Origin of the sequence: Streptomyces sp. NBC_01454 (assembly GCF_036227565.1) — a bacterium.
GTDB lineage: Bacteria > Actinomycetota > Actinomycetes > Streptomycetales > Streptomycetaceae > Streptomyces.
In genome coordinates this window covers 6,906,601-7,132,400 of record NZ_CP109460.1, presented here as the reverse complement: position 1 = coordinate 7,132,400, position 225,800 = coordinate 6,906,601, and the positions used below count along the sequence as shown (strand labels likewise).

Here is a 225,800-nt window from a genome sequence, read left to right as displayed (position 1 = left end):
CGGGCCGGAGTGGTCTCGATGGCGCGACGACAGCTGTGTGCAGGTGTGCGATGACCGGCGGGGCCGGGGCGGATCCGGTCGACCGGGCACTGCTCGGCGCCCTGCGGAAGACCGGGGCCTCCGCCGGCGGCCTCTACGAGCTGGCGGACGACGAACCGGTGCTGCAGCTCACGGTCATGAGCGGGATTCCGGCGCCGTTCCTGGAGCCGTGGAGCCGGGTGGCGCTGGCGGCCCCGATCCCGGTCGCCGTGGCCGCCCGCGAGCAGCGTCTGGTGTGGGCCGGCGGGCAGCAGCAGCTGGCCCGGGACTTCCCCCGCACGGCGGTCGCCGTGCCCTATGACTTCGCGCTGGCGGCCGCCCCGGTCGGCGACCGCGCCACGAGCCGCGGCGCCCTGCTGCTGATGTGGCCGGCCGGCCACGCGACGCAGCTGTCGGAGGACGAGTACGAGGCGGTGGAGGCCTCCTGCCGGCGTCTGGCGACGCTGCTGGACGAGCGCCCCCGGCCCCGGGGTGCCACCTCGCCCGCCGGTGCCCCGCGGGTGCTGTCGCCCCCGCCGCCGCGGGCCGTGGAACCCGACGAGGCGCTGGCGGCCGTCGACTACCTGGAACGGCTGCCCGGCGGCTGCTGCGCCCTCGACCTGGAGGGACGCTTCACCCTGGTCACCACGGGCGCGGCGGAGCTGCTCGGCGGGTCGGACATCCGGCTGCTCGGCTCGCGTCCCTGGGATGCCCTGCCGTGGCTGCGCGACCCGGCCTTCGAGGACCGCTACCGCGCCGCGGTGATCAGCCGCCGGGCGATGTCGTTCACCGCCTGCCGGCCACCGGACCGGTGGCTGACGTTCCGGATGTTCCCGGACGCCCGCGGGCTGAGTGTGTGGATCAGCCCCTCGGGCAAGGACTACGGGCCGGTGGCGCCTCCTCCCGCGCAGGGCGAGACGGCGGGACAGGGGGTACCGGCGCGGGCCGGGCAGATCTACCACGTCCTGCACCTCGCGGCCGCCCTCACCGAGGCCGTGGGCGTGCGGGACGTCGTCGATCTCATCGCCGATCAGATCGTGCCGGCGTTCGGCGCCCAGGGCATGATCATGTACGCGGCGGAGGCGGGCCGGCTGCACACCATCGGCCACCGCGGATACCCCCCGGAGGCCATCGCCGCCTTCGAAGGTGTCGCCCTGGACGCCGCCCACAGCCCCGCCGTACACGCCCTCGCCACCGGGGAGTCCAGCTTCTTCAGCTCTCCGGAGGAGGTCGAACGCGACTACCCGGGGCTGCTGCGGCTGACCGGCAAGGCGTCCCGGGCCGTGCTGCCGCTGGTGGTCTCCGGCCGCCCGGTCGGCTGCTGCATCCTCTCGTACACCCGGCCCCGCACCTTCAGCCCGGAGGAGCGCCAGGTCCTCACCTCGCTGGCGGGGCTGATCGCCCAGGCACTCGACCGCGCCCGGCTGTACGACACCAAGCAGCAGCTGGCCCACGATCTGCAGGCCGGCCTGCTGCCGCACAGTCTGCCCGCGGTGCCCGGGTTCGCCGTCGCCGGCCGTTACCTGCCGTCGACCCGCGGTATGGAGATCGGCGGCGACTTCTACGACCTGATCCGGCTCGACGAGGGGCACATCGCGGCCGTCATCGGTGATGTGCAGGGCCACAACGCGGCGGCCGCCGCCTTCATGGGACAGGCCCGCACCGCCGTGCGCGCCTATGCGGCCGCGGGGGTGTCCCCCGGAGAGGTGCTGGCCCGCACCAACCGGCTGCTCACCGACCTGGACCCGGATCTGTTCACCAGCTGTCTGTACGTCCACATCGATCTGCGGACCCGGCGGGCGTGCCTGGCCGGTGCCGGTCATCCGCCGCCCATCCTGCGCCACCCCGACCGGCACACCTCGGTGCTGCACGTACCGCCCGGCCTGCTCCTGGGCATCGACCCGGACGCCCGGTACTCCGCCACGGAGATCACCCTGCCGCCCAGTTCCGTCCTGGCGCTCTACACCGACGGCCTGGTCGAAACGCCGGGCGTCGACCCGGAGCGCTCCGTCGCCGAACTGGCCGGGCGGCTCAACGACGCACCGTCGCTGGACCCCGAGCGCCTCGCCGACGTCCTCCTGGAGAACCAGGACGCCGACACGGACCGGCAGGACGATGTGGCACTGCTTCTGCTGTCGGCCCTGCCGGCCGGACCGGCCATCCCGGTATGAGCCCGGTGGCACGGGCTTCCGGGACGACGGGGGGTGAACGGCCGGGGCGACGGCGGGGCCCGATGCCACCGGGCGGATCCCCACTGTCGCGGTGCCGCACCCCCGTCCATGGCGCTTACCGCAAGGACACCGCCGGCCGGCCGTCACGCACGACGGCCGTCACCCGCGACGGCGGTGCTTCAGCCGCGAGCCGAAGAGGAAGACGCCGCCGCCCGCGACGAGAGTGCCAACAGCCAGCAGCATCAGGTTCTTGGTGTCCTGGCCGGTCCTCGCGGTGGCGCCCTGCACCGTGGCGTCGGCATGGGAGGGCGACAGTGCCGACGCCCCGGCGGAGGCCGAACCGGTCGTGGCGCCCGTGCCCGAAGTGCCGGACGCGGGCGAGCCGGTCGTCGTCCCTGTCCCTGCCCCTGCCCCTGCCCCTGCCCCTGCCCCTGTGACCGCGAACGATGCCACGCCGGGCGACTGGTGGGCATCGAGCGTGCACGCCGGGTTGACCCTGCCCAGGGGTTTGCCGTTCGCCTTCTTCCCGACGAGCGTCAGGTGGAGGTCGCCAACGACGATCCGCACGGTGCCCGGCTTGTGGAACGTGCGAGAGGGGAGGGAGCCGGTCGCCGTGACGGCAAAGGCACGGTCGGACTCGGGAAGGGTGACCTTGTTGATGCTGAAGCGCACAGGGACTGTGAAGTTGCCCTGCTGCGAGCGCAGTTCGACGTTCGTGTTCACCGTGCCCTCAAGGGACTTCAGGCTCCCAAGGAAACTGTGGATCAGGTGCGTGTCGTCCTTACTCGCCCTCATCGTCGCGTTGAACGCGAATTCCGGGCTGGGCTTGTCGACTGCGACTGAATCCGGGACATCCGCGTGGATCTCCATCGGGACGGACCGGCTGACCCCAAAAGCTGAGCATGTGTAATGCAGCGTGGTCGAAACCGGGTGCGCGGACGCGGTGCCGGCTCCTGGAACGCCCACGACTCCGACCGCAACTCCTGCTGCCGTCACGACGCCAAGGGCGAACCTCGCCTTTGGCCTTCCCAAGCTGTGCCCGGTGCTCATGAGTTATCCCCCATCAGTTGATCGGTTGCGACATTCATCAGTCAACGCCTGTCGGGTATCACCGTGTCCATGACGACGCTCGTCCGCTCTCCCATGGTTTCCGGATTGCCGACCGGGTGAACTCGGCGGCCGGTGCGGTCCTGGCGCGACCGGTAGACGTGGGCCAGATGGGCTTCGAGCCGAGCGTGGCGGAATTGGTAGACCGCGCCGGCCTTGCGCAGCACGCCTCGATCATGGGCGTCATCCAGGAAAGCGATCACTGCCCAGGGCAGACACCGGGTCAGCGGCAACCACATACGCGACAGGGCTACCCACTGCCCCCAAGCGGTGAAACTCAGCCCGTACCCGAGACCGCCCCCGAACGCGGCCTCGATCCCGAAGACGAGCCCGGCCAGCAGCCCGAGCACGGGCCCGGACGCGAACCTGCCTACCTGGCCGGGCGTGAGGCCGATGGCGATCCCGGCCGGGACCCCGAGCACGAGCAACCACACGAGCATATGGACGAATGCGTTCTTGCGGTTCGTCCTCAACAGGTCCGAGGCGCTGATAGCGGATGTGGTGTCAATCGGAGTTTCCAGCCACGCCATGACGGCAAGCGCGATTCCGGCGCCGAAACCGAGCTCCACCGGGAACAGCAACGCCCCCCTGAGCCCGCCGCCGAGTCCGTCGTCGAACCCCAGCGGCCCGACGACCCATCTGTCCATGAGCTCCAGCACGACTGCGGTGGGCACCCCGAACGCGAGCCCCAGCATGAACCTCCGGGCGATCTCGGAACCATTGCGCCGGGTCTCACCGAAGATCTGTATGCGCAGAGTCGACGGCTTGGACGCCGCCCCTCTGGGCGCGAACTCGTACACGAACCCGAACACCAATCCGGCCACCAGCCCGTGCAGGAGCCAGACCAAAAACCCCCGCACGACCGCGAACCCGGGCCCATTCTCGGTCGCGACCAAGTCCACGGGCAGGTTCCCGATCCCGGTCGGCACCCCCAAAGCCATCCCGGAGAGGAACCCGATCACCAGCATGCGCGAAGAACGGCGCATCGTGGTGCCCAGTTGCCACCAGGCGAGGTCGTGGGTCTCGAGTTGCTCCAGGTGCGCGGCGAGGTAGCCGAGCCAGTGCTGGGCCCGTTGGGGCGTCCAGTGACGGCGGTGATGAGAACCGTGGGCGTCACGATCGTCATTCGGCGCGGGTTTGTAGACGGCGGGGACGAATGCGGCCAGGAGATGGTCCTGCAGGGCTTCGGGCGTGGGGAAGTGCAGCAGTTTTCCGGGATCGCGTCCGGGAGCGTCGCTGTAGATGGTGCGGGCCAGGGAGACCATGAGCGGGGTGGTGAGCACCTCGGCGAGGTTCGCCGTGCCGAGGGTGTAGGGCCCTTCGCGCAACCGTGCCAGGACGGCATCCCATACCGTACGGTCCGCGCCGCCGCCTCTGATCGTCCGGCTGGCGCGCCTCAGGTAGTCGGCGTAGTCGTCTACGGTGAGGCCCTCCAACTCGATGACTGCGGCGGCGGTGAGCACGTCGGAATCTTCGGAGCCGTTGACGGCCCTGGTGTATTCGTCGGGGCGGCTGGTGAGCAACAGCGGCATGGTGGTGGCCTGGTTGAGCGCTTTGAGCGCCATACCGTGCAGGCCGCTGGGGATCTCGTCGAAGCCGTCGAGAACGGGCAGGATCTTGCCCGTGTCGAGCAGGACGCGGGCCAGGCTGCCTCCGCGTGCGGCGGGAGCCGCGAGGAAGGGGTGGTCACGCACCAGCTGGGCGCACATCCAGTCGCGCAGCGAAGTCGCGGCCGGATCCCAGGAACCCAGGCCGAAGATCACCGGTACCCGGTCGCCGGGGGTGCGGGCATCGAGCCAGTCGACGAGGAAACGCAGGGTCAGAATCGACTTGCCCGACCCGGCCTCACCCAGCACCACCAACCGACAGGACGGGACGGAGGTGTACGCGTCCACGATCTGGTCGAGTTCACCGTCCAGCGGGAGGCGCTCCGCAGCCAGCCTGCGCGGGAGCTTGCGGATGTTGGCCCAGTGATCGACGACATCCCGGTCGGTGCACCGGAAGCGCACGGGGAGCGGGAACGGGTCGTGCACCCGCCGCTGCTCCTCCTCCTTACGCCACTGCTTGGACACCTCGCCGGCGAGGGCCTCGGCCGGATCATCCTCCGCCAGCGGTGGATGTGGCGGCGGCGGTGGGAGCCGCGTGAGGTGGACCGCGCGGGCCGGCAGGCCGATCAGCTCACCCAGTTCGTCGATCTGGGCTTGGGTGAGGCGTTTGTACCAGCGTTGCACCCGGCTCGCCGTGAGCCTGCCGGCTCCGTCGGTGAGGTGATGCGCGCTGACCACTCCGATCAGGCACCCACCGCTCCACACCGCGGCTCCCGACATCCCCTCCCACGGGGAACGGCTCTCCGGATCGGGCCCCGGAGCGCCCACGGAGATCTCCAGGGTGCCCGTACGCAGGTCCGCCCACGGCGTGGTCTTGCCCTGCGCATGGTGGGAATCCCGGAACCAGGTGATCCTGTTGAGCTCCGACGATGCGATATCGGGGCGTAGCTTGAATTTGGGGAACCCCAGCGCTTCGCAATCCGCCGGCTGGGTGATGAGGCCGAACCGCACCGGCAGGACCTCGGCGGCGTGGAGCCCGCTGCTGCCCGCGTCGTTCGGGATCTTGAGCACCGCGACATCGACATCGGAGTCCGCCCACAGTGGCTCCGCCTCACCGGACAGCTCCGTTACGTCACCGTCCTCGGTGAGAAAGCGCAGCGTGACCGAGACCGCGTCCCGCACCACATGCGCGGCTGTGAGTACCGTATCCCCGCTCACGCGGTAACCCGAACCGCGCCGCTCCTCGCCTCCGCGCCGGGTGATGACGACCTGGACCACTCGCCGTACGTCGAGCTCGTCCGGCCCGGGCGCCCCCGATGCGCGGCCGTCCGCAGGGCTCACTGCTCGTGCCGGCCAGCGCGGCCGGAGACGAATGGCGGGTTGAGCGACCCTTCGAGGGTCGGCCGCAAAGCCAGTTTGATCAGCTGCGTCGAGGTGGCGTTCACCGTCGCGTCCGCACCGGACTCGACCACCCAGAACCGTACCTTCGCCCCCGCGTGCCCGGTGCGCTCCAGCCCGACCGACAATTCCAGCTCGATCGTTCCCAACTCGAAGCGCAGCGTCTCACCCTCCGCCGCGACGACCGCCTGCTCCAACTCCGCCCGCAGGTCCCTGATCACACTGGCTAACTCGATCACCCACGCCCCCTACGCCGATACCAGTTGTCAGTCAGCAACGACTGTAGTCCTGTCAACCGCCTGTACGGAGCGAATTGGCACGGTCGCCGCGAGGTAGGGAGCACCCCGCCTGTGGTTCGATCTGTTGCGTGAGGTCATCACGGTGGGCATGGCCGGGATGGCCACGGCCCGCCCCTCCCAGGCCGCCCCCGGCCCGCGAGGGGCCCTGCCATCCGCCCACCGAGACCACCACCGCCGCCGCACCTGCTGCCCGCGAGCACCGGGACGGTCTGCCGCTTGCGGCGCATGGCGATTCCGGTCAGGGCCTCGAAGAGGGCACGGCGGGCGTTCATCGTGGTGGTGTAGCCGGGGTCGAGGTGGGGTGCGACCTCGACGATGTCCATGCCGACGACGGGTGTCTCGTGACAGATGCGGCGGAGGGCCGGCAGCAGTTCACGGTTGGTCAGCCCGGGCGGCTCCGGCGTTCCGGTGCCGGGGGCGAAGGCCGGGTCCAGTACGTCGATGTCCAGCGACACGAACGGGAACTCCGGTCCGTCCAGCGCCTCGTCGATGGCCTGCTGGAGGACCGCGTCGACCCCGCGCCGGTCGATCTCCGCCATGAAGCCCCGAGGACCGCCACCTCGACCCGGCCGGCCCGCAGATCGTCCGGGTTCAGGCACAGCGGCAGCCCGAAGAGGGTGGCGATCCCGGCATAGGCGGGTACCAGCGCCTACCGCTGCAGGTTGATCGGCCCTGGCTCGCGCCTGGGGTCGGATGTCCGGCCGGCTTCCCACTTCCAGGCATCCGGGGTACGCGTTCTATACGCCGCTCCTCTCGTCCCGCCCGCACTGCCGCCCGGTGCGGGAGCGACGCGGCCGGCCCCACCGCGATCAATCAAGCCGACCGACGGCGCGGGCTCCGGACAGCGCAGCGCGACAGGCCGCAGCATTCCACCGTTCGGACCGGTGCGCGGGCCGCGGGCGGTTGCCCCGGCGGTGAGGGTGCGGCGTGCCGCAGAGGTGGCAGGCAGGGGGTGAGCATCCGGCGCCGCGGCGGGCATCCGCGCGCTCCCGGCGGAGTCCCGCCGCCGGGTTTTACGCGGGGCCGGATCAGGGAAGCAGCCCCTCCACGTCACGGTGACACGCCGGGACACCCACGCGGTGGAGGCCGCACACCACGGTCCCCAGGAGCCGGGGCGCACCCCCCGGAGGACGACGGCAGGGAAGGCACGCCCGCGGGCAACCCAAGGGGAACGCACTACAGAGAGCACAACGACACCAGCACGCAGCAGTGCCGCCAGGCCCCTCACCGTCCGATACTGGTCCCGCCGCTCCTCGACGTCCCGGAGGCCCGCACCCGCCACCTGATATGCCGTCAGCACTGTCCGCACGAGGTCGACAGCCGCCTGCCGAAGCCCGTTTCCCCCGCCGGAGACTACCGGGATCAACCGCGTCCTACCTACCATGACCTGGACAAACGCCGGTCACCGGGCCCACTGCCAGTTTCACCAGGAGGTACCCATGAAGATGCTGATCAACGTCGCCGAAACCGTGGTGGCCGATGCGCTGCGCGGCATGGCCGCGGCGCATCCGGAGCTGGTGGTGGATGTCGAGAACCGGGTGATCGTGCGGCGGGACGCGCCGGTGGCGGACAAGGTGGCGCTGGTGTCCGGGGGCGGCAGCGGACACGAGCCGCTGCACGGGGGATTCGTCGGGCCCGGCATGCTGGACGCCGCCTGTCCGGGGGAGGTCTTCACGTCACCGGTGCCCGATCAGATGGTGCGTGCCGCGGCGGCCGTGGACAGCGGCCAGGGGGTGCTGTTCCTCGTGAAGAACTACACCGGGGACGTACTCAACTTCCAGATGGCGGCGGAGCTGGCGGAGGACGAGGGGGTGCAGGTGGCCAGCGTGCTCATCGATGACGATGTCGCGGTGAACGACTCGACGTTCACCGCGGGGCGGCGCGGTACCGGCGCGACGCTCTTCGTGGAGAAGATCGCCGGTGCCGCGGCCGAGGAGGGCATGCCGCTGGAGCGGGTGGAGGCCCTGGCCCGGCAGGTCGTGGCGTCGTCGCGCAGCTTCGGGGTGGCGCTGGGTGCCTGTACGACGCCGGCGAAGGGCAGTCCGACGTTCGATCTTCCGGCCGGTGAGCTGGAGTTGGGCGTCGGGATCCACGGCGAGCCGGGGCGCGAGCGCCGCGCGATGATGACCTCGCGTGAGATCGCGGACTTCGCGGTCGACGCGGTCCTGGCGGACCTGGATCCGCGGCTGCCGGTGCTGGTGCTGGTCAACGGCATGGGCGCGACCCCGCTGCTGGAGCTGTACGGGTTCCAGGCGGAGGTCCGCCGGGTGCTCGACGAACGCGGCGTGGCGGTGGCCCGCACGCTCGTGGGGAACTATGTGACCTCGCTGGACATGGCGGGCTGCTCGGTGACGCTGTGCCAGGTGGACGGGGAGCTGCTGCGGCTGTGGGACGCGCCGGTGCAGACCGCGGGACTCCGCTGGGGCCGGTGAACCCGCGCCCCGTACCCGCTTTTTGTTGAGTGCCCGAACGACCAAGGAGAGTAGTCCGTGTCCGAAACGGTGCTGGATGCCGCGTTCTTCGTACGCTGGATGACGGCGGCGGCCGCCGTCATCGACCGGGAGGCCGACCAGCTCACCGAGCTGGACTCCCCCATCGGTGACGCCGACCACGGGAGGAATATGCAGCGCGGCTTCGCGGCCGTGGTCTCGGCGCTGGAGGCGGAGCCGCCGGCGACGCCCGGCGCCGTACTGACCGCCGCCGGACGGAAGCTGATCTCCAGTGTGGGCGGGGCGTCCGGGCCGCTGTACGGGACGCTGCTGCGGCGGGCCGGCAAGGCGTTCGGTGAGGCGCCGCAGGTGTCCGCGGACGAGCTGCGGACGGGGCTGGGCGCCGGGGTCGACGCGGTGGCACAGCTCGGCGGCTCGGCGCCGGGCGACAAGACGATGCTCGATGCGCTGGTGCCGGGCGTCGAGGCGCTGGCGACCTCCTTCGACGCGGCGGCCACGGCCTCCGAGGAGGGCGCGCTGGCGACCGTACCGCTCCAGGCCAAAAAGGGCCGGGCCAGCTATCTGGGCGAACGCAGCATCGGGCATCAGGATCCGGGGGCGACGTCCTCGGCACTGCTGTTCGCGGCCCTGGCGGAGGTGGCGAAGTGAGCGAGCGGACGACGGGCGGTACGGCCGGCGGCGCGGGCGCGCCGGTCGGGGTGGTCGGGGTGGTGCTGGTGTCGCACAGTGCAACGGTCGCCGACTCGGTGGCACAGCTGGCGGTCGGGCTCGCCGGTGGCGGTGGCACGGTGCCGGTGGCCGCCGCGGGCGGCGGTCCGGACGGCGGGCTGGGGACGAGTGCGGAGCTGATCACCGAGGCGGCCCGGTCGGTGGACCGGGGGGCCGGGGTGGCGCTCCTGGTCGATCTGGGCAGCGCCGTGCTGACCGTGAAGTCGTTGCTCGCCGAGGGCGATGAACTCCCCGAGGGCGCACGGCTGGTGGACGCGCCGTTCGTGGAGGGCGCGGTGGCCGCGGTGGTCACCGCCTCGACCGGAGCGGATCTGGACGCGGTCGCGGCGGCGGCCGGGGAGGCGTACGGCTACCGCAAGGAGTGAGGGAGACCGTGCGGGAGGCCGCCTGCCGCGTCGTGCTCAGGGTTTGCGGGCGACGCCCGCGTAGCAGGCGGCCTCCGCGTCGGTGACATGGGTGGCGTCCTCGGGGTGGTCCGGGCGCCACTGGTGGGAGAGGGTCACACCCGGCTCCAGCAGCTCCCAGCCGTCGAAGAAGCGCAGGAACGCGGCGCGGGAGCGGAACTGGAGCCGGGTGCCCGCCTCGCCGTAGATCTTGATGATCTTGCCCATGGCCTCGGGGCTGAAGTCCTGTGTCGCATGGCTCATGGCGAGCGTACTGCCGCTGGGCAGCGCGGCCTTGAGGCACTCGACGATCTCGTGTGCGCGGTACCGGCCGGGGACGAAGTGCATCAGCGCGTTCAGGCTGAGCGCGACCGGCCGGCGCAGATCGAGCGTGTCCAGAAGCTGCGGCGCCGTGAGGATGCCCTCGGCGTCGTGGACGTCGGCCTGGACGTACGCGGTCCGGCCCTCGGGGGTGCTGCGCAGGAGGGCCGCGGCGTGCGCGAGGACGATCGGGTCGTTGTCGGTGTAGACGACCCGGGCGTCCGGGGCGATGCCCTGGGCGACGTCGTGGAGGTTCGGGGCGGTCGGGATGCCGGTGCCGATGTCGAGGAACTGGCGCAACCCGGACGCGGCAAGGACGCGGGTGGTGCGGTGCATGAACTCGCGGTTGATGCGGGCCGCGACCAGCGCGGCGGGGAAGACGCCCAGCACGCTACCGGCGGCCACCCGGTCGGCGAGGAAGTTGGTCTTGCCGCCCAGGAAGTAGTCGTAGATCCGGGACGAATGGGCCCGGTCCAGCCGCAGGTCCACCACGGACTCGTGCTCGCTCATCGTGTGCTGCCTCCCCAGTACGGCACATGACTCCGGCGCCCGACCGGCGCACGGTGCCTCCCCCTCGCAAGCCGCGCACCCCAGCGGCGCGTCCTGCGCCGCCGTGCGCCTGGCTGTGGAAGCACTGCCCCGAACGCCCCGGAACATGCCGGGGCGCACCGGCCGAGGTGCACGGCAACCGGAGCCGCCCGTGGCACCGACGTCACATGCCTGTGTCACGCGTAGTCATATGAATACGCTACGGAAGATTTTTGCCCACGCGGTGCCACAAACGGGCGTACTTTCCGGTTCATTGGAGGGTGAGGGCAACCGCCCTCCCGCCGCCGGCCCGTCTCGGCGCCCGATGGCGGTGCACGGCAACCGGAACGAGGACGGCTCGTGAGCGTAGACCGGGACCGACCGCTACCGGCGTGCGCTCCGGCGCGTGTCCATACCGCGGAGTTAGCGGCACCCTCCCGCTGCGGGCTCCCGTCCGTCACCCCGGTTCCGCTCGACCGTCAGCTGTCGATCACCTTCGAGGCGTTCCTGTCGACGCATGCGCGCAAGTGGCTGACGTACGCCTATCTGCACACCGGAAGCCAGGCCGCGGCCCGGGAGGTCACCCGGGCGGCGTATGAGCGGCTCGGCCGGCTGTGGCCGCATGCGCTGCGGCAGGCGTCGGTGGAGGCCTACGCCTGGTCGGTGCTCAAGGAGCGGGTGGTGGAGTGGCTCTACGACCACCAGCAGCCCACCGCGCTCACCGAGACCGCCGCCTTCGCCGTCGTCACCCACGCCCTGCTGCGCGAATGCCAGCAGCAATTCGCCATGCTGGAGAGCCAGTTGGGGCTGTACGCGGCCATCGCCCGGCTGCCGGAGCGGCAGTGCGATGTGATCGTGCTGCGCCATGTCATCGGGTACAGCGACGCACAGATCGGCTCCTTGCTCGGCGTCGACGAAGTGACCGTGCGCTCCTACGCGAGCCGCGGCAAGCGCAAACTCGCCGCCGCGCTCGGCATCGACCGGGGAAACCCCAGGGGGAACTGACCATGTCGCACATCCGTCCCGCCGCCCGCCGGGAGACCGTCGAGACGCTGCTCAGCGCGGCCGCGGCGGTGTCCTGGATCGAGGGCCTGTCGGGGTTCCACGATCTCGATGACCCGGGGGTGCTCGGCGCCCTGGGCACCACCCGCCGGAGCGGGGCGGCGGACCCGGAAGGCCCGCCGCCGGCGGTGTCGGCCGGCCGCGACGGCCAGGGCGCGCCCAGCACCTACCCCAGCGCCCGCGACGAGGCCACCCATGAGCTCCAGCTGGCCTGTGCGCTGGTCGTCAATGCCGCGGCGGCCGCGGCGAGCCTGGATCGGCTGGTCAACGACCACCGCATCGACCCCGAAGGGGCGCTGGTCTTCGCCTGCCTGCTGCACATCACCGGACGCGGTGAAGCGGCCCACTTCTGGTGGCACTTCGGCGCCGGCGCCGGCAGCCGGACCGCCGCCTACTGCCTGTATCTGGCCCACCGCCGCAACGGCGAGTACCGGGACGCCGCCTACTGGCGCGAGCAGGCCGCCCACGCGCCCGACGAGGAGCGCCGCTGTGTGGCCGCGTTCGACGAGAAGCAGCTGCTGCCGGACGCCGCCCGGCACAACCTCCTGGTCCAGTGGCACAGCGGGCTGGCCCCGACCCTGCCGGACGCCCTGGAGAAGGTGATCCATCGCCTTGCCGTGGACGGCGAGGACGAGGACTTCGGGGTGATCCCCCGGCCCTCGCCCACGCTCGTCCGGGATCTGGGCCGGGCGCAGTAGCGGGCCCGTCGGGAAGGGCGGCGTTCCGCCGGGCAGGGCCGCGGATGCCCGCCCGTCCCGCCACCGGCCACCCCTCACTCCCCTCGCCCGGTGGAATGGACGCGGTCCCGCCCGGACCTTAGATTCGCAGGGCCCCCGCAGATGCGCCGGCCTCGCCGCCGTCCGCATGCCGCCGTGCTGCCCGCCGCCCCCCTGCGCGCGCCCGCCGCACGCCGTGCCGCGGCCCGTCCGCCCCGTCCGTCCTGGAGGTCCGGTGAGAGCCGTCCGCCTGGTCGCACCGGCCATGCTGCTGGCCGTCGCGGCCGGGCTGCCGGCCGCTCCGGCGCCACCCGCCGCCGCGGCCGGGCGCGGCGCCGTCCGGCCACCGCTGTACGAGACCACCGATCTGGCGGTGTCCGGCCACGGCGCGCACACCTACCGCATCCCGGCGCTGACCACGCTGGCGGACGGCACCCTCGTCGCGGCCTTCGACCGGCGGAACGACAGCGCGGCCGATCTGCCCGGCAATGTGGACGTGATGGTGCGGCGCAGCACCGACCGGGGGCGGACCTGGAGTGCGCCGCGGGCGGCCGTGGACTACGACGGCGGGGTGGGCGCGGGCGACCCGAGTCTGCTCGCCGACCGCCGGACCGGCCGGGTCTTCCTCTTCCACGCCTACGCGCCCAAGGGCGTCGGGTTCCGCAGCGCGGGCGCGGGCAACGCCCACGACAGCACCACGGTGCTGCACACCGACTACGCCTACTCCGACGACGGCGGCCGCAGCTGGCGCACCCGGCGGATCACCCACGACCTCAAGGACCCGTCCTGGCACGGCATCTTCGCCTCGTCGGGCTCCGGCATCCAGCTGGCCGGCGGACGGCTGCTGCAGCAGTACGCGTTCCGTAAGGCCGACGGCAGTATGTGGGCGGCGAGTGCGTACAGCGACGACCACGGGGCGCATTGGCGGCTGGGGACGCCGGTGGGGCCGCTGATGGACGAGAACAAGACGGTCGAACTGGCCGATGGCCGCATCCTGCTCAACAGCCGGACCCACGGGGCCGGAAGGCGGCTGGTGGCCTTCTCCCGGGACGGCGGGCTGAGCTACAGCGCACCGGTGGCGGACGACGAGCTGATCGATCCGGGCAACAATGCCGCGATCCTGCGCTATGACCCGGCGGCGTCGCCGGGGCGGGAGCGGGCGCACCGGCTGCTGTTCAGCAATACGGCGAGCACCGGCGCCCGCCGGAACCTCACCGTGCGGATGTCCTGCGACGACGGCGCGCACTGGCCCTTCGCCCGGGTCGTCACCCCGGGCCCGGCGGCCTACTCGACGCTGACCCGGCTGCCGGACGGCACCTTCGGGCTGCTCTACGAGTCCGGTCCCTACCGGAAGATCACCTTTGCCCGGTTCGACGACGCCTGGCTGGGCGGGCGCTGCCCGGCCGGCTGACCGGCCGCCTCACACCTCGTCCGGGTCCGGCGCGGATCCCTCCACCTCGGGCGGCCAGGCCGGGCGGCTGGTGTCGGGGACCGCGGCCAGCGCGTGACCGACGGTGGGATAGCAGGAGAAGACGTTCAGGGACTGCGTGCCGACCAGCAGGCGCAGCATCCGCACGCCGAGCGAGGCCAGCAGCAGCCGGCCCTCCAACCGCCGGCACAGCCACTCCAGGGCGAGCAGGCAGCTCAGCCCCCGTGAGTCGCAGAAGCGCAGTGCGGTCAGATCGAGCACCAGGAAGCGGTGCCCGGCCGAGACCACCGACCGTGCCTCGGCGAGAAACGCCTGCTCGGTGCGGAGGTCCAGCTCCCCGCTGACCCGCAGCACCGCGCACTCCTCCGCCTGCACGATCGCAGTGACCGCCAACGACCGCATCTCCGAACTCATGCCGTCCAGACTAAGCGCCGCCGTCGGCCGCCTCACCGCCACAGCCGGTCGGCGCACCGCGGCGGGCCCGCCCGCCGGCCGGTCCCGGAGCCCCGTACGGGCCCGTCATCAGGGCCGTACGGGCACCCGTTCGTGCGTCCGGCCAGGCTGACAGCGGTCCGAAGCGGGCAGAAACGGGCAGATCTTCTGCCGTGACGGGCAGCCTTGCACGCCGCCCCGCTTGCTATAAACCTGATGCGGGCGGAAACGGGCAGTCCTGTGACCGAACGGAAAGTGGAAACAATCAGAATCAGCCAGGAGTGAGCCATGAGAGCCGAGGAACGCCAGCACCGCATCCTCGCGCTCGCCCGGTCGTCCGGCCGGGTCGAGGTCGCCGACGCCGCGGCGGAGTTCGGCGTCGCCCGCGAGACCGTACGGCGCGATCTGAGCGAGCTGGAGCGCCGGGGCCTGGTCCGGCGCACCCACGGGGCGGCGTACCCGGTCGAGAGCGCCGGTTTCGAGACCACGCTCGCCCGTCGGGAGACCCAGCAGGTGGACGAGAAGCGCCGGATCGCGGCGGCCGCGGCGGCGCTGGTCGGCGAGGCGGAGACGGTGTTCGTCGACGAGGGCTACACGCCCGAGCTGGTCGCCACGCTGCTGCCCGCCGACCGTCCGCTGACCGTGCTCACCGCCTCGCTGCGGACCGCCTCGCTGGTCGCGGCGTCCGATGACATCACCGTCCTGCTGGCGGGCGGACGGGTGCGCTCGGGGACGCAGGCCACCGTGGGCTCCTGGGCCCGCGACATGCTCGCCCGCTTCGTGATCGACCTGGCGTTCCTGGGGGCGAACGGCATCTCCCGGGAACACGGTCTGACCACCCCGGACCCGGCGGTGGCCGAGGTGAAGGAGCAGGCCCTCCGCTCCGCCCGGCGCCGGGTGCTGGTCGGGGTGCACAGCAAGTTCGGCGCCAGCAGTTTCTGCCGGTTCGGAGAGGTGCGCGACATCGACACGATCGTCACCGACGCGGGCCTGTCCGCGCCGGAGGCGCATCGCTACTCGCTCCTGGGGCCGCAGGTGCTCAGGGTCTGACCGGGCGGGGGCCGCCCGGACGACCGGCCCCGTACGGCACCACCACATCCTCCACAGCGCACCGCCGGCAGCCAGGCAACCCCTGGCCGCCGGACGGCTCCCCGGCGTACCGCGAAACAGCGGGATGCGCCCCCGCACCGCCGCACCCCCGGCGGTCGTCCCCCTCCCCTCCCCTTCTCCCTCCCCCGACCCCTGTCCCACGCCCTCAGAAAGGTACGAGCCGTGAGAGCACGACCCCCCGGACCGCGCCGCGGCAGCCGCCCCCTCGGGCTGACCGCCCTGGCCGTGGCCCTGGCGCTGTCCGCCACCGGCTGCTACCGCGGCGCCGGCGACGCGGGCAACGACGGCCGCGACACGCTCAATGTCCTGATGGTCAACAACCCGCAGATGGTGGATCTGCAACGGCTCACCGCCGAGCACTTCACCAAGGAGACCGGCATCACGGTCCACTTCACCGTGCTGCCGGAGGACGATCTGCGCGACAAGATGAGCCAGGACTTCTCCAGCCAGGCCGGGCAGTACGACGTGGCCAGCGTCAGCAATTACGAGACGCCCATCTACGCCCGCAACGGCTGGCTCTCCCCGCTCGGTGCGCGGGCCGCGGCGGACCGCGGGTTCGACCAGGGCGACATCCTCCCCCCGGTCCGCTCCTCGCTGACCGCCGCCGACGGCAAGCTCTACGCGGAGCCGTTCTACGGCGAGTCGTCCTTCCTGATGTACCGCAAGGACCTCCTCAAGGCCGCCGGGCTGACCATGCCCGCCCGGCCCACCTGGCACCAAGTCGCCGCCATGGCCGCCGAATTGGACGGTTCCCGCCCGGGCATGAAGGGCATCTGCCTGCGCGGCCAGCCCGGCTGGGGCCAGCTGGCGGCCCCGCTGACCACCGTCGTCAACACCTTCGGCGGCACCTGGTTCGACAAGGACTGGCAGCCGAAGGTCGACAGCCCGCAATTCACCGCCGCCACCCGGTTCTACGTCGACCTGGTGCGCAAGCACGGCGAGCGGGGCGCCCCGCAGGCCGGCTACACCGAGTGCCTCAACGACATGCAGCAGGGCAAGGTCGCCATGTGGTACGACGCGACGGCCGGCGCCGGTTCGCTGGAGAGCAGCGAGTCCAAGGTCGCGGGCAAGGTCGGCTATGCCCCGGCGCCGGTGGAGCGGACCCGCGAGGCGGGCTGGCTCTACACCTGGGCCTGGGGCGTGCAGAAGGCCAGCAAGCACCAGGACGCGGCGTGGAAATTCATCTCCTGGGCCTCCGGCAAGAAGTACGAACAGCTGGTGGGCCACGAGCTGGGCTGGTCGAGGGTGCCCGGCGGCAAGCGGGCCTCGCTCTACCGCGACCCGGCGTACGCCAAGGAGTCCGGGGCGTTCACCGGTGCGACCGAGCGGGCGATCAGCGCGGCCCGGCCGCATGACCCCGGCGTCCAGCCACGCCCGGCGCCCGGGATCCAGTTCGTCGGCATCCCCGAGTTCTCCGACCTGGGCACCAAGACGTCGAACGAGATCAGTTCGGCCATCGCGGGCAAGCAGAGCGTCCCCGAGGCCCTGAAGAAGAGCCAGCGACTGGCACAGGAGGTGTCCGATGCCTACCGGGATCACTGAACCCGCGGCCGGCGCCCCGGCGGCCGCCGTCCGCGGCGGCATCCGCCCGGCCGTGCGGGTGCGCCGCGGCGAGCGGGCAAAGGAATGGGCCCGCCGGGCCCCGCTCCTGCCCGCACTGGTCTTCCTCGTCCTCGTCACCCAACTGCCGTTCCTGGCCACGGTGGTGATCTCCTTCACCCGCTGGAACGCGCTGGCCCCCGACCACCGCGGCTTCGCCGCCCTCGACAACTACCGCGCCGTCTTCACCGATCCGGCGATGCGGGCCTCGATGGGCACGACGGTGCTGCTGACGGTGACCGTGGTGCTGGTCAGCCTGCTCCTCGGGCTCGGTCTGGCGCTGCTGCTCGACCGGAGCTTCCGGGGGCGCGGCCTCGTACGGACCCTGCTCATCACGCCGTTCCTCATCGTGCCGGTCGCCTCCGCGCTGCTGTGGAAGCACGCGCTGTACAACGCCTCGTACGGGCTGCTCAACGGCGCACTGACCTGGATATGGGGGCTGTTCGGCAGCGACAGTCCGCCGCAGCCGGACTGGATGACCAACTCGCCGCTGGCCGCGGTGGAGGTGTCGCTGATCTGGCAGTGGACCCCGTTCATGATGCTGATCCTGCTGGCCGGGCTGCAGAGCCGGGCGGCGGACGCGGTCGAGGCGGCCCGGATGGACGGCGCCTCCGCGTTCGACATCTTCCGCTATCTGACCCTGCCGCATCTGCGGCGCTACCTCGAACTGGCCGCCCTGCTGGGCACGGTGTACGTCGTCCAGAACTTCGACGCGGTGTTCACCCTCACCTCCGGCGGCCTGGGCACCGCCAACCTTCCGTACACCATCTACCAGACCTTCTACCAGGCCCATGACTACGGACGGGCGTCCGCGCAGGGCGTCGTCGTGGTGCTGTGTTCGCTGCTGGTGGCGACCTTCGCACTGCGCACCGTCTCGTCCCTGCTGCGCGAGGAGGTCACCACATGACCAGCGCCCCCCTGACCCCGCGCCGCGGCGGCTCCCTTGCCACCGCCACACGGCACCGGCGACGCACCGGCGGTCTGCTGGGCCTGGCGGCCTGGCTGTGCGGGATCGCCTTCTTCCTGCCCGTCGCCTGGATGGTGCTGACGTCCTTCCACAGTGAGGCGGACGCGGCGACCAATCCGCCGAGCGTCGGCGCCGGGCTCAGCCTGCACGGCTACCGCGAGTTCTTCGGCGCGGCGGGCGGCGGCGTCAGCCCCTGGCCCCCGCTGCTCAACTCGCTGACCGCCTCCGTCGTCTCCACCCTGCTGGTGCTGCTGCTGGCGGTGCCCGCCGCCTACGCGCTGGCCATCAAGCCGGTCCGCAAGTGGAGCGATGTCCTCTTCTTCTTCCTCTCCACGAAGATGCTGCCGCTGGTGGCCGGGCTGCTGCCGGTCTATCTCGTCGCCCAGCACACCGGGATGCTCGACAGCATCTGGCTGCTGGTCCTGCTCTACACCTCGATGAACCTGCCGATCGCGGTGTGGATGATGCGCTCGTTCCTCGCCGAGGTCCCGGTGGAGATGCTGGAGGCCGCCTCGATCGACGGGGCGGGGCTGACCACCACCCTGACCCGGATCGTCGCTCCGGTCGCCATGCCGGGCATCGCGGCCACGGCCCTGATCTCCTTCATCTTCAGCTGGAACGAGCTGTTGTTCGCGCGGGTCCTGACCGGCGTCGTGGCCGGAACCTCACCGGTCTTCCTGACCGGACTCGTGACCAGCCAGGGCCTGTTCCTGGCCAAGGTGTGCGCCGCCGCCACCGTCATCTCCCTCCCGGTGCTGCTCGCCGGGTTCGCCGCCCAGGACAAACTCGTCCAGGGCCTGTCGCTTGGAGCCGTGAAATGAAAGCCGCAGTGATCAGCGCCCCCGGTACGGTCGAGGTCAGCACCGTCCAGGACCCGACGCCCGGCCCGCGCGAGGTCGTGGTCTCGGTCGCCGCCTGCGGACTGTGCGGCACCGATCTGCACATCCTCCAGGGCGAGTTCGCGCCCACCCTGCCCGTCGTACCGGGCCATGAGTTCGCCGGTACGGTCGTCGCCACCGGCAGCGCGGTGACCGAACTGGCCGAGGGCGACCGGGTGGCCGTCGACCCCTCGCTGTACTGCTACGAGTGCCACTACTGCCGCCGGGGGCGCAACAACCTCTGCGAGCGCTGGGCCGCGATCGGGGTGACGACGGCCGGCGGCGCCGCCGAGTTCGCCGTCGCCCCCGTCGCGAACTGCATCAAACTGCCCGAGCACGTCCGCACCGAGGACGCGGCCCTCATCGAGCCGCTCTCCTGCGCCGTCCGCGGCTACGACATCCTGCGCTCGGCCCAACTGGGCACCCGGGTCCTGATCTACGGCTCGGGCACGATGGGCCTGATGATGCTGGAGCTCGCCAAGCGCACCGGCGCGGCCGGCGTGGATGTCGTCGACATCAACCCGCAGCGGCTGGCCACCGCCCGCACCCTGGGCTGCAGTGCCGCGGCCGGCTCCGCCGACGAGCTGGACCGGCCGCGCGGCTGGGACGTGGTCATCGACGCCACCGGCAACGCCCACGCCATCCAGGACGCGCTGGGGCGGGTCGGCAAGGGCGGTACCTTCCTGCAGTTCGGCGTCGCCGACTACGCGGCCCGCGCCACCATCGAGCCCTACCGCATCTACAACCAGGAGATCACCATCACCGGCTCGATGGCGGTCCTGCACAGCTACGAGCGCGCCGCGGAGCTGTTCGCCGCCGGGGCCCTGGACCCGGAGGTCTTCATCAGCGACCGGCTGCCGCTGGACCACTATGCCGAGGCGCTGGGCCGCTTCCGGGCAGGCGAAGGGAGGAAGATCCTGGTACGGCCGTGAGGCCGGGCGGGCGGCGGGCCGGGCCGCCCACGGCGCCGCGTGCGGGGGAGAGTTCGCCGTGCAGCAGTGCCGTGCCGAGCGGGGTGAGGGCGTGGATGACACAGCCGCCCTCCCGCCGGCTGCGGGCGAGGTTGGCCTCGCGCAGGGCACTCACGTGCTCGCTGGCCGAGGGGGCGGAGACCCGTAGGCGGCGGGCGAGTTCGCCGGTGGTGGCCGGGGCGTCGAGGGCGGCGAGGATACGGGCCCTGGTCCGGCCGAGCAGGGTGGACAGCGCCTGCGGATGGCAGCTGCGGGTGGTGGCCGGCGCCCAGGACGTGGGGTGTTCCACGGGGTGGACCAGCACCGGCGGCAGCCCGGGGTCGGCCAGGGCGATGGGTCTGCGCCAGCAGAAGTGGGAGGGGATCAGCCGCAGTCCGCGCCCCTGGAGCCGCAGATCGCGGTCCTGGGGATAGTCGACGTGCAGCACCGGCGGCTCCCAGCGCAGCATGGGGCGGAAGGTGTGGAGCAGCCGGTCGACGCCGTCGCGGCACAGGGTGCGGGCGCGCGCGCCGCGGTCGGCGTCGACCGTGGCGGCCGCCTCCGTCCAGTCCGGGGCGATCACCGCGCGGTGCACCTCCTGGAGCGCGGCCGCCAGTTCGTCGAGCGGCCGCCGGCTGCCCGTGGCCAGCGCGCCGGTCCAGCGCGGGAGCCGGGCCGGCAGCGCGGCTCGCGCGCTCTCCGCGGCCAGCCGCCCCCGGGGGGTGTCCCGCAGCGCGGCCAGGCCCGCGGCCAGGCCGTCGCGGGCCGCGTCGGGGGTGAGGAAGTCCGGGAAGTAGGGGGCGTGGGCCGGGGCCAGGGCACCGATCAGCCTGGCGGCCGGTATCAGCCCCCGCTCGTCCAGTTCGCGGCGGGCCCTGGCGCGCCAGGGGCCGAAGACCGGCACGCCGCGGCCGGGCGGCACCAGATGGTGCATGGCCAGGACGGTTTCCCAGAGCGGATCGGGTTCGGCGGCGATCTGTACCCGTGCCAGATCCCGGTCTTCGAAGTGGATGCGCAACATGCGGCCCCCGCGGCATGCTCATGACCCTGTGGCCAGGGCCCCCGTTCGGGGTCCGGCCGTGCGGGCCCCGCCGCCAGACTGCCCGGCGGGGAACGGGGCTGTCCAGGGCGAGTGGGAGCCTTCGGCCTGCGCGGTGGTGAAGGTGGGGAGCGCGGGGCGCCCTTTCCCTTCCGGTACGGCGGCCCTTTCCGGCCGTTCCCGTGAGCGCCGTCGCCGGCTGCCTCGACCACTGGACGCCGGGCGGCTTCCGGGCGGCCGGGCGCTCAGCCCTCGCCGGCCAACTGCTCGGCCAGCCGGTCCAGGAACACCTGCTGGCCGGCCACCAGCCGCTCCCGTGCCTCGTGCGGCGGGAACCAGGCCACCCGGTCGACCTCGGGAAAGGCGGCGATCACCCCCGATCCGCGCGGCCACTCCATCCGGAACGTGCCGGGCACGATCCGCCGCGGATCGAGATCACCCTCGACGGCCCAGACGGTCACCACCTTGCCGCTCGCCTGGCGGACGTCCCCCAGGGGGCGGTAGCGGCCGGCGGGCGGCGGCATCCCCAGCTCCTCCGTGAACTCCCGCCGGGCGGCGTCCCGCGCCTCCTCCGGAGGTACGTACTCGCCCTTGGGCACGGACCACGCCCGCGCGTCCCGGTGCTCCCACAACGGACCGCCCATGTGCCCCAGGAGCACCTCGACACCGGCCGCCGCGCGCCGGTACAGCAACAGCCCGGCACTTCGCTTTCCCGCCACGGCCGCTACCGTTCCCCGTCGTCGTGCGCGGCACGCACCGTCTCGACGGTGTCCGCCTCGGCCGCGGTCTTGTCCTCCCGGTAGCGCACCACCCGTGCGAAGCGCAGGGTCACGCCCGCCGGGTAGCGCGTGGAGGTCTGCAGCCCGTCGTAGGCGATCTCGACGACGAGTTCCGGACGCACCGTCACCACATGGCCGTTGTCCGCCACCGCGAGCTCCCGCAGCCGCTCGGTCTGCCAGCGGAGAGTGGCGTCGGTCAGCCCCTTGAAGGTCTTGCCCAGCATGACGAATCCACCGTCCGCCGCGCGCGCCCCGAGGTGGAGGTTGGACAGCTTCCCGGTGCGCCGGCCGTGTCCCCACTCCGCGGCCAGCACCACCAGGTCGAGGGTGTGCACGGGCTTCACCTTGAGCCATGCGGCGCCCCGGCGGCCCGCGCTGTAGGGGGCGTCCAACGCCTTGACCACGACGCCCTCGTGGCCCCGGCGCAGGGTCTCGGTCCAGAAGTCCTCGGCGGCCGCGCGGGCCACGGCGTCGGACGGGTCGGCGACCACCTGGCGGCGCACCCGCAGGGGCTCGGGCACCAGGCGGGCCAGCTCTACGTGCCGCTGCGCCGCGGGCAGTTCGAGCAGGTCACGGCCGTCGACCGAGAGCACGTCGAAGAAGACCGGGGACAGCGGCAGCGCGGCCTGCGCGGCAAAGACGTCCACCCGTGAACCGAACCGGCCCGCGACCCGCTGGAAGGGCACCGGCCGGCCCGCGCCGTCCAGGGCGATCACCTCGCCGTCGAGGATGAAGCGGCCGGCCGGCAACTCCCGTGCCAGGGCGGTGACCTCGGGGAGGCGGTCGGTGACCTCGTCCAGGGTGCGGGTGTGGATCCGTACGTCGGTGCCGTCGCGGTGCACCTGTACCCGGATGCCGTCGAGCTTCTCCTCCACGGCGCAGGCGCCGAGCTTCTCGACGGCCTCGGCCACGGTCTTGGCGCTGTGCGCCAGCATCGGCCCGACGGGCCGGCCGACGGTGAGCCGGAAGCGCGCGAGCGCCGCGGGCCCCTCGGCGAGCAGCGCCCGCGCCACGTCCGGAAGCGACCCGGCCAGCATCACGGCCCGCCGGACGTCCGCCGCGGGCACCTGTGTGGCGGCGGCGAGCCCCTCGACCGCAATGGCGTCCAGCGCGCCCTGCCGCACCTCACCGGTCAGCAGGCCGACGAGAAACCGCTGCTCGTCCGGGGTCGCCGCGGCCAGCAGTGCCCGCAGGAGCCGGCGCCGCTCCCCTTGCGCCCCGGCGCCGGAGACCTGCGCCAGCGCGGTCAGCGCGGTGTCCACGTCGCGTACGGTCAGCGTGGCGTGCCCGGCGGGTGCGACCGGCTCGCGCAGTACGCTCCAGCCGACCCCGATCCGCCCCTGGGGCAGCCGCCCGGCGAGGTAGGGGATGACCACCGGGACGTCCTCCGGCGCCGCGGCCCGGAACAGTCCGGCCAGCAGCGCGATCTTCCGCGAACGCGCCGACGTCGCGGCGACATCCGCCGACACCTGGGCGAGGCCGGCCAGCAGCATAGGCCCATGGTGCCCCCGCGGCGCCGTTCCCGCTTCCCGGCCGGCGCCGTGCCCGCCGGGATCCGGTCAGGGGGCGAGGTAGGAATGGAAGACGTTGTCGGGGTCCCACTGCGCCTTGATCTCCTGCAGACGGTCCCAGGTGGCCGGGGTGTACGAGCGCCGGGGCCGGTCCGCGCCGGCTTCCAGGTCCGTCTCGCCGATGTAGTGGCGGCCGTCGTCCTGCGGGTCGGCGGCGGCCATGACGTCCCGCACCCACTGCTCATTGGCCCGGTCCGCGTGCGGGTCCTCCCAGACCGCGTAGGGGACCAGGTAGGACCCGCCGAGCGGGGCGAAGGCCATGTTCCGCAGCAGGGCGGGCTCCGTGGAGACCGGCCGCACGGGCGAGAGCACCAGCGACTTGCCGGACGGGGCGCGGGCCACCACCTCGGCGATCCGGCCCAGTTGCGTCGGGTAACTCTCCGCCGACCACAGGGTGTCCGCCGCATACCGGTGCAGCGGCGGCCAGAGGACCGCCGCGCCCTCGTGCAGGGTGGCGAACGAGGTCGGCACGGGCGGCTGCCGGGTCAGGGTGCCGAAGGGGCAGTCGTCGAACGGCTCCAGCGCCCGCAGTGCCTCCCGCTGCGTGGCCGCGAACGCGGTGGCACCGACCGTGATCCGCAGCCCGGGTGTGCCGTCGGCGTCCGGCTCGGCGGGCTGGAGGACGAACGCCACCTCGACATACGGCGGGAGTCCGTCCGCGACCTCCTCGGTCCACTCGGTCACCCCGGCGAGCTCCGCCATGGGGAAGGTGAGATTGGTCGTCACGATCGAGGCGGGGTGGGGGTGCAGGGCGAGGCGGAAGCGGGTGACGACCGCGCAGAATCCCGGCCCAGCACCCCGCGCGGCCCAGAAGAGGTCGGGGTGCTCCCGCTCGCTGCAGGTGACCGTCCGCCCGTCGGCGGTCACGGCGCGGATCTCCACCACGTCCGCGCAGGACGCCCCCCAGGCGCGGGAGTTCCAGCCGAGGCCCCCGCTGAGCAGAAACCCGCCGACCGCCACGCTGGGGCAGTGGCCGACGGGGAAGGCCAGGTCCTGCGGGGTGAGGGCCGCGACCAGTTCCTGACCGGTGGCGGCGGGTTCGACCGTGGCGGTCGCCGGGTCGGTGCCGGTCGCGGGGGTCAGGCGGCACTCCCGCAGCCCGGCGAGATCGAGCAGCAGGCTGTCGTCCCGCAGTGCCGAGCCGGACCAGTTGTGTCCGCCGGAACGCAGTGCCACCCGCAGCCCGTGCGCGCGGGCGTGGCGGACGGCGTGTGCCACGTCCGCTTCCGACGCGGCCCGCACGACGACCTCGGGGAACCGGCCGGGCAGGCGCGCGTTCCACACGGCACGGGAGCGGGCGGTCTCATAGCCGGCGTCGCCCCGCCGGATCAGCGTGCCCTCCACCTCGGGCTCCGGCTCCGGTTCCCCTGGACACATCCCGGCCTCCTCACCAGATCTGCTGGGTGATCAGGCCGAAGACACCGATGCACACCAGATAGCCGAGCACCACCACCCCGGTGCCCAGCACCTGGATCCGGCGGCTGGTACAGCGCTCGGGCACCAGCCAGAAGGCGAGCGCCTTGTTCACCAGCGGCATCAGCAGCCAGGTCAGGGCGCTGACACTCAGCACGTTGGACAGGAACAGGCCGATGTACTCGCGGATGGTGATCTTCTCCAGCGCGATGCCCACGGTCAGGTTGAGCACCATCACCGTCGGATAGAGCGCCAGGACGACGGACATCGCCTGTTTCCAGTTGGGCGGCGCGGTGCTGCCCTTGCCGTGGTCGAACTGGAACCAGCCGCTGAACGACGAACCGACCTTGCGGACGTCGTAGGAGGTGAAGTGCTTGCTCCCCTCCTGCAGCAGCGCCTTGCGGGCGTCGGATGCCAGCCAGTCGTCGAGGTGTTCGCGGGAGTCGAAGCGGAAGACGACGACCCAGTGTTCCTGCACGCCCCGGACCGGCTTGAACAGCTCGGAGCCCATGAAGCCGGGCGCCTTCTCCTGCTCCTCGAGCGCGTGCTCCTGCCAGTCGAGGAAGGCCTGCTCGTGTCCGGGGCGCACCTCGTGCGAGATGACGGCCGTGACCGCTTCCGGAGCCTGCTCGGCGGGGGTGCCGCCCTGGAGCACCTCCTGACGCGGAGGCCCGTCGAAGAGCCCGGTCGCCTCGTGGAGCAAATCCTGCCGCCGGCTCGAATCCAGCCAGGCGGTCAAGTGGTCCATACCGGAAAACCGGAATACAGTGACCCATTCATTTTCCTCGCCGGTGCCCGGCGGATATACCTCGGCGCCCACGAATCCCTCGAATTCACGGGCCGCCCGGTTCGTCTTGTCCTGCCACCGCTGGTACTCATCCGTCCGTCCCTCGCGCACCTTTTGCGAGGTCACGACGGTGGCATTCTCGGCCGCTGAAGCACGGCTTGCACGGGGACTCACCTTGAGTAGCCTAGTGCACAAGGGATTTATCGGGCAAATGGAGCATACGCCTTACCGTTCCGCAGAGGAATCGATGCCGATCGGAGACCCCGTAATGGAACAGAAAGAACTCCTCGCAGAAGCCGTCCGGCTCGCCACGGAATCCGTGGAGAACGGCTGGGGCGGCCCGTTCGGCGCGGTCATCGCGCGCAACGGCAACATCGTCGCCCGCGGACAGAACCACGTTCTGCTGACCGGCGACCCCACGGCCCACGCCGAAGTCGAGGCGATCCGGAAGGCTGTGCAGGTCCTCAACCCGGATGCGCCGAGCATCTCCGTGGAGCGTCAGAACGAGAGCACCCTGGGGTACGTCCCCCGCCCCGAGGGGTCACCGGACCCGCTCCCGGAGCGCGCCCGGATGCTCCAGGGCCACGAGATCTACATCAGCGGCGCCCCCTGCCCGATGTGCATGAGCGCCATCTACTGGGCACGGATGGACGCGGTGTACTACAGCTGCGACCTGACCGACACCGCCAAGATCGGCTTCGACGACTCGTTCCAGTACGAGGACTTCGAAAGGCCGCTCTCCGAGCGCAGGATCAAGATCCAGCAGATCTATCCCGAGATGGGTGCCCATGCCTACCAGGCATGGAACAACCGGAGGCTCCAGCACGCCTACTGACATCCCATCACCACCGGCGGACGCCGGGCCCCGCCGGACGGGCGGGGCCCGGCGCGCGGCGGGGAGCGCGGCCCGCACGGACGGCGAGGAGTGAGCCGGGTGCGGACCGCGCGGGCGTCGGGGTCTCACTCGTACATCACGTACTCCGGCTGCGGCCTGAGCGCCAGCACCTCCTTCGGCGTCATCAGCCGGCTGCCCTCGGCGTCCTCCTCGTAGAAGAGTTTGAAGCCGGTGTGGAGCCCCTCCGGCAGGCCGCGGACGAGCCGCTGCCAAGTACCGCGCTTCAGGCCCGGTGAGCCGATGCCGTCGGCGCTCTTGATCAGCGCCACGCCGGGCTGCGGCCGCAGCGCGGACTGCGCGTGCACGACGGACGGGGCGACCTGGTGGAAGACCAGTGGCTTCTGCGGCAGATCGTGCGCCTCGACCAGCCCGGACAGATAGCGGGCCACCTCGGTCAGCTCATGGCCGCTGGTCCGCCCGTAGGTGTCGCCCGGCACCTGACCGCGGCCCATCTCCCATTCCGGGTCGAGCGCGATCCCCACATCGGGGTGAACGAGCCAGTCGCGCAGCGTCTTGACCTCGTCGAGCACGGGGGCGCGGCCCGGCTGGATGTTCAGCAGCAGTGCCCGCCGGTCGCGCGCCACGTCGTGGAAGCGCCGGATGGTGGCGGCCGGCGTCCGTGAGCGGTAGGTGCCGTCCGGGCCGGCCGTGGCATTGGCGACGCTCGCCAGGAGTTCGAGCACGGGCAGCGGTTCGCGCCCCGCGGCGTAGCGGTGCGCCACCTTCTCCACCTCGGCGGCCCGCTGCGCCGGCGTACCGGTCCCGAGCCGGCCGAGCGCCGCGGCACCGGGCAGCCCGCAGAACCCGACCAGGCGGTAGTGCGGGAACAACTCTCGTCCGCCACGCGGGAGTTCGGGGCGGCTCCGCTTGTGCGGACGGGCCGGGTGCGCGGTCGCGGAGCCGGACGGGCCGGGGGCACCGGCCCCGGCCGAGGGGGAACTGCCGGAGGTGCCGGTCCCCGTGGAGGGCGAGGAGCGCGAGCCGTCCGGCGGTGGCGCCTTGGCCTCCGAACCCCCTCCGGAGGGAGTGCCTCCGCACCCGGTGAGCGCGCCGAGACCCGCCGCCGCGGTGACCGCGAGCATCCGTCGCCGGCTCGCGTCCGGCGACGGCATGGACCGGGCGGAGCGGCCGCCGGCCCCCCGGGCCCGGGGTATCCCGGAGCCGCTTCGGCCTGACACCTCGTCCGTCACACTGCCTCCGTCCCCCGGCGTCCGACCGAGGGCCGGCGCCGGCTGTCGTTCGGACAGGTCCTGCCCGTGCAGAGCGCATCTCCAGACCACCCGCGGCGAAACCCGGACGGAAACGATCAAGCCACGGCCGCCGCGGCCGCCCCGGCGGACCGGGCCGCGTAGCGTGAGGACGTGATCAGGCCCCGACGCCTCGACCCCCTCGACGGCTCCCCCGAAGCCGTCCGCCGCCGCATGCCCGTGCGCCGCCTGTGGTACGCCGCGTACGGCTCCAACATGCACCGGGAACGGCTGACCGCCTACCTGGCCGGCGGCCGGCCACCCGGCGGACTGCGCACCTGCCCCGGCTGCCGGGACCCCCGCCCCCCGGCCCGTACGGCAGCGGTCATGCTGCCCGGGCTGCTGTACTTCGCCACCGAATCGCAGGTGTGGACCGGCGGCCGGGCCTTCTACGACCCCGCCGTCGCGCCGGCCGCCGGCCCGGACCGCCCCGAACTCCCCTGCCACGGCTATCTGCTGACCACCGGCCAGTTCTCCGACCTCGTGGCGCAGGAGATGTACCGGGAGCCCGGCGAGGATCTCGATCTGACGCAGGTCCTCACCCATGGGCGGGCCCGGATCGGCCCGGGCCGGTACGAGACCCTGGTGTGCGCCGGGGTGCTGGACGGCTGTCCGGTCCTGACCTGCACGGCCCCGTGGCGCAGCGAGGACATCGCCCTGAACGCCCCGTCGGCCGCCTACCTGCGGCACATCGGGGCCGGGATCGTCGCCGCCCACGGGTGGAGCGTGCACCGGACCGCCGGGTATCTCGCCGGCTGTCCGGGAGCCGCCGGTCACTGGAGCGCCGGGGAGATCGAGGCACTGCTCGGCGCCGCTCGCTGACCGGCGCGCGGTGCGTTGCTGCTCCCCCGCCGTCCCCGTCCCGGGCACACTGGTGCCCTCCGGCCGGTGCACCCGGCCCTGACGACTCGGCGAGGAACGCGATGAGAAAGATCGTCCTGACCACGTCGGTGTCCCTCGACGGCTTCATCGAGGGACCGGACCGCGACATCAGCTGGCATCTGGTCGACGACGAGCTGCACCGCTACTTCAACGAGCAGCTCCGGACGATGGGCGCCTTCCTGAGCGGGCGGGTCACCCATGAGCTGATGGCCGGATTCTGGCCGACCGCGGATGCCGATCCGTCAGTCACCGGGCCCATGGCGGAGTTTGCCGGGATCTGGCGGGACATGCCCAAGATCGTGTTCTCCCGGACCCTGGAGCGGGCCGACTGGAACACCACCGTCATGCGGGATGTCGTCCCCGAGGAGATCCGGGCGCTCACGGCACAGCCGGGCGGGGACCTGGCGCTGAGCGGCGCCGACCTCGCCGCCTCCTTCCGCCGGCTCGATCTGATCGACGAATTCCGCGTCTACGTCCATCCGGTCCTCATCGGCCGCGGCAAACCGCTGTTCCCGCCGTCCGACATCAAGGCCGACCTCCAGCTCGCCGGGACCCGCACCTTCGGCAACGGCGTCGTCCTCCTCCACTACCGGCGCGCCCGGGGTGTCGCGGCGGAGTGACTGCCGTGGGCCGGGCGGGAGTTCGCGGCAACCGCCGGGACGCCGAGTGGGCCCGCGGACCGCCCCCGGGCCGGCTCGCGGTCTAGATCCCGAGCAGGCCGGGCAGACCGGCGAAGGAGTCCAGCACCTGGTCCGGTGTGCCGTCGGCCGCCCGGTGTGTCTCCGGCAGGTATTTGCCCGTCTTGACGAGCACGCCGGTGATCCGGCAGCGCTGGGCCGCCAGCACATCGTTCTCGATGTCGTCCCCGATCATCAGCGCGCGCGACGCCGGGACACCGAGGTGTGCCAGGGCGGTGTCGAAGAAGGCCGGTGACGGCTTGCCGGTGACCGTCGCCGTCACCCCGGCCGCCTGCTCCAGCCCCGGGAGAAAGGCTCCGGTGTCGAGGTCAAAGCCGTCCGCCGTGCGCCAGTACAGGTTGCGGTGCATCGCGACCAGCAGCGCGCCGCGCTGGAGGTGCCGGAAGGCCCGATTGAGCGCCGCATAGCTGAATTCCGGGCCCGCACCACCGAAAACGATCACATCCGGGGCGGTCCGGCCCGCGTCGCCCTCCCCCGCCCCCTCCTCGACGAGCTGCACACCCGCCAGGTCCGCACCGACCTCACCGCTGCTGATCAGCAGGCACCGGGCGTCGGGATGGTGCGCGCGCAGGTACGCGGCGGTCGCCGTGGGCGCGGTCAGGATGTCGTCGGCACCGACCGGAAATCCCTCCCGGGCCAGGCGTCCGGCGACCGCCGCGCGGGTGCGGGAGGTGGTGTTGGTGACCAGTGCCAGCGGCAGTCCCGCGGCGCGCAGCCGTTCCATCGCCTCGACCGCGCCGGGCAGCGCCTTCCAGGACACGGTGAGCACGCCGTCGATGTCGATCAGGACCGCTCCGATTCCTTCCATACGCCGACGGTAACCACGTCCGGCCGTAGCCGCGGCGCACCGCGGGCCCGACTTGCGCGGCCCCCTCAAATGGGGTTACTTCGAAGTGAGGTGTGGACGCAGCTTCCGTCTCCCCTGGGTAGGGGGTGCACACGTGCTGTTCACTGACCGCGCGGACGCCGGCCGTCGCCTTGCCGAGGCGCTACGGCATCTGGAGGGGGAAGATCCCGTCGTGCTGGGCCTGCCCCGGGGCGGGGTCCCGGTGGCCTTCCAGGTGGCGCGGGTGCTCCGGGCACCGCTCGATGTGATCGTGGTCCGCAAGCTGGGCGTCCCCTACCAGCGGGAACTGGGCTTCGGCGCCATCGGCGAGGGCGGCGTGCGGGTGATCAGCAACGACATCGTCCGCCGAGGCCGGCTCGACGCGTCGGATCTGGCCTCCGTGGAACATGCCGAGGCCGCGGAACTCGCCAGGCAGGCGGAGCGCTTCCGCGCCGGGCGGCAGCGGCTTCCCCTGGAGGGCCGCACGGCGATCGTCGTGGACGACGGGGTCGCCACCGGCGCCACCGCGGCGGCCGCCTGCGAGGTGGTGCGGGCCCAGGGCGCGGCCCGCGTGGTGCTGGCGGTGCCCGTGGCGCCACCGGACGCGGCCGAGCGGCTGCGCGCCGCCCTCGATGAATTCGTGTGTCTCTCCACCCCGTTCGGCTTCTCCGCCGTCGGCGAGTGGTACCGGGACTTCTCCCAGACCCCGGACGACGAGGTCGTCTCACTGCTGGCGCAGGCCGCGGACGGTCCCGGGGCAGCGGACGGGCCGGAGGCCGGCGGGGACGTGGCGCAGGAGGTGGCGATCGATGCCTCCGGGGTGCGCCTCACCGGTGACCTCACGGTGCCGGCGGGCGCCGGGGCGGTGGTGATGTTCGCACACGGCTCGGGCAGCAGCCGCCACAGCCCGCGCAACCGGCTGGTCGCCACGGCGCTCCAGGACGCGGGCCTGGGCACGCTGCTCTTCGACCTGCTCACCCCGGCGGAGGAGGACAACCGGGCGAAGGTCTTCGACATCGAGACCCTCGCCGGGCGGCTGACGGACGCCACCGGCTGGCTGCGCGGCCGCACCACCGTCCCGCTCGGCTATTTCGGGGCGAGCACCGGAGCCGCGGCGGCACTGCGGGCCGCCGCCGGCCCCGGCGCGGACATCGGTGCGGTGGTCTCCCGCGGCGGGCGCCCGGACCTCGCCGGCCCGCAGCTGTCCGGCGTACGGGCGCCGACGCTGCTGATCGTGGGCGGCGACGACACGATGGTCATCGAGCTCAACCGCGAGGCGCAGGCGGCGCTGCGCTGCGAGAGCCGCCTGGAGATCGTCCCCGGCGCCACCCATCTCTTCGAGGAACCCGGTGCCCTCCAGGAGGTCGCCGGCCTGGCGCGGGACTGGTTCCTCAGCCACCTGGTGAAAGGGGCGTAACGCCCTCAGTCGAGGGCGAGTTCGCCCATCTTGCTCCAGCCGTCTGCACCCTCGATGGTGGTGCTCACGATGTCGGGGGTGTGGCGCAGCAGCGGGCGCATCCGCTCGATTCCGGCGCGGAAATGGTCGGAATTGACGTGCGCTTCGGCCGCGTCGTCCTGGAATGCCTCGACCAGGACATAGGTGTTCGGGTCGGTAATGCTGCGGGACCATTCGAACCAGAGGTTGCCGGGCTCGGCGCGGGTGGCGCCGGTGAAGGATTCGACGTGCTGCGGCCACTCGTCGGCGTACTCGGGCTTCACGGGGAACTTGACGACAATGAAGATCATCCAGCGATTCTAGGTCACGGCCGGCGGGATCCGGTGCCCCGGTCCTCGGTCTTCCGGTCACCCGTTCCGCGGGTCCGCCTCACTGACTTTGCGTATCGGCCCCGGTCGCCGAGGTGCGGCTCAGTGATTTGACGAGCAGCACCCCGAGCACGATCAGCACCACACCCAGCCAGGTCGGCCCGCCACCGAAAGCGAGCACCACGATGCCCACCGGGGTCAGATAGCCCGCCAGCGGGATGAGCATGCTGCTCACCGGGGGCTCCGGCGGGCCGGGGACATGGCGTTCCCGCCGCCCGCGGGCCCGTACGACCTCCGGGTACCACTGGGTGAACTGCAGCGCGACGATAATGGCCGCGATCTGGATGACCCAGCCCGTCCACAGGTTATTGGAATTGTGCAGCACAAGGTCGCCAAAGGCACCCGATATCGCAGCGATTCCGAATGCGGCGCCCCATACACCGGTGATGTAGTAATTGGTCCGCAGGAATGCCGGCTCATGCCAGAGTTCACGGGGTACCTGTTCCCGGGCGTACTGGAGGGTGAACGGCACCCGGACCGCCATGGAGCCGAGGGCAATCACCAGCAGCGCGATATTCGAGATTTCCCCGGAATAGTTCTCCAGCCAGCGATGGGTGCCGGCGGAGGCGAAGAGGCCGATGACGGCCATCACCGCGAAGAAGACCACATCGGCCACTTCGAGGATTTTGAACGACGAGCCGGGGTGGCGTATGCGACCGATGATGACGATCGCGACGGCCAGCGCGAGGGCGATCCCGACCGCCAGTTCGTAGCGCCCAGGCCCGACGAGGACGGACATGGCGATCCAGGGCGACATACCGATGACGGGGCTGTCGAGACCCTCCGGCATGGACCACGGGAGGTTCGGGGGAGGCCTCGAGGGTCGGTTCAGGGACGGATCAGGGAGGGGTCGGGGCGGTCCCGGAGGGCAGCGCGGCCCGGACGCGGAAGGCTGTCCGGCATGAGGCCTTCTTCCCTGTCCGGCAGGTCAGTTGCCGCTCCGTCCCCGCTCGCGAAGGTGCGGGGCGGGGTCCGGCGGAACGGCCGCGCGCCCGCCGGCACGACGGTGGGCTCCCGGCCTCCGCTGCGACACGGACACCAGGAGCCCACGGGTGCCCCCTCGGCGGGGGCCGGTCACCGTCCCGGCTTCAGGACTGCGGCCGCTTGCCGTGGTTGGCACCGTTCTTGCGGCGGGCCTTCTTCTTACGACGGCGCTTCGATGACATGTCGTCCCCTTCCTCGGAGTCTCAGCGATAGGTTTCGCCGAATTTCTACCACTTCACAACGGTATCTCGCCCGGCGATCACGAGGCCGCGTACCCGGCCCCGCGCGGCTCACCCCACCCCGAGGTGTGAATCACCCCACGAAGTCCCTGCTCGGGCGGGTGCGCGCAGCGGTCTCACAGGTCGGCCTTCTCCCCCAAGTAGAGCCCGGCGAACGCCTTTCCCGCAGACTCGGAACCCAGCAGCCGCCGCAGCCGCGCCGTCGCCGTACCCGCCCGGAAGCGGTCACCGGAGGAGGCGCCGTGCAGCACCTCGGACAGCCACTGCGAGAACTCCAGGTACTGCCAGACCCGCCGCAGACATGCCTGCGAGTATCCGGCGAGACCGCTGTCGTCGCCCCGGTAGTGCGCGATCAGCGCGTCACCGAGCAACAGGGCGTCATGGAGTGCGAGGTTCATGCCCTTCGCGGCGATCGGCGCGACCAGGTGCGCCGCGTCGCCCGCCAGGTGCAGGCGGCCGTACACCATGGGCTCCACCACGTAGTTGTGCATGTCCAGGACCACCTTTTCGAGCAGCGGCCCTTCGGCGAGCGGCGGGGCGCCCTCGGCGGCGAGCCGGGTGCGCAGCTCGTCCCACACCCTGGTGTGCGACCAGTTGCCGGCGTCCTCGCCGGGCGCGACCTGGAGGTAGTAGCGGGTGACCTCGGGGCTGCGGGCCATATGGGCGCCCAGCCCGCGCTCATGGATGCCGAAGATCACGCCGTCCGCGGACGGCGGCGCCTCGGCGAGGAGGGCGAGCCAGGCGACACCGTGGTCGTAGCGGGTGAGGACCGTGCGGTCGTCGGGTATGGCCGCCCGGGTGACCCCGCGCGCGCCGTCGCAGCCCGCGATGAAGTCGCACCCGATCCGGTGCCGCTCGCCGCTCGCCGGGTCGGTGTACGACACCGCGGGCCGGTCGCCGTCGATGTCGTGCAGCCGCACCTCCCGCACGCCGAAGCGCACGTCGCCGCCCGCCGTGTCGGCGTAGGAGGCCAGCAGGTCGGTGACCAACAGCGGCTGCGGATAGACGAAGTGACGCCGTCCCGACAGCTCCGCCGTCCGCACGGTGTGCCGCTCCCCGTCGAAGCGGAACTCGAACTCGCCCTGGGTGGCGGCCCGTTCGAGCAGCCGGTCGGCGAGCCCGTGCCGGGCCAGGGCACGCACCGCCCACTCCTCCATGAATCCGGCCCGTGGCCGCTGCTCGATGAACTCCCGGCTCTCCGCCTCCAGCACCACGCAGTCGACCCCGGCGGCGCGCAGCAGATTCGCCACGGTGAGCCCGGCCGGGCCCGCGCCGACGATGACGACGCCGGTACGGGCGAGGGGGAGGGAGGGGGTGGAGGAGGACACGTCGCGACGTTCCCTTCGGAGCCGGGAGAAAGATCGCAGGCAGTATGGCGGTTGACGGCGGCGGCCGAGCGGGCGCCCCGGCGATCAGCCGGCCATGACCCCGCCGTTCCCGGGCGGTCACGCTGCGTCGCCCGGCCGACCGGGTCTGCCGGGCGCCGGGGGCGGGACAGGTGTAGGGAAGAGATATGAGCGTCCGGCGCGCTGTCACCACTCCCGGCGGACCCTGGCGGCTGGGCCGTGGGCTGATCGCCCTCCCGCTCGTGCTCATCGCGGTGATCACGGTGATCGACATCAACAGCCCGACGACCATCCACCTGGGGCCCTTCCTGGTGGCGGCGCCCGCGATCACCGCGTCGTTCGCCGGGCCCGGTGTCACCGGCGCGGTCGGCGTCCTGGCTGTGGCGGCCCAGGTCCTCATCGGCCAGCTGCACGGCGGCCTGCTGACCGCGAACCATCAGGCCCAGATCGCCGCCCTCATCGTGATCTCCGTCCTCGTCACGGTATTCCGCCATCTCCGCGACCGGCGCGAACGGCAGTTGCACCAAATACGGTCGGTGGCCGCCGCGGCGCAGGAGGTACTGCTGCGGCCGCTGCCCCACCGGGCCGGACCGCTGCGGATCGCGTCCATGTATCTGGCGGCGGAGGCCGAGGCCCAGATCGGCGGTGACCTGTATGCGGCGGTGCCCGCCCCGGGCGCGATCAGGCTGGTCGTCGGTGATGTCCGCGGCAAGGGACTGTCCGCCGTCGGGGAGGCCACGGTGCTGGTCGGGGCCTTCCGCGGGTCCGCCTACCGCAACCTTCCGCTGCCCGGCATCGTGGCGCACCTGGGCAATTCCGCGTACTGGAACTCGACCCACCTCGACGGCACCGATCCCGACACCGCGGAGTCCTTCGTCACCGCCGTGGTCGTCGACGTCCACCGCGACGGCCCGTTCATCGAGATGGTGAACTGCGGGCATCCGCCGCCACTGCGGCTGCGGAACGGCACCGTCGAGGCGCTGGAGGTCGCCGAGCCCGCGCTCCCTCTGGGCCTGAGCGCCGCCACGGAGAGCGACTTCCGGGTGGAGCGGTTCGGGTTCTCGCCCGGCGATCTGCTCTTGCTCCACACCGACGGGGTCATCGAGGCGCGCGACCACACCGGCACGTTCTATCCGCTGATCGAGCGCCTCACGTCCTGGAACGAGACCGACCCCACGGCCCTGGTGCGCCGGCTCCGCCACGACCTGCTCCGCTACGCCGGCGGCACCCTGGGCGACGACGCGGCCGCCATCGCGATCGCGGCCCCCTCCGAGGCCCCGCGGTAGCGGCCGGGCCGAGGCGGGTCAGCCCCCGGCCGTGGCCTGCCGGCGCGGGCTACCCCCAGTCCGTGGCCGGGCCGGCACAGCTCAGCCCCCGTCCGCCGGAAGCGGCTCACGGCCCGCGCCCCCCGACGCGGCCGATCTGTCGACGGTGACCAGGAGCAGCGCCGCGACGATCAGCACGGCCTGCACGGCGAACGCGGCCGACACACCGACCCGGTCGGACAGTGCGCCCAGCGCCAGCGGCGCCGCCATGATCGCGGAGTTCACCACGAGTTGGTTACGGGCGGCCGCGAGGTCGGAGCGGTCCGGCGCGGCGGCGATGGCGTGCGAGAAGCTGAGCGGGAAGAGATTGGCCACCCCCGCTCCCGCGGCCAGCAGCGCACCGCAGGACAGCACCAGCGCGTGCGAGGACCAGAAGAGGCCCAGTCCCGCCGCGGTGAGCAGGAGGGAGCCGGTCAGCAACCGGGGCGCCTTGCCCTGGTCGTTCACCAGCCGGCTGCCCGCCGTGCGCCCGATCAGGATGCCCACGGCGAAGAGGGTCATGAGGGTGGCGGCATGGCTGATGCTGAGGTCGAGGCGGCTCACCATCAGGGGCGCCCCGTAGAAGACCGTCCCGAACTCGATCCCCGCCGCGGCCCCCAGAGCGGCGGAACGCAGCCAGAAGCGGCCGGGCAAGCGGCCCTGTCGCACGGCGCCGGCGGCGGGGCCCCGATCGGGCAAGGGCCGGCCCCGGCCCAGAAAGTACAGGAGGACGAAGGCCACGACCGGCAGCGTCAGGCCCGCGCGCCAGCCGGTGTCCGTGCCCCCCAGCGAACCGATCAGGGCGGGCGCGAGGACCGCGGCCAGGCTCGCGGTCGCGTTCGCCTCCACCAACGCCCGGTCCCGGTGCGCGGAATGGTGGACGGAGAGCAGCGCCAGGCTGGACGTCTGGAGCATCGGCCCGGTGACACCCAGCAGGGCCGTGGCGGCGAGGGTGAACGCGACGGTGCTGCCGACGGCGAGCAGGACGGCGCCGCATGCGGTGCCGATCACGGACAGCCAGAACAGCCGGTGCCGGCCGAAGCGGCGCAGCGCCTGGGTGAAGAAGAGACCGGACAGCACACTGCCGGCGGCGAACGTGGTGGAGTGCAGGCTCATGACCAGGTAGCTGAAGTCCAGGTCACGCCGGAGAAGGGTGAGGAAGGGGGCGAGGGCGTACAGGCAGTAGGCGTAGGCCGCCAGGCTGGTGTACCCCAGGGCGGTGATGCGATCACGCCGGAAGTCCGGCCCGGCACGGCGGGCGGTGGGATCGGACGGGCCGGCCTCGGCCGTCCCGCGAGGGGCGGTGGGGCCGCGTCGTCGCGGGGCGGTCATGGGTCAACAGCCTCCGGCGACGGCGGGAATGACGGTGATGCTCGATCCGTCCGGGGTGGCCGTCCGCAGGCTGTCGGCCGCGCGGATGTCCTCGTCCTCCACGTAGACGTTGATGAAGCGGCGCAGCTTCCCGTCGTCGTCCAGGATGCGTGCGCAGATTCCCGGGAAGTCGCCCTCGAGCGCGGTGAACGCCTCGCCGACGGTACCGGTGTTCAGCGACACCTCCGTCGCGCCGGCCGTGTAGGAGCGCAGGACCGTGGGAATCCGGACTGTCACCGGCATGGTGAGCCCCCTTCTGTGTGGGTTGCCGTGGTCGGGGTCACCGGCCGGTGCCCCGCGGTGGAGCCGATGTGCAGGTCCTCCTGGTCCGCCACGTTGAGCACCGCGCCGGTCGCCTGCCGGCGGAACGACACCGCCTCGAAGCCCGGGACGGTATGGCGGGCCCCGCTCGCGCGCAGCGGCGCCGGGTCGAGCCGGCTGACCGCGACACAGGTGGCGCCGGCCGCGGTGGCCGCACGCACCCCGCCGGAGGTGTCCTCGAAGACCAGGCAGACGGCGGGCGGGATGCCCAGGCGGCGGGCAGCCAGCAGATAGCAGTCCGGCGCGGGCTTGCCGCGGGCGGATTCACCCCAGGTCACGGTGGTGCCGAAGAGTCCCGCCAGCCCGAGCGTCCGCAGCGCGCGGTCCGCTCGGGCGGCCGAGGCCCCGGTGACGAGGGCGAGCGGGACACCCGCACCGGCCAGGTCGTGCACCAACTCGGAGGCATGGGGAACCGGCGTGAACGCAAGGCCGGGCTCGGACTCACGCACCCGGGTCAAGACCTTCGCCCGGTCGGGCGGCGCGAGCGGGGCGAACACGGTCTCGACGGTGTGCTCGGGGACGCAGCCGTAGACATGGGCCGCGAAGTCCCGTTCGCTGATGGTCAGTCCGTATTCCGAGGCCAGCTGGTTCCACAGGTCGGCGATGGCTTGGTCCGTATCGACCAGGACGCCGTCCATGTCGAACAGCACGCCAGAAAACTGCACGGTGATACCTCCGTTGTGCCTTACTTGTCGAGCGGGCCGACGAGGCCCTGGTCGGCCGCGAGACGCCCGGCCTCCACCGCCAGCCGCATCGACTCCGCGAGCTTGGTGGGTGAAGGAGCCTGCGCCACGGCGGTGTTGACCAGTACGGCGTCGGCACCGAGCTCCATCGCGCGGACGACCTGGGCGGGAGTGCCCAGACCACCCTCCAGGACCACCGGTATGGAGACGGCAGCCATGGTCTCCCGCACCGCCCGCTCGTCCACCACACCACGGGCACTGGCCACGGGCGAACACATGATGCGGACGGCGGCACAGCCGGCCTTCTCCAGCGCGACGGCCGTGGCCGGGTCGGGAAGGATGAACGGCAGGACGTCGAAGCCCTCCGCGATCAGCTCCGCTGCCGCCGTGATGGTCTGCGCGTTGTGCGGCAGGTTGTCCGAGGGGCGTACATCGAGCTTCATGATGTCGATGCCGTAGGAGTCCCGCAGCCGGCGCGCGGTGAGCAGCGCGTCCTGCTGGGAGCGGGCGAAGGACGTGGTGCCGATCCACACGTAGTCATCGAGCCCGACGGCCTCGTCCAGGTCCGACATCAGCAGGCTGGGCTTGGTCTGCTCCAGGTCGAAGGTGGTGATGAAGACATCACAGGCCGCGCTGCGCAGGACCTCGCTGACGAGGGTGGGGTCGGTGTACTGCTCAATGCCGAGGATGAGCCGGGACCGGAATGCGCGACCGCGGAGAGAGAGCCAGGGCTCAGCGGTAACAGCAGTGCCCAGGGCAGCCGTTGACATAAGTTCTCCTTTGAGTATGCGAAAGAGCGGCGACAGGGATCGAGTGGACTCAGTGGCACCGAACGTTTTTTCCGCCCATGAATGCGTCCCGCCATACCGCGTCTGCCGAACTCTCCACTCGTCGAGTTGATGTCCGCGGTGTGAATCGACGGACGGATCTTGGGACCCGCCACTCCCAACTGTCAACTGTAAAAAGCGAGTTAAGGGAACCGTTCAGTCCGTTCCGGGTCCGCCCGCGCCCCTGTGACCTGCGCTGCCTCCGGGACGGACCGGCGTATCAGGCACCGCCGAAGGTCTCACCGCAGGCACCGTCCCCAAAAATTCCGGGATCCGGTGACTCCGATCAATACCCTGACCTGGGATTCAACTTCTGTTCACACCCTGCCGCCCGGAGAACCGTGAAGACGACCCCCCGACATTGACCAAGAGGGCATCCCAATTGGCTGAATCTCTCTGCTGAATGCCAGGACGGCAATGACTGAACGAAAGATTCCGGACAAGCCGCGAATACTGCCCCGCTTCGACGTTCAGGGGAGACGGCGGCCCGGTCACCCTCGGCTGAGGGCGCCGGGCCGCCGGCCGTTCGCTCGCCGGTCGCGGCTACGCGCTGCCCGTGAGGCTGGCGAACACCACCAGGTTGTCGGGGTAGTAGTGCTTGCCCTGGTCGTACTGGCCGCCGCAGGTGATCAGGCGGAGACCGGCGTGATCGAGGTTCTTGTACACCTCGAGCGTCGGGAACTTGTTCTTCGGGTACTGGGCGACGCGGTCGACGGTGAACTTCGCCGTGCTCCCGTCCTGCCGGGTGACCTCGATCGCGTCACCGGCCTTCATCTTCGACAGCGCGTGGAACACCGCCGGCTTGCCGTTCCAGGTGACATGTCCGGCGATCACGGCCGGCCCCTGCGAGCCGGGCGTCGGCCCCGGCTCGTACCAGCCCGCCTTGTCGGGGTCCCGGGGGGTCTGCATGGCGCCGTTCTTGTGCTGGCCCAGCGACTCCAGTGAGGAGGAGAGCTGGAGCGCGGGGATGGAGAGCCGTTCCGGAGCCGACTTGGGCATCGCGGCCGCGGGCTTCCCGCTTGCGTCTCCCCCGGGCGCACCATCGTGGGACGCCTGACCGCCGCCCGGAGCCGGCTGTTCCACGGGGGCCGACCGTGGCGGCGCGTCCTGCCCGCCGCACCCGGCGACGAGCACGGATGCCACTGCCGCGGCGATCACACACGCGGTGGCACGGCGGCCCCGGCGGCCGGCGGTGCGCACGCTGTCCTCACTCCGGCGGCTCACACGACTCACGCGGCTCACGCGGCGCCCCCGTTGCTCCCGCTCCGCACGGTCCGCCCGGTGAAGAGCACGCCCCGGCGCCGTCGCACGAAGGCCAGCACCCCGGTCAACGCCACGAAAGCGACTCCCCCGGCACCGAGCACCGCGGCCGGCACCCCCTTCTCCTCGGCGGGCCCGGTCCCGGTCTCGACACCGCCGACCGGAATGGATCCCACCGCAGCGCCCCTGACCTCACCGCAGTTGGTCGGGGCGGTGGCCTCCTGGGGCAGCTTGGGATCGAGTTCGCTCTTGCCCGCGCCCTGGAAGTCGTACTTGTTGTTGTGGTTGCGGTCGATGCCGTGCTGCACGATGTGCAGATCCTTGATGTGGTCGATCACCGCCTGGGAGACGGGGATCGTGCGCTCGTAGGAGAGTTTCCCCTGTGCGTCGGCCGTGGGCATGCGGTCGACGGCGAGGCCGCTGCCCATGGCGTCCGTGGGCCCCTTGGTGGTGAGCGAGATGTTGATGTTGCCGTAGTCGACCGTGGCTTCGGTGTTGGTGAGGACTCCGTCGCGGTTGGTGTCGGCGCTCGCGTCCGGGCAGTGGAAGTCATGGCCGTCGGTGGAGCCGTGGAGGTGCTGGGCGGAGGGCTGTCCGGGTACGTGCCCCTCGGACTCGATCTTCACGGTCAGCTGGTTGCCCTTGAGGCTGAGCATCGCCGTGCCCTTGGAGCCGGAGTTGTTCAGCGGCGACAGGTTGATCTGGTACGCGCCGTTGCCCTCGGCGACGGCCGGGGACGAGGCACCCGCGGTGAGGGCCAGGGCGGCGGGCAGAGCAACGAGTACGGCGAGTCGGCTGGTGCGCTTGGCTATCACGTTCGTTCCTTTTCCGGCGGCCTCCGCGGAGGAGGGGGGACCGCGCGTCGTCCGGGTTCGAAGCAACACCTCAGCGAGGCATCAGCCGTGATTCGGAGCCACAACCCCCATGGATGGGTGGCGGGTTGAAAAACTTTTGCGCCGCCCACCGCGCCCTCCCCCGCACGCGCCGATGCCCCACCCGGCGATGTCGGGTGGGGCATCGGCATGCCGAGGCCACAAGGGCCCCGGGTCGGCCTACTTGAACCAGTACCTCACGCCGTGGTGGTGGCTGCAGGTACCGGAGAAGTGACGGCTGTAGGACCAGGTGCCGTCCTTGCATTTGGCCATGACGCCCGCGGGGTGCTTGATGTGAGTGCCACAGGTCCCGGTGGTGTGGTGGGCGCAGTGGACGGTGGCGGCTTGAGCGGTGCCGGCGCTGAAGGTGACCGGCGCGATCACCGCGGTGGCGAATGCGGCGGCGGCGATGGCGCTGCGGATACGCCGTGCCGGACGAGTGCGGTTGAGCAAGGTGCCCCCCTGGTGGTTCTGGCTGGAGCTTGAGTTTGGCGCGGGGACGTTCCACATGTGTGGGAAAACTGACCGTTGTGATGGATATGTGACCTTCGGGCGCAAAAGGTCATCGTGGGCACATTGCCTGACCGTGTCGCGGACGCGGGACTCCACGGGTGCGGGCCCGGCCCGGACGATCAGCCGGACAGCCGAACAGCCGAACAGCTGGAGCGTCTGCGTGAGCGGAGACCATTTCGTCGAACACCACACACCCAGAAGGGAGTTCACGCTAAATTTCCCTCACTCAAGCACGAGCGGTTCCGCTTCTGCCGCAAGGAGACACCTATGCGTTACTTCGACGGCACGCCGGCGGAGATCGCCGAATTCCTTCGTCTGACCGGGACGGCCGAGCACGATGCCCAGGAGCCGGACGTGTTCGCAGCTGAGGAAGCGGACGTGGGTACGGTCGCCCAGTCGCCGGACGGCCCGCAGTGGCTGGAGATCGAGCGGCACGTCAACGGCCGCGGCCGGGACGCCGACACGACCCGACGCGTACTCGGCTACCTCCGGCAGGTCTTGGACCTGAACGTCGAGATCGCCACCGGGACTTCGATCCGCACCAAGGACGGCCTCACCGACTACGTCATGGTCCGCGACGCGGGCAAGCGGCGGTTCGGGGCGGTCACTTACGTGGGGGCGACCAACGGCGGGCTGACCCTCCGCCTGACCGAGAACGATGTCGCAGACGTGGTGGACCACCACATCGGCATCCGGGACGTACGCCCCGACCACAAATACGTCGTCACCTGCCCGCTGAAGGACGACGAGGCCATCGCCCTGGCCCTCAAGCTCACCGAGCGGGCGCTCGCCAAAGTGCGCTCCTGACCGCCGCCGGTGATGCGCACCGGCCCGATGGGTGACGTGACTCCGATGACGACGGCGGCTTCCCGGACACGACTCGTGGTGCTGCGCGGCAACAGCGCCTCCGGCAAGAGCTCCGTCGCCGCCGGGCTGCGCGAGCGGTACGGGCGCGGTATCGCCCTGGTCGGTCAGGACAATCTCCGTCGCGTGGTCCTGCGCGAGCACGACGTCCCCGGCGGCGCGAACATCGGCTTGATCGATCTGACCGTGCGGCACGCCATGGATCACGGCTTCCATGTCGTACTGGAAGGCATCTTGTCCGTCGCGCACTACGGGGACATGCTCGCCGCGCTCTTCGCCGACCATTCAGGCCGCACCCATGGTTTCTCCCTGGACGTACCTTTCGAGGAGACCCTGGCCCGGCATGCCACCAAGCCGATCGCCGGCACGGTCGGCGAGACGGAGCTGCGCTCGTGGTACCGGCCGCTCGACCTGCTGCCCGGCGGCGTCGAGACGGTCATCCCCGCGACCAGCTCCCTGGCCGGGACGATCGACCAGGTGATGCGCCGGTCCGGTCTCGCCGAGCTTGCCGGGCCGCAACTCGGCGACTGAACCTCCCGGCGGGCGCCCCTGGCCGTGGAGCAATCGCGCCCGGCACCGGCCGCGCGTGGCACAGCCGCGTGCACCGGCCACATCTTCCGCACTCGCGTGCCGGCTACCCGAACCCCATCTCGTGAGTTAGGTTAGGCATACCTAAGTAGACCGCTTGGTGTCTCCCTACCCGCGCCTGGAGCCCGGATGCGTCCTTTCAGCAACCGCGCCGCCACCCCGACTGCCGCCGAACGCGTCCGGTCGATCCTGGCTGCCGCCCATTCCATGACCGTGGTGAGCGACGGGCAGCACACCGAAGTACACCGCCTCGACGGCACGGGGGCGATGGGCCACTTCCACCTGCATGCACCGTTCGAGGGCACCGAGGCCCCGACGGGGACGCGCGTCCCGGTCCGCTTGGAGCTCACCGACATCGCCCCCCACACCCGTACGCGACCGCTTGCGTGCCCGCGTCACGGTGACCGGACTGCCCCCTGCTGCTGCGCCTGGTCCATCCCCAGCCGGACAGCGGCATGCTGCGCGCCCTCCCGGTGGCGATGGACCGTTACGGCGTGACCCTGCGTCTCGAGTACCCGCACACCCACCACGACGTCCGGCTGCCGTTCCACACACCCCTGACCGACATCGAGCAGGCCGGCGCCCAGATCCACGCCCTCCTGGCCACGGCACGCCGTATCTCCCACACCGGCCACCTGCTGACCTGATCCGCCGGGCAGCGCACTCAGTTCCCCTTGGGGTGCGGAGTGCCGAGGTAGGGAAACTCGTTCAGCAGGTCGGTGTGCGGCGCGAGCCCGGTGGGCGGAATGTCACCCGCCGAGAGGAAGGCGAGCCGGTAGTTGATGACGTCATCGGTGAAGACGCGCCCGTTGGGGTATTGCGCGGGCTTCGAGGGATCGAAGACCAGCATGTCGGGCAGGATGCGGTCGGCGTCGATCGCCGCGATCGCCGCTTCTCGCGTGTAGTTGCCGGTGTGCCCCATGAGGTGGACGAACAGATCGGTCCAGCGCTCACGGTCGTTCACCGGCTCACTGGCGTTGTACTCCTCCTTTGTCTCGTCGGTGTTGAAGAAGCTGCTGACGGAAGGGTGACCCGCACGGTCGGCATGGACGAGCCGGCCGTCCTTCCGCACACTGCAACGGCCCCAGATGCGGATCTCGGGGTCGGCACGGAGCTCACTCGTCGGCACTTCCACCACCGTCGAGAACACATTGGCTTCCGTGTTCGAGTCCACGCCGGTCCATGGCGACTCGCCACCGAGATGAGGCGCCGTGAAGTTCCTGCCGCCGTTGGTGTCGAAGAGGTTCTTGATCCCGTCGAAGTCGAAGAAGAAGGCGTCGCTACGACTACCGGCGAAGAATGTGTAGGGGCCGGCGGTGACACGGTTCGCCTGGGTGCCGAACGACACCTCGGCGTCGGTGACGACCTTCTCTCCGACAGCTTCGGCCGAGCGGGCCTCCTCGCCCTTCGCGAGGAACACACTGAATGTCTGACGGCCGTCCCGCGGGGGCGAAAAGACATAGCTGATCGCGATGTTGGCGAGGCAGTCGCCGTCATTGTCGATGTTGAGGCGATAGATGGCGTCGGGGTGCAAAGCATCGGCATTCGGGTTCGCGTTGAGGATGAGTACCGTCCTCGCCGGGTCCGCCGGGGACGGAAACGCGTAGAGGTCACAGAGGTCGAGCCTTTGGTCCCCGAGCGGTGCGCCAAGGCTGAGACCGGTGAAGTGATTCGACATCCTGCATGTCCTTTCGCTGAGGCTGGGCCATCCGCCAGGCGGTGCCGGGATCTGACGCCGGGGAACGCGGGTATGCGTTCTCCGCGCAGAGGGACTGCCCCTCACGATCTGAGACATTTGAGCATGAACGCCGCCATATCGGTCGGATTCCGGGCTCGCTTGGCCGGCCTCGTTCAGCTGCGGAAACCGCCGGCCGGCTGACACCTTCCCGGGGCGTCGCACCACCGCCTCCTGCCTTACCGGGCCGTGTCCGTCCAGGTGACCGGCAGTTCGTGGACGCCGTAGATATTCATGTCGGTCCTGAGTTTCACCTCGTCGGCGGGGAGGGAGAGCCTGAGGGTCGGGAGGCGACGCAGGAGTCCGTCGAAACCGGCGCGCATCTCGATGCGGGCCAGTTGCTGGCCGAGGCATTGGTGGATGCCGTGGCCGAAGGACAGGTGACCGCGGGCCTTGCGGTGGATGTCCAGGGTGTCGGGGTGGTCGAAGCGCAGGGGGTCGCGGTTGGCGGCCAGCAGGGAGACAACGACCGTCGATCCCTTACGGATTGTTTCCCCGCCGAGTTCGATGTCCTCCGTGGCGTAGCGATAGAGGACATCGACGACGGACAGGTAGCGCATGAGTTCCTCGACGGCGCCGGGCAGCAGATCCGGATCGGCACGCAATTCGGCCAGCTGCTCGGGGTGCTCCAGGAGCGCGAAGGTGCCCAGTGCCAGCATGTTGGCGGTGGTCTCGTGGCCCGCGAGCAACAGCAGGAAGGCGCTGCCGGTCAGCTCCTCGATGGTGAGGTCGTCATGGCGGGCCAGGTCGGAGAGTATGTCGTCGCCGGGGGTGGCGCGTTTGCGCGTGACCAGTTCGGACAGGTACGTGGTCAGTGCGATGTATGCGGCCATCTTCTCGTCGAGCGGCTGGTCCTTGACCAGGAACTTGGCGGAGTTGACCTGGAAATTCTCCCGGTCCGCGTAGGGAACACCGAGCAGTTCGCAGATCACCAGCGAGGGGACCGGCAGCGCGAACTCCTTGACCAGGTCGACCGGCGGGGAAAGGCGCGCCATTTCGTCCAGTTGCCGCTCGGTGATGTCGACGATGCGCTCCTCGAGCATTTTCATGCGTCTGACGGTGAAGGCGCCGGTGAGTCTGCGCCGCAACCGGCCGTGGTCCGGCGGGTCCATGGCGATGAACATGCCCGGTATCTGCGGGGCCGGTTCGGTACTGACGGGCATGCCGGGGACCTCGTACGGCACGTGCAGAACGCCGATGTCCTGGCGGGAGCTGAACCGGGTGTCGGCCATGAGCTGGCGGACCGCTTCGTAGCCGGTGACGAGCCAGCCCTCGTGGCCGTCGGGGAACACCATGGGACTGACGGGGCGAGCCTCGCGCAGCCGGGTGATGCGGCGGGGCGGGTCGAAGGGGCCCGCATCGCGCTCCATCGGAAGGCCGTGCGGGAGGGGAACCGGCTGAGTCATGGGTTTCCTTTCGTGGCGGTGGTGGCGACCGGACGGCGGCGGGCGACCGAAGGCGCGAAGTGGCGTGGGCATGACAGATGAGCTCGTGGAGCCCTCCCGCTCGAAGGCTGAAGCAGCGGGAGGCTGGGGTGAGTTGCGGATGCCGTGCTGGACGCGCGGGGGTGCTCAGGACTTGGCGCGGAGGATGTCGATGTTGCCGTACCGGGTACGGGCGCGGACCTCGACGGTGTCCTCGGCCTTCTCCGGGGTCTCGGAGGCGGCGAGCGCGTTGCGCACCTGCCCGGCACCCGAGCTGACGTCCAGCCAGGCGGCCGTGCCGGCGCGGATGCCGACCTCGATGGCGCCGTGGGAGGTCTCCAACTGGACGGTTCCGCGGACCACTTCGGCCACGCGCAGGGTGCCGTTCGCGGTGGTCGCGGCGACCGAGCCCTCGGCGCGCACGATGTCGATGTCGCCGTTGGCGCCGCTCACCCGCAGCTCCCCGGTCGCGGCGCCGACGGTCGTGGTGCCGTGCGAGTTCTTCAGGACCGCGGGTCCGTCGACGAGGCCGACGCGCAGGCTGCCGGAGCTGGTGGTGATCTCGGCCTTGCCCTCGATGCGGTCCACGGTGATCGAGCCGTGCGACGCGGTGAGGTGCAGCGGCCCGGTCGTGTCCAGGCGTACATCGCCCGAGGAGGTCTTCACCCGGACCTCGCCGAGCCGGCCCTCGCCGAGCACCTGGGCCCAGGCGCCGGTCATGTCGACGCGCGAGCCGGTGGGCAGGTCGACCGTCACGTCCACGGTGCCGGTGCGCCCGAGCAGATAGCGCTGCTTGGGCGTCCGGACGGTCAGGACGCCACTCGCGTACGTCACCTCGGTCTGCTCGGCGGCCCGCACGTCCACATCCCGCTGCGGGTCGCGGGGCCGCACCTCGACGACGGTGTCGGGGCGATCGCCCGCGATGAAGTGGAGGGAACCGGCGTACACATGGGCGGTGGTGGAAATCGGTCCGGGAGTGTCGAAAGTAGGCATGGCTGTCCCGTCCTCTTGGGTCTCGCGGTCGTCCCCGCTGGTGGGACGTGGTGTGGGTGAAGTGGGGCGGGCGCGGGCGCGGCTAGCGCACCCAGCCCGTGAAGTTCTGTCCGACGGTGTGGGTCTTCTCCGTCGTACGTGGCCGCGTGCCGCCGTCGACCGCGGCCGAGACGGCGCGCACCAGCCACGCGTTGACCGACAGGCCCTCGCGGTTCGCGGCCTCCTCGGCGCGCGCCTTGAGGTGGGCCGGCAGGCGCAGATTGACGCGGGCGATACCACCGTCGTCGCCGTCCGTGGGGGGCGGCGCCGCGAGCGGTTCGGCGGGTGCGGCCGCCACCTCCGGGGGGCCGCTGTCACCGGGCGGCAGCGTCACCACGAAGTCGGGGTCCAGCCCGCGCAGCCGTACGTCGACGGAGCCCGGGGCGAGCTCGCGGGTGATCTCGTCCATCGCGGCGGAGAGCACATTGAGCATGGTCAGACGGGTCGCCGACTCCAGAGGAGTGGTGAGCCGCTCGGCCAGCTCGCGGGCATCGTCCCCGCCGGCTTCGGCGGCCACCGCGAGTTCGCGACGGAGGGTGTCGACATACGGAGTGAGGTCCATGACGTCATCATGGCATCACCATGGCACCATGTGCAAGCCCGGCCGACATCCCCGGCCGGGTCCGGCCCGAGGAAAGCCTCTCTGAGCTGGTGAAACGCGAGGGTGGCGACCTGAGTCATCGCGGCACCATGCGTGCTCATTTCTCCTTTGGTGGCGCGGAATGGCGCCGGATGGCGCCGGACGGCGCCGCGTGACACCGGATGGCACCAAGCCGCGTCATCCGCCCCCCACCTCGCACCGCAAGGCAAGAAGGTCGACCAGGTCCTGCCGAACCGCCGCGTCACGACGGAGCCGCCGCAGCCTACGGGGCTACGGTTCCCTGCCCCTGCGGTCCGCCTGTGAGGTACCGGGTGAGCATGGCGACCAGCTCGTTCTCCAGGCGGGCGGGATCGAGAGGGTCGGGCGCCGCGACGAGTTGGTGGACCAGCAGTTCGACCGTGGAGACGACGAGCCGCGCGGCGATATGCACATCGTCGACCCGGCTCTGCGGATGGTTCTCGATCAGCTCGCGGACATAGGCGGTCCGTGCCTGCTGGTACCGGGACGTCTTCGCCAGCAACTCCGGGGAACGGGGCGCCTGTTCGATCATGACGCGGAGGAGCTGCGGGTCGTCCAGGTGGTTCTCGATCGAGAGGCGCACATAACCACGGACGACCTCTTCGAGGGGGCGGGGCGGCCCCCCGTCCTGTTGGCGCGCGGTGGCGGCCATTCCCGCGTCCAGATGCCGGGTCAGCAGCTCCACCAGGATCGCGTCCTTGTTCGGGTAGTACTGGTACAGCGAGCCGATGGAGATCTGTGCCCGCTCGGCGATCCGGTTGGTGGTCCCGGCGGCATAGCCGTACTCCGCGAAAACGTGAGCAGCGGCCGCGAGAATCCGCTGCCGGGTGAGCTCCGCACGAGCCTGACGGGGCTGTTTACGTGGCTGGAGTCCACCTCGTCCCGACGTCATGGCACCTCCTTGGCAGCGCTGCGAATGCGAGTAGCGCGAGACCTGAGTAATTGCTCACAATAGTGGCATGACCTGCGACGGAACGGTACGTCGTGCTCCCCTGCGCGGTCGCCTGCCCGTCCCCCCCGATCCGGAAGGAGCCCCCGTGAACCAGACCGGCACACGCCCCCGGCGGGTCTCGCCCGCCGATGTCCGTGCCCGGCTCGGCGAGCCCGAGGAGATGATCAAAGCCAAGATCCTCGACCGTATGGACGAGCACTTCCACCGCTTCATCGCCCACTCCCCCTTCCTGACGATGGCCACGGCGGACGCGGCGGGCCGCGCCGACTGCTCGCCCCGCGGCGACTACCCGGGGTTCGTGAAAGTCCTGGACGCGCACACGCTCGCCATCCCGGACCGGCCCGGCAACAAGATCGCCGACTCCTTCCGCAACCTCGCCGAGAACGACGGGATAGGGCTGGTCTTCCTGATCCCCGGGCTGCCCGAGATGCTTCGCGTCAACGGCCGCGCCTACCCCACCGACGAGCCCGACGTGCTCGCCCGGATGCGGACCGAGGCGCGCGAGCCGGAGCTCGCCCTCATCGTGGACGTCGCCGAGGCGTACTTCCACTGCGGACGCGCGCTCCTGCGCTCCCGACTGTGGGACCCCGCGAGCCAGGCCCTCGCCGATGAGATCCCGTCGCCCGGCGAGATGGTCTCGTCCCAGCTCGGCCTCGACATCTCCCCGGCCGCCATCGACGTCGCCCTCGAAGGGGCCTACCGCACGCTCTACTGACCGCAACGACCCGGCCTGCCCCGGGACTTCCCCTAGGACTTTCCATGCAGCAAACCGTCGTCGACCGCATCGACCCGATCACTGAAGACACCGTCGCCCTGCTCCTGCGCGGCACCTCAGGGCCGCTCGCGCCCTGGGAGCCCGGAGCCCACATCGACCTGGCGCTGCCGAACTGGCTCACCCGGCAGTACTCGCTGTGCGGCGACCCGGCCGACCGGGAGTCCTACCGCGTCGCCGTACGCCACGAACGACTCAGCCGGGGCGGCTCGGAATACGTCCACCGGTTCCTGCGCCGGGGCCGCACCCTCGAGGTGTCCCTCCCCCGCAACCACTTCCCGCTCGTCCCCGCGCCCGCCTACCTCTTCCTCGCGGGCGGCATCGGCATCACGGCCGTCCTGCCGATGCTGCGCGCGGCGGCCGGGGCGGGCGTCCCGGCCTCTCTCGTGTACGTGGGGCGCACGGCCGCGACCATGCCGTTCGCCGACGAACTGCGGGACGCCTACGGCGAGCGGGTCCGGATCGTCGCCACCCGGGAGCAGGGCAGGCCGGACCTCGCGGCCCTGGCAGCGGGGCCGGCCCCCGGCACGCTGGTCTACTGCTGCGGCCCCGCCTCGATGCTCGCCGCGGCAAAGGCCGCGTTCCCGGCCGAACGGCTGCGCGCGGAACGGTTCCGCCCGGCGCCCAGGACGTTCGGCCCTGACACGGAGTTCGAGGCGATGTGCGCGCGGTCGGCGCGTACGGTCCAGGTGACGGCCGACGAGACGCTGCTCGACGCCCTGGCGCACGCCGGGCACCCCCTCCCGTCGGGATGCCGTGAAGGCGTCTGCGGAAGCTGTGAACTCACCGTCCTCGACGGCGAACCCGAGCACCGCGACGACATCGGCGCCCGGGAGGGCCGGATGTACGCCTGCGTCTCCCGCGCCCTGTCCCCGCGCCTTGTCCTGGACCTCTGACGAGACGAGCACCGCATTGACGGCCCCCTCCGTGCCCATCACACGTGCCGTTCCGGGGCAGATGCCGCGCCACCACGTTGACGTGTGACGGAGCGACACTCTTGGCGCGGCGCGGGAAGCCCAGAGCCGCGACCTTGTGGCCGTGGAGACGGACGCGACCCCCGGGACGGTGGCCGCGGACGCCACGCAAGGTGGGGCGTCGTCGGCCGTACCGTCCACGGGGGCCTGGAATACCTGATGTACGGCGGGGGCGTGGCGGGCCGGTGACGGCTCCGGGAGACGGGCCAGTGGGTCCGCCACGCCCCCGCCGGGCGTCAGGAGCGCTTGCCCTTGAGGGAGTCCTTCATCCCCTGGGCGTTCTCGCGGGCATCGCCCATCGCGCTCTTGGCCCGGCCCTTGGCCTCGTCCGTGCGGCCTTCGGCCTTCATGCGCTCGTCGCCCATGACCTTGCCGGCCTTCTGCTTGGCCTTGCCCTTCATCTTGTCCATGGCACCTTTGTCACCCATGTCGAACTCCTTCGTGCGGAGGGGGAAAGCTTCGCCACCACGCTGCCGCAGGTCGCACCGGCGCGCACCCGGAGGCGGCTGCCGGAGGGAACCCCCGTGCGGCCACGGTCCGTTCCGGGGGTCGCGCTACGCATCGGTATCCCGTGCGACAGCGGCGGAGCGCCGGTGCGGCGGCAGCCCGAGCCGGCTCTCCAGGGCCCGTTCGGGCGTCTGCCGGTCGGGGCCCGGTGGCAGCCCGGTGGCAGCCCGGTGGCGGGCCCTGCGCCGTGCCGCTTGTGTGTGTCACCCGATCGGTCGTCCCGGTTCGCCGGGCCCGTCCCGGCCCCCTAGCGTCGTACGACGCAGCGTGCCGTCTGCGCACCGCCGCCACAAGGGAGTCCGACATGCGGAGGGTCCTCACCGTGCCGACCGTGCTGCTCGCCCTTGCCGCGGCGGGCTGCGGGGACGGCGGCGGCGAGACGACGACCGCGGCGTCGTCCGCCACGGGCAGCGGTCCGGGGGGCCGCGGCTCGGCGTCCCCGACCGTCCCGGGACAGCCGGTGGACTGCGGCGAGCTCGCCGACGCGCTGGGTCCCGAAGGCGATGTCACGCTCTTCGCGGATGCCGCGGCCGGTGGCACGGTGGGCTGCACGGAGGCCCGCACGGTGATGTCCGAGTTCTTCCTGCGGGCTCCGCGCGAGGCCGAGGACGACCGGGGCACCCTCGCCGTACGGGGCTGGCTCTGTCAGTACGAGAGCGGCCCCACGGGCACCTGGATCACGACCTGCCGCAAGGACAAGCGGGAGATGCACACGGAGGAGCCGTCCAGCGGGCACAGCGACCCCGGCCCGTCCGAGCAGCCCGGCGAACCGGACGGCTCGCAGCTGCCCACCCTCCCCGATGAGCCCTCCGACCCGATGGAGGGGCCGTCGACGGAGGAGCTGTAGGCGTGCGCCGGGCCGGGCCCACCGGGTGCCTTCAGGCCGGCGGAGTCCCCGGCTCCTCCCCCATCCCCTGGAACCACGTCGGCCCCGGCTCCAGCGCCCGCTTGATGCGGGTCAGCGCGTACTCCTTGAGCTCCGGCAGGGCGTCGACCGCGAACCAGCCCACCTCCAGCGACTCGTCGTCGTTGACCCTGGCCTCGCCGCCGATCGCCCGGCAGCGCAGCGTGACGTCCATGAACTGGCAGACGTCCCCGTTGGGGTAGTGGGTGGGCGGCATGGTCTCGATGAGGACCACGTCCTCGGGGACGACCCGCACCGCGGTCTCCTCGTAGACCTCGCGCACCGCGGTCTCGGCCGGCTGCTCGCCGGGCTCGGGGATGCCGCCGATCACCGACCAGCCGCCGGTGTCGACCCGCTTGCCCAGCAGGACGCGGCCCCGGTCGTCGAAGACCACCGCGCTCACCCCGGGCAGCCACAGCAGCTGGCGGCCGATGGAGGTCCGCAGGTCACGGATGAATTCGGGAGTTGCCATCCTCCGACCCTACGGGAGATCTTCCGGAGGCTCCCGGCGTGCGGTGCGCTGGCCGCCGCCGCCCGCCCGTGCCGCGCTCAGGCGCCCGCCGGGGTCCCCTTGCGCGGGCGGAGCCGCCCGCGGATCACCCGCACGGCGACCTCCGCGTCATCGACGGTGATGGTGAAGGTCCGCCCGTCGCCGAGCCGCAGGATCACGCCCTCGCCGCGGCGGACGACCACGGCCGTCCCCTGTTCGGGGCGCCAGCGGTAGCCCCAGCCGCCCCAGTGGCGGGGCGTGACCTGCGGGGTGAAATCGGCGCCGACGACGGTTTCCAGGGGGATCCGGCGGCGCGGCACCCCTATATGCCCGCACCGCACCTCCAGATACTCCTTGTCGACGCGTACCGCGACATGGACGAAGGCGAGCGTGCCGAAGAGCACCAACAGGCCGGCCGCGACACAGCCGACCACCGACATCACCAGGGGCGCCAGGCCCGAGGTCCAGTTGCTGTCGACGGCGAGTTCGATGCCCAGGGCCAGACAGGCGGCGCCGATCGCGGCCAGCAGCCACTGGATGCGGTTGGTGGCACTGCCGTGCCAGACCTCGGGGAGCTCCGCGTGGGAGCCGCCGGCGGGGCGCGCCGGGCTGTCGGCGCCGTCGGTGGGGCCCTGGCTGTCGGGGGCGGCTGCCCCCTCGTGGGGGTGGTCCCTCATGAGACGCAGCGTACGCGTCTTTGCACCCTGGGGCAGCGCGTCGGACGCGTCCTTCACGCCCCGGGTCGCGGCGCGCGCGGCGTCGTGGCCGGCGTCAGCGGCGGGCGGTGGCGGCGGCCCCGCCGGCCGTCGGTGCGGCGTCGTCCGCAGGGGACCGGGCGAGCAGTTGGCCCTCTTCGTAGGCGAGCGCCGTGGCCGGGAGCGTGTCGGGGCGGCCGCTGAGGATCACGCTCAGGGTGCCGGTCGGGGCGGCCGCCGGCGCGGGCTCGGCGCCGATCCGGCGCAGCGCCTGGGCGGCGACCGCCTCGGCGGAGCCGTACAGCACGAGGGCCGGGGCGCCGGGCTGCTGGAGGGCGGCACGGATGCGCTCGGCGACCAGCTCGTAGTGGGTGCAGCCCAGGACGACGGCCCGCAGGTCCCGGGGGGTGTGCCGGGCGGCGGCCGCCACGGCGGCGTCGATGGCGGCCTCGTCGGCCTGCTGGACCGCGTCGGCGAGCCCCGGGCAGGGCACCCCGGTGACGTCCGCGTCGCGTCCGAACCGGTCGATCAGATCGCGCTGGTAGGGGCTGCCGGTGGTGGCGGGGGTGGCCCAGATGGCGATCGGTCCGCCGCCGGCCGCGGCGGGCTTGATCGCCGGGACGGTGCCGATGACCGGGATGCCCGGTTCGAGGGCGGCGCGGAGGGCCGGCAGGGCATGGACCGAGGCGGTGTTGCAGGCGACGATCAGGGCGTCGGGCCGGTGCGCGGCCGCGGCCCGGGCCACCGCCAGCGCATGTGCGGTGACGTCCTCGGGCGTACGGGGCCCCCACGGCATGCCGTCGGGATCACTGGAGAGCACCAGATCCGCGTCCGGCCGCAGTCGGCGCATGGTGGCGGCCGCCGCGAGCAGCCCATTCCCGGAGTCCATCAGCGCGATCTTCACCCGGACACCTTACTCAGCCAGGCGTCCGTCTTGTCATACCGGCTCGTCATGCCGGGCGGGGACGAGCCACCGCCCGGGGCGGCCGGCGGACGACATCCTGGCCGGCTCCGCGCCGGCTCCGCGCCGGCTCCGCGCCGGCGCCACGCCGGCGCCACGCCGGGGACACCGTGCCGATCGCCGCCGCGCGCCGGGTGCGGTGCGGCAGACTGCGGTGCCGTGGGAGCGATGGAGTGGATCGGTGCCGGGTCGCTGCTGGCCTGGGTGTGGCTGCTGCTGGGGCAGGGCTTCTTCTGGCGGACGGACGTCCGGCTGCCGGCCCGCCGGGACCCGGAGCGCTGGCCGTCGGTCGCGGTGGTGGTCCCGGCGCGGGACGAGGCCGCGGTGCTGCCGGACAGCCTGCCCTCGCTGCTCGGGCAGAAGTACCCGGGCCGGGCGGAGGTGTTCCTGGTCGACGACGGGAGTACGGACGGGACCGGCGCGCTGGCCCGGGAGCTGGCGGCCGCGCGGGGCGGGCTGCCGCTGACCGTGTCCTCGCCCGGTGAGCCCGGGCCGGGGTGGACGGGGAAGCTGTGGGCGCTGCGGCACGGCATCGCGCTGGCGCGCGAGCGCGTCGAGCCGGAGTATCTGCTGCTGACCGACGCGGACATCGCACACGAACCGGACAGCCTGCGGGAGTTGGTGGCCGCGGCCCGGTCGGCGGACCTGGATCTGGTCTCCCAGATGGCACGGCTGCGGGTGGTGACGCGCTGGGAGCGGCTGATCGTGCCGGCGTTCGTGTACTTCTTCGGGCAGCTGTATCCGTTCCGGTGGGTCAACCGTCCCGGGGCGCGGACCGCGGCGGCGGCCGGCGGCTGTGTGCTGCTGCGGCGGGAGGCCGCGGAGCGGGCGGGCATCCCGGAGGCGATCCGGCATGCGGTGATCGACGACGTGACGCTGGCCCGCGCGGTCAAGCACTCCGGCCGGGGCGGGCGCGCGGCGGCGGGCGGGCGGATCTGGCTGGGGCTGGCGGACCGGGTGGCCAGTGTGCGGCCGTATCCGCGGCCGGCCGATCTGTGGCGGATGGTCTCGCGCAGCGCCTACGCCCAACTGCGGCACCAGCCGCTGCTGTTGCTCGGCACGGTGCTCGGCCTGACGCTGGTGTACCTCGTGCCGCCCCTCGCGCTGGTGGCCGGTGCGGCCGGCGGCGGGACGGCGGTGGCCGCGCTGGGCGGGGCCGCCTGGGCCGTGATGTGCGGGACGTATCTGCCGATGCTCCGCCATTACGGGCAGCCGTGGTGGACGGCTCCGCTGCTGCCGTTCACCGCGCTGCTGTATCTGCTGATGACGGTGGACTCGGCGGTGCAGCACCACCGGGGGCGCGGCGCGGCGTGGAAGGGCCGGACGTACCCGAAGCCCTGAGCGGCGCCCCGGTGCCGCCGTCACTTCCGGGCCGGCGCCCAGTCCAGGCCCCAGCCGTAGGCCTGGTCGACGGTCCGCTGCGGGCTGACGCCGGGCGCGGGCACGAGGTAGCGGGCCTCGCGCTGGACGACGAGTTCGCTGCCGGTGTTCGTGATCAGGGCCAGCGCGCAGACGTTGGAGGGCACCGTGCAGGCGTCGAGCGTGAAGTCGACGGGGGCACCGTGCTGGGGCTGGAGGGTGACCGTCGCCTGCAGGCCTTCGAAGCTGCGGGCGCCGGCGTAGACCGTGACGAAGATCAGGATGCGTTTGATCCGCGCCTGGTGGTCGAGGTTGATGGTCATGTTCTCGCCGGCCGCGACGGCGCCGGTGCGGTCGTCGCCGTCGAGCTGGATGAACGGCGGGGCGTGCAGGGCGCCGAAGTTGTTGCCGAGGGGGTGGACCACACCGGCGGCGCCGTCGGTGAGTTCGTACAGCGCGCACAGGTCGAGGTCGACCTCCCCGGACGGCGACAGCAGCGCGCCGCGGGCACCCATGGCCTGCATGGCCTTACGGCCGAGGGTCTTGCCCAGCCGCTTGCCCGCCGTGCCGCTGTTCCAGTTGAGGTTCACCCGCATCGTCCCGGAGGTGCCGCCCTGCTTCGTCAGCGAGACGGCGGGGGCGGCCTTCGTGAGCGTCACCTTGGTCAGCCGGACGGCCGGGGGCACGGAGGCCGGGGCGGGTTGCCCGGGCGGGGGCGGGACGGACGTCACCGGCTGCCCCGTCGGCGCCGGGGCCGGGGGCGCGAGAGGGGGCACGGGCGGCGGCGCCAGGGGCGGCGCGGGCGCCATGGCCGGGGGCGCGGCGGGCGGCGGCATGACGGGGGCGGGCCGCGGCGCGGCGGAAGGTACGGCGGGAGCCGGGGCGGGCGCGGGCTCCTCGACGCTGATGCCGAAGTCGGTGGCCAGCCCGGCGAGACCGGTGTCGTAGCCCTGGCCCACCGCACGGAACTTCCAGGCGCCCTGGCGGCGGTAGAGCTCGCCCAGCACGAAGGCGGTCTCGGGCCCGGCGTCCTGGCTGTCGAAGCGGGCCAGCTCGGCACCGTCCGCGGCGTCCAGCACCCGGATGTGCAGCCCGGGGACGCTCCCGAAGGTGCCGCCGTCGGCGGAGGCGGCGAGCACCACGGTGTCCACGGCGGGTTCGACGGCGGTCAGATCGACGGTGAGGCCGTCGGTCACCGCGCCGCCGGCCGGGCGCTTGCCCTCGTGGCGTACGGCGCCGGAGCGGTGCACGGCCTGGTTGTAGAAGACGAAGTCGCCGTCGTCGCGGACCTTTCCGGACACCAGCAGCAGCGCGGAGGCATCGACGTCCGGCGTCCCCGGGGCGGTGTGCCAGCCCAGTTCCACCCGGACCTCCGGGGCCGGGACCGGAACATTGCCGCCCTTGAGCATCGACATCGCCGCGCCTTCCTCTCGTCCGCCGTACCTGCCGGTGGTGCCGCCTCCCAACCTACTTGGCCCGAACCGTTCCGAACGCCCCTTGTTCACCTGCGAGGAGCGGGGTCTTTACACGATCCCTACGGGCGATCGCGACCGATTTCCACAAGTTCGCTCGCATTGGCGCTCCGCAGCCACTCCGAACACGGAAAACAACCCTCTTGCCAGACTCCCCAATCGGCACATCGTGGGCTTAACTTATGAAGCATGACCTCCCCCCGCTCTACCTACGGCGGCGGCTACTACGCTTCGCCTTCCTTCCCGGACACCCCGATCTACGACAGCCTCGTAGCAGAACGCGGCACGCCCCAGATCGCCCCGATCCGGGTGAACCCCTCCCCTTACGACACGGGCTCGCACTACGCCCCGGCGCTGCCGGCCCTTCCGGCGCTTCCGTCCGGGCCCTCCCAGGGCTACCCGGGCGCGGCCGCCCAGCCGGTCGCCCCGCTCCAGCAGGCCCCGGCGCCCTACATCCCGCAGCAGGCGGGCGTCCGCGGCTATCCGCCCCCGCAGCAGCAGCCCCAGCGCCCGCCCATGGGCACGGGGTACGAGGCGATGCGACCGGCCGCCCCGGTGGCGCCGCGGCCGCCCTCGCCCTACGACGACCCCTACGGCCGCCAGTATCCGCGGGGGTACTGACCTGGCCGATCGGCCACTTGTCCGAGGCGGCTGGCAGGATGGATCGCATGCCGACGCCTGCGCTCCGTTCGATCCATCTCTACCCGGTCAAGTCCCTTGCGGGGTCCGGTCCCGGCGAAGCGGTCGTGGAGCCGTGGGGGCTCGCCGGGGACCGACGCTGGCTGCTGGTCGACGCCGAGCACCGGCAGCTCACCCAACGGCAGCTGCCCGCCATGGCGTTGGCGCATGCCCAGGGGCTGCCGGGCGGCGCCCTGCGCCTCACCGCGCCCGGAAGGCAGCCGCTGACGGTCGAGGTGCCCGCCTTCGGGGAGACGTTCCCGGTCGAGGTCTGGAAGGACGGGGTCGAGGCGGTGCCGGCGGATCCGGCGGCGGCCGAGTGGTTTCGCGCCTGTCTGGGCGTCGAGTGCCGGCTGGTGTATCTCGACGCCCCGGAGAAGCGACGCCCGATCGACCCGGAGTTCTGCGAGCCCGGTGACACGGTCGGTTTCGCCGACGGCTTCCCGCTGCTGCTGACGACGAGTTCCTCGCTGGACGCCCTCAACTCCCTCATCGCGCAGGGCGACCATGGCGACGAGGGGCCGCTGCCCATGAACCGCTTCCGGCCCAATGTGGTGGTGGACGGCACCGCTCCCTGGGCGGAGGACGACTGGCGGCGGATCCGCATCGGCGAGGTGGTCTTCCAGGTGGCCAAGCCCAGCGCGCGCTGCGTGGTCACGACCACCGACCAGCACACCGCCGAACGCGGCAAGGAGCCGCTGCGCACGCTCGCCCGCCATCGCCGCTTCGGTGACCGCCTGGTCTTCGGCCAGAACCTGATACCGCGCGGGGCCGGCACGATCCGGATCGGCGACCCGTTCGAGATACTCGACTGAGGTAGCCCGGGGCGGCCCTTCGCCGTGGCCGCCGAGACAGTTGCCGCGACGGCTGCCGAGAGGCTGCCGCGACGCCGCCGCCCGCCGCGCCGCAGGCCGTCAGCCCGTTGCCGTCAGCCCGTCGATCATGCGGTCGAGGAGGCGGTCGAAGGCATCCTGACCACCGGGGTCCTGGCTCGCCGCCGCCAGGGCTTGGGCGAGGTGGGGGTAGGACTCCCCGGTGGCGACGGACCGGAGGTGGCGCGCCTGGGCCTCCAGGAGTTCGCCGGAGGTGCGGCCGGCGGCCACCGTGGCCTGCTCCTGGGCGAGTTCGTACGACACGTGACTGGCCACGAAACCCGTGAGCAGGGTGAAGGTCTCCAGCCGGGCCCGGGCGTCCAGGCCGGCGGGGGCGAGGACGGCGAGCGCGTGCTCCAGGACGGCGAGGGCCTGCGGGCCGAGCGTCTGCCGGGCGGGCAGCGCGGCCGGCAGCCAGGGGTGACGCCGCATGATCGCACGCTGTTCACGGGCGAGTTGGCGCAGGTCGGCGCGCCAGTCGCCGGAGGGTTCGCGGGGCATCCGGTGGTCGCCGCTGACCTGGTCGATCATGAGCTCCAGCAGCGTCTCCTTGTTGGGGACGTAGCTGTAGAGGGACATCGTGCCGGCCCCGATCCGGGCCGCGACCGCGCGCATCGTGACGGCGGGGAGCCCCTCGGCGTCGGCGAGGGCGACGGCCTCGGCGGTGATCTCGGCGCGACTATGGGCCGGCGGCCGCCCCCGCCGCGGGCGTTCGGCCGTCGGCCAGAGCACCTCGGGGTCGACCCCGGCACTGCGGCCGGCTGTGCTGGTACGGGCCACGGCAGCCTCTCCTCGTTCCTGCCCGTCATCCTCTCATCGCCTATTCTAGTACGACGTACGGGAATCTCCCGCGCTCCTGCTCAGGAATCGAGGCACCGTGACGACGACGACCGCCCGCCCCTCCGCGAAGAAGCTGCCCCTGCGCGTCCGGGCCATGAGGCGCGCCATGGGGAACCTGCCGCCCAAGCGGTATGACGTCGCCCGCGAGCCCGGCCTCACGGTGCCCGCCGCCGACGGCAGCGCCCTGCTGACCGACCACTACTTCCCCCTGGCCGAGGGCGACTTCCCCACGGTCCTGGCCCGCTCCCCGTACGGCCGGGGCTTCCCCTGGGCGGCGATGTACGGCGTGCACCTGGCCGAACAGGGCTTCCATGTCGTCCTGCAGAGCTGCCGCGGCTCCGGCGGGTCCGGCGGCGAATCCGCCCTGTGGCACCACGAGGCCGCCGACGGGCAGGCCACCGTCGCCTGGCTGCGCCGACAGCCCTGGTTCACCGGCGTGCTCGGGACGATCGGCGCCAGCTACCTCGGCTACACGCAGTGGGCACTCGCCCTCGACCCGCCGCCGGAACTGCGGGCGATGGTGGTCCAGATCGGCCTGCACGACCTGCATACCTTCTTCCACCCCGCAGGCGCGTTCGCCCTGGAGACCGCGCTGATCTCCACGATGGGCCGGCTGTCCCACCACCGGGGCATGAAGGAGCTGCTGCGGGCCGGGCTGCGGCTCCGGCGCCACCTGGGGAAGATCGCCCGGACCCTCCCCCTCGGCGAGGCGTACGTGCCCGGTCTGGGCGGCCGGGTCCCGTTCCTGGAGGACGCGATGGCGCACCCCGACCCCGGCGACCCGCACTGGCAGGGGGCGGACGCGGGGGTCGCGGCCGGGCGTCTGACCGCGCCGACCGCTCTGATCGGCGGCTGGCACGACGCGTTGCTCGACCAGAACCTGCGGCAGTACGCCCGGCTCCGGCGGGCCGGCTGTGACACCTCCCTGCTCATCGGCCCCTGGACGCACAGCTCCGCGCTGAACGGGCCCGAGGCCCTCGGCGCGAGCCTGGCGTGGCTGCGGGCCCACCTGTGTGACGACCCCACGGGCCTGCCCACGTCGCGGGTGCGGGTCCACGTGGGCGGCCGGCGCACCTGGCACGACCTGCCCGACTGGCCCCCGCCCGCCACGGACCGGCACTGGTACCTCGGCAGCGGCGGCACGCTGCACGACCGGATACCCCAGGACGCGACCGCGCCGCTGTCGTTCCGCTACGACCCGGCCGACCCGACCCCCTCGGTCGGCGGTCCGCTGCTGTCCCCCAAGGCCGGGAGCCGGGACAACACCTCCCTGGAGGCCCGGGACGACGTGCTGACCTTCACCACCGCCCCGCTCACCGAGCCGCTGCATGTCGTCGGCCCGGTCCGGGCGGAGCTGCGGGTCACGGCGGACACCGGCCATGCCGATGTCTTCGCCCGGCTCTGCGAGGTCGACGGCCGGGGCCGCTCGGTGAACGTCTGCGACGGCCTGCAACGGCTCCGCCTCACCGGGGACGGACCGGCCGAGGTCACGGTGCCGATGAGCGCCACCGCCCACCGCTTCGCCGCCGGCCACCGGATCCGACTGCAGCTCAGCGGCGGCGCCCATCCGCGCTTCGCCCGCAACACCGGCACCGGTGAACCGCCGGCGACGGCGACCCGCCTCCTGCCGTCCGAGATCTCGCTCTTCCCGGCGTCCGCGCTCGTCCTGCCCCTCTCCGACGAGGACTTCGACGCCGGCGAACCCGCGCTCTGACGGGCCGCCGGGGCCAGCCCTTCGCCGTCCCGTCGGCGAGGGCGCTCCTCTGTCGGCGGGACGGCTCTCCGCACCGCTGGGGCCGCAGGGCGACAGACGTACGAGCGGCATGTCTATCCCTCCTGATGTCACGTTTTGTACGTCGCGAAGTTGCTCCCTCTTCGCAGAACTCTCGCGTGGACCACCCGCGATGGGGTATTCACGGACACACCGAGAGGGGGCAATCATGCGAGCGATGCGAGGAGTGTGGCGCTGGCGGCACAGTCCGCTGTGGCGCCGCACGGACCGGATCGAGGCCTGGGTGGCGCTGGCCGCCGCCCTGCTGATCGCCCTCGGCGCGACCTCCGCGGGCTGGGCCGCCGGCCGGGCCGCACACGGCGCGCTGCTGGACACCGTACGGATACAGCACCAGCAGCGGCATCTGGTGTGGGTCACGGTCGACCGGCTGGTGTCGTGGACCCCGCTCGACCCCGATCCGGAGACCGCTTCGCAGCGCGATGCGCACCGCCGGGTCCTCGCCCGCTGGTCCGCGCCGGACGGCAGCGGGCGGATCGGGGAGCTGGCCGCGCCCCGTCCCGTCGAGCCCGGCGAACGGTTCCGGATCTGGACGGACGACCTGGGCCGGGTGATGCCTCGGCCGATGGACGTCAGCACGGCCGGTACGCACGCGGTGCTGGCGGGCCTGGGCACGGCGGCCGGCGTCGGCATGATGATCGAAGGTGCCAGGCGGCTGGTCGGCTGGCAGTTGATGGTGCGTCGCTTCCGCCGCTGGGACCAGGAGTGGGAACGGGCGGGTCAGGACTGGGGGCGGGCCGATGCCGGTAGTTGAGGGCGGCCGAGCAGGCCGCTGACCGTGTCAACCACCGTTCGCCCGGCGCGCTACGGTGGTGGCGCCGGCCCCTCGGCCGGCGTCTCGCAGGCCGGAAAGCGGACATCCGCGGACGGATGCCGGCGAGCCGACACAGCCGCACGAAGTGGGGACACGACAGCACCATGGCACAGGGCTCGGTCCAGGTGACGCACTCCGGAACCTCCCGGTGGCGGCGCCGTACAGGGGAGTACAGCTCGCTCGCCGCCGCCCTGGAGGCCGCCGGGGACGGCGATGTACTGACCGTCCCGGCCGGTACGTACCGGGAGAATCTGGTGCTGGTGCGCGCGGTGACGCTGCGCGGCCCGGACGGCGCCCGCGGTTCGGTGCGGATCGCCCCGGCCGACGGGGTGGCACTGACGGTCCGGGCCTCGGCCACCGTCCACGATCTGCATCTGGAGGCGACGGATTCGGCCTCGCCCGCCCTGCTGGTGGAGGACGGCGCCCCGGAGCTGTCCGGCCTGCGGGTGGTGACCCGGTCCGCTTCCGGTATCGAGGTCCGCGGGGGCGCCCGCCCGACGGTGCGCCGCTGCACGGTGGACAATCCGGGCGGGGTCGGCATCAGCGTCCAGGACGGCGCCGGCGGCCTCTTCGAGGAGTGCGAGGTGGTGGCCGCCGGGCAGGCCGGTGTGGCGGTGCGCGACGGGGCCCATCCGCGGCTGGAGAACTGCCGGATCCACCACGCCTCGGGGGCCGGCCTGTCGGTCAACGGCGAGGGCAGCGCGGTCGAGGCGGTCGGCTGTGAGCTCTATGAGATCAAGGGCGCGGGGATCCAGATCGCCGCGCGGGCCACCGGCCACTTCACCGACTGCACCGTGCACCGCACCTCCGCGGACGGGGTCACCCTGGACACCGACGCGGTCCTCACCCTCGCCGACTGCGACATCCACGACATCCCGGAGAACGCGGTCGATCTGCGCTCCCGTTCGGTGCTGACGCTGACCCGCAGCACGGTGCGGCACTTCGGGCGCAACGGCCTGTCCGTATGGGACCCGGGCACCCGGGTGGACGCCAACCGGTGCGAGATCCACGACAGCACGGGCGACTATCCGGCGGTGTGGGTCAGCGACGGCGCCACCGCCGTGCTCGACTCGACCCGGGTGCACGACGTGCCGGACGCGCTGTTCGTGCTGGACCGGGGCTCGCGCGCCGACGTGGTGGACTGCGACCTCACCCAGGTCCGCAACACCGCGGTGTCGGTGAGCGACGGGGCGACCGTCCAGCTCGACGACTGCCGGATCCGCGAGGCCGCCACCGGCGCGTGGTTCCGCGACCACGGCAGCGGCGGCACGCTCGCCAACTGCACCATCGACGCCGCCCAGACCGGCGTGATCGTCACCAAGGGCGCGGACCCCACCATCGAGGGGTGCACGGTCAGTTCACCGGCCGAGGCCGGGTTCTATGTCTCCGCGGAGGGCCGCGGCACCTTCCACGGCTGCCGGGTCACCGGGAGTTCGGGCTTCGGTTTCCATGTGATCGACGGCTGCCGTACGACCCTGACGCGGTGCCGTACGGAGCGGTGTGCCCGAGGCGGCTACGAATTCGCCGAGGGCGGCGCGGGGCAGGGCGACGGGCCGACGGTCCAGGACTGCACCAGCGACGAGAGCCGCGCCCGGCCGGCAGCGGCCGCCGGTGCGGTGGCGGCGCCCGCGGTCCAGCAGGTGACGCGCACGGCCGGGTTGCTGGGCACGGTGCCGGCGCAGGGCACACCCCCGGCCGCCCCGCCCGCCACTTCCCCGTCCGCCCCCGCCGCCGTGGCCCCGGCCGTCAGCGGCCGGCCCTCCGACGAGGTGCTGGGCGAACTGGACACCCTGGTGGGCCTGGAGAGCGTCAAGCGTGAGGTGCGCAGCCTGATCAACATGATCGAGGTGGGACGCCGGCGGCAGGAGGCGGGGCTGAAGGCAGCCTCGGTGCGCCGCCACCTGGTCTTCACCGGCTCCCCCGGTACCGGCAAGACCACCGTGGCCCGCCTGTACGGCGAGATCCTCGCCGCCCTCGGCGTGCTGGAGCGCGGGCATCTGGTCGAGGTGTCCCGGGTCGACCTGGTCGGCGAGCACATCGGCTCGACGGCGATCCGCACGCAGGAGGCGTTCGACCGGGCGCGCGGCGGGGTGCTGTTCATCGACGAGGCGTACGCCCTCTCCCCCGAGGACTCCGGACGGGACTTCGGCAAGGAAGCCATCGACACCCTGGTGAAGCTGATGGAGGACCACCGGGAGGCGGTGGTGGTGATCGTGGCGGGCTACACCGCCGAGATGGCGCGGTTCCTGGCGGTCAACCCCGGTGTGGCCTCCCGCTTCTCACGGACCATCACCTTCGGCGACTACGCGCCGGAGGAGCTGCTGCGGATCGTCGAGCAGCAGGGCGAGGAGCACGAGTACCGCCTCGCCGAGGGGACCGGCGAGGCGCTGCTGAAGCACTTCACGGCGCTGCCCAAGGGACCCTCGTTCGGCAACGGCCGCACCGCGCGGCAGACCTTCGAGGCGATGGTCGAGCGGCACGCGGGCCGGGTGGCGCAGCTGACCGACCCGAACACCGACGACCTGACCCTGCTCTACGCGGACGATCTGCCCGAACTCCCCTGATCCGCACGGCGGTCCGGGACGGCGCCGGCGGGCCGCTGCCCCGGCAGGTCCGGGCCGAGCCGGGCGATGAGCTCGGCGCGCACCCGGTCGAAGACCGGGTCGGCCTGGTAGTCGCCGTGGCCCAGGATCTGGGCGGGCAGCGGGTGGTGCAGGGTGCGGCCGAAGGACAGCGGATCGCGCAGCGGTCCCTCGTCGATCCGCCGGCCGTCCTCGCAGGTGAGCCGGATCGGTCCGCCGATGGGGTCGGTGAAGCGCCACAGATTGCGCCAGTCGTCCATCTGGCGGTGCAGACCGGTCAGTGCCGGCGGCCCGAAGAAGGCCGGGAACCAGCGGCCGTAGAGGCGCTCCAGGGGGCTGCCGTACGTCAGCAGGGCGACCCGGCTGCGGGTGACCAGGTCCAGCTGCCAGACGGCGGCGGCCGCCAGCACACTGCCCTGGGAGTGCCCGGAGATCACCAGCCGGCCGTCGAACCGCTCGGTCCAGGTGGCCATCCGCCAGGTGAGGTCGGGGACGGCACGCTCGGCGTAACAGGGCGGCGCGAAGGGGTGGGCGGCGCGGGGCCAGAAGGTGCCGACGTCCCAGAGGATGCCGATGGTGCGGCGCGCGGCGTGGTCGCGGTAGGCGCGCCGGCCCATGGTGATCAGCAGTATGACGCCGGCGCTCATCAGCCAGGAGCCGAGGGTCTCCGCCGTCTCGGCGGCGGCGTGCACGACGGGCGTCGCGCCCTCGGTGGCACGCCCGGGCGCCAGGTCGGTGAGCCAGGCACCGGCCACCGCGCCGGCCCCCAGAACGAGGGTGACCGCCGCGATGGCCGCGACCAGGACGGGGGCGGCGTCGGTGAGTCCGGCCCGCGCGATGGCGCCGGCGATGCCCTTGACGCGGCGCCGGGCGAGGTGCTCGCGCGGGTCGTAGAGCCCGGGGACGTCCCGGGCCACCCGGCCACGGACGAGCACCACCCGGACGGCGGCGAGCACCGCGACGGCGGCGACCACCACCAGGAGGACGGGCAGGACCGAGGCCTGCCAGGACAGCAGGACCGGCGGCCCGGGGACCGGGGCGTGCTCCTGGCCGGGCGTCGCGTCGCCGTCCATCCAGTCCGCGAAGCGCTGGGCCACTCCCCCGGACAGCACCCCGCCGACCGCGCAGGCCAGCAGGGCGACGGCCGGTCCGCCCATGCCGCGCAGGGCGGTGCGGGCGTCGTCACGGGCGGCGCGCTGCAGGACCCAGGCGGTCAGCGCCAGCGCGAGGACCAGCAGGCCCTGGAAGACGGCGATACCGCCGAAGGCGGCGGCACCGGGCAGCGCACCGTGGCTGCGGGCCCCGGGGCGCGCCCAGCCGGTGTGCACGGCGATCAGCACCAGCGAGGCGAGGGCGGCGAACGGCAGCACCCGCACCACCAGGCGGTCGGACTGGTCGTCCGGCGCGGCCTCACTGCGGGCGGTGCGCCACACGACCACCAGGGTGGCGGCGGCGAGCAGCGCGACCAGGACGGCCAGCGCGCGGCCGGTGGACGCCAGGGCGGCGCTGCCGCCGGCCCGCGCGTCGGCCTTCGCGCCGGCGGCGAGCAGCACCGTCCCGATGGTCAGCACCCCGGCCGTGGTGTGGGCGGCACGCAGCCGGGCGACCACCCGGCGGCCGTACCAGAAGCCTTCGAGGCTGAGCGCGGTGCGTTCGGCCGGCGGGACGTCACGGGACGTGCCGGGCCGCCGCGGTGGCGGCGAGGCGGATTCGTAGGCGCTCCACGTACGGCGCGAGAGCCACCACAGGAAGCCGACCACGCCCAACGGCACCGTGGCGGCGAGGGACAGGCGGCGGCCCGGGGCGCTCCACCAGCCGGAGTTCTCGGGGCTGAGGAAGCCCATCCAGGACTTGCCGGCGGCGCAGGCGGTGGTGCCGGCGCACTGCCAGGCCGTGAGGTCGAGGGCGACCTCGCAGGCCGCGGCGGCGAGCAGCACGGTGAGGGTGAGGGCGAGGAGGCGCACCAGCACGTCGTAGAGGCGCTGGGCGCGGTGCTCGGGTGGTGCGGCCGGGCGCATCCAGTGGGCGAGGTTGGCGACCATGAAGGGCAGCAGGATCAGCCACAGGGCGCGGGCGCCGTTGCCGGAGGTGAGGTTGGACCAGCAGTACGCCTCGCGGACCGGCTCGCCCCGGTAGTCGTCGGGCCGCTGCTCGGCGTCCGCGTCGTCCGTGCGGCGGTAGCAGGCCGCGGTGTCGTCGCCGGTGATCAGCTGGACGCGGGGATCGCCGAGCATGTCCTGGGCCGAGGTGCCGCCGACCCCGTGCACCAGCAGCTCCAGGGAGAGCTGGGGTGCCGGCGGCGGTGGCCCGTCTGGCGGGGTGTCATGGTCCTTTGCGCGGGCGTGCGGTGTCGGTTCCGCAGTCTCCACAGTCTCCCCCGTCGTCAGCACGGCGCCGTGCGGTGCGGCGCCTCCAGGATTGTCCCTTTCCCCCGGGAGCACATCCAGTCCCCGCACCGGGGCTGCGCCGGGAACCTGCCGCCCGCTTCCCACCGGCAACCGGCGGCACTGTCGGTACCACGTGCGAGGATGAGGGCATCAGTGATCGCGGGCGGCAGCCTGTGCGCAGACCCGGGAGCGTGCGCCGGGGCGGAAGGGACGGGCCGGGGTGAGTGACAACCAGAACCTCCTCGCGGAGCAGCGACGGGCCCTGATTCTCGACGAGGTCAGACGGCGCGGCGGGGTACGGGTCAATGAACTCACCCGCAGGCTGAAGGTGTCGGACATGACGGTCCGCCGCGATCTGGACGCCCTGGCCCGGCAGGGCATGGTGGAGAAGGTGCACGGCGGCGCGGTGCCGGTCAGCGAGCCGAGCGCGCACGAGCCCGGATTCGAGGCGAAGTCGGCGCTGGAGCTGAGCGCCAAGGAGGACATCGCCCGGGCGGCGGCCGAGATGGCGGCGCCGGGCAGCGCCATCGCGCTGGCGGGCGGCACCACCGCGTTCGCGCTGGCCCAGCGGCTGCTGGACGTGCCCGATCTGACGGTGGTGACGAATTCGGTGCGGGTGGCCGATGTGTTCTACACCGCGCAGCGGGCGGCGGCCAGCGGCGGCGGGCCCCGCGCGGGGGCCGCGACGGTGGTGCTGACCGGCGGGGTGCGTACGCCGTCGGACACCCTGGTGGGGCCGGTCGCGGACGCCGCGATCCGTTCGCTGCACTTCGATGTGCTCTTCCTGGGCGTGCACGGCATATCGGTGGAGGCGGGGCTGTCGACGCCGAATCTGGCGGAGGCGGAGACCAACCGGCATTTCGTGCGGTCCGCGCGGCGGGTGGTGGTGGTCGCCGACCACACCAAGTGGGGCACGGTCGGCCTGAGTTCGTTCGCGTCGCTGGATCAGGTGGCGGTGCTGGTGACCGACTCCGGGCTGCCCGCCGCGGCGCGTGCGGAGTTCGCCGAGCTGCCGCCGGAGCTGGTGGTGGCGGGCGAAGAGCCGGCGGACGCAGACATCTGACGGGACGGCGGCTATGGTGTGCCGCGCCGGGGCACCCCGGTCCGCCGACCGTTTCCAGGGGGGACTCTCCCATGGCACGCCGACTGCACCCCGTCGGGCTCGACTTCACCGCATCCGCCCCGCTGCGGCTGGTGTTCGCCGCGGAGCTCGCCGCACCGCCGGAGGCGGTCTACGCGGCACTGGCCGACGATGTGGCGGACTTGTCGAGCTGGTTCACGGGCGTGTCCCGCGCGGCGCACACACGCGACGGCGCGGGCCGGGAGGTATGGCTGACGGGCGGCACCCGCTTCGCCGAAACGGTCCTGGCGGCCGAGCCCGCCGCGCACTACGCCTACCGGGTCGACACCACCAACGCCCCGGGCCTGCGGGCGCTGCTGGAGGACTGGCGGCTGACGCCGGCCGACGGCGGCACCCGGCTGCGGTGGATGTTCGCGGCGGACGGCCCGGCGCCGTTCCGCTTTCTGCTGACGCTGGCGAGGCCCGGCCTGGGCCGGGCCTTCAGGCAGTCGGTCCGGGCACTGGACCGCCGGCTCGCCCGGGGCTGAACGGACGCCTCCGGGCGGGCCACCGGCCCCGCGAAGAAGGCTCAGGCGGGCCAGGAGCCGGTGGCGAGGAACTCCTCGAGGGTGCGCGCGTAGGGCGTGATGTCCAGGCCCTGGGAGGCCAGCCACGCATCGGAGTAGTACTTGTCGAGGTAGCGGTCGCCGGGGTCGCACAGCAGCGTGACGACGGACCCCGTGCGGCCCTCGGCGACCATTTCGGCGACGATCCGCAGGGAACTCCACAGTCCGGTGCCGGTCGAGCCGCCCGCCTTGCGGCCGATCGCGGTCTCCAGGGCGCGGACCGCGGCGATGCTGGCCGCGTCCGGCACCTTCATCATGCGGTCGATCGCGCCGGTGACGAAGCTGGGCTCCATCCGGGGCCGCCCGATGCCCTCGATGCGCGAGGCGGTGGCGCAGTCGCTCTTGGCGTCCCCGGTGCGCCAGCCGTCGAAGAAGCAGGAGTTCTCCGGGTCGGGGACGCACACGCGGGTGTCGTACTGCATGTAGTGGACGTAGCGGGCGATGGTCGCGGAGGTGCCGCCGGTGCCCGCGGTCGCCACGATCCAGGCGGGCTCGGGATAGCGCTCCAGCCGCAGCTGCTGGTAGATCGACTCGGCGATGTTGTTGTTGCCGCGCCAGTCCGTGGCCCGTTCCGCGTAGGTGAACTGGTCCATGTAGTGCCCGCCGGATTCGGCGGCGAGGCGGGCGGAGACCTCGTAGACCGTCCGCGGGTCGTCCACCAGATGGCAGGTGCCGCCGTGGAACTCGATCAGCCGGGTCTTCTCGTGGCTGGTGGTGGCCGGCATCACCGCGATGAACGGCACCCCGATCAGCGAGGCGAAGTACGCCTCGGACACGGCCGTGGAGCCGCTGGAGGATTCGATGACGGGCTTGTCCGGGCGGATCCAGCCGTTGCACAGTCCGTAGAGGAACAGCGAGCGGGCCAGCCGGTGCTTGAGGCTTCCGGTGGGGTGTGTCGACTCGTCCTTGAGGTAGAGATCGATCCCCCACTCCTCGGGCAGCGGGAAGCGCAGGAGGTGGGTGTCGGCGGTGCGGTTGGCGTCCGCCTGCACCTTGCGAACGGCCTCTTTCAGCCAGCTTCGGTAGTCCGGATCCGTGCGGTCGACATCGACGGTCGGTATCGGGCCCGGGCCCGCGGCCTCGTGGTCGGGCCGGCTCTGCGGCTGCTGTGCGGTGCTCACCGGCGCACTCCTCAAGGGGCTTGGACATCTGGCACGCAACGGCGGGCCGATTCCGACTATAACCCCCGCAGCACCCCTCCTACCTGCATAAACATCGCTTTGAGAAACCCCAAGGAAGCCGTGGGGCGGCGCTGTTGCGCGCGCTCGGCACCGGGGAGACTGGTGCACCGGGCGCCCTACCGGCAGACTTCCCCCAAGGGGCGGTGGAGGGCAGCTGCCCGTTCACCGAGGAGGTGCCGGCATGGCGGAGGCCGAGTTCAACGCGACCGGCGTACGGATCGAGCGGTGGCTGCGGTCCTTGACACGCGCCGGACAGGTCGTCATCGCCGACGGCAGACTGGCGCTGCTGACCAGCTACGGCACCGAGATCGACAGCGCCCCGCTGCAGGCCGTGCAGGCCCACAAGCCGCTGTTCGCGGCGCGGGACCGGGCACTGGCCCGGCTCAACGGCCATCGCTACTCACTCACCCTCGGCGCACCGGAGCTCTTCCTCAAGGCGCTGGAAGCGGCACGTCCGCCGCGCACCTGACGGCCTCTTCCGGCCGGGAGGTGCGGTTGCGGGAGCGCACCGACTGGATGACCCTGTACTCGTATCACTGAGGGTTCACCAGCGGTGACGCTGTGGTGTAGTCGGCATCGCTGGATCCGATCTTCGCCCCTGCCCGGTACGAGGGGCGCCCGGCCTCATCAGGGAGTCGCGGTCGTGATCAGGCAGCCCAGCAGGCACTGCACGGTGGAGCTCCAAGCCGTTCCGGCTCGCATCGGACATGTGCGCAGAATCGTCTCCGCGCAGCTGCGGCACTGGCGTCTCGACGCCTTGATAGACCCGGCGGCGCTCGGGGTGACCGAACTCCTCGCCAATGTCCACCGGCACGCCCGCCCCAGTAAGCAGTGCACCGTGGAACTCTGCGTCCTCCTGGATCAGTTGACGGTCTCGGTGCACGACGAGGACCCGCGGCAGCCGCGGCTCCGGGCCGCCGGCAGCTGGGAGACCTGCGGACGCGGGCTGGCGCTGATCGCGGCGCTCAGCGAGAGCTGGGGAGTGCGCCCGGACGGCAGCGGCAAGGTCGTGTGGTTCACCCTTCCGGCCCTGACCACCGCGCCCGGAGAGGCGCGCGCGGGCCGTGCCGACCGGGAGCCCCTGCCCCTCGCGGACGCCTCGGCGGCCGGTCCGCATCTGCGGCTGCGGGGCACGAAGGTCGGCTGACGGGCGGGCTGACGGCCCGGCCGCCCGCGCGGCACCTGCCCACCGGTCGCTGCGGGCCTGCCGTCCGCGTCCGCCGGCGGTCAGGCCGCACCCCCCTTGGGGCCGGTGGCGAAGTGCTCCTCCAGGACGGAGAGCCGGCGCCAGTACTCCTCCTCGTCGATCTCACCCGCGGCGAAGCGCCGGCCGAGCACGGCCAGGGGCGAGGGGACGTCACCACGGGCGGCGAGCTGCGGGCCGCGGAGGTGCCCGCGGGGGCCACCGCGCCGCCACACGGTGCGGCTCAGCAGGGTGATCACGCCGAAGGCGACCGCTGCCCAGAGGACGGGCACGAACAGGATCCAGGGGCCCGGGCCGCCGCCGGCCCAGGGTGCGGCGAAGGTGAACATCGCCATCAGCTCCTCGGTGGAAGGGACGGGGCCGGTGCTGCCGGTCCCCGCGTGACCGGGGCGTCCGGTCTCCTTCGAGCCTCGCTCCCCGGGGGCCGCCGGTCGTCGTACGGCCGGCGGCTTTGCCCGTACGCCGCGGGAAGTACGCGGAGCCCGGCCGCCCGCTCCGCCCGCCCTTGCCCTCTGTAACTACTGGTATGTACAGTCCACGCATGAGCACTCAGGAACGGCCCGGTACACGGGAGCGGCTGGTGCGCAGCACCCAGGAACTCCTGTGGGAGCGCGGGTACGTCGGCACCAGCCCCAAGGCCATCCTGGAGCGCGCGGACGCCGGCCAGGGCAGCATGTACCACCACTTCACCGGCAAGTCCGACCTCGCCCTCGCCGCGCTCCGGCGGACCGTGCAGGACATGACGGAGGCCGCCGAGGAATGCCTGGCCGCCCCCGGCACGGCGTACGACCGGGTCGCCGCCTATCTGCTGCGCGAGCGGCAGGTGCTGCGCGGCTGCCCGGTCGGCCGGATGACCCAGGACCGCGAGGTGGTGGACAGCCCCGAGCTGCGGGCGCCGCTGGACGAGATGTTCGGCCGGCTGCGGGACCGGATCACCGAGGTCCTCGCCGAGGGGCAGCGCCGCGGCGAACTGGCCGACGGGCTGGATCCGGTGGCCAGCGCCGCGACCGTCGCGGCCGTCGTCCAGGGCGGCTACGTCCTGGCCCGCGCCGCGGACGACACCGCCCCCTTCGACGCCGCCGTCCAGGGCGTGCTGTCGCTGCTCGCCGCACAGGTCCTCCCCGCCGCGGGCCTCACCAGCTGAAGCCCTCCCCCGCCCGTACGGAGTACGTCATGCACGCCATGCAGTACGCGATCACCCTGCCCGCCGACTACGACATGCAGATCATCCGGGCCCGGGTGGCGTCCCGGGGCCACCTTCTGGACGAGTACGCCGGGCTCGCCCTCAAGGCGTACGGCATCCGCGAGCGCGGCGTCGACGGTTCGCCGGTCAACCAGTACGCGCCGTTCTACCTATGGTCCGCTCCGGAGGCCATGAACCGCTTCCTGCTCGGTGACGGATTCCGCGGCGTGGTCCGCGACTTCGGACGGCCGGCCGTCCGGCACTGGCAGGGGCTGTTCCACGGGCGCGGCCCGGCCGCCGACACCCTCCCCCGTGCCTTCACCCGGCGGACCGAAACCCTCGCCGACGACGCCGACGCGGCCACCGTCGTGGCGCAGGCCGCGGCCGCGCACGAGGAACTGGCCACGACGGACGGTGTGCACACCACGGCGCTGGCCCTCGATCCCCACCACTGGGAGCTGGTGCACTTCACCCTGTGGGCCGACACCTCCCCGCGAGCCGCGGGCGCGCGCTTCCAGGTGCTGCATCTGTCCACCCCGGACGCCGGGCGACCGGTCACGGGGCGGCAGTGGTGACCCCGGCCCCCGCACCCGACCCGGCCGCGCCCACCATCCGTACGGTCCTGGGCGACATCGCCCCCGGTGATCTCGGCATCTGCAACGCCCACGACCACCTCTTCCTGCACAGCCCCCTCCTGCCGGGTCAGGAGCTGGACGACCCCGGGGCCGCGGCCGCCGAGCTGGGCGCCTTCCGTACGGCCGGCGGCGCGGCGGTGATCCAGTGGACGCCGTACGGCATGGGCCGGGGCGCGGCCGAACTCCCGAGGCTGTCAAAGGAGTCGGGGGTGCGGATCGTCGCGGCCACCGGGCTCCACCAGGCGGTGCACTACGCCCCCGAGGTGCTGGAGCGGGTCGGCTCCGATCCGGCCGCACTGTTCGTCAGCGAGCTGACCGAGGGCATCGGCGGCACCGGCCCCCGCGCCGGGATGATCAAGGTAGCCGGCGGTTTCCACGGGCTGGACCGGCATGCCCGGCACACCATGGCCGCGGCCGCCGAGGCCCAGCGGGCCACCGGCGCCGCGATCGGCGTCCATCTGGAGCTGGGGACCGGAGCCCTGGACGTGCTCGACCTGCTCTGCGGCGAGTGGGCGGTCCCGCCGGACCGGGTGATCCTCGGCCACCTCAACCGCGCACCGGACGTCATGGTGCACCGGGCGGCCGCCGCGGCCGGGGCGTATCTGGCGTTCGACGGCCCCTCGCGAGCCCATCACGCGACCGACTGGCGCCTCCCGGAGGCGCTGGCCGCGCTGGCCGGGGCGGGCTTCGCCGACCGGATCCTGCTGGGCGGCGACACCACGACGGCCGACGCCCGGTCGGTCCACGGCGGCCCGGGCATGCCGCATCTGCTGCGCCGTCACCGCGCACGGCTCGAACTCGCCCTGGGCGCCGACCTGGTGACGCAGTGCCTGACCGCCAACCCGGCGCGCGCCTTCGCCGCCGCCTGGCCGCGGACTCCGCACCCGGGCCGGGCAACGGTCGCACCCGCTACAGCGTGACGGAGATCCCCACATGGGGCCGCCGCCCGCCGCGCACCAGTGCGCCGACGCCGTCCATCAGCCGGAACCGCAGCCCGTATTTGCGCGCCATCGCCTTACGCACCCGGCCGAGCGCGGCACTTCCCTCCAGAAGCCGGCCGGTGCCCTCGAGGCTCTGCGCGCCCTCGGCGATCCGTCCGCGCACATCGCACGGGGTGACGGTCACCCGCGCGCCGTTGCGCAGCCGCTTGACCTTCCCGCTGTCGTCCCGCGTCCACACCAGGAGTTCAGCGCCTTCGGCCACCGCCCACACGGGGGTGGCCACCGGGGTGCCGTTCCTGCGGTAGGTGACCAGGCTGACGTACGGGCTGCGCGCGACCGCTTCGGGAATCATGAGCGCAGCCTAGGACGTCCGTTCGCGGGCGGCCCCTACCGGTCGAGGATGACCAATGGATCGTCCAGCACCGGCTGCCAGGCCAGCTCCGCCGCGCCGACCAGGCTGTTGTGGTCGAGGCCGCAGGGCAGGATCGGCACCCCGCCGCTGCGGCCCCACAGGCTGCGGTCGGCGACCACCGCGCGCAGCCGCTCCGGGTCGGCCTTCAGCAGGTCGCGGTGCAGCCCGCCGAGGACGATGCGGTCGGGGTTGAGGATGTTGACGAGCCCGGCGATCCCGAGGCCGAGTCGGTCGATGAGGAGGTCGGCCGCGGCGCGGACGCCCGGATCGGCGTACTCGTCCCGCAGCAGATCGGCGGCCTGCTGGAGCAGGGAGACCTCGGGGCCCGGTTCGCGGCCCGCGGCGCCGAGGAAGGCGAGCGGGTCCGCCTCGACGTCCAGGCAGCCGCGGCTGCCGCAGTGGCAGGGCGCCCCTTCGGGGTTGACCGTCAGATGGCCGACCTCCAGCGCCAGGCCCGAACTGCCGCTGTGCAGACGGCCGTCGAGCACCAGCGCCCCGCCGACGCCCCGGTGGCCGGAGGCCACGCAGAGCAGATCGCGGGCGCCCCGGCCGGCGCCGTGGCGGTGCTCGGCCAGTGCCATGAGGTTGACGTCGTTCCCGGTGAAGCCGATCGCGTCGGTGACCCCCGGGATGCCGGCGGCGGTGAGCGCACGCAGGAACAGTTCGCGGACGGGGGCGCCCGCGGGCCAGGCGAGGTGCAGCGGGTTGAGGGCCTCACCGTCCGGTTCGGCGACCGCGGAGGGCACCGCCAGGCCGGCGCCGAGGCAGCGCCGTCCGGTCTCGCGCAGCAGCTCCGCACCGGCCCCGACGGCGTCGGCGAGGACGTGCGTCGGGTCGGCGGGGATGGTGCCGCAGCCGGTCGAGGTCGCCACGATGCGGCCCCCGAGGCCGACCAGCGCGACCCGGAACCCGTCGGCGTGGATCTGTGCGGCGAGCACGACCGGCCCTCTCTCGGCGACGGACAGCCGGTGCGAGGGGCGCCCCTGGGAGCCTGCCGAGGCGGTCGGCCGGGAGTCGACGATGATCAGGCCGAGCGCTTCGAGCTCGGCGGCCACCGCCCCCGCGGTGGCGCGGGTCACGCCGAGTTCGGAGGTCAGGACGGCGCGGGTGGGCGCGCGTCCGGTGTGTACGAGCTCCAGTGCGGGACCGAGTGCGCCACGGCCCCGCTCCAACCTGGTTGTCCGAGTCTGGGTCACCCCTCTATTCTGACTTTGTGCCGACACTAAACAAAATACGGGCCGCCCTGACCACGCACCGCGGCCCCCTCGCCGCCGATCCACACCTCACCCCTCTCCGCATCGCCCTCACGGCGTTCTTCGCCATGGATGGCTTCCTCTTCGCCGGCTGGGTCGTCCGGATCCCCGCGATCAAGGCGCAGACCGGCGCCGGGGCGGGCACCCTCGGACTCGCGCTGCTCGGCGTGTCGGCCGGCGCGGTCGCCTTCATGATGATCACCGGGCGGCTGTGCCGGCGGTTCGGCAGCCATACCGTGACCACCGCCTCCGCGGCCGCCCTCGCCCTGAGCATCGTGCTGCCGCCGCTGACCCACTCGGCCACCGCGCTGGGCCTGGTCCTGCTGGTCTTCGGCGCCGCCTACGGCTCCCTCAACGTCGCGATGAACAGCGCCGCCGTCGATCTCATCGGCGCCCTGCGGCGCCCGGTGATGCCCAGCTTCCACGCCGCCTTCAGCCTCGGCGGCATGCTCGGCGCCGGACTCGGCGGGCTGGTCGCGGGCAGCCTGCCCCCCACCGTCCACCTCACGCTCCTCGCCGTGCTCGGGCTGCTGGTGACGGCCGTCGCGGGGCGCTCGCTGCACACCCACCCGGCACCGGTCGTCCCCGAGCGGCGCACGGCGGCCGCGGAGAGCCGGCCGTCGAGCGGGCGCGCGGGACGGGGACGGCGCCTGGTCGTCGTGTTCGGGCTGATCGCCCTGTGCACCGCCTACGGCGAGGGCGCGATGGCCGACTGGGGCGCACTGCACCTCACCCAGGACCTGGCCGCCGGCCCCGGGACGGCCGCCGCGGGCTACGCCGTTTTCGCACTGGCGATGACCGTCGGACGGCTGTCCGGAACCGCTCTCGTCCAGCGCTTCGGCGCGGCGCGGGCGCTGATCGCGGGCGGAACGACGGCGACCGCGGGCATGCTGCTGGGGGCGCTCGCCCCGACGGTCTGGGCGGCCGGTGCCGGTTTCGCCGTCGCGGGCCTGGGCCTGGCCAACATCTTCCCCATCGCCATCGCCCGCGCCGGCGAGGCCGGCGGACCGGACGGCGTCGCCGTGGCCTCCACGGTCGGCTACGGCGGCATGCTGCTCGGCCCGCCCGCCATCGGCTTCCTCGCCGAGGCGGCGGGCCTGCCCCTCGCCCTGACCACGGTCGCCCTGCTCGCCGCGGTCGCGGCCGGCATCGCGTACGTCACCCGCGGGGCGCACCACACCGCCTGCCGGTGAGGCGGGCGGCAGGGTGTGACGGGGCCCTCCGCGGTACGTCGTAGCGCGGCGTGCTGCGTCGTGGGGGGGGGAGGGCTCCGCGGTACCTCTTGGTGCGGTGTCCCAACCCAGGGCGAACGCAAAGTGGTTGAGTCCGCAACGACCGCTGCCGTGCAGGTCAGCGCGGGTGACGTCGGGTCGGTGGACGTGGCGCGGGCCGGCCGGGGCCGGACCCGCGCGGGTCCGTTGTCAGTGCCGGCTGGCACACTCTGGGGCATGGAGATCACCGAGTTCGTCGAAACGCTGCGACTGGACGGAAGCCTGCTCGCCGATGCCGCCGAGGAGGCGGGGCCGGACGCCCGGATTCCGGCCTGTCCCGAGTGGCAGATGCGGGATCTGGTCAGCCATATCGGGCGGGTCCACCGCTGGGCGACGGAGTTCGTGACCCAGGGGAAGGACCAGCCCGGTTCCTTCCCGGAGGCTCCCGACCTGCCCGACGGCGAGCTCGTCGGCTGGCTGCGCGAGGGCCATCACCAGCTCGTCCTGGCCCTGCACTCCGCCCCGCAGGACCTGACGGCCTGGACGTTTCTGCCCGCCCCGTCCCCCCTGACGTTCTGGGCGCGCCGCCAGGCACACGAGACCTCGGTGCACCGCGCCGACGCCCAGCAGGCGCTCGGTGCCTCCCTCACCCCGCTCCCGTCCGCCTTCGCCGCCGACGGCATCGACGAAATACTGACGGGCATTCACTCCGGCGACCGCAGCAAGCTCCGTACGGACCTCCCCCGCTCGCTGCGACTGCGCGCGACGGATGCCCCCGGCGCCGACTGGACGGTCCGGCTCTCCGACGCCCCGCCGCGCACGGTGCGTACGGCCCCGGACGCCGAGGGCCCGGAGGCCGGCAAGCCGGTGGACTGCACGATCGAGGGCCCGGCCGAGGAGCTGTACCTCGCCCTGTGGAACCGTCTGCCGTGGGACGCGTTGACGATCACCGGCGATGAGACGCTGCCGCAGCTGTGGCGGGAGCGCGGAAGTATCTGAGGAGGGGGACCTGAGGACGGGGGTGTCCGAACACCGGGGAGTCCGAACACCGGGGAGTCCGAACACCGGGACACGGTCCGCCGATCCGCCGCTCCGCCGGCCGCCCCCGCCCCCGCCCCGCCCCACCCCGGCTCCGACCCGACCAGCCCCGCCCGGGACACCGTCCCTCCCGTTCAGCCCAGCCAGCCGGGCCGCACGAGCCCCGACTCATAGGCCAGGACGACCAGTTGGGCGCGGTCACGGGCGCCCAGTTTCACCATGGTGCGGCTGACATGCGTCTTGGCGGTGAGCGGGCTGACGACCAGCCGGCGGGCGATCTCCTCGTTGGACAGGCCGATGCCGACCAGCGCCATCACCTCCCGCTCCCGCTCGGTCAGTTCGGACAGCGCACCGGCCGCGGCCGGCTCCTTGGAGCGGGCCGCGAACTCCGCGATCAGACGGCGGGTGACACCGGGCGAGAGCAGCGCGTCGCCGACGACGACCGCGCGCACGGCCCGCAGCAGCTCGTCCGGTTCGGTGTCCTTGACCAGGAAGCCGGAGGCGCCGGAGCGGAGGGCATCGAAGACGTACTCGTCCAGCTCGAAGGTGGTCAGCATGACGACCTTCACCGCCGCCAGCTGTGGGTCCCCGGTGATCCGGCGGGTGGCGGCCAGGCCGTCCACCACCGGCATCCGGATGTCCATCAGGACGATGTCCGGGCGGTGTTCGCGGACGGCGGCCAGCGCCTGCTGCCCGTCCGCGGCCTCGGCGACCACCTCGACATCGGGCTGGGCGTCCAGCAGCGCCTTGAAGCCGGCCCGGACCAGCAGCTGGTCGTCGGCGAGCAGTACCCGGATCATGACTCCTCCTCGGGGGCGGCCGGGGTCACCGTACCCGGGGCCCGGTCGGGCTCCTGCGCCCCGGCCAGCGGGATGCGTGCCCGGACCCGGAAGCCGCCGTCCGGGCGTGGGCCCGCCTCAACGGTGCCGCCCAGGGCGGCCGCCCGCTCCCGCATCCCGACCAGTCCGTTGCCGCCACCGGATGGCTCGCCCGCGCCGGAGGTCGCCGGTCCGTCGTCGTCGACCCGGATCTCCAGCACCCCGGGGAGAGGGCGGAGCAGCACCCGGGCCGTGCGCGAGCCGGAGTGCCGGACGATGTTGGTGAGCGCCTCCTGCACGATGCGGAAGGCGGCGAGATCGGTGCCGGGCGCGAGCGCGGCCCGGGTGCCCTCGGTGGTGATGTCCACGGCCAGACCGGCGTGCCGCGCCTGCTCGGTGAGTTCGGGCAGCCGGTCCAGTCCGGGGGCCGGGGAGCGCGGCGCCTCGCCGGGAGTGCGCAGGGCGCCGAGGACCTGGCGGACCTCCCCCAGCGCCTCCTTGCTGGCGTCCTTGATCGTGGTCAGCGCGGTCCGCGCCTGCTCCGGGTCCTGGTCGAGCAGCGCCAGGCCCACGCCCGCCTGGACGTTGATGACGGAGATGCTGTGGGCGAGTACGTCATGCAGCTCCCGGGCGATCCGCAGCCGCTCCTCGTCCGCCCGCCGGCGCTCCGCGGCGGCCCGCTCCGCCCCGGCCTTCGCCAGCTGTTCACGACGCACCCGCACCAGCTCGGAGAGCGCCATCACGGCCACCACCCAGACGAGGGCGAGCAGTTCCTGGCCCCAGGGACCGGGCCCGTCGTGCGGGGGCAGCGAGCGGTAGAGCCAGTGGGCGACCAGCACCTGCGAGACCCACACCCCGCCCAGCGCGCACCACGCGACCGCGCGGTGCCCCGCGACCACCGCCGAGAACGCGCCGAGCGCGAGGGTGAGAAAGACCGGCCCGTACGGGTAGCCGGCCGCGAGGTAGACGGCGGTGACGGCGGCCGTGCCGAGGGCGACGGCGCGCGGGTAGCGGTGCCGGAAGAGCAGCAGCGCCGCGCCCCCGATCAGCAGGACGCGGGCGAGGGAGTCCACCGGCACGCGCCCGGGCTGCTTGTGCCCGGCGAAGCCCGACCCCGCCGTCACGGCAACCGCCACCACCAGCGTCGAAAGCCAGGGCAACCGGGTCAGCCGGGCCCCGGACCGGCCCCACCACCCCCCGGAAGCAGCCGCCGCCCACCGCGCCCCCAACGGCCCGGAGCAGCGCCGCACCCACGTCGGCCGTGCATTCTCCATACGGTCACGCTAGACCGCACCGGAGCCCGATGACGTCAGCCCGGGGCAGTGCGCGGGCGTACTCCCCCGGTAGTACGGCCTGCGGACGGGAGGACCACGCGGACGGCCCGGACGGCCCAGCCTGCCCGGTCACCGCCCAGCGGGCCGGCCGCCCCGAGTGCGACGAGGGCCGTGCCCCCCACGGCCCGCCCGCCGGCACCTGGCCACCGACCGCCGCTCACCCCCGGTCCATCGCCTCCAGCGCCCGCCGCGCCACCGGGCGGGTGCGGACGATCTCGGCCAGTGTGGTGGTCCCGCGGGTGATCTTCGCGAAGACGTGCCAGGCGGGCCGGAAGCCCGTGATCGCGGCGTGCAGCAGGCCGGGGCGGCGGGTGAAGACCTGGAGCATCCGGCGTCCCACGCCCATCTCCACACCGAGGCCGGCCTTGATGGCGAAGGCGTAATTGAGGGCCTGGCGGCGGGCGTCCACCGCGTCGTGCGCCTCGGAGACCCGCACCGCCCACTCCCCCGCCAGCCGCCCGGAGCGCAGCGCGAAGGAGATGCCCTCCCGGGTCCACGGCTCCAGCAGCCCGGCGGCGTCCCCGCACACCAGCACCCGGCCGCGGGACAGCGGGGAGTCATCGGCGCGGCAGCGCGTCAGATGCCCCGAGGAGATGCTCGGTTCGAAGCCGGCCAGCCCCAGCCGGCCGATGAAGTCCTCCAGGTAGCGCTTGGTCGCCGCGCCCTCACCACGTGCGGAGATGACGCCGACGGTGAGGGTGTCGCCCTTGGGGAACACCCAGCCGTAGCTGCCGGGGATCGGTCCCCAGTCGATGAGCACCCGGCCCGCCCAGTCCTCCGCGACCGGCGGCGGCACCGGGATCTCCGCCTCCAGGCCCAGGTCGACCTCGTCGACCTTGACCCCGACATGACCCCCTATACGGCCCGCGCTGCCGTCCGCGCCGACCACGGCCCGCGCCAGCACCACCTCGCCGTCCCCCAGCACCACCGCGACGGTCCGCCGGTCCGGCACCTCGGCGCCGTGCTGCTCCACCCGGGCGACCGTGACACCGGTGCGGACCCTGGCGCCCGCGTCCTTGGCCGACTCGACCAGCCGGGCATCGAACTCGGGACGGTTGATCAGCCCGAAGAGCATGTTCTTGGAACGGCGGGTGCGGGTGAGCCGGCCGTTCAGCGAGAACGTCACCGCATGCACCCGGTCGCGCAGCGGGAGATCGAAGCCGGGCGGCAGCGAGTCCCGCGAGGGGCCGATGATGCCGCCGCCGCAGGTCTTGTAGCGCGGCAGATCCGCTTTCTCCAGCAGCAGCACCCGGCGTCCCGTGCACGCCGCGGCATGCGCGGCCGAGGCGCCCGCAGGCCCCGCGCCCACCACCACGACGTCCCACACCTGCTCGTTGTCCTCCGTTGTCCGCTCGCTGCTCACCTGTGCGTCTGCTCCCGTTCGATGGCTGGCTGCGCGTACCGCCCGCATCCTACGGGCCCCTGTTGTACGTGGGGCCTGTGGGAAGATCGGGGGCACTGATGTCCGTACGTCCGGTCCGTCCGGCTCACGAGGTCCACACGGCCCGTACGCACAACGCCGCGCCCACAAGGAGCGTTCCATGTCCGACAGCCCGCTCGCACAGACCGTCGCCGCGCTGCAGCCGCGCGCCAGGACCGAGCTGGCCGAATTGGTGGCCTTCAAGTCGGTGGCGGATCCGGCCCAGTTCCCCCGGAGCGAGTGCGAGGCGGCCGCCCGGTGGATCACCGGGGCGCTGCGGGCGGACGGCTTCCAGGACGTGGCGCTGCTGGACACCCCCGACGGGACCCAGTCCGTGTACGGCTTTCTGCCCGGCCCGGCCGGCGCCCCGACGGTCCTGCTGTACGCGCACTACGACGTGCAGCCGCCCTTGGACGAGGACGCCTGGGTCTCCCCGCCGTTCGAGCTGACCGAGCGCGACGGCCGCTGGTACGGCCGCGGCGCCGCCGACTGCAAGGGCGGCCTGATCATGCATCTGACGGCGCTGCGCGCGCTGAAGGAGCACGGCGGGGTGCCGGTCAACGTCAAGGTGATCGTGGAGGGTTCCGAGGAGCAGGGCACCGGCGGTCTGGAGCGCTACGCCGAGGCACACCCCGAGCTGCTGGCCGCCGATGCCGTCGTCATCGGCGACACCGGCAACTTCCGGGTCGGCCTGCCGACGGTGACCGCGACGCTGCGCGGGATGACCCTGGTACGGGTCCGGGTCGACACCCTGGAGGGCAATCTGCACTCCGGCCAGTTCGGCGGCGCGGCACCCGACGCGCTGGCGGCGCTGATCCGGATCCTGGACTCGCTGCGCGCCGAGGACGGTTCGACGACGGTGCGGGGGCTGGCCGCGGACGCCACCTGGGACGGCCTGGAGTATCCGGAAGCTGAATTCCGCCGGGACGCCAAGGTCCTGGACGGGGTCGGGCTGCTCGGCAGCGGCACGGTCGCGGACCGGATCTGGTCCCGTCCGGCCGTCACCGTGCTGGGCATCGACTGCCCGCCGGTGGTCGGCGCCACGCCGTCCGTACAGGCGGGCGCGCGGGCGCTGGTGAGCCTGCGGGTGCCGCCGGGCACGGACGCGGTCGAGGCGACGAAGCTGCTGACCGCGCATCTGGAGGGCGCCGCCCCGTGGGGTGCGCGGGTCGCCGTCGAACAGGTCGGGCAGGGGCAGGCGTTCCGTGCGGACACCAGCAGCCCGGCGTACGCGTCGATGGCCGCGGCGCTGCGGGAGGCGTACGACGGCGAGGAGATGCAGACCGCCGGTATGGGCGGCTCGATCCCGCTGTGCAACACGCTGGCCGGTCTCTACCCGGACGCGGAGATCCTGCTGATCGGGCTGAGTGAGCCGGAGGCGCAGATCCACGCGGTCAACGAGAGCGTCTCGCCGCAGGAACTGGAGCGGCTCTCCCTGGCGGAGGCGCTGTTCCTGGGGCAGTACGCGAAGAGCCACGCCTGAGGCCCTGATGCGTGGGCCCGTCCCTCCCGGTGGGCTCGCCGGGAGGGACGGGCGCCGCGGGCCGGCCGGGGTGCCCGGTGGCGTCCGGTCCTCCCGGCCGGTGGTCAGCCGACGGGAACGCCCGCCTCCAGGTGGAGCGGACAGCCCTGTTCGCGGGCGCGCAGCGCCCAGCGCAGCCGGTTCCAGCGCACCGGCGGCAGCATCTTCTCCGCCTCGGTCTCGGTGACGAAGCGCCAGTCGCGCAGTTCGGAGCCGGGCAGCAGCAGCTTGCCGATCCGGTCGTCGGTCAGGGTGCCGCCGTCGAAGAGCAGCCGCATACCGCCGTAGCCGGGCGGTTTGGGGGCTTCCCAGTCCAGTACGAGCAGCCGGAGCGCGCTGGGCAGTTCGATGCCGAGCTCCTCGGCGACCTCCCGCACCCCGGCACGGGCGGGCGCCTCGCCGCGTTCCACGACGCCCCCGGGGAATTCCCAGCCGGCCTTGTAGGTCGGGTCGACGAGCAGCACGCGGTCCTGGTCGTCGAAGAGCAGCACACCGGCCGCGAGCGTCTCGGCGGTCGGTTCGGGGGTCTGCACGATGTCGCAGGCACCGGCGCCGGTGCGCACGGCTTCGGCGACCCGCTCGGCGGTCTGCCGGGGCGTGAGCCGGGTGGTGTCGACGACATGGGCGTCGCCCCGGAGCCAGGGCAGCGCGTCGGCGTACGGGCCCAGGTGTTCCAGGCTCCACCGGCGCGTCGACGCGGCGGCCCCGGCGTCCTCGGAGGTCTTCTCGCGCTCCGCTATTCGGGCCCGAAGGATCGTTTCCTCCGCGTGCACGAGCACATGCCGCACGGGAATCCGGCGGGCGGCGAGGGCCCCGAAGATCTCGTCGCGGTACTCCTGCCGCAGCAGCGTCATCGGCGTGATCAGCGGGCCCGGCACTTCGGTGAGCAGTGCCGCGGCGGTGTCCACGACCATGCGCCGCCAGGCCGGCAGATCCTGATAGTCGTCGATCTCCTCGAACCGCTTGGCCGGCAGCATCAACCGCAGTCCGCTGCCGAGGAGTTCGGGGTCGTAGAGCGTGCTTCCGGGAAGCAGGTCGAGCAATTCTTGAGCCGCAGTGGTCTTGCCCGCACCGAACGTGCCGTTCAGCCAGACGATCACGGTTTCCCCTCTTCCCTAGACCCAGGTGAGTTGCCCGGAACACCCTGCCACGGAAAGTCCGGAGGCAGGGGCCGCGCACAGGACCGGGAACGTTGCGCATTCGACCAACGGCGCGGCCAGGGGGACTTCGCGCACCCATGGACGAGCCGATCGCGAAATGCATCGCGCGGAGGATGCCGGTCACCGCATCCCCGCCGCGAAGCCCCCGGCAAACAAGCGCTCCCCAGCCCCTCCAGAACCGAAACCCTCCCTCGCAGACCGGATTCCCGGGCCCCGGCGGCCGACGGGGCCCGCATATGACGGCGGCCCATGGACGGTCGACGGCCGGTTCCGCACGGTCCGCCAGCACTTGCCCGGGCCTGGGGTCGGGCGGGAAAGGAATTTCCCTGGAAGAGAGCGGGAATTCCAGCGCCGCGGGCCACCCAATGAGTATGTGCGCGCGGCGATTTGGAGGCGTCACCGGTGCAATAGCGGCCAGGAGGAAGCCAGGCCGACGGAGACCTGGATTTCCTCACCGTGGAAGAGGAAGACAAAGCCCCGGGAGGAAGTCGTTGTCCTTCCGGAGCAATTACCGGACCCCGGCACGGAAGGCCTGCGGAAGACCTGGAGAGGGAGAGTGACCTGCCGGTATTGCGTCCGGAACGCCCGCTCCGCCGCCGATGTCCGGCACCGGAAATTCCGGGCGCAGGGTGCGCGCGACCTTCGCCATGCGGAGCGGAGGTGACGGGGAGGCGGATATGGAGGTGGATTCACAGGGGGCACCAGGCGGCGGCACTCGGACCACCACGCCGAAGGCCGCGAAAGACGGCAGGCAAGAGTGAGCGGCACTCCTGGGACGGCGAGGACGAACGGGCGGCGGCAGAAAGCACGCGCACAGGCCGGAGTTGGCGCAGTTGGCGCAGTTGGCGCAGACCTGTCGGCGGCGGACGAGGGCGAGAGGGCGCGGACGAGGTAACTGCCGGGCGAGGGAGGAGCCGCCACAGGGGGCGGCAGAGGCCGGCAGGAGCCCACCGGGGTCCACCGGGGTCCACCGAGCCCGACCGGGCGGAACCAAACAGAACCAAACGCACATGGCGCGATCTCGCCGCGAACTCGCAGGAAATTGACGGGCGTTGCGGGCGGCAGAGGAAACCCCGCCACCCCTCTTCCAACAGACTCCAACAAGCTCTACCGTAAACACCCATCAGCGACCGGTCGCGACCCCACCCACCTCTCGCGAAGACGGAGGACGCGAAGCATGCGCGTTCATGTCCGCACCACCCACCGGCGAGGTCACCGAAGAATCGTCGGCGTGCTGTCCGCCGCACTGCTGTGCACGGCAGGGGTGACCGCCCTGCCCGCCGCGGCCCATACACCCGACTCCGCAGGGCCCGGTACCGCCCCCACCAGCGGCACCGCCCCCGCACCCCGGCTTCCCGGCGGGCTCGCCAAGACGCCCCCGATGGGCTTCAACAACTGGAACTCCACGCAGTGCCGGGCGGAGTTCAACGAGGAGATGGTCAAGGGCATCGCCGATCTCTTCGTCAGCAAGGGCCTGAAGGACGCCGGCTATCAGTACGTCAATCTCGACGACTGCTGGGCGCTGCCCACCCGCGACGGGAACGGCAAGCTCGTGCCGGACCCCCACCGTTTCCCGCACGGCATCAAGGCAGTGGCCGACTATGTGCACTCCAAGGGCCTGAAGTTCGGCATCTATACGAGCGCCGGCATCAAAACCTGCAACCCGGCCGGATTTCCCGGCGGGCTGGGGCACGAGACGTCCGATGCCCAGCAGTTCGCCGACTGGGGCGTGGACTACCTCAAGTACGACAACTGCAATAACCTCGGCGTGGACGCCAAGCAGCGGTACCGCACCATGCGGGACGCGCTCAAGGCCACCGGGCGTCCCATCGTCTACAGCATCTGCGAATGGGGCGAGAACAAGCCCTGGGAGTGGGCGTCGGACGTAGGGCATCTGTGGCGCACCACCGGCGACATCAGTGACTCCTGGGCGAGCATGCTCGAGATCGCCAAGCAGAATCTGCCGCTCGCCCCGCACGCCGGCCCCGGGCACTGGAACGACCCGGACATGCTGGAAGTCGGCAACGGCGGGATGACGGACACCGAGTACCGCAGCCACTTCTCGCTGTGGTCGATGATGGCCGCCCCGCTGCTGATCGGCTCCGATCTGCGCAAGGCGACCCCGGAGACGTTCGCGATCCTGGCCAACAAGGACCTGATCGCCGTCGACCAGGACGCACTGGGCAAACCGGCCACGGTGCTGGCGTCCGATTCCGGCCGCTGGACGCTCGTCAGGCAACTGGCGGGCGGCGACAGCGCGGTGGCGCTGTTCAACGAGACCGACCAGCCGCAGCGGATCTCCACCACCGCCGGGGACGCGGGCCTTCCGCAGGCCGCCGGCTACCGGCTGCGCGATCTGTGGCAGCACCGGGACACCCACACCACGGGCACCGTCTCCGCGACCGTGCCGGCACACGGCACCGTCGTCTACCGGGTCTCCGCCGACCCGCGCTGGGCCGGCTACCCGCCGGCGGTCGAGACCGGGCTCGACCGCACCCCCCTGGTCGAGGCCGGCACCCCCGCCGACCTCCGCTCGACGGTCCGCAATCTGGGCGGCACCCCCGCCACGCACCTCACGGTGGCGGTCAAGGCCCCGCACGGCTGGCAACTCAAGGCCGCCTCGCCGGCGACCTCCCGTGCGCTGCCCGGCGGGAAGACGCTGACCACCCGCTGGAAGATCACCGCACCGGCCGGCACCCCGCCCGGCGCCTACGATCTGCCGCTCACCGCCCGGTACCGCTCACCACGCGGCGAGCGGATCACCACGACGCTGCCCGGTACGGCTCATGTCGTGGTGCCACCGCCGTCCGGGACCTCGTACGCCGCCGAACTGCCCTGGCTCACCGCCACCAACGGCTGGGGCCCGGTGGAGAAGAACACCAGCGTCGGGGAGCGGGAGGCGGGTGACGGCAGACCGCTCAGCATCGGCGGCACCGGTTTCGCGCGGGGCCTGGGGACGCATGCCGCCAGCGCGGTGACCTTCTACACGGGCGGGCAGTGCTCGGCGTTCCATGCCCAGGCCGGCGTCGACGACGAGTCCGGTGACCGGGGCTCGGTGAGCTTCGAGGTGTGGGCCGACGGCAAGCGGGTCGCCCGGACCGCCACGGTGACCGGCGCGGAGGCCGCCACGGCCGTCAGCGCCGCCATCACCGGAGCGCAGACCGTCCGCCTCGTCGCCACCGACGCCGGAGACGGCATCGACTACGACCACGCCGACTGGGCGGACGCCAAGTTCAGCTGCTGACAGGCGAGTTGACAGCAAGGGCGTGGGCGCCGAACGGGTTGCTACCGGGCGGGCCGGTCGAACGGGCCGGGCCGCCCGGCCCGTTCACCATCCGTCGGAACAGACACCGCCCACGAGGACAGTCGCCACCGCCCCGAACAGGCATCATCCATGCGGCCACACCCCGTCGTGATGTCAGGGCGCCGGAACGAAGGCTTCGAGGCGGGACTGCTGGGCGGCGGCCGCGGCGGCCCCCACCACGCCGGCGTCCGTGCCCATCTGGGCGGGGACGACCGTCAGCCCCGAGACGAACGACAGCGTCGCATAGTCGCGCAGGGCCGCCCGCAAGGGAGCGAAGAGAACCTCCCCCGCGCCCGCGACTCCCCCGCCGATGACCGCGATATCGATCTCGACGAGCGTGGCGGTGGCGGCGATCCCGGCGGCCAGCGCCTGGGCGGCCCGCTCGAAGGAACGCACGGCGACCGGGTCCCCGGCGCGCGCGGCGGCGGCGACGGCTGCCGCGCTGGTGTCACCGCCAGGGCCCGGCTGCCAGCCATGGGCCAGCGCCCGGCGGGCGATGTTGGGGCCACTGGCGATCCGCTCCACGCAGCCGCGGGCGCCGCACGGACAGGGGTCACCGTCGAGATCGACGCTGATGTGGCCGATGTGCCCGGCGTTCCCCGTGGGGCCCGGATGCAGTCGGCCGTTGAGCACGAGTCCGCCGCCGACCCCGGTGGAGACCACCATGCACAGCGCGTTGGCGTGGCCGCGCGCGGCGCCCTGCCAGTGCTCGGCCGCGGTCATCGCGACACCGTCGCCGACCAGCACGACCGGACGCTCGCCCACCAGCGCCCGCACGCCGGCGACGAGCGGGAAGTCGCGCCAGCCGGGGATGTTGACCGGGCTGACGGTGCCGGAGGCGGCATTCACCGGGCCCGCGCTGCCGATGCCGACGGCCGCCACCCGGGCCCAGTCCGGTTCCGTGGTCAGCTCACCGACCACCTCGGCCACCGCACGCATCACGGTGGCCCCGTCCTTGTCGGCGGGGGTGGGCCGGGCGGCCCGTGCGATCAGCGTGCCGTGGGCGTCCACCAGAGCGCCGGCGATCTTGGTGCCGCCAATGTCCAGCGCTGCGCTGAGGTCCGTCTGCATCGGTGATGAATCTCCTGGTGGGCCCGGGAACCGGGGATATCGGCCCGGCGTGAGAACGCCAGTCTTCCGTTGATTGACAACGTTGTCTAGAGGCTATGCTCGACGCCACACCTCGACGCCGAGAGAAACAGGACCGCACACCGTGACCGACACCGCGCGGGGCACGTCCCGCCGCTATGGCACCCGGCCCACGATGAAGGATGTCGCGGCACGCGCCGGCGTCGGCCTCAAGACGGTCTCGCGTGTGGTCAACGGCGAACCCGGCGTCACCCCGGACACCGAACGACGCGTCCAGGAAGCCATCACCTCCCTGGGCTTCCGCCGTAACGACTCCGCCCGGATTCTACGCAAGGGGCGTACGGCCAGCATCGGCCTGGTGCTGGAGGATCTCGCCGACCCCTTCTACGGCCCGCTCAACCGCGCCGTCGAGGAAGTCGCGCGCAACCACGGCGCACTGCTGATCAATGGCTCCAGCGCCGAGGACCCGTCCCGCGAACAGGAGTTGGTGCTGGCGCTGTGCGCACGACGGGTGGACGGACTGGTCATCATCCCGGCCGCCGATGACCACCGCTATCTGGAGCCGGAGATGACGGCCGGGATAGCGACGGTGTTCGTGGACCGCCCGGCCGGCCGGATCGAGGCGGATGCCGTGCTCTCCGACAACTTCGGCGGCGCCCGGGACGCGGTCGCCCATCTCATCGCGCACGGCCACCGCCGGATCGGCTTCATCGGTGACCAGCCGCGGATCCACACCGCGCGGGAGCGGTTGCGCGGCTATCGCGCGGCGATGGCCGCGGCCGGACTTCCCGTCGACGATTCCTGGGTGTCGCTCGGCTCCACCGCGCCCGACCGGGTACGCGCCGCCACCACTGCGATGCTGGACGCCCCCGCACCGGTCACCGCCCTGTTCGCGGGCAACAACCGCGTCACCGTCACCGCCGTCCGGGTCCTGCGCGCACGCCCGCGCCCGGTCGCGCTGGTGGGCTTCGACGACTTCGAGCTGGCCGATCTCATCCGGCCCGCGATCACGGTCGTCGCCCAGGATCCGGCACACATGGGCCGGACGGCCGCCGGGCTGCTCTTCCGCCGTCTGGACGGCATCGAGGACCCGCCGCGGAGCACGGAGATCCCGACCCGTCTGATCGCCCGCGGCTCCGGCGAGATCCCGCCGTCGGAGAGCTGAACTCCCCACCGGCCGGGCGCCGGACGCCCCGCGGCCCCAGCGGGCGCCTCCGGGCCTCCTCCTGGCAGGTTCCGCGCGGGTGATCACCGGTCGTCGCGGCGTGGGGGCTCCGCACGGCCCACCCTCTTCCAGAGGAGGACCATCCCGAGCGCGAGCACGATCAGCGCGACGAGCACGATGACCCCCTTGATCGCGGCGTCGGCCACGAGGTGAGCGACGAGGTCGGATCCTTCGCTCAAAACCGCACCCCGGGCGAGGACGCCATCCGCCGGACCGGCGCCGGCCGGCCGGGCGCCGCCGGTCATCGGGCCTCCCCCCGCCCCGGCTCCCGTTCGCACCGCGGCTGCCCGCGCCCGCCGTCGTCCAGGTGACGGGCCGCCGCCCGCACCACCGCGCCGGCCACCGACCCGCCGCCCCGGGACGCCCCACCACGGCCCCGCGCGGCGCCCCGGGCGTCGAGACAGCGGCTCACGGCATGCGCGGCGGGTGCCGCATACCGCCGCGCGGCGTCGAGCCTCCCCCGTCGCTTCAGGGCGAGCGCCACGGCGAAGACCAGCAGGGCCAGCACCACCAGACCGCCCGCGATCAGGCCGAACCGGATGAGAAGAAGGTTCAGAACCCGCTCCATGACCATCCCTCCACTCTTTGTATCACAAGTGTGATACAAAACAATTTATCACAGCCGTGATACAAAGAGCCCATGCCCAAGCAGGTCGACCGAGAAGCCCGGCGCCGTGACGTCGTCGACGCCCTCTTCCGCGTCGTCGTACGGGACGGCATCCAACGCGCCTCCCTGCGCACCGTCGCCGACGAGGCCCGGCTCAACATCGGTTCGGTCCGGCATTACTTCGCCGGCCAGGAAGAGCTGATGCGCTTTGCGATGCGGTCGATGCTCGACCGGGTCGGCGCCCGACTCCAGCGCCGCGTCGAGGAGTTGGGCGATCTGAGCGGGCTGCCCGCACCGCGGATCCGCCGCTGCGCGGTGGAGCTGCTCTGCGAACTGCTCCCCCTCGACGACAGCCGGCGCGCCGAGGTCACCGTCCTCATCGACTTCTCCACGGCCGCCCGTACCCATCCCGCGCTCGACGACCTCGCCCGGGAGACCGCCACCGCCACCCGTTCCCTCGTCCGCCGCATCCTCGCCCGCCTCGACACGGCGGGCGGCCTGCGGCCGGGCCTCGCCCTCGACACCGAGACCGAGCGGCTGACGTCCCTCCTGGACGGCCTCGCCTTCACCGCCGTCCTGCGGCCCGACGTGCTGGACGCCCGGACCTGCGCCACGGTGCTGCGTGCCCATATCGACGACCTCGGACCGGCCACAGGCTGACAGCGCGACGGCCCCCGCCGAACGGCGGGGGCCTCGTCGTGCCTGTGGGACCCGTCACGCGTGGCGCCTGCCGGACCCGTGAGCGGTCACGGCGGCCGGCTGCCCGCACGGCGCGGCACAGGGCACCGGACAGGCCGGCGCGCCGTCAGTTCATGGACACCGGGCGGCCCGCGAGGGCGTCCAGGTCGGCGCGGGTCAGCCCGGTCAGACGGGCGACCTCGCCCGGGTCCACCGCGCCGCAGTCCAGGCCGCGCAGCAGATAGCCGCTGAGGGCCTTGGCGGTGGCGGGCTCGTCCATGACCTCACCGCCCGCCTTGGCGACATACGCCGCCAGCCGGGCCGCGGCCTGCTCCAGGCCCTCGCGGTAGAAGGCGTAGACCGCCGCGTAGCGGGTGGGCAGATGGCCGGGGTGCATGTCCCAGCCCTGGTAGTAGGCGCGGGCCAGGGAGCGGCGGACCAGGCCGTGGTGCAGCCGCCAGGCGTCGTGGACCCGTGCCGTCGGGCCGACCGGCAGGACGTTCGTCGAGCCGTCGGAGAGGCGGACGCCGGTGCCCGCGGCGGCGACCTGCATCACGGCCTTGGCGTGGTCGGCCACCGGGTGGTCGAGGGACTGGTGGGCCGCGCTGACCCCGCAGGAGGCGCTGTAGTCGAAGGTGCCGTAGTGGAGCGAGGTGGCACGGCCCTCGGCGGCCTCGATCATGCGGGCAACGGTGGCGCGGCCGTCGGCCCCCAGGATCGACTGGGTGGTCTCGATCTGGATTTCGAAGCCGATCCGGCCGCTCTCCAGGCCGTGCGCCTTCTCGAACGCCTCCAGCAGCCGGACCATGGCGGTGACCTGCTCGGCGTAGGTGACCTTGGGGAGCGTCAGCAGCAGGCCGTCGGGCAGCCCGCCGGCCCGCATGAGACCGGTGAGGAAGATGTCCAGGGTGCGGATGCCGCGGTCGCGGACGGCGGCCTCCATGCACTTCATCCGGATGCCCATGTACGGGGCCGCGGTCCCTCCCGCGGCCTCCGGCCGGGAGGCGCCCCCACGGTACGCGGCGGCGACCAGGGCGGCGGCGCGGGCCGCGGCCTCGTCCTCCTCGGCGTCCGGGCGGGGGCCGTAGCCGTCCTCGAAGTCGATGCGCAGATCCTCGACCGGCTCGCGGGTCAGCTTGGCGCGGACGCGGTCGTGGACCTCGGCGGCGAGCGCGTCGGGGAGGCCGAGGACGGCGGCGAGCGCACCGGCGTCCGGGGCGTGCTCGTCGAGGGCGGCGAGCGCCTGGTCGCCCCAGGAGCGCACGGTCTCGGCGGTGAAGGCATCGCCGGGGACATAGACCGTGTGGACCGGCTGCCGGGTGCCGGGGTCGCCCGGGTAGCGCCGCGCCAGATCCGCGTCCACTCCGGCGAGGGCGGCGTTGATGCCCTCCCGTACGGTGTCCGCGAGGCTCGTCGCCGCGGTCTCCTGCTGCCCCATTCGGTACCCTCCCGGTGCATCCGCCCGCCATGCGAGCGCTTTTCCGCTTATTGGAATCAACAATCCGTATAGCGAAGTTATCGGTGCCGGTTTGGCGGGGTCAACACCCCTCGCCCGGGACCACGCAGCCACGGGCCCGGGGCCGGGCCCGAAAAACCGTGGCCCGGCGGTGCGGGCCCCGACAGAATCGACCGCATGACCTGGATCGCACCCTCCATCGAACGCAGAGACTTTCCCGCCGCGGCCGGCGAACGGGAGATGCTCCAGCGTTGGCTCGACTTCCATCGCGACACCCTGCTCACCAAGTGCGCCGGGCTCACCGCCGAGCAGCTCGCCGAGGCGAGCAGCCCGCCCTCCACCCTCACGCTGCTCGGGCTGGTACGCCATCTGACCGATGTCGAACGCACCTGGTTCCGCCAGCGCTTCGTGGGTGAGGACATCGGGGACCACTACATCACCGAGGACAACCTCGACGCCGATTTCGACGACCTCGACCCGGCCGCCGCCGAGAGTGAACTCGCCACGTTCCGTGCCGAGACCGAAGCCTGCGACAAGGCCGTGGCGGACCGGGGCCTGGACGAGACCTTCGAGCCCGTCAGGGGCAAGACGCTGAATCTGCGCTGGATCTACGTCCACCTGATCGAGGAGTACGCCCGCCACAACGGCCACGCGGATCTGCTGCGGGAGCGGATCGACGGGGTGGCGGGCGACTGAGACCGCCGCCCCGGCCCGCGACAGCACGAGGCCCCGTACGCATCGCGCGTACGGGGCCTCGTGCGTGCGCCGAAGCGGGCTCCGGCGCACTGCGGCGGGCTCAGCCCTTGCGGGTCTTGACCTCGTCCGTGAGGGCCGGGACGACCTCGAAGAGGTCGCCGACCACGCCGTAGTCGACCAGGTCGAAGATCGGTGCTTCCTCGTCCTTGTTGATGGCGACGATCGTCTTCGAGGTCTGCATGCCGGCGCGGTGCTGGATCGCACCGGAGATGCCGGCCGCGATGTACAGCTGCGGCGATACCGACTTACCGGTCTGGCCGACCTGGTTGGTGTGCGGGTACCAGCCGGCGTCCACCGCGGCACGCGAGGCGCCGACGGCCGCACCGAGCGAGTCGGCGAGCGCCTCGATGACCGGGAAGTTCTCCGCGCCATTGACGCCACGGCCACCGGAGACCACGATCGCGGCCTCGGTCAGCTCCGGGCGGCCGGTCGACTCACGCGGCGTGCGCGAGACGATCTTGGTGCCCTTGGAGGAGTCGGCGACGGTCACCGCGAGCTGCTCGACGGTGCCGGCGGCCGGCGCGGCCTCCGGGGCGGCGGAGTTGGGCTTGACGGTGATGACCGGAGTGCCCTTGGTGATGCGGGACTTGGTGGTGTACGAGGCCGCGAAGACGGACTGCGTGGCCACCGGGCCCTCGTCGCCGGCCTCGACGTCGACGGCGTCGGTGATGATGCCGGAGCCGATGCGGACCGCGAGGCGGGCGCCGATCTCCTTGCCCTCCGCGGAGGACGGCAGCAGCACGGCGGCCGGGGAGACCGCGTCGTAGGCGGCCTGCAGCGCGTCGACCTTGGGGGCGACGAGGTACTCGGCGAACTCGGGCGCATCGGCGGCCAGCACCTTGACCGCGCCGTGCTCGGCGAGCACCTTCGCGGCCTCGTCGGCGTGGGCACCGAGGTGGACGGCTACCGGCTCGCCGATGCGGCGCGCGAGGGTGAGCAGCTCGAGGGTGGGCTTGCGGACGGCGCCGTCCACGTGGTCGACGTAGACAAGGACTTCAGCCATGGGATTGCTCTCCTGCGGGAAGAATGAGGGCGGGGGTAAGGGCTGCGGCTCAGATGAACTTCTGGCCCGCGAGGAACTCGGCGAGCTGCTTGCCGCCCTCGCCCTCGTCCTTGACGATCGTGCCCGCGGTGCGGGCCGGACGCTCGGTGGCGTCGTCGACCTTGGTCCAGGCACCCTCGAGGCCGACCTCGTCCGCCTCGATCTCCAGGTCCTCCAGGTCCAGGGACTCCACCGGCTTCTTCTTGGCGGCCATGATGCCCTTGAAGGAGGGGTAACGCGCCTCGCCCGACTGGTCGGTGACCGACACGACGGCCGGCAGCGCTGCCTCCAGCTGCTCGCTGGCGGTGTCACCGTCCCGGCGGCCGGTGACCTTGCCGTCGGCGACGGAGACCTCGGAGAGCTGGGTGACCTGAGGGATGTTCAGCCGCTCGGCGAGGAGCGCGGGCAGCACACCCATCGTGCCGTCGGTGGAGGCCATACCGCAGACGACGAGGTCGTAGCCGGTCTTCTCGATGGCCTTCGCGAGCACCAGCGAGGTGCCGAGCGCGTCGGTGCCGTGCAGGTCGTCGTCCTCGACGTGGACGGCCTTGTCGGCGCCCATCGACAGCGCCTTGCGCAGCGCGTCGTTGGCGTCCTCGGGGCCCACGGTCAACACCGTGATCTCCGCGTCGTCCGCGGCTTCCTTGATCTGCAGGGCCTGCTCGACGGCGTACTCGTCGAGCTCCGAGAGCAGACCGTCCACATCGTCACGGTCGACGGTCAGATCCTCGGCGAAGTGCCGGTCGCCGGTGGCGTCGGGCACGTACTTCACACAGACAACGATCCTCAAGCTCACGCCGACTCTCCTACCTGCTTCGTCTCTTCAGAACTGCCTTGTGCTGGCAGCATAGGCGTCACTGGGGGCGGCTCCCGGGCGGAAGCGGTTCCCCACGCCGACCGTCATATTACTCGCCAGTACACCCAGTCTCGTGCCCCGAATCAAGGCCGTCGAAATGTGACGTTGCCAACGACCCCGACCGGGCGACGAAGAGGCGGAACGGGAACCCGTCAGTCCCGCAGCGCGTTGAATCGGCCCTGGTGGTAGAGCAGCGGACGGCCGGGCCCCGCGGGGTCGCCGACGACGGGCTGGGCGAGCACGATGCGGTGGTCACCGGCCGGCACCCGCGCCACGACCTTGCACACCAGCCAGGCCAGTACGCCGTCCAGGAGGGGCACCCCCTCGGGGCCCGTGTGCCACGAGGTGGCGGGGCCGAAGCGGTCGGCCCCGCTGCGCGCGAACGTGGCGGCCAGTTCCTGCTGGTGCTCGCCGAGTATGTGGACGCCGATGTGGGCGGCCTCCGAGACGGTGGGCCAGCTGGAGGAGCCGGTGCCGATACCGAACGAGAGCAGCGGCGGGTCGGCGGCGACGGAGGTGAGGGAGGTGGCGGTGAAGCCGACGGGGCGGGAGCCGTGCGCGGTGATCACCGCGACGCCGGCGGCATGCTGCCGGAAGACCGAGCGCAGCAGCTCGGGGGAGGCGGTACGGGGCGTGCCGAGGCCGGGCGAGGCCGTCATGGAGTTGTCCTTCTGCTGTGGTGTGCGTGCCCGGGAAGAACCGCCGGCGCCGTGCGGCATCCGGCGGCTGAGGTGTCGTCGCTGCTCACGTGCCCGGACAGCGGGAGCTGGCAGTCCGCAGCAGGTCGACGTGGGCGCGTCCGTAGAGAAGGAATCCTGGCCGCATCACGTCAGAGTGACGATGTGTGACCCACAGCGTCAAGGGGCGCCCGGCATCTGGGAGATCAATCACGGACGGCCGCGCCCAGCGCGGCGATGACATCGGCCTTGCGGGGCTGGCCGGAGGCCCGGCGCACGATCGCGCCCGCCGCGTCGAGCACCAGCACCGTCGGGGTGCGCAGCACCTCCAGCTCCCGTACGAGAGCGAGATGGTCCTCCGCGTCGATCTCCACATGGGCGACCCCCTCGACCATGGCGGCGACCTCGCTGAGGGTGCGCCGGGTGGCCCGGCAGGGCTGGCAGAAGGCGCTGGAGAACTGCAGCAGAGTGGCCCGCTCCCCCAGCTCCGCGCCGATCCGGTCGGCGCCCAGCCGCGCCTGTCCGCCCCGGTCGTCCGGCTCCCGCACCGTCAGCCTCCCCTTGCCGCATTGGTGTCCTTGATGTGCCGCAGAGGTGCCGCACGGGTCTCCTCGTCCGAGACGCTCGCCGTCCTGGACGCCTGCGACCCGCGACGCGTGCCCTGTCGTCGGGGGATGCAGCGTTCACGGGACCGCAAAGATTCCCGGCGGCCCGTCCCGGGGCGCCTCGCCCTGCCGTCCCGGGGGCGCCTCGCCCTGCCGTCCCGGGAGCGCTCCGGAACGCTCCCCGGGGCGTGAGCACCGCCCTCCGCCACTACGGAACAGCGGCCCGGCGACCCTCACACGTGACAAGAATCTCCCGGCCGCGACGGCCGGCACGCTGGCCGCCACGGCCGACTTCGGGCACGATCTCCCGAAAGCCGCAGTTACGGCTGCGTAGGTTTCCGCCGGGAGAACCCTCCCCAGGCGTGGAAAAAGGGGTCCTCCGGACAATGGCAGAGCTCGTCTATCCGCCGGTGATCGGCGCCGCCCGCACGCTCTTCAAGGCGCTCGATCTGAAATTCGACATCGCCGGGACGGACCACATTCCCCGCCGCGGCGGGGCGGTGCTGGTGAGCAATCACATCGGCTATCTGGACTTCGTCTTCGCCGGTCTGACGGCGCGGCCGGCCAAGCGGCTGGTGCGCTTCATGGCGAAGGAAGCGGTCTTCCGGCACAAGGTGTCGGGGCCGCTGATGCGCGCGATGAAGCACATCCCCGTGGACCGGGCACAGGGCATGGATGCGTACAAGCACGCTCTGTCGGCGCTGCGTGCCGGGGAGATCATCGGGGTCTTCCCCGAGGCGACGATCTCCGAGTCCTTCACGCTGAAGACCTTCAAGTCGGGTGCCGCGCGGCTGGCTCAGGAGGCCGGGGTGCCGCTGCTGCCGGTGGCGCTGTGGGGCACCCAGCGGCTGTGGACCAAGGGCCACAAGCGCGATCTGGGCCGCAACCACCTCCCGATAACGGTCCGGGTGGGCGAGCCGATGGAGGCCGATCCGGCCGAGTCGGCGGAGAAGATCACCGACCGGCTGCGGGCCCGGGTGCAGGACCTCCTGGAGGCGGCGCAGCGCGCCTATCCCGTACGCCCCAAGGGCCCCGACGACACCTGGTGGATGCCGGCCCACCTCGGCGGCACCGCCCCCGCCCCGCGCGGGAGTGCCGCCTGAGCGGTGCGGCCGTCCGGGTCACTGCGACCGGACCTCACCGATCTCGATACGGGCGTCCGGGCAGGCCTTGTGCAGCGCCTCGGCCAGCTCGGCGCCGGCGGCCGTCAGCGCGTCGGTCGTCATGGGGGCCATCCGCTCCAGCAGGAACAGCGCGCTGACCGAGTCCTCGGTCAGGCGGGTGCGCACGCCCTGGCGCCAGTTCCAGCGGCGGCAGGTGACACCTTCCTCGTCGCACCAGACCACCTCGCCCGCGTCGGGGTGCTCGATGACCTCGGCGCCGCCGGCGGCGGTCGCGAACGGCTCCTCGCCGGTGGCCCTTATGAGCCGCATCCCGCCCTGGATGCGGTCCAGGTCCTCGCCTCCCACGGGGATGAGGTGGGCGACGCTGATCGCGTTGTAGAGGTCGACCAGGCGGTTGATGCGCGGCAGACCGCCGTCCGCGAGCGCCCGCCTGGCCAGCGCCTCGGCGGAGTTGCGGGTGCGCGACGGCTTGCTGCCGAAGGCGGTGTACGCGGCGCGCCAGGCAGCGAGGTGCGGATCGTCCTGCGGGGCGCGTCCGTCGAGGCGCTCGGTCAGCCGGCGGGTGGCCTCGTCCAGGAGCGCGGCGCCGGCCTCGTCGCTGGACCCGTTGGTCAGGCCGTGGGCTTCCACAGCGAGGTAGCCGAAGCCGGGTGCCAGCGCGCGCACCTCGTCGGAGACGTGCAGGGCGCAGGTCAGGGCGGTGGCGGCGGCGTGCGAAGAGTCGGGCATCGGGGGCGTTCCTCAGAGATCGGTGGGGAGCGTCTGCCAGAGATGAGGCCGGTCGACGGCCTCGCGGAGGCATTGGAGCACGACCGGGTGTGGTTCAGCAAATAGCACCGGGTAGTCCAGTTCGTTGCACTCGGGCCGCACGGGGAAGGCGAGCTGCTCGCGGTCGAGGCGGAACTGCGCGTCAACGCCGGGCTTGTTGCCCCGCGGATCCTGCCGGACCCAGCGTTCCGCACCGGGCAGCCGGACGGCCACCAGGCCGTGGACGACATCGAACTTCTGGTAGCAGAGCGCGGCGGGGATGCCCCGGGCACGCAACAGGGCCGCGAGGGCGTGCGCCTTGGCGTGGCAGATACCGGTGCGCTGCGCGAGGACGTCCGAGGCGCGCCAGGTGACCCGCGGATCGCCGGTGTCCGCACTGTGCGCGAGGGTGTCGCGGACGAACATGAAGGCGGCCTCGGCGTATGCGTATGCATCAGGAGCGTCGGCGGCGAGGGTCGCGGCGGTGGCCCGGATGAGCGGATGGCCGTGATCGATGGCCTCACTGGGCGCCAAGTAGGCGGAAATCTCCGGGGTGTTCTGGATCAGCTGCATGCGCGGGGAGCGTAGCGATGCGCCCGGCCGAGAGTCAATGACTTTTCGACCGGGCGCATAGCTATACGGAACAGGATGCCCGCCTCAGCGGCTGATCTCCTCGCGGAGCGCGGCGAGGAAGCCGTCGACGTCCGCCTCGGTGGTGTCGAAGGCGCACATCCAGCGCACCTGGCCGGTCTGCTCGTCCCAGAAGTAGAAGCGATAGCGCTTCTGCAGCCGCTCGCTGACATCGTGCGGCAGCCGGGCGAAGACCGCGTTCGCCTGCACGGGGTAGCAGATCTCCACCCCGTCGATCTCCCGCACCCCGGCGGCCAGCCGCTGCGCCATGGTGTTGGCGTGCCGGGCGTTGCGCAGCCACAGGTCCTTGGCGAGCAGTGCCTCCAACTGGACGGAGACAAAGCGCATCTTGGAGGCCAGCTGCATGGACAGCTTGCGCAGATGCTTCATCGCGCGCACCCGGTCGGGGTTGAGCACGACCACGGCCTCGCCGAAGACCGCACCGTTCTTGGTGCCGCCGTAGGAGAGGATGTCGACCCCCACGGCGTTGGTGAAGGCCCGCATCGGGACATCGAGCGTGGCCGCCGCATTGGCGATCCGCGCGCCGTCGAGATGCACCACCATGCCGCGCTCATGGGCGTGTTCGCAGATCGCCCGGATCTCGTCGGGCGTGTAGACCGTGCCCAGCTCCGTGCTCTGGGTGATCGAGACGACCTGCGGCATGGCGCGGTGCTCGTCGTCCCAGCCGTACGCCTCGCGGTCGATCAGCTCGGGGGTGAGCTTGCCGTCCTCGGTCGGTACGGTCAGCAGCTTCAGCCCGCCGACCCGCTCGGGCGCTCCGCACTCGTCGACATGGATGTGTGCGGAGTCGGCGGCTATCACCGCGCCCCAGCGGTCGGTCACGGCCTGCAGCGCGACGACGTTGGCCCCGGTGCCGTTGAACACCGGGAACGCCTCGGCGCGCTGCCCGAAATGGCTGCGGACGATCCGCTGGAGGTGCTCGGTGTAGTCGTCCTCGCCGTAGGCGACCTGATGGCCGCCGTTGGCGAGGGCGAGGGCGGCGAGCACCTCCGGGTGTGCGCCGGCGTAGTTGTCGCTGGCGAAGCCGCGTATCTCGGGGTCGTGGTGGAGCCGGGCGTCGGTCTTCGCTCCGGTCACGGCTCGGGGGTCAGCCACAGACGCTGTCCATTCACTTCCTGGGCGGGCCGGCTCCAGACCCCGGCGATGGCCTCTGCCAGCTCCGTGACATCCGTGAAGCCCGCGAACTTGGCGTTCGGGCGCTCGGCGCGCATCTGGTCGTTGACGAGCGCCTTCACGACCAGGATGGCAGCGGCGGCGCGGGGCCCCTGCTCGCCCCCCGACTTGCGGAAGCCGTCCGCCATGGCCAGCGTCCAGGCCTCGGCAGCGGCCTTGGAGGCGGCATAGGCGGCGTTGCCCCCGGTGGGCTTGCTGGCGCCGGCCGCGCTGGTGAGGAGGAAGCGGCCGTTGCCGCTGCGCTCGAGGGCGTCGCAGAACGCCAGGGAGGTGTGCTGGACGGTGCGGATCAGCAGCTTGTGCAGCGTCTCCCAGTCCGCGAGGTCGGTCTCCGCGAAGCTCGAGGAGCCGCGCCAGCCGCCGACCAGGTGCACCAGGCCGTCGACCCGGCCGAACTCCTTCTCCGTACGGGCCGCCCACTCCCGGGCCTGGTCCGGGTCGAGGAGGTCCACGGTCTCCCCGATCACCGTGGCGCCCCCATGGGCGTAACGGGCCGCGTCCACGGCCTCCGCCAGCCGCTCGGGGTGGGAGTCCGAGCCGACCACCACCGCGCCCGCCTCGGCCAGTCGCAGCAGGGTCGCCCGGCCGGCCGGTCCGGCCGCGCCCGCCACCGCGATGACCGCACCCTCCAGCGGCCCCTGGCCGCCCGTCGAAGTCACCATCTCCGTCGCCTCCTCGTCCTGCTCCTGGACGGCCTTCGGCCGGGTGTTCCGGTCGTTCGTCACGCCGCCGCCCATTCATCGCTGTGGGCCGTGATGCCCTTGGTGGATGCGATCACAGTCCGCAGCTTCTTGGCGAGCGCCTCGTAGAACATGCTCAGCGGGAACTCATCGGGGAGCACGTCGTCCACGAGCTTGCGCGGCGGCTGGTCCAGGTCGAGAGCGTCGGGTCCCTTGGCCCAGACCGACCCCGGGTGCGGTGCGAGGTAGGTCGAGACGAGGTCGTACGCGGCGAACCAGTGGACCAGCTTGGGCCGGTCGATGCCGTCGCGGTAGAGCTTTTCGATCTCGCCGCACAGCTGGTTGGTGACCTTGGGCGCCCGCTCCCAGTCGATGTGCAGTGTGTTGTCCGTCCAGCGTACGACGTCGTGCTTGTGGAGGTAGGCGAAGAGCAGCTGTCCGCCCAGGCCGTCGTAGTTGCGGACGCGGTCGCCGGTGACCGGGAAGCGGAACATCCGGTCGAAGATCACCGTGAACTGTACGTCGCGGGCCTGCGGATACCCCTCGGCCTCCAGCTTCACGGCCTCCTTGAAGGCGGTGAGGTCACAGCGCAGCTCCTCCAGGCCGTACATCCAGAACGGCTGGCGCTGCTTGATCATGAAGGGGTCGAACGGCAGGTCACCGTGGCTGTGGGTGCGGTCGTGCACCATGTCCCACAGGACGAAGGCCTCCTGGCAGCGCTCCTGGTCGGCGAGCATCTCGCTGATGTCCTCGGGGAGTTCCAGGCCCAGGGTCTCGACGGCGGCCTGGCTGACCCGCCGGAAGCGGGCGGCCTCGCGGTCGCAGAAGATGCCGCCCCAGCTGAAGCGCTCGGGGGCCTCGCGCACGGCGATGGTCTCCGGGAAGAGCACCGCGGAGTTGGTGTCGTAGCCGGCCGTGAAGTCCTCGAAGGTGATGCCGCAGAAGAGGGCGTTGTCGTAGCGGGTGCGCTCCAGCTCGGCGAGCCACTCCGGCCAGACCATGCGCAGGACGACGGCCTCGAAGTTGCGGTCCGGGTTGCCGTTCTGGGTGTACATCGGGAACAGCACCAGGTGCTGGAGGCCGTCGGCGCGCTGCCGGGCGGGCTGGAAGGCGAGCAGCGAGTCCAGGAAGTCCGGGACGCCGAAGCCGCCGTCGGCCCAGCGGCGCAGGTCGCCGACGAGGGCCTGGTGGTAGGCGGCGTTGTGCGGCAGCAGCGGGGCGAGCTCCCCGAGGGCCGCTATCACGCGGTCGACCTCCGTTCGGACGGCGTCGGCGCTCGGCGCGCCCTCCGCCTCCAGGTCGACCGAGCCGTCCTTGGACTGCCAGGGGCGGATGGTCTCGACCGCGCTCTTGAGCACGGGCCACGCCGGGTGCTCGACCACACTCCCTACGGTCGTGGTGGCCTCCTGGACACCCACAGGCGAAAGAATTTCCGTCATGACTGCCCTCCGGCGGTAGATCGTGTTGTCAGGACACGGTAACCAGCCAAGGATCGTCCACTCAAGTGGGCTAGCTGAAAATTATCCCGTTGACACCCCGTACACACGCGGATTTTTCCTGTGCGCGACGGCTCAGACGCCACTTCCTGCCAGCCGCACCGGCACTCCCCGCGCTTCTTCCAGGGGCCCACAACGCAGTGACAGAGCCTCGAGGAGGCTCCGGGGCACCTCCCGGGGGACCCGGGGCGCACCGCCCCGGACGCCCCTCACGGACACCCGCCCCGGGCTCGTGTGGCATATGCCACACGAGCCCGGCAACAGCTCGCAGCGTGTGGCCGCGTCCGGTGCGGTGATCCCCACGCCGGGGGATCCGACGCCGCCGCCCGGCTCCGGGGTGTCGTCAGCACGACGGGGAATCGCCCACATGAGGGTGAAGCGGTCTGAGGCCGGATCTGGCGGGTACCCCTACTGGACACACCGCGGTCCCGTTCGGCCCTCCTTTTTTCGCCGCCCGGTCCCGTTAGGCTGTGCGCCGTTTCGTACGCCGTGGCCGACGGTCGACGGTCGATTCCCAGAGCCGACAGCACCACCGAGCCGACAGAAGCGAGGCAGCCTTGTCCTTTCTCACCATCGGACACCGCGGGATGATGGGCGTCGAGCCGGAGAACACCCTGCGTTCCTTCGTGCGCGCCGAGCACGAGGGCCTGGATGTCATCGAACTGGATCTGCATCTGAGCAAGGACGGCTCACTGGTGGTGATGCACGACGCGGATGTCGACCGGACCACCGACGGCGCCGGGCCGATCTCCGAACGCACCCTCGCCGAGCTGCGTGAACTCGATGCCGGGAAGGGCGAGCGGATCCCCGTCTTCGAGGAGGTCGTCGAGGCGGTCAGCGCGCCGTTGCAGGCCGAGATCAAGGATGTGGCCGCCGCGCAGGCGCTGGCCGAGGTGATGCGGGCGCGCGATCTGACCGGCCGGGTCGACGTGATCTCCTTCCACGACGAGGCGCTGGCCGCGATCCGCACCCTGCTGCCCGGCGTACGCACCGCGCTGGTCGCCAGCCGTTACGGCGCCGATGTCGTCGACCGCGCACAGGCCGTCGGCGCGACGATGCTGTCCCTGAACATCCGGCGGCTCACCCTGGAGCTGGTCGAGCGGGCACACGCCGCCCATCTGAAGGTCCTGGGCTGGACGGTCAACACCCACGATCAGCTCCGCCTCGCGCGCGGGCTGGGGCTGGACGGAGTGGTGACCGATCTGCCGGAGATCCGGCGGGCGGTGCGCTTCACGGCGTGAGGCGGCGCCGCCCGTCTCCGGTCGCCGGAGAAACCCGCAGTTCACAGCGGTGCAACAAGCTTCCACCATGCGGACTTTTCCGCCGGTGATCTCGACAGGCGGCCTCGCGCACTGCCACTCTCCCGCCATGCGCCTAGCCAACCGCCCCCTCCGCCTTGCCGCTTGGACGAGCACCGTGCTGCTCGCGGCGGCCGTCGGCTGTGCCCCGCAGGACGAGTCCCCCGGCGGCCCGCGGGCCGCCGGGCAGGGCCCGCAGAGCTGTGACCGGGGCGCGCTGCCCACCGTCGCCCGGGGCAGGCTCACGGTCGGCACCGACAAGCCCGCCTATGCGCCGTGGTTCCACGACGACGATCCGGCGAGCGGCAAGGGCTTCGAATCGGCGGTCGCCTACGCCGTCGCCCGGCAACTGGGCTACGGCAAGGGCGCGGTGCGCTGGCGGACCGTGCCGTTCAACAACGCCTTCGCGCCGGGCGAGAAGACGTTCGACTTCGACATCAACCAGGTGTCCATCAGCGCCGCGCGCCAACGGGCCGTCGCCTTCTCCTCCGGCTACTACGACGTACGGCAGGCGGTCATCGCGCTGAAGGGCTCCAAGGCCGCGCACGCCCGGAGCATCGCCGGCCTCCGGCACCTCACACTCGGCGCGCAGGTGGGCAGCACCAGCCTGGACGTCATCCATGACACCGTCCGGCCGACGCAGCCCCCGGCCGTCTTCCAGAAGAACGACCTCGCCAAGTCCGCGCTGAAGAACGGTCAGGTCGACGCGATCCTCACCGATCTGCCGACGGCCTTCTACGTCACCTCCGCCGAGGTGACGGACGCCGAGGTCGTCGGGCAGTTCGCGGCCACCGGCACCGCCAAGCAGCGGTTCGGTCTGGTCCTGGACAAGGAGAGCCGGCTCACCGGATGTGTGACGGCCGCGGTGGACGCGCTGCGCAAGAACGGCACCCTCGCCGCGCTGGAGAAGAAGTGGCTGACCGACGCCGTATCCGTCCCGGTGCTCAAGTGAGGTACGCACCAGGCATGGTGAAGAGCTCCACCGGGCAGGACGGGGCGGCGGACGGGTACGTGCCCTCGCAGCGGCGGGTCGAGCGGGAGCGCTTCCAGCGGGCCCGGGCCCGGCGCGCGATCGGCGTCGCCGCGCTGAGCACCCTGGTCACCGGCGCCGTCCTGGTCCTGGTGATCACCCGCTCCCCCGGCTGGCCGCGCACCCGGGAGACGTTCTTCAGCGCCGCGTACGCGCGCAAGGCGCTGCCGGCGGTGCTGGAGGGACTGCTGCTGAATCTGCGGCTGCTGGTGGTGTGCGGGGCGGCGGTGCTGGTGCTGGGTCTGCTGCTGGCGGTGGCCCGGACGCTGCGCGGCCCGGTGTTCTTCCCGCTGCGCGCCCTGGCCACCGCGTACACCGACTTCTTCCGCGGACTGCCGCTGATCATCTGTCTGCTGATGGTGGTCTTCGGGGTGCCGGCGCTGCGGCTGCAGGGGGTGACCACCGATCCGGTGGTGCTCGGCGGGGCCGCGCTGGTGCTGACGTATGCGGCGTATGTGGCCGAGGTCTTCCGGGCGGGCATCGAGTCGGTGCACCCCTCCCAGCGGGCCGCGGCCCGGTCGCTGGGCCTGAGCAGCGGGCAGACCCTGCGCTTCGTGGTGCTGCCGCAGGCGGTGCGGCGGGTGGTGCCGCCGCTGCTGAACGATCTGGTCTCGCTCCAGAAGGACACCGGTCTGGTCTCCCTCGCGGGCGCGGTGGACGCGGTCTACGCGGCGCAGATCATCGCCGGCAAGGACTTCAACTTCACGCCGTACGTGGTGGCCGGTCTGGTCTTCGTCGCGCTGACCATCCCGATGACGCGCGGCACGGACTGGATCACGGCCCGCATGGACCGCAAGCGCGCCCAGGGAGGCCTGGTATGAGCACGACCGACGACACCCCGCGGCCGGCCGACGGGGCCGCCGCGCAGCCGGCGCCCGGCGGCGGCCCGGTACTGCGGCTGGAGTCCGTGCGCAAGACCTACGGACGGGGCACGGTCGTGCTGCGCGATGTCGACCTTTCGGTCCCCGCGCACACCGTGACCGCGCTGATCGGCGCCTCGGGGTCGGGCAAGTCGACGCTGCTGCGGTGCGCGAACCTGCTGGAGGAGATCGACGACGGCGCGATCTTCCTGGACGGCGCGGAGATCACCGATCCGCGGGCGGACGTGGACGCGGTACGCCGCCGGATCGGTGTGGTCTTCCAGGCCTACAACCTCTTCCCGCACATGACCGTCCTGGACAACATCACGCTGGCGCCCCGCCGGGTGCACGGCGTGCCGCGCGCGGAGGCCGAGTCGCGGGCCCGCGAGCTGCTGGAGCGGCTCGGCCTCGGCGGGCGGGCCGGCGCGTACCCGGACCGGCTCAGCGGCGGGCAGCAGCAGCGGGTGGCGATCGTCCGCGCGCTGGCCGGGCGGCCCCGGCTGCTCCTGCTGGACGAGATCACCGCGGCGCTCGACCCGGAGCTGGTCGGCGAGGTGCTCGGCGTCGTCCGCGAGCTGAAGGAGGAGGGGATGACGATGGTCATCGCCACCCATGAGATGGGCTTCGCGCGCGAGGTCGCCGACCAGGTGTGTTTCCTGGACGGCGGCGTGGTGGTGGAACGCGGCACGCCCGGGGAGGTCTTCGGGGACCCGCAACACGACCGCACCCGGCAGTTCCTGCGGCGGATCATCCAGGCCGGACGGCTGTGAGCGCCGGACGGGACGGGCCCGGACGGCCGCACGCCCGCTAGTCGAGCGGCTTGACCAGCAGCTCGAACGCCAGGTCGGGGCGCTGTGGAATGCCGAAGCGCTCGTTGCCGTACGGGAACGGGGTGAGCTGTCCGGTGCGCCGGTAGCCGCGGCGCTCGTACCAGGCGATCAGCTCGTCGCGCTGGTGGATGACCGTCATCCGCATCTCGCGGGCGCCCCAGGTCTCCCGGGCGGTCCGCTCGGCCTCCGCGATGATCACCTTGCCGAGACCGCCGCCCTGGAGCTCCGGGCGCACCGCGAACATCCCGAAGTAGGCGTGGTCCCCGCGGTGTTCGAGCTGACAGCAGGCGATCAGCACCCCGTCCCGCTCGGCGATCAGGAGCCGGCCCGCCTCGTTGCGCACCACGGCCCGCACGCCCTCCGGGTCGGTGCGCTGCCCCTCCAGCAGATCCGCCTCCGTAGTCCAGCCGGCCCGGCTCGTGTCGCCGCGGTACGCCGACTCGATGAGCTCGACGAGCCCGGGGACGTCGGTGTCGAGGGCGGTACGGAAGGTCAGCTCGCTGGTGGGCATGGTGTGCGGAGTCCTCTCAGGGCGGGACGCATGGCTGCATGGAGGCTAACAAGAGGCATGCGTCCCTTGTCAGGGCCTTTCGCCAGGGTCTTCCGGCGGTGTCACCGGCGGCGCCCGTCCGCAGGCCGTAGGGTCCTGGCATGGTGCATGTACTGAGCAGCCGGGTGCTGGTGCGGCCGTCGGACCCCGAGCGCTCGCGGGCGTTCTACGGCGGGGCGCTGGGGCTGGAGATCTACCGGGAATTCGGTACGGGGCCCGAGCGCGGCACGGTCTACTTCCTGGGCGGTGGCTTCCTCGAGGTCTCCGGCCGTGCCGCGGATCCGGCCACGGACACCCTCCAGTTGTGGCTCCAGGTGGCGGACGTGGCCGCCGCGCACGAGGAACTGCGGGCGCACGGCGTCCAGGTGCTGCGGGCGCCCGTACAGGAGCCCTGGGGCCTGATCGAGATGTGGATCGCCGACCCGGACGGCCACCGGATCGTCCTGACACAGGTCCCGGCGGACCATCCGCTGCGTTTCCGCCCTTAGAGCGGGCCGCCCGGGGCCGTCAGCAGACCGGGCCCGGGCCGGCCGCCGTGGCCCTCAGCAGGTCTCTCACCAGGTCGAAGTCGACGCGGGCCGACTGCCGGAACCGCAGACAGCCCTTGCCGGTGTCCTGCCCGGCCAGCCGCTGCGCGAACGCCTCGCGGACGTCGCTGCGCAGGAGGTAGAGGGCGAGGTACCGCTGCTGGCTCGCGAAGGCGATCTCGGTGACCCCGTCCCGCTGGTAGGCGGGCATCCCGTACGCCATGACCTCGTCGAAACCGGTCAGCTCCGCCCGGCACATCCGCCGCAGCCGGACCAGGACCTCCCTGCGGTCCTCCGGCACCTCGGCCAGGTAGCCGTCCACGTCCGCCGCCTCGCTTCGCACCATGCGCCGAGCCTATGCCGGGCGCGCCCGGGGGGCTCCGCCCACGCCGCGCGCGACGACATTCCGCGGCCCCTGCGCAGCCGGGCCCGGGGCCGCCGTGCCCGGCGCCCGCGCTCCCCCCGTGCGTCCGTGCGCTCCCGTGTGCGGGCCGGCGGACGGGAATCCTGCCCCCGTCGCGTACGGGTACGAGGGGAGGTGCTCGGTGCACGGACCACCGTGGGTCGGCTGGCTGCTGGTGCTGCTGTGTGCCGCGGCCGGGGCGTATTGCCTGGTGCGGTCGCGTACCGGCCCGGCGGCGGGGCGGGGTGCGGCGCGCGGTGAGGGGCTGATGGCTCTGGGGATGGCGGCGATGGCCTGTCCGGCGTCCGCCGTGGCGTCCCCGGCGTGGTCGCCGTGGCTGTTCACCGCGGTGTTCGGGGCGGCCGGCCTGTGGGCGCTGGCCCGGCGCCATCTGCATCATGCGGTGGGCGCGGGGGCCATGGTGTACATGGCGCTCACGATGGTGTTGCCCCCGGAACGGTGGGGCCTTCCCGGGCACCCGGAACGGATGGGCCATACGGCCGGGATGGGCCCGACGGTGCATCCCGCACCGGTCGGAGTGCCGTTGCTGACCGGGCTGTTGCTCGTCTACTTCACGGTGTACGTGATCGCCACCGGGGTCCGGCTGGTGCCGGCGGCAGGCACGGCCGCGGGCACCACGGTGACGGACGGGCCGGCGGTGGCGGCCGGGCCGCCCGGGGTGCTGCGGGCCTGCCGGGTCGCGATGGGGATCGGCATGCTGGCGATGCTTCTGGCGCTGTGAGCTGCGACGATGCCCGGCCGCCCGGTGGTGCGCCGCCCGCGCGCGGGGCCGCGGTTCACGCCCGTTGCCCGGGTGGCATACGTCACTTCCGGTGCCTGCCCGTACCAACGAGTAGACGCCCACTCATAGGCTGACGCCATGATGGTCCCCCTCGCGCTGATGATTCTCGGCGTGCTGGCCGCGGCAATGGCGCCGCGGCTGATGGCCCGTTCCGACTGGCCCGACCGTGAGCCGGTGCTCGCCCTGTGGGTGTGGCAGTGCGTGGTCGCCGGTGTCCTGCTGTGCTGTGTGCTCGCGATGTCGCTGAGCGCGGCCGCCGCCTGGGAGGCCGTCCGCAGCCCGGTGTTCGGCTTCGCCCCGCGGGTGGTCGTCGAGGCGTACGCGCTCCAGGGCCACGGGCCCTGGGCGGGCGTGCTGGCCGTTCTGCTGGCGGGCGGCGGCGCCTGGACCGCCGTCACCCTGACCCGTGAGGTGCGGGCGGCACGCGCCCGCCGCCGGCAGCGCCGCGCCGAACTGCTGCGCCGCGCGCCGCTGCTGCCCGGGGAGGAGCCCGCCGGGGAGCGCCTGGTCGTCCTGGAGGGCGACCGCCCGGAGGCCTGGTGGCTGCAGCACTCCTCGCCCCAACTGGTCATCACCACCTCGGCGTTGCGACGTCTGAAGGGCCGTCAGCTCGATGCGCTGATCGCTCACGAGCAGGGCCATGCGCGGGCCCGGCACGACCTCCTGCTGCACTGCGCCGCGGCGCTGGCCGTCGGGTTCCCGCAGATTCCGGTCTTCGCCGCGTTCCGTGATCAGGTGCACCGGCTGGTCGAGCTGGCCGCCGACGATGTGGCCTCGCGCCGCTTCGGCCGGCTGACGATCGCCCTGGCGCTGGTCGAGCTCAACGAGGACCGCGGGGTGTTCGGCCCCTGCCCCGCCCAACTGGCGCAGGTGCCGGAGCGGGTGGACCGTCTGCTGTCCCCCGCGCCGCGTTTCACCTTCGGCCGGCGGCTGCGGATGACGGCGGTGGCCGCGCTGGTGCCGGCGGTGCCGCTGCTGGTGACCTTCATTCCCGGACTGCGCGCACTGACGTAGCCCGCTCGCCCCCGGCGCCCGGTAGGGGCGAGGATCGCCCCATGCCCACCACGCCGCATCCCACTGCCCGGACCTCCGCCGTGGACGACGCACGCCGCCGCGCTTCCGCCCCGCCGCGCGCCGCCGCCGGTGCCCTGCTGTGCAGCACCCTCTTCGGCCTTTTCGGCCTGCTGCTCACCCTGGTCGTACTGCGCTGGGGCCCGCTGCTCTCCCTGGACACGGCCCTGGCGGAAAGACTGCACCGCACGGCCGTCGCCGCGCCCGCCTGGACCCACCGCAACCGGGTGCTCAGCGACTGGGTGTGGGACCCGTGGACGATGCGGGCGGTGCTGGCGGCGGCGGTCTGCCTGCTGCTGCGGCGCGGCGAGCGGCTGCTCGCCGTCTGGGTGACGGCCACCGCGCTGCTGGGAACCGGCCTGCAGCAGGCGGTGAAGGCGCTGGTCGGCCGGGCGCGCCCGGTCTGGCCGGACCCGGTGGACTCCGCGAGCTTCGCCGCGTTCCCCTCGGGACATGCCCTGACCGCGATGGTCACGGGCGCCCTGGTGCTGTGGCTGCTGCGGCTGCATCACGCCCCGGCGCGGTGGCGGTGGGCGGCCGGGGCGGTGGTCGCGGTCTCGGTCGTCGGCGTCGGCTTCACCCGGGTGTTCCTGGGGGTGCACTGGCCGTCGGACGTCGTCGGGGGCTGGCTGCTGGGCGGCGCGCTGGTGGCGGGATCGGTGGCGGCGTATCACGCGTACGAGGCGGCGCGGGATCGACCCGGCGCCGTCCGGAGGACAGGATGGCGGTCATGACGACGATCGAGGGTGTGCTCTTCGACTTCTCCGGGACCCTGCTGCACATCGAGCCCGCCGAGAGGTGGCTGCGCGCGGCGCTGACCGCGTCCGGCACGGCCATGGCCGAGGACGAGATCGCCCGCCGGGCGGCCGCGCTGGAGCGGGCCGGTGCGCTGCCCGGCGGCGCCCCGCCCGCCGAGCTCCCGGCCGCTCTGGCCGGCCAGTGGGAGATCCGCGACTGCGACTCCCGTCACCACCGTGCGGTGTACACCGGATTGGCCCGCCAAGTGGCGCTCCCCGCACCGGAGTTGTACGACCTGCTCTATGACCGCCACCGGACCGCGGACGCCTGGCAGCCCTACCCCGATGCCGCCGAGGTGCTGGCGGAGCTGCACCGGCGCGGCATCCGGATCGGTGTCCTGAGCAATATCGGCTGGGACCTGCGGCCGGTGCTGCGCGCCCATGGCCTGGAGCGCTATGTCGACATCTGTGTGCTGTCCTACGAGCAGGGCCTCCAGAAGCCCGATCCACGGCTCTTCGCCGTCGCCTGCCAGGAGTTGGGGCTCGCGCCGTCCGCCGTCCTGATGGTGGGCGACGACCGTACGGCGGACGGCGGTGCCACGGCCCTGGGCTGCGCCTTCCTGCCGGTGGACCCGCTGCCGGCGGACGGACGCCCGGACGGTCTGCGGCCGGTGCTGGACCTGGTGGGCTGAGGGCCGGTACGGCGGCGTCGGTCCGCCCTGCGCCCGCCCCGTCCGGGCGTCGCACACCGCCCCGGCCGGCGGGTGCCGGACGGGGCGGAAGGGGCTTGCGCGCAGGGTGCGTCAGCTGAGGGTCGCGAGGGCCTGGTTGAGGGTGGCCGACGGGCGCATGACCGCCGAGGCCTTCGCGACGGCGGGCTGGTAGTAGCCGCCGATGTCGACCGGCGAGCCCTGCACCGCGGCCAGCTCGCCGACGATGGCCTGCTCCTGCTCGGCCAGCGTCTTGGCGAGAGCCGCGAACGCCTCCGCGAGCTGGGCGTCGTCGGTCTGCTGGGCCAGCTCCTGCGCCCAGTAGAGCGCGAGGTAGAAGTGGCTGCCGCGGTTGTCGATGCCGCCGAGCTTGCGGCTGGGCGACTTGTTCTCGTTGAGGAAGGTGCCGGTGGCGCGGTCGAGGGTGTCGGCGAGCACCTGGGCGCGCGCGTTGCCCGTCTTCTGCGCGAGGTGCTCGAAGCTGACCGCGAGCGCCAGGAACTCGCCCAGGCTGTCCCAGCGCAGGTAGTTCTCCTTGACCAGCTGCTGGACGTGCTTGGGCGCGGAGCCACCGGCGCCGGTCTCGAACAGTCCGCCGCCGTTCATCAGCGGGACGACGGAGAGCATCTTGGCGCTGGTGCCCAGCTCCAGGATCGGGAACAGGTCGGTCAGGTAGTCACGCAGCACATTGCCGGTGACCGAGATCGTGTCCTCGCCGCGGCGGATGCGGTCGAGGGAGAACTTGATCGCGTGGACCGGCGCCATGATCTCGATCTGCAGGCCGTCCGTGTCGTGCTCGGCGAGGTAGGCCTTGACCTTCTTGATCAGCTGGGCGTCGTGGGCACGCTCCTCGTCGAGCCAGAACACCGCCGGGTTGCCGGTCGCGCGGGCGCGGGTGACGGCGAGCTTGACCCAGTCACGGATCGGCAGGTCCTTGGTCTGGCACATACGGAAGATGTCGCCGGCGCCCACGGCCTGCTCCAGCACGACGGTGCCGGACTCGTCGAGGACCCGCACGGTACCCGTGGTGGGGATCTCGAAGGTCTTGTCGTGGCTGCCGTACTCCTCGGCCTTCTGCGCCATCAGGCCGACGTTCGGCACCGAGCCCATCGTCGACGGGTCGTAGGCACCGTTGGCACGGCAGTCGTCGATGACGACCTGGTAGATGCCGGCGTAGCTGCTGTCGGGGAGGACCGCGAGGGTGTCGGCCTCCGCGCCGTCCGGGCCCCACATGTGGCCGGAGGTGCGGATCATGGCCGGCATGGAGGCGTCGACGATGACATCGCTGGGCACGTGCAGGTTGCTGATGCCGCGGTCGGAGTCGACCATGGCCAGCTCCGGGCCCTCGGCGAGCTCGGCGTCGAAGGACGCCTTGATCTCGGCGCCGTTGGGCAGCGACTCCAGGCCCTTGTAGATGCCGCCGAGGCCGTCGTTCGGGGTCAGGCCGGCGGTGGCGAGCGACTCGCCGTACCGGGCGAAGGTCTTCGGGAAGAAGGCGCGGACCACATGGCCGAAGATGATCGGGTCGGAGACCTTCATCATGGTGGCCTTCAGGTGCACCGAGAACAGCACGCCCTCGGCCTTGGCACGGGCGACCTGCGCGGTGAGGAACTCGCGCAGCACGGCCACGCGCATCACGGACGCGTCGACGACCTCGCCCGCGAGGACCGGTACCGACTCACGCAGCACGGTGGTGCTGCCGTCGTCGCCGGACAGCTCGATGCGCAGCGAGCCGGCGTCGGCGATCACCGCGGACTTCTCGGTGGAGCGGAAGTCGTCGGTGTCCATGTGCACGACGTTCGTCTTCGAACCGGACGACCAGGCGCCCATGCGGTGCGGGTGCGCCTTGGCGTAGTTCTTCACCGAGGCGGGGGCGCGGCGGTCGGAGTTGCCCTCGCGCAGGACCGGGTTGACGGCGCTGCCCTTGACCTTGTCGTAGCGGGCGCGGATGTCGCGCTCCTCGTCGGTCTTCGGGTCGTCCGGGTAGTCCGGGAGCGCGTAGCCCTGCTCCTGCAGCTCGGCGACGGCCGCCTTGAGCTGCGGAATCGACGCCGAGATGTTCGGCAGCTTGATGATGTTCGCCTCGGGAGTCTTGGCCAGCTCACCGAGCTCGGCGAGGGCGTCGTCGATCCGCTGGCCCTCCTCCAGGCGCTCGGGGAAGCTTGCGATGATGCGCCCGGCCAAGGAGATGTCACGGGTCTCCACGCTGACGCCGGCCGTCGACGCGTATGCCTGGACCACAGGCAAGAACGAATACGTCGCCAGGGCCGGGGCCTCGTCAGTGTGGGTGTAGATGATGGTCGAGTCAGTCACCGGGTGCTCCGCTCCACGTCTGCAACATTGCTCGACATCAAGATATCTCGTGGGCGGCCGGCACTCGACATGACCCCGCCCCGGGCATATCCGGAGGAATCCATTCCGAACGGTTTCGGCGGTCCATTTCGTTTCCCGTTCAGCTTCCCGTTTCCGATTCGGCGCGCCGGACGCCCGGCGGACCGGCCGCACCGCGGGAGGGATCCGAGCGCCGGCCGGTGGGCGGCTCGCGCGCGCCGCCCACCGGCACCGCGACCGGTCAGCCCACCTTCGTCCACTGCTTGCAGCCGTTGGTCTCGAAGGTCTCACCCTTGTTGACGGTGACGCGGGACGGGCCCTCGGGGGTGCCGTTGGCGATGATGCTGCCCACCTCACCGCTGGAATCCTTGGCGCGTGCCCAGTAGCACAGGGGTATGTCGGACGCGGTGGGGCCGCCGGTCTTGTACGTGCCGGCCGCGATGTCCTCCCCCACCAGATAGCTGCCCTGGCCGACCGTGGTGTCGGGCCCTTCGGCGGCCGCCGCCTTCTCGGCGGGCTCCGCCGCCTTCCCCGGCTTGTCCGCCGAGGCCGGGACCGGCTTGGCGGTGAAGGTGACCGTCACCGTCGGGGCGGGCCTCGCCCCGGCCTTCTTGCCCTCGGCACCGCCACCGCCGACGGCCGCGCCGAGCCCGAAAACGGTGCAGGCGCACACCGCCCCCACGGCGGTCTTGAGCGCGGCGCGCTTCTTCCGCGGCGGCTGCGCGACCGGCGGCATGACGAAGGGGTGCGGCTGCTGACCGAACGACGCGGGCTGCTGTTGTGAGTGCGACATGAACAATCCCCCAGCATCTGTGATGGTGTGGTGAAGACCGCCCAATGCCGTTGAAGGTTGTACGGAATCTCCGGATGGCGGTCCGCGTGCTGGGGAGGCACGCCCCTGCCGCGGCACAGCACCTTCGCCGCACGGCCAATCCGCCGCGGGACCCGCGCCGAATACAGGTCATGAGCCCGGGCCGGAACACCGCTCGACCACGTCGAGCCTGTGCCACGGTCCCCAAGGGCGGCAACGGCAGCTTCGACGGCATGGCCAAGGACCCGGTCGCCACCGCCGCCTCGCACAACCCGGCTCTGTCGACGCTCGTGACGGCCGTGAAGAAGGCGGGCCTGGTCGACACCCTGGCGAAGAACAAGCTCACCACGTCCGGCTCCGGCGAGTCCTACCTGATCGACGGCTCCGCCAAGGTCGTGTGCGGCAACGTCCGGACCGCCGATGCCACCGTCCACCTCATCGACACCGTGCTGCTGCCCAAGAAGTGAGCGGCATACGGGGCGGCATACGAGACGGCATACCAAGTGGTCCCGGCCCGGCCCGGCGTGCATCGGGACGGGACGGGGCCACCTCGCGAGCGGCCCCTGGACAGCCCCTCAGATGATCTTGTGACGGCCGTTCGTGACGACGTGCCGGACACGGCGGAGGGCATCCAGCTCGTGCAGCGGGTCGCCGTCGATGACGAGGAGGTCGGCGCGCATGCCGGGGCGCAGGGTGCCGGTATCGGTCAGCCCCAGGGCGCGGGCGGCGTTGACGGTGGCCATGTCGAGAATCTCGGCGTGTGTGAAGCCGAGGGAGGCGAAGAATTCGAGCATGCCCACGTAGTCGCCGAACCGCGCTCCCGGCACACCGGCGTCGGTACCGGCGATGAACCGGACACCGGCCTCCCGCATGTCGCGGATGACCCGGGCCAGCGACTCCGCCCGTCCGGGGCCGAGCTGTTGGAGGAACAGCTGCCAGTCGCCGGACACACAGCGGCAGACGGAGACGTCGTTCTCGATGATGCGGCGGGTGATCTCCGGGTCGTAGGTGACGCCGTCGGCGGTGCGCCAGGAACAGTGTTCAAGGGTGCGCACGCCGGCTTCCACGCAGTCGGCGATGGCGAGGGTGCCGTGTGCGTGGGCCGCCACCTCCAGGCCGTGGCAGGCGGCCTCCTCGACGATCAGGCGCAGTTGGGCGCGGGTGAACTGCGACTCCCACATCCGCGGGCCGCCCGGGGTGAGGGCGCCGCCGGAGGCCATCACCTTGATCAGGTCGGCGCCGGCTGCGGCGTTGCGGGCGATCTGCTGACGGATGTCGTCGTCGGTGGTGACCTCACCGCCGAGAAATCCACAGTGGCCACCGGGCGGGGTCAGCGGTGCGGTTGCGGCGAGAATGCGCGGCCCGGGCGTCGTCCCGGACGCGAGGGATTCGCGCAGCGCGATGGTGAGTGCGTCGCGGTCGCCGAGATCCCGCACGGTCGTCACTCCGGCGTCCAGAAATTGTGCGGCGCGGTCCGCCATGGCGGCGGCGAGCGCGTCCGGGGCCGCTCGGCCCACCGCCGCGACGGGGTCCGGGCCCGCGTCGAAGGCGAGGTGGACATGGCAGTCGATCAGCCCGGGCAGCACCGTGGCCCCCGGGCACCGCAGGCGCCGTACGCCCGGCTCCACGGTCGCCGCCAGCTCGGCCTCGGTGCCGACGGCGATGATCACGTCGGCCTCCACGAGCACGGCGCCGTGGCGGATCGTCCGGCCTTCGGGTCCGGTGAGGACGCGGTCAGCGGATATCAGTACCTTGTTCACGATGTCCTTTCGCATAGGCAGGGGATGTGGCGGCGAGTTCGCGCGCTTCGGCGTTCAGGTCGTTGCCGGCAGGCGAGGCGATGCGGGTGGCGGTCAATGCCGTCTCGGGGTCCTGGTGGCGGGCTTCAGCGCGCGAGCCTCGGAAATGTGCCGGGCGAGTTGACCGGCCGGGCCCCCGGCGAGATCGGCTTCCGGGGCGACGCGTGCCAGAGAGGGGCTCAGCCGTACCAGTCCGTCGCGGCATTCGATGAGCCGGCGGTAGAACCGCTCGTGGGTGCGGCGGAAGCGGAAAGGACGCCACCGGGAACCGTGCGGCTCCACGTTCAGGACGAGTTCCGGATATGCCGCGGCCAGGGCGGTCCACAGTGGAGTGAGCTCGCGGTACATACGACGCTGAGGGACAACCGACCGCACTTGGACGGCCAGTTGGCGGCCCGCGGAATAGGTCAGCCCGATCAGGCCGAGGCCCAGTGCCCAGTCGTTCATCGACCAGTTCACCGTGTTGAACGCCTGATGCGATCCGGGCGCGTCGATGCGCAGACATACCCAGATGACGCGGTTGGCCGAGGTGACCGCCAGTACGAACAGACCGAGCGCCATGACCCGTAGGCCGACCGCCAGATGCCGGGTCGCCAGGCGCGCATAGCGCACCGCCCAGAGCGCCGGGGCCAGATAGGCGTAGACGAAAGAGGCGTTGCCGAGGAGATAGAACGCGGCGATGGCCGGCTGCGCCATGTGCGCGGTGGTCAGGGTGTGGCCGCGCAGCGCCGGGGGCGTCGCGATCACGGCAATGACCAGTGCGATCACGACACCGGCGAGCAGCGCGGCGTGGCGCCGCACCTGGCGCCGGTAAGCGGCGTCCGGGGCGGGCATGGAGGAGAGGAACACCAGCAGGAGCGCGCCTAGGCCGGACAGGTGGACGGCATTGAACGCGATCTTTCCGACTCCGACGGCCGTGGCGGCATCGACCGCGAGGGAGACATCGGGAAAGCTGAGGATTTGCCCGGAAGCCAGCAGGATCAGACAGACGACCAGGGTGCGCAGTACCCGGTCGTGTGGTGCGCTGGATCAGATCGATGAGCTTCCCTATCGCCCCCACGATCAGCATGAGGGTCAGCGGCGCTTGGAAGATTACGTCCACCCCCAGCGGGGGTTCAGCGCGGAACGAAGCGGGCCGAGCGTGGAATCCTCGGGGGGTCACATCGCGGGGGTGATCCGGACCGAAGTCCGGCAGTTCTTCGGCGGATCCGCCGTCGTCCCGATGGTCTGCGAGGATATGGCCGACCTCGTGCAGGATGATGTGATCCTGGTGTATCCGGGTCGTTTCCTCCTGGTAGAAAATGCATTCCTCGTGCGGCCGGGACATCCACACCCCGAAGGGGCCGGGGATCGGCAGCGCCCAGGGAATCAACCGTATGGGTGTGCCGCGGAGTTCCCCGAGCCGACGGCATAACTCGTGCACCACGAGCGGGTGTTTGATGTCGAGCCGGCGCAGCAGATGCTTGCAGGAGCGGCGACGTTCGCGTTCACGTACAGCCACAGCATCCTTTCTCATGCCCCCGCGCCGGGGCCGGGGGACGTGTCCTGATCGAATGTCTCGATCATCTTGAGCAGTTGCTCACGCATCGCCGGCGTCATCGCGCCGGCCCGCATCGCGATCTTCCGCACCTGATGACCGGCCAGCTGCTCACGCAACAGTGCGTCCTCGGGGTCCTCCTGGGCGACCAGACACCGCACGGTGATCGGGGGCGACTCCGGCTCGCGGTGGTCGTCGAAGAACTTCGCGAGCCCTTCCAGCACGCTCAGCGTCGGGTTGGTGTGCGATCCGTTGCGCAACATGGCCAGATAGCTCCGCGACAGCGTGGCCGGGTGCGACGGATCGGCGGTCACCGCCTTGGCCACGTCGGCCGTCGAGTATTCCCGCTGCCGGCCATGGGAATCGGCCCAACGCACCCTCGCGAACAGCGCGTTCAGCCGCTCGGCCAGCGATCTCCCGTTGCCTCTGCCGGCTTCTGCCACCATGCCCACACTCCCCGGCCGGACCGCCGTCATCCCCCGTGTGAGCCACTGTGTAGTAGCTCGTTGGCCAGTACACAAGACTCCTTGACCCTCTGCGCCACAGAGTGCCAATATATTGGACGCTTCGCGCACGGCACCGGCTGATGTCGGGTGGAACGCGGCCTCTCCGCAGGCCCGTTGAAGACCGTGCGCCGGACACCGCGATCCGGTGGAGGACAGGACCCGGGCCGTCACAGGGGAACGGCTCGCGCTCACATCCCTCCGCCGGATCCCCGCCGCCGTCAGGCCACCGTGACCACCACCGCGTGCCGGCCGGAGGCGCCGTCGGGGATCGGGCGGACCCGTTCGTCCGTCCGGGTGGAGCCGGTGCGGTCGGTGGCGCGGACTTCGAGGGTGTGGGTGCCGGACGTGGCCCGCCACTGCCACGACCACTGCCGCCAGGTGTCCACCGGTCCTTCGGCGGCCAGTTCGGCCCGCTGCCAGTCGCCGCCGTCGACCCGGACCTCGACGCGGTGGATGCCCTTGTGCTGGGCCCAGGCCACGCCGGCGACCGCAACGGCGCCGGCCCTGACGCGCGCGAACGGCTTGGGGGTGTCGATACGGGACTCGGTCTTGACCGGTGCCTCGGCCGCCCGGCCCCGCCTGACCCAGTAGGGGTCGTACGCGTCGAAGGTGGTCAGTTCGATGTCCTGGAGCCATTTGCAGGCCGAGACATAGCCGAACAGGCCGGGCACCAGCATCCGCACCGGGAAGCCGTGCACGTCACCCGTGCCGTGGTGCGTCCGGCCCGGTGGCGGTTCCCGCCGTGTGCCGGACGTCATCGCCTCAGGTGGTGGGCAGGTCGGCGAGTTTCCGGGTGAGCGTGTCCAGGGACTGGAAGGTGGCACCGAGCAGCGCGACATGCTTCCAGTGCAGGGTGCCGTCGGGGCGGATGAGGAAGACCGCCCGTCGCACGCCGATGCCGGGGGCGGCGATGCCGAAGGCGCGGGCGACCTCGCGATCGGTGTCGGCGAGCAGGGGCATCCGCAGGTCGTGCTTGCGCGCGAACCGCTCGTGACTGTCGACGTCCTGCGGGCTGATGCCCCAGACCTCCGCCTCCTGGTCCTGGAACCGCTCCAGGCCGCTGGAGTAGGAGCACAGCTGCTTGGTGCACACGCTGGTGTCGTCGCCCGGATAGAACGCCAGGACCAGCGGGCGGCCGCGCCGCAGGGACAGGGTGTGGTCACGGCGCTCGAAGCGGTCGCCGGTCAGCACACCACCGGGCAGGGTGAAGTCGGGCGCCGGTGTACCGGTCTGCGGTGCTGAGGCCATCGGGGGGTCCAATCCAGAGAGGGGTCCGTGCGGAGCATTCTCGCGCGCCGCGTCCGTGCGCCCGGACGTCCCCTCATTCGGGGTCCGCGGTCCGCGCGAGGGACCTGTGGGCGCGCCACATGGCGGCCAGCAGGCACAGCGCGGAGAGCGCGAAGAGGCCGGCGGTGAGCAGCAGCCAGCGGGACCAGAACACACCGGCCGGCAGGGCCGTGTACAGGGTGTAGCCCGGCACCCGGTTCAGGATGAGGGGGTACCAGACCACGAGCAGCAGCAGCGCCACGAAGGCGGGCACACGGAGGTAGTTGATCCGTTCGGCGACGGTGCCGCCGTGGCGCCGGGCGCTGTTCCGGCCACCGCGGAAGAGGAGTTGCAGCAGCCGGTCGGTGACCGTGTACAGCGGGAGAAGGACCAGATCGTGCAGGAGCGCGGCGCCGACGAACCAGAGGGCGACGCCGAGGGTGTCGCCCTGGAGGAGCCGGACCCCCGCATAACCGGCGAGCGCGAACGAGCACAGCACCAGGAGGAGGTGGACGGCGGAAGCGCCGTACCGTGCGCGGAAGGCGTTCACGAGGTCGCTCCGGTGGCCTCGGGCGCTCCGAAGGTGAGACGCGTGACCCACTTGGTGTTGTGCACCCCGGGGTTGGCCGGAACGATGATGCGCGCGGGAAAGCCGTGGTCGCGGGAGAGCGCCACGCCGTTGACCCGCAGCGCGAGCAGCGACCTGGGGTCGCGGACCTGGTTGTCGCGCAGCTGGGTCGAGCGGAAGGAGCCGGCGCGCTGCGCGGACTCGACGAACACGCCGGGAGGGCCCGCCCGCAGGCCGACCAGGCCGACCAGGGCAGCCAGCTCGGAGAGCCGCACACCGCTCCAGTCCTGGTCGTCGGTCGACCAGCCCTCGACGCAGGCGATGGGCAGCGCCGCGGTGTGCTGCGGCAGCGCCAGCAGCTGCGCGCGGGTGAGGGTGCGCTCCCGGCCACCGCCCCGTACGACGAGCCGCCAGCCGGGGCCGATGTCGGCGGCGCGGATACCCACGGCTGCGGCGGTCTTGTTGATCTGGAAGCCGCTGGGGCCGCTGCCCGGCTCCTGGCCGTGCGGCGCGAGGAGCGCGGTCCTGCGCAGCGGCCCGCCGATGCTCTGACCGGCCGTCACCAGCAGCAGCGCCAGCGACCCCGCCCCGACCGTGCCGAGCGCACCGCGCCGCGACATCGTCGGCGGTGCGGGGTTCGGGGTCACCAGCCCGGTGTCGTCGGGTGGTTCGCTCTGCGTGCGGGCGGCCGGGGTACGCAGTTCGGTGCGCCAGCTGCGGCTGCCCAGCGCCTTGGCCATGGTGGTGAGGCGAAAGACGATGTGCACGACGAAGGCACCGATGAACACCCAGGCACCGTAGAAGTGCAGGGTGTAGAAGGAGCCGGGAAAGATGTAGTGCAACTGGATGTTGAGTACGCCGGTGACGAATTCGAAGAGCGCGCCGCCGACCAGAAGCAGCAGCGAGATCCGCTCCAGGGCCTGACCCGCCGAGCGCACCGGCGGCCAGGAGAACAGCTTCGGGATGACCGACCAGAGCTTCGCGAGCAGGACGGGGATCAGCACCACGCCCAGCGTGACGTGGACTCCCTGGGTGAGGCGGTAGAGCCAGTAGGGGCTGGTCGGCCAGGAGAAGAGGTAGAAGCCCAGCCAGCCCTTCTGCGGCGTCTGGTCGTTGCCCGGGGCCAGATCGGGGTTGTAGGAGGCGTAGGACAACAGCCCGGTCACGAACAGCACGGTGACGCCGACGAGCAGGATCAGCCCGAACACCGAGGTCAGCCACGGTCCCCGCAGCGGACTGCGCCAGAACCCGGGGCGCGCCGGACCGGGCGGCGGTCCGCTCGGCAACAACGGGCGGCGCCGGCCGCCGCCCTTCGACGCGGGCGGTGCCTCGTCGCGCCGCGGGGCATCACCGGCGGGGCGGTGCGCCGGACGGGCCGTGGAAGGTGGTGGGGCCTCGCCCTTGTCCGGCCGGCCGGACGCCGGGCGAGGCGGCTCCCCGCCGTGGTTGCTGGACTCCATACCGGTCCCTTCGCCGTGTCCACGGCCGCTCGGCGTACCGCTCGACGTATCTCTCGACGTGCTCAGGGATCACGGTATGCGGCAAAGCGCGCACAGCGCGTCAGGCATGACGAATCGGAAGGAGAGCTACATAGAGCCACATAGGGCCACACAGAGAGCCATATAAGGGCGGTTTCAGCGGCCCCGGGCGAGCCGGCAGGCTCAGTGGAGGCGGGATCGTAGCCGATGACCGTCGGGCGCCACCCTCTTTTGCGCACCATCGCTGAATCGATTCATTTGCCTCATGCAATGATTAGCGTGGCTCATGCCCCAGCAGTCCGTTGCGCCACAGCGCCCGCAGGCGAATTGTCGCGCACTCCAGGAGGCATGATGAAGTCTCACGCTCGAAATCCCCGGCAGTCGCCCGTCAGTGGCCGTGGCCGGGTGCTCGCCCTGACGGTCGCTCTCGTGGCGGTCATCGCCGGTGTGTCCGTGTGGTTCTCCCAGCGCAACAGCTCCGCCGACGAGTCGGTGTCCGCCAACCTCCCGGCGGCGAAGTCCGGTCCGGCCGCCGCTGACGGCGGCGGCGACACGGGCCCGCTCACGGCGCTGGACAAGACCTTCCTCACCAAGGTCCGGCAGGCCGGGCTGTGGGAGATGCCGGCCGGCCGGCTCGCCCAGACCCATGCGTCGAGCGAGGCCATCAAGCGCGCCGGCATGCATCTGCTCGAGGGACACAGCAAGCTCGACGAACTCGACCGCGAGGACTCCGCGGCGTTGAACGTGCCGATCCCCGACCAGGCCAGTTCCGAACAGCAGGGCTGGGTCGCCCAGCTGAAGAAGGCTCAGGGCCGCGCCTTCGACCAGCTCTTCGTGGACCTGCTGCGGGCCTCCCACGGCAAGATCTTCGTCACCATCGGCGAGGTCCGCGCCACCACCAAGAACACCCTGATCCGGCGACTGGCCACGCAGGCCAACAACACGGTCCAGGACCACATGGACGTCCTGGAGGACACCGGGCTCGTCAAGGACTCCACGCTCGATGACGTCGCCTCGACCGTTCCCAAGTAGCCCGGATATTCCTGCCGGGTCGGGCTCACGCCCCACGCTGCGCCGACGCTCCGGGCCACCCCAGGGGATGCAACTCCGGATCGTCCGCGGGCGGCTCCCCGCCCGCCTCGTTGAGCGCGGTCAACGCCTTGATGAGGGCGGTCCGCTGACTCGGGGCGAGCCGCTCCACGATCGCGCTGATCTCGGCACGTCGGCGGCTGGTGACGTCCTCCACGGTGCGGCGCCCCTCGTCAGTGAGCCGCAGCAGGGTCTCGCGACGGCTGTCGGGGTTGGTCTGCCGGTCCGCCAGGCCCGCCGCGATGAGCCGGTCCACCATGCGCATCGCGGTCGACGGGGCGACCTGGAGGAGTTCGGCGAGGACGACCAGCTTGGTGGTTCCGCGCGTGGAAAGGACCATCAGCATCCGGAACTGCGGCAGCGTCACCCGTTCCTCGACCGCCGTGAGCGAGCGCGCGGACACCGCCACCAGCAGTCTCGACGCCGTGAGCACCGCACGGGTCACCGCGTCCACATCATCCACGTCCCCCGCGGGGGCTGCACGCTCGGTCATGCCCCCTTTCTACCGTCGGACCGCGCCTCCCCCGGCACCGCCCACCGGATTTAGACTGTGCAAAGGTTGCACCACCGAAGATTCGCCTCCGCGGTCTCGCTCCCTCACCGGCCGAGGGCTGAAGCTTCCCGAATCCGGAAGGCGACGATGACACCGTTCTCGACGCAAGGACGCCCGCAACTGCCCACCGGATGGCGACGCGTGCTGGTTCGCCTGCCCATCCGTCTCTACCGCGCGGGTCTCGGCCCGCTCTTCGGCAAACGACTGCTCCTGTTGCACCACACCGGTCGCCGCACGGGACTCCGCCGCAGTGTGGTCCTGGAGGTGATCGCGTACGAGCGGGACGGCGACCGGCTCAGCTGGACGGTCGCCTCCGGCTTCGGCCCGGCCGCGGCCTGGTACCAGAACCTGCGCCACACCCCGCGCGGCACGATCCGGTTCGGCACGCACCACTACACCACCACCGCACACTTCCTGCCCCCGGAGGACGGCGCCGCCCTCATGGCCCGCTACGCCCCCCGGCACCCACGGCTCGCCCGCCGCCTGTGTGCCTTCATGGGCTTCGACGTGGACGGCAGCGAAGCGGCCTTCCGCACGGCCGGGCGGTCGATCCCGTTCGTACGTCTGGAGTCAACTCCCGGGTGACGCACGGCCTCCCCCGCTGCCGCGGAGGGTCGAGCCGGGGCAGCTCGGCCGCACGACGGGCCGTCCCCTCTCACCGTCCGCCATCCGGGCGGGGGTGTGCGCCCGCGGGTTGTCCCTCTAGGGTGACGGGTGCAGCTGGTTCGCCCCGTCCGCCAGGCGGGAGCGTCGTAAGAGGGAACCCGGTGGGAATCCGGGACTGCCCCGCAGCGGTGAGTGGGAACGAACGCCGTCATACGCACTGGACCCGGCCGGGTTCGGGAAGCGACGGCCAGTAGGTGTCTCGTACGCACGAGACGGGCCCACGAGTCCGAAGACCTGCCCGTTGCCCGCACGCGACCGCTCGTGTGCGGCCATCCCGGTGACCTCGTGGGCGGGTCGGCGTAGCTCTGGAGCGGCACCCGCGGCGACACCGCGGCGTGGTCCGCCCGGTCAGTCGTTCCTTCGCGCTCTCGTTCCGTCTCCGGGACACCAACGAGACATCTCGCGAAGGAGAGTTCCGTGACAGCGACGTCCGCAGCCGCGGCAGCACGGGCCACCGTGTACGGCTACCCCCGCCAGGGACAGCACCGGGAACTGAAGAAGGCGATCGAGGGCTACTGGAAGGGCGAGGTCACCGCCGACGCCCTGAAGGAGACCGCCCGCACCCTCCGCCGTTCCCACTGGCAGCAGCTGGCCGACGCCGGCCTCCACGAAGTGCCGTCCGGTGACTTCTCGTACTACGACCACGTCCTGGACACCAGTGTCATGGTCGGCGCGGTCCCCGAGCGGCACCGCGCGGCGGTCGGCGCCGACGCCCTGGACGGCTACTTCGCGATGGCCCGGGGCACCCAGGACGTCGCCCCGCTGGAGATGACCAAGTGGTTCGACACCAACTACCACTACCTGGTGCCCGAACTGGGCCCGGACACCGTCTTCACCGCTGACTCCCGCAAGCAGGTCGCGGAGCTGACGGAGGCCCTCGCGCTCGGGCACACCGCCCGCCCGGTCCTCGTCGGGCCGGTCACCTACCTCCTGCTGGCCAAGCCCGCTCCGGGGGTGGCCGCGGACTTCGAGCCGCTGACCCTGCTCGACCGGCTCCTGCCGGTGTACGCCGAGGTCCTCGCCGACCTGCGGGCCGCGGGCGCCGAGTGGGTGCAGCTCGACGAACCGGCCCTGGTCCAGGACCGCACGCCGGCCGAGCTGAACGCCGCCGCCCGCGCCTGCCGTGAGCTCGGCAATGCCACGGACCGGCCGAAGCTCCTGGTCGCCTCGTACTTCGGCCGGCTCGGCGACGCGCTGGGCATCCTGGCCAAGGCGCCGGTCGAGGGCCTGGCCGTCGACTTCACCGAGTCGGGCGCGGCCAACCTCCAGGACCTCGCCGCGGCCGGCGGGCTGCCGGGCAAGCGCCTGGTCGCGGGCGTCGTCAACGGCCGCAACGTCTGGATCAACGACTACGGGAAGTCACTGTCCACGCTGGGCACGCTCCTCGGGCTCGCCGACCGCGTCGATGTCTCGGCCTCCTGCTCGCTGGTGCACGTACCGCTGGACGCCACCGCCGAACGCGACATCGACCCGCAGATCGCCCGCTGGCTGGCCTTCGCCCGGCAGAAGACGCGGGAGATCACCGTCCTGGCGCGCGGCCTGACGCGGGGCACGGAAGCCATCGCCGGCGAACTCGCCGCGAACCGTGCCGGCCTGGCCTCCCGGGCCGGGTCCGCGCTGACCCACGACCCCGCGGTGCGGGCCCGCACCGCGGCCGTCACCGACGCCGACGGGCGCCGCTCCCAGCCGTACGCCGAACGGACCGCGGCCCAGCGTGCGCACCTCGGCCTGCCGCTGCTGCCCACGACGACGATCGGTTCGTTCCCGCAGACCACCGAGCTGCGCACGGCACGGGCCGATCTGCGGGCCGGGCGGATCGACACGGCCGGCTACGAGGACCGGATCAAGGACGAGATCCGCGAGGTCCTCTCCTTCCAGGAGAAGGCCGGGATCGACGTGCTGGTGCACGGCGAGCCCGAACGCAACGACATGGTGCAGTACTTCGCCGAGCAGCTCACCGGCTACCTCGCCACCCAGCACGGCTGGGTGCAGTCCTACGGCACCCGCTACGTCCGCCCGCCGGTGCTCGCCGGGGACATCTCCCGCCCCGAGCCGATGGCGGTCCGCTGGACGACGTACGCCCAGTCGCACACCGACCGGCCCGTCAAGGGCATGCTCACCGGCCCGGTCACCATGCTCGCCTGGTCCTTCGTCCGTGACGACCAGCCACTCGGCGACACGGCCCGCCAGGTGGCGCTCGCCCTGCGCGACGAGGTGCACGACCTGGAGGCGGCCGGGACCTCCGTCATCCAGGTCGACGAGCCCGCACTGCGCGAGACACTGCCGCTGCGCGCCGCCGAGCACACCGCCTACCTGGACTGGGCGACCGAGGCGTTCCGCCTCACCACCGGCGGCGTACGGCCGGACACCCAGATCCATACCCACATGTGCTACGCGGAGTTCGGCGACATCGTCCAGGCCATCGACGCCCTCGACGCCGACGTCATCAGCCTGGAGGCCGCCCGCTCCCACATGCAGGTCGCCCGCGAACTGGCCGCACACGGCTACCCCCGCGAAGCCGGCCCCGGCGTCTACGACATCCACTCCCCCCGCGTCCCCGGCGCCGAAGAGGCAGCGGCCCTGCTCCGCAAGGGACTTGCGGCCATCCCCGCCGAACGCCTGTGGGTCAACCCCGACTGCGGCCTGAAGACCCGCGCCTGGCCCGAGACCCGGGCCTCCCTGGAAAACCTCGTCACCGCCGCCCGCCGCCTCCGCAACGAACTGGCCAACGGGGCTTTCTGATCCTCTAGTTGACCCCGCCGTAATTCCGGGCCGGACACTACGGTGTCCGGCCCGGACCGTCCGTCCATGCCAGGAGGGGCGGCCTGCTCCGACCGGGGGGAGCGGCTGCTACCCGGCCGGGGTCCTCACGCCCCGTCCGCGATCCGGTGCCGGAGATGGTCGTAGGCCCAGGCGGCGAGGGTGGTCGGGGTGGTGGTGCGGACGGTGCGGGGTTGTTCGGGCACGAAGTTTTCGCGCAGGCCGGTCGACATGCCGAGGACGGCCTCGACCAGTCCCTCGGTCATCCCGGCCCGGTGGAGCTGGGTGCGCATGGCCTCGTCGGAGATCTGCTCGACGCCGATCCGCCGGCCGGTGGCGGCGGTGAGGATGTCGGCGACCTGTCGCCAGGTGAGGTCTGCGGGGCCGTGTACGGCTTGCACGCAGCGTCCGGACCACGCGGGAGAGAGCAGACGGGTGACGGCGACCTCGGCGATGTCGCGGGGCGCCACCCAGGCCATGGGCTGGTCGAGCGGGAGGATCACCTGGAGCGTGCCGGCTCGCAGGGCGTCGAGTTGGAGTGCGAGGTTGCTGAAGAAGTAGCCGCAGCGGAGGTGGGTGACGTCGACGCCGAGGCCGTCCAAGGCGGTTTCGGTGTGGGCCAGGCCGTCGATCTCGCCGGCGCCGTGGCGCTTCTCGGCGCCGACGCTGCTCTGGAAGACGACGCGGCCGATCCGGTTGTCGGTGACGGCGCGGACCACGCTGCGGGTGGCGCGGGTGTAGTCGGCGAGGGGATCCTCGCCGCCGGTGGCCGGGTCCACCCAGAACAGTGCGTCAACGTCTTCGGTGGCGGCCACCACCGTGTCGGCGTCGTATTGGTCGACGCGCACCGCATCCACCTCGTCCCGTACCTCCGGAGCCAGCCGGGCGGGCTCGCGCAGCAGGACGCGCGGCCGGATCCCGGCGCGGACCAGCGTGCTGACGACGTGGCGGCCGACGTTGCCGGTCGGGGTGGTAACGGCGATCTGCATGGTGTGCGCTCCTTGAGTTCCTTCGGTTCCTCGGTGACTCCGCATGCAGGCTGGGGGTGCCCTGTCATGACATGGGGGCGTCGCTGTCGGATGCGGCGCTGTCGGATGCGGCGGCGTGGGACGCGAGGCGACCGGCGAACGCGACGACGAGGTGGCGCAGTTCCTCGGGGCGCTCGATGACGAAGGGCCGGTCGAGGGCAGCGAGCACCGGAGGCAACCAGTCGAGCCGCTCTGCCCGTAAGTCGACGCGCAGCCAGCGCTCGGCCGTCCGGTCCGTGTCTGCCGCCGGCTCGTGCTCCGCCAGGCTCGCGACGCCGGCGGGAAGTTGGGCGCGGATCTGCGCAACCGTCCCGTGGACCCGCAAGGTCACCTCATGCCGGTACTCAGCCGTGGCGAACCCTGACACCACGCGCTGTGCCGGGCCGGGCCCCTCGGGCTCCTCGAACGAGCCGGGCAGGGTCCTCGCGTCCGCGATGCGATCGAGCCGGAACGTGCGGTCCTCGCCGATCTCGGCGTCCGTGCCCGTGACGTACCACCGGCCCGAGTGGGCGACTATCCCGTAGGCGTGCAGCGTGCGTGCGCTGCGCCGGCCGCCGCGGTCGGTGTACCGGAGGGAGACGGGTCGGCGGTGGCGTACCGCGTCGGCGAGGGTGAGCAGGACCCCGGCGTCCGGGGCGGCGGACTCACCGGGCTGCTCGGTGAAGGCGAGAGAGTCCAGGAGCATGCCGAGCCGGTGAGCGACGTGCTGGGGCAACACGCGCCGGATCTTGGCCGATGCCGTCTCACTCGCCGTGTGTGCGGTCGTCGTCAGCCCCGCTCGGCGGCCGGCGACCAAGCCGAGCAGCACGGCCAGCGCCTCGTCGTCGCTGAGCATGAGAGGGGGCAAGCGGTACCCGGGGGCGAGTCGGTACCCGCCGTACCGGCCGCGCACCGACTCCACGGGCACGTCGAGGTCGAGCAGATGGTCCACATACCGCCGCACGGTACGGCCGTCGACGCCGAGGCGGTCGGCGAGTTCGGCCACCGTCCGGGTGCCGCCCGACTGCAGCAGCTCCAGGAGTGTCAGCACGCGGCCGGTGGGTCGAGGCATGTCTCCAGCCTAAGGCGAATAGCGGACCGATTCTGTCCACTATTTCTCCTAACCTGCGAAGCACAGCGACTTCAGCAGCCAAGGAGAGCACCATGGACTTCGTCTCGATCCGCATCATTACCGCCGACGTCACGCGCCTCGTCGAGTTCTACGAGCGCGCCACAGGGGTGCGGGCGGTGTGGGCCACCGAGGACTTCGCCGAACTCAAGACCCCCCACGCCACCCTCGCGATCGCCGGCACCCGCACCGTCCCGCTGTTCGCTCCGGGTTCTGCCCGCCCGGCGGACAACCGCAGTGTGATCACCGAATTCCTCGTCGACGACGTGGACCGCGTGCACCGGGACCTGTCCGACGTCGTCACCGACTTCGTCACCGAGCCCACCACGATGCCCTGGGGCAACCGGTCCCTGCTGTTCCGCGACCCTGACGGCAACCTCGTCAACTTCTTCACCCCCATGACCCCGGCGGCCATCGAGAAGTTCGCGAGCTGACGCCGCGCACGGCCGGTCGCGCACGGCCGGTCGCGCACGTCGCGGCGGAAGCCGGGAGGGTCAGGGAGCCGTGCACCGGAGGGACTCCCGCTGTGCGGGGAGCCCGGTGGTGGCCGGCGGCCCGTCCTCCGCGTCCTCCTCGCCGGGACGCATGCACTGGGCCTTGCGGACCAGCTCCGCCATGAGGTCATCCATGTCAAGTCGCCGTTCCACGCGCTCGATTTGGGGGACGTGCGCCCCGGTCGAGACCCGCTCGGGGGCGAGCAGCTTGCAGCAGTCCTCATCCGGCAGGACGGAGATCTCCGCGGTGCCGATCCGATGGGCCTCGTCGATGATCTCCTGCTTGTCCCAGCCCACCAGCGGGCGCAGCACGGGCAGCGCGGCCGCCTCGTCGACGGTGGCCATATTGGTCAGCGTCTGGCTGGCGACCTGCCCGAGGCTGTCCCCCGTCACCAGCGCGGCCGCCCCGACCTCGCGCGCCAGCGCACTGGCGGCGCGGACCATCAACCGCCGCTGGGCCACGACCTGGAGCCTTCCCGCCCCTGCGACGGCGAGCTGCTTCTGGGCGTGGCCCAGGGCGATGACGTGCAGCCGCCCGGCCGACTGGTAGCGGTTCAGCTCCCTGGCGAGTGCGTATGCCTTGTAGGCGGAGGAGGCGTTGGTGTACGGAGCGCCGGTGAAATGGACGAAGTCGCACGCCAGGCCGCGGCGCATGGCCCGGTACGCCGCCACCGGGGAGTCGTAGCCGCCGGAAAGGAGCACCAGGGCGCGCCCGCTGGACCCGACGGGCAGGCCCCCCTGGCCGGGGTGGCGGACCCAGGTGAGGTAGGTCCCCGGCCGGTCGATCTCGATGGAGAGTGCGACGTCCGGGGCGGTGAGGTTCACGGGCAGGCCGAGCGCCCGCTGGATGTGGGACCCGACCTCGGCCTCGAGCCGGGAGGACGTCAGCGGGAAGCTCTTGTCGCGCCGGCGCACCCGGACGGCGAAACTGACGCCCGGGCGCTCGGCCTTGACGGCGGCCAGCGCCTCCACCGCCGCGGACGTGATGGCGTCGATGGTGCCGGGGACCCGGACGGCGGGCTGCACGGAGTTGAATCCGAACACCCTGCGAGCGCGCTCCACCAGCTCCTCCACGGGAACCTCACCCCCGAGGACCGTGACGCTCCGGGCGTCCTGAATCCAGGTGGAGCCCCCGATGCCGCGCAGTGCGCCGCGCAGATTGTTCCGCAGCAGCTGTTCGAACCGGTCCCGGTTCCGTCCGCGCAGGAAGACCTCGCCGTGCTTGAGCAGGACGCACGGCAGGTGGGGGGACGGCGTCGGCGTGCCCTCCGACGCGGCGGTGTCCGGGTGGTGGGGCACAGAGCTCTCCTTCGTCGAGTCGCCTCACGGGGCGGTCCGCGGCGGGCACGAAGGACGGAAAGGCCGCACGCTCATGCCCGGTGGAGCAGCGGCGCGTGCGGCGGGGTGCGCTCCGGATTCCCACCGGGTTCCCTCTTGCCCGGCCCCCTCCGGCGGCCGGGGCGAACCCACTGCGCGTCCAGGGTAGGCAGGGCCTGGACGCACCGCGCTCCCGGGGTTCACCCGCACCCGGAGCGACAGCCACCTCCGCGCCCACTCCGACGCCGGCCGACCGCCCCTTATTGCATAGACTCTGCAATAACTCATCCTGGGCAATTAGCCTGGTCGCAGTGCGCGAGAAGGGAACGTCATGCGGGGAACGCCGGTGGTGCTGGGCATCGAGTCGTCCTGTGACGAGACGGGCGCGGGGCTGGTGCAAAGCGGCCGGCTGCTGGGGCATGCGGTGGCGTCGAGCATGGATGAGCACGCCCGGTTCGGCGGGGTGGTGCCGGAGATCGCGGCCCGCGCCCATGTCCACTCGTTCACCCCGGTCGTCCACCGGGCGCTGGCGGCGGCCGGGCTGCGGATGTCCGACATCGGGGCGGTCGCGGTGACCACCGGGCCGGGGCTCTCCGGCGCACTCCAGGTCGGGCTGGCCGGCGCGAAGAGCCTGGCGTACACGCTGGGCGTCCCGCTGTACGGAGTGCACCACCTGGCGGGACACGTCGCCGCCGACACCCTGGCGCACGGGCCGCTGCCCGACCCCTGTGTGGTGCTGATCGTCTCCGGCGGTCACACCTCGCTGCTGCTCGTCCGCGATCTGGCGCGCGACCGGCTCGTGCATCTCGGCGACACCCTGGACGACGCGGCGGGCGAGTGCTTCGACAAGGCCGCCCGGGTCTTCGGGCTGCCGTATCCCGGCGGGCCGGCCCTCGACCGGGCGGCGCGCGAGGGCGACGCCCGCGCCGTCGCCTTCCCCCGGCCGCTCACCGGTCCGCGCGATGATCCGTACGCCTTCTCCTTCTCCGGGCTGAAGACCGCCGCGGCACGGTGGGCGGAACGGCATCGAGGTCAGGTGCTGCCGGTGGCCGACGGCGCCGCCGCACTGCAGGAGGCGATCGCCGAGGTGCTGACCCGCAAGGCGGTCGCCGCCTGCACCGCACACGGCGTCGGCACCCTGGTCGTGGTCGGCGGTGTGGCCGCCAACTCCCGGGTTCGGGCGCTGGCGGAGGAACGGTGCGCGGCGGCCGGCCTCACCCTGCGCGTCCCGCCGCTGAAGCTGTGCACCGACAACGGCGCGATGATCGCCGCCATCGGGGACCTCCTGGTCCGGGCGGGCGCCGAGCCCGCACCGCTCGACGTCTCGATCGACCCGTCGGCTCCCCTGGAGTACGCGGCGCTGCACCCGGTCGCCCGGCCCCTCGCCGGGAAGATCGCCTGAGGGGCGGGGGCGCCCGGCAACGCAGCCCCTCAGAGGGCGAGTTCGGGCCGATGGTGGTCCAGCCACAGCGCGAGGTCGACGACGCGTTCCAGGCGGAGGCGGTGGCCCCACTCCAGGCGGTCCGGCGGGGTGTCGAGGCAGGGCTTGAGACGGGACTCGTCGGCCAGGGCCCGGACCTGACCGACGGACAGGGCGTCACGGGCCAGGTCCTGCAGGCCGCGGCTGTAGTCGGGGTGATGGGTGGCCGGGTAGTGGTTCTTGGGCCGGTGCAGCACGGAGTCGGGCGCGAGTCCGGCGCCGGCGGCGCGCAGCAGGCTCTTCTCCCGGCCGTCGAAGCTCTTCAGCGCCCAGGGCGCCGCGAAGGCGTACTCGACGAGGCGGTGATCGCAGTAGGGGACGCGGACCTCCAGGCCCTGGGCCATGCTCAGCCGGTCCTTGCGGTGCAGCAGCTGGCGCAGCCAGCGGGTCAGGGACAGGTGCTGCATCTCGCGCTGCCGGTGCTCGGTGGGGGTTTCGCCGTCCCGATGCGGTACGGCGGCCAGCGCGCTGTCATAGGTGTCCCGGCGGAACTCCTCCATGCGCAGCCCGAGTTCCGGGTTCAGCGGCATCGCGGCCTCGTCGCCGGTGACGAGCAGCCAGGGGAAAGTCGCCGCGTTCAGCGCCTTCGGGGAGTGGAACCAGGGGTAACCGCCGAACACCTCGTCCGCCGCCTCGCCGGACAGCGCCACGGTGGAGTGCTTGCGGATCTCGCCGAAGAGCAGATACAGGGAGGTGTCCATGTCGCCGACGCCGATCGGTGAGTCCCGCGCCGCGACGACCGCCTTGCGGTGCTCCAGGTCAAGGAGGGCGCGCGGGTCGAGGACGACCGTGCTGTGGTCGGTGCCGAGGAAGGCGCCGGCCTCGGCGGCGTACGGGGTGTCGTGGCCGGTGCGCAGCACGTCGCCGGTGAACTGCTCGGCCTGGTCGCTGTAGTCGACGGCGTAGGAGCGGATGCGGGCGTCCGGGCCTTCCCGCAGCCGGAGTTCGTCGGCGAGCACCCCGGTCAGGACCGTGGAGTCGATGCCGCCGGAGAGCAGGCTGCACAGCGGGACATCGGCCTCCAGCTGGCTGCGGGCGGCCGTGCCGACCAGGTCACGGACCCGCTCGACGGCCGTGTCCCGGTCGTCGTCGTGCGTCCCGTCCGCCAGCTGCCAGTAGCGGCGTTCACGGATGCCGTCGCGGTCCAGGACGAGCAGGCCGCCGGGTTCCACCTCCCGCACCCCGGACCACACCGTCGGCCCGGTGTTGAAGAGCAGGCTGTACGCCTCCCGGAGCCCGTCGGCGTCCACCCGTGGCCGGATCTCCGGGTGGGCGAAGAGTGCCTTCGGCTCGGAGGCGAAGGCCAGGCCGCCGTCGACGGCGGCCCAGAACAGCGGCTTGACACCGAGGCGGTCACGTACCAGCAGCAGCCGCTGGGCACGCTCGTCCCACACTGCGAAGGCGAACATGCCCTCCAGGTGGTCGGCGAGGCCCTCACCCCACTCGGCGTAGGCGCGCAGTACCACCTCGGTATCGCTACGCGTACGGAAGACATGTCCCCGGCCGCGGAGCTCGGCCCGCAGCTCGTGATGGTTGTAGACCTCGCCGCTGTAACTGAGCACGAAGTTCGGCCGGTCGGGGCGGTCGGTCATCGGCTGCCCGCCGCCGGCCGGGTCGAGGACGGCCAAGCGGCGGTGGCCGATCGCGGCGTGCTCGCCGAGCCACCCGCCCCCCGCGTCGGGGCCGCGCGGGGTGAGCGTGGCGGTCATGGCCTCGATGACCGCGGTCTGGGTGCGGGCGTCGTGGGGGAAGGACGCCCAGCCGGTGATTCCGCACATGCAGGTGACTCCTGGTCAGTCGTGCGCGGCGGGCGCCGCGTCGGTGGTCTTCGCCGGCAGCGGTGCAAGCCTTCTGCCGGTCAGCGCGAGCAGGGGTACGGCGAGAGCGGCGGCCGTCGCGGCCAGCACGAGCCCGGCCCGTACGCCCGCGCCGGGACCGCTCAGCCCCCAGACGGCGGTGGCCAGAGCGGGGCCGAGGGTGAAACCGAGACTGCGCGCGCACTGCACCGTGGACCCGACGGTCGCGGCCCGGTCCGGTGGGGCGGCGCCCATGATCAGGGCCTGGGTGGGGCCGCCGTTCAGGCCCAGCCCGACGCCCGCCAGCGCCAGCCGCCAGGCCACCTCCAGCGGTGACCAGCCGTCACCCAGCGGGATCAGCAGGAGCAGACCGGCCGTGGTGAGGGCGGCGCCCGTGACCGCGACCGGCCGGGCACCGTACCGGTCGGCGAGACGCCCGCCGAGCGGCCCGGCCAGCCCCATACCGAGCGGGAAGGCCAGCACGGTCAGCCCGGTCGTCGTGGCGCTGACCCCGTCGTCACGCTGAAGGTGCAGAGCGACCAGGTAGTGCATGGCGGCGAACCCGGCCGCGAGGGCCAGCACCGCGCCGTGGGCCCGGAACAGCCCCGCGGCCCGCAGCACGCCGGCCACCGGGCGGCCGCCGGGTCCGCGCAGCCACCACCAGAGCGCCGGGACGGCCGCCGGGGCGAGCGCCAGCCACGCCGGGTGGTCCGCCGCCAGGGTCAGCGCCCACAGCAGGACCGCCACCCCCGAGGCCACCAGCAGTGCGTCCACCACCGACCGCCGGTCGGGCCGGCGCAACCCGCCGTCCCGCGGCAGGGCCCGCCAGGCCAGGAAGAGGGCGAGCAGACAGAAGGGGATTTTCACCAGGAAGACCGACCGCCAGCCCAGGTGGTCCAGCAGCAGACCACCCACGGCGGGCCCGGTCACCGCCCCCAGCGGCCCCAGAGTGGCCGGCACACTCATCGCCCGGCCGCGCGACTCCGGCCGCACGGACCGCATCGCGAGCACCGGCATCAGCACGAACAGCACCGCCCCGCACGCTCCCTGCATCAGGCGCGCGGCGATCAGCCACCCCATCCAGGGCGCCACGGCCGCCAGGGCACTGCACAGCCCGAAGCCGCAGGTCGCGGCCAGCACAGCGGACCGCAGCCCCACTCCGCCGAGCCACCGCCCGACGGGCAACAGCAATGCCACAACGGGTAGTTGATACCCCAGCGCCGCCCACTGGGCAGTGGCAACGGACACCTGCAGGCCGTCAGCGATCTCCGCCAGCGCCACATTGACGACATTCATGTCGAGCATCGCCACGAACGCCAGCACCCCCGCCACGGCGACCAGCGACCAGCGGTCCTCACCGGCCGCGGAGAGGTGACCGGGCCGCCCCCCACGGGCCCCGTGGTGTCTCACCTTCCCCTCACCCCTCCCCCTCACCGTCACGAGCGGGCTGCCGGCCGGCAACCTCGCCTCATGAGTCGAGAGGACGCCGCGGTGAGTTCCCGGCCGTACCCGGAAAGTTCGCCCCCGGGCTCCCCACTACAGCCCCTCGATGACCTTGATGACCTCGATGGCCCTGATGACCTTGATGGCCTCGATGGTGGTGAGCGCTGCCCCGTCAGATCACCGAGGCCGCTCTCTCCCCACATCGGGTGACCGCCAGGACCGCCATATCGTCATCGCGTGGACCGCCGGTCCACCGTTCGACGTCACGTACCAATGCCTCGACCGCCTCGGCGGGCTGAGTAAAAGGCCCCTTCCCCCGGAGCCGGATCGCCGGGTCGTAAAAAGTCCCCGCACGATTCCGGGCCTCCGTCACTCCGTCCGTGATGAGCAAGAGCGTGCCGCCGATCGGAAACGGCCATTCCTGAAGCGTTGCCTCCGGACCGCCCAGGACGCTCATTCCCAAGGGGAGACCTGGATCTTTCGTCTCCAGCGCAAGCACCGTGTCCCCATCGAGCAGGTAGGGCGCGGGATGACCGCAATTCAGCAAACGCACGCAATCAGAGCCCGGCGGGATTTCCCCGACCACCGCGGTGACGAATCCCTCCATCTGGACGGTCTCGTCACGCAAGGAAGCCTCCTTGACCAGGGCCCGCTCCAGGCGCGCGGTCAATGCCACAAGGTCGGGTTCTTGGTCTGCCGCCTCCCGGAACACACCCAACAGCACGGATACCGCACCGACGGCGCCGAGGCCCTTTCCTCGTACATCGGCGATCAGAAACCTGGCGCCGTGGGGTGTGTCCCGCACGGCATAGGCATCTCCGCCGATCAACGCCTCGACCTGCGCGGCGTTGTAGACGGCGGCGATGGCCAACTCGCCGATACGTGCCGGGGGCGGGGGCAGCACGGCGTACTGGGCGACCTCCGCGACCGAACGCACCAATTCCAGGCGGCGCCCATGATGAGCGAGGACTCGATTCACCCAGATGCCGACCAGGGCGGCGAAGAAGGTGTTGAACACCAGAAGCGGACCGATCGAACGGTCCAAGTAACCGGCGCCGATCAGCAGTGGCACATCGACCAGGACGAGAGCCGCTGCGATGGCGACCGTATGCCGAAGCGAGAGGAGGGCCCCCGCCACGACAACAGCGGCCCCCAATACATTGTCGCCCCAAAAGTCTTCCGGATAATAGACGTTCCAGGCAGTCCCGATGATGACCAGCGCGCTGGGGGCGAGTGGAACGTACCAGGGCCACTTCGTGGAGAACGGGTCCATCTGCGTCTTGACTCCGCATCCGCTGATTACAGTGCTTCGTCACTGTAGGTCTCCGGTACGGAGCAAGACCGAGGTGCCGCACCTGCACCCGATCCACGGTGGCCCGGACGGACGCATTCCCCCCACCCATGCCGGCCCTTCCGATACGCGCCCACGGCAGCGACAGCACGTGCACGGGAAGGCGAGAGGGACCGGGACCCACACGACGGCGGCGACCGAACGCACCGTGGAGGCAGCGCAGAGGCAACCCCGCTCCCCTTGAAGGCCCGCATCCCCACGTCCAAGTAATGGACAGGGAATGTTGTTGTCATGTTCCATCCACGCGCGTAGCGTCCGCGTGATCCCTGCGGTTTCCTGAAGTGTCTCTCCACCCCCCACACTTCAGGAGACCTCATGCGTCATGCCGCCATCGGCCTGTCCGCCGCATCTCTCGCCTTCGTCGGCCTCACCGCAGCTCCCGCCCTCGCCGACCCCCCGGCTCCGCCCAGCAAGTCGACCGCGCAGACCGAACTCGCCGCTCTCAAGGTCGCCACCCCACGCTCCATGGATGGCTACGCCCGCGACAAGTTCGACATCTGGGCCAAGCAGCCCGACGGCTGCACCACCCGCCAGGACGTCCTGGCCCGCGACGGCAAGGACGTCGTCGACGAATCCGGCAAGAAGTGCCAGCCGGCCAGTGGAAAGTGGTACTCCGTCTACGACAACACCACGGTGACGACCGTCGCCCAGGCGACCATCGACCACATGGTCCCCCTCGCCGAAGCCTGGCGCTCAGGCGCGGCCAACTGGACCGCGGACCAGCGCAAGGCGTTCGGCAACGACCTCAAGGATCCCCAGCTCCTGATCGCCTCCGAGTCCTCCAACAGCTCCAAGAGCGACAGCGGCCCGGCCGACTGGAAGCCCACCAACCACGCCTTCTGGTGCACCTACGCCGAGGACTACACACACGTGAAGTCCGTCTGGAAGCTGACCACCACGGCCAAGGAGAAGACCGCTCTGACCTCCATGCTCAACACCTGCACCAAGTAACCGGGCGCGAACTTCGACGGTGCCCGGCGTTTGCCTCGCGAATCCGTGGGCACACGCACTACAGTCCCCGGCTGGTCTCCCCCGTCCAGCCGGGGATTTTCGCCTTCCGGCACGGGTGCGGCCGCGCCCCGGCTCCGGGCGCCGGAGCGGGGCCCGAAGGGCCGCCGGCGCCCGGCGGAGGTCAGGAGCAGGGCTTGTAGAAGTGCTTCCAGCCGTCGCCGGGCATGGCCGGCGGCTCGGAAGTGGACCCGAACGCCCCGTACTTCACCTGGAGTTCGTAGTCGTGATTCCCCGGACCGCTGCCCGGCTTCGTCAGGCGCACGTCCCGGTCCAGCTGCCCGTCACCGGCGTTGTTGAGGATCGCGAGGTCCGGGTAGGCATCGCCGCCGTAGTGGGCGATCCGCAGCTGCCGCGCCTCGCCGTGGTCGCCGATGTCGGAGTGCCGGGACGTGGCGGAGCCGAGGTTCGACCGCTTGAGGGGGCCGGGACGGTACTGCGCGATGCGCGCCGTGGCGGGGTCGTCCCCGTCGGCCGGCTTGACGACGTTGACGACCATGTCCAGGGTGCCGTCGCGCTGGAAGTCGGCGACCGCGGCGGTCGTGACCTCCCCCTTCTTCGCGCCGAGAAGTGTGCTGACGGCGTACTTCGTGCCGAACGTACCGTTCGCGGCACCCCATTGAACGGTCATCTTGGTACCGGTGAGGCCGGGGTTGCTGATCTTGTCAGGGTGGCCGTCACCGTCGAGGTCGCCGACCAGCGTGGTGGCATCGGCCAGACACGGGGCCGTCGCCGCGGCACCCTTACCGGACAATGCCGCGCCGCCCGGTGCCGGCGCGGCGGCCGCACTGGCCTGGGACCCGGCGATCGTCAGGGGCAGAGCGAGGGCCGCGACGGGCACGGCGATCAGGCGTAAGCGCTTAGCAAGCATCTCGAACTCCTCATGTCGTTGCTGCTGCGAGGTGAGATGCCGTCAGCACCCGGCACGTTGACGCCCGAATCGCTGTATTACACAACCGTGACGCGCGAACGGGCGAGCGAGACGACCGGCTACGCGTATGCCGGCCGGTGGGAAGCCTGTCGGCGGCGACCGGTGATCTGTCGGCGGTATGTCGGTGGAGGGTGCGACCTTGAGCGGGTCGGTGCTCCTCATGAGCACGCTGTCCGAGCCCCAGGAGTCTGTCACCGTGTCTTCCGTATCCCAGAGCCGATCGTGGGACGTTCACCGGCTGCCGTCTGCCGAGGGCAGGAACTTCCTTGTCACCGGGGGAAACGCCGGGATCGGCTACTTCGCCGCGGAGCAGCTCGCCGCCACCGGCGCCATGGTCGTCCTCGGCAGCCGGGATGCCGCGAAGGCCGACGCCGCCATGACCTCGATCCGCTCACGTGTCTCCGGCGCACGTGTAGGGCACCTTCCACTGGACCTCGCCGACCTGTCGTCCCTGAAGACCGCCGTGGACGGGCTGGAGCTCGATCATCTCGACGCGGTGGTCCACAACGCGGGGGTCGCGCTCGACGACCCGCCGCGACGGGAGACCGCGGACGGCCACGAGCTGATGTTCGGCACCAACCACCTCGGCCACTTCGCGCTCACCCGGTGGCTGGCCCCTCTGCTGTCCGCGGCGCCGGCGGGCCGCATCGTGACGGTGGGAAGCTACGCGGCGCGCTCCGAGCGACTGGACCTGGACGATCTGCAGTCGACCCGGGACTACCGGCCCCAGCGCACCTACGGCCGGTCGAAACTGGCGCAGATGTGCTTCGGCTTCGCACTCGACCGCCGCCTGCGTGCCGTCGGCAGCACGGTGCTCAGTGTGGTGGCCCACCCCGGCGGCGCACTGGACTCCCTCACCCCGCCCCGCCCGCCGGTACACGTGACCACCCCCGGCGAGCGGCTGCGCGCCTTGCCCGCCGGGCTCGTGGTGCAGGGCAAGGACGCCGGAGCATGGCCGGTCGTCCGCGCCGTCCTCGACCCGGAGGTGCAGGGCGGACAGCTGTGGGGGCCGAGGGTCTTCGGCCTGCGGGGCACACCACGGCGGGAGCCCGTCCTCTCCCATATGACCGACCCGGCCGTCGCCACTCACCTGTGGACCGTCTGCGCTGAGCTGACCGGCACCGATCCGCACCTCGGCTTCCGGTAGACGTACAGCCGTTCGCCGCCCCGTTCACCAGTCGTGGACCGAACCGTCCGCGAGCGTGTTCACCGGGAGGTACTTCGGGTCGTACGCGAAGCGGGCCGCGGCCTCCTCGTCGTACTCGACGCCGATGCCCGGGGCGTCGCCGGGGTGCATCAGGCCGTCCTCGAAAGTCCAGGTGGTCTTGAAGACGTCCTGATACGGGGGCAGGTGCTCCATGTACTCCTGCATCCCGAAGTTCTGCACGGACAGGTCCACGTGCAGGGCAGCGGCGAAGGAGACCGGCGAGAGGTCGCCCGCACCGTGCGAACCGGAGCGGACGCCGTAGAGCTCCGCCAGCGAGAGGATCTTACGGAGGTGGCTGATGCCGCCCGCGTGCGAGACGGAGGTACGGATGTAGTCGATGAGCCGTTCGGTGATCAGGTACTGGCAGTCCCAGATGGAGTTGAAGATCTCGCCGACCGCCAGCGGCGTGGTGGTGTGCTGCCGGATGAGCCGGAAGGCCTCCTGATCCTCGGCCGGGGTCGGGTCCTCGATCCAGAACATCCGGAACAGTTCCAGGGACTTGCCCAGGTGGGCCGCCTCGATGGGGGTGAGCCGGTGGTGGACGTCGTGCAGGAGGTGGAAGCCGTAGCCGAACTCCTGGCGCACCGTCGCCATGTACCGCGGCACCCAGTTGAGGTACTTGCCGGTGTCCCAGCCCTCCACCGAAGGACGGTCGCCGTCGGCCGGCTCGTAGGTGTTCCCGTCGCCCTTGCGCACGCCGTAGACCTTCCCGGCACCGGGGACGGCGGCCTGCGCGCGCACCGCCCGGAAGCCGCGGTCGAGGAAGCGGGCGACGTCCTCGAGGAGTTGGGGGGTGCCTTCGCCGCTGGCGTGGCCGTAGACGGTGACCCCGTCGCGGGCGGCGCCGCCGAGGAGCTGGTAGACGGGCAGGCCCGCCAGCTTGCCCTTGATGTCCCACAGGGCGACATCGACCGCGGCGATGGCCGTCATGGTGACCGGCCCGCGCCGCCAGTAGGCGCCCTTGTAGAGGTACTGCCACATGCGCTCGATGCAGGACGGATCCTTGCCGACGAGCAGCGGGCACACGTGGTCGCGGAGGTAGGAGGCGACGGAGAGTTCACGGCCGTTGAGCGTGGCATCGCCGATGCCGGTGACGCCGTCGGATGTGGTGATCTTGAGGGTGACGTAGTTGCGGCCGGGGCAGGTGATCAGGACCTTGGCGTCGGTGATCGTCGTCATGGTGCGCTGCTTCCTCGCTTCAGGGAGGGGGTGGGGGCGATGGGCAGGGAGGGGCAGGCGGGACGGACCGGGAGGGGTTCGACCTTCTTGATCACCAGGCCGTACGACAGGGCTCCGACGACGGCCAGCGCGCCGGACAGGGCCAGGGCGAGCAGGAAGCTCCCGGTGGCGGCGACGAGGGCGCCGGTGATGATCGGGCCGACGAAGCCGGCGATGTTGGAGGAGAAGTTCTGGATCCCGGCAAGCGACGAGACCTGACCGGGCTCCGGCGCCACATCGGCCGGCAGCGACGCGACCGACGCCCCGGCGAAGGCAAGCGAGGCGCAGCACACGGCCAGCAGCGCGATCATCCCGGCGGCGTTGTCGACGAAGACGGCGGGGGCGATGGCCGATGCGCCGGCCATCCCGGTGACCAGGCAGGTCTTGCGGGCCCGGTTGACGGACCAGCCGCGCTTGAGGAGGGCGTCGGCGACGACGCCGCCGCCGAGGCTGCCGCCGATGGCGACGAAGGCGGGGATCATTCCGAAGACCCCGAGTTCGGCGAGGTCGAAGCCCCGGTCCTTGACCAGGAAGGCGGGGAACCAGGTGATGAAGAAGAAGTTGCTGTAGTTGAGGCAGAAGAAGCCGATCATCATGCCCCAGACCGTGCGGTACCGGAACAGGTGCCCCCACGCGACCTTGGCGGCCCTGGTCGTGCCGTCGTCCTGCACGTCCTCCAGGCGGGCGCCGCCCTTGCGGAGGTAGTCGAGTTCCGCCTCGGTGACCTTCGGGTGCTTCTGAGGGTCGTGGTAGGTCTTCCACCAGAGCAGCACCCAGCCGAGGGCGAGCGCGCCCACGACGTAGAACGGCACGCGCCAGCCCGCCCAGGCGATGAGGGCGGTGATGACGGGAAGCGAGATGACGGCCGCCACCCGCGAGCCGGCGTCCCAGAGGGCGTTGCCCATGGTCCGCTCGCGCTCGGGGAACCAGCGCGAGACGACCTTCGCGGAGGCCGGGTAGGCACTGGCCTCGCCGACGCCGAGGCCGAGACGGGCCAGCACCAGGTCGATCGGCCCGCGCACCAGGCCGGTCAGGGCGGTGACGAGGCCCCAGAGCAGTGCGCCGACGGCGAAGATGCGCTTGACGCCGTACCTGTCGATCAGCCTGCCGGCGGGAAGCTGACACAAGGCGTAACCCGCGAAGAAGACGCCGAGCAGCAAGCCCTGGGTGGTCTCGCCGAGGTGGAGGTCCTGGTCCATGAACGGGAGCGCCACGCTGAGGGTGGTGCGATCCATGTAGTTGACGACGAAGGCCAGGGAGCACAGACCGGTCATGTACCAACGGAGGTTGTTGCGACGCCCTTTGGGGCGGGGCGGCAGTGTGCCGCCCGAGCCGTCGTGCGGAGCGTGGACAGCGGGGGCCATGTCCTTGTCGGCCAGGGGACCGCTCATGGTGGCGTCGCCCGTCCGGTCCGGTGGGCAGGAGGGGGCGTGAACGGGGGCTGTCGTGCGGCGGCCAGGGCTGTCGCCTCGGTGCGGCGGACGGTGTCGGTGCCGGTGTCGCTGTCGCTGTCGCTGTCGCTGTCGCTGTCGGAACAGCGTGGGCCCGGATCCGCACACGGGTGGCCCTCGAGCGAGGACGGCTTGGGGGACAAAAGACCCTCCCCTTGTTCCGTGTAGTGGAACCCGGTATCGTGTAGCGGAACTTCGTGACGCCACCGTAGGCAAACGGGGGGATCCCGTGCCAAGGGGACAAAGACCCGAATCGCAGGGACGGATGACACGGACGACACGGACGACGCGGATGACACGAACGACGCGGACAGCGCGCCCGAGCAGGCCGGCGTGACCACACGCCGCGGCCGCACCTCGGCAGCCGGCTCCGCACTCGAGAAGTCGCTGCGCATCCTGGAAGCGGTGGCCGCCCCGGGCGGGCCGCACCGGCTGATGGACATCACGGCGGCCGCGGCCGTCCCGAAGTCGAGCACCTACCGGATCCTGGCCTCGCTGATCGAGCAGGGCTTCGTCCGCCAGGAAGCCGCCGGCCGCTACGGCGTCGGCCCGCGGCTGCACGGGCTGTCCGCGCAGGTCATCGGTGGTGCGGAGACGGCGAGCATCGGGCACATCCTGGGCGGACTCCAGCAGGCCACCGGACAGACCGTTCACCTGGCGCTGCACAGCGGCGAAACCATCACCTACATCCGCAAGCTGGAGGGCGACCAGCCCTTCCGTACGGCCTCGCGCATCGGCATGCGGATGCCCCTGCACACGACGGCGATCGGGAAGAGCATCCTGGCCCACCTCCCCGCCGAGGAGGTCCGGGCGCTGATCACCATCGGCGGCCTGCCGGCTCGCACCCCACAGACACTGACCACGCCCGAGGCGCTGGAGGCCGACCTGGACACCGTCCGGGCCCGCGGCTTCGCCATCGACGACGAGGAGAACGAGCCCAGCATCCGCTGCATCGGCGCAGCCGTCCTGGACCGCGAAGGCCGCCCGGTCGCCGGCGTCTCCCTCACCACCGTGACCTTCCTGGTGCCCCGCGACCAGATCGAGGCCTACGCCCCGGACCTGCACACAGCCACCCAGGCTCTGGCACCCCTGCTCTGAGGCGTCACTTCGCGAGCGGCCGAGCGCCCGGCTCATGGCCGGCCCGGACAGGCCGTGCCGGTGTCCGCGCCGGGCCTTCCTCCACCCCCGCAGCCGCCCTGCACCACCACAAGAACCTGACCAACTCACCACGTGTGACACCCTCTTGGCCCGGCGTGCCGCGATCAGGGAGGCCAGGAGAATGGGGGCGCCACGCAGTGACGGGGCCGCTGCGTAGTACGGACCCGCCAGGCACCGTGGCCAGGTGCATCATGGATCTGGACGCCCGAGGGACCAACACAACAGAGCGGACTGGTACGTGACACGCATTCTGGTCATCGGTGGTGGGATCGCGGGTACGGCGACCGCGCTGGCCCTGCACAAGGCGGGTCTCGATGTCACCGTGCATGAAGCACATCCCGGCACGGCCGAGGACATCGGGGCGTTCCTGACCCTGGCGAGCAACGGGATGCGCGCACTGGCGCAGCTCGACGCCTCGGATGTGATCACCGCGCTCGGTTTCCCGCTGCGCACCATGCGTGTGCTCGACGACCAGGGCGGTGAGATAGCCCATGTGCCGCTGGGCGAGGCCGATGACGCGCTTCTGCGGTACCGGTGCCTGCGCCGCGGGGAGTTGCACTCCGCCCTGCAGGCCGAGGCGGTCCGTCGGGGCATCGGGTTGTCGCACGGTGCGCGGCTGGTGTCCGTCGAGAACGGCTCCGACGGGGTGAGCGCGCGGTTCGCCGACGGCAGCGTCGCGACCGGTGATCTGCTCGTCGGTGCGGACGGCCTGAGTTCGGCCGTCCGGCGATCGGTCGCGCCCGGCGTGGAACCCGTCTACGCGGGACAGAACGTCTTCTACGGCTACACGCGCAGCGCCCCGCTGACGGAGGACACCGGTCACCTCACCATGGTGCGGGGCAGCGCCGCCGCCTTCGGCTACGCGGTCTCGCCGGACGGGGAGACCTACTGGTTCGCCCGCGTCGGCGGAGACGCCGTCCCCGCCGGCGAACTCGCACACCCCACACCGTCCCGCCGGCGAGAGCAACTCGTCGCGCTGCTGGGCAAGGACGCCACGCCCGCCGCGGGTATCGTCGCGGCCTCCACCGACGACCTCATGGCCACCAACGCCACCGAGATCCCTCCCGGCACCCCCTGGCGATCCGGGCGGACCCTGATCATCGGCGATGCGGCGCACGCGGCCTCACCGGCGACGGGGCAAGGAGCCTCGATGGCGCTGGAGGACGCCGTCGTCCTCGCCAAGTCCCTACGGGACACACCCGATACGGACAGCGCACTCTCCCTCTACGAGGCATGCCGCCGCCCACGCGTGGAGCACAACATCACCGCCAGCGGAGAGATCTCCCGCGGCACCCGCGCCCCGTCCCGCGCCGGCGGAGCACCGTCCCCTCAGCGCCCCGGCGACGACACCCTCACGGCCCAGCTGGACTGGCACCGCGATCTGAACACCGTCGCCGGCAACGCGGACTGAGCCGGGTAGACGCAGTAGAGGAGGGGGCCGGCCGGCGCGCTGAGGGTCGTGGCCCACAGCGGCCGGCAAGCCGTACTCCCGGGCGATCACTGTGCCCTGGGTCATCAGGCCGCCCACCTCCGTCACCAGACCCTCGATTCCGACGAACAGCGGCGACCAGCTCGCGTTCGCCGCGCTCGGCGAGCAATGGACCACCGGCGCGGCCCCGGGCCGCTGGGGTGGAGCACCGAGGGCAGAGGGGCGTCGTCGAAATCCAGGGTGTGCGAGGGTTCCGTCAACGACCGCGGCGTCGGTGCCGGGTAGCGTCCGCCGCCGACGGCCGTCGTTCCGGGTGGCCTCCCCAGGCGCCACCCCGGCCGTGATCGTAGGCCCGATCGGGAGGCTGCCGGCGACGAGTGCGCGGGCTGGTGGCCGTGGAACCATTCGGCCAAAGCCCCAGGTGGGGAGCCGCCGAGTCTATCTTGGGGCAGAGCAGGCTGTGGTCCCGAAGGGCGAGTCAGTCGCCGCCGGTCAGCCTCATGGCATGGACGGATATGCGCCTTGAGCGTGACGCCGTGGCAGTGCCGCGCAGCGACGATGGTCGGCAACGCAACCTCTTCCACGAGTGGCCCTGCCGCTCCCCGTCACCATGCCACCCGCCTGAAGTTCAGCGGGCGAGACCAACGGAAACCCCTTTGGTCTTTCCTGGCTGGTTCCGAGGCGCCCCGGCGCCCCGGCGCCTCGGCGGGCGCCATCTCTGTAGGACGTAAGGGAGATTCGACCATGATGAATTCCGTTGCTGCCCCGCGCCGGGTGTCCAGACGAGCGGCCAGAAGTGCCACCGTGCTGGTCGCAGCCATTCTGGGCATGGCGCCTCTGGTGGGTACCACGCCACTGGCCGTGGCCGCCGACAGTCCGAAGCAGATCGACGACTCAAAGATCTACGGGTCGGAGGACGACATCCTCAAGGCAATGGAGCAATGGGCGCCCGTCAACACCTCAGAGAGCGTGATGGGGTATCCGACGGGTATCGACCAGGACGCGAAGGGCAATATCAATTCCGTCGCGCTGGGGGATGTCCAGGCTCAGTACGATGTCGGGACGGCACTTAAGGACGCCAAGCAGGCGGCGAAGGACTTCGCGGATGGCATGGTCACCGACAAGGATGGCAACAAGGCCCCCAGAGCGGATGGCACGAAGCCTCCCCAGTTCATTGCGGATGCCGCCAGGCAGATAGCGGATTCGTCCATCACCGAGCCTGAGACCAGCCAAAGCACCAGCGATAACAACATCGCGCAGGCCATGAGCGAAAAGAACTCCGCCAAGTCCTACTGCAATGGCAGTTATCACTATGAGGGCGCGCCGCAGAATACCGCCAAAGCGAATCCGTGCATCTTCGTCGGAAAGCTCGACCCGATGTCCGGCGCCAAATACCCGAAGGTGGCCGGCGGAAGCGGCATGGCGGGCGGGGGGAAGAAGACCTACACGGTCGGGGGGCAGGTCACCGAAGAGAACAGTTCGACCTCGGGCTGGTCGGTGGGCGGCAAGTTCACGCCCAAGCTCACCACCACTCCCGCCGGCGGGGGGCTCGGAGGAGAGGACTCCCTTGAGGTCAGCTTCACCTACAGCTACTCCTCGACCTCCCTCAACCGACAGATGACCTCCCAGGAGGACAAGACCGAGGTCGAGTTCCCAGCTGACACGAAGGGGAGCCTGCAAGGCAGGCGCGACGGCGCCTACTACATCGGCTACCTTTTCGTCGACTATCAGGGGACTGACAAGGCCCCCGGCACTCCGGAGAAGGAGCACCTCAAGGCCATCCCCGCCCGGGTCTACGTCCAGTCCCCACAGACCAGCACCCCGGTCACCTATTTCAAGTACCAGGAGCCCGCACCGAAGTAGCCCCGGCCCTACGCCTCCCGGCCGACAGCGAGCCACCTGCCGCACCCCGCTGCCCATCGAGTGCGTACGTGACGAAGCCCCGCCGCTCCGGGCGATGGGGCAACGCCTGAACCTGCGGTCAGTGACGCCAGCCCTCGTCGACGCGTCGACGGGGGCTCGCTGACTTCTGTGGCCCCGCTGTGGTCGGACACATCTTCCAGAGAACCCATGAGGAGCCCGGGGCCCTGCCCCCGACGACTCGGCTGCAACGACTCGGCCGCGGCACTTCCGCCCTTGGACGGGCGGTATTTCCCCGACCTGAGAGCGAGGGAAGGCAGGGGGCACCGCGGACACGTGGGTCGGGCCCCCGAGTCTCTCCCGGCTCCCGCCATGCCGCACCCTGCACCATCGCGGCACCCCAGCTGCCCGTCAGCGTCCCCGAGTTGACCTCCACCATGCCTTAACACCCCGTCCGCCCTGGCCGACGACCAGGGCCGGCGATGACCTCACACCCCGCAAGCCGATTGTTCACACACCCCGAAAGGACAGCGATCAGGCATGAAATGGTCTTCCGCATTCACCGCGGCAGCAATAGGAGCCGGCGCCATTGCCGGGCCCATCGCGGCGGCTTCACCTTCCGTCGCAGCACCGCGGAGCGCCAAGGCAATCACCTCAACGGTGCGGTGCACGTCCAAGAATCAAGAGCTGGCCACCAAGCTGACGAGTGACATCACCAAGGCGCTGGAAAGCCGGAAGAGCATGGCATCGCTCTCCTTCTATGACCGGCCCTCCAGGACGAGGTGCACCGTTGACGCTGACAAGAAGTTCGACTCGGCCAGCGTGGTGAAGACGATCGTGCTCGGCGCCTTGCTGTATCAGCGGGGCGGCAACCTCACCGCGGAAGAAGATGCTCTCGCGCGCAAGATGATCACCGAGTCGGATAACGACGCCGCAACCGCGTTGTGGAAGAACTTGTCCGATCTGACGGATCCCAAGAAGCCGGATCCGGTCAAGATCCAGGAATTCCTGGACAAGGCCGGGATGCAGGACACCGTCCTCGACAAGGAAGCATCCTGGGGCATCAGCCAGGTCACCGCACGCGACCAGGCCAAGCTGTTGCGCATCTTTTCGGGTGCCGATGATTCGGTCCTCGGGAGCAAGGCGCGCGCTTACGCACTCGACCTCATGAAGGACGTGCAGAGCACCCAGCGATGGGGCGCCACAGCCGGCGCTCCGGTCGGCTCCCTGATCCATGTGAAGAACGGCTGGCTGCAACGCAGTCAGAGCGCCGACGTCGATGCCTTTGACAAGGGCGACTGGAAGGTGAACAGCATGGCGGTCCTCACGGAGAACGGCTACGACTCCGGCATGGTCGTACTCACCGAGAACAACAGAGTTCCCGAAGGGCACCCCAAAGAAGAGGGGATGGATTACGGGATCGAAACGATAGAGACCGTTTCCCGCGCCATATACCGGGACGTTTACCCGGACGCTGAAGGTTACGACCCCAGCAGGCCGCCCATCCCGCCGGCCACGGCACCCACGGCAGGGTAAGCAGATCCGTCGCGGCCCGAGGCCTGAGGACTGAGGACTGAGGACTGAGGACTGAGGACTGAGGGGCCTGAAACCCAGGGTTTCAGGCCCCGCCGCGTAGCCGCCCACCGAAGGCATGACACAGATGATGCCCCGTCAGTGAGATGGCGTGACACCGGTATCGGCGCAACGATCCGAGCGCGGCCGCAGCCCGCCGGCCAGGCCCCCCGGACCGTCAACGGCCGACCTGCCCCGGCCCGGGAACGGCCCGGGAACAGCCACGGGCTCAGCCCATCAGCCCGGCCTGGTGAGCCAGCAGTGCCGCCTGCACCCGGCTGCCGCACCCCGTCTTCCCCAGGATCGAGCCGACGTGGCACTTGACCGTCCCCACACCGATGCCGAGCCGCCTGCCGATCTCCAGGTTGGACAGCCCCTCCCCCAGCATGCCCAGCACCTCCCGCTCCCGGGCCGTCAGCCCCGCCACCCTGCTGTCCGCGGTGGCGGCCCCGCCACCGGCCCCGCCGCAGCTCAGCATCTGCCGGATGACGGTCCCGGTGACCGCGGGCGAGAGCACCGCGTCCCCCGCGGCCGCGGCCCGTACCGCGCTGATCAGCTCCTGCGGTCCCTCGTCCTTGAGCAGGAAGCCGGTGGCGCCCGCCCGCAGGGCGTTGAGGACGTTCTCCTCGTCGCCGAAGGTGGTGAGCATGACCACCTTCGGCGCGGGGTCGAGGGCGGCGAGCGGTTCTACGGCCGCGAGCCCGTCGACCACGGGCATGCGGACGTCGAGGAGCACCACATCGGGCCGGTGCTCGGCGCCGAGCCGGACAGCCTCGGCGCCGTTCGCCGCCTCGGCCACCACCTCGATGCCGTCGGCATGCCGGAGGATCAGCCGGACACCGTGCCGGATCAGCTCCTCGTCGTCGGCGAGCAGCACTCGGATGGCGGAACTCGCGTACGAGCCCACGGAGTTGGCCTGGTCAGTCATGCGTCCTGCTCCCACGGTGCGGTTCGGTCACTATCGGAACGGTGAAGCGGTCGATCGCGATCAGCGTGTCGGACCGGAAGCAGTAGCGGACGAGCTCCAGCCGCCCGTTCTTTGCCGCTGTGCCCGCGTACGGATACAGGCAGTCCGTGGCGGAATCCGGGCGTCGCGGTTCGTGCCCGGCGGCGGCCGCGCGCGCGGCGGAGTCGTCCGGCGCCACGGCTCGCTTCACCTGGCCCCGCGACATCCCCACCCGGGGCTGTTCGGGGCTCGGGTTTCCGAGGTCATAGCGGGACTGGTCCACCAGCAGGACCCCGAACATCATCATCGCGCTGACCCCCACCAGTCCGAGCAACCCGGAGACGGCTCCGGCGATGTGCCGCTGGTGGCCGGAGAGCCCACTGCCCGGCTCGTCGACGGCGACGGTTCCGCTGTCGTCCGGCGCCGCCTCCACCGTCTCCGCACCGGGCCCGGGGTCGGCGGGGATGTCGGCCGCAACGGCGAAGCCGCCGTCGAGCCTCCGCCCGGCCTCCAGCCCGCCACCGAGCAGCGCCACCCGCTCCCGCAGCCCGGTCAGCCCGCGCCCGGAGCCCAGCCCGGTCACGACGGGCGGTTGGCTGAGCGGAGCGCCGTTGCGCACCCGCACCTTCACCCGCTCGCCGGTGTGCTGGACGGCCACGGTCACCTGGGCCCCGGCCGCGTACCGGTGCACGTTGGTCAGCGACTCGCGCACCACGCGGTGCACCGCCCGCCGCACCCGGGCCGGCCGGGCGTCGAGGTCCGGCCCCTCCCAGAGCAGGTCGACGCAGATGCCGACGTCGCGCGACTCCTCGACCAGCGCCTCGACGTCCGCACGGGTGCCCGTGGCATCGGTCAGCGCGCTGATGCCGATGTCTCCGCTCAGCGGCCCGAGGACCCCCAGCGCCTCCCGCAGCTCCTGCATCGCATCACGGGTGGCACGGCGCACCACGGCGGCCTCGTCCTGCAGCTCGGGCGCCTCCTTGCGCAGCGCCATCTCCAGCCCGCCCGCGTGCAGGGAGACCAGGCTCAGCCGGTGCCCGACCAGATCGTGCATCTCCGCGGCGATCCGCGACCGCTCGCGCATCCGGGACTCGCTGTCGGACAGCCGCCGCGCCTCCTCGGCGGCGACCGCGCGCTCCTGCAAAGCCCGCAGCAGCCGGTCGCGCTGCCCGGCGGCGGTACCGACCAGCCCGGGCACCACGACGGTGCTGACGGCGAGCACCGCACCCAGCGCAAAGCCGAACAGCCTGCTGCCCATCTGCAGCTCGGGGACCAACACCGCGCAGGTCAGCATCGCCGAGGCGGCCGCCCCGAGCAGCACCGCGACTCTCCGCCGTGCCGTCCTCATCTGCCGGGTCGCGGTGTAGGCAGCCACCGCGGTCAGCAGCGCCACGGGGGGCGCCACCCCCATCAGCACGGCCAGACCGACCACGCCGACCACCGGGTACCGGCGCCGCACCAGCACCAACACCGTGCCGGCGCCGCCCAGCGCCACCGCCGCCCAGGCCACCCCCAGCCTGCCGTCGAGCCCCGACTCGACCACGTAGGTGAGCAGCACGAGCGCCGCGGCCAGAACCGCCTCACCGGCCGCCCGCCACAGGTGCCGCCCCCGCTCCCCGGGCCCCGCAAAGAGGCTCCGGGTGGCGCGGTTCTCGGGCGCAGGTGGGGCACTGGACGACATAACGACGATTATCAGGGGCCGTGCACGGGGTTCCGCTGCTTCCTGAGGCGGACCCGCCTCTGTCCAAAGGCAGAGGCCCCCGACACGCGCCGCGCGCCTCGACGGCGTCACCGCCCTCGGCCCCCAGCAGTGCGGATCGCCATCGTGCTGACGCAGCCCGCTCAGGTGCCCGCCGTCGCCGATCTCAGCCGCCACACCGGCAGGTCGGCCAGTCCCTCGGCGTCGCCGTGACCGGGCCATGGAGGCGAACACGGAGGCACAGAACCGAGACAGATCGTCGCTCGAAGTCAGCACACGTCCAGACTGCTTCGCCCGGATTGAAGCTGCGTGGAAGCGATGTCAAGGCCGCGTGCACCGCGTGGGCCACTACTGCGTGGCGGGGGCGGCGTCCTTCCTGAACATTCGAGCAGCCCTGCTCGTACTCTTCGACGATGCGCCGAGCTCCCGCTCGCACCGCCGGGTGTGCGGCCGAGACCTGGTCTGCGGTGACCTTCTCGTTTGAGGCGGCATTCAGGTAGCGCCGGCCGATGTGCGGGATGTCGCTGACCCGCGTCCCGCGACCGCGAGGGCTTCGTCGAGCAGATCTGCCGCGGGACGACCCGTGAAACGAGGCCGAAGCGCACCGCCTCGGTGGCGTCCATGGTGCGGCCCGTGAGGCACATCTCCATCGCCTTGGCCTTGCCGACGGCGCGGGCCCGGACGCTGGGAGCCGCCGATGCCCGGGACGACGCCCGGTGTGATCTCTGGCTGTCCGAACACGGCGATGCCGGCTGCCAGCCGGATGTCGCGGAGTACGGCGGGTTCGCAGCCACCTCCGAGGGCGAACCGGGCCCCTTTATGTGAGGGCGACCGGCGTCTCGTGAGCCTCCTCCACAGGTCGCATACTCCGTACGTCAGGAGTCGCACCGACATTGACTTAAGGAGGGATTCGCCAGCTTGAGCTGACACGAGATTGTCGTTCTGTCCTGGAAGTCAAAGGGAAGGAACGGCTACCGTGCGAATACGAAGCAGTGTGCCTGTGCTCGCGGTGGGGGCCACGGCAGCTCTCGTCTCCGCCCTCATCCCGGCGCAGGCATCCGCGGCGGAACCTCTGAAAGCATTCGAGAATCAGAAGCCCGCGTGGCACAGATGTGCCAAGTCGAAATCTGCCGCATACCAGTGCGCGACGATCCAGGTTCCGCTCGACTACAGGCGCCCTGCCGGCAAGACCATCAAGCTGGCCATCTCCCGTATGAAGACGAGTGTCTCCGGCAAGCGGCACGGCGTGATGCTCGTCAACCCCGGTGGTCCGGGGTTGAAGGGCCTGGCCATGCCGGTCACGATGCAGGACAAGATGCCCAAGGAGATCCGCGAGCAGTACGACCTGATCGGGTTCGACCCCCGCGGCGTGGGCCAAAGCAGCCCGCTCACGTGCGGTCTGACGACCGCGGAGCAGAACTCCACACGTCCGTACAAGCCTGAGACGTTCAGCCGTGATGTGACCTGGGCCCGGACCGTCGCCGAGAAATGCCGCGCCAAGAACGGTGACAAGCTTCCGTACTTCACTACCCGCAACTCTGCCCGCGACATTGATGTCATCCGCGCCGTGCTGGGGGAAGGGAAGATCTCCTACCTGGGCTACTCGTACGGCACGTACCTGGGCGCGGTGTACGCGCAGATGTTTCCCGCGCGGACCGACCGTTTCGTGCTGGACAGCGCGGTGGACCCCGCCCGGGTCTGGCGCGGCATGGGCCAGGGGTGGGCGGAGGGCACCGAGCCGGCGTTCACCCGCTGGACACGGTGGACCGCCCAGCGCCATGGCACCTACCAGCTCGGTGACACCCCGGCCGAGGTGAAAAAGACGTTCTGGGGCCTCATCGCCCGGGCCGACCGCAGTCCGATCGCGTATGAGGGCGCGAAGCGCAGCGGGGACGACATCCGTGCCGACCTGCGCACCAAGTTCTTCACCCCCAAGGCCGCGGCCGAAACGGTCGCCGCCCTGAAGAAGTCCGCCGGCAGCGAACCGGCCTCACGAGGCGCAGCAACTCCCGACCCGCAGGCGGGGAATGACAACCTCGACGCCTCTTCCTGGTCCGTGCTCTGCGGCGACACGGCGGCCTGGCCACGCGACCCCGAGCAGTACCGGCGTGACGCCATCCGGGACAAGACCAAGTACCCGATCTACGGCGACTTCGGCTCCAACATCACGCCGTGCGCGTTCTGGAACAAGCCGGCCGAGCCGGTCACGACCCTGGACAACAGCGTTGGTCTGCTCACCGTCCAGAACCAATGGGACCCTCAGACCCCCCTGGCCGGCGGCCTGAGCATGCACCGCGCTTTGAAAGGCTCGCGGATGGTGTATGTCGAGGGCGGCGAGGGCCACGGCGTCTACGCTATGCACTCGCGCCCCTGCTCCGACAATGCGGTCAACGCTTACCTGAGCACCGGAAGGCTTCCGGCGAAGGACACCACCTGCAAGGCGCCCGGCGGCCCATGAGCCCGGCGTGCACGAGCGCACCGCCCCGACGCCGCGACGCGCACCCGCAGTGGGACTGGTTGGATGCGGGTCCGGTCAGCTGCCCCCTTGGAGCGCGCGGACGCTGACGGAGTCCACGGCGAAGCGCGACCGGTCCCACTCGCCCGCGGCGCAGAGCTCATCAAGAGTCCTTGGACGGCTTCGAGAACAATCGCCGCGCGTTCTCCCGCAGTTGGAACGGGTCGCTCCCCCGCGACCTCCTCCAGGGAGAAAGCAACCGCGCGGGTCCGGGAGCCGGGGAGCGCCGACTCGGCGGCCGGCCACGGCGTCGGCGCTCATGGCCCCTCCGCCTCATCGGCCGGCCCGGCTCCTGCGGTGACCTGCTCGGCCGCCGGGCAGCCGGGCGGGTCCACGGGGTGCGGCGTGGGGTCGGTGCGGCGGCGGTGACTGGTGTCGCACCAGGGGTAGCTACGGCTGCGCCGACAGGTGCAGAGCGCGACGACAAAGCGTCGGGAGACGGCCACACAGCTACGTCGGTCCTGCCGCCGGCAGGGTGGCGGTCAGGCGTTATGCAGCCGACTGGCTCGAGCCAAAGTCCATGGCGGCCGGCAGGGAGGAGTCGTACGAGCGCATCCTGCGTCTTCACATCCTCCCCATCGAGGCCGCCTTCGGGGTGCACACCCTCAGCGGATTCCCAGCTCCGCAAGCACCCGGCGCTGAGCCACAGTCGGGCGGTCCGGGAAGTAGAGGTAACAAACCCCTCCCGAACCGCTCTTGACCTGGCCGTTTGCGTCCTTGCGCTTGGTCCTCAGCCAGATGGTTTCGAACTGGTGGCGCTTGTAGACGCGCCGGACCGCCGCGTCGTCGGGTGAGGCCGGGTCGTTGGCGATGACGTCGCCGTTCTTGGTGAAGCCGATGACGGTCATCAGGTGGCCGGCGGTGCCGTAGCCCGCTCCGTCGAGTTCGGTCTTCAGGAAGGACTGGGAGGTGATGACGGGGATGCCCGCGTGGATGAGGCGTTCGGCGTCCGTGAGGGAGGTGAGGCGGGTGACCACGGACTGGAGGTCGCGGTAGGTGGCGGCGTAGGCGGCGTTGAAGGGCCAGTTGCCGCAGCCCTCGTACTGGTAGTCGAAGGTGTAGCGGGCGGCGTGACAGACCTGGGGGTCGGCGTAGTCGGGGTTGACCCAGGACAGCTGCTGCCGGCTCGGCCGGCGGCCCCAGAATTCGATGATCATCTGGGAGGAGGTGGGGCTGCACCAGGCCTCGCCACCGTTGTCGTACTCCGGGTACTGGCCCTTGTGGATCTCCTGCGAATAGCGCGGGACCACCAGCTCGCGGCCGACCCGGCCGGGCGCGGAGGCCGGCACCTCGAAGCGGTCGGGGAGGTCCGAGCCCATCGCGCCCAGCCGCCAGACGGTGGGGGTGAGCCGGGTGCCGGGCTTGCGGTACAGGGTGACGCGGAGTTCGTACGAGGCCAGCCGGAGGCCGCTCGCGGGGGTGTCGATGGCGAAGGTGTCGGTGGAGATGCTGCTGCGGCCGTCCTTCTGGCCGTCGAGCGAGGTGCGCCGGATGTCGGCGTCGCTGTCGCCGGAGGTCCAGCGGCCCATGACGTACCAGGGGGTGCGGCCGCCGTCGCTGTAGCCGCCGCGCAGCTCGACGGCGATCCACGTGCCGGGCGGGGTGTGCGCGTTCCAGGAGGCGACGGCTTCGGTGGCCGGGACCGTGAGGGTGTGCACCGGGGAAGTCCAGGTGGCGTACTCCCAGGCGGCGGACCTGCCGGTGTGCGGGTCCTTGTAGTCGACGGTGCCGGCCGGGTGCACGAGGCGGATGCCGGGGCGGGCGCCGTGCATGAGGCCGGTGCCCCGGGCGTGGCCCCTGGCCCAGTCGGCTGCGGTGGTCCAGGCGTGATAGTCCACGAGGCTCTTCGATCGGGGCGCGGCGGCGTCCGGGGCGGTGGGCGCGGCGGACGTGCCCGCGGCGGACGCCCGGGAGGCGTCGGCGGCCTGCGCCGAGGGGGTGGCGGCACCCGCCGCGGCGGCGAGCGCGGCGGCCAGAACGGTGCGCCGGGGCGCGGAGCTGGTCATGGTGGTTCCCCCAGTCGGATGCGTACGGGCGGGTGCGGAGAGTCGGGGCGGGCACGGGCGGGAGAGTCGGGGCGGGCACGGGCGGGAGAGTCGGGGCGGGCACGGGCGGATCGGCAGTGGCTCAACTATTGCCGTTGCGAGCCCGCTTCGGAAGGCGGTGCGGGGCGCGTCGCGGCGGCAATATTGGTGTGGACCACTGGCGGACGGTGGCGCGGGCCCGCCGCGTACGCTGGCGCGATGGATCATGATCTGGCTTCGCTCGCCACCCGGCTGCACGCCCTGCCGCCGTCCTGCGGGCCGGTGCGGCTGATCGCGGTGGACGGGCACGCGGGGTCGGGCAAGACCACGTTCGCCGCGGATCTGGCCGAGGCGCTGGGCGGGGCACCCGTGGTGCACACCGACGACCTCGCCACCCATGAGGAGCTGTTCGCCTGGAGCGACCGCTTCGGTGCGCAGGTCCTGGATCCGCTCTCGCGGGGCGAAACGGCACGCTACGGGGTCTACGACTGGGTGCGCGGGGAGTTCACCGGGCAGCGGGAGCTGGCACCCGCGCCGCTGGTGCTGGTCGAAGGGGTGGGCACGGGCCGGCGGGCGCTGCGGCCGTATCTGGCGTGTCTGCTGTGGATGGAACTGGCGAGCGAACACTCCTGGGAAAGGGGTCAACTCCGGGACGGGCCGGGCCTCTCCACGTTCTGGAGTGGCTGGATTCCATCGGAGCGCGCGCACTTCACAGCGGACCCCTCCCGTCCGTATGCGGATTTCCTGGTGCATCAGGGGGAGATGGGGTACGAGGTGCTTGTGGGACCGTCCGCGGCGCCATGAGCGGCCCCGCATTTAACGCTCCGTAACGGACGACGGGCGACGCGCCCGGCGACGCCGACAGGGTCCCGCCGAGTGCCTCAACTCGGCTTGACCTAAGGGGCGTACAGGACTTACGTTCTCAATGTGCGGTTCTACGGACCGCCCGCAGATGCGAAGCCCCCGGTTGTTCCCCCGTGATCGGGGGCTTCGTTCTGCGCAAATCCCCCTTTGCCGCCCGTCGGGCGCCGCTCTTCCCTCACCCTGGGTCACCGCATTCTTCGCGCCGTCGCGGCGTACCCAACGGTCAGTTCTCGCCCCGTGCCGCCCTCTACGGCCTGCACCGATCCCGCGGGTACCATGCGAGTCCGGGCCGCCGCAGGCCAGGGACCGAGGTGTGCGCGATGACGGTCAACTCCCGTCCCCCGTACTCCGGTTCGACAGATCGCGGCCCGCACTCGCCCGGCGGCACGGGGGAACGTTTTGTGGGGGGACGGGATGGACGTCGGCACTCAGGGTTCGCCCGCCCCGGCCGAGCTGGCATGGCTGCGGGCGGTCGATGCCTACACCGTGGGCGCGTATCCGCAGGCGGAGGAGGAGTTCCGGGCCGCGGTACGGATCGATCCGACGATGGCCGACGCCTGGCTCGGGCTGCACGCACTGCGCGCCGACACCTCCATCGCCCTGCTGCGGATGCACCGGCACCGCGACCGCTTCGGCGAGATGCGCGCCCGCCACCGGCGCACTCTCAACTCCTGGTACTGGCTGGGCTGGTGGGTGCAGCCGGTGCTGGAGACCGGCCGCGATCTGCTGCTCGCGCACGCCTCCCACTGGCTCGACGGCCGGCATGTCGCGGAGCTCGACCAGGCCCTGGCCGGCTGCCCGCCCGTGGACACCGACCCCCAAGTGCGCTTTCTGCACGCCTGCCGCGCCTATCTCGTCAAGGACTGGGACCAGCTCGTACGGCACACCGAGCCGCTGCTCGGCGACCCGGTGCTGGGCATCGAGGCGGGGCTGTTCGGCGGGATGGCCCGGGTGCGGCTGGAGATGTACGGACAGGCCGAGCCGCTGCTGTCCGCCGCGCTGATGCGCTGCCGCAGCGAGCAGCCGCAGCGCAAGGAGCTGCGGTACTGGCTCGCCCGCGCCCATGAGGGCACCGGCCGCAGCGCCGCGGCGCTCCCCCTCTACCGTGCGGTGCACCGCGTCGACCCGGCGTTCATGGACACCGCGGCACGGCTCGCCGCCATCGCCGCGGGGGACGGGCTGGACGAGGGCTCCGACCTCGCGACGGTCCCCGCGTCCGGCCTGGGCCAGGAGGCCGGCGGCGATCCGGATCCGATGGCCCCGCTCGATCCCGCCGACGGCCGTGAGCTGCTGGTGAGCGGGGAGGCGGACGCACCGGACGCCGGGGTGGGCGGCGCGCCGGCCGAGGGCGGGGCCGCGGCCCGGGCCAAGGCCTCGGCGCCGGTGCCGCGCGGCGCCGAGCGGCTGCCCGCCGGGCCCGCCGACCCGGTGCTGCTGGAGAAGGCGCTGGCGGAGCTGGAGCGGATGGTCGGCATGGAGCCGGTCAAGCGGCAGGTGCGGGCGCTGTCGGCGCAACTGCGGATGGCGCGGCTGCGGGCGAGCCAGGGGCTGCCGGTCCAGCCGCCGAAACGGCACTTCGTCTTCTCCGGCCCGTCCGGCACGGGCAAGACGACCGTGGCCCGGATACTCGGGCGGGTCTTCTACGCCTTGGGGCTGCTGGGCGGCGACCATCTCGTGGAGGCCCAACGGTCCGATCTCGTCGGCGAGTTCCTCGGCCAGACCGCCGTCAAGGCCAATGAGCTGATCGACTCGGCGCTGGGCGGGGTGCTGTTCGTCGACGAGGCGTACAGCCTGTCCAACTCCGGCTACAGCAAGGGCGACGCCTACGGCGACGAGGCGCTGCAGGTGCTGCTCAAGCGCGCCGAGGACAACCGCGACCGGCTCGTCGTCATCCTGGCGGGCTATCCGGAGGGCATGGACCGGCTGCTGGCCGCCAACCCCGGGCTGTCCTCCCGTTTCACCAGCCGGGTCGACTTCCCCAGCTACCGGCCGCCGGAGCTGACCGCCATCGGCGAGGTGCTGGCCGCCGAGAACGGCGACCACTGGGACGAGGAGGCCCGCGACGAGCTGTGCAGCATCAGCGGCCATGTCGTCGACCAGGGCTGGATCGACGAGCTGGGCAACGGCCGCTTCCTGCGCACCCTGTACGAGAAGAGCTGCGCCTATCGCGATCTGCGGCTGTCCCAGTGGCGCGGCGCCCCGAGCCGCGACGACCTCGCCACCCTGCGGCTGCCGGATCTGATGCAGGCGTACGGGGAGGTGCTCTCGGGCCGCGGCCCGGAGTCGCCGCGGCGGCCGGAGTTCTGACCGCCGCCGGGCGCTGAGGCGGCGGCGCCCGGCGGCGGGGCGGTCACGGCGCGGTGTTCCGGCCGGTGCCTGGGCACCGGCCGGCGAACTCAGCCCGCCAGCGCCCGGTCCTCCGCCGGCAGCGACGCCTCCTCACGGGGTTCGGTGACCCGCTCCCCCGCGCCCCGCCGGCCGGCCCGGGCGGCCGGGGCCCGGTGGTGGGCCGGGTCGCGGACCTCGCCGACCAGCATCTCCAGGACATCCTCCAGCGCGACCAGTCCGAGCACCCGGCCGGTCGCATCGGCGACCGCCGCCAGATGGGAGGCGGCCCGGCGCATCGCGGTCAACGCGTCGTCCAGCGGCAGCTCGGCGCGCAGGGTGGTCATCGGATGCCAGACCCGCTGGGGCACCGCGCGGTCCCGTTCCTCCAGGTCGAGGACGTCCTTGACGTGCAGATAGCCCATGTACGCGCCGCCGGCCGCACACACCGGGAAGCGGGAGTAGCCGGTCCGTACGGTCAGTTCCTCCACCTGGCGCGGGGTCACGGTCGGTTCGACGGTCACCAGGGCCGCCCGGTCGAGGAGGACGTCCGTGACGGGGCGGCTGCCGAGCTCCAGGACATCGGAGAGCTGTTCCTGCTCCGCCGGGTCGAGCAGGCCCGCCTGGCCGGAGTCCTCCACGAGGTGGGTCAGCTGCTCGCTGGTGAAGACCGCCTCGACCTCGTCCTTCGGCTCCACCCGGAAGATCCGCAGCACCCCTCGGGCACAGGCCCCGAGCAGTGCGGTGACCGGGCGGCACAGCCGGGCGAAGGCGACGAGCCCCGGGCTGAACCACAGGGCGGTCCGCTCGGGCGCCGCCATCGCCAGGTTCTTGGGGACCATCTCGCCGATGACCAGGTGGAGGAAGACCACCAGGGCCAGGGCGATGACATAGCCGAGCGGGTGGACCAGCGCCGCCGGGAGGCGGACCGCCTCGAAGAGCGGCTCCAGGAGATGGGCGACGGTCGGCTCGGCGACCGCACCGAGCGTCAGGGAGCAGACGGTGATGCCGAACTGGGCGGCGGCCATCATCTGCGGAAGGTTCTCCAGGCCGTGCAGCACCTGCCGGGCGCGGGTGGAGCCCTGGGTCGCCAGGGGTTCGATCTGGCTGCGGCGTACGGAGACGAGCGCGAACTCGGCGCCGACGAAGAAGCCGTTGGCGAGCACGAGCAGGAGCGCGAAGAACAGCTGGGCCAGCGTCATCGGGCCACCTCCGCACCGACGGTGACGGGCTCACGGGGCGCCTCGGCGGCGGCGGGCAGGGTGACGGTCGCGGTCCGCACGATCCTTATCCGCTCGGCGCGGTGGTGCGACACCAGCCGCACCCGCAGCCGCCAGCCGTCGAGTTCCGCGATGTCGCCCGGGGCCGGGATCCGGCCGAGTATGTGCGCCACCAGTCCTGCCACCGTTTCGTACGGTCCTTCCGGGGCGTCCAGGCCGATCCGCCGCAGGGTGTCCACCCGGCAGCCGCCGTCGGCGTCCCAGGCGGGGCGGCCCTCCTCCGGCGGGGCCTGTCCGAGTTCGGGCAGGTCCACGCGGTCGTGCTCGTCACGGACCTCGCCGACGAGCTCCTCGATGATGTCCTCCAGGGTGACCACGCCGGCCGTGCCGCCGTACTCGTCGACGACCACCGCGATCGGCTGTTCGCTGCGCAGCCGCTCCAGCAGCGGCTGCACCGGGAGCGTTTCGGGCACCAGCAGCGGCGGCACCGCGATCCGTCCGGCCGGTATGCGCAGCCGGTCGTGCGTGGGGACGGCCAGGGCGTCCTTGAGGTGCACCATGCCGACGACCTCGTCGAGGCGGGTGCGGTAGACGGGGAAGCGGGAGAGTCCGGTGGCGCGGGTGAGGTTCACCACGTCCTCGGCGGTCGCGGACGCCTGGAGGGCGCTCACCCGTACGCGGGGGGTCATGACGTTCTCGGCCGTCAGATCGCCCAGCGAGAGGGTCCGGACGAACAGATCCGCGGTGTCCTGCTCCAGCGCGCCCGCGCGGGCGGAGTGGCGGGCGAGCGAGACCAGTTCGCCGGGGGTACGGGCGGAGGCCAGCTCGTCGGTCGGCTCCACGCCGAGGGCGCGCACCAGGCGGTTGGCGACGGTGTTCAGCAGGGTGATCACCGGGCGGAAGAAGCGGGAGAAGGCCCGCTGCGGGCCGGCGACGACCCGGGCGACGGGCAGCGGCTTGGAGACCGCCCAGTTCTTGGGCACCAGCTCGCCGATGACCATCTGGACGGCGGACGCCAGCAGCATGCCGACGACCACGGCGGTGCCGGGAACCGCGCCCCGGGGCAGGCCGGTGGCGAGCAGCGGCCCGGCCAGCAGCTGTGCCAGCGCGGGCTCGGCGAGCATACCGACCACCAAAGAGGTGATCGTGATGCCCAGTTGGGTGCCGGACAGCTGGAAGGAGAGTTCCCGCAGGGCGGAGACCACGGTGCGGGCGCGGCGGTCACCGTCGGCCGCGGCGCGTTCGGCGTCCGCCTTCTCGACGGTGATGAGTCCGAACTCGGCGGCGACGAAGAAACCGTTGGCCAGGATCAGGACGAGGGCCGCGGCGAGCAGCAGCACGGGGCCGGTCATGCCGCCTCCTCCGTGGTGTGCGGGGGTTGGGGAGGGGCGGCGCAGGTACTACAGGACGATCCGTCCATTGCCGGAGGGAGTCACTCCTCGGGTCGTGGTGAGCCCACCAAGGGGCAGGGCGCGTGCGGCGCCCCGGAGAACAGAGTAAACAGGGGGACCCCGATTAGGGCAGGCTCACCCGGCCGTGTGGCCGACAGCACCGTGCTCCTCGGCGAGGCCGCGCAGCGCACGGGCGTCGCGGATGGCCTGATCCCTGGCGATGCCCGGCTGGATGCCCATGGCGGGCAGGCTGGTGCCGTCGGCGAGGTCGAGATGGACCCAGGGGTCGCCGGCCCGGAGGTTGACCCGCAGGACCTGGGCCCAGGCCAGTTCGCGCTTCGTGGTGAGGTTGACGACCGTGACGCCCTCCTGCCGCGCCACCACCTTGGGGCGGCCGAGCAGCAGGAGGACGGCCAGCACCAGCAGTCCGGTGACCACGAAGCTGAGCCGTTCGCCGCCGGTCAGCTTCGGCAGCGCCAGCGCGATCGCCGTGAGGGCGGCCAGCTGGGCGATACCGATGGTGTACAGGACGGCCCGGGTGCGGGTCGGCCGGAAGGTCACCGGGAGGCTGGGCAGGGGCGCGGACACGTCGTGGGTCTTCCGTCGGGGGGTGAGGCGGGGCGTAGGGGTGATCAGTGACCGCGGGTCACAGCCGGCAGGCGTGGATACCGGTGGTCAGGATCGCACGGGCGCCGAGGTCGTAGAGCTCGTCCATGATGCGCTGGGCGTCCTTGGACGGGACCATGGAGCGGACCGCGACCCAGCCCTCGTGGTGCAGCGGGGAGACGGTCGGCGACTCCAGGCCGGGGGTGAGGCCGACGGCCTTCTCGACGTGCTCGACACGGATGTCGTAATCCATCATCACGTACCGGCGGGCCACCAGGACGCCCTGCATACGGCGCAGGAACTGGCGGACCTTCGGGTCGTCGTCCGGTGCGCCGGTGCCGCGGATGACCACGGCCTCGGACGTCAGGATCGGCTCGCCGATGATCTCCAGGCCGGCATTGCGCAGGGTGGTGCCGGTCTCCACGACATCCGCGATGATCTCGGCGACCCCGAGCTGGATGGCGGTCTCCACGGCGCCGTCGAGGTGGACGACGGAGGCCTCCACGCCGTTCTCGGCGAGGTGCTGGGTGACCAGTCCGGAGAACGAGGTGGCGACGGTCATGCCGCCGAACTCGCTGACGTCCTTGGCGGTCCCGGGACGGGTGGCGTAGCGGAACGTCGAGCCGGCGAAGCCGAGCTGGAGGATCTCCTCGGCCGGTGAGCCGGAGTCCAGCAGCAGATCACGGCCGGTGATGCCGATGTCGAGCTTGCCGGAGCCGACGTAGACGGCGATGTCGCGCGGCCGCAGGAAGAAGAACTCGACCTCGTTCTCCGCGTCGACCAGGACCAGTTCCCTGCGGTCCTTGCGCTGGCGGTAGCCGGCCTCATGGAGCATCGCCGACGCAGGCTCGGACAGTGAACCCTTGTTGGGGACAGCGATGCGCAGCATGAGAGCGAGTTCCTTTACAGCTGGGGGTGCGGGGAGAAGCGGGGGGCTGGATCAGAGGTGGGCGTAGACGTCGTCCAGGGAGATGCCCCTGGCGACCATCATGACCTGGAGGTGGTAGAGGAGCTGGGAGATCTCCTCGGCGGTGGCCTCGTCGGATTCGTACTCGGCGGCCATCCACACCTCGGCGGCCTCCTCGACGACCTTCTTGCCGATCGTATGGACACCGGCCTGCACCAGCTCGGCGGTGCGGGAGGTGGCGGGGTCGCCCGTGGCGGCCTTCTGCTGGAGCTCGGCGAAGAGCTCCTCGAACGTCTTCTTGGACATGATGGTGACTACCCTACGCGGTTGAATTACAGCGGCGCGCAGCGCCTCGGCTGAAGGGTGCGGGCGGGTGGCGGGCGGGCGGGTCAGCGCCAGGGCTCGGACACCGTGCGCAGGGTCGCGGCGGTGGCGACCGCGGCGGTGACCGCTTCGTGGCCCTTGTCCTCGACGGATCCCTCGAGGCCGGCCCGGTCCAGGGCCTGCTGCTCGGTGTCGCAGGTCAGCACGCCGAAGCCGACCGGTACGCCGGTGTCCACCGCGACCTGGGTCAGGCCCTGGGTGACGCCCTGACAGACGTAGTCGAAGTGCGGGGTGCCGCCCTTGATGACCACGCCGAGGGCGACCACCGCGTCATAGCCCCGGCCGGCCAGGACCTTGGCGACGACCGGCAGCTCGAAGGCGCCCGGCACCCGCAGCAGCGTCGGCTCGTCGATGCCCAGCTCGGTCAGGGCGCGCAGCGCGCCGTCGACCAAGCCGTCCATGATCCGCTCGTGCCATTGCGCCGCGATGACGGCCACCCGCAGGTCGCCACAGTTCTTCACGGTCAGTTCGGGTGCGCCCTTGCCGCTCACGGTTCTCCTCGTACGGGTGATGGGGTGGATGGGGGTGACGTGGTGCCGGGTGGTCAGTGGTTGTCGCAGGTGGTCGCGGCCACCGGGGGCATGGTGTCCGGCGCACCGGGGACCGGGGCCTCGCCCGCGTCGCCGGGTCCCTGCCGGGACGGGGCCGACGGCTCCGGGGAGGATCCGGGAGCGCCGCGCTCCAGCCAGGGCAGGTCGTGCCCCATCCGGTCCCGCTTGGTGCGCAGATACCGCAGATTGTGCTCGCCGGCCTGGACGGGCATCGGCTCGCGGCCGGTGACCCGCAGGCCGTGCCGCACCAGGGCGGCGGTCTTCTCGGGATTGTTGGTCATCAGGCGCAGCGAGCGCACCCCGAGGTCCTGGAGCATCTGCGCGCCGGCGGCGTAGTCGCGGGAGTCGGCGGGCAGCCCCAGTTCGAGGTTGGCGTCGAGGGTGTCGCGGCCGCGCTCCTGGAGTTCGTAGGCGCGCAGCTTGGACAACAGCCCGATGCCGCGCCCCTCGTGGCCGCGGAGGTAGATCACCACCCCGCGTCCGACCTCGCTGACCCGCTGGAGCGCGGCCTCCAGCTGGGGGCCGCAGTCGCAGCGCAGCGAGTGGAAGACATCGCCGGTCAGGCACTCGGAGTGGACCCGGACCAGAACGTCCTCGCCCTCGCCGAGATCGCCGGCGACCAGCGCGATGTGCTCGACGCCGTCGACGGTGGAACGGTAGCCGTGCGCGGTGAACTCACCGTGTGCGGTGGGCAGCCGGGTGGTGGCCTCGCGGCGGACGGTGGGCTCGGCGGACTGCCGGTAGGCGATCAGGTCCTCGATGGAGATGATCGACAGGCCGTGCTTGCGGGCGAACGGCACCAGTTCGGGCAGCCGCAGCATCGTGCCGTCCTCGCCCGCGATCTCCACGATCGCGGCGGCCGGGCGCAGGCCGGCCAGCCGGGCGAGGTCGACGCCGGCCTCGGTGTGGCCGTTGCGGACCAGCACCCCGCCGGGCCGGGCGCGCAGCGGGAAGATGTGGCCGGGCCGGACGAAGTCGCCGGCCTCGGACTCGCCGGAGGCCAGCAGCCGCAGGGTGGTGGCGCGGTCGGCGGCGGAGATGCCGGTGGACACGCCGTGCGCGGCGGTGGCGTCGACGGAGACGGTGAAGGCGGTGCGCATCGACTCGGTGTTGTGCTCGACCATCTGCGGGAGTTCCAGCCGGTCCAGCTCCGGGCCCTCCATGGGGGCGCAGATCAGTCCGCGGCACTCGCTCATCATGAAGGCGACGATCTCGGGGGTGGCCTTCTCCGCGGCGAGCACGAGGTCGCCCTCGTTCTCGCGGTTCTCGTCGTCCACGACGACCACGGGACGGCCGGCGGCGATATCGGCGATGGCCTGCTCGACGGGGTCGAGGGCCAGCGCCTCGCCGTCCTCGGTGTCGTACCAGCTCTGCAGTGCGGTCATGCCGCTGCTCCTTCCAGGACGGTGCGATCGGCGGCGCGCGAGCGCAGCCACCAGTCGCGCATGCCCCACCCGACGAGGGCGAGATAGACGACGTAGACGAGGCCGGAGAAGGCGAGGCCGCTGCTGAAGGCGAGCGGGACGCCGACGACGTCGACCAGCAGCCAGGCGCACCAGAACTCGACCAGGCCGCGTGCCTGGGCGACCATCGCGGTGAGCGTGCCGACGAAGATGTAGGCGTCCGGCCAGGGGTTCCAGGACAGTTGCGGGATCAGCGTGAACAGGGTGCCGACGGCCGCGGTGCCCACGGCGGTGCCGGCGAGCAGCACGGCGCGCTCGCGCCGGCCGGCGAAGCGCACGGCCACCGAGCCGTCCTGGGCCTGCCGGCGGCCGCGCTGCCACTGCCGCCAGCCCCACAACGCCACCCCGATGACCAGGAGTTGCTTGCCGACGCCACCGCTGAGGTGGGCGGAGGCGTAGGCGGCGACGAGGATGACGCCGGAGAGGAACTGGGCGGGCCAGGTCCAGATCGAGCGCCGCCAGCCGAGCGCCAGGGCGGCCAGACCGATGGTGTTGCCGATCATGTCCGACCAGATGACGTGCTGGCCGAAAGCGGTGAAGGCCTCGCCGTTCAGCGCGTCCAGGACGCTCACCGGTCCATCTCCTTGATCTCGTCGAGGTCCGTGAGGTCGGCGGCGGCCGTGCGGTCCGCGGAGCCGCGGCCCAGCAGCCGCTCGACGTACTTGGCCAGGACGTCGACCTCCAGGTTGACGGGGTCGCCGGCCTTCTTGAGGCCCAGGGTCGTCAGGGCGAGGGTGGTGGGGATGAGGCTGATGGTGAAGTAGTCGTCCGCGGCGTCGACCACGGTCAGGCTGACGCCGTCGACAGTGATGGAGCCCTTCTCGACGACATAGCGGGACAGCGTGGCCGGCAGCGCGACCTTGACGATCTCCCAGTGTTCGCCGGGGATGCGCTCGACGAGGGTGCCGGTGCCGTCGACATGGCCCTGGACGAGGTGGCCGCCGAGCCGTCCGCCGAGCGCCATGGGGCGTTCGAGGTTGACCCGCGAGCCGGCGGCCAGCGCGCCGAGGCTGGAGCGGTGCAGTGTCTCGGCCATCACATCGGCGGTGAATTCGCCGTCGGCGGTGTCCACGACGGTCAGACAGACGCCGTTGACGGCGATCGAGTCGCCGTGCTTGGCGTCCTCGGTGACGAGGGGGCCGCGCAGTCGGAAGCGGGAGGAGTCACCGAGGTTCTCGATGGCGACGACCTCACCCAGCTCTTCGACAATTCCGGTGAACACTTCAGTTCTCCTCGTGGAGGGCGTGGTGGACGGGCGTGGCGGTGACGCGCAGATCGGGGCCGAGTCGTTCGGTGCCGGTCACATCGAGCCGCAACGCCTGGGCGATGGTGGTGATTCCGGCGTCACCGAGGACGGCCGGTCCGGCGCCGAGCAGCACCGGTGCGAGATAGCCGACGACCTTGTCGACGGCCCGGGCGGCGAGAAAGGCCCCGGCGAGGGTGGGCCCGCCCTCCAGCAGGACGGAGCGCACCTCGCGCGCGTACAGGGCCTGGAGCAGGGCGGGGAGGTGCAGTCCGCGGCCGTCGGCAGCGCGCGGCAGCCGGATGATCGGGGCGAGGCCGTCGAGGTGGCCGGTGTCGGCGTCCTCGGCGACCGCGATGAGGGTGGGGGCGGTGCCGTCCAGGACGCGTGCGCCGGCCTTGACGGCGGTGGCGCCGGAGTCGACGACGACCCGCAGGGGCTGGCTGATCTCGTCGTCGGCGAGCCCGCTGATCCGGGCGCCGAGCTGCGGGTCGTCGGCGCGGGCGGTGCCGGAGCCGACGATCACGGCGTCCGCGGCGGCGCGCAGCCGGTGCACATCGGCGCGCGACTCGGGTGAGGTGATCCAGCGGCTGGTGCCGTCGGCGGCGGCGACCCGGCCGTCGAGGGTGGCGGCGTACTTCCACAGCACGAAGGGGCGGTGGCGCAGGACGGCGGTCAGCCAGGCCTCGTTGCCGGCGGCGGCCTCGTCGGCGAGCAGTCCGCCCTCGACGTCGAGGCCGGCGGCGGCCAGGGTGACGGCGCCGCCGGTGGCGGTCGGGTCGGGGTCGGCGACGGCGTAGACGACGCGGGCGATCCCGGCGTCGATCAGCGCCCGGGCGCAGGGGCCGGTGCGGCCGGTGTGGTTGCAGGGTTCGAGGGTGACCAGTGCGGTGCCGCCCCGGGCCCGCTCGCCGGCGGCGCGCAGGGCGTGGATCTCGGCGTGCGGCCCGCCGGCCCGGCGGTGCCAGCCCTCGCCCGCCGTACGGCCCTCGGAGTCCAGGACGACGCAGCCGACCACGGGGTTGGGGCTGGTGTGCCCGAGGCCGCGCGCGGCGAGCTCGATGGCTCGGCGCATCGCCGCGGTCTCGACGGGGGCTGCGGTGGCCACCGGGTCCTCCTGCCTCATCGGGCACGGACTCCGGGGCTGTCTGGACGACAGAAGCGGAAACGACGCCACGGCGACACCGCGGCCGGACATACACGGACCGTCCGGGAAAATGACCGGACGCGCCGTCGACGGCGGTGTACCGAAACTCGCCCGCCGCGCACTGCCTCCCATCCGGACTTTCACCGTCGGTGCAGGAATTTCACCTGCTCAACCGGCCGCTGGCTGCGGACGGGTCGCGGACTGTAACCGCCGGTTCGGAATTACACCGACCCCGGAGTGCGCTGCTGCTTTTATGTCAGTACAGCTTCAGTCTGCCATGCCCCGTCGTCGCCCATGCGGGCGAAGCCCTGTGGGCTGCCTCACAACGCTCGGCGCGCCGCCTGTCACAGAACGCACTCGTGTTCCGTCATAACGGGACAGCACACGTCCCCTTTCTCTCTGCGAGGACTGATCCGCGATGGCGACAATTCTGGTGACCGGCGGCACGGGCACACTCGGGCAGGTCCTGGTCGACCGGCTGCTCGGCGACGGTCATGACGTCCGGTCGCTGAGCAGACGGCCGCACACCGGAGCGGGGCGGCCGCGGCTGCACTCGCACGCGGTCGATCTGCGTGACGGCACGGGGCTGGCCGACGCGGTGGCGGGCGTGGACACGATCGTGCACTGCGCCTCGTCGCCGGCCGGCGGTGACGCGGAGGCGGCCGGGCGGCTCGTCCAGGCGGCGCGGGCGGCGGGGGTCGGGCATCTGGTGTACATCTCGATCGTCGGGGTGGACCGCATCCCGTTCGGCTACTACCGCACCAAGCTGGCCGTGGAGCGGCTGTTCGAGGACTCGGGCACCGGCTGGACGGTGCTGCGGACGACGCAGTTCCACCATCTTGTGCTCGGGGTGATCAAGGCGGGCGCCCGGTCGCCGGTGCTGCCGGTGCCGACCGGCGTGCGGGTGCAGCCGGTCGAGGTGCGCGAAGTGGCGGACCGGCTGGCCGGGTTGGCGTCCGGCGCACCGGCGGGCCGGGTCACGGACCTGGGCGGACCGGAGGTACTGGAGGCCCGGGACCTGGTGCGGACCACGCTGCGGGCGGGCGGGCGCCGCCGGATGCTGGTGCCGCTGTGGCTGCCGGGTGCCGGCGGTGCGGCGCTGCGCCGTGGCGAGAACCTCACGCCGCGGCACGCCGACGGGCGGCGGACCTACGCCGAGTTCCTCGCGGCACGCACGGGCGGGGCGGCGGACCGGCCCGAGGGGGCGGACAGCTCGTCCTGAGCCGCCTCCCGCCCGGCGCGCCGGCGGCGGCCGTGCCGGGGGTGCGGTCCGGGCCGGCGGGTGACGGTGCGTCCGGCGCGCGGATAATTTACCGCCCATGACCGCCATCGCTCCGCCCGAGCAGGGCCGCCCGCCCGGCGGACTGCGCCGCGCGCGCCGGGCCGTCGCCCTGGTGTTCCTCGTCCATGGCGCGGTCACCGGCAGCTTCGCCACCCGTATCCCCTGGATCCAGGAGCACACCGGTCTCGCTCCCGGCCGGCTCGGCCTGGCCCTCGCCTTCCCCGCGATCGGCGCCGCCCTGGCGATGCCACGGGCCGGCCGGATCAGCCACCGCTTCGGAGCCCGTACGGCGCTGCGCGGTCTGCTCGCGCTGTGGACCCTGTCGCTGGTGCTGCCCGCCCTCTCCTCCGGCCTGTATGCGCTGTGCCCTGCGCTGCTGGTGTACGGCGCGGCCTCGGGGATGGCGGATGTGGCGATGAACGCCCTGGGGGTGGAGACCGAGGACCGGCTCGGCCGGCCGATCATGTCGGGGCTGCACGGCATGTGGAGCGTCGGCGCGCTGCTCGGTTCGGCGGCCGGCACCGTCGCCGCGCACGCCGGGTGGGACGCCCGGCTCCATCTGGCCGGTGCCGCACTGATCTTGACCGTGTCCGGCGCGCTCGCCTGCCGGGGGGTCCTGGATCTGCGCAGCTCCCCCGGGGAGCATCCGCCGCCGCGCTTCGCGCTGCCGCCGCGGTCGGCGCTGGTCATCGGGGCCATCGGGTTCTGCGCCGTGTTCGCGGAGGGCGCCGGGCTGGACTGGTCGGCGGTCTACCTGTGCGACCGGCTGGGCACCGACGCCGGGCCGGCGGCCGCCTCGACCACCGCCTTCGCCTGCACGATGGCCGCCGCGCGGCTGGTGGGCGACAAGGTGGTGGCCCGCGTCGGTCCGGTGCGGACGGTGCGGGCCGGCGGGGTGCTGGCGGCGGCGGGCGGTCTGCTGATCGTCGCGGCCCGGCATCCGGCCGTGGCGCTGGGCGGGTTCGGGCTGCTGGGCCTGGGCATCGCGGTGGTGGTCCCGCTGGCCTTCGCGGCCGCCGGGCGCAGTGGTCCCGCGCCCAGCCAGGCCATCGCGGGCGTCGCCACCCTCACCTACACCTCCGGCCTGATCGCCCCGTCCGCGATCGGCGGCATCGCGCAGGCGACCTCGCTGACGGTGTCGTTCGTCCTCGTCACGGGGCTGGCCTGCGCGCTGGTGCCGGGGGCGCGGGTGCTGCGGGCGCCGCGCCGGGCGGCGTCCGGCGGTCCCCGCGCGGTGGCCGGCGAGCGGGAGCGGTCCTGAGCCCCGGGCCGCCGCGCCACCGTTCCGGCCGGTAACGAGGGGGCCGTCCCGGCCGGTTCAGGCCGCGTCCGCCTCCGCTGCCTCCGCCGGCCGGAGCAGGTCGGCGGCGACCGCACGGGCGCGGTCGGACCAGGGGGTGGGCCGCAGCGTCTGCGCGTCGACGCGGACCAGTACCCGGTGGCCCTGGGCGTGGGTCTGGGCGCCGTCGGCCGAGCAGAGGCGGAAGCCGTAGGTGAGGCCGGTGCGGCCGAGGCGTTCGACCCACAGATGTGCCGCATAGCGGCCGGGCCGGGTGACCGGACGCTCGTAGGAGACCCGCATCTCCTTGATGACGTTGCACATGTCCCCGGCGGCGGCCCAGTCACCGTCGAAGCCGAAGCCCCGGCCGTGCCAGAACTCCGCCCAGGCGCGCTCGACCAGCAGCGGGTAGCGGGAGTTGTGGAGCATGCCGAGCGCGTCGAGGTCGTCGAAGTGGACGGTGACGGGGACCAGTTCGCCGTACGGGGCGGTGGGGACCTGGAGGGGTTCGACGCTCACGGGTGGTGCTCCTGGGTGTTGATGCGCTTGCCGGCGCTGTTGAGGCGGAGGGTGCTGTGGGGCCCGTTGGGTGCCCGCTGGTGGACCCGGGTGGGGACCGCAGCCATCGTAAGCGGACGCTTAGCATGCGCGATGCGCCGGGCCCCGGCACTCCGCGGTCACGGCGCACCGCCCCCGCACCGACCGGGGAGCGGGCGGGCGTTCCACTTCCTCCCTGGGACGGCTGGGACACATCATCGCGTGTGCGGTCGGAAACGCTGAGTGACACAGGGGCACGCTCCGGTGCGCCTCACGTCACGAGGAGAGTCCGATGAATCGACGCATGCTGCGCAACGCCGTGGTCACCGCGGTCGCCGCCCTCGCCATGGTCCCGGCGGTGGCGGTCGCCGACTCCTGTCCGCACCCCGCGCACCTCGGCACGGCGGCGATGAGGCACACCCATACGCACGGCCGCGCGGTGACCCCGAACGGAATGGCCCTGAACGTCCGTTCCGGCCCGGGCACCGCCTACCGCGTGGTCGGCACGGTACGCGACGGCAGCGTCCGGGGCCTGGTGTGCAAGACCAATGGCACCAGGGTGCGGGGCACCACGCGCTGGTACGAGCTCACGCACCACCGGGGCTATGTCTCCGCGCACTACGTCCGCGCCTTCCGCACCCTCCCGTGGTGCCGGGTGACCAACGGCTGACGCCGCCGTCCGCAGTGACCCCGGGGATGAAGTGACCCGGGGATGACCCGTGGCTGCCCGCCCGTTCGGCATCGCGAGCGGGCGGGCAGCCGGTCCGATCCCTTGGAGCGCTTGATGGTCAGAAACATGCAGGGGCCGCGACCGGGACGCCGAGCGGTGCTCGGTCTCGGCGTGGGCGCGGTGGCCGCCGCCCTCGCGCCGGCGCAGTGGGCAGGGGCGGCGCAGTGGGCGAGGGCCGCGCGGGCGCCGGACCGGAGGCTGCCCGCCCTGTCGGCGCCGGGCCGGCAGTTCTTCGCCGGCCGGCTGCGGCACAGCACGGTGCTGCAGTCCTTCGCGGTCGACGAACGGCACGGCCACCTCTACGCGGTACAGGTGGTGGCGGGCGGGGTCCGGCTGCCGGGCGAGAAGGCGGCGGTGTCCCACGCGGAGCGCGCGCGGCGGGGTGATCTGTGTCTGAACCGGCTCACCCTGGGCGGCGCCGACGCCGGGCACATGTATCTGAAGGGGTTCGGCCACGGAGGCTCGATCGGGCTCGAGGACTCCACGGACGGCGTCACGCTGTGGACGGAGTGGGATGCCCACCCGTCGTCCGGCTACGGGCGCGGGGTGTGCCGCTTTCGCTTCGTGGCCGGGCAGGTGCTGGACCGCGGCAGCCACGAGCTCGGCACGTACCGCCCTGTCCCCGGCTCCACCAGCAATTCCCCGGCCCTGGATGTGACACACCGCCAACTGCTGCTGCGGTACAAGCGGAAGGGCATACCCCGGTTCGCCCTGTACGGCCTGGACGAGTTCCGCAACCGCTGGTTCGCTCCGCTGGCCGACTTCGCGCAGCCCGGCGCCGCGCTGGGGCTGCCTTTCCAGGGCATGGCCCTGTACGGCGATTACGCCTACCAGATCCTCGGCAGCGGCTACGGGGCGGGCAATCCGTCGTCCTCGGGCGGCAACACCCGGCTGTACCGCATGGATCTGCGGACCGGACGGGTGGTGTGGCAGCAGCTGGACCGCACGGCGCCGGGACTGTCGCCGCGGGAACCGGAGGGCCTGGCCGTGCTGCCGGGCAACGGCACACCGCGGCTGTGCCTGGGGTTCACCGAGGGTCCGGCAGGCAGGCGTGCCTTCCGCTTGTATGACAAAGCGCTCAGCTGACATGTGGTGTTCGGTGTGTGGAGGGTGTCGCCCGCTGCCACGCGTGGGTACACATTCCGCCATCCGGGAGGAAACAGGCACCGCCCCGGACCGCCGGACCGGGCCGCCGAAGCGCCCACCCCCGAGCGGAGGCGGGGTGGTGAGGGGAGGCGCACATGGTGTCCCGCTGGCGGCCGCTGCCCGACACGCTCGATACCGACGCCCAGCTCCTGGCCGAGGAGCTGCGCGCCCTCAAGGAGCGGACGGGGCTGAGCCTGGACGGCCTGTCCCGGAAGACCCCGTACAGCAAGTCCGCCTGGCACCGCTATCTCAACGGGGAGAAGCTGCCGCCGCGCGGCGCGGTCGTGGCGCTGGGTCAGGTGGCCGGCGCGGATCAGGAACCCCTGCTGCTGCTCCACGACGCCGCGTACCACGCCCGGACCGCGCCGCTGGCCGGGCCGCCCGCGCCGGCCACGGCTCCCGTCCCGGTGCAACGGTCCGGGCGTAGCCGCGGGATGGCGCGCGGCGCGGGGGTGTTGCGGCGCGCCGGCGCGCTGGTGGCACTGGCGGCGCTGGTGGCGCTGGTGGCGACCATGGGGGCGGCGGCCTCGATGGTGGAGATTCCCGCGAACGGCCCGCGCGCGGTGTGGGGCGCACCCGACGCGTGCCACGGACACAGGTGTCAGGGGCGGTATCCGAGGAGGTACGGCTGCAGTCGCGACGCGCGTGCGGAGAGCACCATCACGGACACCACCTACACCGTGCGGCTGCGGTTCAGCCCGTCGTGCGGCACGGTCTGGTCGGAGGTGCAGCCGCGCTCCGGCAGCGCGCAGAAGGTCTCGATCTGGGTCGGCCGGGACGCCCGGCTCACCTCCCATCCCAAGGGCCGTGAGGGGCTGGCCGTCAGCCCCATGCTCGCCACGACGGATCTGCGCAACGCGGTGGCGTGCGCGAAGGTGACGGACCGGGTGGCGTGCACCGGCGCCGTCGAGCTGACCAGCCCCGCCCGCCCCGGGAACGGCGATGACTTCCCCGGCCCCAACTTCCTGGAACGGGTGATGCGTTGAGCGCACCGGTCCACGCGACCGTCCGCCGCACACCTCGCTGACCGGGCGGACCACGCCGACCGCGCCACTGCCACCGCTGTCGCCACTGGCCGCGTTACCGCGCTGCGCGTCCGGTCCGCCGTACTGTTCCTTACCGACCCCTTTGGTGCATGTCCTCCGCTCTTCGGCGGCGGTCCGCTGCGAACGGGACGGAGTGGGCGACGTGGAGTTCGCGGAGACGGCCGGCGGTGGTGCGTCGGAGCCCCCATCGGACGCGGCCCCGGAGCCCCGACGGCGGTCCCTGGCGCCGCTGCTGGCGGTGTGCGCCGGGTATTTCATGGTGATCCTGGACGTGACGATCATCAATGTCGCGGTGCCGGTGATCGGCCGGGACCTCTCCGCCTCGCTCACCGGCATTCAGTGGATCACCGACGGGTACACCCTGGTCTTCGCCGGGTTCCTGCTGACCGGCGGGGCGCTGGGCGACCGCCTGGGCAACCGCCGGGTGTTCTGCGCGGGCGTCACCGTGTTCACCGTGTCCTCGGCCGCGTGCGCGCTGGCGCCGACCGCCCCGTTCCTGGTGCTGGCGCGGCTGGTGGAAGGCTTCGGTGCGGCGCTGATCGTGCCCGGTTCCCTGGCGCTGCTCCAGCAGGCCTACCCGGCGCCCGCCGCGCGCTCGCGGGCCTTCGGGCTGTGGGGGTCGATGGCGGGCATCGCGGCCTCCGCCGGGCCGCTGCTGGGCGGGCTGCTGGTGTCGACCGCGGGCTGGCGGTGGGTGTTCCTCATCAACCTGCCCGTCGGCGTGGCCTGTCTGGTGCTGACGCTGCGGCAGGTGGCGCCCTCGCCCCGGCACGCCGGCCGGGCGCTGGACTGGCCGGCGCAGTGCCTGGTGGTGGCGGCGGTGGCGCTGCTGACGGCCGCGCTCAACGAGGCCGGGCGCCGGGGGTGGTCGGATCCGGCCGTGGTCGCCGGGCTGGGCCTGTGCGTCGTGGCGGTCGCGGCGCTGGCGGTGCGTGAACGGCTGGCCCGCTCCCCCGCCCTGCCACCGGACCTGCTGCGCGCACGCGCGCTGAGCGGCGGAGCCGTGATCGGTCTGCTGTTCAACTTCGGCTTCTACGGCATGGTGTTCACCGCCAGCCTCGACTTCCAGCACCAGCGCGGGTTCAGCGCCCTCGCCACGGGGGCGGCCCTGTTCCCGGCGGTGGCGATGACCATGTTCGCCTCCGTCCTGTCAGGGCGGCTCAGCCGCACCACCGGCGACCGTCCGCTGGTGGTCTCCGGCATGCTCCTGGCCGCCCTGGGACTGGCGGGCTGGGCCGCCGCGGGAGCCGACCCGGCCTACCCGCTGCTGGTCGCCCCGATGATGGCCGCGGGGTTCGGCACTTCCTTCGCCCTGACCGGCGCGACCTCCACCGTGATGGGCGCCGCACCCGCGGCGTATGCGGGGACCGCCTCCGCCGTGTTCAACACCACCCGCCAGATCGGCAGCGCGACCGGCGTCGCACTGGGCGGCACCCTGCTCGCCACCGCCACCTCCTACCAGGCGGGGATCCGCCTCAGCATGGCCGTCGGCGGGCTCGCCTATCTGATCGCCGCGGGCCTCGCGTGGCGGTGCGTACCGGCGAGGCCCAGGAGGGCTCGGTGAGGGGGCGGTTCCTGATCGGGGCCTGCTGCCCGCGCGTTCAGCCGCCGGCCGGGCCGGACCTCGCGCCCGGTCCCGGCGCGGCGTCCGGCCCGGGGCCGAGTCCGGCCAGGCTGCCGTCCAGCCAGGCCGCCACCAGTTCCACCCGCGAGCGTTTGCCGGTGCGCTGGAACAGCCGGGCCAGCCGTTGTTCGACCGTCTTCTCACTGCACGCCAGACGGGCCGCGATCTGCCGGTTGGTCCCGCCCTCGCCGACCATGCCGATCAGCCGCACCTCCGCCTCGCTCAGGCCCTCGCGGGCCGAACGGCCCCTGGGCAGCGGCACGTTGCGGCGCTGCGCCGAGCGGCCGAGCAGGGCGCGCCCGGGACGTCCGAGGGACAGCAGATGGGTGTGGCGGGCCGCCTCCGCCAGCCAGGGCTGGGGCTCCTCGGCGACCTCGGCGAGGATCTGGCAGCAGTACAGCATCATGTGCCGGTCGCCCCGCCGCTCGGCCGACAGGTAGGCGTCGTGCGCGCCCTCGGCGTCACCGTGCAGCACCCCGCAGGCGACGAGCAGCGCCTCGCGGGTCATGGCGGTGTCGGCCTCCGCGTGCAGGGCCGCCAGTTGCTCCAGGGCCTGCCGCGCCTGCCGCGGCCGGGTCTCCTCGGCGAACTCCAGGATGCGCAGCAGCACCCTCTCGACCCCCGCGAGCAGGCCGCTGTCGCGCGCCCGCCGCACGTCGTGCCACGCCTCCTCCAGCGCCGCGTCCTGCTGCCCCGACCAGTACCGCACGCCCAGCCGGGCGCGGGCCACCAACGGGTGGACGACCGTGCCGGGGATGAGGTCGAGCCACTCGCGGGCGCGGCCGAGGTCACCGCGTAAGCAGTGGATCTCGGCCGCCAGTGCCCGGGCCAACCGGCCGGTGCCCGGCCCGCCGCAGGCGCGATCGCGCCGCTCGATGCCGCGGGCCGCCGCCAGGGCGTCGTCCCAGCGTCCGCCCAGATAGTCGCGGACCATGGCGTGGTAGCGGCCGGCGGTGCTGTCGCCGGCGGGTACGCAGCGTTCGCCCAGTACGGCCTCGAGGGCGCCCGCCAGGTCGCCGTAGGCCGCCGCGTCCCGCAGCCGCCCGATCGCCGGCTCGCCGCGCTCCTCTCCCCGTAAGTCATGGATGGCCCGGGCCAGTTCCTCGTGGCTGCCCACGGCGGCGGCCAGGGTCCGCAGCTCGGCCCGGGTCGGCAGCGGACCCGGGCCGTCGCGGCGCCGGCCGCCGTCCGGGACGGGTTCCGCGGACGCCGGCTGCGGGGTGGCCGGCCAAGGGGTGAGCGGGCCGATGCCGTACCGGCCGCCGAGCGCGGCCAGCATCGCCGTCCGCGGCATCCGTGCCAAGACCGCCGGGGGCACGGCGCCGTCGTCGTAGGGCGAGCGGTGCTCGTGCAGCGCGGACAGCCCCCAGGCATGGGTGGCGAATTCCAGCCCGCCGCCATCGGAGGGGCCGGGATCCCGCAGGCCGGCGAGGATCGGCTCGCCGAGCGCGAGGACGCCGGCGTGGTCGCCGCACCCCAGTCCCAGTTCGGCGGCCTCGCGCAGTACGCCCAGCGTCGCGGGGTAGTTGGGCGGCAGGCGGCGCAGCGCGGACAGGTAGGCCCGCGCCGCCCGCGGGTGGTAGGACCGGGCGTCCTTGGCGGCGGCCGCCAGCAGCAGCGGCACCGCCACGCCGTCGTGCAGCGCGGAGCCCGCGGCCGCGACGTGATCGGCCAGCTGCGGATGGCAGGCGCCCGTGGTGGCGGGGCCCAGCCGCTCGGCCACCGTCCGCACGACGGCGGCGTGCATCGGCCGGACGTCACGGCGGGGCGCCAGGGTCCGCAGCGCCGCCGCCACCGCGGGGACGGCGAAGGCCAGCCGGCCGTCCCCGTCGAGGGTCAACACCCGCTCCCTGACCAGCCGGTCGACCGTCCGGCCGAGGTCCGCGGCGAGCGCCGCGCAGGCCGGGATCAGGCTGTGCAGGTCCTCCAGCCGCAGCTCGGCGCGGTGCAGCAGGCCGGCCAGGACGACGGCGGCGTCCGTGCCGCCGGCCGTGACCCGGCGCAGCGGTTCGGCGTCCACGGTGAGCCGCAGGTCGTCCGCCGTCCCGGCCAGGCCCGTACAGCCGTCGAGGTCGACGAGGCCGCCGTCGGCGTGCAGCGCGGTGAGCACGGATAACACGGCCGCGGGGTTGCCGCCCAGGGGGCCGAGGGAGCGCCGCACCGCCGCGAGGAGCGCGGGTTCGGCGGGGCGGCCGAGGCGCTGTCCGACGAGTTCACCGATGTCGTCCGGCCGCAGCGGCGGCAGGTCGAGCACGTGGTCGGCCGCCGCCGCCAGGTCGGGTGCGCCGGCCGGGCCCCGGGACGCCGGGCGCCCGGCCAGCACCACGGGCACGCCGGCGGGCCGGAACGCCCGCAGCATCAGCTGGAGCGCGGACGCGGTCGGCGCGGGCAGGCGCTCGGCGCCGTCGAGGACGAGGGCGAACGGCACCTGGCACGCCGCGTCCGCGAGGGTCTCGCCCAGGGTGGCCAGCAGCGTCAGTTCGCCGCCGTCCCCGCGCGACTGCGCCCGTCGCACGGCGCTGAGGTGGGCCGGGAACCGGTCATGGTGAACCGTGGCGAGCACCTCGCAGACGGCGTCGGCCAGGACGGCGGCCCCGGTCGGCCCGGTGGCGGTCTCCCCGTCCAGCCGCAGCACCTTGGCCCCCTCCTGGGCCACCGCGTGCCGCGCCTCGTCCAGCACGGCGGTCTTGCCCGCGCCGGCCTCGCCGGTCACGAGCAGGGTCCGCGCCGTACCGGCCGGACGCAGGGCGTCGGCCACCACGCCGACCTGGTGGTCCCTGCCGACGAGAGGTGCACGGCGTTCCACGGTTCTCCTCACTCGTCTTCGGCCCGCGTCGACCGGGGGCCGTCCCGCCGATCGTGACGTCGTCGCGGGAGACGGTCATAATGCAGGCTCCGACGGGGCCGGCGCACCCGCCCCGTCGCGGACACCGGGCGGAGCGGCCGCCGGTGACACGTCGTTGAGGAGGTTCCGTGGACAGTGGCCGGCCGGCGGAAGCCGAGGCGGTGCGCGGTACCACGGCGGCGTGGCCGGACGGCGCGAGCGTACATCTGGTGGGCCGTGAGCAGGAGTTGCGCGCGTTAGAGGGCTGCCTCGACGACCCGGACGGGCCCGGCCTGGTGTTCGTGCACGGAGAACGGGGGGCGGGGCGCAGCGCGTTCGCGCACGCGGCCGCCGCACGGCTGCGGGCCCGGGATCACATGGTCGTGGCCCTGGCCTGCGTGCGCGGCGACCAGGACCGTCCGCTGCTGCTGGCGCTGCGGGTGATCACCGCCCTGCGGGAGCACCGGCCGGGCACCGGGAAACAGCCGGCGGCCGGACGGACGGACCCGGACGCCGAGGTGCTGCCCGCTGTGGAGCGGGGGGACCGGGCGGCGGTCGCCGACGCGCTGCTGTCCGCGCTGACGCACGCGGCACCCGTGGCCGTGGTGGTGGACGACACCCGGTACGCCGACGCGGCGTCCCTCGGCGCCCTGGGGGCCGTCGCCGCCCGGCGCGTCCCGGGGGTCCGGCTGGTGTTCACGTCGGTATGGCACGGCGGCGGGCCCGGCGACGCGTCCCGCCTGGGCCCCGCCGCCCGGTGGCCGGCGGAGGCGGGCGCGGCGCGGGCCATCCCCCTGCCGCGGCTGACCCGGCCGCAGCTCGCCGACCTGGTGGCGCGACGGTCGCAGGCGGTGCCCGAACCGGCCCTGGTCGAGCGCGTCCTCGGGCTGACCCGCGGGATTCCGGCGGCCGCCGACGCGCTGCTCACCGAGTGGGCGCGGCGGAACACGGTGCGGATCGCCGACGGGCACGCCTTCCTCGCCGCGAGCGCGCCGGTGCCGGTGCTGCCCGACGACGACCGGTTCCTGCGGGCGCTGCACGAGCTCGGCGAACCGTGCCGGACGACGGCGGCGGCACTGAGCATCCTGTGGCCGCTCGGCCGGACGGCGGCGGCGCTGGTGGCCGAGTCCACCGGTCTGTCCGGCCGGGAGGTCGGCGACGGCCTGCGCCGCCTGATCGCCGCGGGCCTCCTCGACGAACTGCCCGGCGAGGACGGCGGCGGCCCCCGGGGCTGGGAGTTCCGGTCACCGCTGATGGAGCACGCCGTCCGGGAACGGCTCGGGCCCCTGGAACGCGGCCGGCTGTCCGCCGCCGCGGTGGAGGCGCTCTGGGCGGCGCGGGACGGCGCGGCCGCCGCCACGGCCCCGCGGCGGCCGGCCGTGCTCCTCAAGGAGGCGGACGCCGTGACCTACCTGCCCGACCGGATCGCCGACGCGGGCGTGCTGCTCGACCGCGAGCGCGCGGCGGCGGAACTCACGGCCGCCGCCGAGGCGTTGCACCCCGACCCCGGGGACCGCGGCATGCTGCGGTGGTTCCGGGCGGCGCTGCGCCTGATCGAGGAACCGGCGGCCCGCGAACTGGCGTTGCTGCGGTGCGTGAAGGCCGCCTGGATCGTGGGCGACCACCCGACCGCGGGCCGGGCGGCGGAGACGATTCTGCGCGACCCCTCCGACGTCGTCAGCGCCGCGGACCTCCAGGAGCTCGCCACCCTCAAGGTCGTCGCGGTCACCTCCGTGAGGGACTGGCCGCAGCTGTCGCGGATGGGCACGGCCGAGTGGTGGAACCGGCTGCCGCTGCCCCCGGAGGCCGCGTTGCCGGCGCGGGCGCTGGCATTGTGCATGAGCGACCGGTGGCCGGAGGGGCTGGACCTGCTCTCGCGGACGGAGTCGGTGTGGCGCCCGCACCCGCACATCCGGCTGATACCCGAGCTGGCGCAGGTCGCCGGGCACCTGGTGCAGGGCCGGACCGATGTGCTCGCCCGCGCCCTGGAGACGCCGCCGGATCCCGGTCTCCCCCCGGAGGCGCTGTACTCGATTGCGGCCGGGTACACCCTCCAGTTGCTCGGCAACGCCGACCTGTGCGGCGCCATGGACCTGCTGAAGGGCCGCGGGATGCCGCCCGGGGCGCTTCCCCCCACCACTCACTTCCTCCTGCTTCACCTCCAGGGCCGGTGGGACGACGCGCTGGCGCTGGCGCGCGGCATGGTCGCGAAGGACCAGACGTGGATCGCGGCGCCCCAGCACGATCTGTTCGTCGCGGGAACGGCCGCCATCCTGCTGGCCAGGGGCAAGCCGGCCGGTGCCACCCGCCTGATCGCCGGTGCGCGCGGGACCCACGAGGGGCATCTGGAGACCTTCCTGGACGTCGCCGAGGCCGCGGTACTGCGGACCATGGGCCGACCCGACGCGGCCGACCGGGTGTTGCGGCGCGGGCTGCGGGAGGCCGATGCGCGCGGCCATGTCTACGGAACCGACGAGCTGGCCGCCGCCCTCGCCACGCTCCGGGCGGAGGACGGCCGGGCCGAGGCGGCGGCGACCTGTCTGTGGCGCCTCGAGGAACTCGCCCGGCGCACCGGCAGCGGACGCACCCGGCTGCTGTACCTGCTGGCATCGGCGCGGGTGCGGGAGCAGGGCCCGGACGCCGCGCGCGAGATGTTGCACGAGGCGGTGGACCTGGCCCGCTCGCGGGGCCAGCCGTTCGAGACCGCCCTCACGCTGACGGCGGCGGCCGGGGACGCGGGCCCCCCGGAGCTGCTGCACGAGGCGTACGAACTGTACGGGGAGACGGGCTCGTTGCTGAGCCGCTTCCACACCCGGGGCGCGCTGCGCGAGGCCGGGCTGGCCGTCCCCGGCCGCAAGCAGGCCACCGCCGAGAACGAGCAGCTGCTGGCCACCCTGATCACCGAGGGGCTCGCCAACCGTCAGATCGCCACCGTGCTGCGGCTCAGCGAGGACGCCGTCGCCAATCGCCTCTCCCGGCTGTTCGCCCGCACCGGCCTGCGGTCCCGTACCGAGGTCGTCTCGGCCATGCTCACCGGCAACCCCCTGACCGCCTCGGGCTGAGCGGCCGCGTCCGCCGCGACCGTCGGCGGGGCGGGGCGTCCGCCGTGCGCGGACCCCGCGCAGGCCCCCCGTACGGGAAAAGACCAGGCAGCGGCGGGTGCCTGAGGACTTCATGATCCGGGGCGGGTTCATCCGCCGGCAAGCCCCGCCGGCCACCTTTGCCCGTTTGTCCGCCCTCCGGACCCCTGCGTCCGCTACTCGTGCCAGGTTTCCCTGTCCTTAAGGGATCGGGGCCTGCGGCAAGCCGGTGGCCAAAAACTGCGTGGCACGATCATCTACCTCATGGGCGATTTCCGACGGGGAGGCGCAATGCCCCAGCAGTTATCCACCGGCACCGTGTGTGTAGCGGTCCATTCACCCGACGCCGTCGTCCACGCGGGACTCGTCAGCTCGCTGAAGCACGACCGGCGCGTGCAGGAAGTCCCACCGGAGCGAATCCACGAGGCCGACGCCGTCGTCGCGGCCTTCGACACCGTCGACGCCACCGCGCTGGAGCAGCTGCGCGCCCTGTCCGACCGGCCCGACACGCGCTTCCTCCTCATCGCCGGACGGCACTGGCGGGCAGACGTCTCGGCGGCGATCGACCGGGGGGTGCGGGCCGTGCTGTGGCGCGACACGTTCACTCCGGCCGCCTTCGTCCGCACCCTGCTCACCGTCGCGGACGGCGGCGGCAGCTTCCCGCCCACCCTCCAGGGCACGCTGATGGAACAGGTCCGGTGGACCCACCGGGAGGTCCTCGCCCCGCGCGGCCTCACCGCCTCGGGCGTCAGCCCCCGCGAACTCGACGTCCTGCGCCTGGTCTCGGAGGGCAGGGAACTCTCCGAGATCGCCACCAAGCTGTGCTATTCGGAGCGCACGGTGAAGTACATCCTCTACGGCCTGATGAAGCGTCTGCAGCTGCGCAACCGCGCCCACGCCGTCTCCTACGCCATCCGCGCCGGCCTCATCTGACCCGCCTCCGCGCCCGGGACGAGCATGGAGAGACCCCCTTAACGCATAATCTTTGCGTTTGGAGCTCCGAGCGCCTAGACTCACTAACGCGAATTCTTCGCCTTAGCCGCTGCGGGTAGGCGCGGCGGGGACTGTCCCCGACGAAAGGTCCTGGGTCGTGACAGAGCACCGCTGGAACCGTTTGACCGCTCCTGACCTGCGGGACCTGGCGCTGCGCGACGCCGTCGTCCTGCTGCCGGTGGGCTCCACCGAACAGCACGGCGCACACCTGCCCACCGGCGTGGACGACTTTCTCGCCGCGGAGGTGTGCCGTCGGGCCGCCGTGGCGGCGGCTCCGCTGCCGGTGGTGGTGGCACCGTCGGTCTCGTGCGGACTCGCGGAGCATCACATGCCCTTCGGCGGCACCCTGACCCTGTCGCTGCCGACCTTCCACGCGCTCCTGCGGGACATGTGCCGCTCGATCCTGCGTGCCGGGTTCCGCCGCATCCTGCTCGTCAACGGACACGGCGGCAACGTCACCGCGCTCCACGCACTGGTCAACGAACTCACCGTCGAACTCCAGGCACCGATCGCGGTCACCAGCTACTTCACGGCCGGACGGGAGGTGATCGCCGACACCCTGGAGACCCAGCGGCATCTCATGCACGCCTGCGAGGGCGAGACCTCGATGGCCCTGGCGGCCTTCCCGGACCTCGTGCACACGGAGGAAGTGGCCGGCGCCGTGGGACCGGCCATCTCCCTCCAGGCCGGGGACACTTCACCGGTCCACCGCTCCGTCACCTTCGACACCGTCACGCCGTCCGGCACCGCCGGTGATGCCCGCACCGCCTCGGCGGCCAAGGGGGAACGCCTCCTGGAGGGCTGCGCCGACGCCCTGGCCGAGCTGCTCACCGCGGGCGTCTGGAGCTGAGCCGCCCCTGGGCACCCGCCGGGCCCTGCACGACGACGGCGACTTCCGCCGCCCCCCAACGACAAAGAGACTCTGAAAGAAAAAATGACGGACATGCAGACTCCACCGGCATCCGCCGCCCCCTCCTGGACCGTGGGCGACGTCACCGTGCACCGCATCGACGAAGTCCTGCTACCCCCCGCCACCGGGGCCTGGCTGCTGCCCGAGGCCACCCCGCAGGTGACCGCCCGACACGACTGGCTGCGCCCCGACTTCACCGACGACGAAGGCGTCCTGCGTATCGCCAGCCACACCTTCGCCTTCCACACGGGCGGACTGCGGGTCCTGGTCGACACCGGCATCGGCAACGGCAAGACCCGCGCCAATCCGGCCTGGCACCACCTGCGGACCGGCTACCTCGAGGACCTCGCCGCCGCCGGTTTCCCCCCGGACTCCGTCGACCTGGTGATCCTCACCCATCTGCACACCGACCACGTCGGCTGGAACACCCGTGAAGTGAACGGCGCCTGGGTCCCCACCTTCCCCCACGCCCGGTACCTCACCTCCCGCGCCGAGCGGGAATTCTGGGCCGGCTACGCCATGGACGCACCGCGCGAGCAGATGTTCCGTGACTCCGTCACCCCCGTCGAGGAGGCCGGACTGCTCGATACGGTCGACGTCCCGGCCGAGGGCGTCGAGATCGCCCCCGGACTTCGTCTGCTGCCCACCCCCGGGCACACCCCCGGCCATATCGCCGTCCAGCTCACCAGCGCGGGCGGGACAGCGCTGATCACCGGCGACTGCATCCACCACCCCGTCCAGTTCGCCCACCCCACGATCGGCTCCTGCGTCGACATCGACCCGGCGCAGTCCGAGGCTTCGCGCCGCCGGCTGCTCGGCTCACTCGCCGACACGGACACCCTCGTGCTGGGCACCCACTTCCCCCCGCCCACGGCCGGCCGGGTGATCACCGACGGAGACGCCTACCGGCTGGTGCCCGTTCCCGCGGCCTGACGGCCGGGGTACGGGCGGGAGCGCGGACGGGAGTGCGACCGGCCGCCGCGTCCGCTCGGCGATCCCACCGGCCTCAGTCGGACGACGGCCCCTCCGCATCTCCGTAAGCGGCCGTTCCGCCGTCCAGCAGCGGCTCGTGCCGCTGGCCGGCCGCCCGTGAGAGCCATCGCAGACCGTGGTAGCCCGTGAGCACGATGAGGGTGCCGAGCGCGATGCCGTTCAGCTCGAAGTGGGCCGTGAACTTCAGCGAGACGCCGCCGATGGCGACGATGATGCCCGCGGCGGCGGGGATGAGGTTCAACGGCACGGTGAAGTCCACCTTGTTCCGCACCCAGATCTGCGCGCCGAGCAGGCCGATCATGCCGTACAGGATGACGGTGATGCCGCCCAGCACCCCGCCGGGGATCGCGGCCACCACCGCGCCGAACTTCGGGCACAGGCCGAAGAGCAGCGCGAAGCCGGCGGCCGCCCAGTAGGCCGCGGTGGAGTAGACGCGGGTCGCGGCCATCACGCCGATGTTCTCGGCATAGGTCGTGGTGGCCGGGCCGCCGACCGCGGTGGAGAGCACCGTGGCCGTGCCGTCGGCGAGGACGGCCATGCCCATCTTGTCGTCCAGGGAATCGCCGGTCATCTCCCCCACCGCCTTGACGTGCCCGGCGTTCTCCGCGATCAGCGCGACCAGTACGGGCAGCGCGACGAGGATGGCGGAGGCCGAGAAGTTCGGCGCGTGGAAGGTGGGAGCGCCGATCCAGTCGGCCTTCGCGACCCCGGTGAAGTCGATGCGCCAGTGGTCCGTGAGCTTGCCCGAGCCGTTGACCGAATGGATCTGCCCCGCGGTCCGGTCGAGGACCCAGGACAGCACATAGCCGAAGACCAGGCCCAGGAAGATCGCGATGCGCGACCAGAAACCCCGCAGTACGACGAGCGCGAGGCCGGTGAAGAGCATCGTGGCGAGCGCCGCCCACTGGTCCTGCGGCCAGTACGTACTGGCCGTCACCGGCGCCAGGTTGAAGCCGATGAGCATGACGACTGCGCCGGTCACCGTGGGCGGGAGCACCGCGTGAATGACCCGGGCCCCGAGGACGTGGATGGCGATGCCGCAGCCGGCCAGACAGGCGCCCACCACGAGCATCGCGCCCGTCAGGGTGCCCGCGTCGCCCCCTTGGCCGGCGATCACCGCGGACACCCCGACGAAGGAGAGCGAGGAGCCGAGGTAGCTGGGAATCCGCCCGCGCGTCATCACCAGGAACAGCACGGTCGCCACACCGGAGGCCATCAAGGCGAGATTGGGGTCCAGCCCCATCAGCACCGGGGCCACGAAGCAAGCGCCGATCATCGAGACCACGTGCTGGGCGCCGAGCCCGATCGTCCGGCCCCATGTCAGCCGCTCCCCGGGTTTGACCACCTCGCCCGGCCCCAGGTGCTTGCCGTCCCCGTGCAGCTTCCACCCGAAGCTCGCCATGATCACGCTCCATCTCTGCGACGCCCTGCACGTCACAGAGCCGATTGAGTAATAGCCGAACACTTGGCCGCGGACAAAACCGAAGGCAACGCCCCGCGTCCACCCGGCCCCGGACCACGGGCGCGGCAGCCGGTTTCGTCCCGCTGCGTCCCACAAGGGGGCGCGCCGTCCGTTACCCCGTATCGGTCAACGGCCGCCGCGGCCCTGCCCGAACCGTCACCACACTGTCACGCTGAGTGGATGACGATGACTCCGCACCCCGCCCCGCACCATGACGTCCACCGGCGGCCGGACCCGGCCCAAGTGCCCGCCGCGAGGCCACCCACCGACGCGGGAGCCGCGGCGGCCGCGGAGCTGGCCCAGGTGCTGGCCCGGATGCGGGCGCTGGCCGCGGCACTGCCCGCCGAGGACGGTGTGGCCGTCTTCAACGGCGTCTATCTGGCCGTCACCGAGGCGGTGGCGGGGCGCATCGGGGACGGCACGTTCCAGGACCCGTCGGCCGCCGGCGAGCTGGACCGTTGCTTCGCCCGTCGCTACTTCGCCGCGGTGGACGCCGCGACCGCCGGACTGCGGCCGCCGGCCTGCTGGCGTCCGCTGTTCCAGCTGCGCCGGCACCCCGGGGTGCGGCCGCTGCAGTTCGCGCTGGCCGGGATCAACGCCCACATCGGCCACGATCTGGCCCTGGCGGTGCTGGACACCTGCCAGGTGCTGGAGTGCGAACCGGCCGCGCTGGAGAGCGACTTCGAGCGGGTCGGCGGGGTGCTGACGAGCCTGGAGGAGCGGATCCGGGAGCGGCTGATGCCCGGCCCCGATGTGCTGGACGTGGCCGATCCGCTGACGCATCTGATCGGGTCATGGAGCCTGGACAAGGCCAGGGACGGCGCCTGGGTGGCGGCCCGCGCCCTGTGGGGCGTGCGCCGGCTGCCGGAGGTCGCCGAGGAGCTCACCGAACGCCTCGACGCCGGCGTCGGCCTGGTCGGACGGATGCTGCTGACTCCGCTGCCCGGCTGATCCCGTCTGGCGCGGCGGCCGTCCTCACCCGAACCCGCCCCCAGGGGCTGTACGGCGTCCCGGGTCTCCCCTGGCTTCGGCACCGGCTGGTCGCTGGACGAGTACGCGGGCGCCGCGATCCAGGGCGTGTCCGCACAGTCACGCCCCGGGCCGCCGGCAGGGCGTCTTCGAGCGCAGCGACGACGGGGTCACCGTCCCCATGGACGGTGACCCCGGCATCTCACCCGCTCACCCGCCGTACGGGCGGACGCTAGTCCTCGGGCAGTTCGACCGGCGCGATCTCGTCGTAGACATCGCCCGGACCCGGGTTCGCCGCATCCGTCGCGCCGCCGAAGTGGTGCATCACGCCCCACACCGCGTTGAGTGCGGTCTGTACCGCGCCCTCGGCCCAGCCCGCCGTCCAGGAGATGTCGTCGCCCGCGAGGAACAGGCCGCGCTTGTCCTCGGGGAGCCGGTCCTGCATGAAGTGCGTGAACAGGCGCCGCTGGTAGCGGTAGTGGCCGGGCAGGTTCGCCTTGAAGGCGCCCATGAAGTAGGGCTCGTTCTCCCAGGAGACGGTGACCGGGTTGCCGATGATGTGCTTGCGGATGTCGACCTTCGGATAGATCTCCGACAGCGACTTCAGCATGACCTCCATCCGCTCGTTCGCCCCCAGCGGCAGCCACTTGAGGCTGTCGTCGCACCAGGTGTAGGAGAGGCAGATGACGGCGGGCTCGTCCGGGCCGTTGTCGAGCAGATACGTTCCCCGGGTCATCCGGTCGGTCAGCGTCATCGACATGGTGTCCCGGCCCGTGTGCTCGTCCTTGTCGAGCCAGAACGGCCGGTCGACGGGCACGAAGAGCTTGCTGGACTCCATGTAGTGGGTGCGCTCCATCGCCGTCCAGTGGTCGATGGGGAACAGCGAGTCGTCGCAGGCGATCTTGCTCAGCAGCATCCAGGACTGCGCGGTGAAGACGGCCGCCTCGTAGGTGCGGATGTCGCCGTCGGCGTCGGTGACCGTGATGCGGTTGCCGGCGGTGCGGTTCAGGCGGGTCACCGCGGGCCGCGGGGCGCCCTCGTGCAGCGACGACAGCGAGGTGCCCGGCGCCCAGTGCACGATCTTCGCCGGCTCCCGCTCCCACAGCCGCACCGGCAGCTGCTGGCTGCCGCCGACGATGCCGCGGTGGTGGTCATCGGCCTCGGTGTAGACGACCCGCAGGATCTCCAGGATGGAGTTGGGGAAGTCGGTGTCCCAGCCGCCGGTGCCGAAGCCGACCTGACCGAAGATCTCCCGGTGGCGGAAGGACTTGAAGGCCGTCGAGTCGCAGAGGTAGCCGTAGAAGGTCTGGTTGTCGAGCTTCTCGACGAGGCGGGACCAGATCTCGCGGATGCGCGGGACGTCGCGCTCGCGGATCGCCTGGTTCATGTCGGCGAAGTCCGCGCCCTCTTCCAGGCAGGCGTTCCAGGCGTCCATGACCTGGTGGTAGACCTCGGGGAGATCGTCGACCGTGCGCGCGTAGTGGGACTCGCCCTTGAGGTCGACGACGGTCGAGGGGGTCTCCGGTGCCAGCGGGTTGGGGAACGGCTTGGTCGTGAGGCCCACCAGGTCGATGTAGTGCTGGAGCGCCGTCGAGGACGGCGGGAAGCGCATCGCGCCCATCTCGGCGGTCAGGCCCGCCGCCTCGGACGGGGTGCCCTCGAAGCCGACGGTGCGCAGCCGGCCGCCTATTCGGTCGGCCTCGTAGACGACGGGCCGCAGCCCCATCTTCATCAGCTCGTAGGCGGTGATGATCCCCGAGAGGCCGCCGCCGATGACCGCGACTTCCTTCCCCAGCTCGGTCGCGGGGACCTGGCCGAGACCCGCCGGGTGGGCGAGGAAGTCGTCATAGGCGTACGGGAAGTCCGGGCCGAACATGGTGATCGGGGGCTGGGCATCCGCGTGGTGGGCGGCGGTGGGCACCGTGGACGTCATCGGGGGCGTACTCCTTGCAGACAGGGCACAGCAGGCAGGGCAGCAGGGGCCGACGGGACCGGCCTGCGGCAGATCAGAGCGAGCGTGGGGGAACGAGGGGGTGCGAGGGGGAACGAGGGGGGAGGCTGAGCAGTCGGGTGCGGGCGGGTCGGATCAGGTCAGCGGGCCGTACAACTCCGGCCGCCGGTCGTGCAGATAGGGGTTGTCCGCCCGGGATTCCTTCAGGAAGGCGGGGTCCGCCTCGGCGTACACCAGCTGTTCGGTGCGGCCGGCGCGGGTGCGTACGACACCGTCGGGGCCGGCCAGGCAGCTGAGCCCGACGAACTCGAACTCGCCCTCCGCGCCGACCCGGTTGACGTACGCCACATACATCTGGTTCTCGAAGGCGCGCACCGGGATGACGGACTCGGCGACGAACTGGAAGGGGTGCATCTGCGCGGTGGGCACCAGCAGCAGATCGGTGCCGGCCAGCGCATGGGCCCGGACGTTCTCCGGGAACTCCACGTCGTAGCAGATCATGACGCCGATACGGAGGCCGGCCAGATCGGCCTGGACGACGGCCCGCTCGCCCGGCGTGAACCACTCGCGCTCGAAGCAGCCGAAGAGATGGGTCTTGCGGTAGTTCGCGAGGCGCTCGCCCTCCGGGCCGATGAGCTGCGCCGAGTTGTACACCGCGGCGCTGTCGCGCTCGTCGCGCGCGGCGCGCTCGGGGTAGCCGTAGAGCACCGCGATGCCGTGTGCGGCGGCGATCTTCGCGACGGCCCCGGCACTGTCGCCGTCGGCGGGCTCGGCGAGGCGGTGGACATCGGCGCCGATGGCGTAGCCGGTCAGGAAGAGTTCCGGGCAGGCCAGCAGTCCGGCGCCGGTCGCGGCCGCCGCGCGGGCCGCGTCATCGAGGATCCGCAGGTTGTGCGCGACATCGCCGGGCCGTCCCGAACTCTGGAGCAGGGCGGTGTGCAGCGACGTCATGGGATCCCTCGGCGAGGCGGTGCGGGTGGACGCATTGACGGTACGGTCCGCCGGTGATCCGGGACAAGGCGCCACCGTTGCGTGCCGCCGACCGATTCATTGCGCGTTCAAGGGAATATGCGGTGATTCGTTGCGTCTGCCGGGCCCGTGGCGGCCGGTCGCCACACCGACGGTCCGGCGGACGGCTCCGGGGAGGTCCTCCGCTCCGCCGGCCACGCCGACAACGAGCTGGTCAAGGCCGCGGCAGGCCGGCGGCTCAGGGCCTGGACGCCGCGCCTGGCCCGGACGCGGGAAACCCCGCCGCAGGGACCGGAGGTCCGCACGGCGGGGTTCTATGAGGGCGGGGGCCTGGGGGCGGCACCCGCCGGGCGGGGCCGGGCCGGGTCAGCCCGGCGCCCCCGAGCCGTACCGGCGCAGCAGCGGCGAGAGCACCAGCACGGACTTGGTCCGCTCCACGAACGGTTCGCCGGCGATCCGCTCCAGCACCCGCTCGAAGTGCCGCATGTCGGCGGCGAAGACCTGGACGATGGCGTCCGCCTCACCGGTGACGGTGGAGGCGGACGCCACTTCCGGGTAGCGCGACAGGCCGCGGTGGATCGCCTCGGGCGAGGTGTTGCGGCGGCAGTAGAGCTCGATGACCCCTTCGGTCTCCCAGCCGAGCGCGGCCGGGTCGACCCGTACGGTGAAGCCGGTGATCGCGCCGTCCGCCCGCAGCCGGTCCACCCGGCGCTTGACGGCCGGCGCGGACAGCCCGACCTCCTGGCCGATGTCGGCGTAGCTGCGGCGGGCGTCCTCGGCGAGGGCGTGGACGATGCGTTCGTCGAGATCGTTCAGTCGCACTGCGGGTGGATCACTTCTCTGCGGTGGCCAATCGGGAGCGGCGCAAGCCGTATCCGAAGTAGACCACAAGGCCGACGGCCATCCAGGCACCGAAGACCACCCAGGTCACGACGTCGAGGCTGCCCATCATGTAAAGGCACAGCACAAAGCCGATCGCGGGGAAGAGCGGCGAGAGCGGCGTACGGAAGCTGCGCGGCATATCGGGCCGGGTGCGGCGCAGCACGATCACCGCGATATTGACCAGCGCGAAGGCGAACAGGGTGCCGATGCTGGTGGCGTCGGCCAGCTGGCCCAGCGGCACCGCCGCGGCGAGCACTCCGCAGAACAGCGACACGATCACGGTGTTCACGCGCGGGGCACCGCTCTTGGGGTGCACCTTGGAGAACACCTTGGGCACCAGCCCGTCCCGGGACATCGCGAAGAGGATGCGGGTCTGGCCGTAGAGCACGGTCAGCACGACGCTGGCGATGGCGACCACCGCACCGAACGCGAGCAGCACCGCCCAGAAGCTCTGCCCGGTGACCGACTTCATGATCCCGGCCAGCGCGGCCTCCGAGCCCTTGAACTTCTGCCAGGGCATGGCGCCCACGGCGATGGCCGCGACCAGGCAGTACAGCGCGGTGACGATCACCAGCGAGAGCATGATCGCGCGCGGCAGGTCGCGCTGCGGGTTCTTGGCCTCCTCGCCGGCGGTGGAGGCGGCGTCGAAGCCGATGTACGAGAAGAACAGGGTGGCGCCGGCGGCGCTGACGCCCGCCATGCCCATCGGCATGAAGTTCGCGTAGTTGCCGGAGCGCACGCCCTGCAGGGCGACGCCGCAGAACAGCAGCAGCGCGACGATCTTGACGGCGACCATGATCGTGTTGGCCCGGGCGCTCTCCTTGGCCCCGCCCAGCAGGAACACCATCGCCAGCAGCACGACCACCAGCGCCGGCAGGTTGAAGATCCCGCCGTCGCCGGGCGGCTGGGACAGCGCGGCCGGGATGGTGACGCCGAAGACGCCGTTGAGCAGCTCGTTCAGATACTGGCCCCAGCCCACGGCGACGGCCGCGACCGAGACGCCGTACTCCAGGATCAGGCACCAGCCGCACACCCAGGCGATCAGCTCACCGAGGGTGGCGTACGCGTAGGAGTAGGAGGACCCGGAGACCGGGATGGAGCCGGCCAGCTCCGCGTAGGACAGCGCGGAGAACAGCGCGGTGATCCCGGCGATGACGAAGGAGAGGATGACCGCGGGCCCGGCGTCCGGCACGGCCTCGCCGAGGACGACGAAGATGCCGGTGCCGAGCGTGGCACCGATGCTGATCATGGTCAGCTGCCACATGCCCATGGAGCGGCGGAGCTCTCCCCCCTGCCCCTTGCCGCCCTCGGAGACCAGGCGCTCGACGGGCTTGCGCCGCATCAGCCGGGTGCCGAGTCCTGGGGAGGAGGGCGGTCGGGGGTCGCTGGCCCCTGCGGGCGGGGCTGCGCCGTGCTCCAACACTGGGGTGGCTCCTTTTCGCTGCCGATCAATGACGTACGGATGGCGACGACCGGCAGCGGTCGGTACAAGGGCATGCCGAAACACGCCGCAGCAGGAGACCGCCGAGCAGGCGGTCCCCGCCACTCCACGTACAGCGCTTGACCTTACGGGCCGCCGCTGACCTGCCGTAATGCAGGTTCCTTGCGTAACCACGGATGATCATTGCGCACCGGCGCGGTGGACGATGGATCGTTGCGCGCCAGGGTCAGATCGTAACGGCCGCTTCCGGTTATGCCGTCCTCCGGGGCCGAGGAGTCCACATACCGGACGGCCCCGCACCAGGTCGGTGCGGGGCCGGTCAGCGGCGTGCGGGGGCGCTCACGGCCCCTCGGCGGTCAGTTCCAGCTGTCGTGCAGCGGCTTGCCCTCGGCGTAGCCGGCGGCGCTCTGCACCCCGACCACGGCCTTGTCGGCGAACTCCGCCAGGGAGCCGGCACCCGCGTAGGTGCAGGAGCTGCGGACGCCCGCGATGATCGTGTCGATCAGGTCCTCGACACCGGGGCGTGCCTGGTCGACGAACATCCGGGAGGTGGAGATGCCCTCCTCGAAGAGTCCCTTGCGGGCCCGGTCGTAGGCCGACTCCTCGCTGGTGCGGTTGCGCACCGCACGCGCGGAGGCCATCCCGAAGCTCTCCTTGTACGGCCGGCCGTCGGCGGTGTGCTGGAGGTCACCGGGCGACTCCAGGGTCCCGGCGAACCACGAGCCGATCATGACGTTGGAGGCACCGGCGGCCAGCGCCATCGCGACATCACGGGGGTGGCGCACCCCGCCGTCGGCCCAGACGTGCTTGCCGAACTTGCGGGCCTCGGCGGCGCACTCCAGCACCGCGGAGAACTGCGGCCGGCCGACGCCGGTCATCATCCGGGTGGTGCACATCGCGCCCGGTCCGACACCGACCTTGATGATGTCCGCGCCGGCCTCGATCAGATCGCGGACGCCCTCGGCGGCGACGATGTTGCCCGCCACGATCGGGACCTGCGGGTCCAGTGCGCGGACCGCCTTGACCGCGCTGATCATCGACTCCTGGTGGCCGTGCGCGGTGTCCACGACGAGCGTGTCCACACCGGCGTCCAGCAGCGACTTCGCCCGCCCGGCCACATCGCCGTTGATGCCCACGGCGGCCGCGATCCGCAGCTTGCCGTCGGCGTCCGTGGCGGGGGTGTAGAGGGTGGCGCGCAGCGCGCCCTTGCGGGTGAGGATGCCGATCAGCATGCCGTCGGCGTCGACCGCGGGCGCGAGCTTGCGGTTGGCGGCGTCGAGACGGTTGAAGGCCTCGCGCGGGTCGATGTCGGCGTCCAGCACCAGCAGGTCCCGCGACATGACCTCGGCGACCTGGGTGAAGCGGTCCACGCCGGCCAGATCGTGCTCGGTGACCACGCCGACCGGGCGGCCGCCCTCGACGACGATGCCCGCACCGTGCGCCCGCTTGGGCAGCAGCGCCAGCGCGTCGGCGACGGTCGCGACCGGGGACAGCACGATCGGGGTGTCCAGGACCAGATGGCGGCGCTTGACCCAGGTCACGACGTCGGTGACGACATCGAGCGGGATGTCCTGCGGGATGACGACCAGGCCACCACGGCGGGCAACGGTCTCGGCCATCCGGCGGCCGGCGATCGCCGTCATGTTGGCGACCACGAGCGGGATGGTGGTACCGGTCCCGTCGTGCGAGGAGAGATCCACGCCCTGGCGGGAGCCCACGGCGGAGCGGCCGGGCACCATGAACACATCGTCGTAGGTCAGGTCGTAGGGCACCGAAGAACTCTCTTCGAGCGCGCCGTTCTTCGGATTCAGGAATCGCATACGGCCAGGATACGGGCCCTGACCAGGGCTCATATGATTGTCTGAGGGAATTGTCAGTCGTGTGTGCGATCCCCCAACCGGTCCCGCGCGACCGGTGCGCCGAGACCGCGCCGGACACTCCGCCGGCGTCCCGGCCCCTGCGGCAGGGCCGTCCGGCGCCCGCGCAGGTCGGGGCACGAACCCGCCGCTAGGCGCCCTGCCGGGCCCGGCACCTGACCATGATCACGGCCAGGCCGGTGGCCGTGTCCCGCCAGTACCCCACCGCGTCCGCCAGGATGCCCTCGACGACGCTCCAGTCCTCCGGCGCCGCGGCCGCATAGCCCTGCCAGCCCGTCACGACCAGCAGCCGGCCGCGGCCGGCGGGGCACCAGGACAGATCGGTCAGACAGTCCGCGAGGGCGTCCCAGTTGCGCCCGAACCAGTCCGGCAGCCGCAGCGCGCGGGCGCACCGGTCCATGAACGCTTCCTTGTCGGCGACCCCGTCCAGGTCCAGCGTCGTCCCCGACCAGCCGGCGTGCTCGGCGGCGGCCAGCGCCTCGGCCACCGAGCGCTCCGCGGGCCAGGGCAGCACCCCGGGAGGCGTACTGCCGTCGAGCACCGCCGCGAGCGGCCGGGGCACAGAACCCGTCATCGGAGCACCGCCTTGAAGGTCCGGTAGTGGTCGTCGGTGTAGTAGGTCTCGCGGCTCTCGCCGGTGACGATCCGGCGGGCGCCGCGGTCCGGCGAACCGGGCGTGGGGACCGTGTACTCGTGATAGTGACCGCGCGGCTGACGGGGCAGCAACCGCTCGCGGTTGCCGAAGACGGTGCCGTCCTGCCGGTACGGGAAGGGGCCGCCGGCATCGATGAGCCGGAGGGTGTCCCGCGCCTGCGCGGGCAGCCGGGCGACGCCGACGACCGGCATGCCCCGCGCCCATGACGGCACCCCGGAGGCACCCGGCGAACCGGCGGCGGCCGTGGCGGTGGAACCCGGCGATCCCGGCGAACTCCCGTTGCCGGCACCGCTCGTGGCGCACCCCGTCAGGACCAGGAGCAGCCCGGCGAGCAGCGCGCCGAGGACAGCGGCGGCGCGGGGCGCCGCGGAGCGGATCACCATGGCGCCGATGCTGTCACAGGCCCGCGCGGGCCGCTCGCCGGTGACCGCAGCGGGGTGGGGCCGGGGCCGCGCCGCGGCGGCTGCCGCGGCCGCCCGCGCCGCCTCACGCCCCGGCGCGGGTCACGCGCCGTCAGGGTCCGCGCGGTCCAGTGCGGGGCGCGGCCCGGGGCCGGTCTCCAGCAGAAGGTGGTCGGCGGCGGCGGTGTCCGTGACCAGGCTGGTCACCAGCCCGGAACGCAGGACCGCGCCGATCGCGTCGGCCTTGCGCCGGCCGCCGGCGATGGCGACGACCTCCGGGATACGGCGCAGCCGGTCCGCCTCGACGGTGATGCAGCGCTCGCCGAGGTCCCGGCCGATCCGGCGGCCCTCGGCGTCGAAGAGGTGCGCCGACATCTCGGCGGCCGCACCCAGCGAGGCGTAGTGCTCGCGCTCCTGCTCCGAGAGCATGTCGTAGACGGTCGAGACGCCCGGCTCCCAGGAGCCGATGGAGACGCAGGCGACGGTGACCTTGTCGAAGTAGTCAAACGCGCGGGCGATGCCGGTCTGCCGGCGCAGGGCCTCGGCGGTCGCTGAGTCGGGCAGCAGCATCGGCGCGTAGATCGGGTGCGCCTCGCCGCCGGCGACATCGGCCGCGCGGCGCACCGCCTCGACCGAGCCGCGGTCGGCGGTGCCCGCGTCGTAGACACCGGTCAACTGCACGACGGTGCACGGCGGGAGGCGGTGCAGCGCGGCCGCCATGTGGATGGTGGACCGACCCCAGGCCAGCCCGAGCACATCGCCCTCGTTGACCAGCTCGCCGAGCAGATCGGCGGCCACCTCGCCGAGGTTCTCCGGGTCGGCGGCGTCATCGGGCGGGTTCTGCACGCCGAAGGCGGGGGGAGCGTCCGCGGGCGACTCGACGACCACCGCGTGCCGCAGGCCGTAGCGGGCTCGCAGGGCGTCGGAGCGCTCGGCGTCGAGTTCGGAGGGCACCCGGATCTCGATCCGTACGAGATCACGTTCCAGTGCCGTCTCCAGTACCCGCGCGACCTTGAACCGGCTGACGCCGAACTCCTCCGCGATCTGGATCTTCGACTTTCCCTCAAGATAGAAACGGCGGGCCATGGCCGCAGCCTGCACCAGCTCGGCAGGGCCCATTCCGGACTGTGGGCGGCTGGCTACCACGAAATTCTCCCCTTTTGCGCATCTGATCGAGTCTTTGCTCATCCTTTCAGAAACCCGGGGGCAACGGGGACCATGACCGCCCCGACCCATGTGAACGCTCGGTGGCGCCACGGGCAAGAGACGGCACGGCCGCACCACGGCGGGCGCTCCGCGGCCCGCGGCGGCCGGGCCGCCCGCCCCCGGCTCCGGGAATTCAGTGCGCGCAGCCCCGTCCCCAGCCGGCCGCCGCGGTCGCCGCCTCGGCCTTCTCCCGCAGATCACGGACCGCCTTGGCCGGATCGTCCGCGCCGTACACCGCCGAGCCCGCCACGAACACATCGGCGCCCGCCTCCGCGCAGCGCTCGATGGTGTCCGCCGAGACCCCGCCGTCCACCTGGAGCCCCAGCTCCAGACCGTGCCGGGAGATCAGCTCACGGGTGCGGCGGATCTTGGGCAGCATGATGTCCAGGAACGCCTGACCGCCGAAGCCGGGCTCCACGGTCATGATCAGCAGCATGTCGAGCTCGGGCAGCAGATCCTCGTACGGCTCGATCGGCGTGGCCGGCTTCAGCGCCATCGAGGCCCGCGCCCCCTTGGCCCGGATCTCCCGCGCCAGCCGCACCGGCGCGGCCGCCGCCTCCACGTGAAAGGTGACCGAACCGGCCCCCGCCTCGATGTATTGCGGCGCCCAGCGGTCCGGGTCCTCGATCATCAGATGCAGGTCGAGGGGCGTCCGCGTCGCCTTGCTCAGCGACTCGACGACGGGCACGCCGAGGGTGAGGTTGGGGACGAAGTGGTTGTCCATCACATCGACATGAAGCCAGTCGGCGCCCTCGACCGCCTTCGCCTCCTCGGCGAGCCGGGCGAAGTCCGCGGACAGGATGCTGGGGTTGATCAAGGCCATGCCCCCAGTATGGCGTGCGAGCCGGGGAGCGGCGGAGGCGGGGAGCGGCGGGAGGGGAGCCACCTGGTTCCTGGGCGGCGTGCGCCGGTGCGGTCTCCCGTGCCGTCCCGGCGAGGCCCTCCGCGGGGCCTTCCGCGCCCGGACTGTCAGTGGGGTGCGGCAGGGTGGCCGCCATGGGAACAGGTCTGGGAACTGTGGTGGTGACGGGTGCGGCCGGGCGGATCGGGTCGGCGGTGCGGGCCGGTCTGCGGGGCGAGGCGGAGCGCTTGGTGCTCGTCGACCGTGCCCCCTCGAAGCGCGGTCGCCGGCCGAGGAGGTGCGGCAGCTCGACCTGCGCGACGCCGCGGCGGTGACAGCGGCCCTGTGAAGACGCACCGGAGAACGAGAACGCCCTGCAGGGCGGGGCATACGCCCACGCGGAATTCACCCTCCGACACCTCTGAACGGGGCCAACTGATGTGGTGGAGCGCTCAGTTGCCGCTCCGCCTCCCGGTGGCTCGCGGTGTGCCGGAGCGGCTGACGCAACCGCTTCCGTCAGCCGCTCCGGGGAACGGGAACGAGCCGGCCTCACCACGGAAGTCGTGAGTTCCCTCTCCGAGTTCCGGAACGTCAGGACCATGGATGCCCCGCCCCGGCTGTGGGTTCTCCTTCCCCATGGCCCACTCCCGACCGCGTGACCTGCACTCCCTCAGTTGTCTCGTCTTCGGGAACGGCGCCCGAGGAGAGTGGCGCCTGCCGGTTCTCGGACCGGCAGCCCCAACCACCGGCCTCGACAGACACAGCCGGGCAACCACAACCGCATTCCGCCGATCACGCATCCCAGGCGGGTTGCCCGTTACTGAGACACGCTCCTAGGGGCCCGTAGGGGTTCTGGCCCGTCGCCGGCTCTGGTTGAGTCAGGGGCCTCACGTTGACCTTCCAGGAAGGACTCCACGTGTCTCAACCGATGAGTGGCGTCAAGGACCTGATGAGGGTTCCCGGTCTGCCCCAGCTGTTCCTCTGGTCGATGCTGGGCCGGCTCAATGTGTCGGCTCTACCGATCGCGCTGTCGCTGATGCTGGTGCGCTGGAGCAACTCCTACGTCGTCGTCGGCCTGGTCGGCTGCGCACTGACCCTGGGACAGGCCGCGGCCGGGCCCCTGCGCGGGCGGGCGGCGGACCGCGGCTCGACCGGCCGGCTGCTGGTGATCACGGGCGTCGGCTACGCGACAGGCCTGGCCGTGATCGTGACGCTCGCGGCGAGGATGCCCGCGTCCGGGTGGCCGGTGGTCGTGGTCGTCGCGCTGGTGACCGGGCTCAGTGCCGTGCCGGTGTCGCAGATCAGCCGGGCGGTGTGGCCCAAGATCGTCGGCTCGGAGCTGACCCCCGCGCTCTACACAGCTGAGGCGACCGCGTCGGAGGTGATCACCACCACCGGGCCGCTGCTCGCCTCCCTGGTCGTCGCCGTCGCCGGGCCGTACTGGGCGGTCGGTGTCACGGCGCTGCTGGCCCTGGTCTCGGCCCTCGTCTTCGCCGCCGCGCTCGGCCGCGTCGGCCTGGGCGGCGAGCCGTTGCCGCAGCGCGGCGAGCGGCTCGCCCAGCGGTCCCTGCTGACCGAGGGGCCCTTCGTCCGGGTGGTCGTCATCTCGATGCTGGTCACGGCCGCGATCTTCGCCGTCAACCTGTCGGTGGTGGCCTGGACGCAGAATATCGGCCGTCCCGCCTTGGCCGGGGTGCTGACCGCCTGTTGGACGACCGGCTCGCTGGCCGGCGGGTTCGCGCTGAGCACCTTTGCCCGGGGACTGCCCCGGGCGCTGCGGGTCGCCGGGATGGCCGCCGGGATGGCCGCGCTCGCCGTCCTGCTCCCGCCTGTTCTGGGTACGGTGCCCCTCTGGCTGATCGTCGTGGTGCTGTTCCTCGGCGGGACAGCCATCGCGCCGACTCTGGCGGCTACCTACGAGCAGATCGCCGAGGCGTCCCCGGAGGACCGCAGGGCGGAGGCGTTCGGCTGGATGGCGACGGCAACCGCGGGCGGCGGCGCGCTGAGTGCGGCGCTGACCGGGGTGCTGCTCGACTTCTCCGGGCCCTCGCTGCCCGTCGCCGCCGGCGCAGCGCTCGTCGTGGCCGCACTGGTGCTGACCGTATTCGGCCGCAAACCGCGCGCACCGTCGGCCGAAACCGTCGAAGAAGTCACCGCATAATCCGGCCTCGCCCCCCATCACTCCTTATTCCACTGGCCGATTGGCATCCGCTGGTCTACCTGCCGACGTACGCCCGGAGGACGGTCGAGCAGGTCAGCGTGGACGTCGCCCGCGGGCCGGCAATTCCCTCACTGTGCCGGATCACCGGCGGATCGGAGAACGCAACCATGGCCGACAGCATTGCGGCCGAACAGGTCAGGCAATTCTCGTACCAGGGCTACGAATTCGCCTGCCGGATCCTTGAGTGCCCGGCACCGGTCACCGAGCCGATAGTCGTCTTGTGCGCGGCGTTCCAGAACATCCGCAGCTACCACCGCTACGACAAGTACTGGCACGACTCGGCCACCGTCATCTGCATGGAGCCGCCGGGCTCGTACTCGCCCGATCCGGTGCCGCGGACCGTCGGATACGACTTCGACGCCGGCGCGCTGGCCTATCTGCTCGACGAACTGGATCTGCCCCGCATCAACCTGCTCGGCGTCAGCTTGGGCACCGCGCCCACGCACCGGTTCGCCCAGGAGTACCCGGAGCGGATCGCGCGGCTGATGCTCACCGGCGCGGAGTGGGGCGACACCGCGCGTCGCGGGCTCGTCGAACTCGAACACTGGCTGGGGCTGCGCCGGGCGGACGAATTCGGGCGCAAGATGGTGGAAATGTGCGTGAACGGGGACCCGACCCGGACCGTACGCAATCGGGAGGCCGTCCGGCGCGCTCTGATCGACCATCTGAGCACGGCGTCGGAGGCTGAAATGGTGCGGTACCTCGCCGTCGTCCAGCGGTTGGTCGACCATCCGGCGACGCTACCGGGCCGGATCTCCGGGATACCCGCCCTGTGCGTGACCGGGGAGCACGACGAGCTCGCTCCCCCTGACCTGGAGCGGAGGATGGCCGCCGGCATCGACGGCGCGGCGTTCACGACCATTCGCGAGACCTGCCACATGTCCTTCCTGGAACGCAATGCCGACTGGGCCGACCTGGTGCTGCGGTTCTTCACCGACCAGCCGCTGGCCGGCCTCGACTACCTGACCGGCCTGGAATATCCGGCCGGCCGCCCCGAGCACGAAGAGACGGCGTCCTCCGTATGGTGACCGTCGACCTGAGCGCATACGGCCCCGGTTTCTTCACCGACCCGTACCCCTACTACGCCCGGCTGCGCGAGGCCGGGCCGGTGCACGAGATTGTCCTGGCCGACGGGGACCGGTTCTGGCTGATCGTCGGCTACGACGAGGCCCGGGCGGCCCTGGCCGATCCACGTCTGGCCAAGTCCCTCGAACCGCCGAGCGAGGACGAGCGGCACGTCCTGATCACCGATCCGCCGGACCACACGCGGCTGAGGCGGCTCGTCTCGCGGGAGTTCACCGCACGCCGGGTGGAGGCGATGCGCCCGCGCGTCCAGGAGATCACCGACGGTCTCCTCGATGAGATGGTGGCCGGGCGGCGGCGAGCCGACCTGGTCTCGGCGCTGGCGTCCCCGCTGCCGATAACCGTGCTCTGCGAACTGCTCGGGGTCCCGTTCGCCGACCGGGAGGACTTCCGCGGCTGGACGGAGCGGGTTCTGGTGCCGGCCGAACCAGGCACCATAGCCTGGTGGAAGAGCCGGGGTTTCGCGCAGGCCGGGATGGCCCTGACGGACTACCTGAAGAACCTGATCGAGGACAAGCGCCGCTCTACGCCGACCGGCGACCTGATCTCCTCGCTGTTGCGGACAACCGCGGAGGACAACGACCGCCTGTCGGCCGCCGAGCTGCACTCGATGGTGTTCATCCTGATCGTTGCGGGTCACGAGACCACGGCCAACCTGATCACCAACGGGGTACGCACGCTCCTGGCAAACCCCGAACAACTGGCGGCGCTGCGTACCGACCCGGAGGGTCTGATCGACCAGGCGGTCGAGGAGATGCTGCGCTACGACGGCCCGGTGGAGACGTCGACCAAGCGGTTCACCACCGACACCGTCAGCTACGGCGACACGAAGATCCCGCCCGGGGAGACGGTTCTGGTCAGCATCGCGGCGGCGGGGCGTGACCCTGCGCAGTTCGAGCGACCCGACACGTTCGACATCCACCGCGGCACGACCGGCACCCGCAGTGGCCACGTCGCCTTCGGCCACGGCATCCACTTCTGCCTGGGTGCCGGGCTGGCGCGGATGGAGAGCCGGGTCGCGCTCCTGACCCTGCTGCGCCGCTGTCCCGACCTGGCGCTCGACATCGATCCGGCCGGTCTCGACTGGCTGCCGGGCATCAGAGTCCGGGGCGTACGCAGTCTGCCGGTGCGCTGGTGAGCGTTCCCGCACGCTGAACCGGCCCGGTCGTCCAGGTAGGCGACGGGGACGGTGCTGACCCAAGTCACACGGGAGCACAGGGCCGGTACAGGGGAGCACCTGAAATTTCACGACCCCAGGCGAACCAACGGACGCCCGTTCGTCTCAAGGTCACTCGCTCCGAGGCGCTGCACCGGCGTCCCCTCAGCCCGTCCGTCGCAGGAGGGCCAGGTACATCGCGTCCGTGCCGTGGAGGTGCGGCCAGAGCTGGACGTCCGGGCCGTCGCCGAGCGCCGGGACGCCCAACATCAGGGGGCGGGCGTCGATCCACTCCACCTCGACCGGTGCGCCGCCCCGCCCCTTGAGGACGTCGTCCACCACCGCGCGGGTCTCGGCCGGATGCGGTGAGCAGGTCGCATAGCCCACGACGCCGCCGACCCGGACCGCCGCCAGCGCCTGCCGCAGCAGCTCGCGCTGGAGCGGGGCGAAGCCGTCCAGGTCCTCGGGGCGGCGGCGCCAGCGCGCCTCCGGCCGCCGGCGCAGCGCGCCCAGACCGGTGCACGGCACATCCACCAGGACCCGGTCGAAGGCTCCGGCACGCCAGGCGGGGCGGGTGCCGTCGGCGGCGATGACCGCGTACGGGCCCGGGTTGCCGTCGAGCGCCCGGGCCACCAGCCGGGCGCGGTGCGGCTGCTTCTCCGACGCCAGCAGGGCGGCGCCCCGCTGCGCCGCGAGCGCCGCCAGCAGCGCCGCCTTGCCGCCGGGGCCCGCGCAGCCGTCGAGCCAGGCGCGGTCGGTGCCCTCGACGGGCGCGTTCGCCAGGGCGAGGGCGACGAGCTGGCTGCCCTCGTCCTGCACCCCTGCGCGTCCCTCGCGGACCGGGTCCAGCGCGCCCGGCTCGCCGCCCTCCGCGAGCCGCACCGCATACGGGGACCAACGGCCGGGCAGCGCGCTGTCCTCGCCGGCTGCCACCAGCAGTTCCTCCGCGGTGGACCGGCCGGGGCGCGCCACCAGCGTCACCTCGGGGCGTTCGTTGTCCGCCTCCAGCAGGTCCTCGATGCCGGCCCGGCCGCCGCCGAGCGCGTCCCACAGCGCCGAGACCACCCAGCGGGGATGCGCATGGACGATGCCGAGGTGCTCCTCGGGGTCCTCGTCGTACGGCGGGGCGACCCGCTCCAGCCAGCCGTCCAGATCATGGGCCGCGACCTTGCGCAGCACCGCGTTGACGAACTTCGCCCGCCCGTCGCCCAGCACCACCCGGGCCAGCTCGACGCTCGCGCTCACCGCGGCATGCGTCGGGATACGGGTACCGAGCAGCTGGTGCGCCCCGAGGGTCAGCACGTCCAGGACCGGCGGATCCACCTCCCGCAGCGGGCGGTCCACGCACTGCGCGATGATCGCGTCATAGGTGCCCTGCCGGCGCAGCGAGCCGTACACCAGCTCCGTCGCCAGCGCCGCGTCCCGGGCGTCGAAGTCCTCGCCCTCGCGCGCCTTGCGCAGCAGCGGGGGCAGCACCAGATTCGCGTACGCGTCCCGCTCGTCGACGGCCCGCAACGCCTCGAACGCGAGGATGCGGACCGGGTCCTTCTGCGGGCGGCGATAGGGCTTGCTGGGGCGGCGACGAGGCTGCTGGCTCACAGAAAAGGTGCTCCGGATACGAGATGAGGGGTCCGTCCCAGCCTACGCGGGCGGACCGGCGCTTTGTGCGGCGAGCCCGGTACACGGGGAGGCCGGAAGGCCGGGGCGCACGCGGGGTACGAGCGCATGCCCCGGGCACCCCGCGTGCGCCGACGGAACGAAGAGCGTGGCAGGGCGGAGAGCGTGGCGGGCCGGGGCTCAGTCCCCCAGCCGCTCCCCGCCCTCGATGCGCACCCCGCGCGCCCAGTCGGCCGCCTTCATCGGCTTCTTGCCCTGCGGCTGCACCCAGACGAGTTCCAGCGGGTGGCTGCCGGTACCGGCGTACACCGCCTTCTTGGTGACGGCGAGTTCGCCGGGCGCCAGCGCCCACTCGTCGTGGCCCGCCGCGGAGGCGGCAGCCGCGGAGGCGGCCGACATCAGCTTGAGCCGCTCGCCGCGGAAGACCGTCCAGGCGCCGGGCGCGGGCGCGCAACCGCGGATGACCCGGTCGACCCGTAGCGCGGGCGCCGCCCAGTCCACCTTGGCGTCCTCGACCTCGATCTTCGGTGCGAGCGTGACACCCTCGGCCGGCTGCGGCACCGCCTGCAGCGTGCCGTCCTCGATGCCGTCCATCGTCGCCACGAGCAGCCCGGAACCGGCGAACGCCAGCCGGGTGAGCAGGTCGCCGCTGGTGTCCTGCGGCCGGACCTGCTCGGTCAGCACGCCGTAGACCGGGCCCGAGTCCAGCCCCTCCTCGATCTGGAAGGTCGAGGCGCCGGTCACCTCGTCGCCCGCGAGCACCGCGTGCTGCACGGGCGCCGCCCCCCGCCATGCGGGCAGCAGCGAGAAGTGCAGATTGACCCACCCCCTGGCGGGAATGTCGAGCGCGGACTTCGGCAGCAGCGCACCGTAGGCGACCACCGGGCAGCAGTCCGGCGCGATCTCCCGCAGCCGGGCCAGGAAGCCCTCCTCGCGCGGCCGGCCGGGCTTGAGCACCTCGATGCCGGCCTCCTCCGCCCGCTCCGCGACGGGGCTGGCGACCAGCTTGCGGCCGCGCCCGGCGGGCGCGTCGGGCCGGGTCACGACGGCCACGACCTCGTGCCGGTCCGAGGCGATCAGGGCATCGAGGGCGGGTACGGCGACCTCGGGGGTGCCGGCGAAGACAAGCCTCATAGGTGGCGAACTACCTCTCACACGCAGCGGAACGACGCACCAGTCTATGGGTCCGGCTCCCGGGCCACGGGCGACGGTTCCAGGGGGCGTACATGAATTCCCGCGCCTTGTACGGAAGCTCGTACGCCCCCATACCGTGACCAGAGCCGCTGCTGCCGCGTTGGTCAAAAAGCATTGACCTGAAGACCGGGCCGCGCTGGCGGCCCGCTCTCTTTACTCCTTCCTTTTCCACGCCGGTTCGAGAGGCTTGCTCATGGCCGACCACGCAACCCACGACGCCCAGGCGCGCGCCAGCCTGCATCTCCTGGTGCGGGACATCGAACGGGTGCGCCGGCAGGTGGACGCATTGCGCACGCTGACCGCTCAGCTCGGCAACGTCTACCGGCCACGGCGCACGGGCCCCTCCGCGGGCTTTGTCGTCTACGGACGCGCACCCGCCCCGACGGTGCGCCTCGCCCAGGAGCTGCGGGACAGCGTCGAAACACTCGTCACCGCCGCGGTCGACTTCGACCGCTCGCTGGGCTTTTCCTGGGACGCGGTGGGCTCGGCGCTCGGCGTCACCAAACAGGCGGTGCACCGCCGTTACGGTGGCCGCAGAGCCGCCGCCCAGCCCGCCCCGGACACCAACGGCGCGGAACCGGCGGTACATTCCCCCGAATCCTCCGCGACCCGCGCGGTCACCATGGCGGCGGGCCTGCCCGGCTCGGCGGCCGTCTCCGCCGCCCGTTCCCTGCCTGCCCAGCCGTCCGCCACCACCCGAGACGAACCCGCCCGCCCGGGTGCCTTCCCCGGCCCCCGCAACGGCTGAAGCACTCCCCCACGGGGCGCCCCGCGCCCACGCGCCGCCCGACAGCGCCCCGGGACCGCCCGCCGACATCGGTTCCGGGGCGGCGCCATGTCCGGACCGTGCCGTGTCGGGCCGTAGCGTGCCGTGCCGGACGGGGCCTCGCGGCCGTACCACGGGGCGGGCAGCGGGGTGGCGGGGCATACGGGCCGGGCCGGGATCGCGGAGCCACGACGGCCCGGGCCGCCGCCCGCCCCGCTGCCCGGCGGCTCGACACCCCCGGCCGCACGCACCGTCTCCCCCGCCCCGCACCAGTCGGTCTCACCCCAGATCGGGCGGATCGATCCGGACCCGCACGGCCTCTCCCTCCCGCTTGACCATCCGGGCCGCGCGGGCGGCCTTGAGCGCCGCGGCGAGCGCCGCGCCCTGGCCGGGGCGGACGCGCACCAGCGCGCGCTCCCACTGCTCGCCGGGCGGCGGATCGCCCGGCCTGCGCGGGCGCCCGGGGTCCGGCACCGGAAGCGGGACGGGGCCCAACACCTCGGCTCCGGCGGGGAGTTCGGCGGCCCGCAGCAGATCGGTGACATCCTCGGGGCGGCCGGTCACGGAAGCCATCCGCGACACCGGCGGAAAGCCCAGTTCGGCCCGCTCGGCCAGCTCGCGGACCGCATGGCCGACCGGATCCCAGCGCACCAGCGCCTGCACCGGCCGCAGCGTCGGCTCCGCGATCACCGCGACCGTGCCCCCCTCCGCCTGCCCCCGGACCAGCCCGGCGGCGCCCAGCCAGCGGCGCAGCGCCTCCTCCCCGGCCCGCAGATCCGGCCGCCCGAGCAGCGCCCAGCCGTCCAGCAGCAACGCGGCCGCATAACCGGGGCCCTCGGCCACCGGCTCCGCGCCCGGCGTGCTCACCACGAGCGCGGGGGCGTCCGGCACCGTCGCCAGCACATGGTCCCGGCCCGAGGTGCGCACCGGTACCGCCGGGAAGACCCGGCCCAGCTCCTCCGCCGTCCGCCGCGCCCCCACGACCTGGGCCCGCAGCCGCGCGCCACCGCACTCGCCGCAATGCCAGTCGGGCTCCTGGCGTCCGCACCACGAGCAGACCAGATCGTTCGCATGCGGAGACTCCAGCGGGCCGGCGCAGGACCGGCAGCGCGCGGGGGTACGGCACCGTTCGCACGAGAGCCGGGGCGCATAGCCGCGGCGCGGTACCTGGACCAGCACCGGACCGCGTCGCAGGCCCTCCCGCACCAGCTGCCAGGCCATCGACGGCAACCGGGCGGAGCGCGCGGCGGCATCGCGCGCCTCGTCGCCGTCGCCGACCGTACGCACCAGGGGCGCCGCGGTCCGCACCTGCTCGCGCTCGGCGGCCAGCGGGCGCGCCCAGCCGGTCTCGACCAGCTGCGCCGCCTCGACGGTGCAGCTCAGCCCGCCCAGCAGAAAGCCGGCACGCTCGTTGACCGACCGCTGGATGAGGACCTCGCGAGCATGCGGCTGGGGCGCATGCGGATCACTGTGGCTGGCGTCCCCGTCGTCCCAGAGGGCGACCAGGCCCGGATCGGCGACGGGGGCGAACATCGCCGCGCGCGTCCCGACCACGGCCCGCACCGCGCCACGGCTCACCGCCAGCCAGCGGCGATAGCGCTCCTCGGGCCCGGCGTCGGCGGTCAGCAGCACATGCCGGCCCGCCCCGATCAGCTCACCGAGGGCCGCGTCCACCCGCGCAGCGGCCCGTCCGTCCGGCACCACCACCAGGGCGCCGCGCCCGCCCGCCAGCGCCGCGGCGGCCGCCCGCGCCAGCTCCTGCGGCCAGCTCGCCCCGGGCAGCGCGGTCCACACGGCCCGCGGGGCATCCCCTCGCGCCAGCGCCGTCAGAAACCCGGGCCCCGCGCCGTAGCGCTGCCAACTGCCCGGCTCCGGTGGCGCGTTGGGCGGCAGCGGATCGGGGGACGGCTTGGCCTCGGCCCGCGCCCTCCGGGGCGGGACGGCCAGCTGCACCACATCGGCGAGCGAGCCGGCATAGCGGTCCGCGACCGCCCGGCACAGCCCCAGCAGCTCGGGGCTCAGCACCCGCTCGGACGACAGCACCTGGGCGATCGGTGCCAGCACCCCGCGGTAGTCGCTCTCCGCGACACGCTCCACGATGAACCCGCCGACCAGCTTGCCGCCCTCGCGCCGGCCGCCCTTCTCCCCCGCCCCGAACCGCACCCGCACCCGCACCCCGGGCTGCGCCTCGTCGTCCATCGCGGCGGGCACCGCATAGTCGAAATACCGGTCGAGGTGCACCAGGCCCTTGTCGACCAGCACCCGCGCCACCGGCAGCCGCGCCGCGAGCTCGGCGCCCCGCCAGGTGCGCGGCTTCGCCCGCTCGGCCTTGTTCTCCCGCACGGCCTCGCGGATGAGGGCCAACTGCTCGCCCGCATCCGACGCCCCCGCCTCCGGTCGCCCGTTCTCCCTGCTCACAGCATCAGTCTTAGCAGACGGCACGGACAGCGAGCGGTGGCCTGTGGACAACCGAAGGCCCCGGACCGCCAAGCGGTCCGGGGCCGTGGTCACCTCATACGAGGCAGGGGTCTTACAGCCCCGCGGCCCTCTTCAGCGCCTCGACCCGGTCGGTGCGCTCCCAGGTGAAGTCCTCCAGCTCACGGCCGAAGTGACCGTAGGCGGCGGTCTGGGCGTAGACCGGGCGGAGCAGATCGAGGTCGCGGATGATGGCGGCCGGGCGGAGGTCGAAGACCTCGCCGATGGCCTGCTCGATCTTGTCGGTGTCGACGGTGGCGGTGCCGAAGGTCTCGACGAAGAGACCGACCGGCTCCGCCTTGCCGATCGCGTAGGCGACCTGGACCTCGCAGCGGGCCGCGAGGCCGGCGGCGACGACGTTCTTGGCGACCCAGCGCATCGCGTAGGCGGCCGAGCGGTCGACCTTGGACGGGTCCTTGCCGGAGAAGGCACCGCCGCCGTGGCGGGCCATGCCGCCGTAGGTGTCGATGATGATCTTGCGGCCGGTGAGGCCGGCGTCACCCATCGGGCCGCCGATCTCGAAGCGGCCGGTCGGGTTGACCAGCAGCCGGTAGCCGTCGGTGTCCAGCTTGATGCCGTCCTCGACGAGCTGGTTGAGGACGTGCTCGACGACGAACTCGCGGATGTCCGGCGCCAGCAGCGAGTCGAGGTCGATGTCGCTGGCGTGCTGCGAGGAGACCACGACGGTGTCGAGGCGGACGGCCTTGTGACCGTCGTACTCGATGGTCACCTGGGTCTTGCCGTCGGGGCGGAGGTAGGGGATCGTGCCGTTCTTGCGGACCTCGGACAGGCGCTTGGAGAGCCGGTGCGCGAGGTTGATCGGGAGCGGCATCAGCTCCGGGGTCTCGTCGCAGGCGTAGCCGAACATCAGGCCCTGGTCGCCCGCGCCCTGCCGGTCCAGCTCGTCGTCGTCGCCCTCGACGCGGTTCTCGTACGCGGTGTCGACACCCTGGGCGATGTCCGGGGACTGCGCGCCGATGGACACCGAGACGCCACAGGAAGCGCCGTCGAAGCCCTTCTTGGAGGAGTCGTAACCGATGTCCAGGATCTTGTTGCGGACGAGGTTGGGGATGTCGGCGTACGCCTTCGTGGTCACCTCGCCGGCCACGTGCACCAGGCCGGTGGTGATCAACGTCTCCACGGCGACCCGGGAGGTCGGGTCTTCCTTGAGGAGAGCGTCGAGGATGGTGTCGCTGATCTGGTCAGCGATCTTGTCGGGGTGGCCCTCGGTGACGGACTCCGAGGTGAAGAGGCGGCGGGACACATCGCTCCCTGGGGTTGCAGCGGCTGCTGGCTGATCATTGGCGGAAGGGCCGAGAGCTGCGCTCGGCCCGATCCACTCGCCAGTTTATCGGTCGTATGCGGCGTTCGGACACGCAGTCTCGATTTATGGACCCCTCGTGACCTGGGACACCGCGACTCACGGTAGGACGATCACCTTGAGAATGGGGCGGGTCAAGGGGACACGCCCGATTTTGTACGGCCGAAGGAGTGGTTCCGGGGACCTTGTACGCGTCTCAGCGTTCGGTATCGGCCAGCCGCGGAGCCACCAGATCCCAGACCGTATCGGCCAGATCTTCCTTGGGGCCGTACGGGACCGGCGTCTCGCTGCCGTCGGCCGCCAGGATCACCGCTTCGTTCTCCGCCGACCCGAAGGCCTTGTCATCCCCGACCTCGTTGACGACCAGCAGGTCGCAGCCCTTGCGGGCGAGCTTGGCCCGGCCGTTGGCGAGCACGTCGTCGGTCTCGGCGGCGAAGCCGACCACGACCTGGCCCGGGCGGGCGCGCTCGGCGGAGATCTCGGCAAGAATGTCCGGATTCCTCACCAGGGCAACCGGTTCCGGCTCCTGGCCCTCGACCTTCTTGATCTTCCCGGTGGTGTAGGCCGCGGGCCGGAAATCGGCCACGGCGGCCGCCATGACCACCGCGTCCGCCTCCGCGGCGGCTTTCACCACGGCCTCGTGCAGCTGACGGGCCGTGCCGATGCGGACCACGTCGACACCGGCCGGATCGGGCAGCTCGGTGTTGCCGGCGACGAGGGTGACCCGGGCGCCGCGGGCCACCGCGGTGCGGGCGAGCGCATAGCCCTGCTTGCCCGAGGAGCGGTTGCCCAGATAGCGGACCGGGTCCAGCGGCTCGCGGGTGCCGCCCGCGCTGATCACCACATGACGCCCGGCGAGGTCCTGCTCCGCCGCCCGCGGGCCGCGGGCCAGCACCCGGCGGCAGACGGCGAAGATCTCGGCCGGGTCGGGGAGACGGCCCTTGCCGGTGTCGACGCCGGTCAGCCGGCCGACCGCGGGCTCGATGACGAGCGCGCCGCGGCGGCGCAGGGTGGCGACGTTCTCCTGGGTCGCGGGGTGCTCCCACATCTCGGTGTGCATCGCCGGGGCGAAGACCACCGGACAGCGCGCGGTGAGCAGCGTGTTCGTCAGCAGATCGTCGGCGAGGCCGTGGGCGGCCTTGGCCAGCATGTCGGCGGTGGCCGGGGCGACCACGACAAGATCGGCGGCCTGGCCGATGCGGACGTGCGGGACCTCGTGGACGGACTCCCAGACCTCGGTGCCGGCTGGGTTGCCGGACAGCGCCGACCAGGTGGCCTCACCGACGAAGTGCAGCGCCGAGGCGGTCGGCACGACCCGTACGTCATGCCCGGACTCGGTCAGCCGCCGCAGCAGCTCGCACGCCTTGTACGCGGCGATCCCGCCACTGACCCCCAGGACGACCCTGGGCCGCTCCCGCTCCCGCTTGTCCATCGCTCCGCCGCTCCCCGGGCTCGGTCCCTGTGTCGTATGCCCCTATGACACACCAAGGGCCCGGCGGTCGCTCCGCCGGGCCTCGATGAACTGCTGTGCTGCCTTACTGCGCGGGGCCCTCGATGGCCTCGGAGGTCAGCAGGCCCGCGTTGATCTCGCGCAGCGCGATCGACAGGGGCTTCTCGTGGACGTGCGTGTCCACGAGGGGGCCGACGTACTCCAGCAGGCCCTCGCCGAGCTGCGAGTAGTACGCGTTGATCTGGCGCGCGCGCTTGGCGGCGTAGATCACGAGGCTGTACTTCGAATCGGTGGCCTCGAGAAGCTCATCAATGGGCGGGTTGATGATGCCCTCGGGTGCGGTGATGGAAGAGGACACTCTCTGCCTTCCGAAAGGGGATAACGCCTGGGTCATGCGCCTGGTCGTAACGGAAATGGCGCAAAGTCGTGGTCGGTCCGGGGCCGGTGAAGCTCGGCGGGGTCAGCCGCTGGTGTTCCGCTCCTCGGATCGATGCAACATCAAGGCTAGCAGCTCGCGGCTGACGTCCTCGACGGAGGTGTTGACAAGCGTCACATCGAACTCCTTCTCCGCCGCCAGTTCGACCCGGGCGGCGGCGAGCCGGCGTTCGATGACCTCCGGCGCCTCGGTGCCCCGGCCGGTGAGCCGGCGGACCAGCTCGTCCCAGCTCGGCGGGGCGAGGAAGACCAGATGGGCCTCCGCCATGGACTCGCGTACCTGGCGGGCGCCCTGCAGGTCGATCTCCAGCAGGACCGGCTCGCCGGCCTCCAGCCGGTCCAGCACCGCCTTGCGGGGGGTGCCGTAGCGGTTGCCGGCGAATTCGGCCCATTCGAGCAGCTCACCGTTGGCGATCAGCTTGTCGAATTCCACGTCGTCGACGAAGAAGTACTGCACGCCGTGCCGCTCCCCGGGGCGCGGCTTGCGGGTCGTGGCCGAAACCGAGAGCCAGACCTCGGGGTGGACCTTGCGCATATGCGCGACGACCGTGCTCTTGCCGACCCCGGAGGGGCCGGAGAGCACGGTCAGCCGCGGTTGTCTGGCCGGGGGCTCGGGGGTCGTCCCCCGGGAGACTGCAGAACTCATGCAGCGATTATTCCAGCTTCCCGGTGGTGCCGGAAAATTCAGGAAGCGGTGCTGCCGAACTCGCGCTCCAGCGACGCGATCTGGTTGGAGCCAAGACCCCGGACTCGGCGGCTCTCGGAGATCCCGAGTCGCTCCATGATCTGCTTGGCACGGACCTTGCCGACGCCCGGCAGGGACTCCAAGAGGGCGGAGACCTTCATCTTGCCGATGACGTCGTTCTCCTGGCCCTGCTTGATGACCTCATGGAGGGAAGCACCGGAGTGCTTGAGCCGATTCTTGACCTCGGCGCGCTCCCGGCGAGCCGCGGCGGCCTTCTCGAGCGCGGCTGCGCGCTGTTCAGGGGTAAGGGGCGGAAGAGCCACGCCTACGTCACCTCGGATGTAGAACTCGGATACGGACCGGTGTGGAACCTAGTCGCCCCGCACCTGCGGAGCAACGAGCAACGCGCTTACGTGCAGTGCTCTCGTCGGAGACTAGCGGGCGAGCGCTCCGGAGTCAGCGAGAACAGACGAAAAGTCCTGGTCAGACTCTGCTGACCAGGACAATTCGGGACCAAAGTCCCCGCCGGAAGGCGTTCAGGCGAGCGCGGTGCGCACTTCGTCGGCGAATCGGTCGGCCGCCGCGCGCAGTGCCGAGGGGTCCGGACCGTGCCGCAGCACCCCCCGGCTGACGCTCGGCAGGACGTTGTGGACGGCGTCGCCGAAGACGGCCGGGAGGTCAGCGGGGGTGGCTCCCTGGGCGCCGATGCCGGGGGCGAGCAGCGGGCCGTTGATCGACAGCTCGAACGAGGAGAGATCGCCGAGCGTGGCGCCGACGACCGCGCCGAAGGAGCCCAGCGGCTCGGCGCCGGCGTTCTCCGCGGCGAGGTGGCCGAGCATGGTCGCCGCGACGGTGCTGCCGTCGGCGCGGACCGCGCGCTGGACCTCCTCGCCCTCCGGGTTGGAGGTGAGGGCGAGGGTGAACAGCCCGCAGCCGTTCTCCCGGGCCAGGTCGACGGCCGGGCGCAGCGAGCCGTAGCCCAGGAAGGGGCTGACCGTCACGGCGTCCGAGAACAGCGGGGAGGCCGGGTCGAGGTAGGTCGCGGCGTACGCGGCCATGGTGGAGCCGATGTCGCCGCGCTTGGCGTCCATCACGACCAGGGCGCCGCGCTCGCGGGCCTCGACGACGGCGGTCTCCAGGACGGCCAGGCCGCGCGAGCCGAAGCGCTCGAAGAACGCGGATTGTGGCTTGAACACGGCCACCGAGTCGCCGAGGGCCTCCACGACGGTACGGGTGAAACGCGCCAGGCCCGCGACATCGTCGTTCAGGCCCCAGTCGGCCAGCAGCGAGGCATGCGGGTCGATGCCGACGCACAGCGGTCCGCGCGCGTCCATGGCGCGGCGCAGGCGGGCCCCGAAGGGGTTCGCGGACTCGGTCATGTGGTCACCTTCTTGTGCTCGGCGCCGACGGCCTCGGCGAGGGTGGCGTAGGGGCTGTTGCGCAGGCGGGCGGCCAGTCCCTTGTGGATCGCGCGGCACCAGAACGGGCCCTGGTAGATGAAGGCGCTGTAGCCCTGGACCAGGGTGGCGCCGGCGAGGATGCGCTGCCAGGCGTCCTCGGCGTTCTCGATGCCGCCGACGCCGATGAGGGTGATCGTGTCGCCGACCCGGGCGTAGAGGCGCCGCAGCACCTCCAGGGAGCGTTCCTTGACGGGCGCGCCGGACAGTCCGCCGGTCTCGGCGATCAGCTCCGGGGCGGAGGTCAGCCCCAGGCCCTCGCGGGCGATCGTGGTGTTGGTGGCGATGATCCCGTCCAGGCCGAGCTCGACGGCGAGGTCGGCGACCGCGTCCACGTCCGCGTCGGCGAGGTCCGGCGCGATCTTGACCAGCAGCGGGACCCGGCGGTCGGTGACGGTACGGTCCGCGGCCTCGCGGACCGCGGTCAGCAGCGGCCGCAGGTGGTCGACGGCCTGGAGGTTGCGCAGCCCCGGCGTGTTCGGGGAGGAGACGTTGACGACCAGGTAGTCGGCGTGGCGGGCGAGCCGCTCGGTGGAGGCGACGTAGTCGGCGGTCGCCTCGTCCTCCGGTACGACCTTGGTCTTGCCGATGTTGACACCGACGGTGGCCGGGAAGACCGGGTTGCGGGCCGCCAGGCGGGCCGCCACGGACGCCGAGCCGTCGTTGTTGAACCCCATCCGGTTGATCAGCGCACGGTCCGGTACAAGGCGGAACAGGCGCTTCTTGGGGTTGCCCGGCTGCGGCTGGGCGGTGACCGTGCCGATCTCGACGTGGTCGAAGCCGAGCATGGTCGTGCCGTCGATAGCGACGGCGTTCTTGTCGAAGCCGGCGGCCAGCCCGAAGGGGCCGTGCATCCGGCGGCCCAGGGCCTCGGTGCGCAGCTCCTCGTGGCGGGGGGCGAGGGCGGCCGCGAGGAAGGTGCGCAGCACGGGGATGCGCACGGCCAGCTGGATCCAGCGGAAGGCCAGGTGGTGGGCCTCCTCGGGGTCCATGCGCTTGAAGATCAGGTGGAAGAACAGGCGGTACATCGTCGGGCGGGACCTTCCGCGGTGAGGAGTCGGGGGCTCGTGGAGCGGGTGCGGGGCGCACGAAGAGGGGGACACCGCCTCGGTGTCCCCCTCCCTGCCGCTACTCCGCGCGGGCCGCGGTGAGATGTTCGGCGTGTTCCTGGAGGGAACGCACCCCCACGTCTCCGCGGGACATGGCCTCGATGCCCTGGACGGCCGCGGCCAGCGCCTGGACCGTGGTCAGGCAGGGGATGCCGCGGGCGACGGAGGCGGTACGGATGTCGTAGCCGTCCAGCCGGCCGCCGGTGCCGTAGGGGGTGTTGATGATCAGATCGACCTCGCCGTCGTGGATCAGCTGGACGATGGTCTTCTCACCGTTCGGGCCCTCGCCCTCGGACTGCTTGCGGACCACGGTCGCGTTGATGCCGTTGCGGCGCAGCACCTCGGCGGTACCGGAGGTGGCGAGCAGCTCGAAGCCGTGCGCGACCAGTTCCCGGGCCGGGAAGATCATCGAACGCTTGTCCCGGTTGGCTACCGAGACGAACGCCCGGCCCTTGGTGGGCAGTGCGCCGTAGGCGCCGGTCTGCGACTTGGCATAGGCGGTGCCGAAGACCGAGTCGATGCCCATGACCTCGCCGGTGGAGCGCATCTCCGGGCCGAGGATCGTGTCGACGCCGCGGCCGTGGATGTCGCGGAACCGCGACCAGGGCATGACGGCTTCCTTGACGGAGATCGGCGCGTCCAGCGGCAGGGTGCCGCCGTCACCGGTCTTGGGCAGCATGCCCTCGGCGCGCAGCTCGGCGACGGTCGCGCCCAGGGAGATCCGGGCGGCGGCCTTGGCCAGCGGCACCGCGGTCGCCTTCGAGGTGAAGGGGACGGTGCGTGAGGCGCGGGGGTTGGCCTCCAGGACGTAGAGGATGTCGCCGGCCATCGCGAACTGGATGTTGATCAGGCCGCGGACGCCCACACCCTTGGCGATGGCCTCCGTTGAGGCGCGCAGCCGCTTGATGTCGTAGCCGCCCAGGGTGATGGGGGGCAGGGCGCAGGCGGAGTCGCCGGAGTGGATGCCGGCCTCCTCGATGTGCTCCATGACGCCGCCGAGGTAGAGCTCGTGGCCGTCGTAGAGCGCGTCGACGTCGATCTCGATCGCGTCGTCGAGGAACCGGTCGATCAGGACCGGGTGGCGGTCGATCAGGCCGGCGTGGCGGGTGAGGTACTCCCCGAGCGACGGCTCGTCGTAGACGATCTCCATGCCGCGGCCACCCAGGACGTACGAGGGGCGAACCATGACCGGGTAGCCGATCTCGGTGGCGATCCGCTTGGCCTCGTCGAAGGAGAAGGCGGTGCCGTACTTGGGGGCCGGCAGCCCGGCCTCGGTCAGCACCCGGCCGAAGGCGCCGCGCTCCTCGGCGAGGTCGATCGCCTCGGGCGAGGTGCCGACGATCGGTACGCCGTTGTCCTTGAGGGCTTGGGCCAGGCCGAGTGGGGTCTGGCCGCCGAGCTGGACGATGACGCCGGCGACCGGGCCTGCCTGGGTCTCGGCGTGCACGATCTCCAGGACGTCCTCGAGGGTGAGCGGCTCGAAGTAGAGGCGGTCGGAGGTGTCGTAGTCGGTGGAGACGGTTTCGGGGTTGCAGTTGACCATCACGGTCTCGTAGCCGGCGTCGCTCAGCGCGAAGGAGGCGTGGACGCAGGAGTAGTCGAACTCGATGCCCTGGCCGATGCGGTTGGGACCGGAGCCGAGGATGATCACGGCCGGCTTCTCGCGGGGCGCGACCTCGCTCTCCTCGTCGTAGGAGGAGTAGAAGTACGGCGTCTTCGCGGCGAATTCGGCGGCACAGGTGTCGACCGTCTTGTAGACCGGACGGACACCCAGCGCGTGGCGGACCTCGCGGACGACGTCCTCACGCAGCCCGCGGATCGCCGCGATCTGGGCATCGGAGAAACCGTGCCGCTTCGCATCCGCAAGGATCTCCGGGTGGAGCTTCTCGGCGGCCGCGATCTCGTCCGCGATCTCCTTGATCAGGAAGAGCTGGTCGACGAACCACGGGTCGATCTTCGTGGCGTCGAAGACCTCCTCGGGGCTCGCCCCGGCACGGATGGCCTGCATGACGGTGTTGATCCGGCCATCGGTGGGGACCTGGGCCTTGACCAGCAGCTCGGCCTGGTCACCGGGCTCGCCGACGAAGTCGAACTGGCTGCCCTTCTTCTCCAGCGAGCGCAGGGCCTTGTTCAGCGCCTCGGGGAAGTTGCGGCCGATCGCCATGGCCTCGCCGACCGACTTCATGGTCGTGGTCAGCGTCGCATCGGCGGCCGGGAACTTCTCGAAGGCGAACCGCGGCACCTTGACGACGACGTAGTCAAGCGTCGGCTCGAAGGAGGCCGGGGTCTTCTCGGTGATGTCGTTGGGGATCTCATCCAGCGTGTAGCCCACCGCGAGGCGCGCGGCGATCTTCGCGATCGGGAAGCCGGTGGCCTTCGACGCCAGCGCCGACGAGCGCGAGACCCGCGGGTTCATCTCGATGACGATGACCCGGCCGTCCTCGGGATTGACCGCGAACTGGATGTTGCAGCCGCCGGTGTCGACCCCCACCTCACGGATCACCGCGATCCCGATGTCCCGCAGCGTCTGATACTCCCGGTCGGTCAGCGTCATCGCCGGCGCCACCGTGATCGAGTCACCGGTGTGCACACCCATCGGGTCGAAGTTCTCGATGGAGCACACGACCACGACGTTGTCATTCTTGTCGCGCATCAGCTCCAGCTCGTACTCCTTCCACCCCAGGATCGACTCCTCCAACAGCACCTCGGTCGTCGGGGACAGCGTCAGGCCCTGGCCGGCGATGCGGCGCAGTTCCTCCTCGTCGTGGGCGAAGCCGGAGCCGGCGCCGCCCATGGTGAAGGAGGGACGGACCACGACGGGGTAGCCGCCGAGGGTCTCGACGCCCGCCAGGACGTCGTCCATGGAGTGGCAGATCACCGAGCGGGCGGACTCACCGTGCCCGATCTTGGCGTGGACGGCCGCGACGACCTCCTTGAACAGATCGCGGTCCTCCCCCTTGTTGATCGCCTCGACGTTGGCGCCGATCAGCTCGACGCCGTACTTATCGAGGGTGCCCGACGCGTGCAGCGAGATCGCCGTGTTCAACGCCGTCTGCCCGCCCAACGTGGGCAGCAGCGCGTCCGGGCGCTCCTTGGCGATGATCTTCTCGACGAAGTCCGGGGTGATCGGCTCGACGTAGGTGGCGTCGGCGATCTCCGGGTCGGTCATGATCGTCGCCGGGTTGGAGTTCACCAGGATGACCCGCAGGCCCTCGGCCTTCAGGACCCGGCAGGCCTGCGTGCCGGAGTAGTCGAACTCGGCGGCCTGGCCGATGACGATCGGACCGGAGCCGATGACCAGGACGGACTGGATATCGGTGCGCTTAGGCACGCTGGCCCTCCATCAGGGAAACGAAGCGGTCGAAGAGGTACGCGGCGTCATGCGGACCCGCGGCGGCTTCGGGGTGGTACTGAACACTGAACGCCGGCTGGTCAAGGAGGTGCAGACCCTCCACCACGTCATCGTTCAAGCAGACATGGGAGACCTCGGCACGGCCGAAGGGCGTCTCGGAGACCCTGTCGAGCGGGGCGTCGACGGCGAAACCGTGATTGTGCGCGGTGACCTCCACCTTGCCCGTCGTACGGTCCTGCACCGGCTGATTGATCCCCCGATGCCCGTACTTCAGCTTGAACGTCCCAAAACCCAACGCACGGCCCAGGATCTGGTTGCCGAAGCAGATACCGAACAGCGGCGTCTTCCGCTCCAGCACACCCCGCATCACGGAGACCGGGTGGTCGGCGGTGGCCGGGTCGCCGGGACCGTTGGAGAAGAACACCCCGTCCGGATGCACCGCGTAGACGTCCTCGACGGTGGCGGTGGCCGGCAGGACGTGCACCTCGATGCCACGCTCCGCCATCCGGTGCGGCGTCATGCCCTTGATCCCCAGATCGATCGCGGCGACCGTGAACCTCTTCGTGCCGATCGCCGGGACGACGTAGGACTCCTTGGTGGCGACCTGCGTGGACAGGTCGGCGCCGGCCATCTCGGGGGCCTGGCGCACCTTGGCCAGCATCGTGCCCTCGTCGGGCAGTGCCTCGCCGGAGAAGATGCCGACCCGCATCGCGCCGCGCTCGCGCAGGTGGCGGGTCAGGGCGCGGGTGTCGATGCCGCTGATCCCCACCACACCCTGCGCGATCAGCTCGTCGTCCAGGGAGCGCACCGAGCGCCAGTTGGACGGGATGCGGGCGGGGTCGCGGACGACGTAGCCCGCGACCCAGATCCGCTGCGACTCGGGGTCCTCGTCGTTCACCCCGGTGTTGCCGATGTGCGGAGCGGTCATCACGACGACCTGACGGTGGTACGAGGGGTCGGTCAGCGTCTCCTGGTAGCCGGTCATGCCGGTGGAGAACACCGCTTCGCCGAAGGTCTCCCCCACGGCCCCGTAGGCGCGGCCGCGGAAGCTGCGGCCGTCCTCCAGGACGAGTACGGCGGGGAGCCCCCTTGTGCCGTGGGCGGAACCCCTGGTGGAGGTCGTCATCGTGCGCCTTCCGTTTCGGTGTGCTCGGTGGTGCGGGTGGTGTGCGGGGTGGTGCTCAGCGTGGTGAGGGCCTCGACCCAGGCGGCGTGCTCGGCGGCCCGGTCGGAGCGGAAGCCCGAGTCGAGCTGCTTGCCGCCGTGTTCCCAGGTGACGATGAGCAGCGCGCCCTCGGTGAGGACCTTGCCGGCGATGCCCTTGTCCAGGCGGGCGCCGCGGAGTGCGGCCGTCGGCACGAAGAAGTCGACGGCGCCGGGGCGCACGACCGCCAGGCCCTGGTCGGTGAGGGTCAGCTCGACGCGGCTGCGGGTGCCCAGGCCGTGCGCGACGATGCGGTCGAGCCACTGCCCGGCGGTGGTGGAGCCGTGGTAGCGCCCGCTGAGCGTCAGCCGCGGCTCTCCGGGCTCGTCGGGGGTGGCCGGCAGCTCGGGCAGATCGCCCTGGAGCGTGCCGCGCCACTTCCAGCCCTGGCGCATCAGCCAGTAGACGAAGACCACGAAGACCAGCAGCCCGACGACCCAGCCGATCCGTGCCGCCCAGTCGGTGACCGGTGCGGACTGCTGTGCCGCGGCCAGGTGGAACAGTGATGGAGTCACGCCAGCTTCCCGTCGACGAGCGTTGCCCGGCCCCGCAGGAAGGTGTGGGTGACGCGTCCCGGCAGCTCACGGCCCTCGTAGGGGGTGTTGCGGCTGCGGGAGGCGAAGCCCGCGGGGTCCACCTCTCCACGGTAAGCGGAATCGACGAGGGTGAGGTTGGCGGGTTCACCGGCCGAGACGGGGCGGCCGTGGCCGGCGGCCCCGCCGATCTGCGCGGGCTTGACCGACATCCGGTCCGCGACGCCCGCCCAGTCCAGCAGTCCGGTCTCCACCATCGTCCGCTGGACGACCGACAGCGCGGTCTCCAGGCCCACCATGCCCATGGCGGCCGCGGCCCACTCGCAGTCCTTGTCCTCGTGCGGGTGCGGGGCGTGGTCGGTGGCGACGATGTCGATGGTGCCGTCGGCGAGGGCCTCGCGCAGCGCCATGACGTCGCGCTCGGTACGCAGCGGCGGATTGACCTTGTAGACGGGGTTGTAGGTGCGCACCATCTCGTCGGTGAGGAGCAGGTGGTGCGGCGTGACCTCGGCCGTCACATCGATCCCGCGGGACTTGGCCCAGCGCACGATCTCGACGGAGCCGGCGGTCGACAGGTGGCAGATGTGCACCCGGGAGCCCACGTGCTCGGCGAGCAGCACGTCCCGGGCGATGACCGACTCCTCGGCGACGGCGGGCCAGCCGCCGAGCCCGAGCTCCGCCGAGACGGCGCCCTCGTTCATCTGGGCGCCTTCGGTGAGCCGCGGCTCCTGGGCGTGCTGGGCGACGACGCCGCCGAACGCCTTCACGTACTCCAGGGCGCGCCGCATGATCACGGCGTCGTGGACGCACTTGCCGTCGTCGGAGAAGACGGTGACCCCGGCGGCGGACTCGTGCATGGCGCCCAGCTCGGCGAGCTTCTTGCCGTCCAGGCCGACCGTCACGGCGCCGATGGGCTGCACATCGCAGTAGCCGTGCTCCCGGCCGAGGCGGTAGACCTGCTCGACGACGCCGGCAGTGTCGGCGACCGGGAAGGTGTTGGCCATGGCGAACACGGCGGTGTAGCCGCCGCTCGCCGCGGCCCGGGTGCCGGTCAGGACCGTCTCGGAGTCCTCCCGCCCGGGCTCCCGCAGATGGGTGTGCAGATCGACCAGGCCGGGCAGCAGCACCTGCCCGCCGGCCTCGATGACCTGGGCCCCGTCGGCCGGCAGGTCCGTGCCCACGGCCTCGATCAGCTCCCCGTCGATCAGGACGTCCTGCGGCTCGCCGCCGAGCACCTGCGCACCGCGGATCAGAATCTTGCTCATGGTCTTACTTCTCCTCGGTACGGGGGTGGGTCACGGCGGGCTCGTTGCCGCCCAGAAGCAGGTACAGGACGGCCATCCGGACGGATACCCCGTTGGTCACCTGCTCGACGGCCGTGCAGCGCGCGGAGTCGGCGACCTCGGCGGTGATCTCCATGCCGCGGACCATCGGGCCGGGGTGCATCACCAGGGCGTGCCCGGGCATCCGGGCCATCCGCTGGCCGTCCAGGCCGTAGCGGCGCGAGTACTCGCGCTCGGTCGGGAAGAAGGCGGCGTTCATGCGCTCGCGCTGCACCCGCAGCATCATCACGGCGTCGGACTTCGGCAGCACGCTGTCGAGGTCGTAGGACACCTCGCAGGGCCAGTGCTCGACGCCGACCGGCACCAGCGTGGGCGGCGCGACCAGGGTGACCTCGGCGCCGAGGGTGTGCAGCAGGTCGACGTTGGAGCGGGCGACGCGGCTGTGCAGCACGTCGCCGACCAGGGTGATGCGCTTGCCGCCGAGGTCCTGGCCGAGCCCGGCGTCCGGGCCGATGAGCCGGCGCCGCATGGTGAAGGCGTCGAGCAGGGCCTGGGTGGGGTGCTGGTGGGTGCCGTCGCCGGCGTTGATGACCGGGGCGTCGATCCAGCCGGAGGTGGCGAGCCGGTAGGGCGCGCCGGAGGCACCGTGCCGGATGACGACGGCGTCGACGCCCATCGCCTCCAGGGTCTGGGCGGTGTCCTTGAGCGACTCGCCCTTGGAGACGCTGGACCCCTTGGCGGCGAAGTTGATCACGTCGGCGGAGAGCCGCTTCTCGGCGGCCTCGAACGAGATCCGGGTCCGGGTCGAGTCCTCGAAGAAGAGGTTGCAGACCGTGCGTCCGCGCAGGGTGGGAAGTTTCTTGATCGGCCGGTCGGCGACCCGGGCCATCTCCTCGGCGGTGTCGAGGATCAGGACGGCGTCGTCGCGCGTGAGGTCGGCGGCCGAGATGAGGTGACGCTTCATCCGGTGTGCTCCGTGGGTGAAGGAGGTGTACGGGTATCCGTCGAGCGGGCATGCCTGCGGGCCCGGGGTCACCGGGTCCGCGCGCGGTGCGCTAGCGCTCGCCGGCCGGTGCGGCGTGCTTCACGCCGAGCAGCACGGCGTCCCGGCCGTCCTCCTCGGTGAGCTGGACCTTGACCGTCTCCCGCAGCGACGTGGGGAGGTTCTTTCCGACGTAGTCGGCGCGGATCGGCAGCTCGCGGTGGCCGCGGTCGACGAGGACCGCCAGCTGCACGGCGCGCGGCCGCCCGATGTCGCCGAGCGCGTCCAGCGCGGCGCGGATCGTGCGCCCGGAGAAGAGGACGTCGTCGACGAGCAGGACGACCCGGCCCTCGATGCCGTCGGCGGGGATGTCCGTGCGGGCGAGCGTGCGGGCGGGGCCCAGACGCAGGTCGTCGCGGTACATCGTGATGTCGAGCGAGCCGACCGGAACGGCGCGGCCGGTGATCTCCTCCAGCTTGGCGGCCAGCCGCCGGGCGAGGAAGACTCCGCGGGTGGGGATGCCCAGGAGCACCACGTCGTCCGCGCCCTTGGCGCGCTCGACGATTTCGTGGGCGATACGCGTGAGCATCCGCGCGATGTCCGGGCCTTCGAGCACCGGTCGCGCGGGAAGCTGAACCCCCGCGTCGGAAGTGTGTGCGTCCATACGAAACGGACCCCCTTCTCCGCCTCACGGGACGGACCTTAAAGGACGTCGGAATTACGCAGTCAGGTTAGCAGGACCCCTTCCGGCGCCCGCCGGCACCCCTGACGGGTGAGGGTCTGACCCGTTCCGCTTGACGAAGTCAGATTACGCTGCGTAACCTCACAGTGAGTTACCAGCCCGCGGCTGAGCCGCATTTCGACACAGCGTCCGGGGAGCCATATGTCCAGCGAATACGCCAAACAACTCGGGGCCAAACTCCGCGCCATCCGCACCCAGCAGGGCCTTTCCCTCCACGGCGTGGAGGAGAAGTCCCAGGGCCGCTGGAAGGCCGTGGTCGTGGGTTCGTACGAGCGCGGCGACCGTGCCGTGACCGTGCAGCGCCTCGCCGAACTGGCGGACTTCTACGGCGTTCCGGTGCAGGAGCTGCTGCCGGGTACGACACCGGGCGGCGCGGCCGAGCCGCCGCCGAAGCTGGTGCTCGACCTGGAGCGCCTGGCCCACGTCCCGCAGGAGAAGGCCGGCCCGCTGCAGCGCTACGCCGCCACCATCCAGAGCCAGCGCGGTGACTACAACGGCAAGGTGCTCTCCATCCGCCAGGATGACCTGCGCACCCTTGCGGTCATCTACGACCAGTCGCCCTCGGTCCTGACCGAGCAGCTGATCAGCTGGGGCGTGCTCGACGCCGACGCCCGCCGCGCCGTGCAGCACGACGATCTCTGATACCCCTCCTACCTGCAGAAACGTGCCGCCGCTCCGGACTTCCGGGGCGGCGGTTCCGCGTTCCGGCGGGCCCGGACGGCGGGAGCGGCCGCCCGCGGTGCCCCCGCGGAGCGCCCCGGACGGCGTTCTGCGGGCATGCGACGGGCCCGGAGCAGATCCCTTCGCTCCGGGCCCGTTCACACGCTCTGCCGACCTCCTACCGCTCCTCGCGGCGCAGGCTCGGCTTCAGCTCCTTGAGCCGGCCGAGAAGGCCGTTGACGAAGGCCGGGGAGTCGTCCGTGGAGAACTCCCTGGCGAGCTGTACGGCCTCGTCGAGTGCCACCGCGTCCGGGGTGTCGTCCACCCAGAGCAGCTCGTAGGCGCCCAGACGCAGGATGCTGCGGTCGGCCGCCGGCATCCTGTCGAGATCCCAGTCGACCGCGTAGGTGGAGATCAGCTCGTCGATGCGGGTGACATGGTCCGCGTACCCCTCGACCAACTGCAGGGTGTATTCGTTCACCGGCGGCTGCCGGGGGTCGGTCCGGGCGTGCCGCATCCAGTCCGCGAGCACGGACTGCACATCGGCACCGCGCTGGTCGGCCTCGAAGAGTATCTGGAAGGCGCGCTTACGGGCCTTGCTGCGGGCAGCCACGGTTAGCTGTTCACCCGGCCGAGGTAGTCGCCCGTGCGGGTGTCGACCTTGATCTTCTCGCCGGTCGTGATGAAGAGCGGCACCTGGATGGAGTAGCCGGTCTCCAGCTCGGCGGGCTTGGATCCGCCGGTGGAGCGGTCACCCTGCACGCCGGGCTCGGTGTGCTGGATGGTCAGCTCGACCGCGGCGGGCAGCTCGACATAGAGCACCTCGCCCTCGTGCTGCGCCACGACGGCCTCGAAGCCCTCGATCAGGTAGTTGGCGGCGTCGCCGACGGCCTTGCGGTCGACGTGCAGCTGGTCGTAGGTGTCCATGTCCATGAAGACGAAGTAGTCGCCGTCCATGTACGAGAACTGCATCCCGCGCTTGTCGACGGTGGCCGTCTCCACCTTCACACCGGCATTGAAGGTCTTGTCCACCACCTTGCCGGACAGCACGTTCTTGAGCTTGGTGCGGACGAAGGCCGGGCCCTTGCCGGGCTTGACGTGCTGGAACTCGACGACGGACCAGAGCTGGCCGCCGTCGAGCTTGAGCACCATGCCGTTCTTGAGGTCGTTCGTGGATGCCACGGTTGCGGAATCTCCTGGACTGCAGGTGGTGGGACCCCGGAGCGGCGCAGCCCCGAACCCTGCGGTTCAGAGTGCGAGCAGCTCCTTGGTCGTGATCGTGAGTAGCTCGGGCCCGCCGTCCGCCTCGGGGCGGACGACGAGTGTGTCGTCGATCCGGACACCCCCTCGGCCCGGGAGGTGAACCCCCGGTTCGACGGTGACCGGCACGCAAGCGTCCAGTTTACCCATGGCGGCAGGGGACAACTGAGGGTCCTCGTCGATTTCGAGTCCCACACCGTGCCCGGTCCACGGTCCGAGGCGCTCGCCGTACCCCGCCGCATCGAGTACGTGGCGGGTCACCCGGTCCACCTCGCGGCACTCCACACCCGGTGCCAGCGCCTCCCGCCCGGCCCGCTGGGCTGCGAAAACGAGATCGTACAGCTCGATCTGCCAGTCCGCGGGCGTGGTGCCGATGACGAAGGTGCGGCCGATCTCGCAGCGGTAGCCGCGGTAGTTGGCGCCCAGACAGACACTGAGGAAGTCACCCTCCTCGACCCGTCGGTCGGTGGGCAGATGTCCGGGGCGGCCGGCGTTCTGCCCGGTCGCCACGGAGGTGGGGAAGGCCGGGCCGTCCGCGCCGTGGTCGACCAGCCGGCGCTCCAGTTCCAGCGCGAGATGCCGCTCGGTGCGGCCGACCAGAATGGATTCGAGCAGCTCCCCCAGAGCCTGGTCGGCGATCTCGGCGGCGATCCGCAGGCAGGAGATCTCGTCGTCGTCCTTCACCAGCCGCTGTGCCTCGACCGCGCATGCCAGGTCGGTCAGCCGCAGCCGGGGCGCGACCTGGGAGAGCGCCCGGTGGCGGGTGACGGTCAGATGGTGCTCCTCGACGGCCAGGGTGTCCGCGCCGGCCTTCGCGGCCAGGTCGGCGCCGGCCACCACCGGGTCGCCGCCCCGCGTCGGCAGGACCGACACCCGTACGTCCTCGGCCGGCCGCCCCTCGGCGGGATCCCCGCTCAGCTGCCTGCCGCAGAGCAGCACATCGACGGCCGGGCCCAGCAGCAGCGCGGCGCCGGACGGGGCGCAGCCGGTGAGATAGCGGACGTTCGCGGGGCGCGAGATCAGTGCGGCGGCACTTCCGGCCCCGGCTACGCGGTCGCGCAGCTGCATGCGTCGGACCGCGTACAACTCGGACATATCACGAGCGTACGGCGGCTTCCCCGAGGCGGCCGGTCGAGCGGGGCCGCCCGGGGGAAGGCCGCTACCAGGTGGGCGGACTGGCGATGCTGCGGGCCACGACGTCGTCCAGGACCCGTACCGTCGTGGCGACATCGTGCTGGGAGTTGTCGATGATCGGCAGTCCCGAGCCGTACCAGCCGGCCATCCGCCCGTGGATCCGGGCCACCTCTTCGTCGGACAGCCGGCGGTTGCCGCTGCGCCGGGCGTTGCGCTCCAGGACGATCTCCAGACCGGGCAGCAGCACGACCGGCAGCAGGCCGGGGCCCACATGCCGCTTCCAGCCGCCGAGGCCGACGACCGGCCGGTCGGGGAAGACGGCGTCGTCGAGGATGCAGGAGATGCCGTTGGCGAGGAAGTTGCGGGCCGCGAAGCCGCAGGTGCGGCGGGCGAGGCGGTATTGCGCCTCGGAGTGGTCGTTCCAGCCGGCCTGCGGGTCGGCGAAGCCGGCACGGACCCATTCACGGACGTCGTCGAGGCTGATGTGAGCGGTCGGCACCCGCCGGGTGTCGGCCCAGTGGCGCGCGACGCTGGTCTTGCCGGCTCCGGCCGGGCCGATGAGGAGCACCGCGACGGCCGTGTGGGTGGCGTCCGGGGCGGCGGTGTCGGCGGGCGGGCTGGGCAGGGGCACCGGGGCGCCCGGGGGCAGCCGGATCTGACCGGTGACGTCGTTGCCGGGCGCGGGGGGCACGGGGGGCGCGGACTGTTGGGGCGCGGGAGGGTGCCAGCCCTGCTGCGGGGCGGGCTGCTGCACGGGCGGAGGCGGAGCCGCGGGGGCCGGCGACGAGGGGGGCGGGGTGGGCTGCCCCGGGTGGGGCGTCCAGTGCATGGCGGCCCCGGGTCCTGATGCCTGCCCGTGGGGCGGCGGCAGCGGAGCCCCCACTGCGTAGTGCATCCGGTGGCTCTCCGTCTCGTGCGGTCGATGTGGTGCGTGGCTCCCCCGGCGCACGCCGGTGATGCCCCGGCGCCGGGCTCAGCTGCCCGTGCGCTGTGCGGTAACCCACCGGCGCGGAGGG

205 protein-coding genes, 7 pseudogenes and 2 riboswitches are annotated in these 225,800 nt (G+C 72.2%); of the genes and pseudogenes, 84 read left to right on the top strand and 128 right to left on the bottom strand.

The window, feature by feature from the left end:
- Positions 1-50: 50 nt before the first annotated feature.
- Complete coding sequence (locus tag OIU81_RS31615; RefSeq protein ID WP_329153314.1) at positions 51-2,189, top strand: SpoIIE family protein phosphatase; 2,139 nt, start codon at positions 51-53, stop codon at positions 2,187-2,189.
- A gap of 159 nt (positions 2,190-2,348) precedes the next feature.
- Here OIU81_RS31615 and OIU81_RS31610 read toward each other — a convergent pair whose 3' ends face one another.
- From OIU81_RS31610 to OIU81_RS31595, 4 genes are all read right to left on the bottom strand, one after another.
- Positions 2,349-3,239, bottom strand: coding sequence for a DUF6801 domain-containing protein (locus OIU81_RS31610; protein WP_329153312.1), 891 nt, complete (start codon positions 3,237-3,239; stop codon positions 2,349-2,351).
- A 41-nt stretch (positions 3,240-3,280) separates the two neighbouring features.
- Positions 3,281-6,121, bottom strand: coding sequence for an NACHT domain-containing protein (locus OIU81_RS31605; RefSeq protein ID WP_329155493.1), 2,841 nt, complete (start codon positions 6,119-6,121; stop codon positions 3,281-3,283).
- Positions 6,122-6,180: 59 nt separating this feature from the next.
- Positions 6,181-6,480 carry a trypco2 family protein gene (locus OIU81_RS31600; RefSeq protein WP_329153310.1) on the bottom strand — a complete coding sequence of 100 codons (300 nt, stop codon included), beginning with the start codon at positions 6,478-6,480 and terminating at the stop codon, positions 6,181-6,183.
- A 137-nt stretch (positions 6,481-6,617) separates the two neighbouring features.
- Positions 6,618-7,079, bottom strand: a complete 462-nt coding sequence (locus tag OIU81_RS31595; protein ID WP_329153308.1) for an arginase family protein — start codon at positions 7,077-7,079, stop codon at positions 6,618-6,620.
- Positions 7,080-7,979: 900 nt separating this feature from the next.
- On the opposite strand from OIU81_RS31595, the gene dhaK reads away from it, so the two are divergent.
- The 3 genes from dhaK (at position 7,980) to OIU81_RS31580 (ending at position 10,084) form a co-directional block, all read left to right on the top strand.
- Positions 7,980-8,972 (top strand): dihydroxyacetone kinase subunit DhaK, encoded by a 993-nt coding sequence (dhaK, locus tag OIU81_RS31590; RefSeq protein WP_329153306.1) that lies wholly within the window; start codon positions 7,980-7,982, stop codon positions 8,970-8,972.
- A 69-nt stretch (positions 8,973-9,041) separates the two neighbouring features.
- Positions 9,042-9,638 (top strand): dihydroxyacetone kinase subunit DhaL, encoded by a 597-nt coding sequence (gene dhaL / locus OIU81_RS31585; RefSeq protein WP_329155491.1) that lies wholly within the window; start codon positions 9,042-9,044, stop codon positions 9,636-9,638.
- A complete protein-coding gene (locus tag OIU81_RS31580; RefSeq protein ID WP_329153304.1) occupies positions 9,635-10,084 on the top strand; it encodes a PTS-dependent dihydroxyacetone kinase phosphotransferase subunit DhaM in 450 nt (149 codons plus the stop codon). The genes dhaL and OIU81_RS31580 overlap by 4 nt, the downstream gene beginning before the upstream one ends.
- 36 nt (positions 10,085-10,120) lie before the next feature.
- Here OIU81_RS31580 and OIU81_RS31575 read toward each other — a convergent pair whose 3' ends face one another.
- Positions 10,121-10,933: an SAM-dependent methyltransferase gene (locus OIU81_RS31575; protein WP_329153302.1), complete on the bottom strand. Its 813-nt coding sequence runs from the start codon at positions 10,931-10,933 to the stop codon at positions 10,121-10,123.
- A 378-nt stretch (positions 10,934-11,311) separates the two neighbouring features.
- Between OIU81_RS31575 and OIU81_RS31570 the strand changes: the two genes are divergently transcribed.
- The 3 genes from OIU81_RS31570 (at position 11,312) to OIU81_RS31560 (ending at position 14,140) form a co-directional block, all read left to right on the top strand.
- A complete protein-coding gene (locus OIU81_RS31570; protein WP_329153301.1) occupies positions 11,312-11,956 on the top strand; it encodes an RNA polymerase sigma factor in 645 nt (214 codons plus the stop codon).
- A 2-nt stretch (positions 11,957-11,958) separates the two neighbouring features.
- Positions 11,959-12,711, top strand: coding sequence for a hypothetical protein (locus OIU81_RS31565; RefSeq protein ID WP_329153300.1), 753 nt, complete (start codon positions 11,959-11,961; stop codon positions 12,709-12,711).
- A 253-nt stretch (positions 12,712-12,964) separates the two neighbouring features.
- A complete protein-coding gene (locus OIU81_RS31560; protein WP_329153299.1) occupies positions 12,965-14,140 on the top strand; it encodes a sialidase family protein in 1,176 nt (391 codons plus the stop codon).
- A 9-nt stretch (positions 14,141-14,149) separates the two neighbouring features.
- Here the strand turns inward: OIU81_RS31560 and OIU81_RS31555 are convergent, their stop codons facing one another.
- Positions 14,150-14,572 carry an STAS domain-containing protein gene (locus OIU81_RS31555; protein WP_329153298.1) on the bottom strand — a complete coding sequence of 141 codons (423 nt, stop codon included), beginning with the start codon at positions 14,570-14,572 and terminating at the stop codon, positions 14,150-14,152.
- Between the two features lie 306 nt (positions 14,573-14,878).
- On the opposite strand from OIU81_RS31555, the gene OIU81_RS31550 reads away from it, so the two are divergent.
- The 5 genes from OIU81_RS31550 (at position 14,879) to OIU81_RS31530 (ending at position 20,076) form a co-directional block, all read left to right on the top strand.
- A complete protein-coding gene (locus tag OIU81_RS31550; protein ID WP_329153296.1) occupies positions 14,879-15,640 on the top strand; it encodes a DeoR/GlpR family DNA-binding transcription regulator in 762 nt (253 codons plus the stop codon).
- Between the two features lie 222 nt (positions 15,641-15,862).
- On the top strand, positions 15,863-17,242 hold the full coding sequence (locus OIU81_RS31545) for an ABC transporter substrate-binding protein (protein ID WP_443074075.1): 1,380 nt from the start codon (positions 15,863-15,865) through the stop codon (positions 17,240-17,242).
- A complete protein-coding gene (locus OIU81_RS31540) occupies positions 17,223-18,206 on the top strand; it encodes a carbohydrate ABC transporter permease (RefSeq protein ID WP_329153294.1) in 984 nt (327 codons plus the stop codon). Before OIU81_RS31545 ends, OIU81_RS31540 begins: the two co-directional genes overlap by 20 nt.
- Positions 18,203-19,087: a carbohydrate ABC transporter permease gene (locus OIU81_RS31535; RefSeq protein ID WP_329153292.1), complete on the top strand. Its 885-nt coding sequence runs from the start codon at positions 18,203-18,205 to the stop codon at positions 19,085-19,087. Before OIU81_RS31540 ends, OIU81_RS31535 begins: the two co-directional genes overlap by 4 nt.
- Complete coding sequence (locus OIU81_RS31530; RefSeq protein WP_329153290.1) at positions 19,084-20,076, top strand: zinc-dependent alcohol dehydrogenase family protein; 993 nt, start codon at positions 19,084-19,086, stop codon at positions 20,074-20,076. The genes OIU81_RS31535 and OIU81_RS31530 overlap by 4 nt, the downstream gene beginning before the upstream one ends.
- On the opposite strand, the gene OIU81_RS31525 is transcribed toward OIU81_RS31530, so the two are convergent.
- From OIU81_RS31525 to OIU81_RS31505, 5 genes are all read right to left on the bottom strand, one after another.
- Complete coding sequence (locus tag OIU81_RS31525; protein WP_329153288.1) at positions 19,988-21,115, bottom strand: DUF5937 family protein; 1,128 nt, start codon at positions 21,113-21,115, stop codon at positions 19,988-19,990. The two genes, OIU81_RS31530 and OIU81_RS31525, sit on opposite strands and share 89 nt — an antisense overlap.
- 263 nt (positions 21,116-21,378) lie before the next feature.
- Complete coding sequence (locus OIU81_RS31520) at positions 21,379-21,852, bottom strand: NUDIX domain-containing protein (RefSeq protein WP_329153286.1); 474 nt, start codon at positions 21,850-21,852, stop codon at positions 21,379-21,381.
- Positions 21,853-21,857: 5 nt separating this feature from the next.
- Positions 21,858-23,405, bottom strand: coding sequence for an ATP-dependent DNA ligase (locus OIU81_RS31515; RefSeq protein WP_329153284.1), 1,548 nt, complete (start codon positions 23,403-23,405; stop codon positions 21,858-21,860).
- A 66-nt stretch (positions 23,406-23,471) separates the two neighbouring features.
- Positions 23,472-24,860, bottom strand: a complete 1,389-nt coding sequence (locus tag OIU81_RS31510) for an FAD-binding oxidoreductase (RefSeq protein WP_329153282.1) — start codon at positions 24,858-24,860, stop codon at positions 23,472-23,474.
- A gap of 10 nt (positions 24,861-24,870) precedes the next feature.
- Positions 24,871-25,809 carry an antibiotic biosynthesis monooxygenase gene (locus OIU81_RS31505; protein WP_329153281.1) on the bottom strand — a complete coding sequence of 313 codons (939 nt, stop codon included), beginning with the start codon at positions 25,807-25,809 and terminating at the stop codon, positions 24,871-24,873.
- A gap of 142 nt (positions 25,810-25,951) precedes the next feature.
- On the opposite strand from OIU81_RS31505, the gene OIU81_RS31500 reads away from it, so the two are divergent.
- Positions 25,952-26,518, top strand: a complete 567-nt coding sequence (locus OIU81_RS31500; RefSeq protein WP_329153280.1) for a nucleoside deaminase — start codon at positions 25,952-25,954, stop codon at positions 26,516-26,518.
- Between the two features lie 125 nt (positions 26,519-26,643).
- Here the strand turns inward: OIU81_RS31500 and OIU81_RS31495 are convergent, their stop codons facing one another.
- Positions 26,644-27,690: a hypothetical protein gene (locus OIU81_RS31495; RefSeq protein ID WP_329153278.1), complete on the bottom strand. Its 1,047-nt coding sequence runs from the start codon at positions 27,688-27,690 to the stop codon at positions 26,644-26,646.
- 249 nt (positions 27,691-27,939) lie between these two features.
- Between OIU81_RS31495 and OIU81_RS31490 the strand changes: the two genes are divergently transcribed.
- On the top strand, positions 27,940-28,647 hold the full coding sequence (locus OIU81_RS31490) for a histone deacetylase (RefSeq protein WP_329153277.1): 708 nt from the start codon (positions 27,940-27,942) through the stop codon (positions 28,645-28,647).
- A 101-nt stretch (positions 28,648-28,748) separates the two neighbouring features.
- Positions 28,749-29,327: a dihydrofolate reductase family protein gene (locus OIU81_RS31485; protein WP_329153275.1), complete on the top strand. Its 579-nt coding sequence runs from the start codon at positions 28,749-28,751 to the stop codon at positions 29,325-29,327.
- An 82-nt stretch (positions 29,328-29,409) separates the two neighbouring features.
- On the opposite strand, the gene OIU81_RS31480 is transcribed toward OIU81_RS31485, so the two are convergent.
- A complete protein-coding gene (locus OIU81_RS31480) occupies positions 29,410-30,213 on the bottom strand; it encodes an HAD-IIA family hydrolase (RefSeq protein WP_329153273.1) in 804 nt (267 codons plus the stop codon).
- A 133-nt stretch (positions 30,214-30,346) separates the two neighbouring features.
- On the opposite strand from OIU81_RS31480, the gene OIU81_RS31475 reads away from it, so the two are divergent.
- A complete protein-coding gene (locus OIU81_RS31475) occupies positions 30,347-31,648 on the top strand; it encodes a phosphoribosyltransferase family protein (protein WP_329153271.1) in 1,302 nt (433 codons plus the stop codon).
- Positions 31,649-31,653: 5 nt separating this feature from the next.
- Here the strand turns inward: OIU81_RS31475 and OIU81_RS31470 are convergent, their stop codons facing one another.
- The 4 genes from OIU81_RS31470 to OIU81_RS31460 form a co-directional block, all read right to left on the bottom strand.
- Positions 31,654-31,977, bottom strand: coding sequence for a putative quinol monooxygenase (locus tag OIU81_RS31470; RefSeq protein ID WP_329153270.1), 324 nt, complete (start codon positions 31,975-31,977; stop codon positions 31,654-31,656).
- 79 nt (positions 31,978-32,056) lie between these two features.
- Entirely contained in the window at positions 32,057-32,845 is a 789-nt protein-coding gene (locus OIU81_RS31465) for a hypothetical protein (protein ID WP_329153269.1), read from the bottom strand.
- Positions 32,846-33,143: 298 nt separating this feature from the next.
- Positions 33,144-33,221 carry a 50S ribosomal protein bL37 gene (locus tag OIU81_RS42425; protein ID WP_370454205.1) on the bottom strand — a complete coding sequence of 26 codons (78 nt, stop codon included), beginning with the start codon at positions 33,219-33,221 and terminating at the stop codon, positions 33,144-33,146.
- Positions 33,222-33,394: 173 nt separating this feature from the next.
- Positions 33,395-34,606, bottom strand: coding sequence for a 4-hydroxybenzoate 3-monooxygenase (locus OIU81_RS31460; RefSeq protein WP_329331400.1), 1,212 nt, complete (start codon positions 34,604-34,606; stop codon positions 33,395-33,397).
- Between the two features lie 185 nt (positions 34,607-34,791).
- On the opposite strand from OIU81_RS31460, the gene OIU81_RS31455 reads away from it, so the two are divergent.
- The gene (locus tag OIU81_RS31455) at positions 34,792-35,910 is read left to right on the top strand and encodes a PP2C family protein-serine/threonine phosphatase (protein ID WP_329153267.1); all 1,119 of its coding nucleotides are present in this window, start codon (positions 34,792-34,794) and stop codon (positions 35,908-35,910) included.
- An 81-nt stretch (positions 35,911-35,991) separates the two neighbouring features.
- Here the strand turns inward: OIU81_RS31455 and OIU81_RS31450 are convergent, their stop codons facing one another.
- From OIU81_RS31450 to OIU81_RS31420, 7 genes are all read right to left on the bottom strand, one after another.
- On the bottom strand, positions 35,992-37,260 hold the full coding sequence (locus OIU81_RS31450; RefSeq protein ID WP_329153265.1) for an MFS transporter: 1,269 nt from the start codon (positions 37,258-37,260) through the stop codon (positions 35,992-35,994).
- 3 nt (positions 37,261-37,263) lie between these two features.
- Positions 37,264-37,542, bottom strand: a complete 279-nt coding sequence (locus OIU81_RS31445; protein WP_329153263.1) for a MoaD/ThiS family protein — start codon at positions 37,540-37,542, stop codon at positions 37,264-37,266.
- Complete coding sequence (locus OIU81_RS31440) at positions 37,533-38,285, bottom strand: HAD family hydrolase (RefSeq protein ID WP_329153262.1); 753 nt, start codon at positions 38,283-38,285, stop codon at positions 37,533-37,535. Before OIU81_RS31440 ends, OIU81_RS31445 begins: the two co-directional genes overlap by 10 nt.
- Before the next feature lie 20 nt (positions 38,286-38,305).
- On the bottom strand, positions 38,306-39,073 hold the full coding sequence (locus OIU81_RS31435) for a HisA/HisF-related TIM barrel protein (protein ID WP_329153261.1): 768 nt from the start codon (positions 39,071-39,073) through the stop codon (positions 38,306-38,308).
- A gap of 600 nt (positions 39,074-39,673) precedes the next feature.
- Positions 39,674-40,129 carry a class F sortase gene (locus tag OIU81_RS31430; protein ID WP_329153259.1) on the bottom strand — a complete coding sequence of 152 codons (456 nt, stop codon included), beginning with the start codon at positions 40,127-40,129 and terminating at the stop codon, positions 39,674-39,676.
- 239 nt (positions 40,130-40,368) lie between these two features.
- The gene (locus OIU81_RS31425; protein ID WP_329153257.1) at positions 40,369-41,205 is read right to left on the bottom strand and encodes a hypothetical protein; all 837 of its coding nucleotides are present in this window, start codon (positions 41,203-41,205) and stop codon (positions 40,369-40,371) included.
- 237 nt (positions 41,206-41,442) lie between these two features.
- The gene (locus OIU81_RS31420) at positions 41,443-41,715 is read right to left on the bottom strand and encodes a DUF3761 domain-containing protein (protein WP_329153255.1); all 273 of its coding nucleotides are present in this window, start codon (positions 41,713-41,715) and stop codon (positions 41,443-41,445) included.
- A gap of 327 nt (positions 41,716-42,042) precedes the next feature.
- Between OIU81_RS31420 and OIU81_RS31415 the strand changes: the two genes are divergently transcribed.
- From OIU81_RS31415 to OIU81_RS31405, 3 genes and pseudogenes are all read left to right on the top strand, one after another.
- Positions 42,043-42,582, top strand: a complete 540-nt coding sequence (locus OIU81_RS31415; protein WP_329153253.1) for a hypothetical protein — start codon at positions 42,043-42,045, stop codon at positions 42,580-42,582.
- 45 nt (positions 42,583-42,627) lie between these two features.
- On the top strand, positions 42,628-43,170 hold the full coding sequence (locus OIU81_RS31410) for a kinase (protein ID WP_329153251.1): 543 nt from the start codon (positions 42,628-42,630) through the stop codon (positions 43,168-43,170).
- 186 nt (positions 43,171-43,356) lie between these two features.
- Positions 43,357-43,874: pseudogene (locus OIU81_RS31405) on the top strand (DUF2470 domain-containing protein).
- A gap of 17 nt (positions 43,875-43,891) precedes the next feature.
- Here the strand turns inward: OIU81_RS31405 and OIU81_RS31400 are convergent.
- The 5 genes from OIU81_RS31400 to OIU81_RS31380 form a co-directional block, all read right to left on the bottom strand.
- A complete protein-coding gene (locus tag OIU81_RS31400; RefSeq protein ID WP_329153249.1) occupies positions 43,892-45,022 on the bottom strand; it encodes a DUF4331 family protein in 1,131 nt (376 codons plus the stop codon).
- Positions 45,023-45,141: 119 nt separating this feature from the next.
- Positions 45,142-46,368: a cytochrome P450 gene (locus OIU81_RS31395; protein ID WP_329153247.1), complete on the bottom strand. Its 1,227-nt coding sequence runs from the start codon at positions 46,366-46,368 to the stop codon at positions 45,142-45,144.
- A 165-nt stretch (positions 46,369-46,533) separates the two neighbouring features.
- The gene (locus OIU81_RS31390) at positions 46,534-47,379 is read right to left on the bottom strand and encodes a DUF4097 family beta strand repeat-containing protein (RefSeq protein ID WP_329153245.1); all 846 of its coding nucleotides are present in this window, start codon (positions 47,377-47,379) and stop codon (positions 46,534-46,536) included.
- An 82-nt stretch (positions 47,380-47,461) separates the two neighbouring features.
- Positions 47,462-47,980 (bottom strand): toxin-antitoxin system HicB family antitoxin, encoded by a 519-nt coding sequence (locus OIU81_RS31385; protein WP_329153244.1) that lies wholly within the window; start codon positions 47,978-47,980, stop codon positions 47,462-47,464.
- 301 nt (positions 47,981-48,281) lie between these two features.
- Positions 48,282-48,929, bottom strand: a complete 648-nt coding sequence (locus OIU81_RS31380) for a TetR/AcrR family transcriptional regulator (RefSeq protein ID WP_329153242.1) — start codon at positions 48,927-48,929, stop codon at positions 48,282-48,284.
- 145 nt (positions 48,930-49,074) lie between these two features.
- On the opposite strand from OIU81_RS31380, the gene OIU81_RS31375 reads away from it, so the two are divergent.
- Positions 49,075-49,704: an MSMEG_1061 family FMN-dependent PPOX-type flavoprotein gene (locus OIU81_RS31375; RefSeq protein ID WP_329153241.1), complete on the top strand. Its 630-nt coding sequence runs from the start codon at positions 49,075-49,077 to the stop codon at positions 49,702-49,704.
- A 44-nt stretch (positions 49,705-49,748) separates the two neighbouring features.
- Positions 49,749-50,657, top strand: coding sequence for a PDR/VanB family oxidoreductase (locus OIU81_RS31370; protein ID WP_329153239.1), 909 nt, complete (start codon positions 49,749-49,751; stop codon positions 50,655-50,657).
- Between the two features lie 314 nt (positions 50,658-50,971).
- Here the strand turns inward: OIU81_RS31370 and OIU81_RS31365 are convergent, their stop codons facing one another.
- Positions 50,972-51,163: a CsbD family protein gene (locus tag OIU81_RS31365; protein WP_329153237.1), complete on the bottom strand. Its 192-nt coding sequence runs from the start codon at positions 51,161-51,163 to the stop codon at positions 50,972-50,974.
- A gap of 383 nt (positions 51,164-51,546) precedes the next feature.
- Between OIU81_RS31365 and OIU81_RS31360 the strand changes: the two genes are divergently transcribed.
- Positions 51,547-52,089, top strand: a complete 543-nt coding sequence (locus OIU81_RS31360) for a hypothetical protein (RefSeq protein WP_329153236.1) — start codon at positions 51,547-51,549, stop codon at positions 52,087-52,089.
- A 31-nt stretch (positions 52,090-52,120) separates the two neighbouring features.
- Here the strand turns inward: OIU81_RS31360 and OIU81_RS31355 are convergent, their stop codons facing one another.
- The 3 genes from OIU81_RS31355 to OIU81_RS31345 form a co-directional block, all read right to left on the bottom strand.
- Positions 52,121-52,618 (bottom strand): NUDIX hydrolase, encoded by a 498-nt coding sequence (locus tag OIU81_RS31355; RefSeq protein ID WP_329153235.1) that lies wholly within the window; start codon positions 52,616-52,618, stop codon positions 52,121-52,123.
- 77 nt (positions 52,619-52,695) lie between these two features.
- Entirely contained in the window at positions 52,696-53,313 is a 618-nt protein-coding gene (locus OIU81_RS31350; RefSeq protein WP_329153233.1) for a hypothetical protein, read from the bottom strand.
- A gap of 94 nt (positions 53,314-53,407) precedes the next feature.
- Positions 53,408-54,235, bottom strand: a complete 828-nt coding sequence (locus OIU81_RS31345; protein WP_329153232.1) for a glutamate racemase — start codon at positions 54,233-54,235, stop codon at positions 53,408-53,410.
- Positions 54,236-54,460: 225 nt separating this feature from the next.
- Here OIU81_RS31345 and OIU81_RS31340 point away from each other — a divergent pair, with 225 nt between their 5' ends.
- Positions 54,461-55,633, top strand: coding sequence for a glycosyltransferase (locus OIU81_RS31340; RefSeq protein WP_329155486.1), 1,173 nt, complete (start codon positions 54,461-54,463; stop codon positions 55,631-55,633).
- Positions 55,634-55,653: 20 nt separating this feature from the next.
- On the opposite strand, the gene OIU81_RS31335 is transcribed toward OIU81_RS31340, so the two are convergent.
- Positions 55,654-57,066, bottom strand: coding sequence for a TerD family protein (locus OIU81_RS31335; protein WP_329153231.1), 1,413 nt, complete (start codon positions 57,064-57,066; stop codon positions 55,654-55,656).
- 246 nt (positions 57,067-57,312) lie between these two features.
- Between OIU81_RS31335 and OIU81_RS31330 the strand changes: the two genes are divergently transcribed.
- Complete coding sequence (locus OIU81_RS31330; protein ID WP_329153228.1) at positions 57,313-57,744, top strand: DUF6643 family protein; 432 nt, start codon at positions 57,313-57,315, stop codon at positions 57,742-57,744.
- 47 nt (positions 57,745-57,791) lie between these two features.
- On the top strand, positions 57,792-58,616 hold the full coding sequence (locus tag OIU81_RS31325; protein ID WP_329153226.1) for an MOSC domain-containing protein: 825 nt from the start codon (positions 57,792-57,794) through the stop codon (positions 58,614-58,616).
- Between the two features lie 99 nt (positions 58,617-58,715).
- On the opposite strand, the gene OIU81_RS31320 is transcribed toward OIU81_RS31325, so the two are convergent.
- Entirely contained in the window at positions 58,716-59,453 is a 738-nt protein-coding gene (locus OIU81_RS31320; RefSeq protein WP_329153224.1) for a TetR/AcrR family transcriptional regulator, read from the bottom strand.
- A 154-nt stretch (positions 59,454-59,607) separates the two neighbouring features.
- On the opposite strand from OIU81_RS31320, the gene OIU81_RS31315 reads away from it, so the two are divergent.
- From OIU81_RS31315 to OIU81_RS31305, 3 genes are all read left to right on the top strand, one after another.
- Complete coding sequence (locus OIU81_RS31315; RefSeq protein WP_443074172.1) at positions 59,608-61,227, top strand: CocE/NonD family hydrolase; 1,620 nt, start codon at positions 59,608-59,610, stop codon at positions 61,225-61,227.
- A gap of 235 nt (positions 61,228-61,462) precedes the next feature.
- Positions 61,463-62,056 (top strand): Rv1733c family protein, encoded by a 594-nt coding sequence (locus OIU81_RS31310; protein ID WP_329155483.1) that lies wholly within the window; start codon positions 61,463-61,465, stop codon positions 62,054-62,056.
- A 164-nt stretch (positions 62,057-62,220) separates the two neighbouring features.
- The gene (locus OIU81_RS31305; protein ID WP_329153223.1) at positions 62,221-64,680 is read left to right on the top strand and encodes a right-handed parallel beta-helix repeat-containing protein; all 2,460 of its coding nucleotides are present in this window, start codon (positions 62,221-62,223) and stop codon (positions 64,678-64,680) included.
- Here OIU81_RS31305 and OIU81_RS31300 read toward each other — a convergent pair.
- Positions 64,650-67,067 carry a hypothetical protein gene (locus OIU81_RS31300; protein ID WP_443074074.1) on the bottom strand — a complete coding sequence of 806 codons (2,418 nt, stop codon included), beginning with the start codon at positions 67,065-67,067 and terminating at the stop codon, positions 64,650-64,652. The genes OIU81_RS31305 and OIU81_RS31300 overlap by 31 nt on opposite strands.
- Before the next feature lie 238 nt (positions 67,068-67,305).
- Between OIU81_RS31300 and OIU81_RS31295 the strand changes: the two genes are divergently transcribed.
- Both OIU81_RS31295 and OIU81_RS31290 read left to right on the top strand, forming a co-directional pair.
- Positions 67,306-68,148, top strand: a complete 843-nt coding sequence (locus tag OIU81_RS31295) for a DeoR/GlpR family DNA-binding transcription regulator (protein WP_329153222.1) — start codon at positions 67,306-67,308, stop codon at positions 68,146-68,148.
- Between the two features lie 71 nt (positions 68,149-68,219).
- Entirely contained in the window at positions 68,220-68,693 is a 474-nt protein-coding gene (locus OIU81_RS31290) for an SRPBCC family protein (protein ID WP_329153220.1), read from the top strand.
- A gap of 41 nt (positions 68,694-68,734) precedes the next feature.
- On the opposite strand, the gene OIU81_RS31285 is transcribed toward OIU81_RS31290, so the two are convergent.
- Positions 68,735-69,892 carry a PLP-dependent cysteine synthase family protein gene (locus tag OIU81_RS31285; protein ID WP_443074073.1) on the bottom strand — a complete coding sequence of 386 codons (1,158 nt, stop codon included), beginning with the start codon at positions 69,890-69,892 and terminating at the stop codon, positions 68,735-68,737.
- A 241-nt stretch (positions 69,893-70,133) separates the two neighbouring features.
- On the opposite strand from OIU81_RS31285, the gene OIU81_RS31280 reads away from it, so the two are divergent.
- Together OIU81_RS31280 and OIU81_RS31275 are read left to right on the top strand one after the other, a co-directional pair.
- Positions 70,134-70,421 (top strand): hypothetical protein, encoded by a 288-nt coding sequence (locus OIU81_RS31280; protein ID WP_329153219.1) that lies wholly within the window; start codon positions 70,134-70,136, stop codon positions 70,419-70,421.
- A gap of 174 nt (positions 70,422-70,595) precedes the next feature.
- Positions 70,596-71,099 (top strand): ATP-binding protein, encoded by a 504-nt coding sequence (locus OIU81_RS31275; RefSeq protein WP_329153218.1) that lies wholly within the window; start codon positions 70,596-70,598, stop codon positions 71,097-71,099.
- A gap of 80 nt (positions 71,100-71,179) precedes the next feature.
- Here OIU81_RS31275 and OIU81_RS31270 read toward each other — a convergent pair whose 3' ends face one another.
- Positions 71,180-71,485 (bottom strand): SHOCT domain-containing protein, encoded by a 306-nt coding sequence (locus tag OIU81_RS31270; RefSeq protein ID WP_329155477.1) that lies wholly within the window; start codon positions 71,483-71,485, stop codon positions 71,180-71,182.
- A 197-nt stretch (positions 71,486-71,682) separates the two neighbouring features.
- Between OIU81_RS31270 and OIU81_RS31265 the strand changes: the two genes are divergently transcribed.
- The 3 genes from OIU81_RS31265 to OIU81_RS31255 are packed head-to-tail and all read left to right on the top strand — an operon-like array spanning position 71,683 to position 73,894.
- Positions 71,683-72,300: a TetR/AcrR family transcriptional regulator gene (locus OIU81_RS31265; protein ID WP_329153217.1), complete on the top strand. Its 618-nt coding sequence runs from the start codon at positions 71,683-71,685 to the stop codon at positions 72,298-72,300.
- Positions 72,301-72,329: 29 nt separating this feature from the next.
- Complete coding sequence (locus OIU81_RS31260; protein ID WP_329153216.1) at positions 72,330-72,914, top strand: DUF4865 family protein; 585 nt, start codon at positions 72,330-72,332, stop codon at positions 72,912-72,914.
- Positions 72,908-73,894, top strand: coding sequence for a phosphotriesterase (locus tag OIU81_RS31255; RefSeq protein ID WP_329153214.1), 987 nt, complete (start codon positions 72,908-72,910; stop codon positions 73,892-73,894). The genes OIU81_RS31260 and OIU81_RS31255 overlap by 7 nt, the downstream gene beginning before the upstream one ends.
- Here OIU81_RS31255 and OIU81_RS31250 read toward each other — a convergent pair.
- Complete coding sequence (locus tag OIU81_RS31250) at positions 73,884-74,267, bottom strand: PPOX class F420-dependent oxidoreductase (protein ID WP_329153212.1); 384 nt, start codon at positions 74,265-74,267, stop codon at positions 73,884-73,886. The genes OIU81_RS31255 and OIU81_RS31250 overlap by 11 nt on opposite strands.
- A gap of 35 nt (positions 74,268-74,302) precedes the next feature.
- Entirely contained in the window at positions 74,303-75,523 is a 1,221-nt protein-coding gene (locus OIU81_RS31245) for an ROK family protein (protein WP_329153210.1), read from the bottom strand.
- A 17-nt stretch (positions 75,524-75,540) separates the two neighbouring features.
- Between OIU81_RS31245 and OIU81_RS31240 the strand changes: the two genes are divergently transcribed.
- The gene (locus OIU81_RS31240) at positions 75,541-76,773 is read left to right on the top strand and encodes an MFS transporter (RefSeq protein WP_329153209.1); all 1,233 of its coding nucleotides are present in this window, start codon (positions 75,541-75,543) and stop codon (positions 76,771-76,773) included.
- A 255-nt stretch (positions 76,774-77,028) separates the two neighbouring features.
- Positions 77,029-77,790 carry a maleylpyruvate isomerase family mycothiol-dependent enzyme gene (locus OIU81_RS31235; RefSeq protein WP_329153208.1) on the top strand — a complete coding sequence of 254 codons (762 nt, stop codon included), beginning with the start codon at positions 77,029-77,031 and terminating at the stop codon, positions 77,788-77,790.
- 173 nt (positions 77,791-77,963) lie between these two features.
- On the opposite strand, the gene OIU81_RS31230 is transcribed toward OIU81_RS31235, so the two are convergent.
- The 3 genes from OIU81_RS31230 to OIU81_RS31220 form a co-directional block, all read right to left on the bottom strand.
- The gene (locus OIU81_RS31230) at positions 77,964-78,629 is read right to left on the bottom strand and encodes a response regulator transcription factor (RefSeq protein ID WP_329153207.1); all 666 of its coding nucleotides are present in this window, start codon (positions 78,627-78,629) and stop codon (positions 77,964-77,966) included.
- Entirely contained in the window at positions 78,626-79,921 is a 1,296-nt protein-coding gene (locus tag OIU81_RS31225; RefSeq protein WP_329153206.1) for a sensor histidine kinase, read from the bottom strand. Before OIU81_RS31225 ends, OIU81_RS31230 begins: the two co-directional genes overlap by 4 nt.
- Positions 79,922-80,138: 217 nt before the next feature.
- Positions 80,139-81,344 carry a geranylgeranyl reductase family protein gene (locus tag OIU81_RS31220; protein WP_329153205.1) on the bottom strand — a complete coding sequence of 402 codons (1,206 nt, stop codon included), beginning with the start codon at positions 81,342-81,344 and terminating at the stop codon, positions 80,139-80,141.
- A gap of 178 nt (positions 81,345-81,522) precedes the next feature.
- Between OIU81_RS31220 and OIU81_RS31215 the strand changes: the two genes are divergently transcribed.
- Complete coding sequence (locus tag OIU81_RS31215) at positions 81,523-82,884, top strand: dipeptidase (protein ID WP_329153204.1); 1,362 nt, start codon at positions 81,523-81,525, stop codon at positions 82,882-82,884.
- 104 nt (positions 82,885-82,988) lie between these two features.
- Here OIU81_RS31215 and OIU81_RS31210 read toward each other — a convergent pair whose 3' ends face one another.
- A complete protein-coding gene (locus OIU81_RS31210; RefSeq protein ID WP_329153202.1) occupies positions 82,989-84,023 on the bottom strand; it encodes an NUDIX hydrolase in 1,035 nt (344 codons plus the stop codon).
- A gap of 1,237 nt (positions 84,024-85,260) precedes the next feature.
- Here OIU81_RS31210 and OIU81_RS31205 point away from each other — a divergent pair.
- Complete coding sequence (locus tag OIU81_RS31205; RefSeq protein ID WP_329153201.1) at positions 85,261-87,327, top strand: NPCBM/NEW2 domain-containing protein; 2,067 nt, start codon at positions 85,261-85,263, stop codon at positions 87,325-87,327.
- A 174-nt stretch (positions 87,328-87,501) separates the two neighbouring features.
- On the opposite strand, the gene OIU81_RS31200 is transcribed toward OIU81_RS31205, so the two are convergent.
- Positions 87,502-88,458, bottom strand: coding sequence for an ROK family protein (locus tag OIU81_RS31200; protein ID WP_329153200.1), 957 nt, complete (start codon positions 88,456-88,458; stop codon positions 87,502-87,504).
- 142 nt (positions 88,459-88,600) lie between these two features.
- Between OIU81_RS31200 and OIU81_RS31195 the strand changes: the two genes are divergently transcribed.
- Positions 88,601-89,641 (top strand): LacI family DNA-binding transcriptional regulator, encoded by a 1,041-nt coding sequence (locus OIU81_RS31195; protein WP_329153198.1) that lies wholly within the window; start codon positions 88,601-88,603, stop codon positions 89,639-89,641.
- Positions 89,642-89,724: 83 nt separating this feature from the next.
- On the opposite strand, the gene OIU81_RS31190 is transcribed toward OIU81_RS31195, so the two are convergent.
- Both OIU81_RS31190 and OIU81_RS31185 read right to left on the bottom strand, forming a co-directional pair.
- Positions 89,725-89,946, bottom strand: a complete 222-nt coding sequence (locus tag OIU81_RS31190; protein ID WP_329331385.1) for a hypothetical protein — start codon at positions 89,944-89,946, stop codon at positions 89,725-89,727.
- A complete protein-coding gene (locus tag OIU81_RS31185; protein WP_329153195.1) occupies positions 89,943-90,269 on the bottom strand; it encodes a hypothetical protein in 327 nt (108 codons plus the stop codon). Before OIU81_RS31185 ends, OIU81_RS31190 begins: the two co-directional genes overlap by 4 nt.
- Positions 90,270-90,341: 72 nt before the next feature.
- On the opposite strand from OIU81_RS31185, the gene OIU81_RS31180 reads away from it, so the two are divergent.
- The gene (locus OIU81_RS31180) at positions 90,342-90,968 is read left to right on the top strand and encodes a TetR/AcrR family transcriptional regulator (RefSeq protein ID WP_329153193.1); all 627 of its coding nucleotides are present in this window, start codon (positions 90,342-90,344) and stop codon (positions 90,966-90,968) included.
- A gap of 145 nt (positions 90,969-91,113) precedes the next feature.
- Here OIU81_RS31180 and OIU81_RS31175 read toward each other — a convergent pair whose 3' ends face one another.
- A complete protein-coding gene (locus OIU81_RS31175; RefSeq protein ID WP_329153191.1) occupies positions 91,114-92,424 on the bottom strand; it encodes a DUF6986 family protein in 1,311 nt (436 codons plus the stop codon).
- Positions 92,425-92,619: 195 nt separating this feature from the next.
- Between OIU81_RS31175 and OIU81_RS31170 the strand changes: the two genes are divergently transcribed.
- Positions 92,620-93,138 carry a DinB family protein gene (locus OIU81_RS31170; protein ID WP_329153189.1) on the top strand — a complete coding sequence of 173 codons (519 nt, stop codon included), beginning with the start codon at positions 92,620-92,622 and terminating at the stop codon, positions 93,136-93,138.
- Between the two features lie 100 nt (positions 93,139-93,238).
- On the opposite strand, the gene OIU81_RS31165 is transcribed toward OIU81_RS31170, so the two are convergent.
- The 4 genes from OIU81_RS31165 to OIU81_RS31150 all read right to left on the bottom strand — a co-directional run bounded on the left by OIU81_RS31165 (position 93,239) and on the right by OIU81_RS31150 (position 96,321).
- A complete protein-coding gene (locus tag OIU81_RS31165; protein ID WP_329153186.1) occupies positions 93,239-94,201 on the bottom strand; it encodes an electron transfer flavoprotein subunit alpha/FixB family protein in 963 nt (320 codons plus the stop codon).
- 49 nt (positions 94,202-94,250) lie between these two features.
- Complete coding sequence (locus OIU81_RS31160; protein WP_329153183.1) at positions 94,251-95,036, bottom strand: electron transfer flavoprotein subunit beta/FixA family protein; 786 nt, start codon at positions 95,034-95,036, stop codon at positions 94,251-94,253.
- A gap of 212 nt (positions 95,037-95,248) precedes the next feature.
- Complete coding sequence (locus OIU81_RS31155) at positions 95,249-95,755, bottom strand: flavin reductase family protein (protein WP_329153181.1); 507 nt, start codon at positions 95,753-95,755, stop codon at positions 95,249-95,251.
- Positions 95,756-95,979: 224 nt separating this feature from the next.
- The gene (locus OIU81_RS31150) at positions 95,980-96,321 is read right to left on the bottom strand and encodes a TlpA family protein disulfide reductase (protein ID WP_329153179.1); all 342 of its coding nucleotides are present in this window, start codon (positions 96,319-96,321) and stop codon (positions 95,980-95,982) included.
- A 443-nt stretch (positions 96,322-96,764) separates the two neighbouring features.
- On the opposite strand from OIU81_RS31150, the gene OIU81_RS31145 reads away from it, so the two are divergent.
- The gene (locus OIU81_RS31145) at positions 96,765-97,481 is read left to right on the top strand and encodes a lysophospholipid acyltransferase family protein (RefSeq protein ID WP_329153177.1); all 717 of its coding nucleotides are present in this window, start codon (positions 96,765-96,767) and stop codon (positions 97,479-97,481) included.
- A gap of 18 nt (positions 97,482-97,499) precedes the next feature.
- Here the strand turns inward: OIU81_RS31145 and OIU81_RS31140 are convergent, their stop codons facing one another.
- The 5 genes from OIU81_RS31140 to OIU81_RS31120 form a co-directional block, all read right to left on the bottom strand.
- Positions 97,500-98,231: a B3/B4 domain-containing protein gene (locus OIU81_RS31140; RefSeq protein ID WP_329153175.1), complete on the bottom strand. Its 732-nt coding sequence runs from the start codon at positions 98,229-98,231 to the stop codon at positions 97,500-97,502.
- Positions 98,232-98,243: 12 nt separating this feature from the next.
- Entirely contained in the window at positions 98,244-98,822 is a 579-nt protein-coding gene (locus OIU81_RS31135; RefSeq protein WP_329153174.1) for a transglutaminase domain-containing protein, read from the bottom strand.
- Between the two features lie 84 nt (positions 98,823-98,906).
- On the bottom strand, positions 98,907-99,995 hold the full coding sequence (locus OIU81_RS31130) for a threonine aldolase family protein (RefSeq protein ID WP_329153172.1): 1,089 nt from the start codon (positions 99,993-99,995) through the stop codon (positions 98,907-98,909).
- Positions 99,974-100,735: an SDR family NAD(P)-dependent oxidoreductase gene (locus tag OIU81_RS31125; protein ID WP_329155475.1), complete on the bottom strand. Its 762-nt coding sequence runs from the start codon at positions 100,733-100,735 to the stop codon at positions 99,974-99,976. The genes OIU81_RS31130 and OIU81_RS31125 overlap by 22 nt, the downstream gene beginning before the upstream one ends.
- Positions 100,736-100,794: 59 nt before the next feature.
- Positions 100,795-102,192 (bottom strand): DUF6421 family protein, encoded by a 1,398-nt coding sequence (locus tag OIU81_RS31120; protein ID WP_329153171.1) that lies wholly within the window; start codon positions 102,190-102,192, stop codon positions 100,795-100,797.
- Between the two features lie 614 nt (positions 102,193-102,806).
- Between OIU81_RS31120 and OIU81_RS31115 the strand changes: the two genes are divergently transcribed.
- The 4 genes from OIU81_RS31115 to OIU81_RS31100 all read left to right on the top strand — a co-directional run bounded on the left by OIU81_RS31115 (position 102,807) and on the right by OIU81_RS31100 (position 106,207).
- The gene (locus OIU81_RS31115; RefSeq protein WP_329153170.1) at positions 102,807-103,490 is read left to right on the top strand and encodes a glycerophosphodiester phosphodiesterase; all 684 of its coding nucleotides are present in this window, start codon (positions 102,807-102,809) and stop codon (positions 103,488-103,490) included.
- Positions 103,491-103,617: 127 nt separating this feature from the next.
- Positions 103,618-104,499 (top strand): ABC transporter substrate-binding protein, encoded by an 882-nt coding sequence (locus tag OIU81_RS31110; protein ID WP_329153169.1) that lies wholly within the window; start codon positions 103,618-103,620, stop codon positions 104,497-104,499.
- Between the two features lie 14 nt (positions 104,500-104,513).
- Positions 104,514-105,398, top strand: coding sequence for an amino acid ABC transporter permease (locus tag OIU81_RS31105; RefSeq protein ID WP_329153167.1), 885 nt, complete (start codon positions 104,514-104,516; stop codon positions 105,396-105,398).
- A complete protein-coding gene (locus OIU81_RS31100; protein ID WP_329153165.1) occupies positions 105,395-106,207 on the top strand; it encodes an amino acid ABC transporter ATP-binding protein in 813 nt (270 codons plus the stop codon). The genes OIU81_RS31105 and OIU81_RS31100 overlap by 4 nt, the downstream gene beginning before the upstream one ends.
- Before the next feature lie 37 nt (positions 106,208-106,244).
- Here the strand turns inward: OIU81_RS31100 and OIU81_RS31095 are convergent, their stop codons facing one another.
- Complete coding sequence (locus OIU81_RS31095; protein WP_329153163.1) at positions 106,245-106,778, bottom strand: GNAT family N-acetyltransferase; 534 nt, start codon at positions 106,776-106,778, stop codon at positions 106,245-106,247.
- A gap of 140 nt (positions 106,779-106,918) precedes the next feature.
- Here OIU81_RS31095 and OIU81_RS31090 point away from each other — a divergent pair, with 140 nt between their 5' ends.
- Positions 106,919-107,305 (top strand): VOC family protein, encoded by a 387-nt coding sequence (locus OIU81_RS31090; RefSeq protein WP_329153161.1) that lies wholly within the window; start codon positions 106,919-106,921, stop codon positions 107,303-107,305.
- A gap of 19 nt (positions 107,306-107,324) precedes the next feature.
- Here OIU81_RS31090 and OIU81_RS31085 read toward each other — a convergent pair whose 3' ends face one another.
- The gene (locus tag OIU81_RS31085; RefSeq protein WP_329153159.1) at positions 107,325-107,690 is read right to left on the bottom strand and encodes an iron chaperone; all 366 of its coding nucleotides are present in this window, start codon (positions 107,688-107,690) and stop codon (positions 107,325-107,327) included.
- A 199-nt stretch (positions 107,691-107,889) separates the two neighbouring features.
- Between OIU81_RS31085 and OIU81_RS31080 the strand changes: the two genes are divergently transcribed.
- From OIU81_RS31080 to OIU81_RS31065, 4 genes are all read left to right on the top strand, one after another.
- Positions 107,890-108,489, top strand: a complete 600-nt coding sequence (locus OIU81_RS31080; protein ID WP_329153157.1) for a DUF5134 domain-containing protein — start codon at positions 107,890-107,892, stop codon at positions 108,487-108,489.
- 138 nt (positions 108,490-108,627) lie between these two features.
- Positions 108,628-109,563, top strand: a complete 936-nt coding sequence (locus OIU81_RS31075; RefSeq protein ID WP_329153155.1) for a M56 family metallopeptidase — start codon at positions 108,628-108,630, stop codon at positions 109,561-109,563.
- A gap of 41 nt (positions 109,564-109,604) precedes the next feature.
- A complete protein-coding gene (locus OIU81_RS31070; protein WP_329153154.1) occupies positions 109,605-110,354 on the top strand; it encodes a phosphatase PAP2 family protein in 750 nt (249 codons plus the stop codon).
- Complete coding sequence (locus OIU81_RS31065; RefSeq protein ID WP_329153153.1) at positions 110,351-111,049, top strand: HAD family hydrolase; 699 nt, start codon at positions 110,351-110,353, stop codon at positions 111,047-111,049. Before OIU81_RS31070 ends, OIU81_RS31065 begins: the two co-directional genes overlap by 4 nt.
- Positions 111,050-111,160: 111 nt before the next feature.
- Here the strand turns inward: OIU81_RS31065 and OIU81_RS31060 are convergent, their stop codons facing one another.
- Together OIU81_RS31060 and OIU81_RS31055 are read right to left on the bottom strand one after the other, a co-directional pair.
- Positions 111,161-113,380: an NADP-dependent isocitrate dehydrogenase gene (locus OIU81_RS31060; RefSeq protein WP_329153152.1), complete on the bottom strand. Its 2,220-nt coding sequence runs from the start codon at positions 113,378-113,380 to the stop codon at positions 111,161-111,163.
- A 259-nt stretch (positions 113,381-113,639) separates the two neighbouring features.
- The gene (locus OIU81_RS31055; protein WP_329153150.1) at positions 113,640-114,191 is read right to left on the bottom strand and encodes a hypothetical protein; all 552 of its coding nucleotides are present in this window, start codon (positions 114,189-114,191) and stop codon (positions 113,640-113,642) included.
- A 74-nt stretch (positions 114,192-114,265) separates the two neighbouring features.
- On the opposite strand from OIU81_RS31055, the gene OIU81_RS31050 reads away from it, so the two are divergent.
- Positions 114,266-114,676 (top strand): fasciclin domain-containing protein, encoded by a 411-nt coding sequence (locus tag OIU81_RS31050; protein ID WP_443074072.1) that lies wholly within the window; start codon positions 114,266-114,268, stop codon positions 114,674-114,676.
- A gap of 108 nt (positions 114,677-114,784) precedes the next feature.
- On the opposite strand, the gene OIU81_RS31045 is transcribed toward OIU81_RS31050, so the two are convergent.
- The 7 genes and pseudogenes from OIU81_RS31045 to OIU81_RS31015 all read right to left on the bottom strand — a co-directional run bounded on the left by OIU81_RS31045 (position 114,785) and on the right by OIU81_RS31015 (position 121,345).
- Complete coding sequence (locus tag OIU81_RS31045) at positions 114,785-115,969, bottom strand: amidohydrolase family protein (RefSeq protein WP_329153149.1); 1,185 nt, start codon at positions 115,967-115,969, stop codon at positions 114,785-114,787.
- Between the two features lie 93 nt (positions 115,970-116,062).
- Positions 116,063-116,983 carry an MAB_1171c family putative transporter gene (locus OIU81_RS31040; protein WP_329155473.1) on the bottom strand — a complete coding sequence of 307 codons (921 nt, stop codon included), beginning with the start codon at positions 116,981-116,983 and terminating at the stop codon, positions 116,063-116,065.
- Positions 116,984-117,520: 537 nt separating this feature from the next.
- On the bottom strand, positions 117,521-117,991 hold the full coding sequence (locus OIU81_RS31035; protein ID WP_329153148.1) for a hypothetical protein: 471 nt from the start codon (positions 117,989-117,991) through the stop codon (positions 117,521-117,523).
- 278 nt (positions 117,992-118,269) lie between these two features.
- Positions 118,270-118,746 (bottom strand): annotated as a pseudogene (locus tag OIU81_RS31030) (molybdopterin-dependent oxidoreductase); the annotation flags it as partial.
- A 67-nt stretch (positions 118,747-118,813) separates the two neighbouring features.
- Complete coding sequence (locus OIU81_RS31025; RefSeq protein WP_329153146.1) at positions 118,814-119,299, bottom strand: peroxiredoxin; 486 nt, start codon at positions 119,297-119,299, stop codon at positions 118,814-118,816.
- Positions 119,300-119,372: 73 nt separating this feature from the next.
- Positions 119,373-119,867: a hypothetical protein gene (locus OIU81_RS31020; RefSeq protein WP_329153145.1), complete on the bottom strand. Its 495-nt coding sequence runs from the start codon at positions 119,865-119,867 to the stop codon at positions 119,373-119,375.
- Complete coding sequence (locus OIU81_RS31015) at positions 119,864-121,345, bottom strand: molybdopterin-dependent oxidoreductase (RefSeq protein ID WP_329153143.1); 1,482 nt, start codon at positions 121,343-121,345, stop codon at positions 119,864-119,866. The genes OIU81_RS31020 and OIU81_RS31015 overlap by 4 nt, the downstream gene beginning before the upstream one ends.
- 366 nt (positions 121,346-121,711) lie before the next feature.
- Here OIU81_RS31015 and OIU81_RS31010 point away from each other — a divergent pair, with 366 nt between their 5' ends.
- Complete coding sequence (locus tag OIU81_RS31010; RefSeq protein WP_329153140.1) at positions 121,712-122,395, top strand: DUF4142 domain-containing protein; 684 nt, start codon at positions 121,712-121,714, stop codon at positions 122,393-122,395.
- A 25-nt stretch (positions 122,396-122,420) separates the two neighbouring features.
- Here OIU81_RS31010 and OIU81_RS31005 read toward each other — a convergent pair whose 3' ends face one another.
- Positions 122,421-122,945, bottom strand: a complete 525-nt coding sequence (locus OIU81_RS31005) for a MarR family winged helix-turn-helix transcriptional regulator (RefSeq protein ID WP_329153139.1) — start codon at positions 122,943-122,945, stop codon at positions 122,421-122,423.
- A gap of 147 nt (positions 122,946-123,092) precedes the next feature.
- Here OIU81_RS31005 and OIU81_RS31000 point away from each other — a divergent pair, with 147 nt between their 5' ends.
- Together OIU81_RS31000 and metE are read left to right on the top strand one after the other, a co-directional pair.
- Complete coding sequence (locus tag OIU81_RS31000; RefSeq protein WP_329153137.1) at positions 123,093-123,590, top strand: nitroreductase family deazaflavin-dependent oxidoreductase; 498 nt, start codon at positions 123,093-123,095, stop codon at positions 123,588-123,590.
- A gap of 110 nt (positions 123,591-123,700) precedes the next feature.
- A riboswitch (cobalamin riboswitch) is annotated at positions 123,701-123,927 on the top strand.
- Positions 123,928-124,088: 161 nt separating this feature from the next.
- The gene (gene metE / locus OIU81_RS30995; RefSeq protein WP_329153135.1) at positions 124,089-126,413 is read left to right on the top strand and encodes a 5-methyltetrahydropteroyltriglutamate--homocysteine S-methyltransferase; all 2,325 of its coding nucleotides are present in this window, start codon (positions 124,089-124,091) and stop codon (positions 126,411-126,413) included.
- A gap of 125 nt (positions 126,414-126,538) precedes the next feature.
- Here the strand turns inward: metE and OIU81_RS30990 are convergent, their stop codons facing one another.
- Positions 126,539-127,420 carry an NAD(P)H-binding protein gene (locus tag OIU81_RS30990; protein ID WP_329153133.1) on the bottom strand — a complete coding sequence of 294 codons (882 nt, stop codon included), beginning with the start codon at positions 127,418-127,420 and terminating at the stop codon, positions 126,539-126,541.
- A gap of 64 nt (positions 127,421-127,484) precedes the next feature.
- On the bottom strand, positions 127,485-128,510 hold the full coding sequence (locus OIU81_RS30985; protein ID WP_329153131.1) for a helix-turn-helix transcriptional regulator: 1,026 nt from the start codon (positions 128,508-128,510) through the stop codon (positions 127,485-127,487).
- A 92-nt stretch (positions 128,511-128,602) separates the two neighbouring features.
- Here OIU81_RS30985 and OIU81_RS30980 point away from each other — a divergent pair, with 92 nt between their 5' ends.
- Positions 128,603-129,001 (top strand): VOC family protein, encoded by a 399-nt coding sequence (locus OIU81_RS30980; protein WP_329153129.1) that lies wholly within the window; start codon positions 128,603-128,605, stop codon positions 128,999-129,001.
- A 60-nt stretch (positions 129,002-129,061) separates the two neighbouring features.
- On the opposite strand, the gene thiI is transcribed toward OIU81_RS30980, so the two are convergent.
- Entirely contained in the window at positions 129,062-130,360 is a 1,299-nt protein-coding gene (gene thiI / locus OIU81_RS30975; RefSeq protein WP_329153127.1) for a tRNA uracil 4-sulfurtransferase ThiI, read from the bottom strand.
- 349 nt (positions 130,361-130,709) lie between these two features.
- Here thiI and tsaD point away from each other — a divergent pair, with 349 nt between their 5' ends.
- Positions 130,710-131,780, top strand: coding sequence for a tRNA (adenosine(37)-N6)-threonylcarbamoyltransferase complex transferase subunit TsaD (gene tsaD, locus OIU81_RS30970; RefSeq protein ID WP_329153125.1), 1,071 nt, complete (start codon positions 130,710-130,712; stop codon positions 131,778-131,780).
- A 29-nt stretch (positions 131,781-131,809) separates the two neighbouring features.
- Here the strand turns inward: tsaD and asnB are convergent, their stop codons facing one another.
- The 3 genes from asnB to OIU81_RS30955 all read right to left on the bottom strand — a co-directional run bounded on the left by asnB (position 131,810) and on the right by OIU81_RS30955 (position 136,370).
- A complete protein-coding gene (gene asnB, locus OIU81_RS30965) occupies positions 131,810-133,636 on the bottom strand; it encodes an asparagine synthase (glutamine-hydrolyzing) (RefSeq protein ID WP_329153123.1) in 1,827 nt (608 codons plus the stop codon).
- A gap of 15 nt (positions 133,637-133,651) precedes the next feature.
- Complete coding sequence (locus tag OIU81_RS30960) at positions 133,652-135,064, bottom strand: MFS transporter (RefSeq protein WP_329153121.1); 1,413 nt, start codon at positions 135,062-135,064, stop codon at positions 133,652-133,654.
- Positions 135,065-135,269: 205 nt separating this feature from the next.
- The gene (locus OIU81_RS30955; RefSeq protein WP_329153119.1) at positions 135,270-136,370 is read right to left on the bottom strand and encodes a PP2C family protein-serine/threonine phosphatase; all 1,101 of its coding nucleotides are present in this window, start codon (positions 136,368-136,370) and stop codon (positions 135,270-135,272) included.
- A gap of 393 nt (positions 136,371-136,763) precedes the next feature.
- On the opposite strand from OIU81_RS30955, the gene OIU81_RS30950 reads away from it, so the two are divergent.
- On the top strand, positions 136,764-137,399 hold the full coding sequence (locus tag OIU81_RS30950) for a GmrSD restriction endonuclease domain-containing protein (protein ID WP_329153117.1): 636 nt from the start codon (positions 136,764-136,766) through the stop codon (positions 137,397-137,399).
- A gap of 181 nt (positions 137,400-137,580) precedes the next feature.
- Here OIU81_RS30950 and OIU81_RS30945 read toward each other — a convergent pair whose 3' ends face one another.
- Positions 137,581-138,327 (bottom strand): FG-GAP repeat domain-containing protein, encoded by a 747-nt coding sequence (locus tag OIU81_RS30945; protein WP_329153115.1) that lies wholly within the window; start codon positions 138,325-138,327, stop codon positions 137,581-137,583.
- Positions 138,328-138,583: 256 nt separating this feature from the next.
- Here OIU81_RS30945 and OIU81_RS30940 point away from each other — a divergent pair, with 256 nt between their 5' ends.
- Positions 138,584-139,534 carry an SDR family NAD(P)-dependent oxidoreductase gene (locus OIU81_RS30940; protein WP_329153113.1) on the top strand — a complete coding sequence of 317 codons (951 nt, stop codon included), beginning with the start codon at positions 138,584-138,586 and terminating at the stop codon, positions 139,532-139,534.
- A 24-nt stretch (positions 139,535-139,558) separates the two neighbouring features.
- On the opposite strand, the gene manD is transcribed toward OIU81_RS30940, so the two are convergent.
- Together manD and OIU81_RS30930 are read right to left on the bottom strand one after the other, a co-directional pair.
- Positions 139,559-140,773 (bottom strand): D-mannonate dehydratase ManD, encoded by a 1,215-nt coding sequence (gene manD / locus OIU81_RS30935; protein WP_329153111.1) that lies wholly within the window; start codon positions 140,771-140,773, stop codon positions 139,559-139,561.
- Entirely contained in the window at positions 140,770-142,203 is a 1,434-nt protein-coding gene (locus OIU81_RS30930; RefSeq protein ID WP_329153109.1) for an MFS transporter, read from the bottom strand. The genes manD and OIU81_RS30930 overlap by 4 nt, the downstream gene beginning before the upstream one ends.
- A 393-nt stretch (positions 142,204-142,596) precedes the next feature.
- Here OIU81_RS30930 and OIU81_RS30925 point away from each other — a divergent pair, with 393 nt between their 5' ends.
- Both OIU81_RS30925 and OIU81_RS30920 read left to right on the top strand, forming a co-directional pair.
- The gene (locus OIU81_RS30925) at positions 142,597-143,361 is read left to right on the top strand and encodes an IclR family transcriptional regulator (RefSeq protein WP_329153107.1); all 765 of its coding nucleotides are present in this window, start codon (positions 142,597-142,599) and stop codon (positions 143,359-143,361) included.
- A gap of 298 nt (positions 143,362-143,659) precedes the next feature.
- The gene (locus OIU81_RS30920) at positions 143,660-144,832 is read left to right on the top strand and encodes an NAD(P)/FAD-dependent oxidoreductase (RefSeq protein ID WP_329153105.1); all 1,173 of its coding nucleotides are present in this window, start codon (positions 143,660-143,662) and stop codon (positions 144,830-144,832) included.
- Here OIU81_RS30920 and OIU81_RS30915 read toward each other — a convergent pair.
- Positions 144,809-144,994: pseudogene (locus OIU81_RS30915) on the bottom strand (PEP-utilizing enzyme); the annotation flags it as partial. The gene OIU81_RS30920 and the pseudogene OIU81_RS30915 sit on opposite strands and share 24 nt — an antisense overlap.
- Before the next feature lie 600 nt (positions 144,995-145,594).
- Here OIU81_RS30915 and OIU81_RS30910 point away from each other — a divergent pair.
- On the top strand, positions 145,595-146,713 hold the full coding sequence (locus tag OIU81_RS30910) for a hypothetical protein (protein ID WP_329153103.1): 1,119 nt from the start codon (positions 145,595-145,597) through the stop codon (positions 146,711-146,713).
- A 537-nt stretch (positions 146,714-147,250) separates the two neighbouring features.
- Positions 147,251-148,246, top strand: a complete 996-nt coding sequence (locus OIU81_RS30905; protein ID WP_329153101.1) for a serine hydrolase — start codon at positions 147,251-147,253, stop codon at positions 148,244-148,246.
- Between the two features lie 265 nt (positions 148,247-148,511).
- On the opposite strand, the gene OIU81_RS30900 is transcribed toward OIU81_RS30905, so the two are convergent.
- From OIU81_RS30900 to OIU81_RS30885, 4 genes and pseudogenes are all read right to left on the bottom strand, one after another.
- Positions 148,512-149,210: a response regulator transcription factor gene (locus tag OIU81_RS30900; protein WP_329153098.1), complete on the bottom strand. Its 699-nt coding sequence runs from the start codon at positions 149,208-149,210 to the stop codon at positions 148,512-148,514.
- The gene (locus OIU81_RS30895; RefSeq protein WP_329153096.1) at positions 149,203-150,909 is read right to left on the bottom strand and encodes a sensor histidine kinase; all 1,707 of its coding nucleotides are present in this window, start codon (positions 150,907-150,909) and stop codon (positions 149,203-149,205) included. Before OIU81_RS30895 ends, OIU81_RS30900 begins: the two co-directional genes overlap by 8 nt.
- A 409-nt stretch (positions 150,910-151,318) precedes the next feature.
- A pseudogene (locus OIU81_RS30890) lies at positions 151,319-151,462 on the bottom strand (HD domain-containing protein); the annotation flags it as partial.
- A gap of 2 nt (positions 151,463-151,464) precedes the next feature.
- Positions 151,465-151,782: pseudogene (locus tag OIU81_RS30885) on the bottom strand (enoyl-CoA hydratase-related protein); the annotation flags it as partial.
- Between the two features lie 358 nt (positions 151,783-152,140).
- Between OIU81_RS30885 and OIU81_RS30880 the strand changes: the two are divergent.
- Entirely contained in the window at positions 152,141-153,385 is a 1,245-nt protein-coding gene (locus OIU81_RS30880; protein ID WP_329153094.1) for an alpha/beta hydrolase, read from the top strand.
- Positions 153,386-153,452: 67 nt separating this feature from the next.
- Here the strand turns inward: OIU81_RS30880 and OIU81_RS42420 are convergent.
- From OIU81_RS42420 to OIU81_RS30870, 3 genes and pseudogenes are all read right to left on the bottom strand, one after another.
- A pseudogene (locus tag OIU81_RS42420) lies at positions 153,453-153,550 on the bottom strand (IS5/IS1182 family transposase); the annotation flags it as partial.
- A gap of 149 nt (positions 153,551-153,699) precedes the next feature.
- Positions 153,700-153,885: pseudogene (locus tag OIU81_RS30875) on the bottom strand (CDGSH iron-sulfur domain-containing protein); the annotation flags it as partial.
- A gap of 162 nt (positions 153,886-154,047) precedes the next feature.
- Entirely contained in the window at positions 154,048-155,448 is a 1,401-nt protein-coding gene (locus tag OIU81_RS30870; protein WP_329153092.1) for a peptidase C39 family protein, read from the bottom strand.
- Positions 155,449-155,685: 237 nt separating this feature from the next.
- Between OIU81_RS30870 and OIU81_RS30865 the strand changes: the two genes are divergently transcribed.
- The gene (locus OIU81_RS30865) at positions 155,686-156,270 is read left to right on the top strand and encodes a uridine kinase family protein (RefSeq protein ID WP_329153090.1); all 585 of its coding nucleotides are present in this window, start codon (positions 155,686-155,688) and stop codon (positions 156,268-156,270) included.
- 474 nt (positions 156,271-156,744) lie between these two features.
- Complete coding sequence (locus tag OIU81_RS30860) at positions 156,745-158,637, top strand: AAA family ATPase (RefSeq protein ID WP_329153088.1); 1,893 nt, start codon at positions 156,745-156,747, stop codon at positions 158,635-158,637.
- Between the two features lie 89 nt (positions 158,638-158,726).
- Here the strand turns inward: OIU81_RS30860 and OIU81_RS30855 are convergent, their stop codons facing one another.
- The 10 genes from OIU81_RS30855 to ribD form a co-directional block, all read right to left on the bottom strand.
- Positions 158,727-159,857, bottom strand: coding sequence for a hemolysin family protein (locus OIU81_RS30855; RefSeq protein ID WP_329153087.1), 1,131 nt, complete (start codon positions 159,855-159,857; stop codon positions 158,727-158,729).
- Positions 159,854-161,227, bottom strand: coding sequence for a hemolysin family protein (locus tag OIU81_RS30850; RefSeq protein ID WP_329153086.1), 1,374 nt, complete (start codon positions 161,225-161,227; stop codon positions 159,854-159,856). The genes OIU81_RS30855 and OIU81_RS30850 overlap by 4 nt, the downstream gene beginning before the upstream one ends.
- Positions 161,228-161,401: 174 nt before the next feature.
- Complete coding sequence (locus OIU81_RS30845; protein WP_329153084.1) at positions 161,402-161,854, bottom strand: PH domain-containing protein; 453 nt, start codon at positions 161,852-161,854, stop codon at positions 161,402-161,404.
- Positions 161,855-161,912: 58 nt separating this feature from the next.
- Positions 161,913-162,761 (bottom strand): ATP phosphoribosyltransferase, encoded by an 849-nt coding sequence (gene hisG, locus OIU81_RS30840; protein ID WP_329153081.1) that lies wholly within the window; start codon positions 162,759-162,761, stop codon positions 161,913-161,915.
- 51 nt (positions 162,762-162,812) lie between these two features.
- Positions 162,813-163,085 carry a phosphoribosyl-ATP diphosphatase gene (locus OIU81_RS30835; RefSeq protein WP_329153079.1) on the bottom strand — a complete coding sequence of 91 codons (273 nt, stop codon included), beginning with the start codon at positions 163,083-163,085 and terminating at the stop codon, positions 162,813-162,815.
- A gap of 83 nt (positions 163,086-163,168) precedes the next feature.
- Positions 163,169-163,654 carry a 6,7-dimethyl-8-ribityllumazine synthase gene (ribH, locus tag OIU81_RS30830; protein ID WP_189097096.1) on the bottom strand — a complete coding sequence of 162 codons (486 nt, stop codon included), beginning with the start codon at positions 163,652-163,654 and terminating at the stop codon, positions 163,169-163,171.
- Positions 163,655-163,707: 53 nt separating this feature from the next.
- A complete protein-coding gene (locus tag OIU81_RS30825) occupies positions 163,708-165,099 on the bottom strand; it encodes a bifunctional 3,4-dihydroxy-2-butanone-4-phosphate synthase/GTP cyclohydrolase II (RefSeq protein ID WP_329153076.1) in 1,392 nt (463 codons plus the stop codon).
- The gene (locus OIU81_RS30820; protein WP_329153074.1) at positions 165,096-165,749 is read right to left on the bottom strand and encodes a nicotinamide mononucleotide transporter family protein; all 654 of its coding nucleotides are present in this window, start codon (positions 165,747-165,749) and stop codon (positions 165,096-165,098) included. The genes OIU81_RS30825 and OIU81_RS30820 overlap by 4 nt, the downstream gene beginning before the upstream one ends.
- Entirely contained in the window at positions 165,746-166,399 is a 654-nt protein-coding gene (locus tag OIU81_RS30815; protein WP_329153071.1) for a riboflavin synthase, read from the bottom strand. The genes OIU81_RS30820 and OIU81_RS30815 overlap by 4 nt, the downstream gene beginning before the upstream one ends.
- Before the next feature lies 1 nt (position 166,400).
- A complete protein-coding gene (ribD, locus tag OIU81_RS30810; protein WP_329153070.1) occupies positions 166,401-167,546 on the bottom strand; it encodes a bifunctional diaminohydroxyphosphoribosylaminopyrimidine deaminase/5-amino-6-(5-phosphoribosylamino)uracil reductase RibD in 1,146 nt (381 codons plus the stop codon).
- 135 nt (positions 167,547-167,681) lie between these two features.
- Positions 167,682-167,812: riboswitch (FMN riboswitch) on the bottom strand.
- Positions 167,813-167,985: 173 nt separating this feature from the next.
- Between ribD and OIU81_RS30805 the strand changes: the two genes are divergently transcribed.
- Entirely contained in the window at positions 167,986-168,789 is an 804-nt protein-coding gene (locus OIU81_RS30805) for an SDR family oxidoreductase (RefSeq protein ID WP_329153068.1), read from the top strand.
- Positions 168,790-168,886: 97 nt separating this feature from the next.
- Positions 168,887-170,110, top strand: a complete 1,224-nt coding sequence (locus OIU81_RS30800; RefSeq protein WP_329153066.1) for an MFS transporter — start codon at positions 168,887-168,889, stop codon at positions 170,108-170,110.
- Positions 170,111-170,167: 57 nt separating this feature from the next.
- On the opposite strand, the gene OIU81_RS30795 is transcribed toward OIU81_RS30800, so the two are convergent.
- Complete coding sequence (locus OIU81_RS30795) at positions 170,168-170,647, bottom strand: acyl-CoA thioesterase (RefSeq protein WP_329153063.1); 480 nt, start codon at positions 170,645-170,647, stop codon at positions 170,168-170,170.
- 310 nt (positions 170,648-170,957) lie between these two features.
- Here OIU81_RS30795 and OIU81_RS30790 point away from each other — a divergent pair, with 310 nt between their 5' ends.
- The 4 genes from OIU81_RS30790 to OIU81_RS30775 all read left to right on the top strand — a co-directional run bounded on the left by OIU81_RS30790 (position 170,958) and on the right by OIU81_RS30775 (position 175,151).
- Positions 170,958-171,335 (top strand): SH3 domain-containing protein, encoded by a 378-nt coding sequence (locus OIU81_RS30790; protein WP_329153061.1) that lies wholly within the window; start codon positions 170,958-170,960, stop codon positions 171,333-171,335.
- Between the two features lie 126 nt (positions 171,336-171,461).
- Positions 171,462-172,481 (top strand): phage baseplate protein, encoded by a 1,020-nt coding sequence (locus OIU81_RS30785; protein WP_329153059.1) that lies wholly within the window; start codon positions 171,462-171,464, stop codon positions 172,479-172,481.
- Between the two features lie 155 nt (positions 172,482-172,636).
- Positions 172,637-173,527 (top strand): helix-turn-helix domain-containing protein, encoded by an 891-nt coding sequence (locus OIU81_RS30780; RefSeq protein WP_329153057.1) that lies wholly within the window; start codon positions 172,637-172,639, stop codon positions 173,525-173,527.
- A 202-nt stretch (positions 173,528-173,729) separates the two neighbouring features.
- On the top strand, positions 173,730-175,151 hold the full coding sequence (locus OIU81_RS30775; protein WP_443074071.1) for an MFS transporter: 1,422 nt from the start codon (positions 173,730-173,732) through the stop codon (positions 175,149-175,151).
- 37 nt (positions 175,152-175,188) lie between these two features.
- On the opposite strand, the gene OIU81_RS30770 is transcribed toward OIU81_RS30775, so the two are convergent.
- Complete coding sequence (locus OIU81_RS30770) at positions 175,189-178,017, bottom strand: AAA family ATPase (RefSeq protein ID WP_329153056.1); 2,829 nt, start codon at positions 178,015-178,017, stop codon at positions 175,189-175,191.
- 167 nt (positions 178,018-178,184) lie between these two features.
- Here OIU81_RS30770 and OIU81_RS30765 point away from each other — a divergent pair, with 167 nt between their 5' ends.
- The 4 genes from OIU81_RS30765 to OIU81_RS30750 all read left to right on the top strand — a co-directional run bounded on the left by OIU81_RS30765 (position 178,185) and on the right by OIU81_RS30750 (position 183,951).
- Positions 178,185-181,097: an AAA family ATPase gene (locus OIU81_RS30765; protein ID WP_329153054.1), complete on the top strand. Its 2,913-nt coding sequence runs from the start codon at positions 178,185-178,187 to the stop codon at positions 181,095-181,097.
- A 309-nt stretch (positions 181,098-181,406) separates the two neighbouring features.
- Positions 181,407-182,048 carry a helix-turn-helix transcriptional regulator gene (locus OIU81_RS30760; protein ID WP_329153052.1) on the top strand — a complete coding sequence of 214 codons (642 nt, stop codon included), beginning with the start codon at positions 181,407-181,409 and terminating at the stop codon, positions 182,046-182,048.
- 157 nt (positions 182,049-182,205) lie between these two features.
- Positions 182,206-182,958: a creatininase family protein gene (locus OIU81_RS30755; protein ID WP_329153049.1), complete on the top strand. Its 753-nt coding sequence runs from the start codon at positions 182,206-182,208 to the stop codon at positions 182,956-182,958.
- A 93-nt stretch (positions 182,959-183,051) separates the two neighbouring features.
- On the top strand, positions 183,052-183,951 hold the full coding sequence (locus tag OIU81_RS30750) for an MBL fold metallo-hydrolase (protein WP_329153047.1): 900 nt from the start codon (positions 183,052-183,054) through the stop codon (positions 183,949-183,951).
- Between the two features lie 73 nt (positions 183,952-184,024).
- On the opposite strand, the gene OIU81_RS30745 is transcribed toward OIU81_RS30750, so the two are convergent.
- On the bottom strand, positions 184,025-185,413 hold the full coding sequence (locus OIU81_RS30745; protein WP_329153045.1) for a uracil-xanthine permease family protein: 1,389 nt from the start codon (positions 185,411-185,413) through the stop codon (positions 184,025-184,027).
- Positions 185,414-185,659: 246 nt separating this feature from the next.
- Here OIU81_RS30745 and OIU81_RS30740 point away from each other — a divergent pair, with 246 nt between their 5' ends.
- The gene (locus tag OIU81_RS30740; RefSeq protein WP_443074171.1) at positions 185,660-186,424 is read left to right on the top strand and encodes a DUF5995 family protein; all 765 of its coding nucleotides are present in this window, start codon (positions 185,660-185,662) and stop codon (positions 186,422-186,424) included.
- Positions 186,425-186,674: 250 nt separating this feature from the next.
- Here the strand turns inward: OIU81_RS30740 and OIU81_RS30735 are convergent, their stop codons facing one another.
- From OIU81_RS30735 to rpe, 9 genes are all read right to left on the bottom strand, one after another.
- The gene (locus tag OIU81_RS30735) at positions 186,675-188,375 is read right to left on the bottom strand and encodes a flavin monoamine oxidase family protein (RefSeq protein ID WP_329153043.1); all 1,701 of its coding nucleotides are present in this window, start codon (positions 188,373-188,375) and stop codon (positions 186,675-186,677) included.
- A gap of 153 nt (positions 188,376-188,528) precedes the next feature.
- Positions 188,529-189,344 carry a carbon-nitrogen hydrolase family protein gene (locus OIU81_RS30730; protein ID WP_329153041.1) on the bottom strand — a complete coding sequence of 272 codons (816 nt, stop codon included), beginning with the start codon at positions 189,342-189,344 and terminating at the stop codon, positions 188,529-188,531.
- Positions 189,345-189,728: 384 nt separating this feature from the next.
- On the bottom strand, positions 189,729-190,184 hold the full coding sequence (locus tag OIU81_RS30725; protein ID WP_189097113.1) for an Lrp/AsnC family transcriptional regulator: 456 nt from the start codon (positions 190,182-190,184) through the stop codon (positions 189,729-189,731).
- Positions 190,185-190,194: 10 nt separating this feature from the next.
- Complete coding sequence (locus OIU81_RS30720) at positions 190,195-191,667, bottom strand: amino acid permease (protein WP_329153037.1); 1,473 nt, start codon at positions 191,665-191,667, stop codon at positions 190,195-190,197.
- 374 nt (positions 191,668-192,041) lie between these two features.
- Entirely contained in the window at positions 192,042-193,505 is a 1,464-nt protein-coding gene (locus OIU81_RS30715) for a GuaB1 family IMP dehydrogenase-related protein (protein WP_329153035.1), read from the bottom strand.
- A 187-nt stretch (positions 193,506-193,692) separates the two neighbouring features.
- Positions 193,693-194,136 carry a barstar family protein gene (locus OIU81_RS30710; RefSeq protein ID WP_329153033.1) on the bottom strand — a complete coding sequence of 148 codons (444 nt, stop codon included), beginning with the start codon at positions 194,134-194,136 and terminating at the stop codon, positions 193,693-193,695.
- The gene (locus OIU81_RS30705) at positions 194,133-194,600 is read right to left on the bottom strand and encodes a ribonuclease domain-containing protein (protein ID WP_329153031.1); all 468 of its coding nucleotides are present in this window, start codon (positions 194,598-194,600) and stop codon (positions 194,133-194,135) included. Before OIU81_RS30705 ends, OIU81_RS30710 begins: the two co-directional genes overlap by 4 nt.
- A gap of 120 nt (positions 194,601-194,720) precedes the next feature.
- Complete coding sequence (locus tag OIU81_RS30700; RefSeq protein ID WP_329155468.1) at positions 194,721-195,737, bottom strand: sugar-binding transcriptional regulator; 1,017 nt, start codon at positions 195,735-195,737, stop codon at positions 194,721-194,723.
- A gap of 220 nt (positions 195,738-195,957) precedes the next feature.
- Positions 195,958-196,647, bottom strand: coding sequence for a ribulose-phosphate 3-epimerase (gene rpe / locus OIU81_RS30695; protein WP_329153029.1), 690 nt, complete (start codon positions 196,645-196,647; stop codon positions 195,958-195,960).
- 934 nt (positions 196,648-197,581) lie between these two features.
- Between rpe and OIU81_RS30690 the strand changes: the two genes are divergently transcribed.
- The 3 genes from OIU81_RS30690 to OIU81_RS30680 all read left to right on the top strand — a co-directional run bounded on the left by OIU81_RS30690 (position 197,582) and on the right by OIU81_RS30680 (position 201,107).
- Positions 197,582-198,826 carry an MFS transporter gene (locus OIU81_RS30690; protein WP_329153028.1) on the top strand — a complete coding sequence of 415 codons (1,245 nt, stop codon included), beginning with the start codon at positions 197,582-197,584 and terminating at the stop codon, positions 198,824-198,826.
- Positions 198,827-198,993: 167 nt separating this feature from the next.
- On the top strand, positions 198,994-199,914 hold the full coding sequence (locus tag OIU81_RS30685; RefSeq protein ID WP_329153027.1) for an alpha/beta fold hydrolase: 921 nt from the start codon (positions 198,994-198,996) through the stop codon (positions 199,912-199,914).
- The gene (locus OIU81_RS30680; protein WP_329153026.1) at positions 199,908-201,107 is read left to right on the top strand and encodes a cytochrome P450 family protein; all 1,200 of its coding nucleotides are present in this window, start codon (positions 199,908-199,910) and stop codon (positions 201,105-201,107) included. Before OIU81_RS30685 ends, OIU81_RS30680 begins: the two co-directional genes overlap by 7 nt.
- A gap of 183 nt (positions 201,108-201,290) precedes the next feature.
- Here OIU81_RS30680 and OIU81_RS30675 read toward each other — a convergent pair whose 3' ends face one another.
- On the bottom strand, positions 201,291-202,724 hold the full coding sequence (locus OIU81_RS30675) for an RsmB/NOP family class I SAM-dependent RNA methyltransferase (RefSeq protein ID WP_329153024.1): 1,434 nt from the start codon (positions 202,722-202,724) through the stop codon (positions 201,291-201,293).
- A 198-nt stretch (positions 202,725-202,922) separates the two neighbouring features.
- Positions 202,923-203,876, bottom strand: a complete 954-nt coding sequence (fmt, locus tag OIU81_RS30670; protein ID WP_329153022.1) for a methionyl-tRNA formyltransferase — start codon at positions 203,874-203,876, stop codon at positions 202,923-202,925.
- 253 nt (positions 203,877-204,129) lie between these two features.
- Between fmt and OIU81_RS30665 the strand changes: the two genes are divergently transcribed.
- Positions 204,130-204,684, top strand: coding sequence for a hypothetical protein (locus OIU81_RS30665; RefSeq protein ID WP_329153021.1), 555 nt, complete (start codon positions 204,130-204,132; stop codon positions 204,682-204,684).
- A gap of 297 nt (positions 204,685-204,981) precedes the next feature.
- Here OIU81_RS30665 and OIU81_RS30660 read toward each other — a convergent pair whose 3' ends face one another.
- The 14 genes from OIU81_RS30660 to pyrR form a co-directional block, all read right to left on the bottom strand.
- A complete protein-coding gene (locus OIU81_RS30660; RefSeq protein ID WP_329153020.1) occupies positions 204,982-207,120 on the bottom strand; it encodes a primosomal protein N' in 2,139 nt (712 codons plus the stop codon).
- 112 nt (positions 207,121-207,232) lie between these two features.
- On the bottom strand, positions 207,233-208,441 hold the full coding sequence (gene metK, locus OIU81_RS30655; protein ID WP_329153018.1) for a methionine adenosyltransferase: 1,209 nt from the start codon (positions 208,439-208,441) through the stop codon (positions 207,233-207,235).
- Between the two features lie 253 nt (positions 208,442-208,694).
- A complete protein-coding gene (coaBC, locus tag OIU81_RS30650; RefSeq protein WP_329153017.1) occupies positions 208,695-209,930 on the bottom strand; it encodes a bifunctional phosphopantothenoylcysteine decarboxylase/phosphopantothenate--cysteine ligase CoaBC in 1,236 nt (411 codons plus the stop codon).
- Positions 209,931-210,033: 103 nt separating this feature from the next.
- Positions 210,034-210,306, bottom strand: coding sequence for a DNA-directed RNA polymerase subunit omega (rpoZ, locus tag OIU81_RS30645; protein WP_005319902.1), 273 nt, complete (start codon positions 210,304-210,306; stop codon positions 210,034-210,036).
- A gap of 102 nt (positions 210,307-210,408) precedes the next feature.
- Positions 210,409-211,029 carry a guanylate kinase gene (gene gmk / locus OIU81_RS30640; protein WP_147246692.1) on the bottom strand — a complete coding sequence of 207 codons (621 nt, stop codon included), beginning with the start codon at positions 211,027-211,029 and terminating at the stop codon, positions 210,409-210,411.
- A 38-nt stretch (positions 211,030-211,067) separates the two neighbouring features.
- Positions 211,068-211,391 (bottom strand): integration host factor, encoded by a 324-nt coding sequence (locus OIU81_RS30635; protein ID WP_006607450.1) that lies wholly within the window; start codon positions 211,389-211,391, stop codon positions 211,068-211,070.
- A gap of 213 nt (positions 211,392-211,604) precedes the next feature.
- Positions 211,605-212,447 carry an orotidine-5'-phosphate decarboxylase gene (gene pyrF, locus OIU81_RS30630; RefSeq protein ID WP_329153014.1) on the bottom strand — a complete coding sequence of 281 codons (843 nt, stop codon included), beginning with the start codon at positions 212,445-212,447 and terminating at the stop codon, positions 211,605-211,607.
- Complete coding sequence (locus OIU81_RS30625; RefSeq protein WP_329153012.1) at positions 212,444-213,553, bottom strand: quinone-dependent dihydroorotate dehydrogenase; 1,110 nt, start codon at positions 213,551-213,553, stop codon at positions 212,444-212,446. The genes pyrF and OIU81_RS30625 overlap by 4 nt, the downstream gene beginning before the upstream one ends.
- Before the next feature lie 100 nt (positions 213,554-213,653).
- Positions 213,654-216,965: a carbamoyl-phosphate synthase large subunit gene (carB, locus tag OIU81_RS30620; RefSeq protein WP_329153010.1), complete on the bottom strand. Its 3,312-nt coding sequence runs from the start codon at positions 216,963-216,965 to the stop codon at positions 213,654-213,656.
- Entirely contained in the window at positions 216,958-218,112 is a 1,155-nt protein-coding gene (carA, locus tag OIU81_RS30615; protein WP_329153008.1) for a glutamine-hydrolyzing carbamoyl-phosphate synthase small subunit, read from the bottom strand. Before carA ends, carB begins: the two co-directional genes overlap by 8 nt.
- A complete protein-coding gene (locus tag OIU81_RS30610; protein ID WP_329153006.1) occupies positions 218,109-218,705 on the bottom strand; it encodes a PH-like domain-containing protein in 597 nt (198 codons plus the stop codon). Before OIU81_RS30610 ends, carA begins: the two co-directional genes overlap by 4 nt.
- Complete coding sequence (locus OIU81_RS30605; RefSeq protein ID WP_329153004.1) at positions 218,702-219,988, bottom strand: dihydroorotase; 1,287 nt, start codon at positions 219,986-219,988, stop codon at positions 218,702-218,704. The genes OIU81_RS30610 and OIU81_RS30605 overlap by 4 nt, the downstream gene beginning before the upstream one ends.
- A gap of 4 nt (positions 219,989-219,992) precedes the next feature.
- Complete coding sequence (locus tag OIU81_RS30600; RefSeq protein WP_329153002.1) at positions 219,993-220,970, bottom strand: aspartate carbamoyltransferase catalytic subunit; 978 nt, start codon at positions 220,968-220,970, stop codon at positions 219,993-219,995.
- 91 nt (positions 220,971-221,061) lie between these two features.
- Entirely contained in the window at positions 221,062-221,652 is a 591-nt protein-coding gene (gene pyrR, locus OIU81_RS30595) for a bifunctional pyr operon transcriptional regulator/uracil phosphoribosyltransferase PyrR (protein WP_329153000.1), read from the bottom strand.
- 219 nt (positions 221,653-221,871) lie between these two features.
- Between pyrR and bldD the strand changes: the two genes are divergently transcribed.
- Positions 221,872-222,372, top strand: a complete 501-nt coding sequence (gene bldD, locus OIU81_RS30590) for a transcriptional regulator BldD (protein ID WP_006607459.1) — start codon at positions 221,872-221,874, stop codon at positions 222,370-222,372.
- Between the two features lie 196 nt (positions 222,373-222,568).
- Here bldD and nusB read toward each other — a convergent pair whose 3' ends face one another.
- The 4 genes from nusB to OIU81_RS30570 all read right to left on the bottom strand — a co-directional run bounded on the left by nusB (position 222,569) and on the right by OIU81_RS30570 (position 225,679).
- Positions 222,569-223,003 (bottom strand): transcription antitermination factor NusB, encoded by a 435-nt coding sequence (gene nusB / locus OIU81_RS30585; protein WP_329152997.1) that lies wholly within the window; start codon positions 223,001-223,003, stop codon positions 222,569-222,571.
- Positions 223,004-223,005: 2 nt separating this feature from the next.
- A complete protein-coding gene (gene efp, locus OIU81_RS30580; protein WP_329152995.1) occupies positions 223,006-223,572 on the bottom strand; it encodes an elongation factor P in 567 nt (188 codons plus the stop codon).
- A gap of 66 nt (positions 223,573-223,638) precedes the next feature.
- Positions 223,639-224,745, bottom strand: a complete 1,107-nt coding sequence (locus OIU81_RS30575) for an aminopeptidase P family protein (protein WP_329152993.1) — start codon at positions 224,743-224,745, stop codon at positions 223,639-223,641.
- A gap of 64 nt (positions 224,746-224,809) precedes the next feature.
- Entirely contained in the window at positions 224,810-225,679 is an 870-nt protein-coding gene (locus OIU81_RS30570; protein WP_329152991.1) for a Pro-rich N-terminal domain-containing protein, read from the bottom strand.
- Between the last annotated feature and the right edge of the window lie 121 nt (positions 225,680-225,800).

Bases quoted from the DNA above. Each gene is read 5' to 3' on its own strand.
- OIU81_RS31190 (WP_329331385.1), bottom strand. From the start codon at position 89,946: ATGACCGGCGGCGCCCGGCCGGCCGGCGCCGGTCCGGCGGATGGCGTC.
- OIU81_RS30805 (WP_329153068.1), top strand. From the start codon at position 167,986: ATGGCGACAATTCTGGTGACCGGCGGCACGGGCACACTCGGGCAGGTC.
- OIU81_RS31215 (WP_329153204.1), top strand. From the start codon at position 81,523: ATGTCCGACAGCCCGCTCGCACAGACCGTCGCCGCGCTGCAGCCGCGC.
- OIU81_RS31025 (WP_329153146.1), bottom strand. From the start codon at position 119,299: ATGGCCTCAGCACCGCAGACCGGTACACCGGCGCCCGACTTCACCCTG.
- OIU81_RS31410 (WP_329153251.1), top strand. From the start codon at position 42,628: ATGACGACGGCGGCTTCCCGGACACGACTCGTGGTGCTGCGCGGCAAC.
- OIU81_RS30710 (WP_329153033.1), bottom strand. From the start codon at position 194,136: ATGACGGGTTCTGTGCCCCGGCCGCTCGCGGCGGTGCTCGACGGCAGT.
- OIU81_RS31595 (WP_329153308.1), bottom strand. From the start codon at position 7,079: ATGGCGGAGATCGACCGGCGCGGGGTCGACGCGGTCCTCCAGCAGGCC.
- bldD (WP_006607459.1), top strand. From the start codon at position 221,872: ATGTCCAGCGAATACGCCAAACAACTCGGGGCCAAACTCCGCGCCATC.
- OIU81_RS30990 (WP_329153133.1), bottom strand. From the start codon at position 127,420: ATGCAGATCGCCGTTACCACCCCGACCGGCAACGTCGGCCGCCACGTC.
- OIU81_RS30800 (WP_329153066.1), top strand. From the start codon at position 168,887: ATGACCGCCATCGCTCCGCCCGAGCAGGGCCGCCCGCCCGGCGGACTG.
- OIU81_RS31095 (WP_329153163.1), bottom strand. From the start codon at position 106,778: ATGCCCACCAGCGAGCTGACCTTCCGTACCGCCCTCGACACCGACGTC.
- OIU81_RS31055 (WP_329153150.1), bottom strand. From the start codon at position 114,191: ATGTCGCACTCACAACAGCAGCCCGCGTCGTTCGGTCAGCAGCCGCAC.
- OIU81_RS30880 (WP_329153094.1), top strand. From the start codon at position 152,141: ATGAAGACGAGTGTCTCCGGCAAGCGGCACGGCGTGATGCTCGTCAAC.
- OIU81_RS31435 (WP_329153261.1), bottom strand. From the start codon at position 39,073: ATGTCAACGGCTGCCCTGGGCACTGCTGTTACCGCTGAGCCCTGGCTC.
- manD (WP_329153111.1), bottom strand. From the start codon at position 140,773: ATGACGACGATCACCGACGCCAAGGTCCTGATCACCTGCCCCGGCCGC.
- OIU81_RS31350 (WP_329153233.1), bottom strand. From the start codon at position 53,313: ATGAGGGACCACCCCCACGAGGGGGCAGCCGCCCCCGACAGCCAGGGC.
- OIU81_RS31230 (WP_329153207.1), bottom strand. From the start codon at position 78,629: ATGATCCGGGTACTGCTCGCCGACGACCAGCTGCTGGTCCGGGCCGGC.
- OIU81_RS30855 (WP_329153087.1), bottom strand. From the start codon at position 159,857: ATGACGCTGGCCCAGCTGTTCTTCGCGCTCCTGCTCGTGCTCGCCAAC.
- OIU81_RS30715 (WP_329153035.1), bottom strand. From the start codon at position 193,505: ATGCGATTCCTGAATCCGAAGAACGGCGCGCTCGAAGAGAGTTCTTCG.
- carA (WP_329153008.1), bottom strand. From the start codon at position 218,112: ATGACGACCTCCACCAGGGGTTCCGCCCACGGCACAAGGGGGCTCCCC.
- OIU81_RS31525 (WP_329153288.1), bottom strand. From the start codon at position 21,115: ATGTTGCGCATCCACTTCGAAGACCGGGATCTGGCACGGGTACAGATC.
- OIU81_RS31205 (WP_329153201.1), top strand. From the start codon at position 85,261: ATGCGCGTTCATGTCCGCACCACCCACCGGCGAGGTCACCGAAGAATC.
- OIU81_RS30950 (WP_329153117.1), top strand. From the start codon at position 136,764: ATGCGTCATGCCGCCATCGGCCTGTCCGCCGCATCTCTCGCCTTCGTC.
- OIU81_RS30865 (WP_329153090.1), top strand. From the start codon at position 155,686: ATGGATCATGATCTGGCTTCGCTCGCCACCCGGCTGCACGCCCTGCCG.
- OIU81_RS31090 (WP_329153161.1), top strand. From the start codon at position 106,919: ATGGTGCATGTACTGAGCAGCCGGGTGCTGGTGCGGCCGTCGGACCCC.
- OIU81_RS30955 (WP_329153119.1), bottom strand. From the start codon at position 136,370: ATGGACCCGTTCTCCACGAAGTGGCCCTGGTACGTTCCACTCGCCCCC.
- OIU81_RS31035 (WP_329153148.1), bottom strand. From the start codon at position 117,991: ATGGTGGCAGAAGCCGGCAGAGGCAACGGGAGATCGCTGGCCGAGCGG.
- OIU81_RS30700 (WP_329155468.1), bottom strand. From the start codon at position 195,737: ATGGGCCCTGCCGAGCTGGTGCAGGCTGCGGCCATGGCCCGCCGTTTC.
- OIU81_RS30625 (WP_329153012.1), bottom strand. From the start codon at position 213,553: ATGTACCGCCTGTTCTTCCACCTGATCTTCAAGCGCATGGACCCCGAG.
- OIU81_RS31485 (WP_329153275.1), top strand. From the start codon at position 28,749: ATGAGAAAGATCGTCCTGACCACGTCGGTGTCCCTCGACGGCTTCATC.
- OIU81_RS30835 (WP_329153079.1), bottom strand. From the start codon at position 163,085: ATGTCCAAGAAGACGTTCGAGGAGCTCTTCGCCGAGCTCCAGCAGAAG.
- OIU81_RS31315 (WP_443074172.1), top strand. From the start codon at position 59,608: ATGAGGCGCGCCATGGGGAACCTGCCGCCCAAGCGGTATGACGTCGCC.
- OIU81_RS31260 (WP_329153216.1), top strand. From the start codon at position 72,330: ATGCACGCCATGCAGTACGCGATCACCCTGCCCGCCGACTACGACATG.
- OIU81_RS31065 (WP_329153153.1), top strand. From the start codon at position 110,351: ATGACGACGATCGAGGGTGTGCTCTTCGACTTCTCCGGGACCCTGCTG.
- OIU81_RS30870 (WP_329153092.1), bottom strand. From the start codon at position 155,448: ATGACCAGCTCCGCGCCCCGGCGCACCGTTCTGGCCGCCGCGCTCGCC.
- OIU81_RS31280 (WP_329153219.1), top strand. From the start codon at position 70,134: ATGGCGGAGGCCGAGTTCAACGCGACCGGCGTACGGATCGAGCGGTGG.
- OIU81_RS31335 (WP_329153231.1), bottom strand. From the start codon at position 57,066: ATGTCGATGCTCAAGGGCGGCAATGTTCCGGTCCCGGCCCCGGAGGTC.
- OIU81_RS30900 (WP_329153098.1), bottom strand. From the start codon at position 149,210: ATGACTGACCAGGCCAACTCCGTGGGCTCGTACGCGAGTTCCGCCATC.
- OIU81_RS31415 (WP_329153253.1), top strand. From the start codon at position 42,043: ATGCGTTACTTCGACGGCACGCCGGCGGAGATCGCCGAATTCCTTCGT.
- OIU81_RS31445 (WP_329153263.1), bottom strand. From the start codon at position 37,542: ATGCCGGTGACAGTCCGGATTCCCACGGTCCTGCGCTCCTACACGGCC.
- OIU81_RS30600 (WP_329153002.1), bottom strand. From the start codon at position 220,970: ATGAAGCGTCACCTCATCTCGGCCGCCGACCTCACGCGCGACGACGCC.
- OIU81_RS31200 (WP_329153200.1), bottom strand. From the start codon at position 88,458: ATGCAGACGGACCTCAGCGCAGCGCTGGACATTGGCGGCACCAAGATC.
- OIU81_RS30910 (WP_329153103.1), top strand. From the start codon at position 145,595: ATGATGAATTCCGTTGCTGCCCCGCGCCGGGTGTCCAGACGAGCGGCC.
- OIU81_RS31305 (WP_329153223.1), top strand. From the start codon at position 62,221: ATGGCACAGGGCTCGGTCCAGGTGACGCACTCCGGAACCTCCCGGTGG.
- OIU81_RS30740 (WP_443074171.1), top strand. From the start codon at position 185,660: ATGACTCCGCACCCCGCCCCGCACCATGACGTCCACCGGCGGCCGGAC.
- OIU81_RS31050 (WP_443074072.1), top strand. From the start codon at position 114,266: ATGGCGGTCCGCGTGCTGGGGAGGCACGCCCCTGCCGCGGCACAGCAC.
- OIU81_RS30985 (WP_329153131.1), bottom strand. From the start codon at position 128,510: ATGCCTCGACCCACCGGCCGCGTGCTGACACTCCTGGAGCTGCTGCAG.
- OIU81_RS31310 (WP_329155483.1), top strand. From the start codon at position 61,463: ATGCGAGGAGTGTGGCGCTGGCGGCACAGTCCGCTGTGGCGCCGCACG.
- OIU81_RS31140 (WP_329153175.1), bottom strand. From the start codon at position 98,231: ATGCCCGACTCTTCGCACGCCGCCGCCACCGCCCTGACCTGCGCCCTG.
- OIU81_RS31100 (WP_329153165.1), top strand. From the start codon at position 105,395: ATGAGCACGACCGACGACACCCCGCGGCCGGCCGACGGGGCCGCCGCG.
- OIU81_RS30860 (WP_329153088.1), top strand. From the start codon at position 156,745: ATGGACGTCGGCACTCAGGGTTCGCCCGCCCCGGCCGAGCTGGCATGG.
- OIU81_RS30735 (WP_329153043.1), bottom strand. From the start codon at position 188,375: ATGACGTCCACGGTGCCCACCGCCGCCCACCACGCGGATGCCCAGCCC.
- OIU81_RS31270 (WP_329155477.1), bottom strand. From the start codon at position 71,485: ATGTTCACCTTCGCCGCACCCTGGGCCGGCGGCGGCCCGGGCCCCTGG.
- OIU81_RS31385 (WP_329153244.1), bottom strand. From the start codon at position 47,980: ATGGACCTCACTCCGTATGTCGACACCCTCCGTCGCGAACTCGCGGTG.
- OIU81_RS31125 (WP_329155475.1), bottom strand. From the start codon at position 100,735: ATGGTGACTTCGACGGGCGGCCAGGGGCCGCTGGAGGGTGCGGTCATC.
- OIU81_RS31430 (WP_329153259.1), bottom strand. From the start codon at position 40,129: ATGCCCAAGTCGGCTCCGGAACGGCTCTCCATCCCCGCGCTCCAGCTC.
- OIU81_RS30790 (WP_329153061.1), top strand. From the start codon at position 170,958: ATGAATCGACGCATGCTGCGCAACGCCGTGGTCACCGCGGTCGCCGCC.
- OIU81_RS31565 (WP_329153300.1), top strand. From the start codon at position 11,959: ATGTCGCACATCCGTCCCGCCGCCCGCCGGGAGACCGTCGAGACGCTG.
- OIU81_RS31365 (WP_329153237.1), bottom strand. From the start codon at position 51,163: ATGGGTGACAAAGGTGCCATGGACAAGATGAAGGGCAAGGCCAAGCAG.
- OIU81_RS30750 (WP_329153047.1), top strand. From the start codon at position 183,052: ATGCAGACTCCACCGGCATCCGCCGCCCCCTCCTGGACCGTGGGCGAC.
- OIU81_RS31495 (WP_329153278.1), bottom strand. From the start codon at position 27,690: ATGCCGTCGCCGGACGCGAGCCGGCGACGGATGCTCGCGGTCACCGCG.
- tsaD (WP_329153125.1), top strand. From the start codon at position 130,710: ATGCGGGGAACGCCGGTGGTGCTGGGCATCGAGTCGTCCTGTGACGAG.
- OIU81_RS31380 (WP_329153242.1), bottom strand. From the start codon at position 48,929: ATGACGTCGGGACGAGGTGGACTCCAGCCACGTAAACAGCCCCGTCAG.
- OIU81_RS31615 (WP_329153314.1), top strand. From the start codon at position 51: ATGACCGGCGGGGCCGGGGCGGATCCGGTCGACCGGGCACTGCTCGGC.
- coaBC (WP_329153017.1), bottom strand. From the start codon at position 209,930: ATGGACAAGCGGGAGCGGGAGCGGCCCAGGGTCGTCCTGGGGGTCAGT.
- OIU81_RS31465 (WP_329153269.1), bottom strand. From the start codon at position 32,845: ATGCCGGAGGGTCTCGACAGCCCCGTCATCGGTATGTCGCCCTGGATC.
- OIU81_RS30980 (WP_329153129.1), top strand. From the start codon at position 128,603: ATGGACTTCGTCTCGATCCGCATCATTACCGCCGACGTCACGCGCCTC.
- OIU81_RS31575 (WP_329153302.1), bottom strand. From the start codon at position 10,933: ATGAGCGAGCACGAGTCCGTGGTGGACCTGCGGCTGGACCGGGCCCAT.
- OIU81_RS31180 (WP_329153193.1), top strand. From the start codon at position 90,342: ATGCCCAAGCAGGTCGACCGAGAAGCCCGGCGCCGTGACGTCGTCGAC.
- OIU81_RS30905 (WP_329153101.1), top strand. From the start codon at position 147,251: ATGAAATGGTCTTCCGCATTCACCGCGGCAGCAATAGGAGCCGGCGCC.
- OIU81_RS31145 (WP_329153177.1), top strand. From the start codon at position 96,765: ATGGCAGAGCTCGTCTATCCGCCGGTGATCGGCGCCGCCCGCACGCTC.
- OIU81_RS31530 (WP_329153290.1), top strand. From the start codon at position 19,084: ATGAAAGCCGCAGTGATCAGCGCCCCCGGTACGGTCGAGGTCAGCACC.
- OIU81_RS31555 (WP_329153298.1), bottom strand. From the start codon at position 14,572: ATGAGTTCGGAGATGCGGTCGTTGGCGGTCACTGCGATCGTGCAGGCG.
- OIU81_RS30895 (WP_329153096.1), bottom strand. From the start codon at position 150,909: ATGTCGTCCAGTGCCCCACCTGCGCCCGAGAACCGCGCCACCCGGAGC.
- OIU81_RS31010 (WP_329153140.1), top strand. From the start codon at position 121,712: ATGATGAAGTCTCACGCTCGAAATCCCCGGCAGTCGCCCGTCAGTGGC.
- OIU81_RS30760 (WP_329153052.1), top strand. From the start codon at position 181,407: ATGCCCCAGCAGTTATCCACCGGCACCGTGTGTGTAGCGGTCCATTCA.
- OIU81_RS30575 (WP_329152993.1), bottom strand. From the start codon at position 224,745: ATGTCCGAGTTGTACGCGGTCCGACGCATGCAGCTGCGCGACCGCGTA.
- rpe (WP_329153029.1), bottom strand. From the start codon at position 196,647: ATGGCCTTGATCAACCCCAGCATCCTGTCCGCGGACTTCGCCCGGCTC.
- OIU81_RS31120 (WP_329153171.1), bottom strand. From the start codon at position 102,192: ATGACGGAAATTCTTTCGCCTGTGGGTGTCCAGGAGGCCACCACGACC.
- OIU81_RS31450 (WP_329153265.1), bottom strand. From the start codon at position 37,260: ATGACCGCCCCGCGACGACGCGGCCCCACCGCCCCTCGCGGGACGGCC.
- OIU81_RS31340 (WP_329155486.1), top strand. From the start codon at position 54,461: ATGGAGTGGATCGGTGCCGGGTCGCTGCTGGCCTGGGTGTGGCTGCTG.
- OIU81_RS30605 (WP_329153004.1), bottom strand. From the start codon at position 219,988: ATGAGCAAGATTCTGATCCGCGGTGCGCAGGTGCTCGGCGGCGAGCCG.
- OIU81_RS31535 (WP_329153292.1), top strand. From the start codon at position 18,203: ATGACCAGCGCCCCCCTGACCCCGCGCCGCGGCGGCTCCCTTGCCACC.
- dhaK (WP_329153306.1), top strand. From the start codon at position 7,980: ATGAAGATGCTGATCAACGTCGCCGAAACCGTGGTGGCCGATGCGCTG.
- OIU81_RS30685 (WP_329153027.1), top strand. From the start codon at position 198,994: ATGGCCGACAGCATTGCGGCCGAACAGGTCAGGCAATTCTCGTACCAG.
- OIU81_RS31225 (WP_329153206.1), bottom strand. From the start codon at position 79,921: ATGGAGAATGCACGGCCGACGTGGGTGCGGCGCTGCTCCGGGCCGTTG.
- OIU81_RS31075 (WP_329153155.1), top strand. From the start codon at position 108,628: ATGATGGTCCCCCTCGCGCTGATGATTCTCGGCGTGCTGGCCGCGGCA.
- OIU81_RS30745 (WP_329153045.1), bottom strand. From the start codon at position 185,413: ATGGCGAGCTTCGGGTGGAAGCTGCACGGGGACGGCAAGCACCTGGGG.
- OIU81_RS31250 (WP_329153212.1), bottom strand. From the start codon at position 74,267: ATGATTCCCGAAGCGGTCGCGCGCAGCCCGTACGTCAGCCTGGTCACC.
- OIU81_RS31400 (WP_329153249.1), bottom strand. From the start codon at position 45,022: ATGTCTCAGATCGTGAGGGGCAGTCCCTCTGCGCGGAGAACGCATACC.
- OIU81_RS31455 (WP_329153267.1), top strand. From the start codon at position 34,792: ATGAGCGTCCGGCGCGCTGTCACCACTCCCGGCGGACCCTGGCGGCTG.
- OIU81_RS31085 (WP_329153159.1), bottom strand. From the start codon at position 107,690: ATGGTGCGAAGCGAGGCGGCGGACGTGGACGGCTACCTGGCCGAGGTG.
- OIU81_RS42425 (WP_370454205.1), bottom strand. From the start codon at position 33,221: ATGTCATCGAAGCGCCGTCGTAAGAAGAAGGCCCGCCGCAAGAACGGT.
- OIU81_RS31355 (WP_329153235.1), bottom strand. From the start codon at position 52,618: ATGGCAACTCCCGAATTCATCCGTGACCTGCGGACCTCCATCGGCCGC.
- OIU81_RS31000 (WP_329153137.1), top strand. From the start codon at position 123,093: ATGACACCGTTCTCGACGCAAGGACGCCCGCAACTGCCCACCGGATGG.
- OIU81_RS31175 (WP_329153191.1), bottom strand. From the start codon at position 92,424: ATGGGGCAGCAGGAGACCGCGGCGACGAGCCTCGCGGACACCGTACGG.
- OIU81_RS31235 (WP_329153208.1), top strand. From the start codon at position 77,029: ATGGAGATCACCGAGTTCGTCGAAACGCTGCGACTGGACGGAAGCCTG.
- OIU81_RS31550 (WP_329153296.1), top strand. From the start codon at position 14,879: ATGAGAGCCGAGGAACGCCAGCACCGCATCCTCGCGCTCGCCCGGTCG.
- OIU81_RS31170 (WP_329153189.1), top strand. From the start codon at position 92,620: ATGACCTGGATCGCACCCTCCATCGAACGCAGAGACTTTCCCGCCGCG.
- OIU81_RS31005 (WP_329153139.1), bottom strand. From the start codon at position 122,945: ATGACCGAGCGTGCAGCCCCCGCGGGGGACGTGGATGATGTGGACGCG.
- OIU81_RS31515 (WP_329153284.1), bottom strand. From the start codon at position 23,405: ATGCTGCTGGCCGGCCTCGCCCAGGTGTCGGCGGATGTCGCCGCGACG.
- OIU81_RS31155 (WP_329153181.1), bottom strand. From the start codon at position 95,755: ATGACGGCCTCGCCCGGCCTCGGCACGCCCCGTACCGCCTCCCCCGAG.
- OIU81_RS31330 (WP_329153228.1), top strand. From the start codon at position 57,313: ATGACCTCCCCCCGCTCTACCTACGGCGGCGGCTACTACGCTTCGCCT.
- OIU81_RS30785 (WP_329153059.1), top strand. From the start codon at position 171,462: ATGCAGGGGCCGCGACCGGGACGCCGAGCGGTGCTCGGTCTCGGCGTG.
- OIU81_RS31500 (WP_329153280.1), top strand. From the start codon at position 25,952: ATGGAACAGAAAGAACTCCTCGCAGAAGCCGTCCGGCTCGCCACGGAA.
- OIU81_RS30570 (WP_329152991.1), bottom strand. From the start codon at position 225,679: ATGCACTACGCAGTGGGGGCTCCGCTGCCGCCGCCCCACGGGCAGGCA.
- OIU81_RS30825 (WP_329153076.1), bottom strand. From the start codon at position 165,099: ATGACCGCACTGCAGAGCTGGTACGACACCGAGGACGGCGAGGCGCTG.
- OIU81_RS30680 (WP_329153026.1), top strand. From the start codon at position 199,908: ATGGTGACCGTCGACCTGAGCGCATACGGCCCCGGTTTCTTCACCGAC.
- OIU81_RS30930 (WP_329153109.1), bottom strand. From the start codon at position 142,203: ATGAGCGGTCCCCTGGCCGACAAGGACATGGCCCCCGCTGTCCACGCT.
- OIU81_RS31480 (WP_329153273.1), bottom strand. From the start codon at position 30,213: ATGGAAGGAATCGGAGCGGTCCTGATCGACATCGACGGCGTGCTCACC.
- fmt (WP_329153022.1), bottom strand. From the start codon at position 203,876: ATGAGGCTTGTCTTCGCCGGCACCCCCGAGGTCGCCGTACCCGCCCTC.
- OIU81_RS31510 (WP_329153282.1), bottom strand. From the start codon at position 24,860: ATGTGTCCAGGGGAACCGGAGCCGGAGCCCGAGGTGGAGGGCACGCTG.
- OIU81_RS30780 (WP_329153057.1), top strand. From the start codon at position 172,637: ATGGTGTCCCGCTGGCGGCCGCTGCCCGACACGCTCGATACCGACGCC.
- asnB (WP_329153123.1), bottom strand. From the start codon at position 133,636: ATGTGCGGAATCACCGGCTGGGCGTCCTTCCCCCACGACGCCCGCACC.
- OIU81_RS31110 (WP_329153169.1), top strand. From the start codon at position 103,618: ATGCGCCTAGCCAACCGCCCCCTCCGCCTTGCCGCTTGGACGAGCACC.
- ribD (WP_329153070.1), bottom strand. From the start codon at position 167,546: ATGAGGCAGGAGGACCCGGTGGCCACCGCAGCCCCCGTCGAGACCGCG.
- gmk (WP_147246692.1), bottom strand. From the start codon at position 211,029: ATGAGTTCTGCAGTCTCCCGGGGGACGACCCCCGAGCCCCCGGCCAGA.
- OIU81_RS31265 (WP_329153217.1), top strand. From the start codon at position 71,683: ATGTACAGTCCACGCATGAGCACTCAGGAACGGCCCGGTACACGGGAG.
- OIU81_RS31395 (WP_329153247.1), bottom strand. From the start codon at position 46,368: ATGACTCAGCCGGTTCCCCTCCCGCACGGCCTTCCGATGGAGCGCGAT.
- OIU81_RS30850 (WP_329153086.1), bottom strand. From the start codon at position 161,227: ATGACCGGCCCCGTGCTGCTGCTCGCCGCGGCCCTCGTCCTGATCCTG.
- hisG (WP_329153081.1), bottom strand. From the start codon at position 162,761: ATGCTGCGCATCGCTGTCCCCAACAAGGGTTCACTGTCCGAGCCTGCG.
- pyrF (WP_329153014.1), bottom strand. From the start codon at position 212,447: ATGACCGAGTCCGCGAACCCCTTCGGGGCCCGCCTGCGCCGCGCCATG.
- OIU81_RS31165 (WP_329153186.1), bottom strand. From the start codon at position 94,201: ATGGCTGAAGTCCTTGTCTACGTCGACCACGTGGACGGCGCCGTCCGC.
- pyrR (WP_329153000.1), bottom strand. From the start codon at position 221,652: ATGGACGCACACACTTCCGACGCGGGGGTTCAGCTTCCCGCGCGACCG.
- OIU81_RS31370 (WP_329153239.1), top strand. From the start codon at position 49,749: ATGCAGCAAACCGTCGTCGACCGCATCGACCCGATCACTGAAGACACC.
- OIU81_RS31290 (WP_329153220.1), top strand. From the start codon at position 68,220: ATGGCACGCCGACTGCACCCCGTCGGGCTCGACTTCACCGCATCCGCC.
- OIU81_RS31610 (WP_329153312.1), bottom strand. From the start codon at position 3,239: ATGAGCACCGGGCACAGCTTGGGAAGGCCAAAGGCGAGGTTCGCCCTT.
- OIU81_RS31015 (WP_329153143.1), bottom strand. From the start codon at position 121,345: ATGGAGTCCAGCAACCACGGCGGGGAGCCGCCTCGCCCGGCGTCCGGC.
- OIU81_RS30705 (WP_329153031.1), bottom strand. From the start codon at position 194,600: ATGGTGATCCGCTCCGCGGCGCCCCGCGCCGCCGCTGTCCTCGGCGCG.
- OIU81_RS31185 (WP_329153195.1), bottom strand. From the start codon at position 90,269: ATGGAGCGGGTTCTGAACCTTCTTCTCATCCGGTTCGGCCTGATCGCG.
- OIU81_RS30945 (WP_329153115.1), bottom strand. From the start codon at position 138,327: ATGCTTGCTAAGCGCTTACGCCTGATCGCCGTGCCCGTCGCGGCCCTC.
- OIU81_RS31470 (WP_329153270.1), bottom strand. From the start codon at position 31,977: ATGATCTTCATTGTCGTCAAGTTCCCCGTGAAGCCCGAGTACGCCGAC.
- OIU81_RS30730 (WP_329153041.1), bottom strand. From the start codon at position 189,344: ATGACGTCGCTGCACACCGCCCTGCTCCAGAGTTCGGGACGGCCCGGC.
- OIU81_RS31105 (WP_329153167.1), top strand. From the start codon at position 104,514: ATGGTGAAGAGCTCCACCGGGCAGGACGGGGCGGCGGACGGGTACGTG.
- OIU81_RS31360 (WP_329153236.1), top strand. From the start codon at position 51,547: ATGCGGAGGGTCCTCACCGTGCCGACCGTGCTGCTCGCCCTTGCCGCG.
- OIU81_RS31325 (WP_329153226.1), top strand. From the start codon at position 57,792: ATGCCGACGCCTGCGCTCCGTTCGATCCATCTCTACCCGGTCAAGTCC.
- OIU81_RS31390 (WP_329153245.1), bottom strand. From the start codon at position 47,379: ATGCCTACTTTCGACACTCCCGGACCGATTTCCACCACCGCCCATGTG.
- OIU81_RS30665 (WP_329153021.1), top strand. From the start codon at position 204,130: ATGGCCGACCACGCAACCCACGACGCCCAGGCGCGCGCCAGCCTGCAT.
- OIU81_RS31540 (WP_329153294.1), top strand. From the start codon at position 17,223: ATGCCTACCGGGATCACTGAACCCGCGGCCGGCGCCCCGGCGGCCGCC.
- OIU81_RS31135 (WP_329153174.1), bottom strand. From the start codon at position 98,822: ATGCAGCTGATCCAGAACACCCCGGAGATTTCCGCCTACTTGGCGCCC.
- OIU81_RS31070 (WP_329153154.1), top strand. From the start codon at position 109,605: ATGCCCACCACGCCGCATCCCACTGCCCGGACCTCCGCCGTGGACGAC.